At 32.8% G+C, this 230,686-nt stretch carries 244 protein-coding genes, 2 tRNA genes, 2 pseudogenes and 2 riboswitches (2 of these 250 only partly in view); of the genes and pseudogenes, 181 read left to right on the top strand and 67 right to left on the bottom strand.

The features are described from left to right. Positions 1 to 171 carry the 5' end (the start) of an organic hydroperoxide resistance protein gene (locus SBL15_RS01885; RefSeq protein ID WP_016931015.1) on the bottom strand. 252 nt of this gene lie to the left of the window's left edge, so the window shows 171 of its 423 coding nt (coding positions 1-171); its start codon is at positions 169 to 171; its stop codon lies off the left edge, out of view. 162 nt (positions 172 to 333) lie between these two features. Here SBL15_RS01885 and aroD point away from each other — a divergent pair, with 162 nt between their 5' ends. Beyond that, positions 334 to 1,059, top strand: a complete 726-nt coding sequence (gene aroD / locus SBL15_RS01880; RefSeq protein ID WP_107612612.1) for a type I 3-dehydroquinate dehydratase — start codon at positions 334 to 336, stop codon at positions 1,057 to 1,059. Positions 1,060 to 1,129: 70 nt separating this feature from the next. Beyond that, positions 1,130 to 1,669 (top strand): nitroreductase, encoded by a 540-nt coding sequence (locus SBL15_RS01875; protein WP_011276318.1) that lies wholly within the window; start codon positions 1,130 to 1,132, stop codon positions 1,667 to 1,669. A 171-nt stretch (positions 1,670 to 1,840) separates the two neighbouring features. Here SBL15_RS01875 and SBL15_RS01870 read toward each other — a convergent pair whose 3' ends face one another. Continuing rightward, entirely contained in the window at positions 1,841 to 2,164 is a 324-nt protein-coding gene (locus SBL15_RS01870; RefSeq protein WP_037537245.1) for a thioredoxin family protein, read from the bottom strand. A gap of 141 nt (positions 2,165 to 2,305) precedes the next feature. Between SBL15_RS01870 and SBL15_RS01865 the strand changes: the two genes are divergently transcribed. From SBL15_RS01865 to SBL15_RS01835, 7 genes are all read left to right on the top strand, one after another. Then, positions 2,306 to 2,659 (top strand): arsenate reductase family protein, encoded by a 354-nt coding sequence (locus SBL15_RS01865; RefSeq protein ID WP_037537244.1) that lies wholly within the window; start codon positions 2,306 to 2,308, stop codon positions 2,657 to 2,659. Positions 2,660 to 2,774: 115 nt separating this feature from the next. Beyond that, positions 2,775 to 3,155, top strand: coding sequence for a glycine cleavage system protein GcvH (gcvH, locus tag SBL15_RS01860; protein ID WP_037537243.1), 381 nt, complete (start codon positions 2,775 to 2,777; stop codon positions 3,153 to 3,155). Between the two features lie 190 nt (positions 3,156 to 3,345). Continuing rightward, on the top strand, positions 3,346 to 3,732 hold the full coding sequence (locus tag SBL15_RS01855) for a toprim domain-containing protein (RefSeq protein ID WP_037537242.1): 387 nt from the start codon (positions 3,346 to 3,348) through the stop codon (positions 3,730 to 3,732). Continuing rightward, entirely contained in the window at positions 3,725 to 4,021 is a 297-nt protein-coding gene (locus SBL15_RS01850; RefSeq protein WP_107612617.1) for a thioredoxin family protein, read from the top strand. Before SBL15_RS01855 ends, SBL15_RS01850 begins: the two co-directional genes overlap by 8 nt. 57 nt (positions 4,022 to 4,078) lie before the next feature. Next, positions 4,079 to 4,184, top strand: a riboswitch (SAM riboswitch). Positions 4,185 to 4,268: 84 nt separating this feature from the next. Beyond that, a complete protein-coding gene (locus SBL15_RS01845; RefSeq protein WP_107612619.1) occupies positions 4,269 to 5,294 on the top strand; it encodes a methionine ABC transporter ATP-binding protein in 1,026 nt (341 codons plus the stop codon). Next, entirely contained in the window at positions 5,287 to 5,982 is a 696-nt protein-coding gene (locus SBL15_RS01840) for a methionine ABC transporter permease (RefSeq protein ID WP_011276310.1), read from the top strand. The genes SBL15_RS01845 and SBL15_RS01840 overlap by 8 nt, the downstream gene beginning before the upstream one ends. A gap of 20 nt (positions 5,983 to 6,002) precedes the next feature. Then, positions 6,003 to 6,818 carry a MetQ/NlpA family ABC transporter substrate-binding protein gene (locus SBL15_RS01835; protein ID WP_317955012.1) on the top strand — a complete coding sequence of 272 codons (816 nt, stop codon included), beginning with the start codon at positions 6,003 to 6,005 and terminating at the stop codon, positions 6,816 to 6,818. A gap of 47 nt (positions 6,819 to 6,865) precedes the next feature. On the opposite strand, the gene SBL15_RS01830 is transcribed toward SBL15_RS01835, so the two are convergent. After that, the gene (locus tag SBL15_RS01830) at positions 6,866 to 7,030 is read right to left on the bottom strand and encodes a hypothetical protein (RefSeq protein WP_016931019.1); all 165 of its coding nucleotides are present in this window, start codon (positions 7,028 to 7,030) and stop codon (positions 6,866 to 6,868) included. A 169-nt stretch (positions 7,031 to 7,199) separates the two neighbouring features. Between SBL15_RS01830 and SBL15_RS01825 the strand changes: the two genes are divergently transcribed. The 5 genes from SBL15_RS01825 to SBL15_RS01805 all read left to right on the top strand — a co-directional run bounded on the left by SBL15_RS01825 (position 7,200) and on the right by SBL15_RS01805 (position 12,983). Then, positions 7,200 to 7,394 (top strand): CsbD family protein, encoded by a 195-nt coding sequence (locus SBL15_RS01825; RefSeq protein ID WP_037537239.1) that lies wholly within the window; start codon positions 7,200 to 7,202, stop codon positions 7,392 to 7,394. Between the two features lie 181 nt (positions 7,395 to 7,575). After that, the gene (gene cas9, locus SBL15_RS01820; protein ID WP_317955010.1) at positions 7,576 to 10,743 is read left to right on the top strand and encodes a type II CRISPR RNA-guided endonuclease Cas9; all 3,168 of its coding nucleotides are present in this window, start codon (positions 7,576 to 7,578) and stop codon (positions 10,741 to 10,743) included. Positions 10,744 to 10,746: 3 nt separating this feature from the next. Beyond that, on the top strand, positions 10,747 to 11,649 hold the full coding sequence (gene cas1 / locus SBL15_RS01815) for a type II CRISPR-associated endonuclease Cas1 (protein ID WP_317955008.1): 903 nt from the start codon (positions 10,747 to 10,749) through the stop codon (positions 11,647 to 11,649). Beyond that, the gene (cas2, locus tag SBL15_RS01810) at positions 11,639 to 11,863 is read left to right on the top strand and encodes a CRISPR-associated endonuclease Cas2 (protein WP_313770312.1); all 225 of its coding nucleotides are present in this window, start codon (positions 11,639 to 11,641) and stop codon (positions 11,861 to 11,863) included. Before cas1 ends, cas2 begins: the two co-directional genes overlap by 11 nt. A gap of 94 nt (positions 11,864 to 11,957) precedes the next feature. Next, on the top strand, positions 11,958 to 12,983 hold the full coding sequence (locus tag SBL15_RS01805) for a hypothetical protein (protein WP_317955006.1): 1,026 nt from the start codon (positions 11,958 to 11,960) through the stop codon (positions 12,981 to 12,983). Between the two features lie 203 nt (positions 12,984 to 13,186). On the opposite strand, the gene SBL15_RS01800 is transcribed toward SBL15_RS01805, so the two are convergent. After that, entirely contained in the window at positions 13,187 to 14,038 is an 852-nt protein-coding gene (locus tag SBL15_RS01800) for a DUF368 domain-containing protein (RefSeq protein ID WP_107611980.1), read from the bottom strand. A gap of 359 nt (positions 14,039 to 14,397) precedes the next feature. Here SBL15_RS01800 and sufC point away from each other — a divergent pair, with 359 nt between their 5' ends. The 12 genes from sufC to SBL15_RS01740 all read left to right on the top strand — a co-directional run bounded on the left by sufC (position 14,398) and on the right by SBL15_RS01740 (position 26,925). Continuing rightward, positions 14,398 to 15,159: a Fe-S cluster assembly ATPase SufC gene (gene sufC, locus SBL15_RS01795; protein ID WP_011276304.1), complete on the top strand. Its 762-nt coding sequence runs from the start codon at positions 14,398 to 14,400 to the stop codon at positions 15,157 to 15,159. A gap of 176 nt (positions 15,160 to 15,335) precedes the next feature. Next, entirely contained in the window at positions 15,336 to 16,643 is a 1,308-nt protein-coding gene (gene sufD / locus SBL15_RS01790; protein WP_037537236.1) for a Fe-S cluster assembly protein SufD, read from the top strand. Between the two features lie 40 nt (positions 16,644 to 16,683). After that, positions 16,684 to 17,934 (top strand): cysteine desulfurase, encoded by a 1,251-nt coding sequence (locus tag SBL15_RS01785; RefSeq protein WP_182477440.1) that lies wholly within the window; start codon positions 16,684 to 16,686, stop codon positions 17,932 to 17,934. Beyond that, positions 17,924 to 18,385: a Fe-S cluster assembly sulfur transfer protein SufU gene (sufU, locus tag SBL15_RS01780; protein ID WP_037537234.1), complete on the top strand. Its 462-nt coding sequence runs from the start codon at positions 17,924 to 17,926 to the stop codon at positions 18,383 to 18,385. Before SBL15_RS01785 ends, sufU begins: the two co-directional genes overlap by 11 nt. 179 nt (positions 18,386 to 18,564) lie before the next feature. Beyond that, positions 18,565 to 19,962 carry a Fe-S cluster assembly protein SufB gene (gene sufB / locus SBL15_RS01775; RefSeq protein ID WP_037537233.1) on the top strand — a complete coding sequence of 466 codons (1,398 nt, stop codon included), beginning with the start codon at positions 18,565 to 18,567 and terminating at the stop codon, positions 19,960 to 19,962. Positions 19,963 to 20,165: 203 nt separating this feature from the next. Beyond that, positions 20,166 to 20,846, top strand: coding sequence for a hypothetical protein (locus tag SBL15_RS01770; RefSeq protein WP_107611978.1), 681 nt, complete (start codon positions 20,166 to 20,168; stop codon positions 20,844 to 20,846). Positions 20,847 to 21,138: 292 nt separating this feature from the next. Further along, positions 21,139 to 22,212 (top strand): NAD(P)H-dependent flavin oxidoreductase, encoded by a 1,074-nt coding sequence (locus SBL15_RS01765; RefSeq protein WP_107611977.1) that lies wholly within the window; start codon positions 21,139 to 21,141, stop codon positions 22,210 to 22,212. A gap of 124 nt (positions 22,213 to 22,336) precedes the next feature. Beyond that, positions 22,337 to 23,185: a DUF72 domain-containing protein gene (locus SBL15_RS01760; protein WP_053017942.1), complete on the top strand. Its 849-nt coding sequence runs from the start codon at positions 22,337 to 22,339 to the stop codon at positions 23,183 to 23,185. Positions 23,186 to 23,198: 13 nt separating this feature from the next. Next, a complete protein-coding gene (locus SBL15_RS01755) occupies positions 23,199 to 24,026 on the top strand; it encodes a sulfite exporter TauE/SafE family protein (protein ID WP_053017943.1) in 828 nt (275 codons plus the stop codon). A 21-nt stretch (positions 24,027 to 24,047) separates the two neighbouring features. After that, positions 24,048 to 25,370: a bifunctional metallophosphatase/5'-nucleotidase gene (locus SBL15_RS01750; protein WP_107611976.1), complete on the top strand. Its 1,323-nt coding sequence runs from the start codon at positions 24,048 to 24,050 to the stop codon at positions 25,368 to 25,370. A 133-nt stretch (positions 25,371 to 25,503) separates the two neighbouring features. After that, positions 25,504 to 26,424, top strand: coding sequence for a lipoyl synthase (gene lipA / locus SBL15_RS01745; protein WP_029376689.1), 921 nt, complete (start codon positions 25,504 to 25,506; stop codon positions 26,422 to 26,424). 108 nt (positions 26,425 to 26,532) lie between these two features. Then, the gene (locus SBL15_RS01740) at positions 26,533 to 26,925 is read left to right on the top strand and encodes a YutD family protein (RefSeq protein ID WP_011276293.1); all 393 of its coding nucleotides are present in this window, start codon (positions 26,533 to 26,535) and stop codon (positions 26,923 to 26,925) included. Between the two features lie 72 nt (positions 26,926 to 26,997). Here SBL15_RS01740 and SBL15_RS01735 read toward each other — a convergent pair whose 3' ends face one another. Then, positions 26,998 to 27,264 (bottom strand): DUF3055 domain-containing protein, encoded by a 267-nt coding sequence (locus SBL15_RS01735; RefSeq protein WP_317955004.1) that lies wholly within the window; start codon positions 27,262 to 27,264, stop codon positions 26,998 to 27,000. 102 nt (positions 27,265 to 27,366) lie between these two features. Between SBL15_RS01735 and SBL15_RS01730 the strand changes: the two genes are divergently transcribed. The 8 genes from SBL15_RS01730 to dltD all read left to right on the top strand — a co-directional run bounded on the left by SBL15_RS01730 (position 27,367) and on the right by dltD (position 34,257). Further along, positions 27,367 to 27,801 carry a DUF86 domain-containing protein gene (locus tag SBL15_RS01730; protein ID WP_317955002.1) on the top strand — a complete coding sequence of 145 codons (435 nt, stop codon included), beginning with the start codon at positions 27,367 to 27,369 and terminating at the stop codon, positions 27,799 to 27,801. Beyond that, positions 27,801 to 28,592 (top strand): TIGR01457 family HAD-type hydrolase, encoded by a 792-nt coding sequence (locus SBL15_RS01725; protein ID WP_107611973.1) that lies wholly within the window; start codon positions 27,801 to 27,803, stop codon positions 28,590 to 28,592. The genes SBL15_RS01730 and SBL15_RS01725 overlap by 1 nt, the downstream gene beginning before the upstream one ends. Before the next feature lie 18 nt (positions 28,593 to 28,610). After that, positions 28,611 to 29,576, top strand: coding sequence for a 2-hydroxyacid dehydrogenase (locus SBL15_RS01720; RefSeq protein ID WP_107611972.1), 966 nt, complete (start codon positions 28,611 to 28,613; stop codon positions 29,574 to 29,576). 439 nt (positions 29,577 to 30,015) lie between these two features. Then, complete coding sequence (locus SBL15_RS01715) at positions 30,016 to 30,144, top strand: teichoic acid D-Ala incorporation-associated protein DltX (RefSeq protein ID WP_160380485.1); 129 nt, start codon at positions 30,016 to 30,018, stop codon at positions 30,142 to 30,144. Between the two features lie 14 nt (positions 30,145 to 30,158). Then, positions 30,159 to 31,616, top strand: a complete 1,458-nt coding sequence (dltA, locus tag SBL15_RS01710; protein WP_107611971.1) for a D-alanine--poly(phosphoribitol) ligase subunit DltA — start codon at positions 30,159 to 30,161, stop codon at positions 31,614 to 31,616. Then, positions 31,613 to 32,827, top strand: coding sequence for a D-alanyl-lipoteichoic acid biosynthesis protein DltB (gene dltB / locus SBL15_RS01705; protein ID WP_317955000.1), 1,215 nt, complete (start codon positions 31,613 to 31,615; stop codon positions 32,825 to 32,827). The genes dltA and dltB overlap by 4 nt, the downstream gene beginning before the upstream one ends. Positions 32,828 to 32,842: 15 nt before the next feature. Next, complete coding sequence (gene dltC, locus SBL15_RS01700) at positions 32,843 to 33,079, top strand: D-alanine--poly(phosphoribitol) ligase subunit 2 (protein ID WP_011276285.1); 237 nt, start codon at positions 32,843 to 32,845, stop codon at positions 33,077 to 33,079. After that, positions 33,076 to 34,257 (top strand): D-alanyl-lipoteichoic acid biosynthesis protein DltD, encoded by a 1,182-nt coding sequence (gene dltD, locus SBL15_RS01695; protein ID WP_317954998.1) that lies wholly within the window; start codon positions 33,076 to 33,078, stop codon positions 34,255 to 34,257. Before dltC ends, dltD begins: the two co-directional genes overlap by 4 nt. A gap of 90 nt (positions 34,258 to 34,347) precedes the next feature. Here the strand turns inward: dltD and SBL15_RS01690 are convergent, their stop codons facing one another. Next, positions 34,348 to 34,590, bottom strand: coding sequence for a NifU family protein (locus SBL15_RS01690; protein WP_002433501.1), 243 nt, complete (start codon positions 34,588 to 34,590; stop codon positions 34,348 to 34,350). Positions 34,591 to 34,693: 103 nt separating this feature from the next. Here SBL15_RS01690 and SBL15_RS01685 point away from each other — a divergent pair, with 103 nt between their 5' ends. Further along, positions 34,694 to 35,014 (top strand): YuzD family protein, encoded by a 321-nt coding sequence (locus tag SBL15_RS01685; protein ID WP_107611968.1) that lies wholly within the window; start codon positions 34,694 to 34,696, stop codon positions 35,012 to 35,014. Positions 35,015 to 35,274: 260 nt separating this feature from the next. Here the strand turns inward: SBL15_RS01685 and SBL15_RS01680 are convergent, their stop codons facing one another. Beyond that, complete coding sequence (locus SBL15_RS01680; RefSeq protein WP_107611967.1) at positions 35,275 to 36,339, bottom strand: NAD(P)/FAD-dependent oxidoreductase; 1,065 nt, start codon at positions 36,337 to 36,339, stop codon at positions 35,275 to 35,277. 354 nt (positions 36,340 to 36,693) lie between these two features. On the opposite strand from SBL15_RS01680, the gene SBL15_RS01675 reads away from it, so the two are divergent. From SBL15_RS01675 to SBL15_RS01650, 6 genes are all read left to right on the top strand, one after another. Beyond that, positions 36,694 to 36,939, top strand: a complete 246-nt coding sequence (locus SBL15_RS01675; RefSeq protein WP_037538976.1) for a YuzB family protein — start codon at positions 36,694 to 36,696, stop codon at positions 36,937 to 36,939. Between the two features lie 12 nt (positions 36,940 to 36,951). After that, on the top strand, positions 36,952 to 37,311 hold the full coding sequence (locus SBL15_RS01670) for a HesB/IscA family protein (RefSeq protein ID WP_037538972.1): 360 nt from the start codon (positions 36,952 to 36,954) through the stop codon (positions 37,309 to 37,311). A 365-nt stretch (positions 37,312 to 37,676) separates the two neighbouring features. Continuing rightward, entirely contained in the window at positions 37,677 to 38,885 is a 1,209-nt protein-coding gene (locus tag SBL15_RS01665; protein ID WP_107611966.1) for an NAD(P)/FAD-dependent oxidoreductase, read from the top strand. A gap of 210 nt (positions 38,886 to 39,095) precedes the next feature. Then, the gene (locus SBL15_RS01660) at positions 39,096 to 40,565 is read left to right on the top strand and encodes a M17 family metallopeptidase (RefSeq protein ID WP_107613499.1); all 1,470 of its coding nucleotides are present in this window, start codon (positions 39,096 to 39,098) and stop codon (positions 40,563 to 40,565) included. A 189-nt stretch (positions 40,566 to 40,754) separates the two neighbouring features. Next, positions 40,755 to 42,074 carry a Na+/H+ antiporter family protein gene (locus tag SBL15_RS01655; protein WP_016931157.1) on the top strand — a complete coding sequence of 440 codons (1,320 nt, stop codon included), beginning with the start codon at positions 40,755 to 40,757 and terminating at the stop codon, positions 42,072 to 42,074. A gap of 22 nt (positions 42,075 to 42,096) precedes the next feature. Then, positions 42,097 to 42,474: a PaaI family thioesterase gene (locus SBL15_RS01650; protein WP_037538741.1), complete on the top strand. Its 378-nt coding sequence runs from the start codon at positions 42,097 to 42,099 to the stop codon at positions 42,472 to 42,474. Between the two features lie 203 nt (positions 42,475 to 42,677). Here SBL15_RS01650 and SBL15_RS01645 read toward each other — a convergent pair whose 3' ends face one another. From SBL15_RS01645 to kapB, 9 genes are all read right to left on the bottom strand, one after another. After that, positions 42,678 to 43,844, bottom strand: coding sequence for an NAD(P)-binding domain-containing protein (locus SBL15_RS01645; protein ID WP_107611964.1), 1,167 nt, complete (start codon positions 43,842 to 43,844; stop codon positions 42,678 to 42,680). Between the two features lie 186 nt (positions 43,845 to 44,030). Continuing rightward, the gene (locus SBL15_RS01640; protein WP_011276272.1) at positions 44,031 to 44,387 is read right to left on the bottom strand and encodes a Na+/H+ antiporter subunit G1; all 357 of its coding nucleotides are present in this window, start codon (positions 44,385 to 44,387) and stop codon (positions 44,031 to 44,033) included. Further along, on the bottom strand, positions 44,365 to 44,655 hold the full coding sequence (locus tag SBL15_RS01635) for a Na(+)/H(+) antiporter subunit F1 (RefSeq protein WP_317954993.1): 291 nt from the start codon (positions 44,653 to 44,655) through the stop codon (positions 44,365 to 44,367). The genes SBL15_RS01640 and SBL15_RS01635 overlap by 23 nt, the downstream gene beginning before the upstream one ends. Further along, positions 44,655 to 45,134, bottom strand: a complete 480-nt coding sequence (locus tag SBL15_RS01630; RefSeq protein ID WP_037548993.1) for a Na+/H+ antiporter subunit E — start codon at positions 45,132 to 45,134, stop codon at positions 44,655 to 44,657. The genes SBL15_RS01635 and SBL15_RS01630 overlap by 1 nt, the downstream gene beginning before the upstream one ends. Then, positions 45,134 to 46,633: a Na+/H+ antiporter subunit D gene (locus tag SBL15_RS01625; RefSeq protein ID WP_107611963.1), complete on the bottom strand. Its 1,500-nt coding sequence runs from the start codon at positions 46,631 to 46,633 to the stop codon at positions 45,134 to 45,136. Before SBL15_RS01625 ends, SBL15_RS01630 begins: the two co-directional genes overlap by 1 nt. Next, complete coding sequence (gene mnhC1 / locus SBL15_RS01620; RefSeq protein ID WP_011276268.1) at positions 46,626 to 46,967, bottom strand: Na+/H+ antiporter Mnh1 subunit C; 342 nt, start codon at positions 46,965 to 46,967, stop codon at positions 46,626 to 46,628. Before mnhC1 ends, SBL15_RS01625 begins: the two co-directional genes overlap by 8 nt. Beyond that, positions 46,967 to 47,395 carry a Na(+)/H(+) antiporter subunit B gene (locus tag SBL15_RS01615; protein ID WP_016931159.1) on the bottom strand — a complete coding sequence of 143 codons (429 nt, stop codon included), beginning with the start codon at positions 47,393 to 47,395 and terminating at the stop codon, positions 46,967 to 46,969. Before SBL15_RS01615 ends, mnhC1 begins: the two co-directional genes overlap by 1 nt. After that, positions 47,376 to 49,787, bottom strand: a complete 2,412-nt coding sequence (locus SBL15_RS01610) for a Na+/H+ antiporter subunit A (protein WP_107613997.1) — start codon at positions 49,785 to 49,787, stop codon at positions 47,376 to 47,378. Before SBL15_RS01610 ends, SBL15_RS01615 begins: the two co-directional genes overlap by 20 nt. Positions 49,788 to 49,920: 133 nt before the next feature. Continuing rightward, positions 49,921 to 50,301: a sporulation phosphorelay system protein KapB gene (kapB, locus tag SBL15_RS01605; protein ID WP_107611961.1), complete on the bottom strand. Its 381-nt coding sequence runs from the start codon at positions 50,299 to 50,301 to the stop codon at positions 49,921 to 49,923. 68 nt (positions 50,302 to 50,369) lie between these two features. On the opposite strand from kapB, the gene SBL15_RS01600 reads away from it, so the two are divergent. The 6 genes and pseudogenes from SBL15_RS01600 to SBL15_RS01575 all read left to right on the top strand — a co-directional run. Then, a complete protein-coding gene (locus SBL15_RS01600) occupies positions 50,370 to 50,966 on the top strand; it encodes a peptidylprolyl isomerase (protein ID WP_107611960.1) in 597 nt (198 codons plus the stop codon). 248 nt (positions 50,967 to 51,214) lie between these two features. Then, positions 51,215 to 51,595: a S1 domain-containing post-transcriptional regulator Ygs gene (gene ygs, locus SBL15_RS01595; RefSeq protein ID WP_317954991.1), complete on the top strand. Its 381-nt coding sequence runs from the start codon at positions 51,215 to 51,217 to the stop codon at positions 51,593 to 51,595. 175 nt (positions 51,596 to 51,770) lie between these two features. Further along, positions 51,771 to 52,898, top strand: coding sequence for an NADH-dependent flavin oxidoreductase (locus tag SBL15_RS01590; protein WP_037538717.1), 1,128 nt, complete (start codon positions 51,771 to 51,773; stop codon positions 52,896 to 52,898). A 408-nt stretch (positions 52,899 to 53,306) separates the two neighbouring features. Further along, positions 53,307 to 54,497 carry an ornithine--oxo-acid transaminase gene (locus tag SBL15_RS01585; protein WP_016931162.1) on the top strand — a complete coding sequence of 397 codons (1,191 nt, stop codon included), beginning with the start codon at positions 53,307 to 53,309 and terminating at the stop codon, positions 54,495 to 54,497. 107 nt (positions 54,498 to 54,604) lie between these two features. Beyond that, positions 54,605 to 55,849, top strand: coding sequence for a Glu/Leu/Phe/Val dehydrogenase (locus tag SBL15_RS01580; protein ID WP_317954989.1), 1,245 nt, complete (start codon positions 54,605 to 54,607; stop codon positions 55,847 to 55,849). Between the two features lie 150 nt (positions 55,850 to 55,999). Beyond that, positions 56,000 to 56,131 (top strand): annotated as a pseudogene (locus SBL15_RS01575) (ISL3 family transposase); the annotation flags it as partial. A 182-nt stretch (positions 56,132 to 56,313) separates the two neighbouring features. Here the strand turns inward: SBL15_RS01575 and SBL15_RS01570 are convergent. The 3 genes from SBL15_RS01570 to SBL15_RS01560 form a co-directional block, all read right to left on the bottom strand. Continuing rightward, positions 56,314 to 57,276 (bottom strand): glycerophosphodiester phosphodiesterase, encoded by a 963-nt coding sequence (locus SBL15_RS01570; RefSeq protein WP_317964143.1) that lies wholly within the window; start codon positions 57,274 to 57,276, stop codon positions 56,314 to 56,316. 187 nt (positions 57,277 to 57,463) lie between these two features. After that, positions 57,464 to 58,846, bottom strand: coding sequence for an argininosuccinate lyase (argH, locus tag SBL15_RS01565; protein ID WP_011276257.1), 1,383 nt, complete (start codon positions 58,844 to 58,846; stop codon positions 57,464 to 57,466). Continuing rightward, on the bottom strand, positions 58,839 to 60,041 hold the full coding sequence (locus tag SBL15_RS01560; protein ID WP_075140689.1) for an argininosuccinate synthase: 1,203 nt from the start codon (positions 60,039 to 60,041) through the stop codon (positions 58,839 to 58,841). Before SBL15_RS01560 ends, argH begins: the two co-directional genes overlap by 8 nt. Before the next feature lie 333 nt (positions 60,042 to 60,374). Here SBL15_RS01560 and SBL15_RS01555 point away from each other — a divergent pair, with 333 nt between their 5' ends. The 8 genes from SBL15_RS01555 (at position 60,375) to SBL15_RS01520 (ending at position 72,800) form a co-directional block, all read left to right on the top strand. Beyond that, positions 60,375 to 61,706 (top strand): glucose-6-phosphate isomerase, encoded by a 1,332-nt coding sequence (locus SBL15_RS01555; RefSeq protein WP_107612362.1) that lies wholly within the window; start codon positions 60,375 to 60,377, stop codon positions 61,704 to 61,706. Positions 61,707 to 61,935: 229 nt separating this feature from the next. Further along, a complete protein-coding gene (locus SBL15_RS01550; RefSeq protein ID WP_037557736.1) occupies positions 61,936 to 62,508 on the top strand; it encodes a TVP38/TMEM64 family protein in 573 nt (190 codons plus the stop codon). 4 nt (positions 62,509 to 62,512) lie between these two features. Beyond that, positions 62,513 to 63,037 carry a signal peptidase I gene (gene lepB / locus SBL15_RS01545; protein ID WP_037538701.1) on the top strand — a complete coding sequence of 175 codons (525 nt, stop codon included), beginning with the start codon at positions 62,513 to 62,515 and terminating at the stop codon, positions 63,035 to 63,037. A gap of 14 nt (positions 63,038 to 63,051) precedes the next feature. Continuing rightward, on the top strand, positions 63,052 to 63,624 hold the full coding sequence (gene lepB, locus SBL15_RS01540; RefSeq protein WP_011276252.1) for a signal peptidase I: 573 nt from the start codon (positions 63,052 to 63,054) through the stop codon (positions 63,622 to 63,624). Between the two features lie 162 nt (positions 63,625 to 63,786). Continuing rightward, positions 63,787 to 67,275, top strand: a complete 3,489-nt coding sequence (gene addB / locus SBL15_RS01535) for a helicase-exonuclease AddAB subunit AddB (protein WP_317954984.1) — start codon at positions 63,787 to 63,789, stop codon at positions 67,273 to 67,275. After that, a complete protein-coding gene (gene addA, locus SBL15_RS01530; protein ID WP_317954982.1) occupies positions 67,268 to 70,945 on the top strand; it encodes a helicase-exonuclease AddAB subunit AddA in 3,678 nt (1,225 codons plus the stop codon). Before addB ends, addA begins: the two co-directional genes overlap by 8 nt. Positions 70,946 to 71,070: 125 nt before the next feature. Continuing rightward, positions 71,071 to 71,976 carry a fumarylacetoacetate hydrolase family protein gene (locus tag SBL15_RS01525; protein ID WP_107612353.1) on the top strand — a complete coding sequence of 302 codons (906 nt, stop codon included), beginning with the start codon at positions 71,071 to 71,073 and terminating at the stop codon, positions 71,974 to 71,976. Positions 71,977 to 72,398: 422 nt separating this feature from the next. Then, a complete protein-coding gene (locus tag SBL15_RS01520) occupies positions 72,399 to 72,800 on the top strand; it encodes a YisL family protein (RefSeq protein ID WP_037538693.1) in 402 nt (133 codons plus the stop codon). A 74-nt stretch (positions 72,801 to 72,874) separates the two neighbouring features. On the opposite strand, the gene SBL15_RS01515 is transcribed toward SBL15_RS01520, so the two are convergent. Together SBL15_RS01515 and SBL15_RS01510 are read right to left on the bottom strand one after the other, a co-directional pair. After that, complete coding sequence (locus SBL15_RS01515; RefSeq protein ID WP_107612351.1) at positions 72,875 to 74,197, bottom strand: CoA-disulfide reductase; 1,323 nt, start codon at positions 74,195 to 74,197, stop codon at positions 72,875 to 72,877. Between the two features lie 79 nt (positions 74,198 to 74,276). Further along, a complete protein-coding gene (locus tag SBL15_RS01510; RefSeq protein ID WP_107612349.1) occupies positions 74,277 to 75,101 on the bottom strand; it encodes a Cof-type HAD-IIB family hydrolase in 825 nt (274 codons plus the stop codon). 200 nt (positions 75,102 to 75,301) lie between these two features. Between SBL15_RS01510 and SBL15_RS01505 the strand changes: the two genes are divergently transcribed. From SBL15_RS01505 to clpB, 3 genes are all read left to right on the top strand, one after another. Further along, a complete protein-coding gene (locus SBL15_RS01505) occupies positions 75,302 to 75,610 on the top strand; it encodes a metal-sulfur cluster assembly factor (RefSeq protein WP_317954978.1) in 309 nt (102 codons plus the stop codon). A 446-nt stretch (positions 75,611 to 76,056) separates the two neighbouring features. Further along, a complete protein-coding gene (locus tag SBL15_RS01500) occupies positions 76,057 to 77,883 on the top strand; it encodes an acyltransferase family protein (protein WP_037538687.1) in 1,827 nt (608 codons plus the stop codon). Between the two features lie 334 nt (positions 77,884 to 78,217). Then, on the top strand, positions 78,218 to 80,827 hold the full coding sequence (clpB, locus tag SBL15_RS01495; RefSeq protein ID WP_037538684.1) for an ATP-dependent chaperone ClpB: 2,610 nt from the start codon (positions 78,218 to 78,220) through the stop codon (positions 80,825 to 80,827). Between the two features lie 299 nt (positions 80,828 to 81,126). Here the strand turns inward: clpB and SBL15_RS01490 are convergent, their stop codons facing one another. Continuing rightward, entirely contained in the window at positions 81,127 to 81,321 is a 195-nt protein-coding gene (locus SBL15_RS01490) for a YjzD family protein (protein WP_011276241.1), read from the bottom strand. Positions 81,322 to 81,527: 206 nt separating this feature from the next. Here SBL15_RS01490 and SBL15_RS01485 point away from each other — a divergent pair, with 206 nt between their 5' ends. Both SBL15_RS01485 and fabF read left to right on the top strand, forming a co-directional pair. After that, positions 81,528 to 82,469 (top strand): beta-ketoacyl-ACP synthase III, encoded by a 942-nt coding sequence (locus SBL15_RS01485; RefSeq protein WP_037538680.1) that lies wholly within the window; start codon positions 81,528 to 81,530, stop codon positions 82,467 to 82,469. A gap of 13 nt (positions 82,470 to 82,482) precedes the next feature. After that, positions 82,483 to 83,727, top strand: coding sequence for a beta-ketoacyl-ACP synthase II (gene fabF / locus SBL15_RS01480; RefSeq protein ID WP_107612345.1), 1,245 nt, complete (start codon positions 82,483 to 82,485; stop codon positions 83,725 to 83,727). A 74-nt stretch (positions 83,728 to 83,801) separates the two neighbouring features. On the opposite strand, the gene SBL15_RS01475 is transcribed toward fabF, so the two are convergent. Then, positions 83,802 to 84,179, bottom strand: a complete 378-nt coding sequence (locus SBL15_RS01475; protein ID WP_107612343.1) for a DUF3899 domain-containing protein — start codon at positions 84,177 to 84,179, stop codon at positions 83,802 to 83,804. A 251-nt stretch (positions 84,180 to 84,430) separates the two neighbouring features. On the opposite strand from SBL15_RS01475, the gene opp3b reads away from it, so the two are divergent. Genes opp3b through SBL15_RS01450 form a run of 5 tightly spaced genes read left to right on the top strand, consistent with a single transcriptional unit; the run spans position 84,431 to position 90,141 of the window. Beyond that, a complete protein-coding gene (gene opp3b / locus SBL15_RS01470) occupies positions 84,431 to 85,357 on the top strand; it encodes an oligopeptide ABC transporter permease (protein ID WP_037549066.1) in 927 nt (308 codons plus the stop codon). Next, positions 85,357 to 86,424 (top strand): oligopeptide ABC transporter permease, encoded by a 1,068-nt coding sequence (opp3C, locus tag SBL15_RS01465; protein WP_107613601.1) that lies wholly within the window; start codon positions 85,357 to 85,359, stop codon positions 86,422 to 86,424. Before opp3b ends, opp3C begins: the two co-directional genes overlap by 1 nt. 17 nt (positions 86,425 to 86,441) lie before the next feature. Next, entirely contained in the window at positions 86,442 to 87,521 is a 1,080-nt protein-coding gene (locus SBL15_RS01460; RefSeq protein WP_107614150.1) for an ABC transporter ATP-binding protein, read from the top strand. Beyond that, positions 87,514 to 88,455, top strand: a complete 942-nt coding sequence (locus SBL15_RS01455) for an ABC transporter ATP-binding protein (protein ID WP_107611396.1) — start codon at positions 87,514 to 87,516, stop codon at positions 88,453 to 88,455. The genes SBL15_RS01460 and SBL15_RS01455 overlap by 8 nt, the downstream gene beginning before the upstream one ends. A gap of 27 nt (positions 88,456 to 88,482) precedes the next feature. Next, a complete protein-coding gene (locus SBL15_RS01450) occupies positions 88,483 to 90,141 on the top strand; it encodes a peptide ABC transporter substrate-binding protein (RefSeq protein ID WP_317954975.1) in 1,659 nt (552 codons plus the stop codon). A gap of 50 nt (positions 90,142 to 90,191) precedes the next feature. Here SBL15_RS01450 and trpS read toward each other — a convergent pair whose 3' ends face one another. After that, positions 90,192 to 91,181 (bottom strand): tryptophan--tRNA ligase, encoded by a 990-nt coding sequence (gene trpS / locus SBL15_RS01445; protein WP_011276231.1) that lies wholly within the window; start codon positions 91,179 to 91,181, stop codon positions 90,192 to 90,194. A 288-nt stretch (positions 91,182 to 91,469) separates the two neighbouring features. Between trpS and spxA the strand changes: the two genes are divergently transcribed. From spxA to pepF, 4 genes are all read left to right on the top strand, one after another. Beyond that, the gene (gene spxA / locus SBL15_RS01440) at positions 91,470 to 91,865 is read left to right on the top strand and encodes a transcriptional regulator SpxA (protein WP_011276230.1); all 396 of its coding nucleotides are present in this window, start codon (positions 91,470 to 91,472) and stop codon (positions 91,863 to 91,865) included. A gap of 198 nt (positions 91,866 to 92,063) precedes the next feature. Continuing rightward, complete coding sequence (gene mecA / locus SBL15_RS01435) at positions 92,064 to 92,786, top strand: adaptor protein MecA (RefSeq protein WP_037535464.1); 723 nt, start codon at positions 92,064 to 92,066, stop codon at positions 92,784 to 92,786. Between the two features lie 101 nt (positions 92,787 to 92,887). Continuing rightward, positions 92,888 to 93,847 (top strand): competence protein CoiA, encoded by a 960-nt coding sequence (locus SBL15_RS01430; protein WP_317954972.1) that lies wholly within the window; start codon positions 92,888 to 92,890, stop codon positions 93,845 to 93,847. Positions 93,848 to 93,911: 64 nt separating this feature from the next. Beyond that, entirely contained in the window at positions 93,912 to 95,720 is a 1,809-nt protein-coding gene (gene pepF, locus SBL15_RS01425) for an oligoendopeptidase F (RefSeq protein ID WP_317954970.1), read from the top strand. A 408-nt stretch (positions 95,721 to 96,128) separates the two neighbouring features. On the opposite strand, the gene yjbH is transcribed toward pepF, so the two are convergent. The 3 genes from yjbH to SBL15_RS01410 all read right to left on the bottom strand — a co-directional run bounded on the left by yjbH (position 96,129) and on the right by SBL15_RS01410 (position 97,984). After that, positions 96,129 to 96,926 carry a protease adaptor protein YjbH gene (yjbH, locus tag SBL15_RS01420; RefSeq protein WP_037535471.1) on the bottom strand — a complete coding sequence of 266 codons (798 nt, stop codon included), beginning with the start codon at positions 96,924 to 96,926 and terminating at the stop codon, positions 96,129 to 96,131. A 23-nt stretch (positions 96,927 to 96,949) separates the two neighbouring features. Beyond that, entirely contained in the window at positions 96,950 to 97,315 is a 366-nt protein-coding gene (locus tag SBL15_RS01415) for a truncated hemoglobin YjbI (protein WP_107611391.1), read from the bottom strand. 87 nt (positions 97,316 to 97,402) lie between these two features. Next, on the bottom strand, positions 97,403 to 97,984 hold the full coding sequence (locus SBL15_RS01410; protein WP_107611390.1) for a CYTH domain-containing protein: 582 nt from the start codon (positions 97,982 to 97,984) through the stop codon (positions 97,403 to 97,405). Between the two features lie 244 nt (positions 97,985 to 98,228). Between SBL15_RS01410 and SBL15_RS01405 the strand changes: the two genes are divergently transcribed. From SBL15_RS01405 to fabI, 7 genes are all read left to right on the top strand, one after another. Further along, on the top strand, positions 98,229 to 98,576 hold the full coding sequence (locus SBL15_RS01405; RefSeq protein ID WP_011276223.1) for a hypothetical protein: 348 nt from the start codon (positions 98,229 to 98,231) through the stop codon (positions 98,574 to 98,576). Positions 98,577 to 98,592: 16 nt separating this feature from the next. Further along, entirely contained in the window at positions 98,593 to 99,222 is a 630-nt protein-coding gene (locus SBL15_RS01400) for a GTP pyrophosphokinase family protein (protein ID WP_011276222.1), read from the top strand. 12 nt (positions 99,223 to 99,234) lie between these two features. Continuing rightward, the gene (locus SBL15_RS01395) at positions 99,235 to 100,044 is read left to right on the top strand and encodes an NAD kinase (RefSeq protein WP_011276221.1); all 810 of its coding nucleotides are present in this window, start codon (positions 99,235 to 99,237) and stop codon (positions 100,042 to 100,044) included. After that, positions 100,041 to 100,904: an RluA family pseudouridine synthase gene (locus tag SBL15_RS01390; protein ID WP_107611389.1), complete on the top strand. Its 864-nt coding sequence runs from the start codon at positions 100,041 to 100,043 to the stop codon at positions 100,902 to 100,904. The genes SBL15_RS01395 and SBL15_RS01390 overlap by 4 nt, the downstream gene beginning before the upstream one ends. A 21-nt stretch (positions 100,905 to 100,925) precedes the next feature. After that, positions 100,926 to 102,311, top strand: a complete 1,386-nt coding sequence (gene mgtE / locus SBL15_RS01385) for a magnesium transporter (protein WP_107611388.1) — start codon at positions 100,926 to 100,928, stop codon at positions 102,309 to 102,311. Positions 102,312 to 102,320: 9 nt separating this feature from the next. Further along, positions 102,321 to 104,165, top strand: a complete 1,845-nt coding sequence (locus SBL15_RS01380) for a monovalent cation:proton antiporter family protein (protein ID WP_107611387.1) — start codon at positions 102,321 to 102,323, stop codon at positions 104,163 to 104,165. A 368-nt stretch (positions 104,166 to 104,533) separates the two neighbouring features. Continuing rightward, complete coding sequence (fabI, locus tag SBL15_RS01375; protein WP_037535483.1) at positions 104,534 to 105,304, top strand: enoyl-ACP reductase FabI; 771 nt, start codon at positions 104,534 to 104,536, stop codon at positions 105,302 to 105,304. Between the two features lie 122 nt (positions 105,305 to 105,426). On the opposite strand, the gene cozEa is transcribed toward fabI, so the two are convergent. Next, entirely contained in the window at positions 105,427 to 106,512 is a 1,086-nt protein-coding gene (gene cozEa / locus SBL15_RS01370; protein ID WP_011276216.1) for a lipoteichoic acid biosynthesis protein CozEa, read from the bottom strand. A gap of 287 nt (positions 106,513 to 106,799) precedes the next feature. On the opposite strand from cozEa, the gene SBL15_RS01365 reads away from it, so the two are divergent. Both SBL15_RS01365 and SBL15_RS01360 read left to right on the top strand, forming a co-directional pair. Further along, entirely contained in the window at positions 106,800 to 107,564 is a 765-nt protein-coding gene (locus SBL15_RS01365; RefSeq protein WP_107611385.1) for an esterase family protein, read from the top strand. Between the two features lie 179 nt (positions 107,565 to 107,743). Continuing rightward, positions 107,744 to 108,253 carry a YjcG family protein gene (locus SBL15_RS01360; protein WP_011276214.1) on the top strand — a complete coding sequence of 170 codons (510 nt, stop codon included), beginning with the start codon at positions 107,744 to 107,746 and terminating at the stop codon, positions 108,251 to 108,253. Between the two features lie 88 nt (positions 108,254 to 108,341). Here the strand turns inward: SBL15_RS01360 and ltaA are convergent, their stop codons facing one another. Beyond that, positions 108,342 to 109,538, bottom strand: coding sequence for a lipoteichoic acid biosynthesis MFS flippase LtaA (gene ltaA / locus SBL15_RS01355; protein ID WP_182703534.1), 1,197 nt, complete (start codon positions 109,536 to 109,538; stop codon positions 108,342 to 108,344). Continuing rightward, positions 109,516 to 110,691 (bottom strand): diglucosyl diacylglycerol synthase, encoded by a 1,176-nt coding sequence (locus tag SBL15_RS01350; protein WP_011276212.1) that lies wholly within the window; start codon positions 110,689 to 110,691, stop codon positions 109,516 to 109,518. Before SBL15_RS01350 ends, ltaA begins: the two co-directional genes overlap by 23 nt. Before the next feature lie 415 nt (positions 110,692 to 111,106). Here SBL15_RS01350 and SBL15_RS01345 point away from each other — a divergent pair, with 415 nt between their 5' ends. The 7 genes from SBL15_RS01345 (at position 111,107) to SBL15_RS01315 (ending at position 120,682) form a co-directional block, all read left to right on the top strand. Next, positions 111,107 to 112,591 (top strand): UDP-N-acetylmuramoyl-L-alanyl-D-glutamate--L-lysine ligase, encoded by a 1,485-nt coding sequence (locus SBL15_RS01345; RefSeq protein ID WP_107611383.1) that lies wholly within the window; start codon positions 111,107 to 111,109, stop codon positions 112,589 to 112,591. Continuing rightward, positions 112,581 to 112,832, top strand: a complete 252-nt coding sequence (locus SBL15_RS01340) for a YueH family protein (protein ID WP_037535492.1) — start codon at positions 112,581 to 112,583, stop codon at positions 112,830 to 112,832. Before SBL15_RS01345 ends, SBL15_RS01340 begins: the two co-directional genes overlap by 11 nt. A gap of 3 nt (positions 112,833 to 112,835) precedes the next feature. Beyond that, on the top strand, positions 112,836 to 114,398 hold the full coding sequence (locus tag SBL15_RS01335) for a peptide chain release factor 3 (RefSeq protein ID WP_317954968.1): 1,563 nt from the start codon (positions 112,836 to 112,838) through the stop codon (positions 114,396 to 114,398). A 298-nt stretch (positions 114,399 to 114,696) separates the two neighbouring features. Beyond that, a complete protein-coding gene (locus tag SBL15_RS01330) occupies positions 114,697 to 115,494 on the top strand; it encodes a TerC family protein (RefSeq protein WP_053017791.1) in 798 nt (265 codons plus the stop codon). A 248-nt stretch (positions 115,495 to 115,742) separates the two neighbouring features. After that, the gene (locus tag SBL15_RS01325) at positions 115,743 to 117,680 is read left to right on the top strand and encodes a S1C family serine protease (protein ID WP_107626266.1); all 1,938 of its coding nucleotides are present in this window, start codon (positions 115,743 to 115,745) and stop codon (positions 117,678 to 117,680) included. 18 nt (positions 117,681 to 117,698) lie between these two features. Beyond that, positions 117,699 to 119,057, top strand: a complete 1,359-nt coding sequence (locus SBL15_RS01320) for a TrkH family potassium uptake protein (RefSeq protein ID WP_317954966.1) — start codon at positions 117,699 to 117,701, stop codon at positions 119,055 to 119,057. 113 nt (positions 119,058 to 119,170) lie between these two features. Beyond that, positions 119,171 to 120,682 carry a bifunctional UDP-sugar hydrolase/5'-nucleotidase gene (locus tag SBL15_RS01315; RefSeq protein WP_317954965.1) on the top strand — a complete coding sequence of 504 codons (1,512 nt, stop codon included), beginning with the start codon at positions 119,171 to 119,173 and terminating at the stop codon, positions 120,680 to 120,682. An 83-nt stretch (positions 120,683 to 120,765) separates the two neighbouring features. Here SBL15_RS01315 and SBL15_RS01310 read toward each other — a convergent pair whose 3' ends face one another. Beyond that, on the bottom strand, positions 120,766 to 121,368 hold the full coding sequence (locus SBL15_RS01310; protein ID WP_037535503.1) for a type II CAAX prenyl endopeptidase Rce1 family protein: 603 nt from the start codon (positions 121,366 to 121,368) through the stop codon (positions 120,766 to 120,768). 16 nt (positions 121,369 to 121,384) lie between these two features. After that, a complete protein-coding gene (locus tag SBL15_RS01305) occupies positions 121,385 to 121,561 on the bottom strand; it encodes a YkvS family protein (protein WP_107611379.1) in 177 nt (58 codons plus the stop codon). A gap of 200 nt (positions 121,562 to 121,761) precedes the next feature. On the opposite strand from SBL15_RS01305, the gene SBL15_RS01300 reads away from it, so the two are divergent. Beyond that, positions 121,762 to 122,751, top strand: a complete 990-nt coding sequence (locus SBL15_RS01300; RefSeq protein WP_107611378.1) for a lipoate--protein ligase — start codon at positions 121,762 to 121,764, stop codon at positions 122,749 to 122,751. A 46-nt stretch (positions 122,752 to 122,797) separates the two neighbouring features. On the opposite strand, the gene SBL15_RS01295 is transcribed toward SBL15_RS01300, so the two are convergent. Together SBL15_RS01295 and SBL15_RS01290 are read right to left on the bottom strand one after the other, a co-directional pair. After that, positions 122,798 to 123,349: an Ltp family lipoprotein gene (locus SBL15_RS01295; RefSeq protein ID WP_053017801.1), complete on the bottom strand. Its 552-nt coding sequence runs from the start codon at positions 123,347 to 123,349 to the stop codon at positions 122,798 to 122,800. A gap of 335 nt (positions 123,350 to 123,684) precedes the next feature. Then, entirely contained in the window at positions 123,685 to 124,746 is a 1,062-nt protein-coding gene (locus SBL15_RS01290; RefSeq protein ID WP_107611377.1) for a site-specific integrase, read from the bottom strand. Positions 124,747 to 124,916: 170 nt separating this feature from the next. On the opposite strand from SBL15_RS01290, the gene SBL15_RS01285 reads away from it, so the two are divergent. Further along, the gene (locus SBL15_RS01285) at positions 124,917 to 125,114 is read left to right on the top strand and encodes a hypothetical protein (protein WP_107529284.1); all 198 of its coding nucleotides are present in this window, start codon (positions 124,917 to 124,919) and stop codon (positions 125,112 to 125,114) included. On the opposite strand, the gene SBL15_RS01280 is transcribed toward SBL15_RS01285, so the two are convergent. The 5 genes from SBL15_RS01280 to SBL15_RS01260 all read right to left on the bottom strand — a co-directional run bounded on the left by SBL15_RS01280 (position 125,111) and on the right by SBL15_RS01260 (position 127,060). After that, positions 125,111 to 125,518, bottom strand: coding sequence for a TIR domain-containing protein (locus tag SBL15_RS01280; RefSeq protein ID WP_107637131.1), 408 nt, complete (start codon positions 125,516 to 125,518; stop codon positions 125,111 to 125,113). The two genes, SBL15_RS01285 and SBL15_RS01280, sit on opposite strands and share 4 nt — an antisense overlap. Further along, entirely contained in the window at positions 125,512 to 125,949 is a 438-nt protein-coding gene (locus tag SBL15_RS01275) for a DUF4231 domain-containing protein (RefSeq protein ID WP_107637132.1), read from the bottom strand. The genes SBL15_RS01280 and SBL15_RS01275 overlap by 7 nt, the downstream gene beginning before the upstream one ends. A 3-nt stretch (positions 125,950 to 125,952) precedes the next feature. Beyond that, a complete protein-coding gene (locus SBL15_RS01270; RefSeq protein WP_103167016.1) occupies positions 125,953 to 126,135 on the bottom strand; it encodes a hypothetical protein in 183 nt (60 codons plus the stop codon). A 131-nt stretch (positions 126,136 to 126,266) separates the two neighbouring features. After that, positions 126,267 to 126,404 carry a hypothetical protein gene (locus SBL15_RS01265; RefSeq protein ID WP_182703528.1) on the bottom strand — a complete coding sequence of 46 codons (138 nt, stop codon included), beginning with the start codon at positions 126,402 to 126,404 and terminating at the stop codon, positions 126,267 to 126,269. A 17-nt stretch (positions 126,405 to 126,421) separates the two neighbouring features. Beyond that, positions 126,422 to 127,060: a S24 family peptidase gene (locus tag SBL15_RS01260; RefSeq protein ID WP_107611374.1), complete on the bottom strand. Its 639-nt coding sequence runs from the start codon at positions 127,058 to 127,060 to the stop codon at positions 126,422 to 126,424. A gap of 192 nt (positions 127,061 to 127,252) precedes the next feature. Between SBL15_RS01260 and SBL15_RS01255 the strand changes: the two genes are divergently transcribed. From SBL15_RS01255 to SBL15_RS01235, 5 genes are all read left to right on the top strand, one after another. Further along, complete coding sequence (locus SBL15_RS01255; RefSeq protein WP_053027815.1) at positions 127,253 to 127,513, top strand: helix-turn-helix transcriptional regulator; 261 nt, start codon at positions 127,253 to 127,255, stop codon at positions 127,511 to 127,513. Positions 127,514 to 127,530: 17 nt separating this feature from the next. Next, positions 127,531 to 128,475 carry a ParB N-terminal domain-containing protein gene (locus tag SBL15_RS01250; RefSeq protein WP_107611373.1) on the top strand — a complete coding sequence of 315 codons (945 nt, stop codon included), beginning with the start codon at positions 127,531 to 127,533 and terminating at the stop codon, positions 128,473 to 128,475. Then, the gene (locus SBL15_RS01245) at positions 128,475 to 129,242 is read left to right on the top strand and encodes a DUF6551 family protein (protein ID WP_107611372.1); all 768 of its coding nucleotides are present in this window, start codon (positions 128,475 to 128,477) and stop codon (positions 129,240 to 129,242) included. Before SBL15_RS01250 ends, SBL15_RS01245 begins: the two co-directional genes overlap by 1 nt. 419 nt (positions 129,243 to 129,661) lie before the next feature. Then, positions 129,662 to 129,850 (top strand): helix-turn-helix transcriptional regulator, encoded by a 189-nt coding sequence (locus tag SBL15_RS01240; protein WP_107611371.1) that lies wholly within the window; start codon positions 129,662 to 129,664, stop codon positions 129,848 to 129,850. Between the two features lie 15 nt (positions 129,851 to 129,865). Beyond that, the gene (locus SBL15_RS01235) at positions 129,866 to 130,021 is read left to right on the top strand and encodes a hypothetical protein (protein ID WP_182713014.1); all 156 of its coding nucleotides are present in this window, start codon (positions 129,866 to 129,868) and stop codon (positions 130,019 to 130,021) included. Between the two features lie 99 nt (positions 130,022 to 130,120). On the opposite strand, the gene SBL15_RS01230 is transcribed toward SBL15_RS01235, so the two are convergent. After that, on the bottom strand, positions 130,121 to 130,585 hold the full coding sequence (locus SBL15_RS01230) for a hypothetical protein (RefSeq protein ID WP_107611370.1): 465 nt from the start codon (positions 130,583 to 130,585) through the stop codon (positions 130,121 to 130,123). A 57-nt stretch (positions 130,586 to 130,642) separates the two neighbouring features. Between SBL15_RS01230 and SBL15_RS01225 the strand changes: the two genes are divergently transcribed. From SBL15_RS01225 to SBL15_RS00965, 53 genes and pseudogenes are all read left to right on the top strand, one after another. Beyond that, positions 130,643 to 130,954: a DUF771 domain-containing protein gene (locus SBL15_RS01225; RefSeq protein WP_107611369.1), complete on the top strand. Its 312-nt coding sequence runs from the start codon at positions 130,643 to 130,645 to the stop codon at positions 130,952 to 130,954. Continuing rightward, positions 130,951 to 131,142 (top strand): hypothetical protein, encoded by a 192-nt coding sequence (locus SBL15_RS01220; RefSeq protein WP_233667992.1) that lies wholly within the window; start codon positions 130,951 to 130,953, stop codon positions 131,140 to 131,142. Before SBL15_RS01225 ends, SBL15_RS01220 begins: the two co-directional genes overlap by 4 nt. Positions 131,143 to 131,196: 54 nt before the next feature. Beyond that, the gene (locus SBL15_RS01215) at positions 131,197 to 131,445 is read left to right on the top strand and encodes a hypothetical protein (protein ID WP_317954942.1); all 249 of its coding nucleotides are present in this window, start codon (positions 131,197 to 131,199) and stop codon (positions 131,443 to 131,445) included. Further along, entirely contained in the window at positions 131,420 to 131,677 is a 258-nt protein-coding gene (locus SBL15_RS01210; protein ID WP_317954940.1) for a DUF2483 family protein, read from the top strand. The genes SBL15_RS01215 and SBL15_RS01210 overlap by 26 nt, the downstream gene beginning before the upstream one ends. Further along, positions 131,670 to 132,308, top strand: a complete 639-nt coding sequence (locus SBL15_RS01205) for a DUF1071 domain-containing protein (protein WP_317954938.1) — start codon at positions 131,670 to 131,672, stop codon at positions 132,306 to 132,308. The genes SBL15_RS01210 and SBL15_RS01205 overlap by 8 nt, the downstream gene beginning before the upstream one ends. Continuing rightward, positions 132,305 to 132,727: a single-stranded DNA-binding protein gene (locus tag SBL15_RS01200; RefSeq protein ID WP_107611364.1), complete on the top strand. Its 423-nt coding sequence runs from the start codon at positions 132,305 to 132,307 to the stop codon at positions 132,725 to 132,727. The genes SBL15_RS01205 and SBL15_RS01200 overlap by 4 nt, the downstream gene beginning before the upstream one ends. A gap of 14 nt (positions 132,728 to 132,741) precedes the next feature. Beyond that, complete coding sequence (locus SBL15_RS01195) at positions 132,742 to 133,413, top strand: putative HNHc nuclease (RefSeq protein ID WP_119472141.1); 672 nt, start codon at positions 132,742 to 132,744, stop codon at positions 133,411 to 133,413. After that, positions 133,410 to 134,141 (top strand): DnaD domain protein, encoded by a 732-nt coding sequence (locus tag SBL15_RS01190; RefSeq protein ID WP_107642778.1) that lies wholly within the window; start codon positions 133,410 to 133,412, stop codon positions 134,139 to 134,141. The genes SBL15_RS01195 and SBL15_RS01190 overlap by 4 nt, the downstream gene beginning before the upstream one ends. Then, positions 134,138 to 134,503: a hypothetical protein gene (locus SBL15_RS01185; RefSeq protein ID WP_107642777.1), complete on the top strand. Its 366-nt coding sequence runs from the start codon at positions 134,138 to 134,140 to the stop codon at positions 134,501 to 134,503. The genes SBL15_RS01190 and SBL15_RS01185 overlap by 4 nt, the downstream gene beginning before the upstream one ends. Continuing rightward, the gene (locus tag SBL15_RS01180; protein WP_119472142.1) at positions 134,490 to 135,725 is read left to right on the top strand and encodes a DnaB helicase C-terminal domain-containing protein; all 1,236 of its coding nucleotides are present in this window, start codon (positions 134,490 to 134,492) and stop codon (positions 135,723 to 135,725) included. The genes SBL15_RS01185 and SBL15_RS01180 overlap by 14 nt, the downstream gene beginning before the upstream one ends. A gap of 32 nt (positions 135,726 to 135,757) precedes the next feature. Beyond that, positions 135,758 to 135,946 (top strand): hypothetical protein, encoded by a 189-nt coding sequence (locus SBL15_RS01175; RefSeq protein ID WP_411861511.1) that lies wholly within the window; start codon positions 135,758 to 135,760, stop codon positions 135,944 to 135,946. After that, the gene (locus SBL15_RS01170; RefSeq protein ID WP_107626203.1) at positions 135,921 to 136,163 is read left to right on the top strand and encodes a hypothetical protein; all 243 of its coding nucleotides are present in this window, start codon (positions 135,921 to 135,923) and stop codon (positions 136,161 to 136,163) included. Before SBL15_RS01175 ends, SBL15_RS01170 begins: the two co-directional genes overlap by 26 nt. Before the next feature lie 10 nt (positions 136,164 to 136,173). After that, a complete protein-coding gene (locus SBL15_RS01165) occupies positions 136,174 to 136,578 on the top strand; it encodes a RusA family crossover junction endodeoxyribonuclease (protein WP_107642775.1) in 405 nt (134 codons plus the stop codon). Further along, positions 136,579 to 136,758 (top strand): hypothetical protein, encoded by a 180-nt coding sequence (locus tag SBL15_RS01160; protein ID WP_053018049.1) that lies wholly within the window; start codon positions 136,579 to 136,581, stop codon positions 136,756 to 136,758. A gap of 4 nt (positions 136,759 to 136,762) precedes the next feature. Next, a complete protein-coding gene (locus SBL15_RS01155) occupies positions 136,763 to 136,951 on the top strand; it encodes a hypothetical protein (protein ID WP_107626201.1) in 189 nt (62 codons plus the stop codon). Further along, positions 136,908 to 137,159 (top strand): hypothetical protein, encoded by a 252-nt coding sequence (locus SBL15_RS01150; RefSeq protein WP_107626200.1) that lies wholly within the window; start codon positions 136,908 to 136,910, stop codon positions 137,157 to 137,159. The genes SBL15_RS01155 and SBL15_RS01150 overlap by 44 nt, the downstream gene beginning before the upstream one ends. 4 nt (positions 137,160 to 137,163) lie before the next feature. Beyond that, entirely contained in the window at positions 137,164 to 137,610 is a 447-nt protein-coding gene (locus SBL15_RS01145; RefSeq protein ID WP_411861515.1) for a DUF3310 domain-containing protein, read from the top strand. Positions 137,611 to 137,793: 183 nt separating this feature from the next. After that, on the top strand, positions 137,794 to 138,111 hold the full coding sequence (locus tag SBL15_RS01140; RefSeq protein WP_317955112.1) for a MazG-like family protein: 318 nt from the start codon (positions 137,794 to 137,796) through the stop codon (positions 138,109 to 138,111). Between the two features lie 36 nt (positions 138,112 to 138,147). Next, positions 138,148 to 138,300 (top strand): DUF1381 domain-containing protein, encoded by a 153-nt coding sequence (locus SBL15_RS01135; protein ID WP_107642773.1) that lies wholly within the window; start codon positions 138,148 to 138,150, stop codon positions 138,298 to 138,300. Beyond that, complete coding sequence (rinB, locus tag SBL15_RS01130; protein ID WP_317954926.1) at positions 138,293 to 138,460, top strand: transcriptional activator RinB; 168 nt, start codon at positions 138,293 to 138,295, stop codon at positions 138,458 to 138,460. Before SBL15_RS01135 ends, rinB begins: the two co-directional genes overlap by 8 nt. Before the next feature lie 74 nt (positions 138,461 to 138,534). Next, positions 138,535 to 138,954, top strand: coding sequence for a transcriptional regulator (locus SBL15_RS01125; protein WP_317954924.1), 420 nt, complete (start codon positions 138,535 to 138,537; stop codon positions 138,952 to 138,954). 247 nt (positions 138,955 to 139,201) lie between these two features. Further along, complete coding sequence (locus SBL15_RS01120; protein WP_107611352.1) at positions 139,202 to 139,543, top strand: phBC6A51 family helix-turn-helix protein; 342 nt, start codon at positions 139,202 to 139,204, stop codon at positions 139,541 to 139,543. Continuing rightward, positions 139,536 to 140,828 (top strand): PBSX family phage terminase large subunit, encoded by a 1,293-nt coding sequence (locus SBL15_RS01115; RefSeq protein WP_317954923.1) that lies wholly within the window; start codon positions 139,536 to 139,538, stop codon positions 140,826 to 140,828. Before SBL15_RS01120 ends, SBL15_RS01115 begins: the two co-directional genes overlap by 8 nt. Before the next feature lie 13 nt (positions 140,829 to 140,841). Next, the gene (locus SBL15_RS01110) at positions 140,842 to 142,338 is read left to right on the top strand and encodes a phage portal protein (RefSeq protein ID WP_317954922.1); all 1,497 of its coding nucleotides are present in this window, start codon (positions 140,842 to 140,844) and stop codon (positions 142,336 to 142,338) included. Positions 142,339 to 142,344: 6 nt separating this feature from the next. Next, positions 142,345 to 143,295, top strand: coding sequence for a minor capsid protein (locus SBL15_RS01105; protein WP_107634551.1), 951 nt, complete (start codon positions 142,345 to 142,347; stop codon positions 143,293 to 143,295). Further along, positions 143,292 to 143,441, top strand: coding sequence for a hypothetical protein (locus SBL15_RS01100; protein WP_182703526.1), 150 nt, complete (start codon positions 143,292 to 143,294; stop codon positions 143,439 to 143,441). The genes SBL15_RS01105 and SBL15_RS01100 overlap by 4 nt, the downstream gene beginning before the upstream one ends. A gap of 175 nt (positions 143,442 to 143,616) precedes the next feature. Further along, positions 143,617 to 144,228 carry a DUF4355 domain-containing protein gene (locus SBL15_RS01095; protein WP_107638559.1) on the top strand — a complete coding sequence of 204 codons (612 nt, stop codon included), beginning with the start codon at positions 143,617 to 143,619 and terminating at the stop codon, positions 144,226 to 144,228. Positions 144,229 to 144,244: 16 nt separating this feature from the next. Next, positions 144,245 to 145,186 carry a phage major capsid protein gene (locus SBL15_RS01090; RefSeq protein ID WP_107634549.1) on the top strand — a complete coding sequence of 314 codons (942 nt, stop codon included), beginning with the start codon at positions 144,245 to 144,247 and terminating at the stop codon, positions 145,184 to 145,186. 22 nt (positions 145,187 to 145,208) lie between these two features. Further along, entirely contained in the window at positions 145,209 to 145,478 is a 270-nt protein-coding gene (locus SBL15_RS01085; protein WP_107611346.1) for a hypothetical protein, read from the top strand. Between the two features lies 1 nt (position 145,479). Further along, positions 145,480 to 145,809: a phage head-tail connector protein gene (locus SBL15_RS01080; RefSeq protein WP_107611345.1), complete on the top strand. Its 330-nt coding sequence runs from the start codon at positions 145,480 to 145,482 to the stop codon at positions 145,807 to 145,809. Next, positions 145,806 to 146,108, top strand: a complete 303-nt coding sequence (locus SBL15_RS01075) for a hypothetical protein (protein WP_317954919.1) — start codon at positions 145,806 to 145,808, stop codon at positions 146,106 to 146,108. Before SBL15_RS01080 ends, SBL15_RS01075 begins: the two co-directional genes overlap by 4 nt. Next, positions 146,108 to 146,464, top strand: a complete 357-nt coding sequence (locus SBL15_RS01070; protein WP_107611344.1) for an HK97-gp10 family putative phage morphogenesis protein — start codon at positions 146,108 to 146,110, stop codon at positions 146,462 to 146,464. The genes SBL15_RS01075 and SBL15_RS01070 overlap by 1 nt, the downstream gene beginning before the upstream one ends. Positions 146,465 to 146,474: 10 nt before the next feature. Beyond that, entirely contained in the window at positions 146,475 to 146,864 is a 390-nt protein-coding gene (locus SBL15_RS01065; RefSeq protein WP_317954917.1) for a hypothetical protein, read from the top strand. A 45-nt stretch (positions 146,865 to 146,909) separates the two neighbouring features. Continuing rightward, complete coding sequence (locus SBL15_RS01060; protein WP_053019812.1) at positions 146,910 to 147,455, top strand: phage major tail protein, TP901-1 family; 546 nt, start codon at positions 146,910 to 146,912, stop codon at positions 147,453 to 147,455. Between the two features lie 66 nt (positions 147,456 to 147,521). Next, complete coding sequence (locus tag SBL15_RS01055; RefSeq protein ID WP_107634547.1) at positions 147,522 to 147,887, top strand: tail assembly chaperone; 366 nt, start codon at positions 147,522 to 147,524, stop codon at positions 147,885 to 147,887. Between the two features lie 41 nt (positions 147,888 to 147,928). After that, positions 147,929 to 148,285, top strand: a complete 357-nt coding sequence (locus SBL15_RS01050; RefSeq protein WP_107634546.1) for a hypothetical protein — start codon at positions 147,929 to 147,931, stop codon at positions 148,283 to 148,285. A 4-nt stretch (positions 148,286 to 148,289) separates the two neighbouring features. Continuing rightward, complete coding sequence (locus SBL15_RS01045; RefSeq protein WP_317954914.1) at positions 148,290 to 152,066, top strand: phage tail protein; 3,777 nt, start codon at positions 148,290 to 148,292, stop codon at positions 152,064 to 152,066. 12 nt (positions 152,067 to 152,078) lie between these two features. Further along, on the top strand, positions 152,079 to 153,035 hold the full coding sequence (locus SBL15_RS01040) for a phage tail domain-containing protein (RefSeq protein ID WP_317954912.1): 957 nt from the start codon (positions 152,079 to 152,081) through the stop codon (positions 153,033 to 153,035). 9 nt (positions 153,036 to 153,044) lie between these two features. Then, a complete protein-coding gene (locus tag SBL15_RS01035) occupies positions 153,045 to 154,295 on the top strand; it encodes a phage tail protein (protein WP_317954910.1) in 1,251 nt (416 codons plus the stop codon). 10 nt (positions 154,296 to 154,305) lie between these two features. Further along, entirely contained in the window at positions 154,306 to 156,180 is a 1,875-nt protein-coding gene (locus tag SBL15_RS01030) for a M14 family metallopeptidase (protein WP_225602090.1), read from the top strand. A 12-nt stretch (positions 156,181 to 156,192) separates the two neighbouring features. After that, positions 156,193 to 157,389 carry a BppU family phage baseplate upper protein gene (locus tag SBL15_RS01025; protein WP_317954908.1) on the top strand — a complete coding sequence of 399 codons (1,197 nt, stop codon included), beginning with the start codon at positions 156,193 to 156,195 and terminating at the stop codon, positions 157,387 to 157,389. 21 nt (positions 157,390 to 157,410) lie between these two features. Next, entirely contained in the window at positions 157,411 to 157,902 is a 492-nt protein-coding gene (locus SBL15_RS01020) for a phage holin family protein (protein WP_317954906.1), read from the top strand. A gap of 49 nt (positions 157,903 to 157,951) precedes the next feature. Then, positions 157,952 to 159,889: a glucosaminidase domain-containing protein gene (locus SBL15_RS01015; protein WP_317954904.1), complete on the top strand. Its 1,938-nt coding sequence runs from the start codon at positions 157,952 to 157,954 to the stop codon at positions 159,887 to 159,889. Positions 159,890 to 159,941: 52 nt separating this feature from the next. Then, positions 159,942 to 162,092, top strand: a complete 2,151-nt coding sequence (locus SBL15_RS01010; RefSeq protein WP_317954902.1) for a BppU family phage baseplate upper protein — start codon at positions 159,942 to 159,944, stop codon at positions 162,090 to 162,092. A 47-nt stretch (positions 162,093 to 162,139) separates the two neighbouring features. Continuing rightward, positions 162,140 to 162,760: a poly-gamma-glutamate hydrolase family protein gene (locus SBL15_RS01005; RefSeq protein ID WP_317954901.1), complete on the top strand. Its 621-nt coding sequence runs from the start codon at positions 162,140 to 162,142 to the stop codon at positions 162,758 to 162,760. A gap of 41 nt (positions 162,761 to 162,801) precedes the next feature. Beyond that, the gene (locus SBL15_RS01000; protein WP_317954900.1) at positions 162,802 to 163,452 is read left to right on the top strand and encodes a hypothetical protein; all 651 of its coding nucleotides are present in this window, start codon (positions 162,802 to 162,804) and stop codon (positions 163,450 to 163,452) included. Then, the gene (locus SBL15_RS00995; protein ID WP_317954899.1) at positions 163,452 to 163,796 is read left to right on the top strand and encodes a hypothetical protein; all 345 of its coding nucleotides are present in this window, start codon (positions 163,452 to 163,454) and stop codon (positions 163,794 to 163,796) included. Before SBL15_RS01000 ends, SBL15_RS00995 begins: the two co-directional genes overlap by 1 nt. Positions 163,797 to 164,007: 211 nt before the next feature. Further along, positions 164,008 to 164,307 carry a hypothetical protein gene (locus tag SBL15_RS00990; RefSeq protein ID WP_107611330.1) on the top strand — a complete coding sequence of 100 codons (300 nt, stop codon included), beginning with the start codon at positions 164,008 to 164,010 and terminating at the stop codon, positions 164,305 to 164,307. Further along, the gene (locus SBL15_RS00985; protein WP_317954898.1) at positions 164,307 to 166,028 is read left to right on the top strand and encodes a peptidoglycan recognition family protein; all 1,722 of its coding nucleotides are present in this window, start codon (positions 164,307 to 164,309) and stop codon (positions 166,026 to 166,028) included. Before SBL15_RS00990 ends, SBL15_RS00985 begins: the two co-directional genes overlap by 1 nt. A gap of 181 nt (positions 166,029 to 166,209) precedes the next feature. Beyond that, on the top strand, positions 166,210 to 166,344 hold the full coding sequence (locus tag SBL15_RS00980; protein WP_260678013.1) for a hypothetical protein: 135 nt from the start codon (positions 166,210 to 166,212) through the stop codon (positions 166,342 to 166,344). Positions 166,345 to 166,413: 69 nt separating this feature from the next. Further along, positions 166,414 to 166,560 carry a hypothetical protein gene (locus SBL15_RS00975; protein ID WP_182713021.1) on the top strand — a complete coding sequence of 49 codons (147 nt, stop codon included), beginning with the start codon at positions 166,414 to 166,416 and terminating at the stop codon, positions 166,558 to 166,560. Next, positions 166,532 to 166,717: a helix-turn-helix domain-containing protein gene (locus SBL15_RS00970; protein WP_182703524.1), complete on the top strand. Its 186-nt coding sequence runs from the start codon at positions 166,532 to 166,534 to the stop codon at positions 166,715 to 166,717. The genes SBL15_RS00975 and SBL15_RS00970 overlap by 29 nt, the downstream gene beginning before the upstream one ends. 463 nt (positions 166,718 to 167,180) lie before the next feature. Next, a pseudogene (locus tag SBL15_RS00965) lies at positions 167,181 to 167,314 on the top strand (hypothetical protein). Positions 167,315 to 167,799: 485 nt separating this feature from the next. On the opposite strand, the gene SBL15_RS00960 reads toward SBL15_RS00965, so the two are convergent. The 3 genes from SBL15_RS00960 to SBL15_RS00950 all read right to left on the bottom strand — a co-directional run bounded on the left by SBL15_RS00960 (position 167,800) and on the right by SBL15_RS00950 (position 168,703). Next, positions 167,800 to 167,888, bottom strand: a tRNA-Ser gene (locus SBL15_RS00960). 3 nt (positions 167,889 to 167,891) lie between these two features. Continuing rightward, positions 167,892 to 167,966, bottom strand: a tRNA-Asn gene (locus tag SBL15_RS00955). Between the two features lie 152 nt (positions 167,967 to 168,118). Next, positions 168,119 to 168,703, bottom strand: coding sequence for a competence protein ComK (locus tag SBL15_RS00950; RefSeq protein ID WP_011276196.1), 585 nt, complete (start codon positions 168,701 to 168,703; stop codon positions 168,119 to 168,121). A gap of 214 nt (positions 168,704 to 168,917) precedes the next feature. Here SBL15_RS00950 and SBL15_RS00945 point away from each other — a divergent pair, with 214 nt between their 5' ends. Then, positions 168,918 to 169,136 carry an IDEAL domain-containing protein gene (locus tag SBL15_RS00945; RefSeq protein ID WP_107611327.1) on the top strand — a complete coding sequence of 73 codons (219 nt, stop codon included), beginning with the start codon at positions 168,918 to 168,920 and terminating at the stop codon, positions 169,134 to 169,136. Between the two features lie 76 nt (positions 169,137 to 169,212). Here the strand turns inward: SBL15_RS00945 and SBL15_RS00940 are convergent, their stop codons facing one another. Next, positions 169,213 to 169,314: an SAR1012 family small protein gene (locus SBL15_RS00940; RefSeq protein WP_011276194.1), complete on the bottom strand. Its 102-nt coding sequence runs from the start codon at positions 169,312 to 169,314 to the stop codon at positions 169,213 to 169,215. Between the two features lie 79 nt (positions 169,315 to 169,393). After that, complete coding sequence (locus tag SBL15_RS00935; protein WP_107611326.1) at positions 169,394 to 169,624, bottom strand: NINE protein; 231 nt, start codon at positions 169,622 to 169,624, stop codon at positions 169,394 to 169,396. A 184-nt stretch (positions 169,625 to 169,808) separates the two neighbouring features. Between SBL15_RS00935 and SBL15_RS00930 the strand changes: the two genes are divergently transcribed. Then, complete coding sequence (locus tag SBL15_RS00930; RefSeq protein ID WP_107611325.1) at positions 169,809 to 170,363, top strand: GNAT family N-acetyltransferase; 555 nt, start codon at positions 169,809 to 169,811, stop codon at positions 170,361 to 170,363. 97 nt (positions 170,364 to 170,460) lie between these two features. Here SBL15_RS00930 and SBL15_RS00925 read toward each other — a convergent pair whose 3' ends face one another. Then, complete coding sequence (locus tag SBL15_RS00925) at positions 170,461 to 171,399, bottom strand: 1,4-dihydroxy-2-naphthoate polyprenyltransferase (RefSeq protein ID WP_016931372.1); 939 nt, start codon at positions 171,397 to 171,399, stop codon at positions 170,461 to 170,463. Positions 171,400 to 171,578: 179 nt separating this feature from the next. Here SBL15_RS00925 and SBL15_RS00920 point away from each other — a divergent pair, with 179 nt between their 5' ends. Genes SBL15_RS00920 through menB form a run of 4 tightly spaced genes read left to right on the top strand, consistent with a single transcriptional unit; the run spans position 171,579 to position 176,207 of the window. Next, on the top strand, positions 171,579 to 172,946 hold the full coding sequence (locus SBL15_RS00920; protein ID WP_107611324.1) for an isochorismate synthase: 1,368 nt from the start codon (positions 171,579 to 171,581) through the stop codon (positions 172,944 to 172,946). Then, the gene (menD, locus tag SBL15_RS00915; RefSeq protein ID WP_107611323.1) at positions 172,936 to 174,606 is read left to right on the top strand and encodes a 2-succinyl-5-enolpyruvyl-6-hydroxy-3-cyclohexene-1-carboxylic-acid synthase; all 1,671 of its coding nucleotides are present in this window, start codon (positions 172,936 to 172,938) and stop codon (positions 174,604 to 174,606) included. The genes SBL15_RS00920 and menD overlap by 11 nt, the downstream gene beginning before the upstream one ends. Next, entirely contained in the window at positions 174,593 to 175,396 is an 804-nt protein-coding gene (gene menH, locus SBL15_RS00910; protein WP_317954895.1) for a 2-succinyl-6-hydroxy-2,4-cyclohexadiene-1-carboxylate synthase, read from the top strand. Before menD ends, menH begins: the two co-directional genes overlap by 14 nt. Further along, positions 175,389 to 176,207 carry a 1,4-dihydroxy-2-naphthoyl-CoA synthase gene (gene menB / locus SBL15_RS00905; RefSeq protein ID WP_011276187.1) on the top strand — a complete coding sequence of 273 codons (819 nt, stop codon included), beginning with the start codon at positions 175,389 to 175,391 and terminating at the stop codon, positions 176,205 to 176,207. The genes menH and menB overlap by 8 nt, the downstream gene beginning before the upstream one ends. A gap of 102 nt (positions 176,208 to 176,309) precedes the next feature. Here the strand turns inward: menB and SBL15_RS00900 are convergent, their stop codons facing one another. Beyond that, the gene (locus tag SBL15_RS00900) at positions 176,310 to 177,473 is read right to left on the bottom strand and encodes an aminotransferase class I/II-fold pyridoxal phosphate-dependent enzyme (protein WP_317954893.1); all 1,164 of its coding nucleotides are present in this window, start codon (positions 177,471 to 177,473) and stop codon (positions 176,310 to 176,312) included. 129 nt (positions 177,474 to 177,602) lie between these two features. Then, positions 177,603 to 178,610 (bottom strand): acyltransferase family protein, encoded by a 1,008-nt coding sequence (locus SBL15_RS00895; RefSeq protein ID WP_317954891.1) that lies wholly within the window; start codon positions 178,608 to 178,610, stop codon positions 177,603 to 177,605. Positions 178,611 to 178,764: 154 nt separating this feature from the next. Between SBL15_RS00895 and SBL15_RS00890 the strand changes: the two genes are divergently transcribed. Together SBL15_RS00890 and SBL15_RS00885 are read left to right on the top strand one after the other, a co-directional pair. After that, a complete protein-coding gene (locus SBL15_RS00890; RefSeq protein WP_107637686.1) occupies positions 178,765 to 179,292 on the top strand; it encodes a TspO/MBR family protein in 528 nt (175 codons plus the stop codon). 180 nt (positions 179,293 to 179,472) lie between these two features. Then, on the top strand, positions 179,473 to 179,892 hold the full coding sequence (locus tag SBL15_RS00885; RefSeq protein ID WP_037535525.1) for a MarR family transcriptional regulator: 420 nt from the start codon (positions 179,473 to 179,475) through the stop codon (positions 179,890 to 179,892). A gap of 284 nt (positions 179,893 to 180,176) precedes the next feature. Here the strand turns inward: SBL15_RS00885 and SBL15_RS00880 are convergent, their stop codons facing one another. The 4 genes from SBL15_RS00880 to SBL15_RS00865 form a co-directional block, all read right to left on the bottom strand. Continuing rightward, complete coding sequence (locus tag SBL15_RS00880; protein WP_317954888.1) at positions 180,177 to 184,259, bottom strand: GW dipeptide domain-containing protein; 4,083 nt, start codon at positions 184,257 to 184,259, stop codon at positions 180,177 to 180,179. A 252-nt stretch (positions 184,260 to 184,511) separates the two neighbouring features. Then, on the bottom strand, positions 184,512 to 184,934 hold the full coding sequence (locus tag SBL15_RS00875; protein ID WP_037535528.1) for a GNAT family N-acetyltransferase: 423 nt from the start codon (positions 184,932 to 184,934) through the stop codon (positions 184,512 to 184,514). 141 nt (positions 184,935 to 185,075) lie between these two features. Continuing rightward, positions 185,076 to 185,546 (bottom strand): DUF2538 family protein, encoded by a 471-nt coding sequence (locus tag SBL15_RS00870; protein ID WP_011276180.1) that lies wholly within the window; start codon positions 185,544 to 185,546, stop codon positions 185,076 to 185,078. An 18-nt stretch (positions 185,547 to 185,564) separates the two neighbouring features. Further along, positions 185,565 to 186,812, bottom strand: coding sequence for an LCP family protein (locus SBL15_RS00865; protein WP_107634649.1), 1,248 nt, complete (start codon positions 186,810 to 186,812; stop codon positions 185,565 to 185,567). Positions 186,813 to 187,272: 460 nt separating this feature from the next. Here SBL15_RS00865 and SBL15_RS00860 point away from each other — a divergent pair, with 460 nt between their 5' ends. Further along, on the top strand, positions 187,273 to 188,448 hold the full coding sequence (locus SBL15_RS00860; protein ID WP_317954885.1) for a serine hydrolase domain-containing protein: 1,176 nt from the start codon (positions 187,273 to 187,275) through the stop codon (positions 188,446 to 188,448). Between the two features lie 62 nt (positions 188,449 to 188,510). Here the strand turns inward: SBL15_RS00860 and rihC are convergent, their stop codons facing one another. The 6 genes from rihC to SBL15_RS00830 all read right to left on the bottom strand — a co-directional run bounded on the left by rihC (position 188,511) and on the right by SBL15_RS00830 (position 194,159). Beyond that, positions 188,511 to 189,410, bottom strand: a complete 900-nt coding sequence (gene rihC, locus SBL15_RS00855; RefSeq protein WP_107637684.1) for a ribonucleoside hydrolase RihC — start codon at positions 189,408 to 189,410, stop codon at positions 188,511 to 188,513. Between the two features lie 142 nt (positions 189,411 to 189,552). Beyond that, positions 189,553 to 189,843: a cytochrome aa3 quinol oxidase subunit IV gene (gene qoxD, locus SBL15_RS00850; RefSeq protein ID WP_011276176.1), complete on the bottom strand. Its 291-nt coding sequence runs from the start codon at positions 189,841 to 189,843 to the stop codon at positions 189,553 to 189,555. Then, the gene (gene qoxC / locus SBL15_RS00845; RefSeq protein ID WP_037535537.1) at positions 189,840 to 190,445 is read right to left on the bottom strand and encodes a cytochrome aa3 quinol oxidase subunit III; all 606 of its coding nucleotides are present in this window, start codon (positions 190,443 to 190,445) and stop codon (positions 189,840 to 189,842) included. Before qoxC ends, qoxD begins: the two co-directional genes overlap by 4 nt. After that, the gene (gene qoxB, locus SBL15_RS00840) at positions 190,435 to 192,423 is read right to left on the bottom strand and encodes a cytochrome aa3 quinol oxidase subunit I (RefSeq protein WP_107611317.1); all 1,989 of its coding nucleotides are present in this window, start codon (positions 192,421 to 192,423) and stop codon (positions 190,435 to 190,437) included. Before qoxB ends, qoxC begins: the two co-directional genes overlap by 11 nt. After that, a complete protein-coding gene (gene qoxA / locus SBL15_RS00835; protein WP_037535542.1) occupies positions 192,423 to 193,547 on the bottom strand; it encodes a cytochrome aa3 quinol oxidase subunit II in 1,125 nt (374 codons plus the stop codon). Before qoxA ends, qoxB begins: the two co-directional genes overlap by 1 nt. 294 nt (positions 193,548 to 193,841) lie before the next feature. Further along, positions 193,842 to 194,159 (bottom strand): DUF5011 domain-containing protein, encoded by a 318-nt coding sequence (locus tag SBL15_RS00830; RefSeq protein WP_011276172.1) that lies wholly within the window; start codon positions 194,157 to 194,159, stop codon positions 193,842 to 193,844. A 262-nt stretch (positions 194,160 to 194,421) separates the two neighbouring features. Here SBL15_RS00830 and SBL15_RS00825 point away from each other — a divergent pair, with 262 nt between their 5' ends. Next, on the top strand, positions 194,422 to 195,567 hold the full coding sequence (locus SBL15_RS00825) for a globin domain-containing protein (protein WP_317954881.1): 1,146 nt from the start codon (positions 194,422 to 194,424) through the stop codon (positions 195,565 to 195,567). A gap of 151 nt (positions 195,568 to 195,718) precedes the next feature. Here SBL15_RS00825 and folD read toward each other — a convergent pair whose 3' ends face one another. After that, a complete protein-coding gene (folD, locus tag SBL15_RS00820) occupies positions 195,719 to 196,576 on the bottom strand; it encodes a bifunctional methylenetetrahydrofolate dehydrogenase/methenyltetrahydrofolate cyclohydrolase FolD (RefSeq protein WP_037535546.1) in 858 nt (285 codons plus the stop codon). A gap of 211 nt (positions 196,577 to 196,787) precedes the next feature. On the opposite strand from folD, the gene purE reads away from it, so the two are divergent. Genes purE through purD form a run of 11 tightly spaced genes read left to right on the top strand, consistent with a single transcriptional unit; the run spans position 196,788 to position 208,027 of the window. Continuing rightward, positions 196,788 to 197,270, top strand: a complete 483-nt coding sequence (purE, locus tag SBL15_RS00815; RefSeq protein ID WP_107611316.1) for a 5-(carboxyamino)imidazole ribonucleotide mutase — start codon at positions 196,788 to 196,790, stop codon at positions 197,268 to 197,270. Then, positions 197,257 to 198,381 carry a 5-(carboxyamino)imidazole ribonucleotide synthase gene (gene purK / locus SBL15_RS00810; RefSeq protein ID WP_107611315.1) on the top strand — a complete coding sequence of 375 codons (1,125 nt, stop codon included), beginning with the start codon at positions 197,257 to 197,259 and terminating at the stop codon, positions 198,379 to 198,381. Before purE ends, purK begins: the two co-directional genes overlap by 14 nt. Before the next feature lie 3 nt (positions 198,382 to 198,384). Further along, positions 198,385 to 199,089: a phosphoribosylaminoimidazolesuccinocarboxamide synthase gene (purC, locus tag SBL15_RS00805; RefSeq protein ID WP_107611314.1), complete on the top strand. Its 705-nt coding sequence runs from the start codon at positions 198,385 to 198,387 to the stop codon at positions 199,087 to 199,089. Further along, positions 199,089 to 199,349 (top strand): phosphoribosylformylglycinamidine synthase subunit PurS, encoded by a 261-nt coding sequence (purS, locus tag SBL15_RS00800; RefSeq protein ID WP_033079949.1) that lies wholly within the window; start codon positions 199,089 to 199,091, stop codon positions 199,347 to 199,349. Before purC ends, purS begins: the two co-directional genes overlap by 1 nt. 1 nt (position 199,350) lies before the next feature. Then, complete coding sequence (gene purQ / locus SBL15_RS00795; RefSeq protein ID WP_033079948.1) at positions 199,351 to 200,022, top strand: phosphoribosylformylglycinamidine synthase I; 672 nt, start codon at positions 199,351 to 199,353, stop codon at positions 200,020 to 200,022. Next, complete coding sequence (purL, locus tag SBL15_RS00790; RefSeq protein ID WP_317954879.1) at positions 200,015 to 202,204, top strand: phosphoribosylformylglycinamidine synthase subunit PurL; 2,190 nt, start codon at positions 200,015 to 200,017, stop codon at positions 202,202 to 202,204. The genes purQ and purL overlap by 8 nt, the downstream gene beginning before the upstream one ends. Next, positions 202,183 to 203,667 carry an amidophosphoribosyltransferase gene (gene purF, locus SBL15_RS00785; RefSeq protein ID WP_317954877.1) on the top strand — a complete coding sequence of 495 codons (1,485 nt, stop codon included), beginning with the start codon at positions 202,183 to 202,185 and terminating at the stop codon, positions 203,665 to 203,667. Before purL ends, purF begins: the two co-directional genes overlap by 22 nt. Then, a complete protein-coding gene (gene purM / locus SBL15_RS00780) occupies positions 203,660 to 204,691 on the top strand; it encodes a phosphoribosylformylglycinamidine cyclo-ligase (RefSeq protein WP_317954876.1) in 1,032 nt (343 codons plus the stop codon). Before purF ends, purM begins: the two co-directional genes overlap by 8 nt. Next, a complete protein-coding gene (gene purN, locus SBL15_RS00775) occupies positions 204,691 to 205,257 on the top strand; it encodes a phosphoribosylglycinamide formyltransferase (protein WP_037535564.1) in 567 nt (188 codons plus the stop codon). Before purM ends, purN begins: the two co-directional genes overlap by 1 nt. 15 nt (positions 205,258 to 205,272) lie before the next feature. Then, the gene (purH, locus tag SBL15_RS00770; RefSeq protein WP_107611309.1) at positions 205,273 to 206,751 is read left to right on the top strand and encodes a bifunctional phosphoribosylaminoimidazolecarboxamide formyltransferase/IMP cyclohydrolase; all 1,479 of its coding nucleotides are present in this window, start codon (positions 205,273 to 205,275) and stop codon (positions 206,749 to 206,751) included. 34 nt (positions 206,752 to 206,785) lie between these two features. Further along, entirely contained in the window at positions 206,786 to 208,027 is a 1,242-nt protein-coding gene (purD, locus tag SBL15_RS00765) for a phosphoribosylamine--glycine ligase (protein ID WP_107611308.1), read from the top strand. Between the two features lie 50 nt (positions 208,028 to 208,077). On the opposite strand, the gene SBL15_RS00760 is transcribed toward purD, so the two are convergent. The 4 genes from SBL15_RS00760 to graF form a co-directional block, all read right to left on the bottom strand. Next, the gene (locus SBL15_RS00760) at positions 208,078 to 208,887 is read right to left on the bottom strand and encodes an energy-coupling factor transporter transmembrane component T family protein (protein ID WP_107611307.1); all 810 of its coding nucleotides are present in this window, start codon (positions 208,885 to 208,887) and stop codon (positions 208,078 to 208,080) included. Next, positions 208,880 to 210,283 carry an ABC transporter ATP-binding protein gene (locus SBL15_RS00755; protein WP_107611306.1) on the bottom strand — a complete coding sequence of 468 codons (1,404 nt, stop codon included), beginning with the start codon at positions 210,281 to 210,283 and terminating at the stop codon, positions 208,880 to 208,882. The genes SBL15_RS00760 and SBL15_RS00755 overlap by 8 nt, the downstream gene beginning before the upstream one ends. A 12-nt stretch (positions 210,284 to 210,295) precedes the next feature. Further along, the gene (locus SBL15_RS00750) at positions 210,296 to 210,871 is read right to left on the bottom strand and encodes an ECF transporter S component (protein WP_317954874.1); all 576 of its coding nucleotides are present in this window, start codon (positions 210,869 to 210,871) and stop codon (positions 210,296 to 210,298) included. Between the two features lie 87 nt (positions 210,872 to 210,958). Further along, a riboswitch (TPP riboswitch) is annotated at positions 210,959 to 211,058 on the bottom strand. A 289-nt stretch (positions 211,059 to 211,347) separates the two neighbouring features. After that, positions 211,348 to 211,467, bottom strand: a complete 120-nt coding sequence (graF, locus tag SBL15_RS00745; protein ID WP_107609884.1) for a glycopeptide resistance-associated protein GraF — start codon at positions 211,465 to 211,467, stop codon at positions 211,348 to 211,350. 149 nt (positions 211,468 to 211,616) lie between these two features. Between graF and auxA the strand changes: the two genes are divergently transcribed. The 5 genes from auxA (at position 211,617) to ptsP (ending at position 217,193) form a co-directional block, all read left to right on the top strand. Beyond that, entirely contained in the window at positions 211,617 to 212,912 is a 1,296-nt protein-coding gene (auxA, locus tag SBL15_RS00740) for a lipoteichoic acid stability factor AuxA (protein WP_107611305.1), read from the top strand. 189 nt (positions 212,913 to 213,101) lie between these two features. Further along, complete coding sequence (locus tag SBL15_RS00735; RefSeq protein WP_317954873.1) at positions 213,102 to 214,274, top strand: class I SAM-dependent rRNA methyltransferase; 1,173 nt, start codon at positions 213,102 to 213,104, stop codon at positions 214,272 to 214,274. Positions 214,275 to 214,331: 57 nt separating this feature from the next. Further along, a complete protein-coding gene (locus SBL15_RS00730) occupies positions 214,332 to 214,874 on the top strand; it encodes a DUF697 domain-containing protein (RefSeq protein ID WP_107611303.1) in 543 nt (180 codons plus the stop codon). Positions 214,875 to 215,208: 334 nt separating this feature from the next. Continuing rightward, positions 215,209 to 215,475, top strand: a complete 267-nt coding sequence (locus SBL15_RS00725; RefSeq protein ID WP_011276148.1) for a phosphocarrier protein HPr — start codon at positions 215,209 to 215,211, stop codon at positions 215,473 to 215,475. A gap of 2 nt (positions 215,476 to 215,477) precedes the next feature. Continuing rightward, positions 215,478 to 217,193, top strand: a complete 1,716-nt coding sequence (gene ptsP / locus SBL15_RS00720) for a phosphoenolpyruvate--protein phosphotransferase (protein ID WP_107612281.1) — start codon at positions 215,478 to 215,480, stop codon at positions 217,191 to 217,193. Between the two features lie 110 nt (positions 217,194 to 217,303). Here ptsP and SBL15_RS00715 read toward each other — a convergent pair whose 3' ends face one another. Further along, positions 217,304 to 217,537, bottom strand: coding sequence for a glutaredoxin family protein (locus tag SBL15_RS00715; protein WP_011276145.1), 234 nt, complete (start codon positions 217,535 to 217,537; stop codon positions 217,304 to 217,306). A gap of 203 nt (positions 217,538 to 217,740) precedes the next feature. On the opposite strand from SBL15_RS00715, the gene SBL15_RS00710 reads away from it, so the two are divergent. The 4 genes from SBL15_RS00710 (at position 217,741) to SBL15_RS00695 (ending at position 221,439) form a co-directional block, all read left to right on the top strand. Next, positions 217,741 to 219,093: a cytochrome ubiquinol oxidase subunit I gene (locus tag SBL15_RS00710; protein ID WP_016930740.1), complete on the top strand. Its 1,353-nt coding sequence runs from the start codon at positions 217,741 to 217,743 to the stop codon at positions 219,091 to 219,093. Next, positions 219,093 to 220,109 carry a cytochrome d ubiquinol oxidase subunit II gene (locus SBL15_RS00705; protein ID WP_107612282.1) on the top strand — a complete coding sequence of 339 codons (1,017 nt, stop codon included), beginning with the start codon at positions 219,093 to 219,095 and terminating at the stop codon, positions 220,107 to 220,109. Before SBL15_RS00710 ends, SBL15_RS00705 begins: the two co-directional genes overlap by 1 nt. 126 nt (positions 220,110 to 220,235) lie before the next feature. Next, complete coding sequence (locus SBL15_RS00700) at positions 220,236 to 220,895, top strand: potassium channel family protein (RefSeq protein WP_011276142.1); 660 nt, start codon at positions 220,236 to 220,238, stop codon at positions 220,893 to 220,895. Between the two features lie 157 nt (positions 220,896 to 221,052). Next, positions 221,053 to 221,439: a YbaN family protein gene (locus SBL15_RS00695; protein WP_053017963.1), complete on the top strand. Its 387-nt coding sequence runs from the start codon at positions 221,053 to 221,055 to the stop codon at positions 221,437 to 221,439. 78 nt (positions 221,440 to 221,517) lie between these two features. Here SBL15_RS00695 and rnjA read toward each other — a convergent pair whose 3' ends face one another. From rnjA to def, 3 genes are all read right to left on the bottom strand, one after another. Beyond that, positions 221,518 to 223,197, bottom strand: coding sequence for a ribonuclease J1 (gene rnjA, locus SBL15_RS00690; RefSeq protein ID WP_037535591.1), 1,680 nt, complete (start codon positions 223,195 to 223,197; stop codon positions 221,518 to 221,520). Further along, positions 223,197 to 223,415 (bottom strand): DNA-dependent RNA polymerase subunit epsilon, encoded by a 219-nt coding sequence (locus SBL15_RS00685; RefSeq protein ID WP_002448185.1) that lies wholly within the window; start codon positions 223,413 to 223,415, stop codon positions 223,197 to 223,199. The genes rnjA and SBL15_RS00685 overlap by 1 nt, the downstream gene beginning before the upstream one ends. Before the next feature lie 486 nt (positions 223,416 to 223,901). After that, positions 223,902 to 224,453: a peptide deformylase gene (gene def / locus SBL15_RS00680; RefSeq protein WP_037535596.1), complete on the bottom strand. Its 552-nt coding sequence runs from the start codon at positions 224,451 to 224,453 to the stop codon at positions 223,902 to 223,904. Positions 224,454 to 224,583: 130 nt separating this feature from the next. Between def and SBL15_RS00675 the strand changes: the two genes are divergently transcribed. The 6 genes from SBL15_RS00675 to SBL15_RS00650 all read left to right on the top strand — a co-directional run. Continuing rightward, positions 224,584 to 225,207, top strand: a complete 624-nt coding sequence (locus SBL15_RS00675) for a YkyA family protein (RefSeq protein WP_037535598.1) — start codon at positions 224,584 to 224,586, stop codon at positions 225,205 to 225,207. Positions 225,208 to 225,379: 172 nt separating this feature from the next. Further along, the gene (gene pdhA, locus SBL15_RS00670) at positions 225,380 to 226,492 is read left to right on the top strand and encodes a pyruvate dehydrogenase (acetyl-transferring) E1 component subunit alpha (protein WP_011276135.1); all 1,113 of its coding nucleotides are present in this window, start codon (positions 225,380 to 225,382) and stop codon (positions 226,490 to 226,492) included. 3 nt (positions 226,493 to 226,495) lie between these two features. Further along, positions 226,496 to 227,473, top strand: a complete 978-nt coding sequence (locus SBL15_RS00665; RefSeq protein ID WP_011276134.1) for an alpha-ketoacid dehydrogenase subunit beta — start codon at positions 226,496 to 226,498, stop codon at positions 227,471 to 227,473. 202 nt (positions 227,474 to 227,675) lie between these two features. Beyond that, positions 227,676 to 228,977: a dihydrolipoamide acetyltransferase family protein gene (locus SBL15_RS00660; RefSeq protein ID WP_011276133.1), complete on the top strand. Its 1,302-nt coding sequence runs from the start codon at positions 227,676 to 227,678 to the stop codon at positions 228,975 to 228,977. A 3-nt stretch (positions 228,978 to 228,980) separates the two neighbouring features. Beyond that, positions 228,981 to 230,387: a dihydrolipoyl dehydrogenase gene (lpdA, locus tag SBL15_RS00655; protein ID WP_317954870.1), complete on the top strand. Its 1,407-nt coding sequence runs from the start codon at positions 228,981 to 228,983 to the stop codon at positions 230,385 to 230,387. Positions 230,388 to 230,575: 188 nt separating this feature from the next. Next, positions 230,576 to 230,686: the 5' end (the start) of a UPF0223 family protein gene (locus SBL15_RS00650; protein WP_107612285.1), read on the top strand. It continues 162 nt past the right edge of the window; 111 of the gene's 273 nt are visible here — the first part of the coding sequence; the start codon lies at positions 230,576 to 230,578; its stop codon lies off the right edge, out of view.

Raw genomic sequence — 230,686 nt, 5'->3', positions numbered from 1 at the left:
ACCATTGAAACATGAAGCGTAACCAGCAGCAAATAATTGCTCAGGGTTAGTTGCGTTTCCGTCTGCTTGTTGTGGTGGTAATACATCTACATTTATTGCATTATCGTCAGTGTTTACATGTCCTTTACGTCCACCAACGTTAGTAGCTTTTGTTTCATATTGAACTGCCATTATTATTACCTCCTAAATTCGTATACATTTATTATTTACCCATTTACATATTTTTAAATCATTGATTATTAATTTTATTGAAAAGTATGTTACTCGAGGTTGGAGAGTGACGGCCTTTAGTTTAAAATAAATACAAGTTAAATTGAGGAAGAAGGGATCATTATGACGAATGTTGAAGTGGCTGCCACAGTTGCTCCCAATCAATTACTGGATACATTAACATTAGATAGTATCAAAGAATATAGTAATGATATTGATATAATCGAATTACGGATTGACCAATGGGAAGATCGACATCTTGAGTTGCTTAAATCCAATTTAGAACAACTACAAGAATTAAATATAAACGCTAACATCTTGGTAACGTATCGCACGGTCTCACAAGGCGGTAAAGGTAAAATGATATATGAAGCATACATGACATTATTAAAAGAGATTATTAAAAATCATCATTGCCAAATGATTGATATTGAATGGGATAGTGATTTTGATGTTTTCGCGCATCGTGATTTAATTGACCTAGCACATCGATATAATAAACAAGTTGTTGTATCTTATCATAATTTTCAAGAAACACCTGATATAGATGTTTTAAAATTTACATATTATAAAATGAATCAATTAAACCCAGATTATGTCAAAATAGCTGTCATGCCACAAGACAAAGAAGACGTAGCTACTTTGCTTGAAGCGATAGCAACAAGTGCCGACACTCTTGATGCTAAGGTGATTGGTATTTCTATGTCTGGTGCTGGCTTAGTTAGTAGAACAGCTCAAGGTGTGTTTGGAGGCGCTGTATCCTATGGATGTTTAGGTGAGCCCCAAGCGCCTGGACAAATACATGTTAAAACTTTAAAACAACAACTATTATTTTATAGTAATCATTAAGATACATTTGAAATTAAGAGGCAAAGGTTTTATAATTGAGAAGAGTTATCAACAATAAGGAGCGATAATTGTGGAATTACAAGAGGCAATTGCTTCAAGAAGAAGTATAAAGAAATTTAAACATGATATGACAATAGATGATGATAAGCTTTATCAAGCGATCGAAAAAGCTGCAGATGCTCCAAACCATGGCATGCGAGAACCATGGAGAATTATCCATATAGCCAAAGATAGATTAGGTGAAATGAGCAGAGATGTAACGCATTTTGCATTTCCAAATCATCCTGAGAAACAAGAAGATCATTATAATAATGTGACTAATCTTGGTGGTATGTTAGTGTTAGTACTTAAAACTGACCCAAGACAACGACAAAATCGTGAAAACTTTTTTGCAATGGGTGCGTATGCTCAAAACTTAATGCTTCTATTACATGAACAAGGGATTGGTACATGTTGGAAGACACCACCTTACATTTTTGAACCAAAAGTTCGTAAGGTATTTGGCGTTCATGGAGATGAAGTCATTGCAGGTTTCCTTTACCTAACAGATTTAGAAGAAGTGCCACCAAAAGCACCGCGTAAAAACAAACATTTAATTTCAAAATACTAGAATTAATAAAGACGGCTGGACAAATAAATGTCTCAGCCGTCATTATTATTATAGGGGCACTAGCTAACAGAATTGAGAAAGCACTTATATCAAACTTTACTCAGTTCTAGCCATCTATGCCAGAATAGTATCATCAAATTAAATTTTCGAATTAGATAACTATACTATATCCTATTTGTTAAATGTTTCTGATAAGAATGATTCTACTTGTTCAGGTGATTTAGCATTAGCAGAGTGTAAATGTGCAAGTTTATTACCATTTTCAAATACTAATAAGCTAGGAATACCCATAACATCATTATCTGCAGCTACATCTTCGAGTTCATCACGATTAACAGTATACCAATCATAGTCGTTATATTTTTCGACGATTGGATCAATCCACATGTCCATAGCTTTACAATCAGGACACCAACCAGCTTCAAATTTTACAATAACTGGTTTATCGCTTTCAATTGTTGATTTAAACGCATCAGTTGTATTAATACTTTGCATAACAAACGCTCCTTTAGATAATTACTAAATGTATTATAACGAATAATTTCCTTTAATTGAAAAATTAAGCTTAAAATATTGAGCGTTTACATAGATTATCTGATATATTTAAAATAAGACAGAATAGGAGGTTACATCTGAATGATTAAATTTTATCAATATTCAAATTGCACAACTTGTAAAAAAGCCGCAAAATTTTTAGATACACATGGCGTAAGTTACGAACCAATTGATATTGTACAACACACACCAACTAAAAAAGAGTTTGAAGAAATTATCGATAAAACAGGTGTAGAGGTTAATAAATTATTTAATACCCATGGTGCTAAATATAGAGAACTAGGGTTAAAAGATAAATTAAAAGATTTATCAACTGATGAAAAATTAAATTTATTAGCTTCAGATGGCATGTTAGTTAAACGACCATTAGCTATTTCTGGAGATAATATCACATTAGGATTTAAAGAAGATCAATACAAAGAAATTTGGCTATAGTTTAAAATTACAAATTTTATTTATATAAATTATTGTAACTTTTTGTTTTAATAGTTGAATGAAAACTTACGGTATGGCATCATTAAATTGTAATTAATTTTAGGAGGGGATTCTCGTGGCAGTACCGAGCGAATTAAAATATTCTAAAGAACATGAATGGGTAAAAGTTGATGGCAACACAGTAACAATTGGTATTACTGAATACGCACAAGGTGAATTAGGTGATATCGTATTCGTTGAATTACCAGAAGTTGATGACGAAATCAACGAAGGGGATACTTTTGGTAGTGTAGAATCAGTTAAAACTGTTTCTGAATTATATGCGCCAGTATCTGGTAAAGTTGTTGAATCAAACGAAGAATTAGAAGATAGTCCTGAGTTTGTTAACGAATCACCATATGAGAAAGCATGGATGGTTAAAGTTGAACTTAGCGATGAAAGCCAATTAGATGATTTATTATCAGCTGATCAATACAAAGAAATGATTGGTGAATAATTAATTTAAACTCCTTGATTACGGTCATGGAGTTTTTATTTTGCCTATTTTTCTAAATAATAATCAACAAATTTTAAAATTTATACTTTGTTGATATAAAATGTTAAATAATCGTAAATAATGTTTAATCTATTAGCGTTCTGTGAAAAAGTAACTGATTGTTTATTATCGACTTAGAAGGTGGATTATCATGGCAATTTTAAATAAAGTTATTATTGTTGAAGGCAAATCTGATAAGAAGAGAGTACAACAAGTCATCGCTGAACCTATAAATATTATTTGTACGCATGGTACAATGAGTATTGATAAATTAGATGACATGATTGAAACATTATATGATAAGCAAGTCTTTGTTCTAGCAGACTCAGATGACGAAGGTGAAAAGATAAGAAAATGGTTTAAACGTCATCTTAGCGAATGTGAACATATCTATGTGGATAAAACATTTTGTGAGGTAGCTAGATGCCCAAAGAATTATCTTGCGCATGTATTGAGTAAACATGGCTTTACAGTTCGTAAAGAGAAACGTCTAATTCCTAATTTAACGACTGAAAGGTTAGTAATCATGCATGAGTAAATCTGTAGAAATAGAAGATATTTGTGAGAATTTTAATAAAGAAAAACATCTAATTTTTGGATACACACCGATGTGTGGTACTTGTAAAATGTCAGAGCGAATGCTAGATACCGCAAATGAAATACTACAATTACCCGTTAAAAAAATCGATTTGAATTACCATCCTAAATATAGTGAGCGTAACAAAATTATGTCAGTTCCTGTTCTAATAGTAATGAATAAAGATATAGAGATAGATAGAATCTACGCTTTTCAATCTGTTCCTTATTTGTTAGAAAAGTTAAAATAATTGTTGACGAAATTATAGTGCAATGGTAGGATATAAATTAATTAAATAGTGCGAAAACTCTTATCAAGAGAGGTGGAGGGATGTGCCCTATGAAGCCCGGCAACCGTCTAGTTATAGAAATGGTGCCAATTCACATAAAGTTGATTACTTTAGAAGATGAGAGAAAGATGAATCAATGCTTTCTCAACTTTTCTAAAGTGAGAAAGCATTTTTTAATTACATAATGATTTTTAAGGAGGCACTAAACGTGATTGAGTTAAATCAAGTTGTAAAACGTTATCACACTAAAGATAAAGATGTACTAGCAGTTGATCACGTTAACTTAAATATAGAAACGGGCTCTATTTTCGGAGTTATCGGATTCTCTGGTGCTGGTAAAAGTACGTTAATCAGAATGTTCAATAATTTAGAAGAACCTACTTCTGGCGATATTATTATAGATGGCGATAATATTAACAAACTTTCAAAAGCAGAATTAAGAAGAAAACGACAAAAAGTAAGTATGGTATTCCAACACTTCAATTTATTATGGTCACGAACAGTACTTCGAAATATCACGTTCCCTTTAGAAATTGCAGGGTATTCTAAAAGCAAAGCAAATGAAAGAGCGAGAGAATTAATTGACCTTGTTGGTTTAAATGGCAGAGAAAATGCTTATCCATCAGAATTATCAGGTGGGCAGAAACAACGTGTGGGAATTGCAAGAGCTTTGGCTAATGAACCTGACGTCCTCTTATGTGACGAAGCTACAAGCGCATTAGATCCACAAACAACAGATGAGATTTTAGACCTACTGCTAAAAATTAAAGAACGTGAAAACCTTACAATCGTGATTATCACTCATGAAATGCATGTTATCAGACGTGTTTGTGATGAAGTAGCCGTTATGGAAAGTGGACGTGTAATTGAGCAAGGTAAAGTAACGCAAGTGTTTGAAAATCCACGACATGAAGTTACAAGACGATTTGTGAAAGATGATTTGGATGATGATTTTGAAGAATCAATCAAACATCTAGAACCATTAGATTCAGATGCGTACATTGTTAGGCTCAACTTCAATGGTGATAATACGACTGAACCAGTTGTATCTTACATAAGTAAAACGCATAACATTGATATAAATATTCTTGAAGCAAACATAAAAAATACCCGTGGTGGTTCTGTTGGATTCTTGGTGGTTCATATTCCACATATTGCTGAAACAGAGTTTGAGACATTTAAAGAAGATTTACATCAGCAACATGTAAATGTGGAGGTGGTTAAGCATGGATAAATCTTATGGTGATATTTTTAAAGAGATGATTACAATGCCTAACGTCCAATGGCCTGAAGTATGGCAAGCCATTTATGAAACATTATATATGACTGTAGTTTCAACTATTTTTGCATTTATTTTTGGATTGATTTTAGGAGTACTATTATTCTTATCAGCTAAGAGTAATTCCAAAGGTGCTAGAGTCTTTTATAGCATCGTTTCATTTATTGTTAACTTATTCCGAGCGATTCCATTTATCATTTTAATCTTGTTATTAATTCCATTTACAAGTGTGATCCTTGGAACAATAAGTGGTCCAACTGGTGCCTTACCAGCTCTAGTTATTGGTGCAGCACCATTCTATGCAAGATTAGTAGAAATTGCCTTCAAAGAAATAGATAAAGGTGTTATCGAAGCGGCTTGGTCAATGGGAGCTAGTACTTGGACAGTTGTCCGAAAAGTATTACTACCTGAGGCAATGCCAGCACTAGTTTCAGGTATTACTGTAACAGCAATCGCATTAGTTGGTTCTACTGCAATTGCAGGTGTAATTGGTGCAGGTGGTTTAGGTAACTTAGCTTACTTAACAGGTTTCACTCGTAACCAAAACGATGTCATTTTAGTTTCAACTGTATTTATTTTAATTATCGTATTTATAATTCAATTTATTGGGGATTGGATTACAAATAAAATTGACAAACGCTAAAAGAAAAGAGGAATGATTCAATGAAAAAACTTTTAAGCTTATTTTTAGTATTAACATTAACAGTCGTTTTAGCAGCTTGTGGTAATGGTAGTGGGGATAAAGATAAGAAAATCGTTGTAGGCGCATCTCCAGCACCTCACGCTGAAATTCTTGAAAAGGCTAAACCTTTACTTAAAAAGAAAGGCTATGACTTAGAAATTAAAACAATTAATGATTACACTACGCCAAACAAATTATTAGATAAAGGTGAATTGGATGCTAACTATTTCCAACACGTACCTTATTTAAAAACTGAAAGTAAAGAAAAAGGATACAAAATTGAAGACGCAGGTAAAGTTCACTTAGAACCAATGGCTGTTTACTCTAAAAAATATAAAAGTTTAAAAGACCTTCCTAAAGGTGCAACAGTTTATGTATCAAATAACCCAGCTGAACAAGGACGTTTCTTAAAATTCTTTGTTGATGAAGGATTAATTAAAATTAAAAAAGGTGTAAAAATCGAAGATGCTAAATTCGAAGATATCACTGAAAACAAAAAAGACATCAAATTCAACAGTAAACAATCAGCAGAATATCTTCCAAAAATCTATCAAAATGAAGATGTAGATGCTGCAATCATCAACTCTAACTATACGATTGATCAAGGCTTAAGCCCTCAAAAAGATTCAATTGCTGTTGAAAAACCAAATAACAACCCTTATGCTAACTTAATCGCAGTTCAAAAAGGACATAAAGATGATGAAAAAATTAAAGCTTTAATTGAAGTGTTACAATCTAAAGAAATCCAAGACTTCATTAAAGACAAATATAAAGGTGCAGTTGTACCAGCGAAATAATAATGAAAGAAACTCCGTAACCATTTTGATTACGGAGTTTCTGTTATTTAGAAAGATTTTCTGTCCTTATACAATATACCGACGCCTTGTCCACCAGATCCCATTGTATAATCAAATTTAATAACTTCGATATACGGATTCTCCTCTAAAAAGCGATTTACTTTTTTAGTTAAACCACTTTCAGTCATAGCGGTAAAATTAATAAATTTCATCATATACCTCCTTTAATTTTATTGTTACAGTGTCATTATATAAGAATTATTAAATAGAATGAAAAATATTCTATAATATATAAAATTTATGAATAAGGTGTTTAATGAAAAGACTATAGGGGTATGTAATTATTAAGTAAAGATACAGACAATCAAGGAGGAATTTTAAATGGCTGAAGATAAATTTGAACAAGCAAAAGGTAACTTAAAAGAAACTGTTGGTAACGCAACTGACAATAAAGATTTAGAAAAAGAAGGTCAAAACGATAAAGCTTCTGGTAAAGCCAAAGAAGCAGTTGAAAACGTTAAAAACAAAGCCAACGACCTTATCGATAAAGTAAAAGGTAATAACGATAATAAATAATTTAATGATTATTTGAAGCATGAGTGCAAAGCACTTGTGCTTTTTTTTATGTGTAAAAATTAAAAGTATTGGCACAAGTTAATTATTTTTAAAAATTATTAAAAAAATTAGATAAAAAGTGTTACCACGTCTATCAAATTAAATTATAATCAAATTATAAAATAGGGGTGGGTGATTTAAAGTGAAAACAGATTATATTTTAGGATTAGATATAGGTATAACTTCAGTTGGATATGGCATTATCAATTACAATGACAAATCAATCATTGATGCCGGAGTGAGATTGTTCCCTGAAGCTAATGTAGAAAATAATGAAGGCCGTAGAAGTAAGAGAGGCGCTAGAAGATTAAAAAGAAGAAGAATTCATAGATTAGAGCGTGTTAAACAATTATTATTAGATTACAAGTTACTTGATTCTATTGATATCATTCCTCAATCTACAAACCCTTATGAGATAAGAGTGAGAGGGTTACGAGAAAAATTAACTAAAGATGAATTAGTAATTGCATTACTACATTTAGCTAAAAGACGTGGAATACATAATATAGATGTTATTGATCAAGAAGAGGATGCATCAAACGAACTTTCTACAAAAGAACAATTATCAAAAAATAATCTTTTACTAAGAGATAAATTTATATGTGAAGTTTTACTTGAGAGATACAATGAAGGTAAAGTTAGAGGAGAAAAGAATAGATTTAAAACTTCAGATATTGTTAATGAAATAAGACAAATTTTAGAAACGCAAAAAGAAGTACATCATTTGGATGATAGTTTTATTGATAAATATATTGAATTAGTAGAGACAAGAAGAGAATATTATGAAGGTCCAGGCAAAGGTAGTCCTTATGGATGGGGTGCTGATTTAAAAAAATGGTATGAACATTTAATGGGCCGTTGTACATACTTTCCTGAAGAATTAAGAAGCGTCAAGTATGCATACTCTGCTGATTTATTTAATGCACTCAATGATTTGAATAATTTAGTTATTCAAAGAGATGGACTAAACAAGTTAGAGTATCATGAAAAATACCACATCATTGAGAATGTTTTTAAACAAAAGAAAAAACCTACTTTAAAACAAATTTCTAATGAAATAGGTGTTAATCCAGAAGATATAAAAGGTTATAGAATCACTAAATCAGTGAAGGAAAATTTCACTGAATTTAAACTTTATCATGATTTGAAGAAAATTTTAAAAGATCAAAGTATTTTGGAAAATATCCAATTATTAGATCAAATTGCTGAAATAATAACTATCTATCAAGATAAAGAGAGCATTAAAAAAGAATTAGAGCAATTAACTGAACCTATTAACGAAATAGATAAAGAGAATATTTCTGACTTAGCCGGTTATAACGGTACACACCGACTTTCCTTGAAATGTATAAATTTAGTATTAGAAGAATTATGGTATACTTCTAGAAATCAAATGGAAATATTTGCATATTTAAATATTAAACCTCGCAAAATTGACTTGCAGAAAACTAATAAAATACCTAAAGATATGATTGATGAGTTTATACTATCACCAGTAGTTAAAAGAACGTTTGGACAAGCAATCAATGTTATTAATAAAGTAATAGAAAAATATGGTGTTCCAAAAGATATTATAATTGAGTTGGCTAGAGAGAATAATACTAAAGATAAACAAAAATTTATTAATGAATTGCAAAAGAAAAATGAAAAAACAAGACAGAGAATAAATGAGATTATCGGAAAGACAGGTAATCAAAATGCTAAGCGATTAGTTGAAAAGATTAGACTTCATGACGAACAAGAGGGTAAATGTCTGTATTCTCTAGAGAGTATACCATTGGAAGACTTATTAAATAATTCTAATCATTATGAAGTTGACCATATTATCCCTAGATCTGTATCATTTGATAATTCATATCAAAATAAAGTTCTCGTTAAGCAAACAGAAAATAGTAAAAAGGGTAACCGTACACCATACCAATACCTGAATTCAGGGGAATCAAAACTGTCTTATAATCAGTTTAAGCAACATGTTTTAAATCTTAGTAAATCAAAAGATAGAATTTCGAAGAAGAAAAAAGAATATTTACTCGAAGAACGAGATATAAATAAATTTGAGGTACAAAAAGAATTTATTAATCGAAACTTAGTTGATACGCGATATGCTACAAGAGAATTAACAAATTATTTAAAAGCATATTTTAGTGCTAATGACATGGATGTTAAAGTTAAAACAATTAATGGTAGTTTCACTAATCATTTAAGAAAAGTATGGGATTTTAATAAAGAACGTAATCATGGTTATAAACATCACGCGGAAGATGCGCTAATTATCGCTAACGCTGACTTCCTATTTAAAGAAAATAAAAAGTTGAAAGCAGCAAATAAAGTTTTAGAACAACCAGAACGAAAAGAAATAGAAACTAAAATTGAAGTGAATAGTGATGAAAATTACCAAGATTTATTTGTCATTCCGCAGCAAGTAAAAGAAATTAAAGAATTTAGAGATTTTAAATATTCACATAGAGTGGATAAGAAACCAAATAGACAATTGATTAATGATACGCTTTATTCAACAAGAGTAAAAGATGATGACTTATATATTATCTCTCCGATTAAGAATATTTATAGTAAAGATAATACAGATTTAAAAAAACATTTTAATAAGAATCCTGAAAAATTCTTAATGTATCAAAAAGATCCTAAAACGTTTGAAAAATTAGAAGTGATTATGAAGCAATATGCAAATGAGAAAAATCCATTGGCTAAATATCACGAAGAAACAGGAGAATATTTAACCAAGTACAGTAAGAAAAATAATGGACCAATTGTTAAATCGATTAAAATGTTTGGTAAAAAGGTTGGAAATCATTTAGATGTAACAAATCAATACAACAATTCGAGAAATAAACTTGTGAAATTATCATTTAAGTCGTATCGTTTTGATGTGTATCTGACTGATAAAGGCTATAAATTTGTTAGCATTACATACTTAGATGTACTTAAAAAAGATAACTATTATTATATACCTGAAGTCAAATACGATAAATTAAAGTTAAATAAAGGTATTGATGATAAAGCCAAATTTATCGGAAGCTTTTATTATAATGATTTAATTGAATTAGACGGTGAAGTATATACAGTTATAGGAGTTAATGAAGATAAGAGAAATGTTATAGAGCTCAATCTTCCTGAAATAAAGTATAAAGAGTATTGTGAGATTAATAATATTAAAGGTAGCGGAAGATTAAGAATAACAATAGGTAAAAAAGTGAATAGTATTAGAAAATTATCTACTGACGTTTTAGGAAATAGATATTATCAATCTTTCGCTAAAAAGCCTCAATTAGTATTTAAAAAAGGAATTTAAGCTATGAGTTGGAGAATTGTGTATATAACAGAAGTTAATCACATGTCACTTAATTTAAATAGCTTAAAAATTAAAAAGGGGGATCTAGAAACTAAAATTCCTTTAGCTGATATTTTTGCTTTAGTTATTGAAGATTTAACTGTTACGTTAACATCCAGGTTATTAATAGAACTTTCAGATTATAATATATTAGTCATCTTTTGCAATCAAAAGCATTTGCCAGAGTGTACTTTACAACCTATATCAGGTCATTTTAATCAATATACGCAGATGAAAGCACAACTAACATGGGATGTAGCTCGTAAAAGTGAATTATGGAGAGTTATTGTAAAGCAAAAAATTCAAAATCAAATTGAATGCATGAAGTACATGCATATTGATACTATGCGAATTAAAAAAATGACAGAGTTAAAGCATTCAGTATTGTTATATGATCGGAATAATATTGAGGGTCAAGCTGCGAAATACTATTTTAATAGTTTCTTTGAGGATTTTACGCGAGACAATGATGCACTTATTGAGAATGCGGTTTTAAATTATGGATACACAATTTTAAATTCTGCAATAGCTAGAACGATAGTTGCAAAGGGCTTAATACCGGCAATTGGCATCCACCATATTGGAGGGAGAAATCATTTTAACTTAGCATCAGACTTAATTGAACCATTTAGAGCGCTGGTTGATTTGTTCTCGTTAAAGCATCCGCCTGAAGACTACTTAACAAAAGCGTATCGATTAAAAATAATTAATCTATTGCATGCACGTATTGAAATTGATGGCAAAATGCAGACGGTTATTCGAGCTATTGATATAATGGTGCAATCTATTATTGAGTATTTTAAAGACGGTGACATTAAATCATTAAAGTTTCCTAGTTTGAGTAAATATACATTTTATGAGTTATAGATTTATGAGAGTCCTATTAATGTTTGATTTACCTGTAGAAACTAAGAAGCAAAGAAGAGTTTATAGTAAGTTCAGAAAGAGACTTATTGAAGATGGATTTTTAATGATGCAATACTCAATTTATATAAAGAGTGTCATAAATAAAGATGCGGCAAACCAAACTATAAAAAAGTTAATACATTCTTGCCACAAGAAGGGCATGTCAGGGCATTAATGATAACTGAAAAGCAATATCAGCATATGCAAATACTTTTAGGAGAAGAAAATCATAATATAGAACTATTAGGTGATAATAGAACTATTATTTTTTGATAAAAGAAAATATGGAACATATCATATGGCAAATAAAATCTGAAGCGGTACCTACAATCAACTTAAATATTGGTCAATACACTGCTATTTATAATGAATTTGAAACCATTGAAGAGGACATACTTGAGCTTATTGATCAATATTTTAAGAAAAGAAATTCAAATAAGAATGAAGTCTCTATTATAGAATGCTCTAATCATGAACTTATTTCTAATCTTGAGTACGAGAGTTTTATTATTGATAATAATAAGATAGAACTTGAGCATTCATTAGGATCCACTTCTATTTTGAATAAGAAACTTCATAGAGATTTTGCTAATCATATTGAAAGTTCAGGATATTTGAATTCTATTAATCAACTTCTAAATGATTTATTAGAGATGATTAATTATAATGAATTACCTTTAAAAATAAAGTCTTTAGATATTAAATATTTCATTAAGTTATTGAGCTTTGAATATGAATTGAAAAAGGATTATACAAAATTAGTTAATAGAATAGAGCAAGTGCTACCTTTAATAGTCGATGAATTAAACAGGCTATATAATAATCTTTTATTATTGATATACTTATATCCCGAAGCAAATTTAAGTCCTAAAGAACAAATAAAGTTAAAGAAATTATTGTTAACACTCGATACAAACATAATTGTATTAACAGGATCATTACATTTCCTATCTGAAGAGTGGAAATACAATAACTATATTAGAGATGGGAAACAAAAAAACACATCTGAATTTCTAGAAGAATTAGAGTGGAACGCGCCACTTGATTTTGATAAGAAGGATCTAGAAGAAAGTTTGAACCGATTCATTTTAACTTATCAAGATAAATTAGAATTATATCCCATAATATCAAACTATCAAATAGCACAAATTATGTTATTTAATGCCATAGATATATATGTTGGGATTTCATATATGCAACATTGTAATCATAAATTTAAATTAAAAATCAAAAGTGAATTGCTGCCTAAAAGCATCAATAAATATTTAAATTTAATAAAAATATTAGTTGACTAAGCATCCAAGATAGCAATATAATTAATTTATAGAACAAGTTTAGCTAACTTGTACTTATACCTAAAATTACAGAATCTACTAAAACAAGACTTTATGTCGTGTTTATCCCATTAATTTATTAATGGGATTTTTTCTTTTTAATTAGACAAATCGCCAACGATGATGACTATCGTTGGCGATTATTTTTGTTTAATGTCATTTAATTACACATTATCATCAGTAATTTGACCGATCCAATAACTCGCTGCAAATCCAATGATTAAAGTGATGATTGAAAGTGTCCACTCAATACCAGTTTGAGGAAGACCAGGGAATACAGCATATATGGAGCCAATAACGAATCCAGTTATTAATGCGAATGTGGTATAGAAATGATGATGTAGGAAATATTTAATAATACGACTTGATAATAAAAATCCTGCTAACACACCTAATCCTACAACAATTAATAATGGTAGGCCATCGAAATTCAATTTAACTAGATCAGCAATGGCTAACATAATTGTTCCATAAGCACCAAATACTAGTAGCATAAACGATCCGGAAATACCAGGTAATAACATTGCGCTTGAAGCACACGCACCAGCTAAGAAATATTTAATAATAAGACCGAATGATAGATCTAGTGATGTATCAGCACTTTGATTACCTGAATTCATTAATGTAATTACTATTAAAATGATAATGCCTACTACCATAATGCTATAATGTTTTGCTTTAAACGTTTTATTAAATTTCGCAGTTCTTAATAAATAAGGGATGATACCAATAATTAAACCGGTAAAGAAGAACATTGTAATTACTTGGTGATGTTCTAATAAATAATTGATTAGATTACTTAATATACCGATAGCTAAAGCCATACCTATTAAAATAGGAAGTAAAAACTTTAAACTAGGCCAAAATCGTTTTGAGAATAAGCCACTAATTGAAGAAATAAATCCATCATATATGCCTAATAGTAAGGCGATGGTTCCTCCACTTATTCCAGGAACTAAATCGGTTGTTCCCATACCGAACCCTTTTAATATATTTATCCATTTAAAATTTTGCATGAACGTCTCCTTTCAATTAGGTTAAATAGCATCATAACAGAATTTTGAATAATTATAAAATATTCAGTTTGTAAAATTATAATTTTTATAAAAATCGTGCTAAATTAATAACATTTGTGTCGGAATTATTTCTATTGAGAACAATAAGCCTTTGATTATCAGTTGCGAGAAAAAATTGAGTATCAGATAAAAATCATTTTAGATAGATAATCACTATAATTTAGAGTTTTAATAAGTTTATATTAAGGGCTATTTACGTTATAATGAAGTGTATTAAAGTACACAAAGTCTTTTTGACTACAAATTAAAATTATTATAAACTAGTTAAGAAAACTTTATATTTTACGGAGGGAATATAAATGTCATCAACATTAGAAATTAAAGACCTACATGTGTCTATTGAAGATAAAGAAATTTTAAAAGGTGTTAATTTAACTATTAATACAGGTGAAATACATGCAATTATGGGACCAAATGGTACTGGTAAATCAACATTATCATCAGCGATTATGGGACATCCATCATACGAAGTAACTCAAGGTGAAGTGTTACTAGATGGCGTTAATATTTTAGAATTAGAAGTTGATGAAAGAGCAAAAGCTGGTCTGTTCTTAGCAATGCAATATCCATCAGAAATTACTGGTGTGACAAATGCTGACTTCATGCGTTCAGCTATTAACGCGAAACGTGAAGAAGGACAGGAAATCAACTTAATGCAATTTATCAAAAAATTAGATAAAGAAATGGATTTCCTAGACATCGATAAAGATATGGCACAACGTTACTTAAATGAAGGTTTCTCTGGCGGTGAGAAAAAACGTAACGAAATCTTACAATTAATGATGTTAGAACCAAAATTTGCCATCCTAGATGAAATCGACTCAGGTTTAGACATTGACGCATTAAAAGTTGTATCTAAAGGTATCAACGAAATGCGTGGCGAAGAATTTGGTGCTTTAATGATTACACACTATCAACGTTTATTAAACTACATCACACCAGACAAAGTACATGTTATGTACGGTGGTAAAGTAGTTAAATCAGGAGGCCCTGAACTAGCTAAACGTCTTGAAGAAGAAGGTTATGAATGGGTTAAAGAAGAATTCGGTGCTAAAGAATAATCTAGCAATCGTTTATTTTAAATGATGAAACTAGAAACATGGTGTTAATGTGAAACATTGCATTAATATCAACGATTAAATAAGTGAGACTTAGACATCGTATAAACTTAATCATTTAAGTATACTAAATATCTACAGTCGTTAAATTTTTCATCAAGTAGGAGGAAAAGAGAGTTATGACAACTGAAACTTTAAACATTTCTGAAGAACAACTTGTTGATTATTCTAAAGCGCACAATGAACCTTCTTGGATGACTGAGTTACGTCAAAAAGCGTTGAAATTAACAGAAACTTTAGAAATGCCAAAACCAGATAAAACTAAATTAAGAAAATGGGACTTTGATTCATTTAAACAACATGAAGTTGAAGGTCAATCTTTCAATAATTTATCAGAGCTTCCAGAAGCTATTAAAAAAATTATAGACGTTGAAAACACTAAAAATTTAGTTGTTCAACATAATAATGCTTTAGCTTATACTCAAGTATCAGATCAAGCACAAAAAAATGGCGTGATAATTGAAGGATTATCAGAAGCTTTAATTAATCACGGGGAGTTAGTTCAAAAATATTTAATGACAGATGCAGTAAGTGTTGATGAACATCGTTTAACTGCATTGCATACAGCTTTAATTAATGGTGGCGTGTTTGTTTATGTGCCTAAAAATGTAGTTGTTGAAGATCCAATTCAATATGTTGTGTTACATGATGATGATAATGCTAGTTTCTATAACCACGTTATCATTGTTACTGAGGAAAGCGCTGAAGTAACGTATGTTGAGAACTATTTATCAACTGCAAGTGGTGAAGGTAACCAATTAAATATTGTTTCAGAAGTTATTGCCGGTGCTAATTCAAATATCACTTATGGCTCAGTTGACTATTTAGATAAAGGATTTACTGGTCATATCATTCGTCGTGGTACTACTGCTGCAGATGCATCAATCAATTGGGCATTAGGTCTAATGAATGAAGGTAGTCAAATCATAGATAATACAACTAATTTAATTGGTGACCGTTCAACAAGTGAACTTAAATCAGTTGTTGTCGGTACAGGTGACCAAAAAATCAACTTAACATCTAAAATTGTTCAATACGGTAAAGAAACTAATGGTTACATCTTAAAACACGGCGTTATGCGTGAAAATGCATCATCTGTATTTAATGGTATTGGATATATTAAACATGGTGGTACAAAATCTATCGCTAACCAAGAGTCACGTGTCTTAATGCTTTCTGAGAATGCAAGAGGCGATGCCAATCCAATCTTATTAATTGATGAAGATGATGTAGAAGCAGGACACGCAGCGTCTGTTGGCCGAGTTGACCCTGAGCAACTTTACTACTTAATGAGTCGTGGTATTTCTCAAAAAGAAGCTGAACGATTAGTAATTCATGGTTTCTTAGATCCTGTAGTACGTGAATTACCAATTGAAGACGTTAAACGTCAATTAAGAGAAGTAATTGAACTTAAAGTAAATAAATAAACATATAAATCTAAAAGAGATTTTTAATATTAGAAAGGTCGTGAAAAAAGTGGCCGAAACTTCATTAAATGTTGAGGAAATCATCAAAGATTTTCCAATATTAGATCAAAAAGTTAATGGAAAAAGATTAGCATACCTTGATTCTACAGCTACCAGTCAAACACCTGTTCAAGTGTTGAACGTATTGGATGATTATTATAAACGTTATAATTCAAATGTACACCGTGGTGTTCATACACTTGGTTCACTTGCTACTGACGGATACGAAGGTGCTCGTGAGACTGTAAGACGTTTCATTAACGCTAAATACTTTGAAGAAGTCATCTTTACTAGAGGAACAACTGCAGCAATCAATATTGTTGCGCGCAGTTACGGAGATGCCAATGTTGAAGAAGGCGACGAAATAGTTGTTACTGAAATGGAACACCATGCCAATATTGTTCCATGGCAACAATTAGCTAAACGTAAAAATGCCTTATTAAAATTCATTCCAATGACAGATGAGGGTGAATTAAGACTTGAGGATGTTAAGGCGACAATAAATGATAATACAAAAATTGTAGCAATAGCACATGTGTCTAATGTGTTAGGTACAATTAATGATGTCAAAGAAATCGCTAAAGTTGCCCATGAGCATGGTGCAATTATTAGTGTTGATGGTGCACAATCAGCACCTCACATGAAAATAGATGTTCAAGATTTAGACGCTGATTTCTTCAGTTTTAGTGGTCATAAAATGTTAGGACCTACTGGCATCGGTGTGTTATATGGTAAACGTGATTTATTAAAAGATATGGAACCAGTTGAATTTGGTGGAGATATGATTGACTTTGTAAGTAAATATGACGCTACATGGGCAGATTTACCTACTAAATTTGAAGCTGGTACACCTATTATCGCTCAAGCAATTGGCTTAGGTGAAGCCATTCGTTACATTGAGAAATTAGGCTTTGATGCTATTCATGAACATGAAAAAGCATTAACAGAATACGCTTATGAACAAATGTCATCTATTGAAGGACTTGAAATTTATGGCCCTCCAAAAGAACGTCGTGCTGGTGTTATCACATTTAATTTGGCTGATATCCATCCACATGATGTTGCTACAGCAGTAGATACAGAAGGTGTTGCTGTAAGAGCTGGACACCATTGTGCACAACCGTTAATGAAATGGTTGAATGTATCATCTACTGCACGTGCAAGCTTCTATGTTTACAATACTAAAGAAGATGTAGACCAACTTGTTGAAGCATTGAAACAAACGAAGGAGTTTTTCTCTTATGAATTTTAATAATTTAGATCAACTTTATCGATCTGTAATTATGGATCATTATAAGAATCCTAGAAATAAAGGCGTTTTGGACAATGGCTCAATGACTGTAGACATGAACAATCCAACTTGCGGTGACCGTATTAGATTAACGTTTGATATTGAAGATGGCATTATTAATGATGCTAAATTCGAAGGAGAAGGTTGTTCTATTTCTATGTCTAGTGCATCTATGATGACTGAAGCTGTAAAAGGTCATTCTCTAGGTGAAGCAATGCAAATGAGTCAAGAATTTACTAAGATGATGCTTGGTGAAGACTATGAAATCACTGAAGAAATGGGAGATATTGAAGCACTACAAGGTGTATCCCAATTCCCAGCACGCATCAAGTGTGCAACATTAGCCTGGAAAGCACTTGAAAAAGGAACAGTTGAAAAAGAAGGTAAAGCAGAAGGTACGACAGAAGAGTAAACTGTAGTCGTATGTGAAACTTTATAGTGATGATAGATAGCAATTTCTAAAGTCCAACCTTAACTTTTTACACTTTTGACTTTTTATGAAGGTTGCATATTGTTACAATGGCAATAGACAATAATGAATATTAAAAATCTCACGCACGTCGTTTTAAATATATTTAAGGAGTGATTGAAATGGCTAAAAAAGCACCTGATGTTGGAGATTATAAATATGGTTTCCACGATGAGGATGTTTCCATTTTCAGATCAGAACGTGGTTTAACAGAAAATATCGTTAGAGAAATTTCAAAAATGAAGGAAGAGCCTGAATGGATGCTCGACTTCAGATTAAAAGCTTTAAAATTATTTTACAAAATGCCAATGCCTCAATGGGGTGGCGATTTATCAGAATTAAACTTTGATGACATCACATACTACGTTAAACCTTCAGAGCATACTGAACGTTCATGGGACGAGGTGCCTGAAGAAATTAAACGTACATTTGATAAATTAGGTATTCCAGAAGCTGAACAAAAATATTTAGCAGGTGTTTCTGCTCAATATGAATCAGAAGTTGTATATCATAATATGGAAAAAGAATTAGAAGAAAAAGGTATCATCTTTAAGGATACAGATAGTGCTTTACGTGAAAACGAAGACCTATTTAAAGAATACTTTGCTTCTGTTATTCCAGCAGCTGATAACAAATTCGCAGCATTAAACTCAGCAGTATGGTCAGGTGGTTCATTCATCTATGTACCTAAGAATGTTAAATTAGATACACCATTACAAGCATACTTCCGTATTAACTCAGAGAACATGGGTCAATTCGAACGTACATTAATTATTGCTGATGAAGGTGCTTCAGTAAACTACGTTGAAGGTTGTACTGCACCTGTTTATACAACAAGTTCATTACACTCAGCAGTAGTTGAAATCATCGTTCATAAAGATGCACACGTACGTTATACTACAATTCAAAACTGGGCTAACAACGTTTATAACTTAGTTACTAAACGTACGTTTGTTCATGAGAATGGTAACATGGAATGGGTTGACGGTAACTTAGGTTCTAAGTTAACGATGAAATATCCAAACTGTGTTCTTTTAGGTGAAGGTGCGAAAGGTAGTACATTATCTATCGCCTTTGCTGGTAAAGGTCAAGTACAAGATGCTGGTGCTAAAATGATTCATAAAGCACCAAACACATCTTCAACAATCGTATCTAAATCTATTTCTAAAAATGGTGGTAAAGTTATTTATCGTGGTATCGTTCACTTCGGACGTAAAGCGAAAGGTGCACGTTCTAATATTGAATGTGATACTTTAATTTTAGATAACGAATCTACTTCAGATACTATTCCTTATAATGAAGTATTCAATGATAATATTTCATTAGAACATGAAGCGAAAGTTTCTAAAGTATCAGAAGAACAATTATTCTACTTAATGAGCCGTGGTATTTCAGAAGAAGAAGCGACAGAAATGATCGTTATGGGCTTCATTGAACCATTCACTAAAGAATTACCAATGGAATATGCAGTAGAAATGAACCGTTTAATTAAATTCGAAATGGAAGGCTCTATCGGTTAATTTAACCTATATTACCAACTTTTTCTTATTAACAATAACAAGTACCAAAGTGTTCCAACTAAGTGAATGCTTTGGTGCTTTTTTTATCTCTAAATAGTTAACACTTATTTATATTAATTGTTTATTTTCATTATGATATAATTTTATATAATATTTAAAAAGTAATCGATTTAACAAAATACATGTTGTGAGAGGACTCTACAATGTTTGACTTTTATGCGAATTGGTATTCGTTGATTATCATTGTTGAATATCTTGCTATATTTTTAGGTTCAATTGGCTTAATCTTTATAGCAATGGTCAGTTTAAGACAAATTCAAAAGAAAAAGAAGATTTGGTATTTAGGAATATTCTTAATTTATTCATCATTACTTGAATTGTTAATACATTTTACAGGGGAAGATATTCATACTTACAACTTGGTCTTTGTCGTAACACTTCTTCCTTTTTTATTGATGTGTTATTTATCGAGTCATTATTTGGTAAAACGGCCATTCAAAACAAAATTAGAATTTGTGAAAACTGGTCACGGTAAAACTAACAAAGTTACCAAGCAAGAAATGAAAGATATGAAAGACGAATTGCAATCGGCTAATATAATTGCATGGTCAGGTTCAATTGGAGCCGCTTTTCTAATAGTTGCTTGGTCAGCTAAAGTAAGATTTATACATAATAAGGAATGGATGATGGCGCAAGAATTGACCAAAACTACTGATAATTTGTTAGGGTTTGGAGGCTTTATGTTTTTAATCTCGGCCTTTTTAATTGTTATTTATTTCATTATTGACGCAGTGTTATGGAATAGAAGAGGTAAATTTCGTGGTCTAGTATTTCGACCAATGATTTTGTGCTTATGGCAATTTTTGTTTTTGATTTCGATTTAAAAATTAATAATTAGATAAGTATCAATTTTAGAAACTTCCTAATTTTAAATATCTTTTTGACATACATAAATATGTGATGTCTGCATAATTAAATAATTATCTATTTATCAAGTGCACTATTGTCAAATCATCATTTTATAAGTAAGGCTAACTTACATAAGTTCAGGCCTTGCTTTTATTTTTTCAAAAATTAGCAAAGTTTACTGAAAATGGGAGTAGGGAATACTTTGAATAATTATTTAAGTGAAATACGCATAGTAATTACCCCAAATTAAAGAAAAGGTGATTTTAAATGTGGTATAACAATCAACTAACGCAATCTTTAAATATTCAATATCCTATTATTCAAGCAGGTATGGCTGGTAGTACAACTGCGGAACTTGTTGCAACTGTAAGTAATAAAGGTGGTTTAGGCTGTATTGGAGCGGGCTACTTTACTACAGAGAAGTTAGCGCAAGAAATTCAAAAAGTGCAAGGACTAACATCACAACCATTTGGTGTGAATTTGTTTGTACCAAGTCATCAATCATACACTAATGAACAAGTCGAACATATGAATGCTTGGCTGAAGCCCTATCGTAAGGCATTAAATCTTGAAGAGCCAGTAGTCAATATTTCTGAAGAACAACAATTTAAAAATGCAATTCAAACTGTGATTAAATATAGAGTACCAGTATGTTGTTTCACCTTTGGTATCCCGTCAAAAGAAATCATAGAACAATTAAAAGGTGCTAAAATTACTTTAATTGGTACAGCTACCACTGTAGATGAGGCAATTGCAAATGAGCATGCAGGTATGGATATTGTAGTTGCTCAAGGCAGTGAAGCTGGTGGACATAGGGGGTCATTTTTAACAACCAACAATCAGTGTGAACCGCTCATAGGAACAATGAGTTTAATACCACAGATAGTTGATCATGTATCGATACCAGTTGTTGCTGCAGGTGGTGTTATGGATGGTCGTGGTATATTAGCGAGTCAGATACTAGGTGCACAAGGTGTACAAATGGGAACAGCTTTCTTAACTACTGAAGAAAGTGGCGCAAATCAATTAGTTAAACAAGCAGTGCTTCATAGTAAAGAGACTGATACAGTAGTCACTGACGTATTTAGTGGTAAATCAGCACGCGGTATCAACAATGAATTTGTAGAGACGATGAAACAATACGAAGGGAACATACCGCCATATCCTGTACAAAATCAATTAACTAACTCTATTAGAAAGACAGCCGCTTCTACAGGGCATCGTGAATGGACGCATATGTGGAGTGGTCAATCGCCACGTTTAGCTACGTCACAACATGTCAATCAATTGATGGATCGACTTGTTGAACAAGTAGAAACATTATTGACGGTTATTCAATGATTTTTAGAAAAATAGAGTGTGCATGAGAATGTAACATTTCCGAAAATAATAAGATAATGTAAAGATGATATAGAACAAGTGATATCATAAAATTGAATATGGTATCATATAGCTGGTGATAAAAATGATAAATATAGGTCTTACTGGATGGGGAGATCACGATTCTTTATATGAGGATTTAGAACGACAATCGGATAAGTTGCAAACATACGCTAGTCACTTTCCAATCGTTGAACTTGATGCATCTTACTACGCCATCCAACCTGAAAGAAATATCATGAAATGGATTAAAGAAACACCTGATCGTTTTGAATTTATAGTGAAGATTCATCAAGCACTTACACTACATGCAGATTATAAAGATTACGCAGAAACAAGAAGTGAATTATTCGAGCAATTCAAACAAATGCTACAACCACTTATAGATCATCACAAACTAGCTATGGTCTTAGTTCAATTTCCACCTTGGTTTGATTGTACGGCACAAAATATCAAGTATATCTTGTATGTTCGTCAACAATTGGCTGATATACCGATTTGCGTCGAGTTTCGACATCAATCATGGTTTAACGATCAATTTAAGGAACAAACGCTGTCATTTTTAACTGAGCATCACATTATCCATTCAGTAGTAGATGAGCCACAGGTGCGTGAAGGCTCAATACCACTAGTTAATCGTATTACTACTGAGACGGCTTTTGTACGCTATCATGGAAGAAATAGACAAGGCTGGACCAAAAAAGACATGACCGACCAAGAGTGGCGTGATGTGAGATACTTATATAACTACAACAAAGAAGAGCTTACCGATTTAGCTAATAAAGTTAGAATTATAGAACAAAAAGCTAAAAAGGTTTATGTCGTATTTAATAATAACTCGGGTGGGCATGCTGCTCAAAACGCTAAAACATATCAGGATATGTTAGATATTGAATACACAGGTTTAGCTCCGCAACAATTAAAATTATTCTAAGAGGCGAAATATAATGTTAGTGACAATTATTTTATTAGTGCTTATCGGCCTTTTCTCTGCTATTTTAGGGTCATTAGTAGGTATTGGTGGTGGAATCATTATTGTTCCAACACTGGTATACTTGGGCGTTACACACGATGTTTTACATGGTATTACACCACAAATAGCGATAGGAACATCATCGGTGATTCTAATCGTCACAGGCTTATCTTCATCATTAGGCTACTTAAAGACGAAGCAGGTAGATATTAAAAATGGCTCTATCTTCTTGTTTGGATTATTACCAGGTTCATTGTTAGGTTCATTTTTAAGTAGATATCTTACTTTAGAGTCTTTCAATTTATATTTCGGTATTTTTATGATTATTGTTTCAATTATTTTAATGGTAAGACATAAAATCAAACCGTTTAAGATTTTTGATAAAGAGAAATATCGTAAAACGTATGTTGATTCTGAAGGGAAGACATATCACTATAGCGTACCACCTTTATTTGCATTTGTTGCGACACTGTTCATTGGTATTTTAACAGGTCTATTCGGAATTGGTGGTGGCGCATTAATGACACCACTAATGTTAATTGTGTTCAGATTTCCACCACACGTTGCAGTTGGTACAAGCATGATGATGATTTTCTTTTCAAGTGTTATGAGTTCTATAGGTCACATTTTACAAGGACATGTTGCATGGTCATATTCTATAGTTCTTATTATTTCAAGTTATATTGGCGCCCAAATTGGCGTACGTGTTAACCACTCGATTAAATCTGAAACTGTTGTAACGCTATTACGTACGGTTATGTTGATAATGGGTGTATACTTAATTATTAAATCTTTTCTTTAAATAAATATAGGGGGAATTTAAGTGAAGTTAACCATTTTTCACACGAACGATATTCATAGTCATTTAAACGAATATGCACGTATTACATCTTATATGGCAGAACATAGACCTCAACTTCAACATCCCTCACTCTATTTAGATATAGGCGACCATGTGGATTTATCAGCACCAGTGACTCAAGCAACGATAGGTCGCAAGAATGTCGACTTGCTTAATGAGGCTCAGTGCGATATTGCGACGATAGGTAATAATGAAGGTATGACCATCTCTCATGAAGCATTAAATAATTTATATAATAATGCGACATTTAACGTCATTTGTACGAATGTTATTGATGAGGAAGGGAAGTTACCTCATAACATAGCCTCATCATGTATTAAAGAAATTGAAGGCGTACGTATTTTATTTGTGGCGGCAACAGCACCTTTCACACCATTTTACAGAGCACTTGATTGGATTGTAACGGATCCTTTAGAAGCGATTAAAGATGAAATCGCTAATCAACAGGGTAATTATGATGTACTTATTGTGATGAGTCATGTAGGCATCTTTTTTGATGAAAAATTATGCCAAGAGATTCCTGAAATTGATGTGATTCTTGGGAGTCATACACATCATCATTTTGATGAGGGTGAAATGAATAATGGCGTACTTATGGCAGCTGCCGGTAAATATGGTTATTATTTAGGTGAAGTTAATTTAACTATTGAAAATAAAAAGGTTGTTAGTAAAGAAGCGATTATTTATCCGGTTGAAACATTACCTATGGTTGAAACAGATTATGAGTCAGAAGGAAAGGCATTGATGAGTGAACCGGTGATTGATTATCCTATCAACTTAAGCAGTAAAACAGACGTCATTACTAAAACGACTTATTTATTAGCTGAAAGTGTATTTGAATTTACTAATACAGATTGTACTATCATAAATGCTGGTTTAATTGTAAAAGGAATTGAAGCGGATAGACTAACGGAATATGATATTCATAAAATGTTGCCACATCCAATTAATCTAGTGCGCGTACGTTTGACAGGTAGTGAATTGAAAAAAGTAATTGAAAAAAGTCAGAAGCAAGAATATATGCATGAACATGCTCAAGGATTAGGTTTTAGAGGAGATATATTTGGAGGCTATATTTTATATAATTGCGGTTTTATCCAGTCAGAAAATAGATTCTTTGTGAATGGTGAAGAGGTAGTTGATGATAAAATATACACTTTAGGAACAGTTGATATGTATACGTTTGGTAGATATTTCCCTATATTGAAAGGGAAGTCAATTGATTATATTATGCCTCAGTTCCTTAGAGATATCTTTAAAGATAAGTTATTGAGACTGCAATAGAATAACACAAATAGATTTATGTATATAATGGAATTAAATTCAAGGTTGAAATTTATGGTTTATTACGTTTTAATTTAATGTAAATTTCGTTATAATAGGAAAAGATAGATTATACAGGAGGGTATACGTGGTTATGGCTACTAAAAATGAAGAAATCTTACGTAAACCAGATTGGTTGAAAATTAAGCTTAACACGAACGAAAACTATATTGGCCTCAAGAAGATGATGCGTGAAAAGAACTTACACACTGTTTGCGAAGAAGCAAAGTGTCCAAATATACATGAATGTTGGGGAGCTAGACGAACTGCTACATTTATGATTTTAGGTGCAGTATGTACAAGAGCATGTCGTTTCTGTGCAGTTAAAACTGGCTTACCTAATGAATTAGACTTAAATGAACCAGAACGTGTTGCAGAATCAGTTGAGTTAATGAATTTAAAACACGTTGTTATCACTGCAGTTGCACGTGATGACTTAAGAGATGCAGGTTCTAACGTATATGCAGAAACTGTACGTAAAGTACGTGAACGTAATCCATTCACTACAATTGAAATCTTACCATCAGACATGGGTGGTGACTATGAAGCACTTGAAACATTAATGGCTTCTAAACCTGATATCTTAAACCATAATATCGAAACAGTACGTCGTTTAACTCCAAGAGTTCGTGCACGTGCAACATATGAAAGAACATTAGAGTTCTTACGTCGTTCTAAAGAACTGCAACCAGATATTCCTACTAAATCAAGCTTAATGGTTGGTTTAGGAGAAACGATTGAAGAGATTTATGAAACAATGGATGATCTTCGTGCAAATGATGTAGACATTTTAACAATTGGTCAATATTTACAACCATCACGTAAGCATTTAAAAGTTGAAAAATACTATACACCATTAGAATTTGGTAAATTAAGAAAAGTAGCTATGGACAAAGGTTTCAAACACTGTGAAGCTGGCCCAATGGTACGTAGTTCTTATCATGCCGACGAACAAGTAAATGAAGCGGCTAAAGAAAAACACCGTCTAGGTGAAGAAAAATTACAACAAAATTAATTTGAACAATTAAACGGTTTAGATTAAGTTTTTAGAGACTTAGGTTGCACATTTTAAATTGAATTGTGTAATCTAAGTTTTTATTATACGAGTTAAAGGTGACAAATTATGATTAAGATAGGTCAACAATATTTTGAAATCATTGAAGAATATAGATCATGCTTTGATGAAGAATTATTTGCATCGAGATATTCAGATATATTAGATAAGTATGATTTTATTGTAGGGGATTTTGGATATGATCAACTACGATTAAAAGGTTTTTATAAGGATACGAATAAAAAAGCTGAAATCTCGAAACGTTTTTCGAGTATTCAAGATTATATATTAGAATATTGCAATTTCGGTTGTCCTTATTTTGTATTACGTCATTTATCTAACAAAGAGGTACAACAATTAAATCATGATGAAGAGGATGTTATTTTGTCTGATTCTGAAGATAAATTACATGATGTTAAAATTAAACCTACCATTCAGGAAGTTAAGCACCAAGATGAGTAACTATAGAATTAATAAAATGAGCTGTGAAGAAATCTAAGAGAAGAGATTTTTTCACAGCTTTTAAAATAGTAATTATTGAATGACTTGATTAAGATATTCAATGATTTCATCACTTTCTTCTTGACTCTCACCTAAAATATGCGCGATATATCCTTCTTCTTCAATATCATCTGTCCCGATAATACCGAATTTGTTTGTTTGCATATTTAGCACAAGTGTCTTACCGTAATGACGATCTGTTTGAACGAGCATTAAATCATAACGGCTATGTTCACCTACAAAGCCTACAAACTTTACTTGGCTTTGTTCTTCATCATCATATAAGTACATATCTATCATAAGAGTAGAACTCCTTTTATCTTGTATTTTTAATTAAGTATAACGACAAATGAAGACCTATGCAAAACTGTGATATGATAGACATATTAAGAGGTGAAGGATATGTATTTTGTAGATAAAGATCAGCTTACTTTAAAATTAACTTACTTAAATCAATTAATTAAAGATTATGAATCGAATAAAGGAAATCATTATGCATTTGAACGTATCGCACAAATGTTAATTGAATCATCTGTGGATATAGGTAATATGATTATTGATGGTTTTATCTTGAGAGATCCAGGAAATTATAAAGATGTCATTGATATTCTTGAACTAGAAGGTGTTATTTCGAAATCTACTCAACAATATGTTAATGAAACAGTTGACGTTAGAAAACAGTTCGCACACCATTATACAGAACTTGATAATAGCAAGATTCAGCCATTATTTGACGAGACTTTGCCTTATTATGAACAGTTTATTCAAGAGGTAACTCAGTTCCTTGAGAAAGAGAATGTTCCAGTTACCGCTTTTGGAAAAGGAGACAACAAGTAATGAAGAATTATAAAGGTTATTTAATCGACTTAGATGGAACTATGTATCTAGGTACAGATGAAATCGATGGTGCAGCACAATTTATTGACTACTTAAACAATCATCAAATCCCGCATTTATATGTTACAAATAACTCTACAAAGACGCCTGAAGAGGTAACGCAAAAATTAAAAGAAATGAATATTGATGCGAAACCTGAGGAAGTTGTAACGTCTGCCTTAGCAACAGCAAATTATATTTCAGATGAGAAAAGTGATGCTACGGTATACATGCTTGGCGGCAGTGGCTTACGCACTGCTTTAACTGAAGCTGGATTAACTGTAAAAGATGATGAAAACGTTGATTATGTTGCGATTGGTTTAGATGAAAACGTTACTTACGAAAAATTAGCTGTGGCAACGCTTGCAGTACGTAAGGGTGCAAGATTTATTTCAACGAACCCTGATGTATCGATTCCTAAAGAACGTGGCTTCTTACCAGGTAATGGTGCGATTACAAGTGTTGTTAGTGTATCTACAGGTCAAGCACCACAATTTATTGGTAAACCGGAGCCGGTCATTATGGATATTGCTTTAGACATCTTGAAATTAGATAAATCAGACGTAGCAATGGTTGGCGATTTGTATGATACCGATATCATGTCTGGTATTAATGTCGGTGTTGACACAATTCATGTACAAACTGGTGTAACGACTTATGAAGAACTAAAAGAAAAAGACCAACAACCTACACATTCATTTAAAGACTTAAATGTAGCAATTTCAGAATTAGAAAGAAATGCCCAAAAATAAAAAGAGGGGTGGCATGACATGGTTAAAATTCTAGTCACACGTCAAATTCCAGATCGTTTCGTAGAGCAATTGGAACAGTTCGGCGACGTTAAGGTGTGGGAAAAAGCATTTGAACCTATGCCTAGAGAGCAATTTTTAAAAGAATTAGAAGATGTTGATGCATGTTTCATCACATTAAGTGAAAAGATTGATGCCACATGTCTCGAACATGCTAAACATGTAAAGGTAATAGCAAATATGGCGGTTGGTTTTGACAACATTGATGTTAAATTAGCTCAAGAAAAAGGTATAGTCGTTACTAATACACCTCGAGTACTTACGGAAACGACAGCCGAGTTAGGGTTTACGTTAATGTTAACTGTGGCACGACGTATTGTTGAAGCTGAAAAATATGTACAAGATGGTGAATGGAAAAGTTGGGGACCATACTTATTATCTGGTAAGGATGTTCATGGTTCAACTGTAGGTATTTATGGTATGGGTGATATTGGAAAGAGTTTTGCACGTCGACTTCAAGGATTTAATACAACTATCTTGTATCATAATCGTTCAAGACATGAAGATGCGGAAACAGAACTAAATGCAAGTTATGTATCCTTTGATACATTATTAGCAGACAGTGATTTTGTCGTTTGTACTGCGCCATTGACACCTGAAACTGAGAATAAGTTTAATAAAGATGCATTTTCAAAAATGAAAAACGATGCAATCTTCATTAATATCGGCCGCGGTGCTATTGTAGACGAGGATGCTCTAATTGATGCATTGGACAATCATGAAATTGGTGGATGTGGTTTAGACGTCTTACGTGAGGAACCTATTAAACTTGATCACCCTCTCTTGAAAATGGAGAATGCAGTCATACTACCGCATATAGGTAGTGCTTCTGTAGCAACTAGAGATCGAATGATTCAATTATGTGTTGATAACATTGCTGCGATATTAAAAGGAGCAAAACCGTTGACTCCGATTACTAATAAATAAATTTTAAGAACTTCTAACGTTCAGGTAAAGATTTAACCATGAACGATAGAGGTTCTTTTATTATAACTAACAGTTTTGTTATACCGTATGTAATTGTTAAGCTAACTATTTGGTACTAATATAATTATTGTCATTTGAATTCATCATTGCCACTAATGCAGTGTTGTTGATAGTAACATTAACGCATAAAATCTTATTAATTTTTTAAGTGTTAATTTAGCATCATTAGCACAATAGTTTGAAGTGAAAAATTTAATTTGCCTTAAAATCAAATTTTAATTATAATAAGATGAATGTATAATATATAAAAATTATATTTAATGAATTTTGTTTTGTTTTCGGGAATTCGGTTTTAACTCAGGAGTAGGACGAATACTTCACTCCGATATTTGAAATGATAGTGAGGTGCAATAGTGCATTGAAAGAGAATAATCATAAGATGATGCAATATTATGAGAAAGCTAAACCTTATTTATTAACACTTTTATATTTAGCGATATTTATTGCGCTGTACCTAATTTATGGTTCCGGCGATACACATAATAATTTCATTTACAATGAATTTTAATAAGGAGTCTAATTATGACAGATATCATAAATTTAATAAATGACTTCGGTCAAAGTAATCCTGAACGTGTAGCAGTTAGACATAAAGATGAAGAATTAACATATCAACAATTAATGGATGAATCTAGTAAATTAGCGCATCTATTACAAGATAATCATAAGCCGTTAATCGTTTATGGACATATGTCACCTTACATGTTAGTAGGAATGATAGGTGCTATCAAAGCAGGTTGTGGCTATGTACCTATTGACACTTCAGTACCAAGTGAACGTGTGAATATGATTATAAATAAAGTACAACCGGACATTATATTTAACACAACAGATACACAATTAAATCATTCCAATATACAAGAACTTACAATCCAAAGTATCCAAGATTCTGATAATCCAACACTATTTGACAGTCAAATGGGATTAACGGATGTTGTATATACTATTTTTACATCTGGTTCAACAGGTGAGCCTAAAGGTGTTCAGATCGAATATGCAAGTTTAATAGAATTTGCAGAATGGATGGTATCACTTAATGAATCAGAAGGTTCACAAGAGTGGTTAAATCAAGCACCATTCTCGTTCGATTTATCAGTCATGGCAATTTATCCTTGTTTAACATCAGGTGGCACACTTAATTTAGTAGATAAAGAAATGATCAATAAACCTAAATTACTCAATGAAATGTTAGTTAATACACCAATCAATGCATGGGTATCTACACCATCATTTATGGAAATGTGCCTGCTATTACCTAACCTTAACGAATCAAGTTACCCAAGCTTAAATCATTTCTTCTTCTGTGGAGAAATCTTACCTCATAGAACTGCGAAAGCACTTTTAGATAGATATCCAAGTGCAGTGGTTTATAACACGTATGGACCTACGGAAGCGACAGTAGCTGTTACAGGTATTAAATTAACACCTGAAATTATTGAAGCTTATAACCCGCTACCTGTTGGTGTTTCAAGACCTAACACATCATTGTTTACAACAGACGAAGATGAACTTGTTATTAAAGGTAATAGTGTTAGTCTTGGGTATTTAGATAACAAAGAAAAAACAGATGCGGTATTTAACTTTGAAGATGGACTTCGTATATATCATACGGGTGATAAAGCCATCGAGAAAGATGGGCAATGGTTCATACAAGGAAGAATTGATTTCCAAATTAAACTTAACGGTTACCGAATGGAATTGGAAGAAATTGAAACGCAACTTAGACAATCAGAATTTGTTAGAGAAACTGTTGTCGTTCCAGTATATAAAAATAATAAAGTAATACATTTAATCGGTGCTGTCGTTCCGACTGAAGAAGTTAAAGATGATTTAGAAATGACAAGACAAATTAAATCTGAACTAAAATCTCGCTTACCTGAATATATGATTCCGAGAAAATTTGTTTGGATGAAACAGTTACCATTAACGTCAAACGGAAAGCTTGATCGTAAACAAGTCGCAGAGGATATTAACGCATGATTCCATATGGCACGTTTACCTTCTTCTTAGTTGCATTTATAGTACTTTTACCAGTCATCATACTCGGTTTTTTAGGTAAGCGAAGCTATATTTATAACGGTTTAAGTACTGCAATTATGATTGTCGTCATCTTTTCATCAGATAAACATAATTTATTCGGTAATAAATATTTAAGTATTCAACTCATTAGTTTTGTAATTTATCTCATATGGCAAGTGTTATTAATCATGGGATATTATAAATCAAGACAGAAGATTAATACATTTAGCAAATTTGTCATTGTTATGATTTTATCCATTTTCCCATTAGCGATTGTTAAAGTATTACAAAGCTCATGGCTAGGTGGTCAACAAATCCATTTCCATGAACACAAGCTTATAGAATTTGTAGGTTTCCTAGGTATTTCTTATGTAACGTTTAAAAGTGTGCAATTAATTATGGAGATTCGAGATGGATCTATTAAAGAGATCAAAGTTGGGAAATTATTCCAATTCATTTCTTTCTTCCCAACGGTGTCTTCAGGGCCAATTGATCGCTATAAACGTTTTGTTAAAGACGATAAAAAGGTTCCTACAAGTGAACAATATAGGGAAATGGTTGCCAAAGCGATACACATGATTATGCTTGGATTTTTATACAAGTATATTATCGCTTATTTAATCAATGTTTATGCAATTCATCCATTATTAATGAATCTAGATGGATTTACTCATAAATGGCTATATATGTATGCTTATAGTTTCTATTTATTCTTTGATTTTGCAGGATATAGCTTGTTTGCTGTAGCAGTAAGTTATTTATACGGTATTAATACACCGCCTAACTTTAAGCAACCTTTCAAAGCTAAAAATATAAAAGACTTCTGGAATAGATGGCATATGTCATTATCATTCTGGTTTAGAGATTGTATTTATATGCGTACATTATTCTATATGTCACGTAAAAAAACATTTAAAAGTCAATTTGCGATGTCTAATTTCGCATTCTTCTTAAACTTCTTTATCATGGGTGTGTGGCATGGTTTAGAGTTATTCTATATCGTTTATGGTATTTACCATGGACTAATGTTTATTGGTTATGGATACTATGAACGTTGGAGAAAGAAACATCCACCACGTTGGCAAAATGGTTTTACTACAGCGTTGAGTATTATCATTACTTTCCATTTTGTAGCATTTGGATTTTTAATCTTTTCAGGAAAATTAATTTAAAAGGAGTCATAAATTATGGAATTTAAAGAACAAGTATTAGATTTATTAGCTGATGTGGCAGAAAATGATGTTGTAAAAGAGAACCCTGATGTTGAAATCTTCGAAGAGGGTATCATCGATTCATTCCAAACGGTAGGTTTATTACTTGAGATTCAAAACAGATTAGGCATTGAAGTATCTATCATGGATTTCGATCGTGATGAGTGGGCAACTCCAAACAAAATTGTTGAAGCATTAGAAGAATTACGATGAAATTAAAACCATTTTTACCAATTATTATTAGCGGCATTTTATTTCTAGCCTTCGTGTTAATGCCTGCTAGCTGGTTTACTGGATTAGTTACAAACAAGGCTGTCGCTAATAATAGAATATCTTTAACAGATCAAGTTCTTAAAGGTACGCTCATTCAAAATAAACTATTTAGTAGTGATAAATATTATCCAATATATGGGTCAAGTGAACTAAATAAATTAGATCCATTTAACCCTGCATTTGCTCTAAATCATAGAAAACATACTAAACCAATTTTTCTAATTGGTACGGGTGGTAATACAGATTTAATCAATGCAATTGAATTAGCTGGTCAATATGATCAACTAAAAGGGAAAAAGATGACATTTATTATTTCACCACAATGGTTTAGTACACATGGTGTTAATGATCGTGATTTTGCAGCACGTACAACACCAAATCAAATTAATCAGTTATTTCAACAAAAAGATATGCCTTCAGAATTAAAAGAGAGATACGCCAAACGCTTATTACAATTTAAAAGTGCGTCGAATAAAGAATTCTTGAAAGACGTCGTAAATAATCACGGTGAAGTAGATGGTAACTATGTTTCTCGTTTTAAAGAGAATCAGCTATTAAAAATTGAAGCGATTAAAACTTACTTCTCATTAGATAAGTCGCCATTATCAAATGTGAAACCTGTGACTGAGCCAAATGTATCATGGCAGGAAATGCAAGATAAAGCTGTGACATTAGGTGAGAAACGCTCATCATCAAATAATTATGGAATACGTAATGAATATTGGGAAAAACTTATGCATAAAAAGCCAATGAATCATCGTAAATATGAGTTTAAAATGAACTCTCCAGAATTTAATGATTTATCATTGTTAGTGGATACAATGCATAATGCAGGTGCAGACGTACAATATGTTATTTTACCGGTGAATGGTAAATGGTATGATCACTTAGGTATTGAACGCTCAACAAGAGAACCAGTCTATAAGAAAATACATCAAACTGTAGTAGCACATGGTGGTAAGGTGTATGATATGTCAGATAAAGATTATGAGAAATATGTTCTTAGTGATGTCGTTCACGTAGGTTGGAAAGGTTGGGCTCACATGAACCAACATATTGTTCAACATATGAATGATGACAAAAACCCGCATAACAAAGATTATAATAAACAACATTAACACCAATAATTAACAAAAGCACCAACGCGCAGAGTTTAAGAACTCTGCGCGTTGGTGCTTTATTGGATATATATCATATATGTTAGACGCTTAGAATACTTGTTCAACTTCAATAACGCCTGGAACTTCTTCGTGTAACGCACGTTCAATGCCGGCTTTTAATGTGATTGTTGAGCTAGGACAAGTACCACAAGCTCCGTGTAATTGTAATTTCACGATACCATCTTCTACATCTACTAATGTACAGTCTCCACCATCACGTAATAAAAATGGACGTAAACGTTCAATGACTTCAGCTACTTGATCAAACATTGTTGCATTCTCAGTAGGCATGAGATATGTCTCCTTTCAAGTAAATTACTTCATAAATTCATTATTAATTTATTATAATAGATAAAGAAAGAAAAATCTATAAAACAAAACGGGGGATTTGAGTATGACTAAAGTAAGCGTGATAGTATATGGCGCTGATGTCGTATGTGCAAGTTGCGTCAATGCACCAACATCTATTAATACATTTGAATGGATTAAGCCTTTATTAGAAAGAAAGTATCCAGACATTCAATTTGAATACACATACATTGATTTTCAAAATCAAACAGATAATCTAAGTGATCATGACCAACAGTATATTGAACAAATTGAGGAAGATGAGTTATTTTATCCTTTAATTACAATGAATGATGAGTATGTAGCAGATGGTTACATTCAAACAAAGCAAATTACAAACTTTGTAGATAAACATTTTGCAAAATAATTTAAAGTATAATTCTTGAGAAAAAGAGGTTGGGGTAGGGAGTGGGACAGAATTCTTTTAAAATTCGTCGTCCACTCCCAGCTTGCTTTGCTTGTAGAATTTCTTGATGAAATTCTCTTTGCTGGGGCCCCGCCCGCAAGGATGACTAGAACTGAGAAAAGCTTGATTTAAGCGCCTTCTCAGTTCAGTCAGCTACTGCGAATTTGCTAAATAGCATTATTATATTATTTATGTCCCAAACTGTACCCCATATTTTAATACTAACCATTATGGTATTTATATAACCATAAGACGCCCGATTTAAGTATATGAGCAAGACGTCCGGTAACTGTACGGTCCATAATATAGGCAAAGCCTTTTTTCTCGCCAAGAGAACCAAGGAAACCTTGTACTTTTAATTCAGGCATTTTATCTGGTAATGGTTCATTATTCCATTGTTTCTTAAGTACATCAGCGATTTGATCACCTTGAACTTCAGCTAATTGTGCACTTGGTGCATGAGGTAAATCAGCACAATCTCCGACTATAAATACATTAAGGTATGTTGGAACTTGATGATATTGGTTGATGATGACACGTCCACTTCGATTGATATCAATCGGTAAATGTCTTACAACTTCAACCGGTTGAATTCCAGCAGTCCAGACAACTAAATCAACATTTTCTGGTGTACCACTATTATAGATTTTTCCTGGTTCCACTTTATCAATTAAAGAATTAGGCACTACTTTAACATTGTTTTCACGGAACCATTTAGCGATATAATTGCTTAATTTTTCAGGGAAATTCCTTAAAATTCGCTCACCACGGTCATATAGTATGACTTCTAAATCTTCACGACTTTCACGAAGCTCACTTGCTAACTCGATGCCGCTTAAGCCAGCACCAACAATACCTACACTGGCGCCACTAGGTAATTCACTAATACTATGAAATGTTTCGCGCGCTTTGGAGAGTGTTTGAATACTATGCGTGTATTCCTCAGCACCAGGAACATTATGATATTTATCTTCACAACCTAAGCCAATAACTAATTCATCATAATCTACTTTTGTATTACCAACAGATACGATTTGAGCATCTAAATCAATATCATTAATTTCTCCATAAATTGTATTAACGCGTTTTGAATCAGGAAAATTCATACGAACATCACTATCAGACTTAGTACCCGCAGCTAAAGCATAAAATTCTGGTTTCAAGCCATGGAATGGCATACGATCAATTAACGTTAAAGTATAATTTTCTGGTAATGCATCAGGTAAGATACGCGACATGATACGCATATTACCATAGCCGCCACCAAGTAATACTAAATTTTTCATCTGTTATACCCCTTTATAAAAATTTGTTATTCCGAAATAATTTTGACTAATACCCTTTGAATTAAGCAAACTTTAGTAAATTGTTTGAAACTTTTATTTAAAAATTTCAAACAATCAAAGTAGTTTATCAACCACATTTATTGCCCCTAACAATAAAGTGTATGATATATGTATATGGTTATTATATCTTTTTTTTAAAATGACTACAATGAAATGTGTGGTAGGGAAACTAAGCTAAAGATATAGGTGTGTATTGTTGTTCTAAATAATATGAAAATGATGAGCGAGGACAATGCAGTCCAAGTTAAGATTTGTTATAATAATATAATTAAAAAATGAAGAAGAAGGTGAAGTATGTTTCCATTAGTCGAATTTTGCATTTCAAATATGGCAAAAGGTGGAGACTACGTTTACGATAAACTTGAGAATGATCCTGATGTGGATGTATTAGAATACGGATGTTTAAATAATTGTGGCGTATGTTCATGTGGGTTGTATGCATTGGTAGATGGTGATACTGTTGAAGGTGATACACCAGATGAGTTATTAAATAATATTTATAAACATATAGAAGAGAATGACTTTACTAACTTATTATAGGAGGAATGGTTTATGTCAACTGTAACATTAACTGAAGCAGCAGCTTATGAAGTAAAAGATATGTTGAAAAGTAATGACATGGAAGATGGATATTTAAAGATTAAAGTAAACGGTGGCGGCTGTACAGGTCTAACATATGGTATGTCAGCTGAAGAACAACCAGGAGAAAATGATGAAGTACTTGAATTTTATGGATTAAAAGTATTAGTAGACAAATATGATGTGCCTGTATTAAATGGTACGACAATTGATTTCAAACAATCTTTAATGGGTGGAGGATTCCAAATTGATAACCCTAATGCAATCGCTTCATGTGGTTGTGGTAGTTCATTTAGAACTGCTAAAGTAGCTGGAAATCCGGAAGAATGCTAATATAATTGCAAGTAATTTATCACTAAGGGTAATCCTTTAAGACAGTAATTTTCAGGATAATATGATTATTTTAATAATAGTCTTGTTGTTGCTTGAAAATGAACTATAAAAGCTATAAAATTGAAGATGGATTGAACTTTGTCTTTTTTGTGAACTAAAGTTCATAAAATCGAACTGAAAATGAAAGTGTTGACTAAGACTATAAATGGGGATGAACAATAGGTTAAGTGCAAAGTCTTTTAAATGAATCAGATAAACATATATTAAGGTAAAATATATTGTTACATCTGAACTTTGTTATGTTCTGAAATTTGTAGCCTTTTTCTACATTTAAGAAAATAATTATGAAAGCTTAGGTGAATGAAATGGCACAAGATCGTAAAAAAGTACTTGTTTTAGGTGCAGGTTATGCTGGTTTACAAACAGTAACTAAATTACAAAAAGAACTTTCTGCTGACGAAGCGTATATTACATTAATTAACAAAAATAAATATCACTACGAAGCAACTTGGTTACATGAAGCTTCAGCTGGTACATTAAACTATGAAGATTTAATTTACCCAATTGAAAGTGTAATTAAAGAAGATAAAGTTAAATTTATCAATGCAGAAGTAACTAAAATCGACCGTAACGCTAAAAAAGTAGAAACTAATCACGGTATCTATGATTACGACATTTTAGTAGTAGCATTAGGTTTCGAAAGTGAAACATTTGGTATTAATGGTATGAAAGACTATGCATTCCAAATTGAAAATATTGAAACTGCACGTAAATTATCTCGTCACATCGAAGATAAATTTGCAAACTATGCAGCTTCTAAAGAAAAAGATGATAAAGACTTAGCTATCTTAGTTGGTGGTGCAGGCTTTACAGGTATCGAATTCTTAGGTGAATTAACTGAAAGAATTCCTGAATTATGTAATAAATACGGTGTTGATCAAAACAAAGTTAGAGTAACTTGTGTTGAAGCTGCACCAAAAATGTTACCAATGTTCTCTGATGAATTAGTTAATTACGCAGTTAACTACTTAGAAGACCGTGGTGTTGAATTCAAAATTGCTACACCAATCGTTGCTTGTAACGAAAAAGGTTTCGTAGTTAAAATTAATGATCAAGAACAACAATTAGAAGCTGGCACAGCAATCTGGGCTGCTGGTGTTCGTGGTAGTAAATTAATGGAAGAATCATTCGAAGGTGTTAAACGTGGTCGTATCGTGACTAAACAAGATTTAACTATTGAAGGTCATGATGATATCTTTGTTATTGGTGACGTTTCAGCATTCATCCCAGCTGGTGAAGAACGTCCATTACCAACTACAGCACAAATTGCAATGCAACAAGGTGAACACGTTGCGAAAAGCATTAAAAACATCTTAAACGGTCAAGCAGCTACAGACTTTGAATATGTTGATCGTGGTACTGTATGTTCATTAGGTGCACATGATGGTGTTGGTATCGTATACGGTAGAGACATTACTGGTAAAAAAGCTGCATTCATGAAAAAAGTTATCGATACTCGTGCAGTATTCAAAATCGGTGGCGTAGGCTTAGCATTCAAAAAAGGTAAATTCTAAGTTTCTAATATAAATTATCTAATATGATTTTGAAAATAAATATTAATTTAAAGCTACAATGCAAATTCGCAGTAGCTGACTGAACTGAAAAAGCACATAAATCAAGCTTTTCTCATTTCTAGTCATCCTTATGGGGGTGGAACAACGAATTCATTGTGAATTCTGTTCCACTCCTTCTTTTATATGATATAAAAAGGAAGTGTAGAGGTTATGGTTAATTTCAATATAAGTAATACAGTTTTAAATTCAGAAGTACTTATTATAGGGTTGCCTGATCACATCAATCAACTTGGTTATATTAGTTACAATAATGAAGATATAACAAAACAAATTGATACATACCGTCATCATCATTTAATTAGTAGTCAATTAGGTAAAATATCTTCAACTTTGTTACCTTTAAAAGACTCATCAAAACGACTTATTACTATTGGATTAGGAAATTTAAAGACGCTTGATTATGGTGCGCTATTGAGAGCTTTCGGCAATTTATTTCAATTTTTAAAAGAAGAACGTGTAACTGAAGCAGATGTATTATTCGATTCATTGATTTCAAAGAAAATGGAGCAAACCAAAGTCGCAGAGGTTATGGGACTACAAAGTGAACAGGCAGTTTATAGTTTTGACAACTATAAATCTGATAAATCTGCACCCTATCAATTAGAGTTAAACATAAGTACGAATAAAGAAGACTTGCATCGATATTTTATCAATGGTGCTGTAATCGGACAATCGGTTAATGTTGCACGTGACTATAGCAATATGCCACCTAATATACTGACGCCTAATTATTTTGCTGAACAGGTTACGCAACACTTTGATCAAACATCAGTAAAAGTTGATATTAAAGATGGAAAACAATTATTAGATGAAGGATTCGGACTTATTCATGCTGTTGGTAAAGGGTCGGAAAATCCTCCTGTTGTAATAACTATGACATATAATGGTGGTGACATTGAAGACGCACCAATTGCATTAGTAGGAAAAGGGATTACATATGATTCAGGTGGCTATAGCATTAAATCGAAGATAGGTATGCAGACTATGAAATTTGATATGTGTGGCGCAGCTAATGTAGTTGGAATGATTGATGCGATATCACGCTTGCAACTTCCTATCAATATTGTAGGAGTTATTGCTTCTGCTGAAAATATGATCAGCAGTAATGCAATGAAACCTGATGATGTATTGACGGCATTGAGTGGTGAAACAGTTGAAATGTTAAATAGTGATGCGGAAGGGCGTCTAGTACTAGGAGATGCTGTATTCTATGCTAATCAATTTCAACCTAAGATTATTTTAGATTTCGCTACATTAACAGGAGCTGCAGTTGCAGCACTAGGTGAAGATAAAGCAGCTTTATTTAACTCTAATGCAGATAAAGAGATTGAGGAAATACGAGTTAGTGCTAAAGAAATGGATGAATATGCTTTTGAATTACCTATGACTCAAACTGAGCAACGATTAATACGTCAATCTGACGTTGCAGATTTGGTCAATCATACAAACGGTCATGGAAAAGCACTCTTTGCAGCCACATTTATTACTCATTTTAGTGGATCTACACCACATATCCATTTCGATATTGCTGGTCCTGCGACAACTAACAAGACGAGCTATAAAGGTCCAAAAGGCCCAACTGGCAGCATGATTACTACTGTATTAAATTGGTTAAGATAAATAGAAAAGTAGAAATTATTTGGTTAAGGAGTAGAAACATGTGCTGTTGCATGTTTTTACTCCTTATTTAATAAGCATAATCTTATTAACTTAGAATGTAATTCTACATTGACAACGTATCAGCTACTTGGTATGATAAGGAACATATTAAATACTTTAGTTCGGTAGAGAGATAAAGGATGTGTTGTTATGTTTAATGCAGTTGTAATAGCCGTATTATTAATGATTGTTTTATGCTTATGTAGACTAAATGTAGTTATTAGTCTGTTCATTAGTGCATTAGTAGGCGGTCTCATTTCTGGAATGAGTGTTGAAAAGGTAATCAGTGTATTTGGAAAAAATATTGTAGACGGTTCCGAGGTAGCGCTAAGCTATGCATTATTGGGTGGATTTGCAGCATTGATTTCATATAGTGGTATTACAGATTATCTTGTAACTAAGATAATCCGCGCAATTCACTCTGAAAATAGCAGACTATCAAGAATAAAAGTAAAAATCATTATTATCATAGCTTTACTTGCGATGAGTATAATGAGTCAGAACCTTATACCGGTTCACATTGCGTTCATTCCAATAGTTATACCACCACTATTAAGTCTGTTTAATGATTTGAAAATTGATAGAAGACTTATTGCTCTAGTCATCGGATTTGGTTTATGTTGGCCATATGTCTTATTACCATATGGCTTTGGACAAATTTTCCACCAAATTATTCAAAGCGGTTTCCAAAAAGCACATCATCCTATCGAATTTAATATGATTTGGAAAGCCATGTTGATTCCTTCACTTGGTTATATTGTTGGTTTAATCTTGGGTATGTTTTATTACCGTAAACCACGAGAATATAAAACAGAAACTTATGTGGAAGATGAGAATACAATTAATGAAATTAAACCTTATGTACTCGTAGTTACAATAGTCGCTATATTAGCTACATTCTTAGTTCAAACTTTTACAGATTCAATGATTTTTGGTGCATTAGCAGGTGTACTCGTATTCTTTGTTTCAGGTGTCTACAAATGGAGAGAATTGGATAGTCAATTTGTTGAAGGTATTAAAATCATGTCATTTATAGGTGTTGTTATTCTTTCAGCTAATGGTTTCGCAGGTGTCATGAATGCAACAGGAGATATCGAAAAATTAGTATCAAGTTTGACTGACATTTCAAGTGGTCACAAGTTATTAAGTATTGTCATCATGTACATTATTGGTTTAATTGTAACTTTAGGAATTGGTTCATCATTTGCAACGATTCCTATAATTGCGACATTATTTATTCCACTTGGTGCTTCACTCGGCTTAAGCACTATGGCTCTAATCGCTCTAGTAGGAACTGCGAGTGCTTTAGGTGATTCAGGATCTCCTGCAAGTGATTCTACACTAGGGCCAACAGCTGGGTTAGATGTGGATGGACAGCATGACCATATTCGCGATACATGTATCCCGAATTTCTTATTCTATAATATACCTTTAATGGTATTTGGTACGATTGCAGCTATGATATTATAGGTGTAATGAGGTGAACAATTAAATGACTAACTTATTGGAAACGTTCGAAATGCAGATTGAAGAAACATCAGAGGGTAAAGTAGTAATTTCAATGCCTGTTACTGATAAAGTTAAACAACCATTTGGTTATTTGCATGGTGGTGCAACAATTGCTTTAGGTGAAACAGCGTGTTCATTAGGCGCTGCTAATCTAATCGATACGAATTCGTTCATACCACTAGGTTTAGAAATGAATGCTAATCATATTCATTCGGTTAAAGAAGGTCGTGTTATTGCTACAGCAACGATTATTCATAAAGGAAGTACAACTCAAGTTTGGAATATAGAAATAAAAAGTGAACAAGGCCAATTGATAAGTGTTATGAGAGGAACAATTGGAATTAAACTTTTAAAGCAATAAAATACCAAACGCTGCTTTAGTTCGATTAAGCATCGTTTTAAATATCCTAATTGTAAAAGTATTTGTCTAAGAAAGAACGCAGGCGTGGGACGGTAAATTCATAAAGAATTCTGTCCTGCGCCTGCTTTTTTATAAGAAATATACAAGAGATCGCATTTAAAAATAGTTTATAGTTGTTACGTTGACAATTACTTCTAATGAAATTAAGCATGTTTTTGGATAGGTTGAGCCGATAAACGTTTATAGGCCTGCTTAATTCTTTGAGCGGCTTCTCTTCCACCCATGATATTTCTAGCAAAAGGACCCAGTTCTAAATCTGCTAAACCACCTGACACAAACAATTGAGGTAACCACTCTAATTCAGAACTAATAGAAGGTAATCCACAATGTGTTAAAGGTGCATCTTCATTTTTAATTAATGATTGAATCATAGGCTGTTTTAATAGTGTTGGTTCAAAACCGGTTGCTAATAAAATGAAATCATACGGGACAGCCGCTTGTTCTGTATGAATTTGATGTTGGTCAACTGATAAAATATTCTCTTTATGAATTATAAGTCGTCCAGATTGAATATGTTTCTTAAGTCGTAAATATAACTCTCTAGGCATTGAACCTTTATGTCTTTCGTGTTGAATGATAGACTGCCGTTCTAAAGAGGATTCAATATTTAAAAAGTGATTCATATTTTTAGGACCTAACCAACCTGGATCTGCATCGAAATGTTGGATATCAATGTCTTTATTCATCCATAAATGAATAACTTTATCATGAGATTGATTTATAAGTTTTAAAGTTAAATGTGCAGCAGAAATACCACTTCCTATAACGTGAGAACTATGTCCATACATAGTTGTATTAAATGATTTATCGAAGATGTGGCATACATCATCAGCATCTTGATAAATATTAGGAATGTAAGGTTTATGCGTACATCCATTTGCTAATATAACGCAATCCGTGTGTATGACTTGATTATCATTTAATTGTATTTGCCATTGCCCATCTTTCTTTGCTAATGCTTCTACATAGCCTTGAATATGATTTTCGTTTAAATCATAATGATGAACTTGTTCGTGAACATGATGCATAAACATATCTGTTTGTGGACGTTGGTATTGACCATATGTACCGTGCGCATATTGTTGAACTTTAGCGAATTGTTTTAAATGGAATGGGTTAGGGTGGATGTGATGTACAATTGGTGAACGCAAATAGGGCATGCTGATACGATGAGAAAAATCATTAAATTGTTCACATAGTGTGGCATAAGGGTCTATAATTGTTAATTTATCTCTAGATAGCCCTAATTCTCTTAGTTGAATCGCAATTGTTGTACCTTGTAAACCGCCACCGATAATTGTCCAATGCATAATAACACTTCTTTCTTTATAAAACGTAATAATTACGATTTATATTATCATAAATATGTAGACTAGACAATAAAAAAGGGCGGGGACAGAAATCATTTTGAATTCTGTCCCCGCCCGCAATTGTGGTTTGAGCTATATAAAGTTTGCTATAAGAACTTTTTCAATTTAGTCAGTTGCTTGTATTAGTTAAATCATTTTATCTTTAAATTCATTTTTTAGTTCATCGATTTTCGTATCTTTAGTATAAGGTGTTTTATTATTATATGCTGCTCTCATTATTAAATGACTTGAAAGTGGGCCAGTTATAAGAATAAAAAGAATACCAAAGATTAATTGCATATTAATATATCCATCTGTAGCGATAAAGTATAAGAATGTGCCAAACAATAGAAAAATAGCACCTAAAGTTGCTGATTTGCCTGCAGCATGGCCACGCGAATAAATATCTTTTAATCTTATAATACCAATAGCAGTAACGGCACTTATAATAGCTCCTAAAATGACAAAGATAACTGCTAAACTAATGATGATGTTCGTTATCACGTTCGATCACCTTACCTTTATCCATATATTTTGAGAAGACGGCTGTTCCTAAAAAGGCCAAAATACCAATTAATAAAATAGCAACGAGTAAATATTCTGAACCTATGAATATACTATATAACGCGATACACGCCATTAGTTGTAAACCGATTGCATCAAGCGCTAAAATTCTATCGGCTAATGTGGGACCTTTGATGATACATACAAACATCGCTAACATTGATATTGCAACAACAATTAAAGCAATAATCATGATGATTTTTACCATTAGTCTTCGCCCACCTCTCTAACTACTCTCTCTAATGAAGATTTTATACCTTCAACTTCTTCTTCTTTAGTACTGAAATCTATAGAGTGAATATATATTTTTCTTCTATCATCACTAATACCTAATACGACTGTTCCTGGCGTCAATGTTATTAAATTAGATAATAAAACGATTTGCCAATCAGTTTTTAAATCAGTGTGATATACGAAGAAACCTGGCTCATTCTTAAGTTTAGGTTGTAGAACAATTTTTAAAACGTCGATATTAGCTTTTAATAATTCTACAAAAAATACAACCGCTAATTTTAATATCTTATAAATTTTTATGAAATAAAATCTTCCTGGTAATATTCTACTAAATAAATATACAAATCCGAGTCCTAGTATGAAACCGAGTAAGAGGTTATTTAATGTATAGCTACCACTTAAGAAAATCCAAATAAAAGCTAAGATAAAGTTTAAAATAATTTGAATAGCCATTATGATCTACCTCCTAAGACACTCTCAATATAGATGCTAGGATCGTAAAACGATTGAGCCGCCTCAGAAATCAATGGATATAATAAATCAGCAGATAATCCAAATACGACTGTGATGACGACAGCAATTATTGAAATAGTAGTAGCGTGTTTAACGTTAACACTTTGAGTAGGCTCATAACCTCTAGGTTTCCCGAAAAAGCCTTTTAAGAAAATATGAATGACTGAATATAGCACAACTAAACTTGAAAGTAATACGATAATACCACTTACATAAAACCCTTTTTCAAAGGTTGCTTGTACAATGTAATATTTACCATAAAAACCACTTAGAGGTGGTATACCAGCGAGACTTAGCGCTGCGATGAAGAAAGTCCATCCTAGTACAGGGTAGTGTTTAATTAAACCGCCAAAGTCTTTAAGACTTGTAGATTTCGTAATTTGATACATCACACCTATAAGTAAAAATAGGGCAGTTTTGACTAACATGTCATGAATTGTGTAGTAAATCGCACCTATAATACCTGCTTCATTCATCATTGCTACGCCAACTAAGATAACTCCGACTGCAATCATGATATTATAAATAATTATCTTTTTAGTGTCATCGTATGCAATCGCACCGACCGAACCAAAAATGATCGTCAATAACGCTAAGAATAAAATTGTATAGTGCGAGAAACTCATTGTGTTGTGGAAGAACAAGCTTAAAGTTCTTAAAATCGCATATACGCCTACTTTTGTTAGTAGAGCACCAAAAAATGCAATGATTGCAAATGGTGGTGCATAATATGAACCTGGCAACCATACGTACATAGGGAAAGCACCAGCTTTAGTTGCGAACACGAAGATAAATAAAATAAAGACTATACTTAAGAGTCCGCTATGTGTGTTAGACAATGTAGATAATTTTTCACTAATATCTGCCATGTTTAACGTACCAACGATGGAATATAAAATCGCTACTGCAATTACAAAGAATGTTGAGGTAACTATATTAACTAATAAATATTTGACAGTTTCACGTAATTGAATTTGAGTGCCACCTAGTACAAGTAGTGCGTAAGATGACATTAGGAAGACTTCGAAAAATACAAATAAGTTAAATATATCTCCAGTTGTAAATGCACCTATAATTCCTACTAACATAAATGTGATAGAGAAGTGATAATAATAACGTTCTCTATCAATTCCTGCTGTGGTATTTGAAAATGCAGTAATTAAAATGGTGATAATGATACTAGTCACAATCAACATTGCACTAAAACTATCTAGTAAAAAGATAATGCCATAAGGTGCAGGCCAAGAACCCAATTCTACTTTAAGCGGACCATCGACATATACATTTCTTAAATTGATTATTGCCACTATTAGTGTCAGGACTAGACCAGTTAAAGTGACATATCGTTTCGCACGATAACGTTGTCCTAAAAAGACCAATATAATTGCTGTAAAGATAGGTACGACTAATGAAAGGACGACTAAGTTATTTTCAATCATCATCTAACACTCCTTTCATTCTTTCTACGTTGTCAGTACCTAATTCTTTGTATGTTCTAAATGCTAAGACTAAGAAAAAGGCAGTTGTCGCAAAAGCGATAACGATTGCCGTTAGTATTAATGCATGGGGGATGGGATCGACATATTGACTAATATTTTTTTCATAGATTGGCATTTCGCCATGTTTCAATCCACCCATGGTAATTAAAAATAAATTTGATGCATGTGTAATTAAAGTTGTCCCCATAACAATTCGTATCAAACTTTTAGATAAAACGAGATAGACACTAATTGAAGCGAGGATGCCACATACAAATATCATGATTATTTCCACTATTCGCTCTCTCCAATCGTTATAATAATTGTCATAATCGTTCCAACTACTGCGCAAAGAACTCCGAAATCAAAGAACATCGGTGTGTTCATATGAACAGGTTGAAGTAGGGGCAACGGTATATTAAATTCCGTGTGTGTGAAAAAGTTTTCACCATAGAACCAACTCGCTAATGGAGTACCAACACAGAATAATAAGCCTATTCCAATTAAAATTTTAAAATCCCACGGAAACACCTTTTCCATCGTTTTAATATCAAACGCAATTGCGATGATAGTTAGTGCACATGATAATAGTAAGCCACCTACGAAGCCACCACCAGGTGTATAATGTCCTGCAAAGAATAAAGTGACCCCAAATAAGGCGATTAGAAAGGCGATAATAACAGCAGCATATTGAAACATTAAATTATTGTTCTGTCTGTTCATCACTCTTCACCTCACTTGATTGATGTTTACGACGCAACTTAATCATTGTATAGACACCTAAACCGGCAATACCTAATACAGATGATTCAAATAAAGTATCCATACCACGGAAGTCAACAAGTATGACATTTACCATGTTCTTACCGTGAGCTAAATCATAAACATGTGCTTTATAGTATTCTCCAATAGATGTAAAATGTCTGTTTCCGTATGCAATTAAACCTAAGATAATGACAACAAGTCCGACACCAATTGAAATAAGTGCGTTCGTTAATTTAAATGACCGTGTTTCATTATAACGATTTAAATTAGGTAAATGATAGAAACATAATAAGAATAACGCTGTAGAAATCGATTCTACTACGAACTGTGTTAAGGCAAGGTCTGGTGCTTTGAAAAATACAAATAACACAGATACTGAATAACCGACCACACCTAGCATGATAACGCTAAACAAACGTGATTTAGCAATAACAACCATAAATGCCGCGATAATTAATAATATTAAAATCGCTATTTCATAAATATGAATATTATTTATATCTTTAAAATTAAAGTCAAAAGGAACACTTAGTAACGTCACAATCGTAACGACAATAAGCATACCAAATATAATGACTAAGCTATCTCTAACATAACCATTTACATAACTATTCGTCATATTCGCTGAATAATTAGGCAAGTATTTTCCAGTAGAATCGTACCAATGATTTAATGTTAGACGTGTTGGCTGAGCGTGTAAGAGTCTGATCCAATAACTAAATGTTAGTAATAAAAGAATACCTAATATCCAAATAATTAATGTTGAAATAAATGCAGGCGTAATACCATGGAATAAATGGAATTCCGCATTAACATTACTCATACCACTAATTGCAGTAGTCGCTGGTTCTACAATAGATTGCGTTAATAATCCTGGGAATAACCCAAAGACAACAACGAGTACTGCTAAAATGATTGGAGATAATAACATTAATATTGAAGCTTCATGTGCTTTTTTAGGTAAAGCATTCGGTTGATGTTTACCAAAGAAAATATACATAATAAATTTAATTGAATAAACAAACGTAAATATACTACCCACAATAGCTAAAATAGGAAAAACAATACCTAATGTATCTAAACTGAAAACATTAGCGTGAGAAATCTCAATCATGGCTTCAAGAAATTTTTCTTTAGAAAGGAAGCCGTTAAACGGTGGAATACCTGCCATACTTAATGCTGTAATAACAGTAATTGTAAATGAAATAGGCATAATCGTTAGTAAACCACCAAGTTTTTTAACATCTCTTGTGCCTGTAACATGATCTACAGCACCTGTAATCATGAATAACGCACCTTTAAATGTGGCGTGATTCACTAGATGAAATACTGCTGCAGTAAAACCAGCAATGTACAATTGGCTTTGACTTCCCTCGAAATGATAACTTACGGCACCAATACCTAACATCGACATAATCATGCCAAGTTGAGATACTGTTGAGAATGCAAGTATACCTTTCAAATCTTGTTGTTTTGTTGCATTTAAAGATGCCCAGAAAAGTGTGATTAGACCAACTAAAGTAATTGTCCAAATCCATCCTTGTGATATCGCAAAAAGCGGTGTAACACGTGCAACTAAATATAATCCTGCTTTTACCATTGTTGCCGAGTGTAGATATGCACTGACTGGGGTAGGTGCTTCCATAGCGTCAGGCAACCAAATATAAAATGGAACTTGTGCAGATTTAGTAAATGCACCCAGCATAATAAGTACCATTGCGAAGATAAAGAATGGACTATGTTGAATCTCAGATGCATTAGCAATTAGCTCGTGTAAGCTAAGTGAATCACCTGCTAGAGAAATTAAAATGAATCCCCCTAATAAACTTAATCCACCAAATACGGTAATGATTAATGACTTCTGTGCACCATAAATAGATGCCTTTTTTTCTCTCCAGAAAGAGATAAGTAAAAAACTTGAAAACGAAGTCAATTCCCAAAATAGATATAGAATTATTAAATTGTCTGAAAGGACAACGCCTAACATTGCACCCATAAATAGTAATAAATAACAATAAAAATTACCAAGCTGTTCAGATTTACTTAAGTAACCAATGGAATATAAAACCACTAACGATCCTATACCTGTTATAAGTAAACTGAATAAAATGCTTAAGCCGTCAAGATACAAATCAAAATTCATACCTATATGTGGCATCCAGTTTAATGTTTTTATTACTGTATTACCTGACTGAGTAGTCGAAATAAGAGATAAGAAATAGATAAATAAGACAACAGGAATAGGTAATACAAACCAACCTAAATGAATCTTTTTAAAGAATCGATATAGAATTGGAATAATGAGTGCAAATATTAACGGTAAAATGACCGCAATATGTAACAAACTCACTATGTTATCCTCCTTAAAAAATATTTATGAAATATATTATACATGAATCATATTGTTCTGAAAAACGACGAAAACGCATATGAGTAGTGATTTTTCAGAACTTGTTAAATAAGAAGAAACACGTTCAAATGACCTATAAAAATTTTTGTTTATATTGAATTGAATAGTCATTTTTTAAATTTTCAAGATTGTTTAAGGCTAGTTTTGCAAATTCAGTATTTTGCTGTTTTAAATCATTTTCCATTTTTGTAATAGCTTGTTGAAGTGACGATTCATAAGTCATTTCCTCAACATTAAACTCACGCAATTGTGAACGCGTTGCATAACGTTTCTCATAATGACTTAGAGCACGTCTTTCATGGAAAAAGACACCTTCAGTTTGTCCTGGATTATGTAAATCACCTTGTTTTGGATGTTTAATCACTTGCTCAACTTGAACTAGAACTTGGTCGTCATTCTCTTCTTTAATTGTAACGCCGTAAGCGCCAGTCTTATGTGAGAATCGGTATAACATGCTATATTACTTCCTTTCAAATGTGTTAAGATGTATCTATATCATCATAACATGAATGGAGAATTGAAATGACTAACTATCCACAACTAAACAAAGAAATACAAGACAATGAAATTAAAGTTGTTATGCATACAAATAAAGGCGATATGACATTTAAGTTGTTCCCAGATATCGCGCCGAAAACTGTTGAAAATTTTGTGACACACGCTAAAAATGGTTATTATGACGGTATTACTTTCCACCGTGTTATTAATGACTTCATGATTCAAGGAGGAGATCCTACAGCAACTGGTATGGGTGGTGAAAGTATTTATGGAGGTTCTTTTGAAGATGAATTCTCTTTAAAGGCTTTTAACTTATATGGTGCGCTTTCAATGGCAAATGCAGGACCAAACACAAATGGTTCTCAATTCTTTGTTGTACAAATGAAAGAAGTTCCAGAATCTATGGTTAACCAATTAGTAGATGGTGGCTGGCCTGAACCGATTGCCAAAGCATATGCGGATAATGGTGGCACGCCTTGGTTAGATCAAAAACACACTGTGTTCGGACAACTAATTGGAGGCGAAGCAACTTTAGAAGATATTGCAAATACTAAAGTAGGTGCACAAGATAAACCTGTACATGATGTAGTTATTGAATCTATTGATGTAGAAGATAAATAATAATTGATTATGAACAAATCTTTCGAATCGACGGTTGATGTCGATTCGTTTTTTTTATGGTTTAAACTTTCAATTCAATTGCAATTTTTAAAACGATAACCTTAAATGCGAACGTTAATTTAGTATTTGTCGAAAGGGTTATTATATTTTTGAAAAAATGTGGATTTTTATTGGTTTATAGTTAGTCCAAGTTTGTGATTTATGCTATTATAATTATGTTAAGTAAATCGAAGTAAGGGGTTATCAAGTTGAATAATCAATATAAAGAAGGTCAGCATATTAAAGTGCGTGTGACTGGAATTCAACCGTATGGCGCTTTTGTTGAGACCCCTGACCATACTGAAGGACTTATCCATATTTCTGAAATCATGGATGATTACGTCCACAACTTAAAAAAATTTCTATCAGAAGGACAAATCGTTAAAGCAAAAATTTTATCAATTGATGATGAAGGAAAACTAAATTTGTCTCTTAAAGATAATGATTACTTTAAGAATTATGAACGAAAAAAAGAAAAGCAGTCAGTATTAGATGAAATTAAAGAAACAGAAAAGTATGGGTTTCAAACACTTGAAGAACGCCTACCGGTCTGGATTAAACAGTCTAAACGTGCGATTCGTAATAATTGATTGACTGTTAACACGCTAAGCTAACGTTATATTTTAATATAACGTTAGCTTTTTTATGCGTTTGATTATAAAAAAGCGACACCAATATATGCATGTACAGTCAAGCAGAATATTGGAGGAGCTTTAATTTTGCGTGCTATAGTCTAGTCATAATTAAAAAGGAAAGGACTTACCTATGAATAAAAAATATGAAAAATTATTTGAAACCGTAACTTTGCCAAATGGGGTTGAATTAAAAAATCGTTTTGTATTGGCGCCATTAACGCATATTTCATCTAATGATGATGGTACAATTTCTGACGTGGAAATACCGTATATTGAAAAGCGCTCTAAAGATGTTGGTTTAGCTATCAATGCTGCAAGTAATGTTAACGATATTGGTAAAGCTTTTCCGGGACAACCTTCTGTTGCGCATGATTCAGATATAGAAGGACTCAAGCGTTTAGCACAAGCTATGAAGAAGAATGGTGCTAAAGCTTTAGTTCAAATTCATCATGGTGGCGCACAAGCATTAGCTAATTTAACACCGAATGGAGATGTTGTTGCACCAAGTCCTATCACTTTAAAAAGCTTCGGACAACAACATGAACATGATGCTAGAGAAATTACGCCTGAAGAAATTGAACAAACAATTAAAGATTTCGGTGAAGCAACGCGTCGAGTAATCGAAGCTGGGTTTGATGGCGTAGAGATTCATGGTGCTAATCACTATTTAATTCACCAATTTGTATCTCCATATTATAATAGAAGAAATGATGAATGGTCTGATCACATGAAGTTTCCAACTGCTGTTATAGATGAAGTATTAAAGGCCAAATCAGAATATGCGAGCGATGATTTCATAGTAGGGTATCGACTTTCTCCTGAAGAAGCTGAATCACCAGGTATTTCAATGGAAATTACCGAACAATTAATTAATACAATTACTGAAAAATCAATTGATTATGTTCATATATCTCTTGGAGATATTCACTCAACTACAAGAGAAGGTAAGTATGCAGGACAAGAGCGATTGAAATTAATTCACCAATGGGTGGATGGTCGTATCCCAGTTATTGGTGTAGGATCTGTATTTACAGCTGATGATGCATTAGACGCTATTGAATCAACAGGTGTTGAACTCGTAGCACTTGGTCGTGAAATATTATTAGATTATAATTTCATCAGCAAAATTCAAGAAGGAAAAGAAGATGAAATTTTATCAGAATTTGACCCTCATCGTGAAGATAAGCATGAATTAACACCTAATTTGTGGAAACAATTTAACCAAGGTTTTTATCCGTTACCTCGTAAAGATAAATAGTATTAATGAGTGAATAGATGTTAAACTTTGCGGTTAGTTTTAATCTAGTTAAAAAGAAGATGTTCAAAATATCTTTATAAATTTAATTTGATAAATGTAGATGAACTTAGAGTTTATAATAGATTATGGCAATCTTTCTTGTCATAATCTTTTTTATGTAAATACCAAAGGAATCTTAATTCATTTTATTTATCGGAAAATTTTTAATATTTTGCTTGTAAAAATATTGATAGGTATGTCATTATATCTGTAAGGGCTTTCATTTAGAAACGAAGGGCATATTTGATGTAACAATGAGTCATTTAATGCTCTTATTAATTTTGCAAATATACTTCTTTGTATATGACATCGAAAGCCGTAATCGTATGGCCATTAGTTTTAATATAAATTAAGCAAAGGGGAGATATTATGACTAAGTCAGAACAAATCATTGAATTAACAAACCATTATGGAGCTCAAAACTACGTACCACTACCAATCGTTGTTGCAGAAGCGGAAGGTATTTGGGTAACTGATCCAGAAGGTAATAAATATATGGATATGCTTTCAGCTTATTCAGCTGTTAACCAAGGACACCGTCATCCTAAAATTATTCAAGCACTTAAAGATCAAGCTGACAAAGTAACTTTGGTTTCTCGTGCTTTTCATAGTGATAATTTAGGTGAATGGTATGAAAAAGTTTGTAAATTATCAGGTAAAGATAAAGCACTACCAATGAATACTGGTGCGGAAGCAGTTGAAACTGCATTGAAAGCTGCACGTCGTTGGGCATATGATGTAAAAGGTCTTGAACCAGATAAAGCTGAAATTATCGCATTTAATGGTAACTTCCATGGTCGTACTATGGCGCCAGTATCTTTATCATCAGAAGCTGAGTACCAACGTGGTTATGGTCCATTATTAGATGGTTTCCGCAAAGTAGATTTCGGCGATGTTGATAAATTAAAAGAAGCTATTAATGAGAATACAGCTGCTATTTTAGTTGAACCGATTCAAGGTGAAGCAGGTATTAATATCCCACCTGAAGGTTATCTAAAAGCTATCAGAGAATTATGTGATGAACATAATATTTTATTTATTGCCGATGAAATTCAAGCTGGTTTAGGACGTTCTGGTAAATTATTTGCGACTGATTGGGATAATGTTAAACCTGATGTTTATATTTTAGGAAAAGCGCTTGGTGGCGGCGTACTACCTATTTCTGTAGTCTTAGCTGACAACGAAGTACTGGATGTATTTACACCTGGTTCACACGGTTCTACGTTTGGTGGTAATCCATTAGCTTGTGCCGTTTCAATCGCTGCGTTAGATGTCATATTAGATGAAGATTTACCTGGCCGTTCACATGAATTAGGGGAATACTTTAAATCTGAATTACAAAAAATTAATCACCCAGCTATTAAAGAAGTACGTGGTCGTGGTCTCTTTATTGGTGTTGAATTACATGAAAGTGCTAGACCTTTCTGTGAAGCATTAAAAGAAAAAGGACTATTATGTAAAGAAACTCATGATACGGTGATTCGATTTGCTCCACCTTTAGTTATTTCTAAAGAAGAATTAGATGATGCATTAGATAGAATCAGAAGCGTATTTAATTAAGTTCAAAAAGTTGTAACATTCATTTTGAAAACCCTTTAAAAAGCAAAGACATGTGTTACAATATGTATGAAAGCGAAATCATTTGTTAAAAAGAGGCGAAAGTGATCATGACTGAGAATAATAATTTAGTGATTTCTACACAAAGTATCATTAAAGAAGCTTTACACAAATTGGGATTTGACGATGGTATGTATGATTTAATCAAAGAACCATTAAGATTTTTACAAGTTCGTATCCCAGTACGCATGGATGACGGTACTGTTAAAACATTTACAGGTTATCGTGCTCAACATAACGATGCTGTTGGTCCAACTAAAGGTGGGGTCCGTTTCCATCCTGAAGTAGATGAAGAAGAAGTTAAAGCATTATCTATGTGGATGACTTTAAAATGCGGTATTGTTAATTTACCATACGGTGGTGGTAAAGGTGGTATCGTATGTGACCCACGTCAAATGAGTATTCATGAAGTTGAACGTTTATCTCGTGGATATGTACGTGCAATTTCTCAATTCGTTGGTCCTACAAAAGATATTCCAGCACCAGACGTATTTACTAACTCTCAAATTATGGCTTGGATGATGGATGAATATAGTGCTTTAGATAAATTTAACTCACCTGGTTTTATTACAGGTAAACCTATCGTATTAGGTGGTTCACAAGGACGCGATCGTTCAACTGCATTGGGCGTAGTGATTGCTATTGAACAAGCAGCTAAACGTCGTGGTAAGGAAATTAAAGGTTCTCGCGTAGTTATCCAAGGATTTGGTAATGCAGGTAGTTTCCTAGCTAAATTCTTATATGACATGGGTGCAAAAGTCGTAGGAATTTCTGATGCTTATGGTGCATTACATGATCCAGAAGGTTTAGATATCGATTATTTATTAGATCGTCGTGATAGTTTCGGTACAGTTACAAACTTATTCGATAACACAATTTCTAACAAAGAATTGTTCGAGTTAGATTGTGACATTCTAGTACCAGCTGCGATTTCTAACCAAATCACTGAAGATAATGCGAATGATATTAAAGCCGATATTGTTGTTGAAGCGGCTAACGGACCTACTACACCTGAAGCTACACGAATTTTAACTGAACGTGGTATCTTATTGGTACCAGACGTACTAGCAAGTGCTGGTGGTGTAACAGTTTCATACTTCGAATGGGTGCAAAATAACCAAGGTTATTATTGGTCTGAAGAGGAAGTTAACGATAAATTACGTGAAAAATTAGTAGATGCGTTTGATACAATCTACGAATTAGCACAAAATAGAAAAATTGACATGAGACTAGCAGCTTATATTTTAGGTATTAAACGTACTGCAGAAGCAGCTCGCTACCGTGGTTGGGCATAAGCCATAATATCAATATAATTAGGCTCTATAATAAATTGGACTGATGACAAATTTCATCAGTCCAATTTTTATATTTGAATACAAAAATGGCGCAATTACCTCTATAATTATTAGTTACCACACAAAATAAAAAAGAAAGGTAATGCGCCTATGTGTAAGTCTATATTAAATACATTAAGAATTAAAGATAAAAATCAAAATTTTTCAGATGAAGTGATTGAGAAAAAACATAAAGGACGAATGAGCTTGTTCTACTATGCCGAGCTCACTTATCAACCTACGCTATTTATGCAAAAAGAGATTAAACAACTTAAGGTTGATTAATCTCAACATTAGGACTCATCAATCCGATTTGACGAAGAGCTTATAATTAAAACGCTATCGTTTGTTTTGATACATAAACAAGCGATAGCGTTTATTTTGTTGTTCTCTAAATTATTAATTTATGAACCATAGTTATACTTTTATTTTTGAGCACTTATTGCTTTATATTGCTCAGCATAATTTGTAAACACACCATCAACACCGTATTGGTTCAAGCGCTGCATATCGGCAGTTTCATTCACGGTAAATGGATGTACAAGGAAACCTAAATCCTTTAAATGAGCTGTATTTTGTGCATTTAAATCACTATATTCAGGACCGACACCAATTGCATAAGAACGAATACGTTGTAAATCTGCTTCACTTTGTTGAGCTAATTCACCTTTGTCCAATAGGCATATTAATGGCACAGTTGAATTTAATTGATGCATTTTTAATAAGCTAGCTTCTGAAAATGATTGTACCAGGACATGTCCATTTTCTAGAGAATTTGAAGTAAGCATGTTATGTCGGTTTAGTGTGTCTAGCAGTTGTTGTTCCATGCCAGGATAAACATCAGGCTGCTTTGTTTCAATATAATAATTGGCATCTGTACCATAACGTGTCAAAATTTCATCTAATGTTGGAACTGTAGCACCTTTATAACTATCTTTGGCTAATTGAGGATTTTGTTCATTAAATGATGAACCCGCATCTAATTTCTTTAATTCAGCTAATGTATAATCCTCGACACGTCCTGAGCCGTTTGTTGTACGATCAACTGTTTCGTCATGCATTGCAACTAAATGACCATCTTTAGTGCGTTGTAAATCTATTTCAATATATGAGGCACCTAATTCATTATGACTTTTATCGTACGCTGCAAAAGTATGCTCTGGTGCATAGCCACTAGCACCACGATGTGCAATAGTAGTATGGCGCTCTCCTGTTAAATTTCTTGACCAATTAGTATGATTGTTTTGAGTTTTAGATGCATTAGTTAGGTTCGTAGTTGTAGTGTTTGATGATTCACCACCACTTGCTTCAACGGGCGTATGTATAATCGCTAGACTCAAACTGGCTACTGTTAAACATGAAATGATACCTTTATTACTTGCTTTCAACAAACTCATCCTTTCAAAGTTAAATGTATAATTAAAATCTATCAGTGATATTTTGTGTAAGAAAGTGAATTTGCAGAAGCTTTAAATAACTATTATATAATTAATGTTCACTCAATATATTTAACAAAAAGGTTGGGAATGGATAGAATTCATTCAGAATTCGTTGGCCCATACCCAACCTCTAAAATTAATCGTTATTTAATAATTTTTCAGCAACTTTAAGCTGATGACGTACTGCGTCTTGGCCTGTTGAACCATAACTTTTTCTTCGGCTAAGACAGTTTTCCGGTTTAAGATAATCATAAACATCTTGATCAATATTTGAATTTAATTCTTTGTAACGTTCAAGAGGTACATCTAATAAATAGATACCTTGTTGAATGCACTCAAAGACAATTTTACCAACAATTTCGTGCGCCTTTCTAAATGGTACATCTTTAGCTACTAAATAATCAGCTAATTCCGTTGCATTTGAAAAGTCTTGATGCACAGTTTCGTTTAAACGGTCTGTATTAACGGTCATTGTATCTAACATACCTTCAAAAATTCGTAGTGAACCTTTTATAGTACGTACTGAGTCAAATAAACCTTCTTTATCTTCTTGTAAGTCTTTATTATATGCAAGTGGTAACCCTTTTAATGTTACAAGCATGCTCATTAAATGTCCTGTAGCACGTCCTACTTTACCACGAATAAGTTCTGCCATATCTGGATTCTTCTTCTGAGGCATAATAGATGAACCTGTAGAGAAAGCATCAGATAGGGTAATGAATTTCGCTTCATCCGTAGACCAAAAGATAATTTCTTCAGCAAAACGTGATAAATGAATCATAGTTAATGAAATATTATGCAAAGTTTCAATAATGTAATCACGATCGCTCACCGCATCTAAACTATTCTCATAAACTGAACTAAATTCTAATAATTGTTGCGTTTCGTGTCTATCGATAGGGTGTGTTGTACCACTTAATGCAGCTGCACCCAATGGTGAAATATCAATACGTTTCATACTATCAACAAAACGTGAATAGTCTCTTTCTAGCATCCAGAAATATGTCATAACATGGTGTGCAAAAGAAATCGGTTGAGCACGTTGTAAGTGTGTATATCCTGGCATGATTGTATCCACATGTGATTGAGCTAGTTTAAGAATGGATGTTTGGAATGAACGAATAAGGTCTTGAATTTCAAGTACTTCTTTTTTTACGTATAAATGCAAGTCAGTAGCCACTTGGTCATTTCTACTACGGCCTGTATGCAACTTACCTCCAGCGTCACCGACACGTTGAATGAGTTCATGTTCAATGTTTAAATGAATATCTTCAAGCGATTTTTTAAACGCAAGTTTCCCATTATGAAAGTCTTGTTGAATCTCTTTTAAGCCATTAATGATTGCGTCTTTATCATCTTGTGAAATGATATTTTGATTAGCTAACATGGTAGCATGTGCAATACTACCTTGGACATCTTCATCCAACAATGTTTGGTCGAAATCTATGGAAGCATTAAATTCATCTACCCAATCTTCCGGCTGTTGTTGAAAACGACCACCCCATGCTTTACTACTCATTACTATAACCTCCATGAAGATATGCATTTACTTGAGTAGGTAAACCATAAATATCGATGAAACCTACGGCTGCTGATTGATTGAATGCATCTTCTTTAGTGTATGTTGCTAATTTTTCATCATATAGCGTGTATGGAGATTTTCTTCCATTAACAATGGCATTACCTTTAAATAATTTAATTCTAACATCACCTTCAACATATTGTTGCGTGCTATCAATGAATAATTTTAAGCTATCAGTTAATGGTGAGAACCATAAACCATTATAAGTTTGTTCAGCAAATTGTTTTTCAATCACTGGTTTAAAATGAGCTACATCTTTAGTTAACGTTAATGTTTCAAGTGCTTTATGTGCTTTTAATATTACTTCTGCACCTGGAGTTTCATATATTTCACGAGATTTAATACCAACTAGACGATTTTCTACATGGTCGATACGTCCAATTCCGTGTTTTCCAGCTAATTCATTCAAAGTTAATATTAATTGATCTAAGTCATAATCTTGATGATTTAATTGAACTGGAACACCGTTTTTAAATGAAAGGATAATTTCATCAGGTGTATCTGGTGTATCTTCTAACTCTGCAGTTAAATCATAAGCGTCTTTTGGAGGGGCAGCATACGGATCTTCTAAAATACCACACTCATTTGCTCTACCCCATAAGTTTTGATCAATTGAATAAGGAGAATCGTGATTGATGCCAACGGGGATATTGTGTTTAATGGCATAATCAATCTCTTCTTCACGACTCCAACCCCATTCTCTTACTGGCGCAAATGCTTTTAGGTTAGGGTTTAATGCTTTAATAGCAACTTCGAAACGAACTTGGTCATTACCTTTACCAGTACAACCATGCGCGATACCGACAGAATTAGTTTGTTCAGCAATCTCAACTAATTTCTTAGCGATAAGTGGACGAGATAAAGCTGATACGAGTGGATAACTATTTTCATACATTAAGTTACCTTTGATTGCATAACTTACAAAGTCATCACTAAATTCTTTAGTAGCATCAATAATATGACACTCAACTGCACCCATATCTAGTGCTTTAGAGTATACAACATCTAAATCTTTACCTTCACCAACATCTAAACATACAGCTACGACATCATAGCCTTTATCTATAAGCCATTTAACGGCTACACTTGTATCTAATCCACCTGAATATGCTAATACGATTTTCTCTTTCATTAAAATTCACCTCATAATTTTTCTGAAAATTGATATAAATTTATACTAACAGATATCAAATGAAAATAAAACCATTTTTTTACATAAATATACAAAAATTCGGAAATACTTTTATCATCAACATATCAATTGTATAAAAGGATATGTTACATATTGATATGGAAATATAAGTATTATTTTATTTAGAAATTATTCATTTTAAAATTATTAAAAAATGTCTTAAAATTGTTGAATTAATTTGAAAATATTCGAATAGTCAGTCATGTCAATTGAATAGAAGGCTTAAAGTTAGTAAAATTAAATCAACAAGGACATACAGGAGGCTTTTATAAAATGACTCATATTCAATTAGATTATGGAAAAGCATTGGAATTCTTTGGTCAACATGAAATTGATCAACAACAAGATATCGTTAAAACAATTCATAAAACGATTCACGAAGGTACTGGTGCAGGTAGTGATTTCTTAGGTTGGGTGAATCTTCCGGAAGACTATGATAAGAAAGAATTTTCAAGAATTGTGGAAGCATCAAAACGTATAAAATCTAATTCAGATGTATTAGTAGTAATTGGTATCGGAGGTTCATATTTAGGTGCACGTGCTGCTATTGAAATGTTAACTTCATCATTCCGCAATTCAAATGAATACCCTGAGATTGTATTCGTGGGTAATCATTTATCATCAACGTACACTAAAGAATTAGTAGACTACTTATCAGATAAAGATTTTTCAGTAAATGTTATTTCTAAATCTGGTACAACTATAGAACCAGCAGTAGCATTTAGATTATTTAAACAATTAGTTGAAGATAAATATGGTAAAGCAGAAGCTAAAAAACGTATCTTTGCTACTACAGATAAAGCAAAAGGTGCATTAAAACAATTAGCAGATAATGAAGGTTATGAAACATTTGTAGTACCAGATGATGTTGGTGGTCGTTATTCTGTATTAACTGCTGTGGGTCTATTACCGATTGCAACAGCTGGTATAAATATTGAATCAATTATGATTGGTGCAAATAAAGCGCGTAAAGAATTATCATCTGATAAATTAGATGAAAATATTGCTTATCAATATGCGACAATCCGTAATATTTTATATAGCAAAGGCTACACTACTGAAATGTTGATTAATTATGAACCGTCAATGCAATATTTCAATGAGTGGTGGAAACAATTATATGGTGAGTCTGAAGGTAAAGACTTTAAAGGTATATATCCATCTAGTGCAAACTATACAACTGATTTACATTCATTAGGTCAATATGTCCAAGAAGGACGTCGTTTCTTATTTGAAACAGTTGTAAAAGTAAACAACCCTAAACACGATATTACAATTGAAGAAGATAGTGATGATTTAGATGGATTAAATTACTTAGCAGGTAAAACAATTGATGAAGTTAATACTAAAGCATTTGAAGGTACACTATTAGCTCACACTGATGGTGGCGTTCCTAATGTTGTTGTGAATATTCCACGCTTAGACGAAGAAACATTTGGTTATGTTGTATACTTCTTTGAATTAGCGTGTGCAATGAGTGGATATCAATTAGGTGTTAATCCATTTAACCAACCTGGAGTAGAAGCATACAAACAAAACATGTTTGCATTATTAGGTAAACCTGGATTTGAAGATAAGAAGAAAGAATTAGAAGAGCGTTTATAATTCTCTAGTCATTCAATAACGTCAATTAAATATGTCTTACACAGTCGATATGGATCAAATTCCGTATCGACTTTTCTAATATATATCTTTATATTAAAGCTAAGGAATGAGTTCTAACTACTACCTGTGACTGATTTATTGTTATATAGGTAGATTTATAAATGAAACAGTGTACAATATTTCTATGAAATAATAACTGTTAATCCAATAGGAAGGATTTGATGTAACTATGTTTCATCAAATTGAACAATGGTTTGATTTATTACAAGGTTTTGGTTATCTGGCTGGATTTATTATTTTATTTTTTAGAGCCATTGTGCCAGTACTTCCTTTAACATTGTATGTTATTTTATGTGTTCATGCTTATGGCTTTATAGCAGGTACGATTATTAGTTGGTTAGGTGTTGTAGCAGGTACTTATACAGTGTTCTTTTTCTGTAGAAAATTTGTTAATGCTAACTTTATGAAGCGGATTAAATCAAGACGCTCAGTTGAACGCCTTATTCATTTTATAGATAGACAGGGCTTAGTACCAATATTTATATTAATGTGTTTTCCGTTTACACCCAATACACTAGTTAATTTTGTGGCAAGTTTCTCTCATATTAGAGGCAAATATTATTTTATAATTTTACTTATATCTAAGTTAATTTCTATAACATTTTTGGCGATTATGGGAAAAAGTGTAACCTCATTTTTCACACATCCTGTTAGAGCAATAATGGTATTAATAGTTACTATAGCGTTATGGTTTGTTGGTAAGAAAGTCGAGGGCTATTTCATGGGTTCGGACAAGGAGTGACAAGGTGCGTAGAGTGACAAGTTGGATTGTAGCATTCCTATTTGCTTGTCTGTTTGTCATGTTTATACAAATGTTCTTAGTTAAAAGTGCTGTAGTTCAAACTGATGATATGTCACCAACTTTGAATAAAGGTGACCGTGTCATTATTAATAAAATTAAAGTTACCTTTAACATGTTGAAAGATGGAGATATTATCATGTATCGACATAAAAATCAATTACACTTTGGTAGATTGGTCGGCAAGCCTGGTGAATCAATTGAAGTTAGAAACGGTAAATTGTATAGAGATGATAGACAAGTTAATAAATTTTATGCTAAAAATAGAGATATTAATAATTTTGCAATAAGAGATTTACATGATTCTGATGGTGATATTATTCCGCCAAATTCATATTTTATTTTAAATGATAATGGTGATAAACAAAGTGATTCAAGAACATATGGATTAATAGATAAGGACGATATTGTAGGAGATGTTAGTTTAAAGTATTATCCATTTAAAGAATTTACCTATCAGTTTAATAAGTAGATGAGGTGTTAAAATTGAAGAAAGAAATAGTTGAATGGATTGTTGCCATAGCGGTAGGTTTATTACTTGTATGGGTAATGGTCAACTTCGTAGCTAAATCATATACTATAAAAGGCGATTCAATGGATCCAACACTAAAAGATGGTGAACACGTCATGGTTAACATTCTAGGATATAAAGTTGGAGACATAAAAAAAGGTAATGTAATCGTATTTCATGCGAATCAACAAGACGATTATGTTAAACGTGTTATTGGTGTACCTGGCGATAACGTTATTTATAAAAATGATAAACTATATGTTAATGGTAAAAAGATAAATGAACCTTATCTTGATTACAATGAAAAACGTAAACAAGGTGAATATATTACGGGTTCATTTGAAACTAAAGATTTACTAAATGCAAATCCTAAATCAAATATCATACCAAAAGGTAAATACTTAGTTTTAGGTGATAACAGAGAAGTCAGTAAGGATAGTAGGGCGTTTGGTTTAATTGATAGAGATCAAATTGTTGGTAAAGTATCATTTAGATTTTGGCCGTTTAGTGAATTCAAATTTAACTTTAATCCAGATAATGAAAAATAAGAAAAATTAGTATTAATGAATTAATTTTTAACATAGCAAGACTGGTAATGGAATGTTCATAGAGGTTCCGCCAGTCTTTTTTTGTTCAATATTTCGACCTAACAAAACATTTTTAAGAACGTATGTTCTGTGTTAAAATAAGTTCAAAGGAGTGTGGGAATAATGGAGTTGAACGCATACATTGGCAGAGCAGGAACAGGCAAATCTCATCATATGATTGATAATATTAAGCAACAAATGAAAGAGGATCCTCTAGGTGATCCAATTGTTTTAATAGCACCAACACAGAGTACTTTTCAATTAGAACAAGAATTTGTTAATGATAAAGAATTGAATGGAAGTCTAAGAACTGAAGTGCTTCACTTTGAACGCTTAAGTTATAGAGTTTTTCAAGAGGTTGGGGGATTAACTGAAGAACGACTAACACAAGCGGCTACAGAAATGATGATTTATGATTTAGTTCAACAACATCAATCGGAATTAAAACTATATCAATCACAAGTAAATTATTATGGTTTTAGTGAGAAGTTAATTGAACAAATTCAAGATTTTAAAAAATATTCTGTTACGCCAGAACATTTACATACATTTTTGCAAGATAATGACTTGAAGACGAGAACTAGACATAAATTAGAAGATATATCGCTTATTTATCAGTATTTTGAGGAACGCATAAATGGCGAATTTATTACTTCAGAGGATAGTTTAAATCATTTTATTGATATTTTAAGTCAATCAGAATGGATTAAAAGAGCAGAGGTATACATAGATGGATTCCACAACTTCTCTACATTGGAGTATCAAATTATTAAAGCACTCGTTCAAAGCGCCAAAAAAGTTACTGTTCTTTTAACAACTGATGGTAATGAAGATCCATTTAGTTTATTCAGAAAACCTTCAGAGGTATTAACGCATCTAAAGGAAATTGCCAATGATTTAAACATAGAATTACAACAACAATTCTTTAAACAACAATATCGTTTTAACAATAAAGATTTAATACAACTGGAACAACAATTTGACGCATTGCAAATTAATCCTATCGCTTACGATGGCAATATTAATATTTTAGAATCCTCAAGTATACGTGAAGAAGTTAATGAAGTAGCTCGCCAAATTATTAAAGATACACGTGATAAGCAATATAGATATCAAGACATTGCTATCTTGTATCGTGATGAAGCTTATGCATATTTATTTGACTCTGTTCTTCCACAGTATGATATTCCATTTAATATCGACACTAAAAGATCAATGACACATCATCCAATCATGGAAATGGTACGCTCACTTTTGGAAGTTATTCAAACAAACTGGAATATTAGTCCTATGATGCGTTTAATTAAAACCAATATTCTAACTAATCACTTTAAGGATAGTGCATATTTAATTGATTTATTAGAGAACTTTGTCGTTGAACGTGGTGTTTATGGCAAACGTTGGCTTGATGAAAAACTGTTTAGTATTGATAACTTTACGAAAATGGGACGTAAAGAACATAAATTAACTACTGAAGAACGAGAAGATTTCGAGCAAGTAGTTCATTTAAAAAATGATATTATTGATAAAATATTAACTTTTGAAAAAGCAATGAACGAAGCAGAAAATGTGAGAGGTTTTGCGACAGCTTTCTATGAGACAATGGAGGCATTTGATTTACCTAAATATTTAATGACTCACCGTGACCAATTGGACGTCGATGGTCGTCATGAAGAAGCTGAAGAAATAGATCAAATTTGGAATGGACTTATTCAAATTTTAGATGATTTAGTCACTGTATTTGATAATGAAGAAATGACTCTTAAACGCTTTTTAGAGGTATTTGATATTGGTTTAGAACAATTAGAATTTGTAATGATTCCTCAAACCCTCGATCAAGTGAGTATAGGGACAATGGACTTAGCGAAAGTAGACAATAAAAAGCATATTTATATGGTTGGAATGAACGATGGTGCTATGCCGCAACCGGTTTCTTCTTCTAGTCTAATAACAGATGAAGAAAAGAAAGTGTTTGAACAACAAGCACAAGTTGAATTAAGTCCTACATCAGATATCTTACAAATGGATGAAGCGTTTGTTTGTTATATTGCAATGACACGAGGCAGTGAACAAGTTACATTTTCATATAGTTTAATGGGTGCACAAGGTGAGGATAAAGAAAAAAGTCCATTTATAGACCAAATACAAGGGTTGTTCAATGGGTTAGAAGTAACGAATATTCATTATCAACATAATGCACAACCTTTATCGTTAATGGAGCATCCACATCAAACTAAAGTCGTCTTATTCGAATCTTTAAAAGCTTGGCTAGAGGCAGAGATGGTCGCTGATGTATGGGTTGATGCTTATCAAGTCATGCGTGATAATGACAAATTGAATAACGGTTTAGAGTACCTATTAACTGCGTTGACATATGACAACGAAACAGTGAAATTAGATGAACCATTGGCTGCATCTTTATATGGTTCAACTATTAACGCAAGTGTATCTAGATTTGAAGGGTATAATGATTGTCCGTTTAAACATTATGCGAATCATGGTTTAAGGTTAAATGAGCGAACGAAATATAAGCTTGAAAATTTTGATTTAGGAAATATTTTCCATACAGTATTGAAGTATATTTCGGATAAGGTAGATGGAGACTTTAAAAATCTTGATAATAAGAAGATACATGCTTTAACTGTTGAGGCTTTAGAAAATGTTTTACCTCAAGTCCAATTTAATCTCATGGATTCAAATGCATACTATCGATATGTGTCAAAACGAATTGGTGTCATTGTCGAAAGTACTTTGAAAGCATTACGCTATCAAAATAAAAATACAAAGTTCAAACCACAACGTTTCGAAGCAGGGTTTAGAAAGACACCGAACAACAGTGAAGAACTTATTGCGCAACCATTAATTACAAAACAGGGCATTCCAGTTAATATACGAGGACAAATTGATCGTATAGATGCTTACACTAAAGATGATAAGAGCTACATTAATATTATTGATTATAAGTCATCTAATCCCAGTGCGAAATTAGATTTAAAAAAGGTTTATTATGGTAAACAAATGCAAATGATGACTTATATGGATATTGCTTTGCAAAATGCCCAACGTCTGGGATTATCTAATGAAATTAAACCAGGTGGCCTATTGTATTTCCATGTACATGATGAACGTCTCAGTTTTAAAGACTGGGGAGAATTGGAAGATGATGCTTTAACACAGGACAAACTTGAACAAGCATTTTTAAAAGAATATAAATTACGTGGCTTAGTTAATAGCGATATGGATGTAGTAGACGCATTGGATATTCGTTTAGAAGAAATTGGTAAATCCGACATTGTTCCAGTTAGCCTGAAGAAAGACGGAAGTATTGGAAGTAGGGGGAGCAGTGTTGCTGATGAAACAACAATTCATAAATTTATCAAACATAATAAAGACAACTTTATAAAGACTGCTACAAATATTATGGAAGGTCATACCGAAGTTGCACCACTTAAATTCGATGACCAATTACCATGCCAATTTTGTAATTTTCAATCAGTGTGCCATGTGGATACTATTATTGATAGTAAACATTATCGCCATGTAGATGAAACTATAGATCCTATCAAAGCAATACAAGATGTCGAGTTAGAAAGCGGTGATCATATTGAATAACATCCCCATCAAACCTAAAGATGCTCAATGGACAGATGCACAGTGGAAGAGTATATACGCTAATGGTCAAGATGTATTAGTAGCTGCAGCAGCAGGGTCTGGTAAAACTGCAGTATTAGTAGAAAGAATTATTCAAAAAATTATTAGAGATGAAATAGATGTTGATAAGTTACTCGTTGTTACTTTTACTAATTTAAGTGCGAGAGAAATGAAGCATCGTGTTGATCAGCGCATTCAACAAGCGTCAATAGAAGATCCTAGAAATGAACATTTAAAGAATCAACGCATTAAAATTCACCAAGCACAAATTTCGACATTACATAGCTTCTGTTTAAAGATTATTCAACAGCATTATGATGTCATTGATTTGGATCCTAATTTCCGCACAATTAGTGATGTTGAGAATGTGCTGTTACTTGAACAGTCTATTGATGAAGTTTTAGAAAAACATTATGATACACCGGATATTGAATTTCTTACTTTAGTAGAACAATTATCAAGTGATCGTAATGATGATAATTTTAGAGATTTGTTAAAACGTTTCTATAATTTCAGTATAGCCAATCCTTCACCGTTCCAGTGGTTGGATTCATTAGTTGAAATTTACACGGACGATAATAAACATAAATTATATTTAGACGAATTAGAAAGATTATCGAAAATTTATATCAAAGCTGCATATCATACTTTGTTAGAAGCGGAAAATAACTTTCTAAATTGTATAGAAGCGGAAAAGCATTTAGATGTTATCAAACTAGAAAAATATAAATGTGAAAAAATGATTGAGGGTAATGTAATAAATTTTGAAGAAATCATCAATTATACCTCTGAAAAATTGCCTACAATTACAAAAAAATTAAAAGATACGAATGAAGATGAAGGTATAAGTTCTCAGTTTTTAACAAACGCTAAAGATTTTTATGATGATTATAAAAAACTATTATCGGAAGTAAAAAATAAGTATCTAATGCGTTCTTATGAAGATTTAAAAGTAGATATGAAACGTTTGGCTCCTAGAATTCAATACCTTGTACAAATCGTTAAGGATATTATTAATGACTTTGCTGAAAAAAAACGTAGTCGAAATGTACTGGATTTTTCTGATTATGAACACTTCGCTTTACAAATATTAACTGACCAAGAGGGCAATGCTTCGCCTATCGCTAAAGAATATCGATCACAATTTGAAGAGATTTTAGTAGATGAATACCAAGATACGAACCAAGTACAAGAAGCAATCATATCTAAAATTAAACGTGGTGACGAATCTAATGGAAATTTATTCATGGTAGGTGACGTTAAACAATCTATCTATAAATTTAGACAGGCTGATCCAACGCTATTTATGGATAAATATCATCGTTTCACAAAAGATGGCGATCAATCAGGGTTACGTATCGATTTATCTAAGAATTTCCGTTCACGTAAAGAAGTACTCGCCACAACAAACTACTTATTTGACCATATGATGGATGAAGAAGTAGGTGAAATTGAGTACGATGCTGATGCGAGACTTTATTTTGGTGCTACTAAATATTCTGATAATTCTATGCCTCTTGAACTACATGCATTAATTCAGGATAAGAGTAGCGATAATGATTTAGAAAAGTCAGAACAAGAAGCTCGCTATATTGCTGAGCAAGTTAAATATATTATTGAGCATAAACAAGTTTATGATATGAAATCAGAATCTTATAGACAAGCTACTTTCAAAGATATCGTCATACTTGAAAGAGGGTTGAAAAATGCGCGCAATTTACAACAAGTATTTAAAGACTATAATATTCCCTTCCATGTAAATAGTAAGGAAGGTTACTTTGAACAAACTGAAGTACGTCTCGTCTTATCATTTTTAAGAACCGTTGATAATCCTTTACAAGATATATATTTAGTAGGATTAATGAGATCGGTTATATACCAATTTACGGAAGATGAATTAGCAAACATTCGAGTTCAAAGTATGAACGATGATTATTTCTATCAATCCATATTGCATTATATGAAAGATCAAGAAGCGAACCCTACGTTAGTTGAGAAATTAGAACATTTTATGGATGATATAAACATGTATCAAGAATATAGTCAATCTCATCCTGTGTATCAATTAATTGATAAGTTCTATAATGATCATTACGTGATTCAATATTTTAGTGGCCTTATTGGTGGTAAAGGTAGACGTGCAAATCTATATGGATTGTTTAATAAAGCAGTAGAATTTGAAAATTCAAGTTTTAGAGGGCTTTATCAATTTATAAGATTTATTGACGAACTAATAGAACGCAACAAAGACTTTGGTGAAGAGAATGTTATAGGACCTAATGATAATGTGGTACGTATGATGACAGTTCATAGTAGTAAAGGTCTAGAGTTCCCATATGTTATTTATTCGGGTCTTTCAAAGAATTTTAATAAAGGCGACTTACGTAAACCACTCATCTTAAATCAAAAATATGGTCTAGGTATTGATTATTTTGATTTAGACCAAAATGTAACCTATCCGTCACTATCGTCAGTTGTCATTAAATCAATTACTGAAAAAGAACTTATTTCTGAAGAAATGCGATTGATGTATGTAGCTTTAACGCGAGCGAAAGAGCAACTCATTCTTATTGGTACTATTGATAAGGAAGAAACATTAGAAAAACTTGAGCGATTGCCAATTTCAGGTAATCAAATTGCATTGCATAAGCGGTTATCAGCAGATCGACCTTTTGATTTAATATATAGTATTTTGGCTAAATACCAATCTACATCTTTATTACCAGAGTATCAGTTTGAGAAATCTATTGATAATCTAGATGAGAGTCTGCGTCCTACTGTAGATATTAAAATTGCACAATTTGAAGAACTTTCGATTGAGGACAGTGAATCAGAACAAGAAAGTCGCGATGTTTCAGATTTAGAAGTAGAAGGCTCGCATGATGAGACATTAAAGCAACAAATTAATGATCAATTATCATTTAAATATCCTTTTTTAAAAGATACGGAGAAACCATCTAAACAGTCTGTTTCAGAATTAAAGCGTCAATTAGAAATAGAAGAAAGTGGTACAAGTTACGAAAGGGTAAGACAATACCGTATAGGTGTATCAACTTATGAGAGACCTAAGTTTTTACGTGAAAATAAAAAACGTAAAGCAAATGAAATTGGTACTTTAATGCATACAGTCATGCAACATCTACCATTTAAAGAAACGCGTATGACTGAAACAGAATTGAATGACTATATTAATGAATTAATTGAAAAGCATATTATTGAAGAAGATGCAAAAAAAGATATTCAATTTGAAGCAGTTATGAATTTTATTAGAAGTGACTTGTATATGACTATTACACAAGCTGACAAAGTTTATAGAGAGTTACCATTTGTCGTAAATCAAGCGCGTGTAGACGAAATGCCTGAATTAGATGAAGATGTGTCAATAATTCAAGGTATGATTGATTTAATATTTTTAAAGGACGGTCAATATTACTTTGTAGATTATAAAACAGATGCATTTAATAAGCGTAGAGGTATGACAGATGAAGAGGTAGGTATACAACTTCGTGATAAGTACAAAATTCAAATGAAATATTATAAAAACACATTAGAAACAATTTTAAATTCTAAAGTATACGGTTACCTTTATTTCTTCCAATTTGGTCAAATGAGTATTGAAGAAGATGTTTAATAGGTTTTTAATCCAATAAATAAAATGTGTATTAAATTTCTAAAATTTCAGACATATATATTTGTGGTTTATCAAAGATTAAAGTTATAATATGTATTAAGATATAGATGAGGAGTTGATACTGAATGAAATTTTTATCATTCAATTATAAAGACGCTGAATCTTACGGCGTAAAAGTTAAGCGTGAAGACGCAGTTTGGGATCTTAAAAAGGTATTTGCGGAATTTGGAGAAGGTGACTTCCACCCTCAAACATTATTAGAGGGATTACAACAAAACCAAACATTAGATTTCCAAGAACAAGTGCGTAAAGCAGTTGTAGCGGCTGAAGATAGTGGTAAAGCAGATGAATTCAAAATCGCCTTTAATGACATTGAATTCTTACCACCAGTTACACCACCAAATAATGTTATTGCATTCGGTCGTAATTACCAAGATCACGCAAGTGAATTAAATCATGAAGTACAACGATTATACGTATTTACTAAAGCAGCATCATCATTAACTGGTGATGAATCAACAATTCCAAATCATAAAGATATCACTGATCAATTAGATTACGAAGGTGAATTAGGTATCGTAATCGGTAAATCTGGAGAAAAAATTCCGAAAGCATTAGCATTAGACTACATCTACGGATATACAATTATTAATGATATTACTGATCGTAAGGCGCAAAATGAACAAGATCAGGCATTTCTATCTAAAAGTTTGACAGGTGGTTGCCCAATGGGACCTTATATTGTAACTAAGGATGAGTTACCAACACCTGAAAATGTTAATATCGTAACTAAAGTTAATAATGATATTCGTCAAGATGGTAATACAAGTCAAATGATTAATAAAATTGATGATTTAATTGAAGAAATTTCTAAATATGTAGCATTACATCCAGGAGATATCATTGCTACTGGTACACCAGCTGGTGTAGGTGCAGGTTTACAACCACCTCAATTCTTACAACCTGGTGATGAAGTCAAAGTTACTATTGATAATATTGGTACATTAACTGCTTATATTGCTAAAGATTAATTAATAGTTCAAAACGCTATAAGGATTGTCTATCATAATTAGTTCATAATAAATGATTGAATTGAGACATTTTATATTATAATTATTTCTTAATTCTAATCAGTAAATGCAGGTGAGCCTGGGACATAAATCAATGTCCCAGGCTCTAATTGTATATTGCCAATAGTTGTCAGAAATAAAAACGCACTTTTTACAAGCGTTTTAATTCAGGGGCCCCAGCAAAGAGAATTTCACATGGAAATTCCACAAGCAAAGCAAGCTGGGGTTGGGGCCCCAGCAAAGAGAATTTCACATGGAAATTCTACAAAACCATTATTTTAGTTTCATATCCTTCTCTTATATCGTTTAACAATACGTTCAAGTGTTTATGTGATATGATAGGTAAGTAAAAAGGTAATAAATAGTATTGGGGGAATTCGGTCTTGTTACATATGCATATTGCAAGTTGGGCGTTGACAATTATTTTATATGTAATTGCATTTTTACATATTTCAAAATCACAAGGTCCTACACCTATGTTTAAACCTTTACAAATGGCATTAAGAGTCTTTATGTTACTCACTTTATTCTCAGGGTTCTGGTTGTTAATTCAAGAATTCATGGCTGCTAGCCATGGTGGTGGAGGCAACCATATGTTGTTAACATTGAAGATGCTTTGTGGTATAGCGGTAGTTGCACTAATGGAAGTATCTATCGCGAAACGCAAGAAACACGAAGCAAGTCATGGTTTATTCTGGGCAACAATTATTTTAATAATTATTACTATGGCGTTAGGTATTATCCTACCATGGGGTCCAATTAGTAGTCTTTTTGGAATTAGTTAAAAATTTAAATTATTGATGATATAGGGATAGCCCTTAAATGATTGAATTTGCAGTAATCATTTAAGGGCTATCTTTTATAAATCTCTAGCTTTGTAACCAATCATATTAACTAAATCTTTTGGATGACTGTATGGTGGTGCGTATGCCACTTCAAATTCAGTTAATTCATCAATGGTTAATTCGCTCATCATTGCCATTGATAATACGTCAATACGCTTATCAACACCTGTTTTACCTACTGCGGCAGCACGTAAAAGATGACGATTATTTGTGTCAAAGTAAACGCGTAAGTGGACATTAGTATTTCCAGGGTAATAACCTGCATGAGTGCCAGAATTTAATTCAACCATTTGATAATCAAAATGCGTTAATTCTTCGACTTTGATGCCGACGCTTGCTAATGTATAGTCGAAAAATTTAACGATATTGGTACCTAAAAAACCTTTGAAAATGATATTTTTATTACCAGCTAGTTGTTCTGCAATGACGCTTGCGCCACGATGTGCTCCCCAAGCTAATGGAACTTGTGCGGGTAGATTTACATGACGGTACGAAGAGGTAATCACATCACCCAAAGCATAAATATTTGGGATGTTTGTTTCAAACTTATCGTTAACTTTAACGAAGCCTTTATCATCTAATTCTACGTTAGATGACTCGATAAATTTCGAGTTTGGATGTGTGCCAACGCCTTCAATAATAATATCGAAGTCTTCTTGAATGCCTGATTTAAAAGTAACCAGATGATTTTTAACACTTACAATTTCCTCATTTAACCGATAAGGTATGTGTCTCGAATCTAACTCGTCAAAGATAACTTGATTCATATCTTGGTCCATCAACTTGTTAATTTTATCAGAGCGGTGAATTAGAGTAACATCTAATCCTCTAGCATATAAATTCTCCAAGACTTCTAATGAAATATAACCTGCTCCTACTACTAATGCTTTCTTAGCCTGATGTTGATCTATAAATCGATCGATGGCATCAGTATCCTCCATATTGCGTAAAGTGAATATGTAATCACTATCAAATCCTAAAGAATTAGCACCTGCACCAGGACTCAATATTAATTCGTCATAACTCGCTTTAAATTTTTCATTCGTTTGACGATTTACTACCGTCACTGTTTGATCTTTGTCATTAATAGCAATTACTTCATGATACGTTTTAACTGTAATATTTTTCTTTTCTTTAAACACGTCTGGCGTAATTGGTAAAACATCTTTACGTTCATTAACAATGTTACCTATAAAGTAGGGTAATCCACAATTTGCGAAACTCATGTCGCGGTCTTTTTCAAAAATAGTAATTTCACTGTCTTTATCTAAACGTCGTATTTGGCTAGCACAGGTCGCACCACCGGCGACAGCACCGACTACAATTATTTTACGCATCATACATTCCTCCAGAAAAATATATTAAAATAGTGAGACATTATAAAAGTATACATTTGTCTCACTTAAGAATTGTTGTTTAACCTTTATAAGGTATATTTAATTTAAAGAAATCATTTAAATAACGGCCGATACCATCATCATTATTTGAATAAGTAATATGGTTTGCAATATGTTTTAATTCATCTAGACCATTGTCCATTGCGATACCATATTTAGCATATTTAATCATTTCAATATCATTATCCTCGTCTCCGAAGGCTATAATATGTGAAGGTTCAATTCCTAAATAGTCTTTGACTTGATCAATCCCACGCGCTTTACTAATCCCGCGTTTAACGATTTCGATTACTGGGAAAGGCGCGCCCCAACGTCTGTGCTCAATATTCTCTGCATAGAAACGCGTCAACATTTGCTTGATTCTAGGTATGTAAATCTCTTCTGCTTCTACTAATAACGACGTTGGTGCTTCATATAATTCTTCTAATAAATTACCTGTTTCAATTTTAGGATTACCCATTGAAAAACCCTCAAATAATCTAGGGTCATGATTATTAATAAACACGTGATCGCGAACCTCAGCAATAATATTTGTAACTTTGGCTTTTTGAAGTGTTTCGATCATGTTTCTAGCGAGGTCCACATCTAGAACCTCGTGTGTCGTTTTAAAATCATCTGATTTAGGATGATGAACATAAGCCCCATTGAAGTTTACAATAGGTGTGTCCATGTTTAATTCATGATAATAAATTTGGCTTGCACGGTATGGTCTTCCGGTCGCAATCATAATGCGATGACCTTGCTTTTTTAATGTTGTAAGTACTTGCTTAGTATAATCGCTAATTTCTTTATTATCATTTAATAATGTCCCATCTAAGTCTAAACAAATTAAATAAGGTTTCATATATTTCTCCTTAAGCTACATATCTATAGAATAAAATACATTAACATTTCATATTAAATGTTTTTAAAATTGATACATAAATCAACTTTATAATGTTATTATAACGTCTTTAATCGCTTAGTTGTATCATAGCATTTTATTGGCGTTTTGTCGGATATTTGATATATTAGTGTAAAGATAAATAATGAGAGGTGATACTAATGGAAGAGGCATTAAAAGACAGTATCCTAGGTGCACTTGAAATGGTTATTGACCCTGAATTAGGTATTGATATCGTTAATTTAGGTTTAGTATATAAAGTGAATGTTGATGATGATGGTTTATGTACAGTTGAAATGACTTTAACATCAATGGGTTGCCCACTTGGGCCACAAATTATCGAACAAATTAAAACAGTATTAGCTGAGATTCCAGAAATACAAGACACAGAAGTTAATATTGTTTGGAATCCACCTTGGAACATAGATATGATGTCAAGATACGCTAAAATTGCATTAGGCGTTGGCTAATTAATCGCTTTTGAACAATAGTACACGATTAGGATGTACTATTGTTTTTTTATTTATAATAGAAACAATTTAAATGTTCATTTTCAATGCTTTTAGTGACAAAGTTAAGTTAATAAATGACATAATTGTAATATAAATTGAATTTGTTTAAGCGTTATACTACAATACATAAGAATTACAATATAAAATAATTTAAATTGTACTTGCATTTATGAAAAATAATAATAAATGCGTCAAATTTTATAAAATATTATTATAGTTCAAGCTCAGACATCTAAGTATAAAACTCGATTCAATCATATACATTAAAATATAAAAGAATATTAACTTAAATCATATTTTCTCATGTTGTTGATCATCGGCTTTCGTTTTATCCTGATTTTCAGTGCTTTAGTAATTAATGAATTTATTAAAATTTATTATTTAATAGGGAAAGAATGTGAACAATGAAACAAGATTTTGAAAAAGGGAAACAACGTAAGACTAAAATGCGTTACATGCCTGGTTTAGATGGACTAAGAGCAATTGCTGTCTTAGGTATTATCATATACCATTTAAACAGGAAATGGCTTACAGGTGGTTTCATAGGTGTAGATACCTTCTTCGTTATTTCTGGATATTTAATCACAAGTTTACTTTTAAAGGAATACGAGGAACGAGGTATTATTAGCCTTAAACAATTCTGGATTCGACGAGTTAAAAGGTTGCTTCCAGCAGTTGTTGCGCTATTAATCGTCGTTGGAATTGCTACATTAATATTTGAACCACAACAAATCGTTCGAGTTAAACATGATATTATCGCTGCATTATTCTATGTGTCGAATTGGTGGTATATTGCCAAAGATGTTAACTACTTCGAACAATTTTCATTTATGCCATTAAAACACTTGTGGTCACTTGCAATAGAAGAACAGTTCTATTTGTTCTTCCCATTTGTGTTAGTCATTTTACTCTTAACGATTAAAAAATATCGCAATGTTACTTTGATATTATGGATTATTTCTCTAGTGTCTTTATTAGCGATGGTCATTATTTCACAACCCAATGTTGGGTATTCAAGAGTTTATTTTGGGACAGATACTCGCTTGCAGACGTTATTATTGGGTGTGATATTAGCATTTGTATGGCCACCGTTTAAATTAAAAGTCAATCCACCAAAAGTATTGCAACGTTCTATTGATGGTATAGGCATCTTAGGTCTAATAATACTTATCTTCTTATTCTTTACAGTGAAAGATACTAGTGCATGGATTTATAATGGTGGATTTTATCTTATCTCAGGTATGACATTATTTATTATTGCTAGTGTCGTACACCCTTCTAGTATACTAGCAAAGGTCTTAGGTCATCGTATATTTGTTTATATAGGTAAACGCTCTTATAGTTTATATTTATGGCATTTTCCTGTCATAAGTTTTATACACATTCATTTTGTTGATGGGCAACTTCCTATTTATGTGTACTTTGTTGATATCATACTTACAGTTTTATTTGCTGAGTTATCATATCGTTATATTGAAACACCATTTAGACGAGAAGGTTTAAAGGCATTTTCATTCAATTATTTAAAACGACCTAAATTTATTAGAACAATAGTGTCAATTATTGCTATGATACCGATAGTATTGTTATTCTTAGGGGTCTTCGATCGTTTTGGAAAAGATGAAATTGAAAACAAAGCAAATTCATTCAACACGAGTGATCAAGATAAATATCTAGTAAGAATGATGCCTGGGGAAAATATAAAAATCGATGGCTCAAGTAGTAATAGTAAAAGTAAAAAACAAGTTTATACTAATATTAGTCCATTACTTATTGGAGACTCAGTGATGGTAGATATTGGGGAAGAATTTAAATCTCAAGTACCTAAAGCAACCATTGATGGTAAAGTTGGTCGTCATCTACAAGAAGCGTTGTCAATAGCAGGCAATTATTCAAATTATAATAAACCATCAGATAAAGTCGTTTTAGAACTAGGTACAAATGGTGATTTTACAGAGGAAGAATTAAATCAATTAATTAATAAGTTTGGTAAAGCACAAATTTACCTTGTTAATACACGTGTTCCTCGAGATTGGCAAGATAATGTTAATAAACAACTAGCTAATGCTGCTAAGAAGCATAAGAATGTAACTTTAGTGGATTGGTACCAACGTTCTGCAGGACATTCTGAATATTTTGCACCAGATGGTGTGCATCTTGAAAATAGTGGTGTAAAAGCTTTATCAGATGAAATAATCAAAGCTATAAAGAAAAATTCAAAAAACAAATAATTCATTCTAAACCAGTTTAGTGATTTTAAATCATTGAACTGGTTTATTTTATTTGATGTTTTAACGTATATTTGATGTTTTAACGTATATTTGATGTTTTAACGTATATTTGATGTTTATAACAGAAAAAGTGTGATAAAACAAGTAATGAAAGAGACTTACTAATTGCGTCAAACTAGCTTGACCAGGCAGTTTGAGAAATTTGTAAAAGTTGAGTGTATGTGTTGCGTAATCATGTAAGAGGGTCTATAATGTAATTAAGGTCAAAGAAAGTCAAAGTCAAAAAATGAGGTAATTGACCTTGCTCTTATCAAATATATAGGGGTGAACAAATTTGGATATTAATCAAATGACATATGCAATTCAAGGTGCATTACAAAAAGCCGTTGAATTGAGTAAAGAAAACGAATTACAAAATATTGAAATTGAAGCTATATTAAAAGGAACTTTAGAAGAAACTGATAGTTTATTTAAAAGCATATTAGAACGAGCAAATATAGATACAGATGAATTAAATCAAGCGTATACAAATAAATTGAAAAATTATCCTTCTGTACAAGGAGATAATATTCAATATGGACAGTATATAGGAGCTAAAGCAAATGAATTATTAAATAAAGCTGAATCATATATGAAAGAATATGAAGATGAATATATTTCAATGGAACACGTCCTTCGTGCTGCGATGGATATTGATGATACTACTAAACAATTTGTTGGAAATAAAGAAGAAGTTGTGAAAGAAATAATAACTAAAGTAAGAGGGGGAAATCATGTGACTTCACAAAATCCAGAAGTAAATTATGAAGCTTTAGAAAAATATGGTCGTGACTTAGTAGAAGAAGTACGTCAAGGTAAAATGGACCCTGTTATTGGCAGGGATGAAGAAATTCGTAACACAATTCGAATCTTAAGTCGTAAAACTAAAAACAATCCAGTATTAATCGGGGAACCTGGTGTAGGTAAAACTGCAATTGTTGAAGGTTTAGCGCAACGAATTGTACGAAAAGATGTGCCTGAATCATTACTCGATAAAACAATTTTTGAATTAGATTTAAGCGCATTGGTTGCTGGTGCAAAATTTAGAGGTGAATTTGAAGAGCGACTTAAAGCAGTACTTAAAGAAGTAAAAGAGTCAGATGGACGCATTATTTTATTCATTGATGAAATTCATATGCTAGTTGGTGCAGGTAAAACAGATGGTGCAATGGATGCTGGTAACATGTTGAAACCGATGTTAGCACGCGGCGAATTGCATTGTATTGGTGCAACTACTTTAAATGAATATAGAGAATATATTGAGAAAGATTCTGCATTAGAACGTCGTTTCCAAAAAGTAGGCGTAAGTGAACCAGATGTAGAAGATACAATTTCAATTTTACGTGGATTAAAAGAACGCTATGAAGTTTATCATGGAGTACGTATTCAAGACCGTGCTTTAGTTGCAGCAGCTGAATTATCAGATCGATATATTACTGATAGATTTTTACCTGACAAAGCAATCGATTTAGTTGACCAAGCATGTGCAACAATTCGAACAGAAATGGGTTCAAATCCAACTGAATTAGATCAAGTTAATCGTCGTGTTATGCAATTAGAAATTGAAGAAAGTGCTTTGAAAAATGAATCTGACAACGCAAGTAAACATCGTTTAGAAGAATTACAAGAAGAACTTTCAAATGAAAAAGAAAAACAAGCTTCCTTACAATCTCGTGTTGAACAAGAGAAAGAAAAAATTGCGAAAGTACAAGAAAAACGTGCTGAATTAGATCGCAGTCGTCAAGCTCTAGAAGATGCACAAACTGAGGGCAATCTAGAAAAAGCAGCAGAATTACAATATGGTACAATACCTCAATTAGAAAAAGAATTAAAAGAATTTGAAGAAGCTTATCAAGATGAACAAGGTGACAGCGAACGTATGATTCGTGAAGTTGTTTCTGATGAAGAAATTGGAGACATCGTAAGTCAATGGACTGGTATTCCAGTATCAAAATTAGTTGAAACTGAAAGAGAAAAATTATTGAACCTAAGTGATATCTTACACGAACGTGTTGTGGGTCAAGATAAAGCAGTAGACTTAGTATCTGATGCTGTAGTAAGAGCACGTGCAGGTATTAAAGATCCTAATAGACCGATTGGTAGTTTCTTATTCTTAGGACCAACTGGTGTAGGTAAAACTGAATTAGCAAAATCATTAGCTGCATCATTGTTTGATTCTGAGAAACACATGATTCGAATCGACATGAGTGAGTATATGGAGAAACATTCAGTTTCTAGATTGATTGGTGCTCCTCCAGGTTATGTAGGTCATGATGAAGGAGGACAATTAACAGAAGCGGTTAGACGTAATCCATATTCGGTCATTTTATTAGATGAAGTTGAAAAAGCACATAGTGATGTATTCAACGTTTTACTTCAAATATTAGATGAAGGTCGTTTAACTGATTCTAAAGGACGCAGTGTTGACTTTAAAAACACTATCATTATTATGACAAGTAACATCGGTTCACAAGTATTACTTGAGAATGTTAAAGATACTGGTGACATTACTGAAGACACTGAAAAAGCTGTAATGGATAGCTTACATGCATTCTTTAAACCAGAAATCTTAAACCGTATGGATGATATAGTATTATTTAAACCATTATCTATTAATGATATGAGTATGATTGTCGATAAAATCTTAACTCAATTAAATATACGTTTAATGGATCAACGTATTTCAATTGATGTGTCTGATGACGCGAAAAAATGGTTAGGAGAAGAAGCATACGAACCACAATTTGGTGCAAGACCATTGAAACGTTTTGTTCAACGTCAAATTGAAACACCATTAGCACGTATGATGATTAAAGAAAGCATGCCTGAAGGTACTGTGGTAAAAGTTGATATAAATGATGATCATGAATTAACATTTGATGTACAAAAGCCTGAAAATGAATAATGAATGTTTAGGTAAACCTAGGGAGTGTGATGAGCACTTTCTAGGTTTTTTTGTTTTTAAGTGCAGTTCAGTGTATTGTTGCATTCACTTGCTCTAGTTATAACTTAAACTAAAGATTAGTAAGAATAAGTAATTCCTCACTTTAAAGACTTTTTCAAAGACTTGAAGGTTGTAATGTATCGCTATAATATTAAGGGTTCATCTATATCTAGTTTAATATAGAAAAACACTTGAAATTTGAGTTTTAAATTCAAATTCCAAGCGTTTTTAACGTATTGTATTATTATGTAGTAATAAGACTATCTGTTACCTGAACGGGTAAAATCATCTGGTTTAATCATGGCAGCTAGAATAGCAATTACAATTGTAAAGATAACTGCTAGAACTATTGGCGTGATAAAGTTTAATGTTCCACCGCCATTTAAACTATTTAATACAAAGTTAACCATTTGTAATAAGATGACTGCCCAAATAAAAGTTACGAGGTATTTCATACCGATGACCTCCATTATTTATATACTTTCATTCTAAAGTAAAGTAATCTATTTGTATAGAGATAGCAGTTAACTGATAAAAAATTTGTAATCAAATTTATTTAATGAAATCTGTGTTTGTGAAAGGGTAACTACTTGAGTAGTGGTAAAAAAATGTGTTAAATTAATACCTGGTATTAAAAAATGAAGTAAGAAGGTGTACGTTCATGAACGTAGGTATAAAAGGATTTGGTGCATATGCGCCAGAGAAAGTCGTTGATAACGCTTATTTCGAAAGTTTTTTAGAAACTTCAGATGAATGGATTTCTAAAATGACTGGAATTAAAGAGAGACGCTGGGCTAGTGAAGATCAAGATACATCTGACTTAGCATTCGAAGCTAGTAAAAAAGCGATTGAAGATGCAGGAATCACACCTGCTGATATAGATATGATTATTGTTGCAACTGCTACTGGAGATATGCCATTTCCATCGGTTGCCAATATGTTGCAAGAAAAATTGGGAACACGTAAAGTACCAACAATGGATCAATTAGCTGCATGTTCTGGATTTATGTATTCTATGATTACAGCAAAACAATATGTTCAATCAGGTGATTATAAAAATATCCTAGTAGTTGGTGCAGACAAATTATCTAAGATTACTGATTTAACAGATCGTTCAACAGCAGTCCTTTTTGGTGATGGTGCTGGTGCAGTAGTTATTGGAGAAGTTTCAGAAGGACGAGGTATCATTAGTTATGAAATGGGATCTGATGGTAACGGTGGAAAATACTTATACTTAAACAAAGATACTGGTAAACTAGTAATGAACGGACGAGAAGTCTTCAAGTTTGCGGTAAGAATTATGGGTGAAGCATCAACACGAGTGGTTGATAAAGCTGGTCTACAATCAGATGATATTGATATGTTTATACCTCACCAAGCAAACATTAGAATTATGGAATCAGCTCGAGAAAGACTAGGTATAGAGAGAGAAAAGATGAGTGTATCTGTTAATCGCTTTGGTAACACATCTGCTGCCTCAATACCTTTAAGTATTTCACAAGAATTAGAAAATGGAAGAATTAAAGATGATGACACACTAGTATTAGTAGGTTTTGGTGGTGGCCTAACATGGGGCGCTATGGTTATCAAATGGGGTAAATAGGAGGATATAATGTATGACTGAGAATAAACGAGTTGTAATTACTGGTATGGGTGCATTATCACCTATTGGCAATGATGCCCAGACAAGTTGGGAAAATGCCTTGAAAGGTGTTAATGGAATCGATACTATTACTAGAATAGATACAGAAGATTATAATGTTCATTTAGCAGGTGAACTTAAAGATTTTAATATTGAAGACCATATTGAAAAGAAAGAAGCTCGACGCATGGATCGTTTCACACAATATGCGGTAGTTGCAGCACGTCAAGCAGTTGAAGATGCTAAATTGGACATCAATGATGAAACTGCTAATCGCATAGGTGTATGGATTGGTTCAGGAATTGGTGGTATGGAAACGTTTGAAACAGCACATACAACACTTCAAAATAAGGGTCCAAGAAGAGTAAGTCCATTCTTCGTACCTATGTTAATTCCTGATATGGCAACTGGCCAAGTATCAATTGATTTAGGTGCAAAAGGGCCAAATGGCTCTACAGTTACAGCATGTGCTACTGGTACAAACTCAATTGGTGAAGCATTTAAAATTATACAACGCGGCGATGCAGATGCGATGATAACAGGTGGTACAGAAGCACCAATTACACACATGGCACTTGCAGGATTCAGTGCTAGTCGTGCCTTATCTACAAATGATGATAAAGAAACAGCTTGCCGTCCATTCCAAGAAGGTCGAGATGGCTTTGTTATGGGTGAAGGTGCTGGTATTTTAGTGATTGAATCATTAGAATCGGCACAAGCGCGTGGTGCTCAAATCTATGCTGAAATAGTTGGTTATGGTTCAACTGGTGATGCATATCATATTACAGCTCCCGCTCCTGAAGGTGAAGGTGGTTCACGTGCAATGCAAGCAGCACTTGATGATGCAGGTATTGAAGCAAAAGATGTTCAATATCTTAATGCACATGGCACGAGTACACCTGTAGGTGATATGTATGAAATCAGAGCGATCAAGAATACCTTTGGAGATGCTGCTAATCAACTAAAAGTTAGCTCTACTAAATCAATGACTGGTCATTTATTAGGTGCTACTGGTGGTTTAGAGGCTATCTTCTCAGCATTATCTATTCGTGACTCTAAAGTCGCACCAACTATTCATGCGAATACACCAGATCCTGAATGTGATCTAGACATCGTTCCAAATGAAGCGCAAGATTTAGAAATTACTTATGCAATGAGTAACAGTCTAGGCTTTGGTGGTCATAATGCAGTATTAGTATTTAAGAAATTTGAAGATTAATTTTGGAAAAATGATATTAGATCAAGGACACTAATTGATAATGTCCTTGGTCTATTTTTTGTATATAGAATGATTTAAAGTAGAAATGAAATTATTATTGTCATCACAAAGTATGCAATATTACATATTAAAGCTGGAGCAATCCATGTAGATATAAAATAATGTTCCTTTTTAACTTGTTGAGGATTTAAAAATTCATCATCCGCCATTGTTCTCTTTTTTGAACGAGACGATAGTTGATATCTTATTCTTCTAAAACCATAGCTCGTTGCATCAAAAATGCCCTCTTGAACTAATAAAATGAAAAAAATGGCGATGAATATAATAAGAGATAAATAAAAAAGTGTATTAATATATGAAATAAGAGTATGATTTGTAAATATAATCCACAGTATCATAGATAAAATGGGAGTAATTATCAACCATATCATCCAGTTCTTTAAATTCTTCATAATAAAGCCCCCAGTTGACGATTTAATTTATTGTAACTTAAATTTTATAAATTATATATTCTTATTTATAGTTAGAATAAAAAAGACTGTCAAAGTAATCCTTAAAATGTTTTTATTTAAACGCTTACTTTTTTTAATTTTGTGAAAATTATATTGCAATTATATGAAAATTATATATATAATGTTACTAAATATTTCTGAAAATTTTGAAGGGAATGTTAATTTTGAAAATTCAATAAGGGGGTTATTTAATGACGCGATATATTTTTAAACGTTTGGGATATATGTTTTTATCGCTTTTCATTATTATTACAATTACATTTTTCTTAATGAAATTAATGCCCGGTTCACCATTTAACGATGCGAAACTAAGTGCTGAGCAAAAGGCGATCCTTAATGAAAAGTATGGTTTAAATGATCCGGTTGCCATTCAATATCTTCATTATTTAAAGAATGTCGTAACTGGAGACTTTGGGTATTCATTCCAATATCATAATCAACCGGTATGGGAGCTTATAAAACCGAGATTGATTCCTTCTATGGAAATGGGTATTACAGCTATGATTATCGGGGTTATTTTAGGGTTAATCCTTGGTGTAGCAGCAGCTACTAAACAAAATACCTGGGTAGATTATACAACAACTATAATTTCAGTAATCGCAGTATCAGTACCATCATTCGTATTAGCCGTACTTTTACAATATGTGTTTGCGGTACGTTTACGTTGGTTCCCAGTAGCTGGGTGGGAAGGATTTTCAACAGCAGTCTTACCTTCACTAGCATTGTCCGCGACAGTTTTAGCAACAGTAGCAAGGTATATACGAGCAGAAATGATAGAAGTATTAAGTTCAGATTACATATTATTAGCACGTGCAAAAGGTAACTCTTCTATAAGAGTGCTATTTGGACATGCATTACGTAATGCATTAATTCCAATTATTACTATTATTGTACCAATGTTAGCAAGTATATTAACTGGTACATTGACTATTGAAAATATTTTTGGAGTACCAGGTCTTGGGGACCAATTCGTTAGATCGATTACAACGAATGATTTCCCAGTTATCATGGCTACAACAATATTATTTAGTACATTATTTATTGTTTCAATCTTTATTGTAGATATTCTTTACGGAATTATTGATCCTAGAATTCGTGTGCAAGGAGGTAAAAAATAATGACAAATGATAAATTTGAAAAGCCGTTGGATGATCATTCAAACGCGGCGATGACACATACCTCTGAAGGCATTGCAGCTTCTGATTTTGTTATTAGAGATTTAGATTTAAATAAAGAACCTGAAATGCAACGAGAAAGTAAAAATTTCTGGCAAGATGCATGGGCACAGCTAAAACGAAATAAACTTGCTGTAATAGGGATGATTGGCCTTATACTTATAATAATTTTAGCTTTAGTTGGTCCACTAATAAGTAAACATGATTATGCTGAACAAAATGTCGATTATCGAAATCTTCCAGCAAAAATTCCCGTATTAGACAAGGTTCATTTTTTACCATTTGATGGTACAGGTTCTGACGGTAAAGATGCTTATGTAAAAGTGGGAGCTAAAGAAAATTATTGGTTTGGAACAGATCAACTAGGTAGAGATTTATGGACACGTACATGGAAAGGCACTCAAATTTCTCTAGTTATTGGTATTGTGGCTGCCTTATTAGATATTTTTATCGGAGTAGTATATGGCGCTATTTCAGGATTTTTTGGTGGGCGAGTAGATGATGTAATGCAACGTATTTTGGAAATCATTGCTTCAATTCCAAACCTTATTGTAGTAATTTTATTCGTACTTATTTTTGAACCTTCTATTTGGACGATTATACTAGCCATGTCAATCACAGGTTGGTTAGGAATGAGTAGGGTTGTTCGTGGTGAATTCTTAAAATTAAAAAACCAAGAATTTGTAATGGCATCAAGAACTTTAGGCGCATCAAAATTCAACTTGATTTTCAAACATATTCTCCCTAATACATTAGGGGCTATAGTAGTAACATCTATGTTTACTGTCCCAAGTGCGATTTTCTTTGAAGCATTCTTAAGTTTCATTGGTATAGGTGTCCCTGCACCACAAACCTCATTAGGATCTTTAGTTAATGATGGTCGTGCAATGTTATTAATTCATCCACACGAGTTATTCATTCCAGCAACAATTTTAAGTTTATTAATTTTATTTTTCTATCTATTTAGTGATGGTTTACGCGATGCATTTGACCCTAAAATGCGTAAATAATAAAGGAGGCACACGTTATGTCAGAAAGAGTATTAGAAGTCAACGACTTGCATGTTTCCTTTGATATTACTGCTGGGGAAGTGCAAGCGGTTAGAGGCGTAGATTTTTATTTGAACAAAGGTGAAACGTTAGCAATAGTGGGAGAGTCTGGTTCTGGAAAATCAGTAACCACTAAAGCGATTACAAAGCTATTCCAAGGAGATGCAGGCCGTATTAAAAAAGGTTCAATTGATTTTCTTGGTGAAGATTTAGCAAATAAATCTGAGAAAGAATTAATTAAATTACGTGGAAAAGATATTTCGATGATATTCCAAGATCCAATGACATCACTCAATCCGACGATGCAAATTGGGAAACAAGTAATGGAACCTTTAATTAAACATCGTAATTATAGTAAATCTGAAGCAAAAAAACGTGCTTTAGAAATTTTAAATTTAGTTGGATTGCCTAATGCTGAAAAACGTTTCAAAGCATACCCACATCAATTCTCTGGTGGTCAAAGACAAAGAATTGTTATCGCAACAGCTTTAGCTTGTGAACCTAAAGTATTGATTGCAGATGAACCAACAACAGCATTGGATGTAACAATGCAAGCTCAAATTTTAGATTTAATGAAAGATTTGCAGAAAAAGATTGATACATCAATCATATTTATTACACATGACTTAGGTGTAGTAGCTAATATTGCAGATAGAGTAGCAGTAATGTACGGTGGACAAATGATTGAAACAGGTAATGTTGAGGAAATATTTTATGACCCTAAGCATCCTTATACATGGGGATTATTATCATCAATGCCTGATTTAACTACTAGTAATGATACAGAACTAATTGCGATTCCAGGTACACCACCTGATTTATTACATCCTCCTAAAGGAGATGCATTCGCACGTAGGAGTCAGTATGCTTTAGATATTGACTTTAAACAAGAGCCACCTTGGTTCAAAGTGTCGCCGACTCATTTTGTTAAGTCATGGTTATTAGATGAACGTGCACCTAAAGTAGAACCGCCTGAGATGGTTAAACAAAAACAACGTCATATGCCAAATAATTATGACAAACCACGTCAAGTAGAAAGGGTGTCGTTCAATGAATAATAAAGAAACTTTATTACAAATAAAAAATTTAAAACAATACTTTAACGAAGGTAAGAGAAATGAAGTTAGAGCCATTGAAGACATTTCTTTCGATATATACAAAGGAGAGACATTAGGATTAGTTGGAGAGTCAGGATGTGGTAAATCAACTACTGGAAAAGCAATTATAAAGCTAAATGATATTACAAGTGGAGAAATTTTATATGAAGGACAGGATATTCAAAAAATTTCTAAGCGTAAAGATTTATTAAAGCTTAATAAAAAGATTCAAATGATTTTCCAAGATCCATATGCATCACTTAATCCTAGATTAAAGGTCATGGATATCGTTGCAGAAGGTATTGATATACATAAATTAGCAAGCAGTAAAAAAGACCGTAAACGACGTGTTTATGACTTACTTGAAACGGTAGGTTTAAGTAAAGAACATGCGAATAGATATCCACACGAATTTTCTGGTGGACAACGTCAACGTATCGGTATCGCGCGTGCGCTAGCAGTGGAACCGGAATTTATTATTGCGGATGAGCCTATTTCAGCTCTAGACGTATCAATACAAGCTCAGGTAGTTAATTTAATGTTAAAACTTCAGCGAGAAAGAGGAATTACCTTCTTATTTATTGCCCATGATTTATCAATGGTTAAATATATTTCTGACCGTATTGCGGTAATGCATTTTGGGAAAATTGTTGAATTAGGTTCAGCTGACGAAATTTATTATCACCCATTACATGATTATACGAAATCATTATTATCAGCGATTCCTCAACCTGACCCAGATAGTGAGAGAACACGTAAACGTGTAGCATACCAAGAAGATGAATCTAAAAATTCTGAGCGAAAACTTCAAGAAATAAGACCAGATCATTATGTTTTTGTAACTGATGAAGAAGCTGCTCAATTAAAACAAGAACATCAAACGCAAAGCGTTTAAATGCAGGGGAAGGAGGATGAATTTACTATGAAATCTTTAAAATATATAGCAACTTTATTAATGGTGATTTTAGTACTTTCAGCTTGTAGTAATAATAAAAGTTTATATTCAGATGATGGCCAAGTCTTTAGAAAAGTTATTACACAAGATATAAGTACTTTAGATACGGCATTAATTACAGATGCAGTATCAGGAGATATAGCTGGCCAAGCATTTGAAGGCCTATATTCAATTGATAAAGGCGATAAGGTTACTTTAGGTGTAGCTAAAGAAATGCCTAAAAAAAGTAACGGGGGCAAAACTTTAACAATTAATTTAAGAAAAAATGCTAAGTGGTCTAACGGTGACCCAGTAACTGCGGATGACTTTGTTTATGCATGGAGAAAAGTTGTGGACCCCAAAACAGCATCTGAATTTGCTTACATAATGAGTGATATTAAAAATGCAGATTTAGTTAATTCAGGAAAAAAACCAGTGAGTGAATTAGGAATTAAAGCACTAGATAAATATAAACTTCAAGTTGAATTAGAAAAACCTGTGCCTTATATAAATGAACTATTGGCTTTAAATACTTTTGATCCTCAAAATTCTAAAATTGCCAAAAAATATGGAGAAAAATATGGTACAAAAGCCGATAGAGCAGTTTATAATGGGCCTTTTAAAGTAATTAATTGGCAAGTGGAAGATAAAATTCAACTTGTAAAAAATGACAAGTATTGGGATAAAAAGAATGTTAAATTAGATAAAGTAAATTATAAAGTACTAAAAGATCAACAAGCTGGTGCATCATTATATGATACAGATTCGGTTGATGATACGATCGTAACATCTGAGCAGGTTAACAAATATAAAAATAGTAAAGCATTGAACCATCGTTTAACTGCTGCTACATTCTATATTAAAATGAATGAAAAAACTGTTCCGGAATTTAAAAATAAACACTTAAGATTAGCTATTGCGCAAGCTATTAATAAAAAAGGATATGTAAAATCTGTTTTAAATGACGGTTCTTTAGCCTCAGACAATTTCACTGGTATTGGAACTGCTAAAACACCAGACGGCAAAGATTTCGCAAGTACAGTTTCATCTCCATTAAAATATGATACCAAAGAAGCAAAACAAAATTGGGAAATTGCACAAAAAGAATTAGGTAAAAAAGAATTTACTTTTACTATGAATACTCAAGACACCCCAGCAGCGAAGATTGCTGCTGAATATATAAAATCGCAGATTGAAACAAATTTACCTGGTGTTACTCTAAAAATTAAACAAATGCCATTTAAACAAAAAATAACTCTAGAGTTAGCAAATAATTATGAAACGTCATATGCAGGGTGGAGTCCTGACTATCCAGACCCAACGGCTTTCTTGGAAATAATGACAAAAGGTAATGCTCAAAATAATACTGATTGGGGTAACGAAGAATACGATAATCTTATCAAAGAAGCTAATGGTTCTTTACTACGTGAACCTGATAAGAGAAATGAAGCTTTACAAAAAGCTGAAAGTATTTTACTTCACGACGCACCAGTTGCACCTATATATCAAAAAGGTGAAGCACATTTAACTAATCCACAAGTTAAAGGGTTACAGTATCACAAAGTAGGCCCAGATACTACACTTAAGCACGTGTATATCGATAAATCTATTGATCGTGAAACAGGTAAAAAAAAGAAAAGTGAATAATAGAAATAGCCATGGGAATCATTCCCATGGCTATTTCTATTACTAATGTATTATCTTTTACGTCCCAGTCCCATGGCACGTTCCATTTTTTTCAATGTTTTGAATGACGCTTTTTGAGCTTTATCGCGACCATGATCTAGGATGTCATCTAGTTTATCTGAATTGTAAAATTCATTATATTTTTCTTGGAAGTTAATTAAGAAATCTTTGACGATTTCTGATAAGTCTGTTTTGAACTTACCGTATCCTTCATTTTCGTACTTAGCTTCTAAATCTTTAATAGACTCATTTGTTAAGCTAGAGTATATTGTTAATAAATTTGAAATACCTGGTTTGTTATCACGATCAAATTTAATAATTCCATCTGAATCTGTTACAGCACTTTTAATTTTCTTTGCTGCCACATTAGGCTCGTCTAGTAATGAAATAAAGTTTTTCTGATTATCATCACTTTTACTCATTTTCTTCGTTGGGTCTTGTAAACTCATGACGCGACCACCTACTTTAGGCATACGAATTTCTGGTTTAACCAAAATGTCATTATAACGACTATTAAAACGTTCGACTAAGTTACGTGTTAATTCCATATGTTGCTTTTGGTCTTCACCAACTGGAACAATATTAGTATTGTATATCACAATATCTGCAGCCATTAATGGTGGGTAAGTTAGTAATCCTGCTGGAATACCATCAGTACGTTTTTGAGCTTTATCTTTATATTGAGTCATACGTTCAAGTTCTCCAACACTTGAAATTGTTGTGAGCATCCAACCTGCTTGCACGTGTGCTGGTACTTCAGATTGTATAAATAAGGTAGCTTTTTCTGGGTTTATGCCAGATGCTAAATAAATAGCCGCAAGTTGACGGATTTGTTTACGTAATTTGATTTTATCTTGTGGCACAGTAATTGCATGTTGGTCGACGATGCAAAAATAACAATCATAATCATTTTGTACATCAGCAAATTGTTTTAATGCCCCAATATAATTACCGATTGTGGGTATTCCACTAGGTTGAATTCCTGAAAATAATGTCTCCATATTAGATGCCTACTTTCTTAGTTTTAATTCATATTATTTAAATTATAACAGTATTTCTTTAAAATGTAAGTTATGTTAGTATGTAGTTATACGTTAATTCTAAGCCTTTAAATTTAGGTTTTTAGAAAATTTGAGATTTCTCAGAAAAATTAGGATTTTCTCATTTAATTTTAATGTTAGTTGGTTATACTAACATTGTAAGGTTAAGAGGACTAAATAAATTATCATTTCTTAATCAATAAATTCAAAAATAATGAATAATATTCATTCAATAGGAGAGTGAGATGTATGGTAACATTATTTACTTCACCAAGTTGCACATCTTGCCGTAAAGCGAAAGCATGGTTACAAGAACATGACATTCCATATACGGAGCGTAACATTTTTTCTGAACATTTAACAATTGATGAAATCAAACAAATTTTAAAAATGACTGAAGACGGTACTGACGAAATTATTTCTACTCGTTCTAAAACATACCAAAAATTAAATGTTGACATTGATTCTTTACCACTACAAGATCTTTATGCGATCATTCAAGATAATCCAGGACTATTACGTCGTCCAATTATTCTAGATGAAAAACGTTTACAGGTTGGCTATAACGAAGATGAAATCAGACGTTTCTTACCTAGAAAGGTTCGTACTTTCCAATTACAAGAAGCGCAACGTCTTGTTGATTAATTTTAAAATTTAATTGAAGATTATAATAATATGAAACAGCACTATTTTAGTGCTGTTTTTTGTAACTCAAAAAGGGAATATGTTAGTATATATAACGATTGTAAAATAGTTAAATTTAATCAAACAAATAAATTGTAATTTCCACCACGTTCTAATACAATATGGTTACTATTCATCGACTGTAAGGAGTGAGATGATATGAGAATAGAACGCGTTGATGACACAACAGTCAAATTATTTATAACTTATAGTGATATTGAAGCTAGAGGATTCAGTCGAGAAGATTTATGGACTAACCGTAAAAGAGGCGAAGAATTCTTCTGGTCAATGATGGATGAAATCAATGAAGAAGAAGACTTCGTAGTTGAAGGACCTCTTTGGATACAAGTACATGCCTTTGAAAAAGGTGTGGAAGTTACGATTTCTAAATCTAAAAATGAAGAAGCTATGAATATGTCTGATGAAGATGCAAATGAGCAATTTGAAGAACAAGTTAACGAATTACTTGCAAATACATTAGAAAATGAAGAGAGCATTGAAGATTTATTCGAACAAAGAGCACAACAACAAAAGCACTCTCATAAGTCTGAACAAAAACAAACGAAACAACGTCCGAACATAAGAACAGTTATCGTTAAATTTGATGATTTAGAGCAAGTTATTAGTTATGCATATCACCATAATTTATCAACTGATGAATTTGAAGATTTATTATATATGAATGACAATAAATATTACTATGCTATTCACTTTGATGAATCAGTCAGTCAAGAAACGATTAACGATAGTTATAGTCAGATGTTAGAGTTTGCATATCCAACAGATAAAACTGAAGTATACTTAAATGATTATGCTAAGATTATTATGAGTCATAATGTAACTGCTCAAGTGAGACGTTATTTCCCAGACACAGTTGAATAATGAAAGTTTTTACCGAGGCAATGAATATTGCTTCGGTTTTTTTGTGTTGAGAAGTAAAATCACCATTTCATACGTTTAATCTTATGAGGTGAGTGAAATTTATGTTAATCGCTATAAATCAACAAGGCGAGCAAGTATATGCACATCGTGCAAAGAAACAGGACAGCTATTATTGTCCGCATTGTAGCTCACAACTATTATTAAAGTGTGGCACAAAAAAAATCCCGCATTTCGCGCATAAGGTTGATAGCGTATGTTATTGTGCAAAACAAGAATCCGAACAACATTACTTTGTAAAGTGTTTTATTGCGAAAATGTTATCACAACTGCATTATCACGTTCAAATTGAACCTTATTGTCCAACTATTCAACAATACCCAGACATACTAGTGAATTCAAAATACGTAATTGAAATTCAATTTTCTAGAATAGATATTGAAGAGATCATAGAACGAACAAAGGGATTTAAACAGCTGAATATGGAAGTCATTTGGTTAATTCAAGATTGTCGATATCATAGGGGAAGGCTATATCTCAATTCATTTCAAGCACATTTTATACATCCAATAAACAGGTGTTTATATGCATGGAATCAAAAGAACAAGTGTGTTGTTTTATATAGTCAAATTCAGCATATTGGTGGCAAACAATTTATCGCAAAACAAACAGTAATTGAAATCAACGAATTAGTGAATCAGATTAGTATCATGTCTACGCCATATCAACACATTTTCAAGCTAACTAAATCTGAAATACATTATTACTTGAATCAATGTAGAAGGAAAAATTCCGTCCTTGAACCATCGTTAAGCGCAATGTACCATTTAAGATTAACAGATGAAGCTGTTTATCATAACTTCGGCTACATATTCCCTTATCAACTTTATATTGAGAATCATCCAGTTCAGTGGCAATTACAATTTAAATTATTTAATGAACAAGAGTGTGATGTACATCAGTGTTTAAAAGCCTTTCTTAAATTTAGGCAGATGTACCTTAACACTATTTCTATGGATTATGTTGTCTCAGAACTTATTAATCATTACATTAAATATAGTTAAAACGTGCAATTCATAGGGAATAATGAGAAAATTATAACATTAGTTATTATAGGAGGTTTACTATATGAGTCAACAATTAACAAGAGAAGAGCAAGAACGTAAATATCCAAATGATACGTGGGATTTAACAACGATTTTTAAAAATGATGAAGCTTTTGAAGAAGCATTAAAAGAGGTTGAAGGTTATCTAGGTAAAGAAGAGCAATTTAAAGGGCACTTAGCAGATAGCGCTGATACATTATATGATGCGCTTGCATTAGAAGATGAAATTGGTACTAAACTAGAGAAAGTATATGTGTATGCACATTTAAAACAAGACCAAGATACTTCAAACGATAAATATACAGGATTCGAGTCACGTGCACATCAACTTATAATTAAAATTAGTTCCGCATGGAGTTTCTTAGTACCAGAAATTCTTCAAATTGATGAAGATAAACTTCAATCATTTATCGAAACTAATGACAACTTAAAACGTTATGAATTTGATTTAAAACTTATCAATGAAAAACGACCACACATTTTAGATGCCGAGCAAGAGAAATTACTTACTGAGGCTCAAGATGCACTATCTACACCAAGTAATGTGTACGGTATGTTTAGTAATGCAGATTTAGAATTTGAAGATGCAGTAGATAAAAATGGTGAAAAACATCCATTAACACAAGGAACTTTTATCAAATATTTAGAATCTGATGATCGCGAGTTACGTCAATCAGCATATAATAATTTATATAAAGCTTACGGTGCTTATAATAATACTCTAGGTTCAACATTAGCAGGGGAAGTTAAGAAGAATGTCTTTAATGCTCGAACACATAACTATAAAACAGCTCGTGAGCGTGCGTTAAGTAATAATCATATACCAGAAGAAGTCTATGATAATTTAGTGAAAACTGTGCATAAATATTTACCATTACTGCACAGATACACAAAACTAAGAAAAGAATTATTAGCTGTTGATGAGCTGAAAATGTACGATTTATATACGCCAATGGTTAAGGACGTTAAATTTGAAATGCCTTATGAAAAAGCAAAAGAATGGATGTTAAAAGCGTTAGAACCTATGGGTGAAGAGTACCTTGATGTAGTAAAAGAAGGTTTGAATAATCGATGGGTCGACGTTTATGAAAATAAAGGTAAACGATCAGGTGCTTACTCATCTGGTGCACATTTAACTAATCCATTCATTTTATTAAATTGGTCAGATACTGTATCTGATTTATATACGCTTATCCACGAATTTGGTCATTCAGCACATAGTTATTTCAGTCGTAAACATCAACCATCTAATTCTAGTGATTATTCAATCTTTGTTGCTGAAGTTGCATCAACTTGTAATGAGGCATTACTAAGTGATTACATGGATAAACATTTAGACGATGAACGTCGTTTATTATTATTAAATCAAGAACTTGAAAGATTCAGAGCGACTTTATTCCGTCAGACTATGTTCGCAGAATTCGAACATAAAATTCATCAAATTGAAGAAGCAGGCGAACCATTAACTGCAACACGTATGAATGATGAATATGCTAAATTGAATAAACAATACTTTGGTGATGTTGTTGAAACAGATGACAATATTAGCAAAGAATGGTCAAGAATCCCTCATTTCTATATGAATTACTATGTATATCAATATGCTACTGGATATAGTGCAGCTCAAAGTTTAAGTCATCAAATTTTAACTGAGGGTAAACCTGCAGTTGAAAGATATATTAATGAATTCCTGAAAAAAGGAAGTTCTAATTATCCAATTGAGATTCTGAAAAATGCCGGTGTGGATATGACTTCACCAGAACCTATTGAGCAGGCTTGTGAGGTCTTTGAACAAAAATTAGATGCTTTTGAAAAACTTATGAAAGCTTAGAATGACTGTATCCGTTTACAATATGTTAAGTTTGTGACAATTTTAAAATAAGGGGTCTTTAATATTGAAACACCTATGTTAGCGTGTTATATTATGAACATGAAATTAATCACATAACAAACATACCCCTTTGTTTGAAGTGAAAAATTTCTCCCATCCCCTTTGTTTAGCGTCGTGTAATCAGACACGGCGTTTTTTTTATACTCTTTTTTAATAACTACCACTATCAATTAATTCCCCATTGTAGATAAATTTTTCATTGTACTTCGACGCCACTACTATACATTGCAATTGATTTATATAACAATAATAGAAACAGAGTCGTTCAACCTTAAATTGATGTGTACACAAAAATAAGCCACCCAATGCATGAATATAATCATCATTGAATGGCTATTGTTAGCTATCCTATATTCTAGGCATTTTTGATTGCCAAAAATCTCCTTCAGGATATTGAAGTTTTTCTACTTTTTGTTGTAACGCCAATTTCTTAAGTTCTTTTGTCATTAACTTTTCGGGCCACTCATATATGGTCAATAGTTCTTCCATAGTAACGAGTTGTTTCTTTTGAATATAATGCTCAATTTTGGGTGGAAGATTTTTTTCAATTGGCGTACCCATTAATTCATTAATAATATATGTGTAAATGTGATATGGATATAATCCTTCTACTTTCAGGCCTTCCTCATGAACATCTTCACTGAAGAATACGAGTGAAGGTGCTTGCTCAATTTCCATTTCTCGAGCAATGTGTAAATCTATTTTTAAACTTTCGGTTAATTTGCTTTTTTGTAAATCTTCTTTGAATTCATTGTAATCTAAACCTGCATTAATGATGCAGTCACAAATCATTTCTTCCGTAATAATATCCTTCTTAGGAATAATTTCATTTTGCATTAAATGGATGAAACGTTCCGCTCTTAAACGACCTTGTAATTCAGCCGCTTTATAAGCTAAGGCGATATTATCAAAATCAGATGTACTTTGCGCTTGGCACTTAGTAAGTACTTTCAATGAAGGGTTTAGAATATGTCTGATACGGATATATTGATTATATTCAATTCTTAATTTAGAAATAATCGCTGATAATTTAAAGCAATCTGTATTAAATGGATCAAAAAATGAATAAATTTCAATTTTATTTACAGGTGACAGATTAGCATCTTCACGACTTCTATTGTCTACAATTTTTAGTTCTTCAGCCATGTTTTACTCACCTTCAATTATATTTAGGAATTTACCATGTGGTTAGCGGTTAGACGTAAACGTTCATATAAATAGTCTCCAACATCAGCTGGAAACTGTGCTTCGGTTATTGCAGTATGCATATTTTCTAACCATGCATCTCTTTCATAAGTTGTAATTTTAAATTCCATATGTCTCTTTTTTAACATCGGATGTCCATGTTCTTCAGTATATAGGTTCGGTCCACCTAGAAATTGAGTGAGAAATTGCTTTTGTTTTCTACTCGTTTCGGCAAAATCCCCAGGGAACAAATGATTGATTCTGTCATCTTTCTCAACTAGAGCATAGAAATGATCAATCATATTATAAAGTGCTGTTTCACCTATAATATCGTATGGCGTTTTAGACATAATATCACCAATTTCCGTTAATATATTACTAATATAACATGAATTTTTACATTTAAAAGTAATTTGACTTTTTACAGCGACGTACTGCTACTTGTCAATTTGATTCTTATAGTCAAAGAAACGTTGAACTTTATTGTTAGGTACGGTGTGCTCAAGATTAAATTCTTCTAATAAACTATGAAATTTTTTCAAACCATTGTTATAGTCAGTAACTTCAAATTCTAACTCATAATCAACTTTGTCGAAATAATCACTTCGATCTAATACTAACAATTCATTTTTATAGTTTGTTTCTAAACGAGCTGTTCTCAATGCGCCTAATATAGTTAATTCGTTGTCATTAATACCGTATGATTCGACAATTTCTCGTATATCTTCTGGTAGTGAGTTATTAGATATTACATCACCTGTTTTAGGTATATGTTTAACCATATGATTATATTCCATTAAACCTACGTCGGCGGGCACTTTTAAGGTCATTTCATATGTGTCGTTTTTAACTCGGATTCGTAATGCGGATTTATGATCGCGCAATGTGAAGTTAGGAGTATCAATATAGTAGTTTATTTGAATAAAAGGTTCTTTATCTTCAAAAAAAGTATATTTAAATTTATCGTATACATCTTTACTTAGTAATTGTTTGAATTCTATTTCATTATTCGTCGCCATAATTGCACCTCTAAATCCATTTATTGTAATTCATTATGACTGAGTTATATAAATATTTAAAGTAATTGTATATGAATGAAAAGTTAAATCTGAGTACTTAAGTATAGTTTATAAAATGATTTGATTTGTCATGACATAATGAGCTTCATTCAATAGTGGATAGACGAGTAAGAAGTGCATTTCAAACGTGTGTTATACAGTTAAATTATGTTAAACTAATAAAGAATAATAAGGAGGAACAAGCATGCGTATTTATGTAAATGAAATTAAAATTAAAGATGATGGCATTTATTGCTACTCAGAAGATCCAACTGATGGATTAGTAGAAGTAGGGCAAATGCTTGTTGATAGTGATAATTACGGATTTGCCTACTTATTAGATGACGGACAATCATATGATTACTTGATTTTCGTTCAAGAAACATGGTCCATGTTGCATGAGAATAGAGGCAAGAAACTAATAGTAAACGATGACTTGGTTTTAGAACATTTTCAAGAGGAATTAGATTACATACTTGAGAATGTTGAAGGAAATAATAACTATGGTAAGGAGTTTGTTTCAGCTGTTGAAGAAACTTTTGACCTAAAGTGAAGCGGAGTGAAACAATATGAATCAATGGGATCAATTTTTAACACCATATAAACAAGCCGTTGATGAATTAAAGGTAAAATTAAAAGGTTTGCGTAAGCAATATGAAGTTGGAGAAGATGCTTCACCCATTGAATTCGTTACTGGTCGAGTAAAACCAATTACGAGTATTATTGATAAGGCGAATAAAAGGGGTATACCGTTTGATAGACTACGTGAAGAGATGTACGACATTGCTGGTCTTAGAATGATGTGTCAATTTGTGGACGATATCGATGTGGTTGTTAATATGCTTAGACAACGACAAGATTTCAAAGTGATTGAGGAACGTGACTACATCAATAACACAAAACAAAGTGGTTATCGTTCATATCATGTGATTATTGAATATCCAATTGAAACATTAAACGGTCAGAAAGCCATTTTAGCGGAAATACAAATACGAACATTAGCAATGAATTTCTGGGCTACAATTGAACATACATTAAGATATAAATATGACGGGGATTATCCAGCGGAAATTCAGCATCGTCTTGAGCGTGCAGCCGAAGCGGCATATCTTCTAGATGAAGAGATGTCTGAGATTAAAGATGAAATTCAAGAAGCACAGAAATATTATTCTCAAAAACGTGCAAAAAAACATGACTAATGAGGTGTGGGGATGCGTTATACTATCTTGTCTAAAGGTGATTCAAAATCCAATGCATTAAAGCATAAAATGATAAATCATATGAAAGATTTCCACATGGTAGAAGATGCCGTTAATCCAGAAATTGTTATTTCGGTAGGTGGAGATGGAACTTTATTACAAGCCTTTCATCAATACAGCCACATGCTTTCTCAAGTGGCATTTGTAGGTGTACATACAGGACATTTAGGTTTTTATGCTGATTGGTTACCTCATGAAGTTGAGAAATTAATTATTGAAATTAATAACTCTGAATTTCAAGTCATTGAATATCCATTATTAGAAATTATTGTCAGATACAATGATAATGGTTATGAAACACGTTATTTAGCTTTAAATGAAGCAACAATGAAAACGGAAAATGGTTCAACACTTGTAGTTGATGTGGGCATTCGTGGTAAGCAATTTGAACGTTTTAGAGGTGACGGTTTATGTATTTCAACCCCTTCAGGTTCAACTGCTTATAATAAGGCATTAGGTGGAGCACTAATACATCCCTCACTTGAAGCTATGCAGATTGCAGAAATAGCCTCTATCAATAATAGAGTATTTAGAACAGTGGGTTCACCACTTGTTTTGCCAAAGCATCATACATGTTTAATCACACCTGTTAATCACGATACCATTTTAACAACAATTGATCATGTTAGTTTAAAACATAAAAATGTCAATGGTATTCAGTTTAGAGTGGCTAATGAGAAAGTGCGTTTTGCTAGATTTAGACCTTTCCCATTTTGGAAAAGAGTACATGATTCATTCATTGAAAGTGAAGATGGACGATGAAATTTGAATATGTGATACAGCATAATGAAATGCTTAAGTCTTTTTTGCAGCGTCACCAATATTCTAAAAAGACAATTAGCGCCATTAAACATAATGGCGCTTTAATTATTAATAACAGTCATGTAACTGTCAGAAAAATGATGATGCCAGGTGATGAGTTAACTATTGCGTTACCAGATGAAACACCTAGTTCATATTTGATTCCATCACGTAATCCAATTGAAATATTGTATGAAGATGATTATTTAATTATTGTGTCAAAACCAAACTATTTAAATAGCACTCCGTCAAGAGAACATCCGCATGATAGTTTGATAGAACGTGTACTTTATTATTTAAATGTTGGTCAGTTAATCGATACATCGATCGTACCGCATATTGTTACACGTTTAGACCGTAACACTAGAGGCATTGTAATATTTGCTAAGCATGGGCATATCCATCATTTAATGACGACGAGTGCAATAGATAAAAGGTATATGTGTGTATGTTATGGTCAAATGCAATTGAGTGGTGTTATAGAAGAACCGATTGCTAGAGATAGCCAGAGTATTATTACTAGGAAAATTGATGCTTCAGGAAAATACGCAAAGACTTCATATGAAACAGTAATGACCAAACCTGAAGCGAGTTTATGTGAAATTAAATTACATACTGGAAGAACGCATCAAATACGCGTTCATTTTAATTATGTAGGACATCCTCTTGTTGGTGATGATTTATATGAAGGAAGTCATCCTGAAATTCATACGCAATCTTTACAATGTTATAAAGTGACATTCATACATCCAATTTATAATAGAGAAATTGAGATAGAGATAGATTATAAATGGCTACAAAACATTTTTGCAGAATTATAATAAGATTTGGAGGTGTTGACGTTGTCATTAGAAACAGAAAATAATGACTATAATACTGACGAAGTGTATAACCAAAATTTGTTAGATAATCTATTAAAACAAGACGATATAGATCGTTTTAGAGAAGAATTTCTAGCAATGCACGAGTATGAACAAAGTGAATATTTTGAAGACACTACAAATGAAAATAGACAAAAGATATTTGAATTTTTATCACCTCAAGAAGTAGGGGAATTCTTTGAACAATTAGAAATAGATGATGAAGCATATGAAGACCTTTTTGATACGATGAATGCACATTATGCTAGTAAAGTTTTAGAAGAGATGTCTTCTGATAATGCTGTAGATATATTAAATGAACTTTCGAAACCGAAAGTAGCTAGTTTGCTAACGTTAATGAACCGTGACGATGCTAATGAAATTAAGCATCTATTGCATTATGAAGAAGATACAGCCGGCGGTATCATGACGACGGAATATATCTCATTAGATGTCAATACTCCGGTTAAAGAAGCATTAATGTTAGTAAAAGAACAAGCACCAGATGCCGAAACGATTTATGTTATTTTTGCCATTAATACCGATGGACAATTAGTTGGAGTATTATCTTTAAGAGATTTAATTGTAGCTGAAAATGATGCATATATAGAGGATATCATGAGTGAGCGTGTGATTAGCGTTAATGTAGCAGATGACCAAGAAGATGTAGCTCAAAAAATGAGAGATTATGACTTTATTGCAATGCCAGTAATTGATTATCAACAACATTTACTTGGTATTATTACAATTGATGATATTCTAGATGTTATGGATGAAGAGGCTAGTGAAGACTACTCTCGTTTAGCTGGGGTATCTGATATTGACTCAACAAATGATTCTGTTGTGAAAACTGCTACTAAACGATTACCTTGGCTTATCATTCTTACATTTTTAGGAATGATTACCGCTACTATATTAGGTAGTTTTGAGGCAACATTATCACAAGTTGCATTATTAGCTGCATTTATACCTATTATTAGTGGTATGTCCGGAAATTCTGGTACACAATCACTTGCGGTGTCTGTACGTAATATCTCTACTGGGGAAATTGATGAACAAAGTAAATTTAAGGTTGCATTAAGAGAAGCGGGAAGTGGCTTGCTTTCAGGATTAGTTTGTGCCACTGTTTTATTTATTATCATCGTTGTTATATATAGACAACCATTTTTAGCACTAATAGTTGGAGGCAGTCTTACTATTGCAATGACGGTTGGTACGTTAGTTGGTTCTATGATTCCATTATTTATGAATAAACTGAATATTGATCCAGCCGTAGCCAGCGGACCATTTATTACAACAATTAATGATATTGTAAGTATGTTAATTTACTTTGGTTTAGCAACAACATTCATGTCATATTTAACATAGGGGGACAAAATGGAGTTCTTTTCACTAGTCATTGTAGTTCTAGCAGCATTTTTTACACCAATTATTATAAATAGACTGAACATCAATTTTTTACCAGTGGTTGTAGCCGAAATCATCATGGGTATTATTATTGGACAGTCTTTCTTAAATCTAGTACATAAAGATAGTATGCTTAATATATTATCAACGTTGGGCTTTATCTTTTTAATGTTTTTAAGTGGTTTAGAGATTGACTTTAGCACTTTTAAAAAAGATAAGAGAAATCGACAAGGTACGAACAAACATGAAAAAGATGTACCAAGCCATCTTAATTTAGCACTAACCGTATTCGCATTTATTATGATTATATCAGTAATATTAGCTTACGCGTTTAAATGGTTAGGACTCGTAGATGATGTGTTATTAATGATAATTATCATATCAACGATATCACTAGGTGTCGTAGTGCCTACTTTAAAAGAAATGAATATAATGCGTACAACTATCGGTCAATTTATATTATTAGTAGCCGTATTGGCTGACCTAGTAACGATGGTACTGTTAACTATTTACGGTGGTATCAATGGTAGTGGTAATGGTTCAGTTTGGCTTTCAGCAATTTTACTTGTATTTACTGCTATTTTCTATATATTAGGCGTTTTATTTAAGCGTATGAAATTTTTACATCGCTTAATTGGTGGTACTACACAAATAGGCATAAGAGCAATCTTTGCATTAATTATTCTTTTAGTTGCACTTGCAGAGGGTGTAGGCGCTGAATATATACTAGGCGCATTCTTAGCTGGTGTGGTTGTATCCTTGCTGAAACCAGATGAAGAATTAGTGCATACACTTGATTCATTTGGGTACGGGTTCTTTATTCCAATCTTCTTTATCATGGTTGGTGTTGATTTAAATATTCCGTCATTAATTAAAGAACCATCATTATTATTAATTATTCCGGTGCTTATTCTAGCTTTTATTATTTCAAAATTAATTCCAGTTTTCTTTATTAGACGTTGGTTTGATAATAAGACAACGATAGCATCAGCATTTTTACTTACTTCAACATTATCATTGGTTATAGCATCTGCTAAAATTGCAGAGCAATTAAATACAATATCATCTGAAATGTCAGGCATTTTGATTTTAAGTGCAATCATTACGTGTGTGTTTGTACCGATTATTTTCAAGAAAATGTTTCCAATTCCAGATGAGGCTAATCGTAAAATTGATATTGCATTAATTGGCAAGAATCAATTGACGATTCCAATTGTGCAGAACTTGTCACCACACTTATATAATGTGACATTATATTATCGCAAAGATTTAGGAGATAAGCGTAATTTATCTGACCATATAACTGTTGTAGAAATAGCGAATTATGAAGAACAACTCCTAGAAAGATTAGGGTTATTCAATCAAGACATCGTAGTTTGTTCTGCTAATGATGATAGTCTTAACCGTGATGTGGCAAAATTAGCCAAAGCACATGATGTTAAACGCGTAATTTGTCGACTTGAAAATAGTAACGAAGATGAAGAAATGAAAGGTGAAGGTATTGAAGTATTCAGTAATTTCATTAGTAATAAAATCTTCCTACAAGGCTTAATTGAAACACCAAATATGTTAAACATTTTAAGCAATGTTGAAACATCATTGTATGAAATTGAAATGTTAAATCATCAATATGAAAATATTCAACTACGTAATTTCCCATTTGGCGGAGATATTATCTTCGTTCGAATTATTCGTAATAATGAATCAATCGTGCCTCATGGTGATACACAACTTAGATATAAAGATAGACTTATCGTAACGGGTTCAAAAGAATACGTAGATGAATTAAAATCAGATCTAGAATTTTATTATTGATTTAGAAAAAATTAAAAACAGGCGTCAGGGGTGGGACAGAATTCTTTTTAAATTCATGGTCCCACCCCAATTTGCTTATCTTATAGAATTTCTTTATAAAAATCTTTTTTGCTAGGGCCCCGCTCGAAAGGATGTCTATAACTGAGAATACGCAATTTTTTGGCGCTCTCTCAGTTCATTTAGCTTCTGCGAATTTGAAAAATAGCATTATGATATTATTTATGTACCAGGCTTTCATATATGACCAGGTAATAATATTGCTTTATCATTATGAAGCAAAAATGGTAAAATAATAACGTTAGATTAGTCTACATTGTTTGTACAGTGAGATTAAGATATAAAAAACGATGATTAAGGAGTTATTTCGAATGATTAATCTTGAAAATAAAACCTTCGTAATTATGGGTATTGCTAATAAACGTAGTATCGGATTTGGCGTTGCAAAGGTATTAGATCAATTAGGGGCTAAACTTGTATTCACATATCGTAAAGACCGTAGCCGCAAAGAGTTAGAAAAATTATTAGAACAATTAAACCAAGAAGATCCAAAATTATATCAAATCGATGTTCAAAAAGATGAAGATGTAGTAAATGGTTTCGCTAAAATTGGAGAAGAAGTAGGCAATATTGATGGCGTATATCACTCTATCGCATTTGCAAATATTGAAGACTTACGTGGACGTTTCTCTGAAACATCACGTGAAGGTTTCTTACTTGCGCAAGATATCAGTTCATATTCATTAACAATTGTTGCGCACGAAGCGAAGAAAATAATGCCAAACGGTGGTAGTATTGTTGCAACAACATACCTTGGTGGTGAATTTGCCGTTCAAAACTATAATGTAATGGGTGTAGCTAAAGCAAGTTTAGAAGCTAATGTTAAATATTTAGCTTATGATTTAGGCCCGGACAACATTCGAGTAAATGCTATTTCTGCTGGACCAATTCGTACATTAAGTGCTAAAGGTGTTGGTGGTTTCAACACAATCCTTAAAGAGATTGAAGAACGTGCACCATTAAGACGAAACGTGGATCAAGAAGAAGTAGGTAAAACAGCTGCTTACTTATTGAGTGATTTCTCAAGTGGCGTAACTGGTGAGAATATCCATGTAGATAGTGGTTTCCACGCAATAAAATAATAAATTAATTCAATTACTTGGTGTGTATAGCACCAAGTTTTTTTATGTTTACAAAAAGAAGTGAACTTGAATTCATTGTAAATTCAAGTTCACTCCTGAAAGTTTTTTAAATTTATATCAATCTAGTCTTTAACGTCGCTATTAGCTTTATCAATGATGCGTTGACGATATTTAAAGACATTGCTTGCAATAGTCTTAAGTACTGCATAGAGTGGTACGGCAATTAAAATAAGTGTGAAACCACCTAAATCTCCTGCGGCTAAAATAACAACAATTATTGTAAGTGGGTGAATACTTAAAGATTTACCCATAACATTTGGTGTAATCACATTACCTTCAAGTTGTTGAGCGATTAATGTAACAACACAAACCCAAATAAATGTAGTAGGACTATCTATGATACCGAGCACAGCTGCAGGTGCAAATGATAACCATGGTCCTAAGAAAGGTATTAAGTTAGCTACACCAGCAAATAGTACTAATAAAGGTGTATATGGTAAACCAATTATGGTATAACCAATATATAAAATGACCCCTAAAATAACACTTACAGTCACTTGGCCTTGAATGTATGATTTTAATGTGAAGTTTAAATCTTTCATTAAGTCGACTACAAATACTTTACGTTCTCCCTTGAAAAATTTAGCAAGAGCAGGAATGAATTTTTCATGATCTTTTAACATGTATATTAAGAAGAACGGTACCATGATAAGTAAGAAGACAGTTGAAATAAATGACGTTAAGTATGTAAATGAATTAGCCAAAATTCCAGTCATACTATCACCAATTGATTTTACAGCAGAATTAATTCTATCTGTTACATCACTTGGAAGTTTATCCATTTGCGTAAGTGAGAAGTTAACAATATGCTCAGCTTCTTTTTGCAGTGATGGTGTTGCTTTGATTAAACTATTCACGTTAGAGATAATAATTGGTGCTATAAATGCGACTACGATAGCAATAATAGCAATTAAGCCAATAAAAATTGTAGTGATACTTGCCCAACGAGGGAAACCCCACTTTTCAAGAATACTTTGGAAAGGTAAGCAGATATAGAATAAAAATCCGCTAATCATAAATGGAAGAAATACAGAACCGATAATGGTTACAATAGGTGCAAAAACACTTTGTACTTCCATAAACAATTTAATTAGCACGAACAAGATAACTAGGGCAATTCCTGTTCGGAACCAAACTTTGTTAAGCATAAGCTTACGTCCTCCTATTTTCATTTGTTCATTATTTAATTAGTATATATCAATTAAGACGCGTTAAAAAGGGAAATTTTAACTTCTAAAGAGATACACTGAGATTAATGGAGTTCATATTTAATAATGTAATTAATAAATAAAGAGCCATATTTTGAAAAAAGTGTTATAACTATGTATAAATTACCAAATTTCGTAAGTATGAAACATTAGATTTTTATCAGAGATTTAAAAGTCATCATTATCTTGATACAATAAGTATATTCTATTTAGGGGGCGTCAATGTCATGTCGAATTTTAAAGCAGGCAAAATTAATAAACATATATTACATAGTAATATCTTAGAAAGAGATGTTACATTATCAGTATATTTGCCTGAAGATTACTCTGAATTATTTAAGTATCAAGTCATTATATGTTTTGACGGGTTAGATTTTTTAAAATTTGGAAGACTTCAACGTGAATATGAACGGTTGAGAAGAGAAGATGAAATTCAACGAGCCATTATAGTTGGATTTCATTATGAAGATGTTGATAAACGTAGAGAAGAATTTCATCCACAGGGTACTAGAAGTAATAAAACCGTACAAGCTGTTGGTAAAGAGTTGCTACCATTTATTGATAAGACGTTTCCAACTTATAAAGTAGGTAATGCCAGAATTTTAATTGGAGATAGTCTTGCTGGTAGTATAGCACTTTTAACCGCCTTGACTTACCCAACTATTTTTAGTCAAGTAGCAATGCTTAGCCCGCATTCAGATGAAACTGTAATAGATAAATTTAATAAGTGTATTCAATATAGTGAATTGTCTATTTGGCACGCTATTGGTTTAGAAGAAGAAGATTTTGCTTTGCCAACAACTGGAGAACGTGCAAACTTTTTAACACCAAATAGAGATTTAGCAACAGTCATTAAAGACAAAGAGCTCACATATCATTATTTAGAATTTGAGGGTGGACATAACTGGAAATCTTGGAAACCTCTATTATCAGACATACTTAAATATTATTTAAGCGATGAAGTAATTACACAAGAGTCAAATGAGGTTTAATTACTTGTATTTTTAATAGGATCATCAATGCCAAGATTTAATTGAGATCATTTAATGTACAATACTACGAAATAAAATATTTAGATATTGTAAACCTTTTCAAAAAATTCTGCTAACTAATAACGTAATATATAGAATTTTGCTATAATAGTAATATGTTAAACAAAGGAGGAATTTCAATGAATATAGGATTAGCATTAATTCCGTCAAAATCATTTCAAGATGAAGTGAATGGTTATCGTAAACGTTATGATACTGAGTATGCACGTATCATGCCTCATATTACGATCAAATCACACTTTGAAATCAATGATGATGAATTAGATTCAGTAAAAGAAGAAGTGAAAAAAAGATTAGAAGGTTTCGGACCTGTAGATGTTCATGCTACAAAAGCTTCAAGCTTTAAACCAACTAACAATGTAATTTATTTTAAAGTTGCTAAAACTGATGAATTAGAACAACTTTTCAATTTATTTAATACTGAAGATTTTCATGGTGAAGCTGAGCATCCATTCGTGCCACACTTTACGATTGCTCAAGGTTTAACAAGCCAAGAATTCGAGGATATATTTGGTCAAGTAGAATTAGTAGGGGTAGACCTTAAAGAAAAAATTGAAGAACTTTCATTATTACGCTATGACGAAGAAGAGGATAAATGGAAAGTGATTGATACTTTCAAGTTAGCGTAAAATTAAATAATATGTAAAATAAAAATCTAGCTAATGTACAGTGTATGATGTACATTAACTAGATTTTTAGTATTTTATCTACTTTTTATTAGAAACGATTTGCTTTGCCTCGATACTTTACAAAATAAACACCGTAGAATATCGCTAATACTAAAAAGATTGCTGCAGAAAAATAAAATGTATTATTTAAACCATTAGAAAACTGAGCGATTAAGCCTCCAAATAAAGGACCTATCATAGAACCAAATCCTTGAACACTATTAAATACGCCCCAAGTTTCTTCTTGTTCAGCGGGATCGATTTGTCCTGCCATAAATGTATTCCATGCAGGCAATAATATCCCATACATTAAACCTATAAATATCGCTACAATCCAAACGATAAGGATATTTGTTACTAAAGATAAACCGAAGATAAATGCTGTGAATAGTATAAAACCTGTAAAAATAACTGCATACATAAAGCCTTTACTATTTTTATCAATAATCTTAGATAAGAATAGCATTGAAAAGGCACAACCGGCACCACCTATAGCGATGGCAATGGTGTACTCAATAGTACTTACGCCTACTACCTTTGTAGCATATGTAGGTAGTATAGGTAGCAATGCTGAAATAGAAGCACCTTGTAATAAAATACCAGGGAATAACACTAAGTGACGTTTCATAACATTAACGATTTGTCCTAATTGTTCACTAACCGGTTTAGTATTATAATTTGTTAATTTAATATCAACAAAATAATACAATACCCATGCAATAACTACAACAAGTGACATCATAAATGCAAATCGAGTAGGATGTAATTTAACTAGAACATTCATAAATGCCCATCCTACGAGTAACCCTAATAACCAAGCAAAGTAAACATAGCCCATTTGTTTACCACGTTGTGCTTCTTCTACACTTGATAACATGATAACCCATATAGGACTAACAGCAATACCCAACATGATAGCACTAAAAATGATAACTATTGGATTAGTTGGGAACCAAATGACTAAGAATAAACTAATAAAAGCTAATAAAAAACCTAAGGTTAATACTAGCTTAGTACCAAATTTTTTCAAAAGAAATCCGATGACAAAATTCGTTGCCGCATCGGATATAAAGTGAATTGATAATGCCGCTGAAGTCACTGCAACAGCAATAGAGGTAACGGTTGGTAAATAATTAACGTAACTTAATACATACATTCCCCGTGCAAACTCCATTAAGAACAAAATAACGAGCATTATCTTGAAGTTCTTACTAATTCCTTTATTACTTAACGAAGAATCTGGCATATAAAGGAACCTTTCCATATATTTCTTGTTGTTGTGATGAACTGTCCAAGATATTTAATAAATCGGTACATAGTCTATAAGTTGAATGGTTAACCTTTTCTTCAGTCATTTTATTAGTCATAGCTTGTAAGCGATACTCGTGATTTGTTAAATCAGAAACAATATCTATAGCTTCTTCAGGTGTATTCGCGATTTTGCCATATGATTTATCTTGGAAATATAATGCATTTTCAAGCTCTTGACCTGGAGCCGGATTCAAGAAAATCATTGGTAAACTACGTGTTAAACCTTCGGAAATCGTAATGCCACCTGGTTTTGTAATCATAAGTTGACTTGATGCCATCCATTCATTCATATGTTTTGTATATCCTAGAATAAGGACATTGTCATATGATTTAAATTGCATTTCTAAAGTACGCTTTAACCCTTTGCTACGACCACAAACCATTACGATTTGTGATTGTGGACTTTTCTGAAGGATGTTATCAATCATATAGTCAAATCCTTTTGATACACCAAATGCCCCGGCAGACATCAGAATAGTTGGTTTATCAGGATTTAAATTATGTTTCTTCAACCAAGCCACTTTATCGATGTCAGATTCAAATTTATCGGAAATAGGTATTCCAGTCACTTTTATATCAGAAGCAGGGATACCAGCATTGACGAAATCACGTTTGGTATCGTCAGTAGCTACATAATATCTATGAGAGTTAGGCGTTATCCAGTTTTTTTGTAGACGGTAATCTGTCATAACAGTTGCGATTGGAATATTTATGTTAAACTGCTCTGTTAGCACTGACATTACTGGAGTAGGGAATGTCAATAAGATTAAGTCTGGTTTTTCTTTAAGTAGTAGATTGATTAATTTATTTAATCCATAATATTTATAAAAACATTTATCTAATTCATCAGGGCGACTATAATAAAAGTTTTTATACATATTTCTAAAATACTTAAAGCTATTGATATACCATTTTTTGCAAATAGAAGTTAAGATTGGGTGTGCTTCCATAAACAAATCATGCTCAATAACTGATAGATGAGACAAGTTCATTTCATTGAGTTGATTAACAACACTTTGTGTCACTTGTAAATGTCCATTTCCAAATGAGCCGGTAATAATCAATATCTTTTTATTTTGAGTAACCATTAATAGTCACCCTCCATTAATTTAAATTTAAAACACGCAATAACGCATTCTGATTTAACTATAGTAGCAATAAACATACTTACATAGTTATCATAATATATATACCCTTTATTGAAAGTATAAAATTCATTTATAGTGCATTATAGCATATTAAGGAAGTTAACATCATCTTTATATAACTATCCTAGCATTAATAGATTTAAAAGTATTGAATTAAAGTGATATATATAGGAAATTTTAAAATAATTAACTATTAATTAATAATTCCTTCAATTATATTAATGAAATCTTTAGTTTGAGGTGTAAAACATATCAAGTTCGTATTAAATCTAATCAATATTTTAATGATTATAAATTTATCAACAACTTCAAAACGTGTATAATAAATTTATTGTAAAAAAAGGAGCGATACATTTTGAATGCGAATGAGTTGTTCGAAAAAATACGAGTTAAACAAGTAATAGGCACTTTAGATATAAATGTTACTGATATCACTACAGATTCACGTACCGCTAGTGAAGGGAGTATATTCGTCGCATCAATAGGCTATACAGTTGATAGCCATAAATTTTGTCAAAATGTTGTTGATCAAGGTGCAAAAGTCATTGTGGTTAACCATCAACAAGACATTAACGGTGACGTGACGCAGGTTATCGTACCAGATACATTAAGAGTTGCTAGCCTGTTAGCACATACTTTATATGATTATCCTAGCCATCAATTAACTACAATAGGTGTGACAGGCACTAATGGCAAAACTTCAATTGCTACTATGATTCATCTTATTTATAGAGGTTTAGGTAAAGGAAGCGCATATTTAGGAACAAATGGTTTCCAAATAAATGAACATAAAACTAAAGGTGCCAATACAACACCAGAAACAGTGTCTTTAACTAAAAAGATTAAGCAAGCGGTTGATGAAAATGCGGAAGCTATGACTATGGAAGTATCTAGTCACGGTTTATCACTAGGGCGATTAAGAGGTGTAGAATTTGATGTTGCGATATTCTCAAATTTAACACAAGACCATTTAGATTTTCATGGCACAATGGAAGCCTATGGACATGCTAAATCATTGTTATTTAGTCAACTGGGAGAAGATTTATCGAAAGAGAAATATGCTGTTTTAAATAATGATGATGATTTCTCCAAATATTTAGCATCAGTTACACCATATGAAATATTTACATATGGAATAGACCATGACGCTCAATTTATGGCTAAAAATATTCAAGAATCTTTACAAGGTGTTCAATTTGATTTTGATACGCCTATAGGAACTTACAGTGTTAAAACACCATATGTAGGTAAATTTAATATTTCAAATATTATGGCTGCCATGATTGCAGTCTGGAGTAAAGGAACATCTATGGAAGATATCGTCAGAGTAGTTGAGAATTTAGAGCCAGTTGAAGGGCGTTTGGAAGTTCTAGATCCTTCGCTACCAATTGATTTAATTATTGACTATGCGCATACTGCTGACGGAATGAATAAACTTATAGATGCAGTAAAACCCTTCGTGAAACAAAAATTAATCTTTTTAATTGGAATGGCTGGAGAACGTGACTTAACTAAAACACCTGAAATGGGCGCAGTAGCTTGTAGAGCAGATTACGTAATATTTACGCCAGATAATCCTGCTAATGATGATCCTAAAATGTTGACTGCTGAACTAGCTAAAGGCGCAACACATGATAATTATGTTGAATTTGATGACAGAGCTGAAGGGATCAAACATGCCATTGATATAGCTGAACCGGGCGATACAGTAGTATTAGCTTCTAAAGGAAGAGAACCTTATCAAATCATGCCTGGACATATTAAAGTGCCACATAGAGATGATTTAATTGGACTTGAAGCGGCATACAAAAAATTTGGCGGTGGACCAAGTGAACATTAAACAATTATCTATAAATGACGAAATTGTTAATGTTTACTTATATATAATTGAAGATAAAAATCAAATCATGTTGGCTATTCCAGATATATTTTGGGCAATAGAACTTGATTTGAATATGGACAGTAATGATGTCAAAGAAGAATTGTTAATGCAATTATTTGCTTTTATCGAGGAAAATGAAGCAAACAAAATTGCTTTAAATTTAACAAACTGGATTGTGAATGATTTTAAAGGAGATTAATAGATGAGTTTAAAAGAAGAAGTTGAATCAAGAAAGACGTTTGCCATAATATCTCACCCGGATGCTGGTAAAACGACACTGACTGAGAAGTTGTTATATTTTAGTGGTGCAATTAGAGAAGCGGGTACAGTTAAAGGTAAAAAAACACGTAAATTTGCAACTAGTGACTGGATGAAAGTGGAGCAAGAACGTGGTATTTCAGTAACGAGTTCAGTGATGCAATTTGACTATGATGATTACAAAATTAATATATTAGATACACCAGGGCATGAAGATTTCTCAGAAGATACTTACCGTACTTTAATGGCAGTGGATAGTGCAGTGATGGTTATTGACTGTGCCAAAGGTATTGAACCTCAAACTTTAAAGCTATTTAAAGTTTGTAAAATGAGAGGAATTCCAATTTTTACATTCATTAATAAATTGGACCGCGTAGGTAAAGAGCCATTTGAATTATTAGATGAGATTGAAGAAACATTAAACATTGATACTTACCCTATGAACTGGCCAATTGGTATGGGTCAAAATTTCTTTGGTATTATCGATCGTGAGTCTAAATCTATAGAACCATTTAGAGATGAAGAAAATGTTTTACATTTAGATGATGATTTTGAACTACAAGAAGAGCATGCTATTCGTAATGACAGTGCATTTGCTCAAGCTATCGAAGAATTTATGCTTGTAGAAGAAGCGGGTGAAGAGTTTGATAATGATGCGCTATTAAATGGTGAATTAACACCCGTGTTCTTTGGTTCTGCATTAGCTAACTTCGGTGTTCAAAACTTCTTGAATGCATATGTTGATCATGCACCGATGCCTAATGCACGTCAGACTAATGAAAAAGTTGAAGTAAGCCCATTTGACGATGAATTTTCTGGATTTATTTTCAAAATTCAAGCTAATATGGACCCTAAACATCGTGATAGAATTGCGTTTATGCGTGTTGTTAGTGGTGCATTCGAACGTGGTATGGATGTAACATTACAACGTACGAACAAAAAACAAAAAATTACGCGTTCAACATCATTTATGGCTGACGATAAAGAAACTGTTAACCATGCAGTAGCTGGAGACATCATTGGTTTATATGATACAGGTAATTATCAAATTGGAGATACTTTAGTTGGTGGCAAGCAAAAATATAGTTTCCAAGATTTACCTCAATTCACACCGGAAATATTTATGAAAGTTTCAGCTAAAAACGTAATGAAACAAAAACATTTCCATAAAGGAATTGAACAGCTTGTTCAAGAAGGAGCAATCCAATATTATAAAACGCTTCACACTAATCAAATTATTTTAGGTGCCGTTGGTCAATTACAATTTGAAGTGTTTGAACATCGAATGAAAAATGAATATAACGTTGATGTTGTTATGGAACCTGTTGGTAGAAAAATTGCGCGTTGGATTGAAAACGAAGATGATATTCAAGATAAAATGAACACGTCTCGTTCAATATTAGTGAAAGATAGATATGATAATTTCGTCTTCTTATTCGAAAATGAATTTGCAACACGTTGGTTCGAAGAAAAATTCCCAGAAATTAAATTGTATAGTCTTTTATAAGATTATGATTGAAAATAATGGGTATTTAAAAATATCTCTTTAAATAGACAATTTGTTAAACGTTAATTGTTTATTTATATTAAGTATAGTGTATAATACACTTAACAAATGAATACCTATGACAATTTGTCAGAGGGGAGTAACTTGAAGACCATCAACTACATGATGGTTAGCGCTTTATCGTCATTACGAAGTATTATCTTCCGGTAAAGTGGGCATTTATTTGCTAAGTGAGACCTTTGCTATTATTTAGCATAGGTCTCTTTATTTGTATTAAAACAAAAAGGAGCTGTCCACTATGGATCCGAGTTTAATTTTACCCTACCTATGGGTAATTCTCGTTCTTGTATTTTTAGAAGGGCTATTAGCAGCTGATAATGCGGTTGTAATGGCTGTTATGGTAAAACATTTACCACCTGAACAACGTAAAAGAGCGTTATTTTATGGTTTGCTAGGTGCATTTGTATTCCGTTTTCTTGCCTTATTCTTAATTAGTGTTATCGCAAATTTCTGGTTTATCCAAGCACTTGGTGCCGCGTATTTAATTTTTATGTCAATAAGAAATCTTTGGCAATTCTTCCACAAAAAACATGAAGATCAACCTGAGGGTGACGACCATCATTTTGACGAGTCTGGCGTAGAGAAAAAAGTTGGACCTATGCAATTTTGGGGCACTGTTTTAAAAGTTGAATTTGCAGATATAGCTTTTGCAATTGACTCAATGTTAGCAGCGATGGCAATTGCTGTTACATTACCTAAAGTCGGCATTCATTTTGGTGGGATGGACTTAGGTCAATTCTCAGTAATGTTTATTGGCGGAATGATCGGTGTTATTCTAATGCGTTTTGCCGCTACATGGTTTGTTGACTTACTAAATAAATATCCTGGATTAGAAGGAGCTGCTTTCGCAATTGTAGGTTGGGTAGGTATTAAATTAGTTGTTATAGTACTTGCTCATGAAGATATAGGTATTTTACCTGAACATTTCCCTCATAGTACATTATGGCAAGCTATCTTCTGGACAGTTATGATTCTTTTAGTCGTAATCGGTTGGTTAACGTCAGTACGTAGCAACAAGAAGAAAGCCAATAAATAGTATTAAATAAGTGATTGAGCCTTTTAGATTTGATGTGTACCATCAAGTTTAAAAGGCTTTATTATTATAAATTGTGCATTTTAGTGATTTGATAAGAAAAATTCAATTTTGAACCTTCAATTCATTGCTAATTGGCGATATTGATATTAAACTTTAGTTAATGAATAAATTAATTAAAGCCACAACCACAAAACATAATTTAACGTTAGCATGATAGATTGTGAGTTAGTCGATAGGAGTGGACACCTTTGGATAATGATAAAAAACACGTAATACCACGTGAACAGTATCGTCGAAAACGACATGAGTATTTCCATAATGAAGAACGCGAAGAACGATTAGAACGTGAGAGAGAACAACGTGAGAGACTTGCCAAAAAAGAGCAAGAACAAGCAAAAGTTAATGAAGAACGTGTTAAAGATAACATGCGAAAAGCAAGAATTGAGAAATTAACACAAGAAGAAATTCACCAGCAACAACATCTAGCTAAATTACGATCTGATAATGAATCTGATCAAGAATTAAATGATACTAACACGCATCATTTAACACTACCTGAAGAGCAACAACTAAAAAATGAACATAAAGAAAATAATGATAAGTTAACTAAACCTACTGACGAAGTGGAAAAACAGGAGAAAGAAGACAATAATTCTACCTCTTCCAAACATGGTGAAATAGAACCAAAATATAGTAGAGTTGAAAAGAATAAAGGAAAACAAAAACAAGCTAATATTAATAAAAGTGAAGTTAATCATCTTGATAAAAGTGAACAAACTAAAAAACAAAAAGAGACTAAAGAATCATCGGAAGACGTTTTAGAAACGAATAAAAATCAAAAAATTGAACAAAAGGAACAAAAAGAACAAAAAGAACAAAAAGCAAGTTCTAATGAAACTTCTAACAAGGAATTAAATTCTCATACTAAAGATAAAAATAATAAAGTTGAAGATAATCAAGACTTAAAGAAAGCATCTAGTCAAAATTTAGCTCATTCTAATAAGTCAGAAGAAAATGAACACTCAGAAGATAAGCCTAAGAACAATGATACGATGGACAAAGTAAAAGACTTTTTAAAATTACATTGGCTTAAAATAGTCATAGTAGTTGCAATCATATTAATTGTTATACTAATTAGTGCAATTATCTCAACGATTAATCAAAATAGTAGTATTGAACAAAGTAGTAACAATGATACGAAATACACATCAACAATGAAGAATGCAGAAACAGCTGTTAAATCAGTGGTAACAATTGAGAATGACACACCTAAGAACATAACAACACAAACAATTGATAAAACAAATACAAACTCAAATAATGAAGTTGGTTCAGGTGTCGTCTACAAAGCTGTAGACGATACTTTTTTTATTTTAACTAATACACATATAGTTGGAAGTAATAAAAGAGTAAACATTACATATGATGATGATAAAACAGCTACTGCTACAGTCGTTGGGAGTGATATGTGGTCAGATATTGCAGTGCTTAAAACAACGATAAAAAATAAAAACGTGCAGCCAATTAAAATAGGTCATTCAAAACATTTAAAGCTAGGTGAATCCATCCTAGTTGTTGGTAATCCACTTGGAAATGATTTTAAAAATACAGTGACGAAAGGTATTATTTCCGGATTAAATAGGGCAGTACCTGTCGACTTCGATAAAGATAATAAGAATGATGAATTGGTTAATACATTTCAAATTGATGCTTCAGTTAACCCAGGTAATTCAGGAGGTGCTGTCGTCAATAGAGTTGGAGAATTAATAGGCTTAGTATCGTTAAAAATAAATATGCCTAATATTGAAGGCATGGGCTTTGCAATTCCAATAGATGCTGCACGTGAAATTGCTGAGGAATTAGAGAAAAAAGGTGAAATTCAATATCCTAATACTGGTATTGGAATTAAAAATGTTTCAGATTTACTGCCTTATGAAAGAAATTTATTAAAAGTACCCGAAGATGTTCAAAATGGAATCGTAGTAGAAAAGTTAAAAGAAAATGGTTTAGGTAAAAAATCAGGTTTAAAAATTGGTGATGTAGTTGTAGAATTAGATAGTAAATCAATTCAAAATAATTTACAGTATAGACAAATAATTTTTAATCATAGACAAGACTTAAAAACATTGTCGGCTAAAATTTATAGAGAAGGAAAATCTCAAGAGATAAAAATTAAATTGAAATAATGTTGAGGTGACAAATGAGTGTCTATTTTCAGTAAGTTACTTAAAAAATCTAGCCCTCAACAGGGGATAGTTTTATATTATTTGATAGCCATAGTTGTCGCTTTTTTATTATTAAACCTCCCATTTGTGCATAAACATGGTGTTGATGTTAGCCCAATCGATACGCTATTCGTTGCTGTATCAGGCATTAGTGTTACTGGACTATCTCCCGTTAACATAGTAGATACATATTCAACATTTGGCCAAATTATTATATTAATCATACTTAATATAGGCGGTATTGGCGTCATGGCGATTGGTACAGTACTATGGGTTGTGTTAGGGAAACATATAGGTATCCGCGAACGCCAATTAATTATGTTAGATAATAATAAAGATACAATGAGTGGAACCGTTAAGCTGATATTAGAAATCATCAAAACGATATTAACAATAGAATTTATAGGTGCGCTGTTATTAGCATTTTATTTCTATAGAGATAATCCAGATTTAAAAAATGCACTCATGCAAGGTTTATTTGTGTCTGTCTCTGCTACTACTAACGGTGGATTAGATATCACAGGGCAATCATTAATACCTTACGCTAAGGATTATTTTGTTCAAACGATTGTTATGTTTCTAATCGTATTAGGATCAATAGGATTTCCTGTATTACTTGAAATCAGAGCATATGTAAGGAATAGAGTCAGTCATTTTAGATTTTCACTATTTACCAAAATAACTACATGCACATATCTATTTTTATTTGTTTTTGGTGTTTTAGCCATATTAGCATTAGAACATCACCATGCTTTTAAAGGATTAAGTTGGCATCAATCCTTATTCTATTCATTATTTCAATCTGCAACAACACGTAGTGCTGGATTACAAACCATTGATGTAACAAACTTTAGTGATGCAACGAATGTAATAATGAGTATCCTCATGTTTATTGGTTCATCTCCAAGTTCAGTTGGTGGTGGTATACGTACAACTACATTTGCGATACTAATTCTCTTTGTAATTAACTTTAATAATAATGCTGAAAAAACAGCTATAAAAGTGTTCAATCGAGAAATACATGTAGTTGATATTCAACGTTCATTCGCCGTATTTACTATGGCATCAATTCTAACATTTGTAAGTATGATTGTTATTCTCGCTACTGAAAAAACAAATCTAACATTTTTACAAGTATTCTTTGAAGTCATGTCAGCCTTTGGAACATGTGGTCTATCTTTAGGTGTTACAGACGATATTAGTGGACTTACTAAAGTAATACTAATGATATTAATGTTTATAGGTCGTGTTGGTTTAATTTCATTTATTATTATGATAGCTGGACTTAAGGAACCGGATAAATACCATTATCCTAAAGAACGTGTTCAAATTGGTTAAATAGATTAGCATTCTCAGAAATTATTAATTCTGAGAATGCTTTTTTGATTAGAAATAAATAGCACCTACAGATTAATAAATGTTAAACTAGCTTTAAATAAGGGGTGTGTAAATTGGAGAAAAATGAACATATAAATATAGATATCTTGGCAACATCAGATATGCATAGTCATTTTATGAATGGAGATTTTGGATCAAATATATATCGTGCTGGTACCTATGTTAAAAATATTAGAGAAAACAATGATAAAGTCATTTTATTAGATAGTGGGGGAAATGTAGCTGGCTCATTGGCAGCGCATTATTATGCTATTGTCGCACCTTATAAACGTCATCCTATGATTAAATTAATGAATGCTATGCAGTATGATGCTAGTGGTATAAGTCCGGATGATTTTAAATTTGGATTATCATTTTTGACTAAAGCAGTATCACTATCAAGGTTTCAATGGTTATCTGCGAATATAGAATTTGCATTAACAAAGGAACCATATTTCTCAACACCTTATATAATTAAAGAATACGATAATGTTCGAATCGCAATTGTAGGTTTAACTGCAGATGGATTAATGAAAAACGAATTCGCTGAAATGGAGAAAGAGGTTAGTATTGAAAAAGCACTATTATCTGCTAAACGCTGGATTAGATATATACATGAAAGTGAACATCCTGACTTCTTAATTGTAATCTATCATGGAGGACTATATAAAATAAATCAAACGAATACAAGACATAGAAAAGGTTCTCATGAAGCGGAAAAAATAATGAAGGAAATAGGTGTGATCGATTTAATGATAACAGCGCACCAGCATCAAACGATTATAGGTAATGATTTTGAAACAGTATATGTTCAAGCAGGACAAGATGCTCAAGAGTTAGTACACGTCAAAATTAAATTTAAAAAACGTACGAACTCGTTCGAAAAAGAAAATATTGAATCTACAGTAATTAATTTAAGTGAGTATCCAGAAGATCAGGAATTACTTGAGACAACGTATTATGATCGTAAAGCCTTAGAACATTGGTCAAAGGATATTGTTTCAGAGAATAAAGTCGATTTACAGGTTAATGGCTTGGAAGACTTACTAAGTAGTCCACACCCATTCATACAATTATTACATGATAGTCTACATTTAGCCTATGAGAATAATATTACTTGTATTAACGTGCCTAAAAATGGCGAAAAGGGATTAAAAGGTATAGTGACTAATGAGGATGTCTATAATGCTTATCCACACCCTGATAAAGCAATAGATATAACACTTAGAGGCCATCAAATTAAAAAGATGCTTGAATATACTTATTCTTATATTCAATTTGAGCAAAATCAATTAAGTATGACTATTATTGATGAAACATTATGTACATTGTGGCAAGGATTTGATTATGAGGTAGATATGTCAGCGCCTCGTTTTGATAGAGTGAATATAAAAAATATTGAGTTAGATGAAAAGCATAGAGTTACAATGACAGATTATTGTTATAGAAATTATCGTCAATACTTGGAAGATGAATCAATACTTCATTCCACATATGATCGACCGATGAGTTCACTTATCGCTGAAAAGCTAAATCAACCTGATTATTATTTAAAGTTGGACTCTAATTTTTCAGTAGCGTATTAAAAATAGTACTCATATAAGTAAACGTATTTAAATTGTAAATTACTTCAAAAAAACTTTTCTTAGTTTTAACTAAGAAAAGTTTTTTATCCATGAAATATTAATAATAGTATAATTGCCACAATTTGTCCTAAAGAGGTAGTTACGATGCGACGTGTATATTGATAACTCAATGATAATACTAATTGAGCTACAAAAATAAATGCCACTATCCACCATTTATCTAAATAAATAAATAAAGAACTAGAACATAATGCAGTAATCAAGATGATTAACCAAGTAGGCAATTTATATTGAGTCAGTTCTTTTTGTAAAACAGTTCTCATGTATAACTCATGACAAGGAATTACAAAAATTAACGTCACTAACATTTGCCATTTGAAATAAACACCTGTTCTTGATAATTCTTTAATAAGTTCTGCATATGTTATTTGTGGTGAAAGTAATGAAAAAATTAATTGTATTATAACCAAGACGATACCTGTAGCGATACCAACTCCGATAGAAGTTAAAAGTCGTTTAGATTCTATGTCCCTTTGGTAAAATACATAACTAATACCTGCAATTAACATAATACCAGTGTATAGATACCAGTACTCTTGATGCTCTCCCCACATAACAAATAAAATCAAATGGAATACAATGAAACTTGCTATAAACCAAATTAAAGCTTTTGATATATTTTTCATTTTAATGTATACCTTCTTATTCAACGATAGTATATCGTTTATGATTAATAACTGTTTTTTCTGGTAAGTCTAATTCATTGAAGGTATCCATAATTGTTAAGTCTACAATAACTGAATTGTCATTAATTTTCTCAACACGGCCTCTTAAACCGTCATAAAATTCTACGATATTTCCTACTTCTGCAACAGTCATACGGAGTCCTCCTAAATTCATAACTAGGCTATATTGTACTAAAAATTTGCATAATAATAAACAAATATATGCTAAAAATGGCAAATAATATTTTAATTATGAAAATAATGTCAAAATTGAGTAAATAATTGGCAAAATAACTAAATATAAGGCATAACTAAACTAAGGGCATATACGAGAGAGTCAAAGGAGAGATATAGATGAAATTTGTAAGTAATAATAATATTACTGATCCTACAATTAACCTTGCCATGGAAGAGTACGTGTTAAAACATTTACCTTCGGATGACAGTTACTTTCTATTTTATGTAAATGGACCGTCTATCATTGTCGGAAAAAATCAAAATACTATAGAAGAGGTTAATAAACAATATGTAGATGAAAATAACATACATGTTATACGCCGTATTTCAGGTGGTGGCGCTGTATACCATGACCAAGGTAATCTAAATTTTAGTTTTATTACAGATGATGACGGTAATAGCTTCCATAATTTCAAAAAGTTTACAGAGCCAATCGTACAAGCACTTCAATCAATGGGTGTAGATGCTGAAATGACTGGTCGTAATGATATTCAAGTAGGGCAAGCTAAAATTTCAGGGAATGCCATGGTTAAAGTTAAAGATAGAATGTTTAGTCACGGCACATTAATGTTAAATAGTGACTTGGGAGAAGTACAAAATGCATTGAAAGTTAATCCTAAAAAAATTCAATCTAAAGGTGTTAAGTCAGTGCGTAAGCGTGTAGCAAATATCGATGAATTTTTAGAAGAATCGATTTCAATTGATGACTTTAAACAAATCATTCTAAAAACAATTTTTGGTGAACATGAAGTTGAAGAATATAAGTTAACAGACGAAGATTGGAAGAATATAGAAGCATTAAGTAATGAGAAATACCGTACCTGGGAATGGAACTACGGTCGAAATCCTAAGTATAATTTTGAACGAGATGAAAAATTTGAAAAAGGATTTGTACAAATTAAATTCGATGTTAAAAAAGGCAAAATTGAACATGCTAGAATCTTTGGAGACTTCTTTGGTGAAGGAGATGTAACAGAGTTGGAGAACGCACTTGTTGGCGTTTTGCATGATTACAATCACATTAAGGAAGCTATGGAAGAGTTTGATTTCTATCATTATTTCGGCGCTATTGAGAAAGAAGATATTTTAAAATTGATGTCTTATTAATATAACTAAGCGGCTATATAGGATTTAACCTATAGCCGCTATATTTTTATTTATTTAAATGATCTATAGCATATTGCGCTTCTTCTTGCGTGAACTTTTCACCGTAACTAGAAGTGAGTTGATCATAAATTGCATCATTAGACATATCTTGTTGATTTGCATAATCCTTAGCTTTTTCTAAAGCATTTTTCTTATAATCAACTTTAAGATTATCAATTGCATATTGAGCAGCATCTTCTGGGAATTTTTCTCCCGCATCAGATGTTAATTGATCATAAATACCTTGTTTAGACATATGCATAACATCAGAATATGTCTTAGCTTTATTAAGAGCCGATTTTTGTTCTCTAGTAGCATCAGAATCATTTGAACTTTGTTGCTCAGTATTATTAGAATTAAGACTATTATTAGAATTACTAAAAGAAGCAGTACAAGCTGATATTCCTATTATGATAAGGATTAATAAAACTAGGCAACCACCACAACCACCACATCCCCATAACCATCCTTTTTTCTTATTGGACTTATGCTGTTGGTAATCTTGAAATTGTTGCCATTGTCTTTGCTCTTCATTGCTCTCAAAATGTCGATCAGCCATTATTTAACATTCTCCTTCAAAATTTATATTTTATACAAATAAGTATATTATATAAATTAGACATATGGAACAAAATATTTTTAAATTTTAAATTTTTTAATATTTTAAATTAATGTAAGTTCTAACGTAAAATTAATGTTAAAGAGTAAATTAATAATTTAATAAATAGTTTATTTGAAAATGAAATAGGAGTAAATTAGCTTTTATGAGTGGAAAATAGAAATGTAAAAAAACCCTCCAATAAATGGAGGGTTTAAAATGACGGAAACGGAGGGATTGTCTGTTACCTTTAAATAAGGGGTTTCAAGCACTTCGTTGTCGACTTGTTGTCGGTTTTAGAAAAAAGAGAGTTTTGAATCTAACATTTCATCTTCTTGTGATTTCATCTCATCAAGCAAATGGCTATATACTCGCCATGTAATTTCTATGTTTGCATGGCCCAATCTCTTACTAACATATTGTATACTAAAACCATGACCTAATAACATTGAAGCGTGTGTGTGTCTTAGAGAATGAAGTCCATAATCGCTTTTCAATTCGTTTTTAGCCAATATATTTCTCATAGCAGTAGTTACTGCTTTGTTAGTAATGAGTGAAATACCAGTGTTAAATATATAACCGTCTTTATGAAGTGGTTTAGAACTTATCACATCTATAATATGTTTCATATCTTTAGAAGTAATCGCTACATGACGGTCGGCTGATTTAGTCTTAGTTCCTCTCAAGTGGATAGTGTTTTGACTTTTATTTATATCCACTCTTTTGAGTTTCTGAACTTCACTAAATCTAGCACCGGTTGCTATCAATATATAAATTGCTAGATAAGATAAATGTGATTTAGTAGATGCGGTTTGTTTTAATAATTGGTAGTCTTTTAATGATAAATACTTTTGCTTTTCACTCATTGCTGCTTTTTTCTCATAGATTGGTGCATTCCACGTAGGGTCTTTATAAATAAGTCTTTCATTTAATGCGTCTTTAAAAGCTTGAGAGAAACAATTATTAAGTTTTTTTACACTTTCTTTTGTTCTACCTTCTTTTCTACCACCTAAAAACATACCTTCAGCATATTCTTTGAGCATTTCTCTGTAACCTAATTGGCTAACTTCTTTAATAAGAATAGAACCGAATTTTTCTTCAAACACATTTAAAGCACTATAATATCTGTTTAGCGTCGATTGAGATACTCTATCTACTTTATTTACTTTAATCCATCTTTCAAAGTATTCTATAAAGGTTATATCGTTTGCTAATTGACCACCTTTACTTAGATCAATATATAACTCTCTTTCAGCTTGTATAGCGTCTTTTTTAGTTCTAAACCCTCTTTTTCTGTATCGTTTTCCTTCATATTGGAAATCGTAAGTCCAAGTGCCTTTAATCTTTTTAACAGACATAAAATCCATCCTTTCTATAATATTTCCGTATTGGTTGTGGTGTTTCACCTCTTTTAAAGGAACGTATGTTCTACTAAATGATTAAAAAATAATAAGGGTACGTGGGAGTACCCAGAAATATAAAAATAAATGTTTTCATGTTATAATCAAATCAAAAAGTAGGTGAAAATTTGTCTCCCAAAGTAAGAGTTAGAAAAAAACCAGTTGTTGTTAATGCAGAAAAAGCTAAAGAAGCTATGATCATCGATACTTTAGAAGGTCGTATGAAAGCTGAAAAAGGTGATTGGATTATAACAGGGGTTAATGGTGAAAAGTATCCAGTTAAACCTGAAATATTTGACCAAACATATGAAGTACTTCCCGACTAAACCTCGAGAAGTGCTTTTTTAATAGCTTCATATGTGAAAGAATATGCCCAATTAACATTCTTTCCATAAATCTCTATAGGTGACTTATAGCGTCTGTCAATTTTTATTGCAACAATTGATTTGTTTAATTCATAAGCAGTTTCTAATTCCCAATTTACCCATTCAGAATTGCAAGTGTTTTCTCCAATAATGCATATAATTTTATCGGAGTCTTTGATTTTCTCTTTGATTCTTCTTTTTATATAATAAGCATCTGTAGAATTAATACTTATTCCAATACTTGTATCCTCAAACTTTACATCGAAGAAGTTTTTATTTGGATTTTCAGACCATCCTACTAACAAATTTTTGTATCGTGTACCTTCGTCATCAGCTCTATAACTTACAAATAATTTTCCTAACATTTTTCTGCCTCCTTAATATCCTGTCTCATTGTTTGCCAATTAATATTCTCATTAGAGATAATAGATTCAACACGCGAAACTAAAAGTTTTATCGGTTCTTTTTCGTTGTCATAAGGTTCAACATTGTTTAAATATAGGTATTTTTCATGCTTTAATACCTCACATGTAGTTCTGTACTGAATATAATTTTCATGAAATTTTTTTATACTACTAATAGATTGAGAAATTACAATGAGCAAACCTAATACTGATGTAACAACAGTAAAACCTAGTGAATTAAACACTAGCGAAAAGGGCGTTATTGCTGGAATTAATGCACCTGCAAAAATTTGTATATACTTATTTAAATTGTAATACTTTTGACAAGACATGCTTTTGTTATCATACCAATTTATTTGATCTTCTAACCTATCACGAAGGTAATCTTCCATCCCTCAACCTCCTTTGCTTAAATAATCTTCGTCTTCATCTACTTTGCTCTCAATAATTTTAAGCACCTGTCTTACTTTATGAGATGTGATATCTTTAGGTAAAGAATAGGTGAAGTAATTATTTTTATTCGTTTTCACTTCGTAAACAATTTCACTTGATTTTATTTTGCAATTTAAAATTATCAATTCTAGTCTCCTTAAAATAGATAAATTCAATACACCTCATGCAACCTAAATACTCTCAACGGTTCAAACGTAATAACATAATTGCCGTAGTGTGGCAAAATAATTTATATCAAACCGCCACTAGGGTGCTGTTAATCTTTATAAACATCTTTATTTTCAGTTAACGGTATATCGCTCTTTACCATATGTTCCAATTGTTCCATAGTATATACTGGGACTTTCACTAATTCGTCCCAGTGTTTAGGTTCTTGTTCGAAATCACTTTTCATATCTTACCTCTCCTTTATTACTCAAAAATTTGATAGTTATAAATCACTTTACCTATCACTTCAATTTCATCTGTATTGTTAATATCATATGTATTCGTTTTAAACTCATCTGAATAACTGACAGGATCTAAATGTAATTTTGTTTCTGTTCGTCTCACTCGTTTTACAGTATATTCTCCGCCCAAACGCAAAACTAAGATATCGTTATTATTCAATCTATAATCTTGATTACATCTGTAATCGTGAATAATGATATACGAGCCATTAGATAACACTTTATTCATGCTATCGCCATTGACTTGTAAAGCAATACATTCTTTAGGGTTTCGACCATTAAAAGCAATATCAGGTACTTCTAATTCTTTAGCATCTACTTCCACAGTTTCGAAATTACCAGCTGATACTTGACCGTAGTAAGGTACTTTGAATTGAGTGTTTATATTAGGCATTTCTACTTCTTCGACTTCACCTAACAAATAACTTTTTGAAACATTAAATAAACTAGAAATCTTTTCAACCATCCCCATTCTCGGCTCGTTTTTACCGTTTTCCCACATTCGTATTGTTCCTTCTGAAACATCTAATTTTTTAGCCATTTCAACTTTTGATAATTTGTTTTTCAAACGCACTTCTTTTATCGAATTTTTAAAAGCCATTTCAAAAACCTTCCTTATATAGTTATTTTTTAACTACTTTTATTATACTATGAAAAATCGTAATTTCAATACATAAAATACGATAATTAAAAATAAAAATTCGATTTTTTTAAAGTAAATTATGAAAAACACTTGAATTCGTATTTTAGATACGATATACTTAAGTCAGTTCTTAAGCAAGGAGGGAACAAAATGAATGATACTAATCAAACGCTAACTTTAGAAGAATGGCGAAAAAGAAGACGACATACTCAAGAATCATTTGCTAAAGCTCTTGGCATATCATCTTCAACTTATAATATTTGGGAGAATAATCCTGATATGATTAGACCTAAAGAAGCGTTTAGAATTGCTAAAACGTTAGAAGTCTCAATTGATGAGATTATTTTTTTAAAAGATAAATCGTATTTTAAATACGTTTTAGTTGAAGAGAAAGAACCACAAACAACTTAATAAGGAGGTGAGAATAATTGAAAGAAATTGAAAATGTCGAAATAGACAAACTTAAATTCGATGAAGATATCAACCAACTCGTTCCAGAAATGACTGAAAAAGAATTTGATGATTTAGTTACGAACATCGAAACGCAAGGGCAACATACACCGATACACATTAATTGGGATAACACGGTGTTGGACGGTCGTCATAGAGTTAAGGCTTTGGAAAAGTTAAATATTAATACAGTTAAAGCTATTAGAGAAAATCTTGAAAAAGACGAAGCTTTTAAATTTGTAAGAGATACAGCAGTTGAACGTAGGAATTTAACGACTAACCAAAGATTGAACATAGTGTTAAATGCCAAAGATTTGATCAGCGATATTCAAGAAAGAGCTAGAGAACAAAGAAAAAAAGCAGCAATTGAAACTAATAAAAAGAAAAAACAACAAGATATCAAGCGCTTTGGTTCAGCTGAACCAAAGCGTGAAGAAAGTAACACTCCAGTAGTAATAGAACAACCTAAAACTAATCAATATAGCACCCCAGTACATGAAAATAAAGAACTAGCAGAGTTAGCTGGTGTTAGTAAATCAACAGTAGTTAGAGCGAAAAAAGTTAAACGTGAAGACCCTGAAACTTATGAAAAAGTCATCAAAGAAAATAGCGGTTGGAATAAAGCTTATAACGAACTGCCATCAGTTAAAAACAAAGAGTATCAAAAAAACCTCAAAAATAAACGAATAGAGGTGGAAAGTGAAGTGCCTAATGAAGAATTAGAATTATTAGCTCAATCTCAAACTTTAACAAAAAGATTTCAAGACTTAGCGCTATGCACTAAGAATTCAAACGATATTGAAAAAGTAATAAACAAAGCTTTAAAAACAAACTTTGAAGATATTAAAGAAGCTTATTTCAAAATCGAAAGATTATATTCGTTAATTGGATTAAAAATTGAAACAAATGGAGGAACAAAATAATGAAAAAATTAAATGATTTCCCAAGTAGATCAGAAAAGGTAGTAATTAATCAATTAGGAGTAGACGAAACATATCAACGACCAGTATCAAAAGCTAAAGTAAATAAAATTGTTAAAAATTTCAATCCTATCGGCATGGGACCAATTCTAGTATCTGAAAGAGAAGATGGAAGCCTTTGGATATTTGATGGTCAACACAGAGTAGAAGCATTAAAAATTCTAGGCGAATTAGTTTGGGAAGTAACAATTTATTCTGGAATGACATTAAAAGATGAAGCCACTGCATTTAGATTATTACAAGAAGGTTCTAAAGCAAATGCTGCTGAACGTTATGTAAGTGAATTAGCTGCTGGCGTAGAAGAAACTTTAACGATTGAAAATGCGCTTAATCAAATTGGTTTTACAGTAGATAGAAATACAAATAATTACACAATTCAAGCAGCAGACACTGTTAAAGAAATATATCGCAACGGAGGACCAAAATTGCTTAAAGATACAATTTGCTTAATTCGTGACGCATTAGGTACTCAAAGAAAAAATTATACTCGAGTGATAATGATCGGAGTATCACAGTTCATCAAAGAATATCCAGAACAAGATAGAAACTGGATTGTTAAAAAGTTAAGTCAAGAAGGTTTGATTTCTTTCAAAAACAAAATTGAAGATTATAGTCGAGCTACTGGTAGTACAAAAAAAGTTGCGACTGTAAAAACGCTGGTACGAATTTACAATCACAACAAAAGTAAAAAATTGCAGTTAGCAGAATAATTAACAATTTAATTCTACCACACGAGGTGGTTAAAAGCCACCTCTCACAATCGAACAAACAACTTAAAAAAGCACATACTTTGTCGTGGAAAGCATGTGCTACGGAAATTTTGTTTGATTCTAGTCGCCACGACTAACAGCTCAAGTTTTGCTGGTATCGTCCCCAGCCCTGTAATGAGCTTAGGTGTTCAATCAAAGTCTAGCGTCCCGTAAGTTACTACCTTACAGTGCGCATGCCTTTTTAACGCCTCAGTTGGCGATGGAGCACAACAAACGATGCCCTAAATTTAGATTTACTTATCTATAGAACCACAGGGTGATTTAAAACCTCGCATAAGCAAGGCCATCACCTCCCAGTTTATGTGGGGTTGAGATAAGTATATAACGAAATTCCGATATAGACAATAAGGAGTGTCATCATGCTGAATTTGAAAGATTTAAGAGAGAAAAAGGGATTAAGTCGTTATCAACTGGCTAAGTTAACGGGATTGCAGAATTCTACAATCCGATCAGCTGAATTAGAAAATAACAATCCCGGATTTCTAACAGTGAAAAAAATCTGTGATGCATTAAAAGTTGATATTAAAGAAGTGCAAGAAAAGCTTTAAAGGAGGTGAAACGAAATGAACAAACTTAAAGCAATCAAAATAGCACTCCTAATCGTCATCTTGGCGGAGGAGATTAGAAGTGCTAGGAAACGTACTATAAGAATTAATGTCGGAATAGACGAAAAACAATTAGCCAAAATTGTAAATAATGGAAAATACAAAAAATACTAAATTAACTTTTTTTCTAATAGGAGGTTCGAACCATGCTATTTACAAATATTTGTATGCTGCTAACAGTAATTTTCATGATATTAGCATTAATCATTAACATTAAAAATTAAATTTACGTTTCTTACTAAAGTAATAAATACGTTTATCAGTAACAATTTCAACAACTTTCGGTTGTTCTTTTAGATGATACGAAAATTCTATCTTCGCATTAGGAATAAAAATTTCATTTTCAGTAAAAGGACTACAACTATACGGAGATGCAAAAGGATTAGGATATTTCTTCCAATCATCTTCTGGAACTTGTACATGAATGTTTTCTAATTTCTTATTACTGCTATCAAGTAAATTAATTTCTTTAACAGTGATTGTTTTTGGAGAAACATTCGCGAGAACGAAACCAAATTTTATCGGTTCATTTTCGTTATCTAGTTGATCAGTATAGAATTCGCTTATTTCGATACTAGGACGATTACTCATATAAGCGTAGACGAAACTAGCAATAGCTACTAACAAAGCAATTACAGCAATGATATTAGAAAACAAAGTTGATTGGATAAATTCCATTAGACATACCACCTTATATATTAATAACTCAATTATACATGAAAGGAGTGTTAATAAATGGAACAAACTATAACAGTCACATTACCCGACACTCATGTTCTTATACCTAAAGTTGAATTTGAAAGATTGGTAAGTAATTCATTACCTGCATTTTGGACTATGGAAGATCTAATCAAAGAGTCGAAGTTGAGCAAGTATTTAGTATTTAAAAGAATATTAGAAGTTCCTAGATTTAATAAATATCTCAAAGATAATGACATTTGGTTTGAAGGTCAAGGTGGTAGTTCATCTCATTACTTCGACGCTGAATTAATGTGGAAGTTCTTAAAAGATTATAAGAAAGAGATTTACAAGGAGGTGAAGAAATGACTAACGAAGATAAAAGTGTATTGATCAGCGGCATGATGTTCAACGTAGTATTTTTTTTAGCGATGATGATGAACGTGTTCATCACTAATGCAGTAGCGTTTGCAATAGTTGCGTCAACAGTAACGTATCTATTCTTTGACAAACTATATTACGCACAAAAAAAGACTGAAAGTCGCTGCAACGACTAACAGTCAAACACTTAACAAAAATTTCATCTTAATCATATAACGGGAGGCACATATATGCAAGAGGTAACTATATCTTTAAAAGAACATAACAACCTACTTAAAGACAGTAGAGATTTAATGTTAGTTAGTTTAGAAAACAAACATCTAAAAAGACAACTAGACACTGCTAACGAGCATATCAAAGATTTAAACGACAATATCAATTTATATATTAGCCTATATCAAAGAGCAGATGCTAGAGCGGATAGAGCAGGTAAACGATTGGAGGAGTACGTGAATGCAAGAGCCAATATTAAATTGTGAAGTAGAGTATCGCATTAAAGATAATCACTTTGGACGCTGGATCACTAATAAACCTACTGCTCAAGAATATGCTAATTACAATGCTTTAAGAAGTAATGCTCGTAAATTTAACGGTTTAGATGAAATCGATATAGATTGGGATAAACATTTGATTGAAGTATCAACAATCGAAACAAAAGAAACACGTAAAGTATACAATTTTGAAGATTTGGAGGAGGTAAACGATGGCTGAACAACCTAACTTCTCAGACAAGTTCAGAGAATTAAATAGTAGAGATGTTAGCGCTCACGTTGAAAAAAAACAAAACTTAAATTATTTATCGTGGGCGTATGTACAACAAGAATTAACTAAAGAAGATCCAAATTATACAGAGAGAGTAATTGAATTCCCATATCCAGATAGTAATAACGAAAACTTTTTCGTACCTTACCTTAAAACGAATGAGGGGTACATGGTATGCGTCGAATTAACAGTGTTCGGTGTAACTAAACGTGAATGGTTACCAGTTTTAGATTACAGAAACAAACCAGTAACCGTAGGAAGTGCTACTGCAATATTTGATATTAACAAAGCAACTAAGCGATGCATGGTTAAATGTGCAGCTAAGTTTGGACTTGGCAACTATTTATATCTAGGTGAAGAAACGCCAAGTGGAAGTGATGACGACATAACAGTTTTAGAGGAACGTATAAATGAATTTGTGAATTTAGCAAATGAAAAAGGAGGAGATTCATCAGTAGAAAAAACAAAAAGATGGTTAAAAATTTCTGACATAAATAATTTGAGCAAAAAGCAAATAGCGGAAGCACATAACAAATTAGACAACATAACTAAAGAATTAGATAAGGAGAATGACCAATGATAAACAGAGTAATTTTAGTAGGTAGATTAACGAAAGATCCAAATTTTAATGAAGGTAATGTAGCGAATGCAAGATTTACATTAGCAGTAAATAGACCGTTTAAAAATAAAAATGGCGAACAAGAGGCTGATTTTATAAACGTAGTAGCTTTCAGACGACAAGCGGAAAACGTAAATAATTATCTGTCAAAAGGACAACTTGCTGGAGTAGACGGCCGTATTCAGACACGTAGCTATGAAAAAGACGGCCAACCTGTATATGTAACAGAAGTCGTGGCTGACAGCGTTCAATTCTTAGAACCAAAGAATAACAATCAACAAAACAACCAACCTCAACAACAAAGAGGACAAGCACCAGCAGGCAATAACCCGTTCGCTAACAACAATGTTGACGACAATATAGATGATTTACCTTTCTGATTGGACTGATTTAATTGGCTAAAATCAAAAATTACATTACTCAAGATGACGGTACAACTACCGTTGTCATTGAGGGTGTAGAACTAGACAACAAAACTTCACTCTTGCTTGATAACGGGTTTGAAGTAGAAGTCGATGTGCAAGTCGTAGACCCTTTCAGAATTACCGACAAACAACGCAGGAAGATATTTGCACTTGTAAAGGACATAGAGGCTCATACAGGGCAACCAATGCAATACATGAGGGAAATGTTCCAAAATTACGTATCGTTTCTCTATGGCTACGATAAACGCATTTCGTTGAGTAACTGCTCCCGTACACAAGCAAATCAAATTATAGAGGTAACTCTCGACTGGATATTTCATAACAATATTCCACTTGCATATAAAACAAGCAACTTACTCAAAAATGATAAAGCATTTCTATATTGGTCAACGGTCAATCGCAACTGTGTAATTTGTGGTAAACCACATTCTGATTTGGCACATAGATACGCAGTAGGTAAAGGGCGCAATCGCAACAAGATAAATCATGTAGGCAATCAAGTATTAGCACTATGTCGTTCTCATCATTCGGAACAGCACCAAATAGGAATGAATACATTTAATCAAAAATATCACTTAACAGATAGCTGGGTTGATGTGGACGATCGACTAAATAAGATGTTGAAAGGAGTGATTTCATGAGTGACAGATTAATAGATATAACTGGTGGTTACGGAACTGTCTATAAAGAAGTATTGAAAGATAAAAACCTAAGCATTGAAGCTAAAGCAATCTATAGTTATCTATCTTCTTATGCCGGTGGAAAAGACACTGCTTTTCCTAGTATCGGACTAATATGTCATGAATTGAATATAAGTGAAAAGCGTTTCTATAAGCACCGTAAAGAACTTTTAGATAAAAACATTATCAGTAAGACGCGAGAAAGAACAAACAACGGTTTTAGTAAAACAATTTACACAATTAACCACCATTTCGTACACGGTCAATTCGTACGCGTACGAAACGTACACGGACAAAATGTACACGGACAAAACGTAGGTACTAAGAATAACAATAATAAGAATAACAATAATAAGAATAACAATAATAAGAGTGACACGTCACAAATTTTCCAGTTGGTTAGTAAAGAATTAGAGATGATACAAAGTCCTTTGAAAGCACAACAATTAGAAGAGGTTGTTAATGAGTTTAAAGATAACAAGCTAGAAGTAATTACAGTAGCTATTAATTACTGCAAAGAAAAGGATAAAGGGATTAACTATCTTATTAAAGTATTGGAAAACTGGAATAAGGAAGATATCAATACTAAAGAAAAGGCACTAACTAAATTGTCTCCTAAGAAAAAGAAACGCAATGAAACAGAAAATATATTTGCTTCCATGAAAGAGAAATTAGGTGCTAACCAATGAGTATGACAAAACAACAAGCATTAGAAATCATAGAAAAAGTTAGTCAAATATACAACATGGATTTTAACGAATCTAAATTAGAAACGTGGATAGATGTATTAAGTGAAAATGGAGATTATGAACCTACTGTTAAAGAAGTTAAAAACTATATTACTAGTGGTAACTCATATCCGCCTAATTTACCAAGAATAATGAGGAAATACCCTAAAAAACTTAAATACGAAAAGCCGACTGACAAAGATAAAGAACATCGCTGGAGAATGGAAAATGATCCGGAGTATGTAGAAAAACGTAAAAAGTTGCTTAAAGAGTTCAAGAAAAGTTTACGTGAGTTTGAGGTGCAGGATAATGAGCGAACGTAGAAGTATCGAAAGCACCATTATTTCAAGTTTATTAAAGAAACCTGAACTGATTGAAAACTTACGTGTTAGACCTCATATGTTTTACTACGATGATTTCAGAGTGTTTATGGAATATGTATTTGAAGTAGGTAAGGTGGATCACCAAGATATATATCTTGAAACGACTAAAAACAAAGCGTTTTTAAACTTCGACACTATTCAAAAACTTTATAACACTGACTTTATCGGTTACGGCATATTTGAGCGTTATCAACAGAATTTACTAGAGGCTTATCAATTATCACAAGCAAATGATGTTATCAACGAATTCAATCAATCGCCATCTATGAGGTCGTTTGAAGAAATGTTAAACGGATTAAATGAAGTGTCAATGATAAGCGCAGATGACGAAACGAATACTAAACAAATCGTAGATGAGTTTATCACAGAACTTTATAGCGATGAACCAAAGCAAGTAATCAAAACAGGGTTTCCACTTATGGATTACAAAATAGGTGGTCTGGAGCCTACACAACTAGTAGTTATCGCAGCACGACCATCTGTTGGGAAAACAGGTTTTGCAATTCAGATGATGCTTAATATCGCTAAACAGGGTTATAAAACATCGCTATTTAGTTTAGAGACAACAGGCGTAGCGATATTAGAACGAATGTTATCGACTGTGACAGGAATTGAACTGTCACGTATTAAGAAAAAAACAGATCTAAGCTACGATGACTTAACTAAATTAACAAGTGCTGCAAGCGAAATATTAAAACTTGAAATAGATGTTAATTCACAAAGCAACGTAAGCACTCAGGAAGTCCGTAAACAAGCCATGAAGAACAAAGATAAGCAACAGGTGATATTCATCGACTATCTTCAATTAATGGAAACAGATAGCAAATTAGACCGTAGAAATGGCATTGAAAAAATCAGCCGTGATTTAAAAATAATAGCAAACGAAACTGGTGCAATTATCGTATTACTTTCTCAACTTAGTCGTGGTGTAGAAAGTCGAAATGACAAACGACCTATGTTGTCTGACATGAAAGAAGCAGGTGGAATTGAGGCTGACGCAAGTTTAGCAATGCTTCTTTATCGAGATGATTATTATAACCAAGACGAAGAAGATGAACTCGGTAAGTCGATTGTTGAATGTAATATCGCAAAGAATAAAGACGGAGAAACAGGTGTCATAGAATTCGAATACTACAAACGTACACAAAGGTTTATGACATGACGGTTATCGAATATAAAAAGCTACTTGGAACAATGTACCGACAAGATTATAGCAATGATCAACTTATCGGAACGTTACTGATTGAAGTTGGTCGGGCTATCAATCGCTTGTTGGAAGAGAATAAGATATCGCCATTCGATGAATACGAAAAAGTGAAAGACATTATCGAAAAAGATACGAAGTGGAGGCAAAGCGATGGGACTTATAAAAAATCAACCTAACGCATATAGCCTATATGAAAGCGACGGTTGGGAAATGCTTAGGGTTCTGCCTAGAGATGACGGTACTTTCTATCTTGCTAATAAAGGCGGAATGAGTGATAAGCATTTTAAAACATCTGTAACTAAAGATGAGTTAGCAAAGATGAAACGTAAGCATAAATTATTTAGAAAAGAAGAATTACAACAGCAGACAACAATAGATGAATTCTTGTTCTAGGAGTGACAACGTGCGGATAGAAATTAACTTTAACGAAACGTATGAGGCACCTATTGGATCGCCTCGTCCACGTTTCAGAAATACAGGCAGATTTGTTCAAACATACATGCCAACCTCATATACGGCGCATAAGAAGTTTATACAGAACCAGTTACCTAAAAAGATGTTGAATACACAACTTAAGGTGTCGCTTTATTTTTATTTTAAACCGCCTAAGAGTTGGTCAAAAAATCAGAAACTGATAGCGATAGGTCAGTACAAACGTACTAAGCCTGATATAGATAACTTAATCAAAACTGTGTTAGATGCAGCGAATGATCATCTATGGAAAGACGATAACCAAATCGTTGAAATACACAGTTTTAAGCAATATGCAGAGGAACCGAAAATAGTTATGGAAGTGGAGGAATTATAAATGTCTAAATTAGCAGTTACATTCAAAATCGAAGGCACCGCTTACATTATTCCGGATAACGAAAAGCAGACGGAAGAGCAGGTGCTTGAGATGGCAGAGAAGTACCCAAACGAATTTGACAAACACTTAGATATTAAAAAAGTAGAAAACGTTAGCGTTATATCAGAAGGGTGGAAGTGACACCATGATAAAAGTGAATTTAGACGGTAAACGTTACAGATTATGTGATGTATATAAATATTTTGATGTATCTGATAGCACAGTGCGTAAAAGATATAAAGAAGGCTTACGTGGACCAGAACTAATACATGGCAAAGGAGTTTATGAATATGGTGCAGACATACGAAAGAAACGAAAAGCAATTAACGGCTAAGCAGTTGTATAAGATACAACAAGCTGAAATTAGACACGAAAGAGCTTTAAAACGTAAACGTAGAGAAGAACGCATTGCTAGGGCTAAACGTTCAGAGCGCGAGGTTGCTAAGCATAGAGTGAATAGTAAATATTTTAAAAATCTAGTACAGAATAATCTTGTGGTTAAAGTCAAAACAGATCAATACGGTAATGTGCAGAGGGGGTAGCGGAATGGAAAATGTAAGAATAATTGATTTGAAAGTAGATAATATTGTTCAGTTCCAAGCAGCATTTAAAGGTGTTACTGCTATGCAAACGGCCATAGTCAATCGTGTGTATGCAAAAGAAAAAGGTTTGAAAACAGTTTGGTATGCAGAGGTTGAGAATGCAGGCGGTTATAAATTTACACTTACAGATAATGATGATTTTGTGAGAATTAATGAACCGTTTACACGTAAGGTCGATTTTATAAATGAACCACCACATTACACATACGGCGATATTGAAATTATAGATTTTATCGAGCAGGTTACTAAAGATTACAAACCAGAACTCGCATTTAGTATCGGTAATGCAATCAAATATATCAGTCGTGCTAATCATAAGAATGGTAAAGAAGATTTAGAAAAAGCACGCTGGTATCTTAACAGAGTGTTTGAGAAGTGGGAGGACAAGTAAATGACAATCGAAACTAAACGTATTTATGAAATCACTAGAGATAAATTTCATGGGGTTTTTTCTAATCGTGAGTATGATATTTTGTGCGAATTTAGAGAAGAGCCTTATGCGGTTATTGAATACGATAACAAATTAATAAAAGTGGAATTATATCAAGTTGAATTTATCGAGGAGGACAAACAAATGACTAACACATTAGATCGATTAGTAGAACAAGTACAACAATGGAGTATTGATAAAGATTTACACAATGGTAATTCAGATAGACAAGCACTTAAATTCTACGAAGAAGCTGGGGAAGTTGCATCAGCATTATCTCGTGGCCAAATGGATGCATTAAAAGACGGTATAGGCGATACAGTCGTTACATTAATCATATTGGCCCAACAACATGATATGAGTTTACAGGAGTGTTTACAGTATGCATATGACGAGATTAAAGGAAGAAAAGGAAAAACTATCAATGGAATATTCATTAAGCAATCAGACCTCGAAGGATAAGGATATTCTAGAAACTGTAAAGGAGATTTTAAACAAATGACACAATACCTAATACGCCAATTCAAAGACAGTACAGGACGCATTCACACAGATGTTGAGAAACCACGTAGTAACGAAACTCTCTCTATTGTGGAGGCAGAGAGTAAGGAAGAGGCGTTAAGTAAATTTGAGGGGGATAACAATGATTAAACGCATACTAAAAATATGGTACATTATCACAGTGTACGAACTAAGCAAATATCTAACTAACGAACTTATCGTTAAGTTGCAGAGTGAAGATGACGTGGAAGTGCCTAGTGATTATGCTAGAGAGAGTGATCAGACAGATTTGAATGGAGTAAAACGATGACAGGTTGGATAGTATTAATACCGATTGCCTATCTCATTTGGATAATAGTTAAAAGCAAAATGGAGGAATGAATTGTGACATTAAGACGCTCTACACAGATTTATTTAGAAAGCGAATTAAGCAATTACAAGTATATTGATAAGGATATTGCGCGTGTACGTGAAGAAGTGCTTAATCCGTGGCACCCAACTGATACAAATATCGGTGGAGAACACGTACACAGTAATATAAGCGTTACGGAGATAAAAGCGACAAGAGTAGTAAATGATAGACGTTTATCACAATTGGCAAGAATGAAATCAGCAATTGAAGAAGTATATCATTCTAGTACACCGGAAGTTCAAAAGTTAATGGAACTATATTACTTCAAAAAACCTAGAACGTTAAATCTTACAGGTGTAGCACAAGAGATATGCGTTAGTAAGTCGACTGCGTATGATTTAAGAAAAGATTTATTAACTCGTTTAGCTGATGAGTTAGGGATTATTCATTAAGTTTGGAAAAGTTCTGGAAAAATAACGTCAACTTAGCCTATATAATGATATTGTGGCTACGGAAATAGTCATAACATACTCCTTTCTATTTAGTTACGTGGGAAAAGTCTTCCTAAGCTTTTCAAATATTGATGCCTATCTGAGAGAACACTCAGGTAGGTTTTTTGTATGCTGATATGACATTTAAAACGTGTGATATGAGTGTATAAACGCTTTAATTTTCTTTAAATTGGAGGTGATTTGGGGAATGAACTCAAAACAATTGAAAGCAATCGCATTAATGGTGGAGGGTAACTTAAATCAAAAGCAAATCGCTGAAGAGTTAAAGGTGTCTGTTCAATCTATAATAGCATGGAAAAAGAAACCAGAATTTCAAGAAGAGTTACTTAATGCTGAACGTAATCTACTAAAAGGACTGACTGGTAAAGCGATTAAGACGATGGAAGATTTATTAACTGCAAAAAGCGAGTTAGTTAGATACAACGCAGCAAGTGACATCTTAGACAGAACAGGACATAAACCTACTGACAAAGTTGAGGCAGAAGTAATTACTCCAACTTTCATAAACGATGTGCCAGCCGATGACTGATAGTAAAGTAAGTATCGCTAAAACAATCGGTGGCGGGTACAACGAGTTCTGGCACAACAAAAACTTTTATAGAGTAGTAAAAGGTAGTCGCGGTAGCAAGAAATCAAAGACAACTGCACTCAACTTTATATACAGATTAATGGAATATGAATGGGCTAACTTGCTTGTAGTTAGACGTTTTAGCAATACAAACAAACAATCAACATATACAGACTTGAAGTGGGCTACAAACCAGTTAGGTGTAACCCACTTATTTAAGTTTAACGATAGTTTACCAGAGATTACTTACAAACCGACTGGCCAAAAAATATTGTTCAGAGGACTTGATGATCCTTTGAAAATCACATCAATTACAGTTGATAAAGGAATATTGTGTTGGTGTTGGATAGAAGAAGCGTATCAAGTTGAAACTTACGATAAATTCGCAACACTTGTAGAAAGTATTCGTGGTAGCGTCGATAGTCCAGATTTCTTTAAACAGATTACAATTACATTCAACCCTTGGAGTGAGCGCCACTGGCTTAAATCTACATTCTTTGATGAAGATACTAAGCTAAACAATACTTTTTCCTATACAACGACCTATCGAGTGAATGAATGGCTTGATGATGTCGATATTGCACGTTATGAGGACTTATACAGAACAAATCCTAGACGTGCAAGAATTGTGTGTGATGGTGAATGGGGCGTAGCTGAAGGACTTGTATTTGACAATTTCGAAGTGAAAGAGTTCGACTGGTTGAAAGTATTCAAACGGACACAAGAAAAAGCGCATGGTAGTGACTTCGGATTTACTCACGATCCAACTACATTGATTAGTACCGTTGTAGACATCAAAAACAAAGAATTATGGATATACGACGAACACTATGAAAAAGGTATGCTCACTGATGAGATATATCAAATGTATGTAGATAAAGGGTATAAAGATGCGCTTATTGTTGCAGATAGTGCTGAGAAACGTTTAATTGCAGAGATTAAGCGTAAAGGTATTCCTAACATTAAACCGTCAATCAAAGGACAAGGCTCAATCATGCAGGGCGTTCAATTTATACAAGGCTTTAAGATATATGTTCATCCCACTTGTGTAAATACGATTGAAGAACTGAATACTTACACATTTGAACAAGATAAAGAAGGGAATTGGCTCAATAAACCAATTGACGCTAACAACCATTTGCTCGATGCACTTAGATATAGCCTAGAACGTTTCCACTTACCTCATAAACAAACGAAAGCAAACGTTAGGAAGAACATTAGCACAATCAAATCAATGGGGTTATAAGGAGGGATAACGCTTGTTAAAAGTAAATGAATTCGAAAGAGATGCAGAATACCGACAACATCGAGATAAGATATATAGACGTGACGCAGTAGAAACGTATCGTTACGACGGTACATTAAGCGAGATACTAGATGACTATGATTTCATCAGTGAATGTATTAGTCATCATTTAGAAGCACAAGTACCTAGATTACAAATGCTTGATGATTACTATCAAGGACTTAACTACAATATCATGCGTAATCGTAGACGTAGAGAAAGACACTTAGCAGATAATCGTGCAGCACATGATTTTGCATCATACATCGCAGACTTTATTAATGGTTATTGTTTCGGTCATGCGATACAAGTACAAACAGAAGATGAAAGTACGCAAGAGAAGATTAACGGACTACATAACTTAAATGACATTGATACACACAACCGTTCTATTGGACTTGACTTATCTATCTTTGGGCGTGCTTATGAATATATTATCCGCAATCAAGATGATGAAGTGAGATTGTACAAATCTGATCCACGTCATACATTTGTGATTTACGATAATACGATTGAACAAAACAGTTTAATTGCAGTGAGATACTGGCAAACGTCAACAAGAGAATATGATGACACAGATATTTACAATGTAGATATCATTACACCTAATGCAACTAATTTCTTTTATGCTAATAAGTCTACTAACCTATCACTGCAAGAACGCAGACCGTCAGAGCCACATTCATTCGGTAAGGTAACAATCACAGAGTTTAGTAATAATGAAAAGCGTCGTGGAGACTTTGAGAAAGTTATTCCACTTATTGACTTATATGACAATGCACAATCAGACACAGCTAACTACATGAGCGATTTGAACGACGCAATGTTATTGGTAATAGGTAATATGGAATTAGATAGCAATACAGCACAGTTACAAAAAGATGCGAATGTATTCCACTTAGTCCCACCTGAATACACAAATATGGATGAGAGAACGACTGAGGGTAATGTAGATGCTAGATATATCTATAAGGAATATGATGTGAGTGGCGTTGAGTCGTATAAAGATAGAATTAGTCGTAATATTCACATGTTTACTAACACACCAGATATGACCGATGAGAACTTCTCAGGCAATCAATCAGGTGAAGCTATGAAATATAAATTATTCGGATTAGAACAACGTACTGCAATTAAAGAAGGTTTATTCCGAAAAGGTTTACGTAGGCGTTACAAATTAATCGGTCAAATTATGAGTATCAATCGTGAGTTAAATAGTGATGCTATTCGTGACCTTACATTTACATTCACTCGTAACATTCCTAAGTCGATTAAAGATGAAATGGATATGTACTTACAAGCTGGTGGAGAACTAAGCAATCAAACTTTAATGTCGCTTGTATCATTTATAGATAACCCTCAACAAGAAATAGAACGTATCGAAAATGAAGAAGATGAACAACTTCAAAAATCAGATGAACGTATGTATAACAGACAGGGTATAGACAACCAAAACGATATTGAGGAGTGATAGTCTATGTCCTACTGGGAAGATAGAGCAAAGGAAATCATTGATGAAGAAAGTAAATCAGATTATGAAATTGCTCAAGAGATACAACGTATTGTCGATGAGATGAATGAAGATATTGAAAATGAGATCAATCGTTTTTATACAAGGTATGCGATTAATGAAGGTATTTCATTTATTGAGGCTAAGAAGAAAATTGATGCAGTAGATGTTCAAATGTTCCAACAGAAAGCGAAACAATATGTTGAGAATAAAGATTTTAGTGAGAAGGCTAATGCAGAATTAAGAGCCTACAACACTAAGATGTATGTAAGTCGTGAGAAGTTACTACAAGCGCAATTAGGACTTATTGTAACTTACGCATATGCTCAGATAGAACAATCTATGTATAACTACATGGAAAGTGCTTATTATCGTGCATTAGAGCAACAAGCAGGTATCTTAGGAGAAACGCTCCAAGTATCTATCAATGATGTTAAAACAATCGTATTCACGCCGTTTGAAGGGCATAAGTGGAGTACAAGACTTTGGTCAGATATGGACGTGGTAAGGCGACACGTACAAAAGACTACACGTCATGTATTACTACGTGGCAGACATCCTTATGAGTTTGTGAAAGATTTACGCAAAGATACTGGGGCAACAACTTACAACATGAAACGCTTGTTACTTACTGAAACTGCAAGAGTACAAACGTTAGCGTCTAAACGTCATATGTTAGAAGAACACGGTGCAGATGCTGAATATCAATTTGTAGCAAAAATGGATAGTAAGACTACGAAAACATGTAGAAGTTTGAATGATAAAACATTTAAAGTAAAAGACATGGTGCCAGGCGTAAATGCTCCACCTATGCACCCATTTTGTCGTAGTGCGGTCGTTCCGCACGTTGATGAAAATAGGCGTGATAAATTCTTCGAAGAACGTAAAGGTAAGTATTTTGGAGGTGTGGTTAAATGACAGATGCGCTTAATCGTATCGCCAATGCTTTAGAACACATTCATGTAGAACTGAAGCGTCTGAATGATACAAACCCTAGTAACCAAGCACAAGCGAAACCTAAGCAAGATACAAAGAAATCATTTGAACCTAAAAACTTTATTTAAACTATGACCTAAGTAAGTCATTAAACTGCTCATAAACTATAACTAATTATAAGGGTTAAGAAACTTGTTTCCCTATCAAAATAAATCTAGCGCACTAATCGGGCTTAATTGACTGATTGGGGCGCTTTTTTATGCGATAAATTCGAGTGCTTAACGTTTATGAGGAGGATAAAAAATGATTAAAGATGACTTATACAAATTAAATTTACAGTTTTTTGCAGAAAACGAAGGCGATTCTGAAAACACTAACGAAGATGATAATAAAGAGTCAGAAAACGATAACGATAGTAAGCAAGAAACTTATACAAAGAATGAAGTGGACTCGGCTATCAGTAAAGCAGTAGACAGCGCATTGAAGAAACGTGAGCGTAAGCACCAGCAAGAATTAGAACAAGCTCGTGAAGAAGCTAGAAAAAAGGCTGAAAGCTACGCAAAACTAACCGAAAAAGAAAAGCGTGACAAAGAAATTGAAGAACGTGAGCAAGCGTTAGCTGAAAAGGAAAAAGAGTTTAAACTACGTGAACTTAAATCTGATGTTGAGAGTGATCTTAAAGATAAAGGTTTACCTACTTCATTCGCAACGTCACTTATTCATTTAGAAGATAACGAAAAGATCAGCGAAGTTGTTCAAGCTATCAAATCGGATTTTGATGCAGCTGTAAAAGAACAAGTCAAAGAAGCTACTCGTCAATCTACACCAAGTAATCAAAGTAGTAGTTTTGGCAGACAACAAGCGAGTAGCAAGTCTATTCGAGAACTTGCTAATGAAAATAGAATCATAAAATAACGGAGGTAATTAATCTATGGCAGATGTTAAACCACAAGTATTTAATCCAGATCATGTAATGATGCATGAGCATAAGGAAGGGGAATTGTTAAACGACTTCAACCAACCTATCCTTTTAGACATCTTACAAAACTCAAAAATCATGCAATTAGGCAAATATGAAGATATGAACGGTAAATCTGAAAAAGAATTTACTTATTGGGCAGATAAACCAGGCGCTTACTGGGTCGGTGAAGGTCAAAAAATCAGAACTACTAAACCTAGCTTAGTAAGTGCTAAAATGCGTTCACACAAATTAGGTGTAATTGTCGTAGCATCTCGTGAGTTCTTAAATTATACTTACTCACAATTCTTCGAAGCAATGAAACCGCAAATCGCTGAGCAATTTTATAAGAAATTTGATGAAGCTGGCTTATTAAACGTTGACAACCCATTTGCTCAATCAGTAGAACAATCAGTAACAACTTCAGGTAATGTTGTGAATGGTCCTATTACTTTAGAAAATGTATTAGCGTTAGAAGATGAGTTATTAGAACATGATGTAGAAGCTAATGCTTTCTTATCTAAAACACAAAACCGCACAGCTTTACGTGGTGTACGTGACGAAAATACTAATGAAAGTTATTATGATCGTTCTTCTAATACATTGGACGGACTTCCAGTAGTTGACTTAAAATCTGATGAAATTAAAAAAGGTGATTTATACGCTGGGGACTTTAATAAGATGTTCTACGGTATTCCTTACAACATGTCTTACAAAATTTCAGAAGATGGTCAGTTGTCTACTGTGCAAAATGAAGATGGTAGTCCAGTAAACTTATTCGAACAAGAATTAATCGCTTTACGTGTGACTATGGACGTTGCATTCCACATCGCAGACGATAATGCATTTGCTAAATTAACTGAAGGTGCAACTACTAACCCTGAAATAAGTACACCAGAACCTGAAACTGTCTAATTAATCTAAGGAGGTCTGACACATGGCTTATTCATACGAAGTAGTGCGACCGTTTGTTGATGCAGAAGATAACAAACCATATGAAGTGGGCGATATTTACCCTACTGACATCACAGATGAACGTATTACTCAATTGCTACATGCTGATAACAAATATAATAAACAATATATTAAGTTAGTTATGGATAGTAAGAATACAAAAGCAGAATTAATTGAAATTGCAGATAAACATGGTATTGAAGTATCTGAAAAAGATACAAAAGCAGACATCTTAGACACATTGGAGGGATAGTATGGCTACATTAGAGAATGTTAAGCTATTACTTTCTATTAACGATAATGTTCAAGATGAACTTTTAAAAAGAATAATAGATAACACTGAAAAGCGTTTGATTAGCTTACTTCCTAGCGATATAGAAACTATCCCGGATAGATTGGAATATATCGTGGAAGAAGTAGCGGTCAAGCGCTTTAATCGTGTTGGCGCAGAAGGTATGACGCAGGAAAGTGTAGATGGGCGTTCTAATACGTTTCAAGCAAACGACTTTGATGAATATATGGATGTAATAGATCAATATACGCCACGAAACTCAGATAAACGTGGGGCAGGTATTTTCTATTGAGATATAACAAGAGAGTCGTGTTTGCTAAAGAAACGGAAGCAAAGTATAACCCTAAAACAAGCAGAACTGAAACATACGAAAAGCGCTACGATGCAATACCATGTAATATCAGTCCGCTAAGTCCACAAAAAACAGTGGTGCAATACGGAAACATCAACAAAGACATCAATATCATACGTTTAAACGGTCATTTTGAGCCTACTGCGACGCATGCTTATATTAACGATACTAAGTATCAGATAACCAAAAGAATTGATTATGAACACGATACAGTGTTCTATATCGAGGAGGTTAAGTGATGCGTTTCGGTGGTGGAGATTTAGATGACTTAATCAGAGATTTTGACCGAATGAACAATACTATTGATGACAATGTAGATGAAGTATTGCAAGATAATGCAAAAAAATTCAGAAAAGATACAGTTAAAACTGCTAAAGAAGTAATGAACAAAGGTTATTGGACTGGTAACTTAGCTAGAATGGTTGAACAAGCTAAAGAAGGGCATCTCAAGTATGGTATCACTTCAAAAGCAGGTTATAGTGGGTTCCTTGAATATGGAACCAGATACATGGAACCAGAATCATTTATGTTCCCAGTCTACCAAGAGTTCACTAAAAAAGTCAGAGCAGACCTCGAAAGATTAATTAACGGTTAGGAGGTATGCGATGCGTCAATCAGTGAATTTACAATTGTTCAATTATCTTTATACAAGGTTTGAAGAACTTGGCGTGCCTATCATTCGCACAAGCGAACTTAACCAAGAATTACCTTATCCATTCATCGCTATTCAAGATATTAAAGACGATATCAATCGTTTAACTTTTGACAGTTACGGTGGCAGTCCTACTGCAACTATCCATATCTGGTGTAAAGATGACGATAAAGGTAAGAATGATGAACTTTATATGCAGGTTCAGTCAATTGTGCTAGATGAGGTACAACTAGACGGATATACATTGACACTCCCACAAGTTAGTGTGAATGAAAGTACAGAACAAGAAACTAATCAAACGTTGTCACATACAACTATAAGTGTAGAGTACGCAAGCCATTAAATAGGCTTGCTTTTTTAATACAAAAATTTAGGAGGTATTCAACTTATGCCAACAAAACAGGGTACTGATGAATTAGTTTTAATTCGTAAATTAGGCGATAGAAAAGATGCTAACAAAGTAATGTTAGTGACTGAGTTAGAACGTGAAACTGAAAAAGATAGAGATACAGAAGCTACATTTGATGGCTCTGTTAACTCTGGTGGTACATTAGAGTCTACTGTAACAATCAATTGCTACATGGATCAAAAAGACACGTTATGCGATGAAATCGAAGACGCAACAGAAGATGATACGCCATATGAATTATGGGTAATCAATAAGCGTGTTCAAAATAGCGAAGGTAAGTACAAAGCTGAATATAGACAAGGTTACTGGAATAGTATCACTCGCACTAATGAAGCAGACGGTATTGCTGAATTTGAAACAGAGTTTGGTGTTTATCTTAAAAAACAACGTGGTTATGCTACATTACCGCAAGCAATCGAAGCAAACAAAGCTGCTTATGGCTTCCACGATACTGTTGCATCTGATCCAGCAGACGACGGTTTGGCTGAAAGTATTCCACAACCAACAGAAGTTGAAACTGTATAAACATGAGGGGAAATATCCCCTCTTTTTTATTTGCGCAAATAAAAAAATAAGTGAGGTATTTAAATTATGCACATTAAATTTAAAGATAAAGAATTAGAATTATCATTCGGATTAGGTTTTTTAAATAAGATTGATAAAGAATTAGGCTTAGAAGTAGAACAAATGACAATCGGACAAGGTTTGAATATGTTGGTACCTAACCTACAAAACGGAAATGTTGTTGCATTAGCTAAAGTAATCAAATCAGCAACTGCTCATCATAAAAAGAAACCACAAACTGATGAAGAATTAGAAGCAGTTTTAGAAGATATCGCAGAAAACGAAGGTATTGATACTTTTAGTGAACAAATCATCGAGGAATTGGGAAAGAGACCTTTAACCCAAAACCTAGTACCAGACGAGTACAAACAAGAGAAGAAGAAAAGCAAGTAGATGACGATGTATTAACATTTGATAGAGTAGTTGTCGTTTGCATGAGTAAGTTAAAGATATACGACTTAAACAAAATAGAAATGATGACACTTAGAGAATTTAACTATCGTATGTATGCACTTGAGTATGAACAACTTGATAAAGATATGGATATGTATAAACTTGCCTTTGCTATACGTGACGCTCAAGCCGAGCAAAAGAAACGTGGTGGCAAAAAAGGTGAAACAGAGTACAGGTTTAGAAGTGCTAACGACATTATGGACTACGAAGAAAACGTCAAACGTCTTAATAGAGGAGAGCCTCTCAAATTTGGTTCAGACTCTAAGCAAGAAGTTAACGCACCATCTGATTTGCTCAAAATGATTGCAAATCACAACAATTCTTTAAGAAAGGAGTGATAACGTGGCAGAAGCAAATTATAGTATTAAAGCGCAAATCGAGGCGAATACACGTAAGTTTAAAAGTGCTATTCAATCAGCTAAGAAAGTGGCTCAAAACTTCAAGAAAACACAAGAGTCAATCAAAGATACTAAATTAGATGGCGACTCATCTGGTGTAATGAAAGCAGTCAAAGCAGCAAGAGATGCAGTAAAAGGCTTTGATAATACTCATGCAGATGCAGAACTTGACGCAGATATTTCTGATGTTAGAGAAAAAGTCGCACAAGCTAAGTCGTTGGTTGAAAAGTTCGATACTTATCGTGGCGATGCAGAATTAGATGCCGATGTATCTAAAGCTACTGCAAATATTAAGAAAATACAGAATTATTTAGATATGTATGATAATTCAAATGCAGAAGCAGACGCTGATGTAAACATTAGAAAAGCTATTACGCATATTTCTGAATTGCAACATAACCTAGATAGTATCGACGGTAGCAAGTATTCAGCAACATTAGATGCAGATGCAACTAGAGCAAGAGAATCAATCAAATTAGCTAAGAAGCAACTTAATGACTTTGCTCATCAAAAGGCTAAAGCTAATCTTGAAGTTGATAGCGCTGGGGCTATTGCTCACATAAAAGCGTTCAAAGCTATGCTACGTTCTATTCCTAACCGACATCGTACTCGGCTTGATGTAGATGGAAATCCGGCAATGGCTTTCTTTAAACAACTGCACAAAGGTTTAGAAGATTATAGTAATTCATTAGATAGCTTAGCAAATGATATTAGATCATTTGGAACAGTATTTGAAAATATGATTAAAGGATCGTTACTTTCTAATATTTCGTTACTCGTTCCAGCAATCGCAAGTGTAGTTCCTGCATTAATGGCGGTATTAAACGCATTAGGCGTAGTTGCTGGTGGTGCGCTAGGTGTAGCTGGTGCATTTGGTGTAGCTGGTGCTGGTGCAGTAGCATTTGGTGCTATGGGTATCAGTGCTTTGAAAATGTTATCTGACGGCACACTAGAAGCAACTAGAGAAACTGAACGTTATCAAGCATCGTTAGAAAGTTTAAAAGGTGCATGGGCAGACCTTATTAAACAAAATCAAGCGCAGATATTTAACACATTAGCTAATGCGATTGACACTGCTAAAGTTGCTTTAGCTGGACTTACACCATTTATCAATGGCGTATCTAAAGGAATGGAACAAGCAAGTGCTAAAATGCTTAATTGGGCTAAAAACTCACAAGTAGCACAGAAGTTCTTCGAGATGATGGGTACAACTGGCGTAAGAATATTTAATAATATGTTAGATGCTGCCGGCTCATTTGGTAGTGGTTTAGTTAGTGTACTTACACAAATAGCACCATTAGCCGAGTGGGTATCGCAAGGCTTTAAAAAAATGGGACAAGCATTTAATGAGTGGGCGCAATCTGTTGAAGGTCAAAATGCAATTAAATCATTCATTGAATATACTAAACAGAATTTGCCATTGATAGGTCAGATATTCGGTTCAACATTTAGAGGTATATTCAACTTAATGAAAGCATTTGCTCCTAACACTCATTTAGTATTACAAGGCTTAGCAGATATGGCTAAGCAATTTGAACAATGGAGTGCAACGATTGCAGAGAGTGACGGATTTAAAAAGTTCATTGAATACGTTCAAGAGAACGGACCTAAACTTATCCAATTGCTAGGTAATATCATCAATATTCTTATTAATGTCGGTGTAGCTATGGCTCCATTAGCATCAGTAGTTTTAGATGTGGTGTTAGCTATAACTGAATTTATAGGAAAGCTAACAGAAGCTAATCCTATTATTGGTATGATTATAGGAATTGTAGCAACGTTAGCTGGAATATTAATGGCATTAGCGCCAGCGTTCATATTTGTAAATCAAGTGATAATTCCTCTTATTTCAACGTTTGGTGGTTTAAGTGGAATAGTTAATATCGTTATGGGCGTTATAGAAGGTTTAGGCGGTGTACTTGCAGCGTTATCTGGTCCGGTAGGTATAGTAATAGCAGCGGTTGTAGCAGTAATTGCTGTATTCGTTGCTTTGTGGAACTCATCTGAAGTAGTTAGAGATGCAGTTACAGACGCATGGAACGCTATTTCTAGTGCAGTTGGAGATGCTATTCATGCAGTTATCGGGTTCTTACAAGATTTATGGAATGAAGCACAATCAATATTAGCGCCATTGGTACCAATTTTTAAAAATACATGGGATATTATTGTTAAAGTAGTCGAAACAGCAGTTAAATTATTAACACCTATGGTATCTCAAGCATTTAACACAATGGTTAATGTTATTAAAGTAGCGTGGGAAGTTATTAAAGCGATAGTAAAAATAGCTATGGAAGTCATTCTTGGCACGATTACTGCGTTACTTCAAATCTTAGCTGGTGATTGGTCTGGTGCATGGGAAACTATATCAAAAGTCGGCGCAGATATTTGGCAAGCCATTGTAGATATGGCTAAAAATATTTGGCAAATTTTAGGAGATTATTTACAACAAACATGGCAAAATATTGTGAATGGCTTTTCTCAAATATTTGAACCATTAATTAGTCTGGCTAGTCAAATTTGGCAAGCAATCGTTAACGCAGTATTAACAGTTGTCGTTCAATTAGGTGTATTCCTAATGAATTTATGGACTTCTATTGTTACAACTGCACAAACAATCTGGACGACTTTGGTCACAGTGGCTTCCACAATTTGGCAAATGATTGTTACTACAATCGTTACAGTAGTTCAAACGCTAGGTGTGTTCTTATCAACTATATGGCAAACCATTGTTACAGTTGCTCAAACTTTCTGGACGTTGCTTGTTACAGTTGCACAAACAATTTGGACTACATTAGTTACTGTAATTACAACAGTGGTTCAAAGTATAGTAAGTTTCGTTCAAGCTGGTTGGAGTTTACTTTTATCAGTAACAAGCGCAATCATGTCTGCAATTTCTGCATTCATAAGCGCTATTTGGTCAGCTATTGTTAGTATTATCACTTCGATTGTATCAAGCATCATTTCGTTCGTATCAAGTGGTTGGTCGTCGCTAATGAGTATCACTTCATCAATCATGAGTGCCATTTCTAGCTTTATTTCAAGCATTTGGTCATCAATCGTTAGTTTTATTACTAACGCGGTATCAAGAGCAGTTAGTTTTGTATCAAGTGGCTTTTCTAACATGCTTAGCGCAGTTGGTTCTGCAATGTCCGGAATTGTAAGCGCAGTAATAAGTGGTATGTCAAATGTTGTTAGTTCTGTAAGAAATGGCGTATCTAATGCTGTAAATGCTGCTCGTAGCTTTATAAGTCATATGGTTTCTGTTGGTCGTGATTTAATCATGGGACTTATTAATGGTATTAAAGCAATGGCAGGACAAGTTGCATCTGCTGCAAAAAATGTAGTAATGGGTGCGGTTAATGCTGCTAAAAGCGCCTTACACATCGGTTCACCTTCAAAATTATTCAAACAATACGGTGTATGGACTATGGAAGGTTTAGGCATCGGAATTAATAAAGAAGGTAAAAATGTTATCAGTGGCATGGGTAGCATGGCTAATAGTATTACAGACGCGTTTAATAGTAATTTAGCCATTCCAGACATAACTGCCAACATGAAGAAAGTAAACGCTAATATGAACGCTCAAGTGCAACATACACACAATATCAAGACAAATCCATCACAACGTGTAGTACGTATAGAGATGGATGTTAATAATGAAGCACTTTCGGCAATTGTTAATGGTCAAACTGCAAATGAAGATGCAATGTTTTCATTCTAAGGAGGTCGTTCAATGGATATAGAAATTAAGAAAAAGGACGGACAGCGTTATACTTTGAACGACTTCGGTTTCAAAGTGGAAAGCGTGACTGTCGAAAGTATAGAAATAGAAAAAGACTACAAAACAAAAGAAAATACAAATGGGCGCATTAGACTAAGTACACAATATCGTAAGCGTAATATTAAAGTTGAATGTTACGTTATTTCGACCAAACTAAATGATAACCCTAGATTAAGAGATGAGTTTTATGCTTTAACTACAAGTAAAGATCCAATATTCATTAGAGAATTGAGAAGAACTGTACCACTTAATTATCGTTTTATTCAACCTACTAAAGATGATTATCAAGATATAGATGAATATAACAATTTAGTACTTAATCATGAGCCGTTTAATAATAATCACTACGTAAATGGTAGACAATATCAAGTGATTTGTAACGGCGTTATTGAGCCTAAAGAAGTAGGGCGTAAAATTCAATTTTCATTAGATTTTGAAACTGATGAATTACCTTTTGCTGAAAGTATCGGAACATCATTGGAATTAGAGAAACGACCTGACAGAGAATTATGGTCGAATGATATGTTAATTCCTTTTGATGAAGAAGATACCCGTCGTAAGTATTCATTTACTAACGTATATAACAATTCAGTGTACTATCACGGGAATGTACCTAATGATCAATTCAATTTATTTAAAAAAGTAACAGTTGTATTAGGGAAAAATGTTAAAGCAACGGAAATTTTCAAATTTACGTTAGGTAATAGTGATGTTATGACAATCGAAGGTGCTAATTTAAAAAAAGGCGACAAGATTGTCTATGACGGTGTACAAACATTTAGAAATGGTATTCCTATTAACGACTTAGCATCAAATGCACAACCAAAGTTTTATCCGGGTTGGAATAATTTTGAATTCAATCAGCAAGTTAAATCAGTAACATTTGACTTGAAATTTTATTACTTGTGAGGTGTAGACATGCCAATATTAGTTACTCCAATACGTGGGCGTAGTATTCCATTGTACGTGTCTACTACCGAAACATCTAAACTTGGTTCTGATATAGTCTTACAATTTGAAATTGTTGAAGATGAGTTTAATTATCAAATTGTCAGAGGTTTACAAAAAAGATGGACGATTTCAAGAGTACAAGGTTCGAACGATAAAAGAGAATACGTAGTATTTATTATTGACAGACAGACACATGGTAAGAAACAACTTGTGTCTGTCTCTTGTCGTTATAAGCCGTTAGATATCATTAAACATACTCGTGTTTATGAAACGATAGATGGTAGTTTTACCGCCGATAAGTTTCTTAAACAGATATTCGATAATACTGGACTGAAATATAAAATAAATGGCTCTCTTGGTTCATCTCAATTCGAAAATGCTGGCGAAGGTGAAAGTTTAGAAGATTTGATTAAGAAGTTTTGTAGTCACTTCGATGTAGAGTTCGATATTGAATTTGATAATAAAAAAGGAACATATACATTTGTATTTACACCTTTTTTGAATAAAAATGCTAGTTATCATATAGATGATGAAATCAACGCCAATAATATGAAAGTTGAAGAAGATAGTAGTGAACTTTATACCTATGCTGTTGGTTACGGCGATTACGATGATGAAGGCGGTAGTACCGCAGCAGGATTTGTTATGAAGTTTGAACATCCTAGTATCAAAGACTATGGTCGTTATGATGCACCACCGATTAAAGATGGTCGTATCAAAGATGAAGAAGTGATGCACCAAAAACTTCAATCATTAATCGAAAGTTCAGTTAAAACATCAATCAGTTTAGACTTTATCGCTTTGAACGAACATTATCCCAACGCTGTTCCTAAAGTAGCTGACATCGTTAAGATTAATCATTCTATTTTAGGTATTAATGAATTTGTTCGTATTGTTGATGTAAAAACAGTAAGGGATAAAGATAATATTATTGTTAAACAAGATGTGACTTTAGGAGATTTTAAACGTGTAGATAGATATAAAAAACGTGTAAGTGAAGCAGCGTCGGCAGTTGGGAAATTAGGAGGACAAAATAGCTTTGTCCACACATACAAAGTAACGACTGCAAAAACAAATGCAGCTATTAAAACTACACAACGCCAACAAGAAGATAGTGCTACTAAAGATATAAAAGCGACTAAAGAAGATGGCACAGTCGTTAATTTAAGTAGTGCTGATATTGTCATTGATGCTAATGGCAACTTGAAACTAAAGTAGGAGGTTTGAAATGAGAAAAACGATATATACCGACTTAGATGCAATATTTGGCGCTCGTTTTGTTAGAGAAAATGAGTTAAATTTTATTGCCACAAGAGATATGTTAACAAATATCGAAAAGTTATTAGATAAGCATAGTCGAAATGAAACAAAAGCACATACTGCCGAACAAATTAAGTACACACTTCCTACTGGTCCTAGTACCACAGTTGATAAAGAACTTCGTTATCAAAATGAACGTGTTAGAAATTTAGTACTAGGTAATTTAGGAAACGGACAACAAGAAGTGCGTGACAGTCGTGTTTCTATGGATGGTCAAAGCCACTCATTATTATCTGAACGTTTAAAACATGATTTTTCATACATTGAAGAAGAAACAGATAAGTTGATGAATGTTACTGATGATCCTGCATATTTATTTAATCCACCTTACATGAAAAGTGCTGAACGTGGTGTAAATGAAACACCATTAAGTAATGATCCAACTGAAAATTTAAAAGCATTCTATGATGTGTTTGTCGATAATAAATATTGTTTCAAAAAATACATCGGTAAAGACCAATCAAACAAATACAACGTATATAGTTATACATTTGAGCCGGAACATTACAGTAAAACAGTATTAGTCACTTGTTGTATTCATGGTAATGAGTATAGTGCGTTTTACGCTATGAGCCGTTTCATGAACTTAGTTGTAAACGAGTGGGAAAAATACCCACAACTCGCTTATTTACGTAAAAACGTGCGTATTGTCATGGTTCCTATCGTAAATCCATGGGGCTTTGCTAATCAAGAACGTGAAAATGTAAATAATGTCGATTTAAATCGTAACTTTGATTACTACTGGGAAAATGGTAGCGGTAAAAGTCCGAGTGGTAAAAACTATAAAGGCTCTAAAGTATTTAGTGAACGTGAAAGTAGAAACATGAAAACACTCGTTGAAAGTTTAGACGAAATTACAGCACATATGGACTGCCACAACATTGTATCTCAAGTTAGTGACTATTGCTTATTCTACCCTAGATTTGCAAATCAACCTAATAATGAAATGACACAACTTTTAATGGAATTATCGAATTATGGTGATTATGTTACTTGGGGTTCAAGTACATTAGCGTCATTCTCAAATTGGGTTGGTATCACGAAAGGTATTACATCATTCTTACCTGAAGTATATGAAGGTCGTGCTGGTAAACCTAGAGGCGCAGAAGAAATGTGGCGTAGCGTATATTACTTAGGAAATATTCTTTTAAGATTATCAAGTCTTTATAACGGCCAAAACGGAAAAACAGCAAACGAACCTATTGTTAAATCGTTTGTATATAGTAGTCGTTATAACAACTCTGGCGTTAAACCATTCTCACTTATCGCCAAAGATGGATATCAACGTATGTTGATGACACAACAACGTTTTAAAGTCACTGCAAATGGTTTCGTAGAATTAAATGGATCAATCACAGTTCAGTTATCTAAAGATACAGTATTCGGGGTTAATCCGGGAATTGCACAAAACTACAATCCATTTAGTGGTAATGGCAAAACAAGAAGACGTCAATTATTTAAAATTGAACATAAATTACCGGCTGGCATTCATACTATTCCGTTACATGCAGTGGCACCTGTTCAATTTTCTACAACAACACCCGACAATGTTAAACGGACAAATGAAGTTATGGCAGTGGTAGACGTAATGAGAAAAGAAGGATATGCAAAAGTATTGAATATGGTACTTAATGTTAAATTCACACCTAGTCATTCTCATAATGCTGTTCAAATGTTTACTTCAACAGGATATGGCAACCAAAAAGAGCAAACATTCAAACAAATCTATCCAAATAAACCAGCACCGTTTGATATTCGTAATAAGATTATTACTAAAAAATAAGGAGGTTTTTAAATGGACGGTTTGAAAAAAGAAGCGAAAATCACAGTTGTTGAGGAGCCACGTTTGAAACCTATTACTGATGAGAATATCGGTTTTTACAACATGGATATCAATACAGCAGTTTTAACGTTTCAAGTAAGAAAACAAGATTATCCATTAGAAATCAGTAAAGTAAATACTGATATTTATGCTTACTTTGTATCTGATAATGGATCGTCAACTGGACGTGTTCAAGTTGATTACGTTAATCCGATGCAAGGTATCATTCAACTTACTTTGGATAACAACTTCTTAAAAGCTGCAACAGATACTTATGTGACAGGTCAAATTTACATTAAAGCTGTTGGTCGCAAAGATACTGTTGTATTAAATGAATTCCGTTTCTATGTCAAAGATGCGTTGATTAATCAAATTGATGCCGATATCAAAATTAGTTATATTCGTGAAATTGACGATTTAATTGATAACTTCAAAAAGAAAATTGAAAATGTATCTCAAAACTTTAGCGATATCGAGACAGCACAAGCTGATTTTACTGCATTTGTAAATGCTCAAAAAAATACTTTCATTAAACAAGTTAATGATATGAAGAATGAGATGAATGCATTTGCCAACAATACGCAAAAAGACCTTATAGATCGACTGAACTCAATTGACGACAAAATGTTGCAAACGCTTAGCGAATTGGAAAATGGTACAGAAAATTTTGTTACTGAAGATGAATTAAATACGTTACTTGCAAATTATCCAACTAACGAACAACTGACTACACAATTAGATAGTAAAGCAAATGTAGGAGATGTTACCGGAAATCAATCAGCTGAATTGCCTGATTTTGACGTAATAATTAAAGAAAAAGTAGATGAAGCACTTGCTAATGCAACATTACAACGTTTCACATTTACTGATGACAACGGATATATTCCTAGAATTGATAACCCTGACCTCTATACTATGAGTGGTATTGACGCGTCAGGTTTTTATTATGCCTACAACCCAGTTAATTCACCTGATCCAAACAACCAAAGCGGTTATTTACTTGTTATGGCAAGAAGTAGTAGTTATAAGAAAGTGTTATTCTTCCCATTCAATCGTCATGTATTTTATTCACGCAATAAGATGGGCGATACAACAGGTTGGGGAAATTGGTATGATGCAACGAATAATATAAATGTAGGCGAAATGATTGCAGATATTGATGAAACCTAATAGAAAGAAGGTGCTAAATAATTGGAAAATGTTAAAGTCAAAATTATTCAGTCCGAAGAATTTAAAACCTTCTTTTATGCCGGAGATTTAAAAATGCTTTATGTATTGATTTTGTTAATGGTCTTAGACATATTAACTGGAACAGCTAAAGCTATTAAAGATAGAAGATTATGGTCGAGAAAAGGACTGTTTGGTTATGGAAGAAAGATACTTATTTTCGTTATAATCGTTGTTTCAAATATAATAGACCAGATATTAGGATTGAGTGGCGGTTTAATTATGATTACTATTTTATTTTACATTGCAAATGAAGCCTTATCAGTAGTTGAAAACTGTGCAGCAATGGGCGTACTAGTACCTAAACAATTAGCTGAAAGGTTAGCAGTTATAAAAAATGAAGGAAGTCAACCACCTTCAATTACCACTGAAATCAAAGAAGAAATGACAACAAAATATAATAAAGAACTCGAAGATAATGAAACATCAGAAATAAATATCAAGATGAGAAAATAGTCGGCGTTTACACGTCGGCTTTTTATTATACAAAAAGGAAGGTGGATAAATGGCAATTTTACCTTCATCTGGCAAACCTACAGCCAAACAGGTAGTAGCATGGGCTAAATGGTTAGCTGATAACAAATTAGGTGTCGATGTCGATAAACGTCTGGGATTCCAATGTTGGGACTTACCTAACTATATTTTTGACAGGTATTGGGGATTTAGAACATATGGAAACGCTGATGCAATGGCACGACGTGACCAATATCCAAATAGTACATGGAAGATATATGCGAATACACCTAGTTTTGTGCCGAAGCCGGGTGACGTTGTTTGTTGGACATATGGAGCATATGGTCATACAGCAATTGTTGTAGGTCCTAGTGATACTAATACATTTACGTCAATTGATCAGAACTGGTATGGGGCTAACCACTGGTACGGGAGTAAAGCTGCATATGTTAAACATAGTTACAGTGGTATGGGTGGTAATCTTTATTTCATCAGACCACCTTATAAAGAAGAACCTAAAACTGAAACGCCACCTAAAGATACAACACCTGTTCAAGATAAAGGCGATACTTCTTCAGACAAACCGGCATCAGAAACTAAAAAAGAACCACTTAAAGAGCAAAAAGTTATTACAGTAACGGCAGAAGATGATGAGAAAGTAGATTATCCTAGATTTATACCACATAGAATTGCTAATGGAGAAGTAAGAGGTCGCAAACCTAAAGGCTTAGCAGTCAAGAACGCTGGAACAATGTGTTCTGTACAACAGATGTATTATGACAGAAACAAATATATTTCTAATTCTGAATATCCACATTTCTACATTGACCGACATCATATTTGGCAACCACGATATACAGATGTCAAAGTACCTAGTGAACCAGACTATATCGTAATCGAAGTATGTGGAGATTACAGCGACACCAAAACAGATTTTTTACTTAACGAATTACATGCAATCATATTTGGTGTTGGGCAACTACAAGGGTATAACATTCCACTTAAACGATCATCTTTGAAAGTATCTGACGACTTATGGCGTACCGTTATGGAACACGGTAACTTTGATCCTTTAATTGACGGAAAACCTTCTTCAAAGGTACTTGATAAAGTCCAAGCGTCACTACTTGAGTTATACCAAAATAGAAATAAAGTACTTAAAGAAGTGAAAAGCGGTAAAACGACTAAAATTGATATCAAAGTTGATAAGAAAGAAAAGTCATCAAATTCTACTTCAACAAGTAGCACGAGTAAACCATCAACTTCTACGTCTACATCAACAACATCTAAAGTTTCTAGTAAACCTAAAGTTATTGTCGTTTATAGTAATTACACATTTAATCAAGCAGTTAATATTCAAATGACAAAATGGCCACAAATCAACAATGGTTCTGGTTGGTACAATGCTAGTCGTTCTGACACATTAAAAGCAATGAACAGCTTAGAAATTTGGAATAGTTCAAGTCAAAAATACCAAATGCTTAATTTAGGTAAATATCAAGGTATCTCAGTATCTAAATTGAATTCAATTCTTAAAGGCAAAGGAACACTATCAGGACAAGGACAAGCTGTATCTGATGGTTGTAAAAAATATAATGTAAATGAAATTTACTTAATTTCACATGCATTCTTAGAAAGTGGCTATGGCCGTTCTAATTTTGCTAGTGGTGTATATGGTGCTTATAACTACTTTGGTATTGGTGCTTATGACAATAATCCTAACTACGCTATGACTCTTGCTAAAAATGAAGGATGGACCACTCCAGCTAAAGCGATTATTGGCGGTGCTAAATTCGTTAGACAAGGTTATATCGATAAAGGGCAACAAACATTATACAGAATGCGCTGGAACCCACAAAGTCCCGGCAATCATCAATATGCTACTGATGTACGTTGGGCGCAACACCAAGCAAATACAATTAAAGGTTTATATGATGAAATCGGTCTAAAAGGTGAACACTTTATACGTGACCGATACAAACAAACATAGGACTACATGCTGTCAGCATGTGGTCCTAATTTTATGTAAAAGAGGTGTTTTAATGGAAACATTTAAGCAAGGTAAAGTAACTGCTCGTATAGATGAGCGAGGTATTGATTTAGGTAATATTAACGTTAATCTCTATACAATGGATAATTCTACAACAACATTAGATATTCATATTAAAAAACGTGATATATTTAGTGAAAATAAAGAGTTTATTCCGATTAATTTAAATCAAACGACATTCAAACCAGTATTACACTTAATCGCTGAAGATGGTTCTATTTTTACAAACGAAGAATTAGAAATAGTGAAAGCAGAAGAAGGTCATGTACGTTACAACGTATCTGATTATGTAACAAAGCATGTAGGACGTGTACAAGCAAAATTGTTCTTAATTGATAGTAGTAATTCTACTAATAACAGTTCACATGTGGCAGATTTCTATTTCAAAGTGAATGATAGTGGTCTCACAAAAACAATTGGTAAAGAAATTCATGTTGATATACTAGATGACATTGTTGAACGAATTATGTTAAAAGACATTGAACGTTTTAGAGGTCCAAAAGGTGACAAAGGCGATACTGGTCCACAAGGGCCAAAAGGTGATAAAGGTGATAAAGGTGCAGATGGAATAGATGGCGAAATGGGTCCACAAGGTGAGCAAGGTCCAATCGGTCCGGAAGGTCCAAAGGGTGACGTTGGTGAAAAGGGTGATACAGGGGAGCGTGGTCCACAAGGCGACATAGGTCCAAAAGGTGATATAGGAGATAGAGGTCAAAACCTAAAATATAATGATTTAACCGATCAAGAAAAAGAAGAACTTAAATCTGTTATTTCTTCTCAAGCTATTTCTGATTTTACACTAGGTAACAACTCAATAGGAACTAACAAAATAGATTTTATTAAAAGTGGTAAAAACATCTACAATAAAAATAACCCTACTCCTGGAAGAATAAGTACAAATAATAATTTAGTTTCAGATGATACTGTTATTACAAGTAGTTATACAAAAATAAAAAACAATACTACTTATGTTACTAACCAATCTATTTGGTACAATTTGTACGACAATGGACTACAATATATTGAATACAAATTCGTTCCTAAAGGTAGTACATTTACAACAACTGCTTCTACTGCATTTATAAGAATCGCAGTCAAAAAGGATGTTTCTGATACTTTACAAGTAGAAGAAGGTACTAACCAAACTACTTATGAACCATTTTATTATGTAGCTGAAAAGGTAAAAGACACAGAAATCTTAGAAGCTAGATATAGCACATCTAAAAGCAAAGGTTATAATAAGTTAAACGACCGTTTACAAGATATTGAAGAAAGTTTGTCTGATATAACAGTTTCTAATGGTGGAAATATAGCATCTGACGAAAACGCAGAAAAGGTATTTGTGGATGAAATGAACAAGAAAGTTAAACAACTTGGCGGAACCTCTAAGTTCCTTAATTCGTCTGGTTTAACAGCAACAGGGCAATTAGCGTATGCTTATGATTTTAACGTAATCACATTACATGCAAGTACAAAGAATGAAATTGCAAGTGTATGGGGACAAGATACGTATTCTTTAGACATTAAAGGAATAAACCCTAGAACAGTAGAAGTTAATTCAACAGTTACAAGTCCATCTTTGGAAAATTACTACTCTTTAATCGGCGGTAAAACAGGAACGTTAGGTTATATACACAATTTAACTGCAATAGTAGCAGATAATGACGATTTATATATTGGCACAATTATGAAAGGTTCTGAAGACAGATTTGCCGATTTAAAAATTGCGATAGATGAAACAATCAAAAAAGAAAATGGTAAATCATATAATATTGATTTAGTTGGAACAAGCGATACGATTTTTTCTGTGATTAAATACCCAAAATATAATCCAACGTTAACAACTAATAATAAACCTACCCCTATATTGTCTAAAAATGAAGATATCAGAACAACGCCAGCAAGTATGACTAAGGTGCTTACTTGTATTGTGCTAATAGAGAATATAAGCAATCTAAATCAGACTATTACATTCCAAGAAAGTGACTTTGTTGGTGGCTCAGGAGTAGAGTTGAAAGTTGGCGACGTTATCACATTAAGAGATGCGCTATATACAATGTTACTATCATCTTCTAATGACACTGCCAAAGCAGTAGCTAGAGTTGTAGGACATCATATTATAAATACAAGAAGATACATTTAAGTCGATGCATATGTATCGGTTTTTTTATTTTGGAGGTTCTATTTAATATGTCAGACTTATATAGTTCAATGATTGAATTACAAGGTAAAGAAAACAACTGGTCAATTGAGATGAATACAAATAAAAGTAATGTTCTTAGCTTTGCGCCACATGGTGGCGGTATTGAAGCTGGTTCATCCGAACTCGCATTACTCATTTCTCAAAAGTTAGATTGTAACTACTTCACGTTTAAAGGTAAGTTACCAAGTGACAATGTAAAATTGCATGTGACATCTACTCGTTACGACAACCCAGAACTACTTAACTTAATGAGAAATATTGATTACTCAATTTCTGTTCATGGTTATGCCGATAACGAGTATGCTCGTACATTGATTGGTGGTAGCAACGAAGAACTAAAAGCACTTATCAAACGTAATTTAATTAATCGTGGTTTTGATGTACAAGACGCACCAACTAATTTAGGTGGCGCTAAACCTAATAACATCACGAATAAGACTAAAACAGGTTTAGGTGTTCAACTTGAGTTATCAACCAAACAACGTAAATCATTCTTTAGTAATAATGATTTTAGTAAAAAGGTAAGAGAAGACAGATATCGTTGGCGTGCTGTGATGTATGAATATGCACAAGCGATTGAATATGCAGTAAAAGAATATTTAAACTAAGTCGGCACTTATGTGTCGGCTTTTTATATTGAGGTGATGAAATGTACACAAACGTACTTAATTTAGAAGAAAGTATAGATGGTAACAGAATTAAGCAAGGCGACCTATCCATCATGCGTTACATCTTAACTGACGCAAATAGTGACGATTTACAGTTAGATGGTAAACCAGCAAAGGTATATCTAACTGATAGTGAAGGCGTTAAATATATCTGTGACACAACAGTTAAAGAACAAGACAGCAAATACCTATGCGATATAGTTATCGACAAAATCATTCCTGCTGGTACTTATACATTAGAGATATGGGTGGATAACACTTACTGTTTCCCTAGTGATAGAAAAAGTAAAGTTAAGGTTGAACCAAGCGTATTAGGTAATGAATTAGAGAAAATCAATACTGAGAACATGTACGGAGAAGTAATCGAATATGCTAAAACTCACAATTTAATCAAAGATGGAGAAAATGGCGTAGACGGAAAAGATGGCGTTGATGGTGTGAACGGTCAAGATGGTAAATCTTTCACACCTAGCGATTTGACAGATGAAGATTATAAAAAGATATTAGACTACGCTATTTCTCACGAATACTTCAAGCAAGAGCCTATCGAGACTTCAAAGATAGAAATTGGAAAAGAAGAACCAACAGATAAAACAAAAATTTGGATAGATACAAATGGAGGTAATCAATAATGACAAATGCAATTCCTAAAATTTATAACGAACAAACTAACGAATGGGTAGAATTAATGGCTAAGCCTATTGCAAAAGAAGTAGTGGAAATTATGAAAGAAGATTTCATGAAGAATAAAGGGCAAATTAAATTATTAGAATTGCCTTACGGTACAGATGAATATGGAGGAACACTTTCTTATAGATTATTTTATAACTCTAAACTTTCTCAAAGTACAGTTGATTATTCTAGCTTTATTATTACTGATTATTTAAAAGATATGTTCAATCAATTAGACGATAAAAGAAAACTAACTTACTCAGAAATAATAGCTAATAATAATATTAAACCTTTTTTTAGATGAGATTATAACCTTAAATCTTTGTTACCAAGACGAATGGAGTACCAAATTTTTCTCAAGTAAAGATTTAGGGAACATTGACATTATAAACAATAATTGCACTGTATCTTACATTTTTAATGATAACCCTATCGAAACAAATCAATATAAACACACAGTATAACATTATAAGCTGACCTATTTAGGTCGGCTTTTTTGAATAAGGAGTGAAAAAATGGAAAGTATTATTGCATTTGCAACAGTGATTTCAGTTATAACTATCGCATTAACACAATTAGTTAAGCAAGCTGGCGTATCAAAAAATATTGTGCCTTTAATTGCTATCGGTATTGGTATCGTTTTAGGTGGTGTTACAGCTTTTATTCCAGAAATTGTTACCGAATTATCGATTGGTGGTCGTTTGCTTGCTGGTTTGATTAGCGGGCTAATGGCAACAGGCATTTGGGAAACTGTAAGAACACGTACAGGATCAACTAAAGATAAAAATAATAAAATTGGTGGAGGTCGTGCATAATGACAGAAAAATGGAATGGTGTTCCCGTTAAATATGATTTCTTGCCTATTGGAACACGTAGAAGTGGGCAACCCTTAACAAGTAAAAAACCTTTATTTGCAGTAGCGCACGACACAGGGAATCCAGAAACCACTGCACAAACAAATGTTAATTATTATAAAAACACATACATGATTGATTGGTCATTAGTAGCAAGCGCACATATCTTTGTCGATGACAAAGAGTGTATTGTTTGTATTCCAGTTACTGAGAAAGCATGGCATGTATTATATAATACACCAACTGACAACCAATGGTATAACGCTGATGCAAACGATGTAGCATTTGGTGTGGAAGGTAGTTATTTCCCTAGTAGTCAAGAACGTTCTCGTAAGTCATTAGATAATATGGCACGTGTATTAGCTTATTTATGTAATTATTGGGACATTGATTACAAAACAGAAGTGCCAGGTCATCAAGATATTCAAAATGACAAAATCGATCCCGGCAATTTATTAGAAGCATGTGGTTATTCACGCAATGTTAAAAACCTTGATAAGCAAATAGCAAAATACATTAATGGGGTACAAGAAAAAACAAGCGAGAAACCTAGTGAACAATTATCAGAGAAGACAAAAGAAAAAGCGACGCCATCACCACAAAGTGTTGTTAAGTATAAAGAAGCGATTGAATATATGCACAGTCTGAAAGGTCAGTTTGTAGACTTTGATAATATGTATGCTTATCAATGCGCAGATTTAAGTGTAGACTTCATATATCACGTTACCGGTGGAGTTAGATTTTATGGTAACGCCAAAGAATTGCATACTTTAAATGCTATGCCTAAAGGTTGGAAAGTAGTTAAAAACACAAGAAATTATGTTCCTCCTATTTGCGCTATTGCAGTGTATACTGAGTGTATTTATAGAGAATGGGGGCATACAGGCTTAGTTTGGGACAATTCGGGTGGTACAAATACATTCACAATCTTAGAGCAAAACTATGATGGAAATGCCAATACACCAGCTAAATTGCGTGAAGATGATTATACAGGCTTAACCCACTTCATTGTTCCAGACTTTGCCGATGATAGCGTAGATTTAACAGATATTAAAGAAGTTAAAACAGCGACACGTAAATCAAATGGATCATTGACTATAAATGCAACACCTCCTAAAAAACTCACATGGAGTAACCAACCATACTTCAAAGCCGTTGCAGATAATGCTGGCGTAAGTATTTGTAGACCAAATCATAACAATGTCATGGTGGTTACAAACGAAACATATAAACCGGGCGATGTATTTTATGTTTATGAAATTCGTGATGGTTGGGCTAGAGTATACAGTGCTAGCAATAACGGTTTTGTATGGTATGAACGTCTTATCGTTAAAGATGTTTACAAAACTTCAGGTGGGAGTAAATTAGCGAATAAACCGAATAAACAAATAGTTAACCAAAAAAACAAACTAGATAGTACTACTGGGTTAAAAGTTGGTAGCATTCCACCTAAAAGTATGAAGAAATCATCTAAGGCTAGATTTAGAGCAAGAGTTGACCATTATGGAGCCACTTTAGTTAAATTTAAAGGTAAGGAATGGTATACAACAAACGATGTTTATAGAGCAGGATATAGTCAATTTTATGTGTTTGAAGTTAAAGAGGGCTGGTGTCGTGTTTATTCAAAAAATAATAACGGGTGGATATGGTATGAGCGTTTAAGAGTTGCAGAAATATTTTAATGTGTTATAGTATGCATAGTACATTATCTGAGCCTCCAATTTAGGGTAGTCCTAGTGACTGCCCTATTTTTAATGCCTAATATTTTAAAAAATATTTTATTACTTTCTTATTGTGTAGTATAATTATATATGTAAGGTTGATATATACCTTACAGACCTACATGTAAGGAGGTGAGAGCCGTTGCATGAGGTTATAAAAATACTCCTAGGAGAACCAGTACAAGTCGCAATTGTACTAATTATCCCAGGAGTCCTAAAACAACTTAGATTATGGCACATTGACTATTTAAGTCAAAAGCCTAACAACAAAGATTAATATAACCGGAGGCGTTAAGCCTCCTCCTTACATGTTTATTATATATTTTATTAAAGGGGGTTTCAAGTAATGAATTATATTATGACATTAATAGCTATTACAGTTATTTTACTTCTCCCACAATTTATTAAATACGCAAGAATTAAACACATGAAATCATTAGGATACAGATATGAAGGTGAAAAACTTGTCAGAATACAAGAAAAAAATAATTGAATTGATCGAGAGTGATATAACAGGGTATCAAGTATCCAAAGATACAGGGTTAAGCCAAACGGTTATGTCGTCTTTAAGAACTGGCAAGCGCTATATAGACAACTTAAAGTTGGGAACAGCTGAAAAGCTATACGAGTACGCATGTAAAGTGTTATAGTGGTAATCTATAATCACTACATTAACCACCCACAAATGACACTGTGTGGTTTTTCTAGTAGATTTCTAATAATTTTCTAGCTTTATGACTGACATAGATGTCACTCGCAAATATGTTATAATACATTCATTTCCTGGCTAGCAAAAAACGCAATCCCTAACAAGGAAGTGGCACGCGTTACAGGTTCAAGTGTCTTAACCGTATCTTAATAGGTACGGTTATTTTTTATGCCTAAAAATAAAAGCGAAAACCGGGATAAATTCCCGGTTATTTTTGTACTTAAAATCACACGGAAGATATTGATTTAAATAAAAAAGCGCCATCTGAAAAAATAGGTGTGGGTTCAGATAACGCATAGAAAATTAAATAATTATAGAAAAGGTTATTTTCTTGTTCAACATAAATATAAGGATGAACTCCAAAAGTGAGTATATCAAATATTTACATAAATGAAACCGAAAAAATAAGAAATATAATAAAAACACTTCTAGGACATACAGTATCGGCAGTACTGATAGTTCCGGAAGTGTTAAAACAACTTAGGATAAGAAATGGCATCTCGGTTACCTAGACCGAAAACCAAATAACAAAGGATGATTTTTTCGGGCCTTAGGAGGAGCTCCTTGTTCTTAAAGTATATAACAAATTATGGAGGTTTTCAATTATGACAGGACAAATGTATATATCGATTATAAAAATAGTGCTATCTGAAAACTTTACAGAGAGATCAGATAGCGCCGAGAAGTAATGTCGTAGATAGGAGTTAAACATTCACCTATAGTTTTATCGATGAACTAGATATAACGATAACAGATAATATCTAGAAAAGAAATAGAAAAGCTTAATCATTTTCAATATACTGTTGAGATACTAAAAAAGGTAAAAAACGAAACGTCTCTAACCCTAGAGCGACAAGCGATTGAGGAGACAAACCGACAACAAAACCGACAACATTGAGCAATATTCAGTAAGTTGTCGACTTCGTTGTCGGCTTAGATTTAAAACTATTTTAAACTATATAAAGAAAACCCCGTAATAACGGGGTTTTTAATCTCTATTTGATACTATTTAAAGGTAACAAACGGAAACGGAGGGATTCGAACCCTCGCGCCGCTCTCGCGACCTACACCCTTAGCAGGGGCGCCTCTTCAGCCAACTTGAGTACGTTTCCATATGGCTCCGCAGGTAGGATTCGAACCTACGACCGATCGGTTAACAGCCGATAGCTCTACCACTGAGCTACTGCGGAATAATATGTATTTATATAATGTATCTCTATGAGCACAAATATTATTATATCAATAAACTTAAAATTTGCAAGGGATTATATTTAAAAAATATACGGAACATTTACACTATATTAATATAAAAGTCCCGTATGATTTAAAATTAAACGTAAAACTATTTATCTTGTAATAGTGAATAATGTGAAAGTGCTTCGAAAATATTTAAAGTCGTTTTCTCATAATCAATTGGCATTTCTGGATTGTTTGACTTCATACGAGATTGTTTATCGACCATGTAATAATAAAAAATGCAGTTAGAGTATTGGTGCCAAATACTGTGGTAGGAAACATTAAGTGTTAATGTTTGATGATTTGCAAAAATAATTTTACATTTTCGATTTTTAAGAGGTTTAATTTCATGTACATAATGCATATTAATCCACATGTTTTCTTCTAAACGGTCTGAATGCGTAGGGAAAAAATAAGTGGGGAAGAGAGGAGTCAATAAAATAGGTGGTTTACTAGTAATGCCGGCAATTCGTTGAGTTTCGGATTTCTTACTAATATAGCTATTACCATAAAATTTACATGAGCGTTCGACGATTTTTTGAGTTTTGAATGGGCTTGAAACTATTGTGGAATCATATTTCCATATTTCTGATCCTTTTGTTTGCTCATAATCATCAATGACGGGTTTGATTATCATATCTCCTTTTCGAATAATATATACAGTATTTTGGCTTTGAGAAATATTTGTCATCTCTTAACCTCCTTAAATTTATATCATTATTAAGCGCTAAAAACTCAACGATTAATAATATAAATTTATTATATAAAATTTTTATATGTTGTCAAGATAATCATTACATATAAAATTACACTTATTTTTTTGTGAAAAGTCAGAATATTCGATTGATTTAAAAAATAAAAGCTTGTATACTATCCTTATACAAAAAAGAAAGGCAGTGATTACAATGAATCACAACACGAATGTCAAAAATACGACACTAGAAGATTTTGTAACGACAGTTAATGATTTAGGCGTTGAGCTAGTCATTGAAGAGGCACTTCGTCTAGGACGAAAGAAACAGTTAATGAAATTGATTGATGAAGCGTTGATTAATAAGAACGAAGAAGATTTTATTAACTATACTACTGAATATAAAAATCTGGAGGCATTTCTCAATGAGTAAATTTGGATCCTGTAACTCATTATAAAAGGTCTATTCACTACTTAAATCAAAGTTAGCGAATAGACCTTTTTACATTTTATTTTTGACCACCGTTTGATTTTCCCTCAATTTTATTTCGAATCCATTTTACTAAATATCCTGTTATAACAATTCTAAGTACGCGTTTGATAATATTCATACTAGCTTACTCCTTTTTTTAGGTTTATTTGAGTTTACCCGTTCTACACATTATTAAAGATAATTTCTAAAATTACTGATTAAATTTTTGGATGGCGGTTATTTGGTATAAATATATAGCCATTTTGATCAGCTTTAGTTGTAAAGACTATGATAATACCATGGATAATTGAAATAATGGTTGGAATAGTAGTCCAAAAGAACACTAAATGAAGCACGCCTTGCCACACTTTGTCTGCGTAAAATTTATGAATGCCGACACCACCCAAAAATAAAGAACATAATACATATAATGTTTTATTAACTCTCATAACTATGTTGCCTCCTTAATCTCATATTTTAAGCATTTCAAAAATTAAATCAAATATTACTGAGGTGATTGGAAAAATGATTATAATTACAATCAAAATGTTTCAATTTACTGCAATTAATTTATTATTATTTGTAAATTTTATATAATATAGTTAACAAACTAATGGAGAGGAGAATGGTAAATTGATCAGAAAAGCACGTCCGAGCGACAGTAAGGAAATAGCGGAATTATGTTATATCATTTGGCATGATATGGAACTAGATATTGTACAAGAAATCACTAAAGAACGTGTTATTCATGCAATTGAAGAGAGTATAGTCAATATTAAATATAGAACGAATTATAATAACATTTGGGTATATGAGCAAGACAATCATGTTGCAGGATGCATCATAGCATATAAGGGTGATAAAGAATTAGAGTTAGAAGCTACATGGAATAAATTGCCGTTGGAAGAAGACATAAAAGCACTAGGTACGCCATTACCTTTGAAAGAATCTAAAGATGATGAATGGTACATTGAGGCTGTTGCAACATTCTCGGAATATAGAGGACAGGGTATTGCAACTAAATTATTTAATTATTTAATATCTACATACTCAGATAGAAAGTGGAGCTTAAGTTGTGACTACGATAATCCAAGAGCTAAGAAATTATACGAACGTTTAGGTTTTAAATGGACTGAGGATATAGAGTTGTATGGCCATCAATATTTACATATGGTTTATTCTTCATAGGTAAAAAATAAAACGGAGGAGACAGAAACTATAATTAGTTTCATTGACTCACTCCGAATCACCTTACTATGAAATATTTAAAATTTATCTGAGGATATTAAATGCCACCTAATAGGGCACTAATATAAATACCTAAAGCGTATAATACACCAAAAATTGTGTTGGTTTTTCCAGTTGCAGCCATAGCAGGCATCATACTTGCAGGTGTATCATTCTTTTTGAAACGACGAATGGCTTTAACTGGCATAGGGAATGATAACAAGACAAGTAGATAAAATAGTGAACCACCATCTACAAATAATGCAGTATAGACAACGAAAACGTATGCAATGATATACATAACTGCCATAAATGTAATTGATGCGCGTTTACCTAATAAAATAGGTAGAGTTTTACGTCCACTCGCTTGGTCTTTGACTCTGTCGCGTATATTATTAGCCATGTTAATTAGACCAATTGTAATTACTATTGGAATACTAATCCAAACCACAAAGCTATTGATATTGCCAGTTTGTATGAAGAACGCTAATAAAATAATAATCATGCCCATGAATAAACCAGAAAACAGTTCACCAAAAGGTGTCCAAGAAATTGGCATTGGGCCACCTGTATATAAATAGCCAATTGCCATACAGACGATTCCTACTGGAATGATCCAAAATGAACTATTCGCTGCTAAAAAGATACCAAGCAATGCAGCAACGATATAAAAAGCAATTGCTAGATTCATGACAAGTTTTGGACTCATACCATTTCTTACGATAGCACCACCGATACCAACGGAAGTGTGATCATCTAAACCTTTTTTAAAGTCATAGTATTCATTAAACATGTTTGTTGCAGCTTGGATAAGTAAACAAGCGATTAACATTGCAATAAATAACATGAATTTGATGTTATCTTGACTACCTAATAAAAAAAGTTTTGCAGTTGCAGTACCAACTAAAACTGGTACAACAGCAGCAGTTAAAGTATGAGGTCGCATCAAATGCCAATATTTTCTAACAGTAGAATATTGTTGATATTGATTTGCCATAATTTGATCTACCTCTTATTGTATATTGTTTTAACATATGTATTTTAAAGGAATAGTAAATAAAGGTCAATCAACGTGAAATATTTCTCTAGAAGATTAAGCAATTATGCCACCATAAATAGTTAAAAATGATACAATATTGTAATGAGAAAAAATAGATAATGAAAGAAGTGAAATGAATGGCTGCGAATATAAAGGAAGATGACATTATTGAGTCAATATATGAAAGTAACAAAAGCTGGGTATCTGTTGAAGTAAAAATTGATAGAGAACTTGCACCTGATGAATTATTCAATTTAACTGAATCTCAGGCAGGAGATCGCTTTTATTTTCGCTTAAATGATAATGCGTCTTCATTTTTCGGCTATCATGCTGTTCAAAGATTCAAAAATAACTTTGATAATAAGCAATCGATCTTTCGTGAGTGGGAAAAATTTAAAAAAGATATTGAATTGGTACACCCGGATATAGAAAAGCATCATTTGAAAGTCATTGGAGGATTTCAATTTTCTAGCCATAAATCTGATGATGAATGGCGTGAATTTGGCATTAATCATTTTGTAATACCTCAAGTTTTAATATCAAATATCGGAGAAACTACTTATCTGACATATACAGTTGAAAGAGCCCAATTTGATATTGAACAGTTTAAAGAAGTAGTGAATTACTTTGAAGAAACTCAAATTGCTAAAGCTGAACATGATGAAACATTGGGGAATATCTTACGAATGGAAGATATCTATGTTGATGAGTGGAAAGAACTCGTTAGGGATGCGATTGCTCAGCTTGATGAAAATAAAAAAATCGTTCTTGCAAGACGTCGTATGATTAAATTTGATAAACCAATTAATATACCTTATGTGCTTAATCGAGCATTACAAAGCGAAAGAAACAGCTATTTATTCATTTTAGAATCCAATCAATCTGTATTCTTTTCACAAACGCCAGAACAACTTTTAAAAGTAGAAGACGGTGTTCTATCTACAAAAGCTGTAGCTGGTACGATTAAGCGATCTAACGACATAGACGAAGATGAAAAAAATATACAAGCATTTTTAAAAGATAAAAAGAATTTAGGTGAACATGATTTTGTAGTTAAAAGTATTCTAGATGACATAACGCCTTATGTTGATAATATTGAATATAATCATTCACCTAATATTTTAAAAAACGACCATCTATATCATTTATATACTCAAATTCAAGGTCAGTTAAAAAACAAATCCTTTATAGGACTAATTGATGAAATGCATCCTACACCAGCTTTAGGTGGCTACCCTAAAAATGAAGCACTCAAATTTATTGAAAAAAATGAATTTGGAACACGAGGCTTATACGGCGCACCAGTTGGTTATATCGACATGAATGATGATTGTGAATTTATTGTAGCAATACGCTCAATGTTAATAAAACAAAATCAAACCACGTTATTTGCAGGGTGTGGTATCGTAAAAGATTCTGACCCTGATAGTGAGTTAGCTGAAACTGCAGTTAAATTTTCACCGATGATGAATGCTTTAGGAGTAGTGGATAAGAATGAATCATAATGACGCACTAACAAAACAAGTATATACATTTGCTTCGGAGTTATATGCCTATGGCGTACGTGAAGTTGTAATTAGTCCCGGCTCAAGATCAACGCCATTGGCCATTGCTTTTGAAGCACATCCTAATATTAAGACATGGATACATCCTGATGAACGTAGTGCAGCGTTTTTTGCTTTAGGCTTAATAAAAGGTAGCGAACGCCCTGTAGCTATTTTATGTACCTCTGGTACTGCGGCGGCAAATTATACACCAGCAATTGCAGAGAGCCAAATCAGTCGTATACCTTTAATTGTATTAACAAGTGATCGTCCACATGAATTAAGAAGTGTGGGGGCACCACAAGCAATTAATCAAGTTAATATGTTCGCAAATTATGTTAATTTTCAATTTGATATGCCTGTAGCAGATGGTACTGATTACATGCTAGACGCAATTTATTATCAAATGCAAATTGCAAGTCAGTATCTATATGGTCCACATAGAGGTCCTATTCATTTTAATTTACCATTTAGAGAGCCATTAACACCTAACTTAGAAAGACAAGAGTGGCTAACATCTTATTCTAAAAAGCTGCCACATTATCAAAAAAATATTAATGTTCAAGACATCAGACATATATTAAAAGAGAAAAAAGGGTTAATAATAGTTGGTGATATGCAACATCAAGCTATCGATCAAATACTTACTTATGCGACCGTGCATGACATACCTATACTTGCAGATCCATTAAGTCAATTACGTAAGTATAATCATCCAAATGTGATTACGACATATGATTTATACTATCGTGCAGGTCTCGACTTAGATGTTGATTTTGTAATAAGAGTTGGTAAACCTGTTATCTCAAAAAAATTAAATCAATGGCTTAAGCGCACAAATGCATATCAAATTTTAGTGCAGAATAATGACAAGATAGATGTATTTCCAACGCCACCGAGTATTTCATATGAAATATCTGCAAATGATTTCTTTAGAAATCTTATCGAGGAAGCAGCTGTCGATCGAAAAGACTGGATAAACATGTGGCGAACACTTGAATCACAGGCTAGAAATACAATCGATAAACATATGACAAATGCAACAGATGAAGCGGCATTTGTAAAAATATTAATTGATAAATTAACTAAAGACGATGCTATTTTTGTAAGTAACAGTATGCCAGTTCGTGATGTCGATAATCTACTTTATAATAGTGAAGTTGAAGTATATGCGAATCGTGGTGCAAATGGTATCGATGGAGTTGTATCAACTGCTATTGGAATGGCTGTACACAAGAAAATCACGCTGATAATCGGCGATTTAGCATTCTATCATGACATGAATGGTCTTTTAATGGTTAAAATTAATAATATTAATTTAAATATTGTTTTACTTAATAATGATGGTGGCGGTATATTCTCATATCTTCCACAAAAAGCATCTGCTGAAGCATATTTTGAACGTTTGTTTGGAACACCGACTGGATTAAATTTTGAATATACAGCATTACTTTATGATTTTACATTCAAACGATTTAATACTGTGGCAGATTTTACTCAAGAAAAGCTATCACATATGAATTCACATATTTACGAAATGGTAACCAATCGTGATGACAATATGTCACAACATCAAATTCTATATAAGAAATTGAGTGGTATTCTAAATGTTACACTATAACTTCTATCAATCACAAAACAATTCAAATCAGTTATTAGTACTTTTACATGGCTTTATTAGTGATAGTCGTACGTTTAATGATGATGTTCAATATTTTTTAAAAGAGGCTAATGTTCTTACAATCGATTTACCAGGGCATGGACAAGATCAATCACCAATTGATGTAACTTGGGACTTTCCATACATTACGACACAATTAGATGAGTTATTAGATATATACAAATCTTATGATATTACTTTACTCGGATATTCAATGGGTGGCAGAGTGGCCTTGTATTATGCGTTATACGGTAAATGCTCTTTATCAAAATTGATAATTGAAAGTAGTTCCCCAGGAATTAAAGATGAAAATAATCGACATGAGCGTCAACAAATAGATGCAGCAAGAGCGAAAGTATTAAATATTGCTGGGTTAGAGGTATTCGTTAATGATTGGGAAAAATTACCACTATTTTATACGCAATATGAATTAGATAAAGATAAAAAGTCGGCTATAAGAGAAATGCGATTATCCCAAAATCCACATAAATTAGCAAAAGCATTGCGTGATTATGGTACTGGCCAAATGCCTAATTTATGGGAACAAATTGGTAATATTCAAATACCTTGCTTTATTTTAACTGGTGAATTAGACCAAAAATTTGTTAAAACTGGACAAGCTATGAATAGGGATATGAAATACAGTCAAATCCATTCTTTTTCAAATGTAGGTCATACAATTCATGTGGAAGATAAGGCGGAATTTGATACAATAGTATTAGGTTTTTTAAAGGAGGAGCAAAATGACTAGACAGTGGGAAACACTTAGAGAATATGATGAAATAAAATATGAATTCTACGAAGGAATTGCTAAAGTAACGATTAATCGACCTGAGGTAAGAAATGCATTTACACCTAAAACAGTAGCTGAGATGATTGATGCATTTAGTCGTGCACGTGATGATCAAAACATTTCTGTAATCATCTTAACAGGTGAAGGTGACAAAGCATTTTGTTCTGGCGGTGACCAAAAGAAACGTGGACACGGTGGCTATGTAGGCGAAGACCAAATCCCACGTTTAAATGTATTAGATTTACAACGTTTAATCCGTGTCATTCCTAAACCAGTTATCGCAATGGTTAGAGGTTATGCCATCGGTGGTGGTAACGTATTAAACGTAGTATGCGACCTAACAATCGCTGCTGATAATGCTATTTTCGGACAAACAGGTCCTAAAGTAGGTTCATTTGATGCTGGTTATGGTTCTGGTTACTTAGCAAGAATCGTTGGTCATAAAAAAGCACGTGAAATTTGGTACTTATGTCGCCAATATAATGCACAAGAAGCTTTAGACATGGGCTTAGTTAATACAGTGGTTCCATTAGATCAAATCGAAGATGAAACAGTTCAATGGTGTAAAGAAATTATGAAACACTCTCCAACAGCTTTACGTTTCTTAAAAGCTGCTATGAATGCGGATACTGATGGCTTGGCTGGATTACAACAAATGGCTGGAGATGCTACATTACTTTACTACACTACTGATGAAGCTAAAGAGGGTCGTGACGCGTTTAAAGAAAAACGTGATCCAGACTTTGATCAATTTCCTAAATTCCCATAAATCAGTAACGGTAAAATAAAAAAGTATAATTTTAGGACACTTATATAGTGATAAACTGATTGACAGTTAACCACTATTTTAAGTGTCCTTTTTTAATTAAGGTTATATATTGTAGTTTGCTTTTAAGAATCTTTCTAATCGACGCATACCCTCTTTTAAGACATCCATGTCATATGCATAAGAGATACGAATGTAACCTTTACCTATATCGGTGAATGATGATCCGGGAACCATTGCTACGTGTGCTTCTTCAAGCACTTTGACGCAGAAATCGAAATCATCAGCAGTATAGTTACGAATACTTGGGAATATATAAAAAGCACCTTCTGGTTGAGCATCCAATTCGAAGCCCAATTCTTTTAATTTATTTACTAAATAGTTACGACGCTCTATATAAGCTCGGTTCATATATTGAGGCGCATCTAATCCTTCATTAAGTGCAGCAATACATGCGATTTGTGATGGTACATTTGCACATATACAATTATATGCATGCATAAATGTTAACTTTTCAATTAGATACTCAGGGCCTAGTAAGAAGCCTATACGAATACCGGTAGCGGAGTGAGACTTACTTAACCCACCAATAAGTAATAATTGATCACGAATTTCCTCAAATTCTGCAAATGAGACATGCTTACCTTTGAAAGTATTTTCTGCATAAATTTCATCGCTAATAATAAAAATTTCTTTTTCTTTCAAATAATTTACAATGCCTTTTACTTCATCACGTTCTAATATCACACCAGTTGGATTCGTAGGATAATTCAGCAAAATTGCTTTTGTTTTATCAGTATAATGTTGCGCAATTAATTCTGGAGTGATTTTAAATTCTGTATTTGTAGTATCTATATAAATAGGCTTACCACCTAATGTATCAACTAAAGGAATGTAGCCTGCATAAATAGGTCCTGGAATTAATATCTCATCTCCAGGTTCGATAATACTTCGCAATGACGTATCAAGTGCTTCACTCGCGCCATTCGTAATAATGATTTCCTCTTCACTATAATAAAAACCGTACTTATTTTTGAAATAATTACTTATTGCCTGTCGAGTTTCCGGCAATCCCTTATTGTGTGAGTAACTAGTTTTATCTTCTTTAATCGCATTGATGTATGCCTCTTTTACCACATCTGGCATAGGAAAGTCGGGTTGACCAATCGTTAAATTTACACAATCATCAATGTGCTTCATACGATTAGAGAACTGGCGTATACTTGGTGCTCTTAAAAATTTGGAATTCGTATTTAAAGATAATTTCATTTTTTACACCTCAAAAAAACCAAATTATAGTAACATTAAATGTTACTACAAAATTTTTAGAATAATCTTATAATAACATATTTTTTAGTCACCATAATTTGGTAAGTCCTTTTGTATTTAATTTTTTTATTATCCTCTAAAAGAAGAAGGTTTCTTCAAATTAATTAAAGGATTCGTCCATTTACAAACAAAGTTCGTCGATAGTAAATATACAATTAACACTGAAATGAGAATTAAATAACCGTAAGTGAATACTGATATATGATCTTTAAAAGGATATATTTCCAATCCTCTAACTATACCTATAACTAAACCATGTAATAAATAGACGTACATTGTGCGATTTCCTATATAAGTATAAACACGTTCATGATTACTCATTAAATTGAGGAATGAGAACATAGCTACAAAGATAACGAAGTATAGCAATAGTCTTTTCAATGGGCTGTACACATCTTCATTATTATTTTCAAGTGAAGTATAGGGACTACTACCTAAAAGCCAATCTGAATTGATTGGGTGTATATAGTAGACGATGAAAAATATAATAAGTACAATGATTGAAATTAGCCTTAATTTTTTATTTCTCAATAATTGAGTATGAGCTCGCGTTGTTAAATAACCAACATAAAAAATCGGGAAAAATATGATTGTTCTTGAAATACTCATATAACCATCGATATCATCAGAAAAACCTGCAAGTATTGAAATAATCAAAGCGACAGGTAATACATAATATGCTTTATAGCGACGTACTATGACAAGGATGACATGGAAACAAAATAATGTAAGTAAGAACCACAAAGCAAATACAGGATTAAAAGGGTCCATTTGAATTGCATCACTTTTACCAGTTACAAAATAATAGATAGAAAAGAATGCATAAAATATAGCGTATGGCGCAATCAACTTTTTAGCTACATTCTCTAAGTAATGTGGTTTATCTAAATGTTTCGCAAAGTATCCAGAGATAAATAAAAACGATGGCATATGGAAACTATAAATTAACAAATATAATGCAGATAAGTATTTACTTTCAGAAGTATAAGGTTCAATCATATGACCGAATACGACTAAAAAGATAAGGATGGCGCGCGCGTTATCGAAAAAGTAATCTCTTTTTGTATCCATCGACATACGATTGTCTCCTTTTTTAATTAATAACTGTATTTAATTTAGTATATATTAACATTGAAATGCAACAATTTAGGATGAAATGTTGGGTAATAACTATTATTTGTATGTAAATTCTATTTGATTTTAGAAAAATAGATTTAAATATGAATAGTATTTGCATAATAGGGAAGAGAAAGTTATCACATTAAAGGAGTGGATTAATATTAACATATTAAAAGACATCATTAAGCTGATACATCCAATGGTAGGTGGGAGTATCATCGGTCGAATCATAGCAAAGGAATCACAACAGGACTACAAAAATTTTAGGAAACCACCATTTTCTCCACCTACAAAAGCATTTCCAATCGTATGGCCAATATTATATTTATTAATGGGCGTTTCATATTTAATCACTACTAAAAATAAAACAAAGACAACTCGAATTAAAGTGACACATTATACGCAGTTAACTTTAAACTATTTGTGGTCGATCCTTTATTTTAAAAAGAAAGTAAGAGGTATTGCATTAATTGAAAGTATCATGTTGTTTATCTCAGTATTTGCTAACGCAGTATCAATGTTTAAAATACATCGAGTGGCTGGGTTATTACAGATTCCATATGTACTTTGGTCTGCATTTGCAAGTTATTTAAATGCAGGTAATTATTACCTTAATAAGGACAATCCTAACTATAAATAGCAATGGAATATATCAATGATTCATAGTTTAAATATATATTTAGCGAGATGCTTTAAAACTTAATGAAATTAAAATTGAATTATTTAGAATTGTATTGTGACAAAATATTGAAAGTACATGACATATAAAAAAATCATAGTATAATAGTATTATCAATTACAAAAGTGGAGTAGAACAACAATGTATAATCAACTAGAAAAACTTATTACACTAACTAATAATGACCTTAATTTGGTTAATAGACGTTTTGGACAGCGTACAGATATTACAAATGATCAATTAGAACTATTGAGAATTTTATATAGTTATGATCGATTGTCGCAATATGATTTAACGATGAAGATTAGTAGAGAGCAATCCATTGTATCTAGATGGATTAAGAAATTAGTGCAAAAAGGATATATAACTAGTCAACAATCTCATGAAGATTTACGTTGCAAAGACTTATGCCTAACAGAAGAAGCTCGTAATTTGATTCAACAAATCAATACGGCAAGATGTGAGTTAATAGAAGCACGTTGTCAGTGTCTAAGTAAGGAAGAAATACAAAGTTTAAATCAACTATTAGATAAGCTAAATAGTCGTCACATATATATTTAAATAAATGAGTCCTATTGTCTTAATGAATTTAGCCAAATAATCATTATAGCGATAGGGCTTTTTTAGTACAGTTAAATGGGCATAAAGAATATAACTTTTAATTGAATGTTTAAAATTGTACGAACTTGCAACATATATAATTAAAATAATTATAAAAAGACAATTTCTATAGTGTATCAATAGAAATTGTCTTTTTAATTTATCCAAGAACTTATTGTCCTAGAATCTTGGTTATTCAAATGAGAATTTTATGTCTCATTCATTTTATTAGTGAATAGAGTTATTTATTTACTATAGCTTGAGATATCAAAATATTTACCAACAGCTTTAATTTCATTATAAAGTTGTTTTAAATATTGAGCGTTAGCATTAGCCCAATTAATATCAGTTGCATATTGGTGTGTAGCAGGGTGGTCTGGATTCCAACGCATTTTATATAGCGTGTTTTGGCCTGCTTTAATATAGTCTTTACCTATAAATTTAGCACCACCAATAATCGCTTTAGACACTGTATTCCAACCAGCTTGCTTAGCATAATTAATACCATTGTATAGTGGATTAGCATCAAAAGCGGCTATACCAAATACATTATGATATTTTGTAGCACTATTAGTAGTAACATAGTTATTTACGATGTTTGCACCTTTAGCTAATTGAGATTGACCATTACCAGTTTCAATTAATGCATGTGCAATTAAGTAAATTTCATTGATACCTGAAGTAGCAGCAGCTTGACTGAATGCTTGACCTTGATTTTCAAGAACACCTTTACCTTTAAGTAATTGATTTAAACTTGCTACAGAAAGGTTTTGCGGGCGATCTAAGCGTAAGAATTGATATTTAAGCGTATCATCTTTAGCTAATTTTTCTGTGTTCATAGCATTTTTAATTTCACTATAAGTTGCGTTTGACCAACCATAACCGTTTCTTTGAACTTGTGGTGGAGCCCCGTACGCATTTTGTTGAAGTGATACAGCTTGATTTAATGTTCTATATGATTTTGAATATTTAACTAATTCTTTTTTCAAATCAGTATCTTTAATCCATACATATTTGCCATTACTTAATTTACCATAATACCAAGTTTTACCATTAACGACTTTACGATTTGTTACTTGGAAGATTTGTTCATTAAAAGCTTTTAATGAAGTTGCTTTAGCTGAACTAGGGTCATCATAGTAATAACCATTAGTAGTGTTGATAATAAATTCATATTGATATTTTTCACCATTATCTGATGAAGTATTTGATGAAGTTAAGTCATTCTTAGCGATCCAACCAGTTTTACCGTTAACTGTACCGTATAGATAAGTTGTGTTTCCAATAACAACTGATTTAGATACTTTAAATGATTTATTAGCTAAATCTTTATTATCTAAACGTTGTTGGTTTGTACCCCACGCAATTGAGTATAGACCATTATTTTTGTCGTTAATTTTATAAGTACCTGATGTTTTTTGTTCAGAACTAGAGTTTTGAACTTTCAAGTCTTTAACATTGAACCAACCTAAAGGTGTATTTGTCGTAGTATTTTGAAGTAACACATAAGTATTACCATCAATTGTTTTTTCTTTAGAAACGTTGAAAGTACGATTAGCATACTTAGTTGCATTTTTACCTGTTTTATCATAAACAGTTGCACGTGCACCGCTGTTGTTCGCATTAACTTGAGCTACTTTCGACACAGTTTGAGTTGATGCAGTAGATGGCTTAGTAGCTTTAGTGTTTACAGCAAATTTAGCATTTACTTTAGGTGTTTGTTTAACATCAGTTGATTTAACCCAACCCCAAATATTGTTGATTACACCGTGTAGGTATGTTTCGTTACCAACTTTAAGGTTATCAATTGATTTTAACTGTTTACCACTTGAAGGTACTGTAGCTTTAACTTGTTTAGCTGTTCCCCAAGGTGTGTCGTAAATATTTGCATTTCCATTAATATCGTAATAAGTAGCATTAGTTTTGTTAGGTGTTGTAGTTTTAACAGAAATTTCTGAAGCAGGTACCCAACCACATGAAGTATTACCATTATAATCAGAAATTAAGTAATAATCTTTATTGTTCAACGTAGCTTTCTTAGTTATGTTGTACGTTTTTCCACCAATAGTTGCGTTAGCTTTCACATTTTTATCATAAACAGTTGTATACGTTCCTTTATTTTTAGTAGAAACTTGACCTAGTGTATTCTTAAGATTCGATACTTTTAAAGTATTATCTACAGTAGGTGTTTTACTTCCAGAAGATGGTTTAGTTATATTAGATAGAAATGCTTGGCTAACCCATCCATTTTTACCATTTAAAGACCCATATAAATAAGTGGCTTTGCCAACTTGTTGAGACTTTGTTGCTTTAAATGGTGCTGTATTAGATTTTGAAACAGTTCCAGCCACTTGATTATAGTTACCCCATGGCACTGTATATAGCGTAGCACCTGATTTTATATTATATGATTGGTTTACTTTTACAGGAGATTTTACTGTATTATAAACGGTTTCTCCTTGCTTAACCCAACCGTAAACTTTACCACTATTGTAGTCAGATACTAGATAATACTTATCTTTACCAAGTGTGGCAGATTTAGTTACAGATAAAGTGTTATGAACTTGGTTAGTAGCTTTACCTTTATCATCATAAACTGTTGTGTAAACACCACTATTATCAGTTTTAATTTGAGCTAAGCCACTATTTGACTTAACAGTTAATTTAGGTGCTGTAGTAGTGGAACCACTATTACTTGAACCACCTTTATTGGTATTAGATGAGCTGCTACTTGAAGTAGTACCCCAAGGTGCTACTTGGCCTGTTTTAATTAAATATTTTTCATTAATTAAATCGTATAATTCATTATAAGTATAATTATGGCTTTGTAGGTAAGCGTGTGGGTCAGAATGGTCTGTACCACCTAGGAATCGACTAATTGCATAGTGAGTCCAAACTGTACCTTGACCATCATTTTCAGCACTATTAGGTGTTAATCCATAATATTGTAATTGTGTTGCAGCATAATCTGCATAGTTATTCATTGATTTAGCGAATGAAGCATAGTCATGTGTATGAACAATTTCAACATTTATAAAACGATCATTAGCATATGGACCCGCACCCCATGATAGGTAGTCAGTAGGGGCAGTTTCTATAATACGGTTACCATCTACAAATGCATGAACGAAAGCTGAGTTGTAATTGTTTTTCATGTAATTAATTTCGCCATCAATAGTTGAGTTATCATTAGCTGTATCATGAACTACAATACCCTCTGGTTTACCTACACCATTACGATATCCATATTTAGGGAAATAAGATGAATAATTTTCTTCGATTTTAGGTGCTTGTAAGTTATTCGAACGAATATAGTTGTTGATTGATGAACTTACTTGTGGTTTATATTTCGGTAAAGATGATGTAGTTGCTTTAGCTGCATAACGTTGAACTGTTTTTACTGAAGTAGCTGGACCACCTTTGCCACCAACTGATCTAAATCCAGAATAACCTGATTGTGTACTGTTAGATGTAGATGTTTGAGTTGTTTTTGATGCTGTTGCATTCTTCGTATTAGCTTCTTGTGATGTTTTAGCTTGATCTACGTTTACTTGGGTTGCATTATTATCATTATTACTATAAGTACTTACTTTCTTATCACTGCTTTGCTCAGACTCTATTTGCTTGTTAGACTGAGCCACTTGATTAGTTTGTGATGGAGTAACAGATGATGAATTCAATTGATTCTTATTTGATGAAGTTAAACTATTCTCTTGTTGTGAGTTAGAGCTACTTTCATCAATTTGATTATTAACATTTTGTGTAGTGTTTTGATTACTATTAGCAGACGTATCATCATTTGACTGAACTTGAGGTGATGATAAAGTGTTTTTAGAAGCTTGCAATGTTTGCTTATTAGCATCAATATTACTTTGTGTGTTATTGATATTAGTTTTTTGATCAGATTTATTTGAAGTTGAAACTTCTTGCTCTTTATCTTGAACCTTAGCTTGTTCACTATTTGAATTAGTAGCGTTTGTGTTAGCAGTACTTTGATTTTGCGTACTTTGTTGATCTTGTGAAGTCTGTTTTGTTGTAGTTAAATTATCTAATTTAGCATCATACGTTTTGCTTACTGTAGCAACAGATGCTTTAACATCAGAAGGATTTTGATACGTTTGTACCCCTGATACATTTTGAGCTGAATTAGTTACTTCTTTTTTAACTTGCTCAGCATTTTCTATATTTTGTTGATCATCAATAACATTATTTGTATTATTCGAATTTTGATTCGCTTCAGCTGCATGTGCATGTTGTGAAGTAAATGCAGCACCAAATAATGTGATCGCAATCATCGAAGGAAATTTTAAATTAAACTTTTTGGTCATATTGTTACTCCTCGTTATTATTAATATTACAAATTCATTATAGTATTTTAATTAAGGCTATGATTTGATTTAACTTATTTGTAAACTAACTTTAATACTTTCTTACATATAGTAAACAAATTATGATTTTACTAAGGACTACATTACTAAGCACAGGTAATTTAAAATACATTAGTTTAAGCTACTATTAATAAAATGGGATAGTCTATTTAATTAATTACAAGTACTCTATGAATTTAGAATATAAATAGTTTAAATATTCTTATACATTTTTATATGATCGATATTTTCCTCAATAAAAACTGGGCCCGTTTGAATATAACCTAGTTTCTCATAAAAGCCTTGAGCTTGGACTTGAGCATTTAAAACTAATTGATTGTATCCTTTATCTTTTGCAAAACGTTCAATAGCGTGCATCATTGTTTTGCCATACCCATCTTTTCTGTAAGGTTTTAAAATAGCAACTCTTTCTACTTTTGCTGCGTTGTTATAAGGTCTAAATCTCGCACATGCAAAAGGTACATGATTTTTGTCGTAGCCAATAATATGTGTAGATTCTTCCTCAAATGAATCTAATTCATTTTCCAAGGGAACACCTTGTTCTTTCACAAATACTTCTCTTCTAATATAAAAACATTCTGATAACATATCTTTGTTTTTAACTATTTCAAACATCTTAATTCCCCCATATATATGTAATTATTAAAAGTTGCAAAAATTAAATTTATAAAAGTATAAAGTTATTCTATATGATTTAAAGATATAAAAAAACTCCTTTTTACAACAAATTCGTAAAAAGGAGTGGAAATTGTTTTATTATAAGGCTTCTTGGCGAACAATCGCACTGTACTGCCAAAATATTCTCATTTGAGCAATATTCCAATTATTCATTCCCATTGTAAAGCCTGAAGGTTTAAATAATGTTACATCAGTAACTTCTAATGCTGCCGCAATAAGATATTGAAGAGGAACGCTAATACTTTGCATTGTCTCAGTAATACCATTTTCATCATAAACCCATGAGAACGGTAAATCCGATTCAAAAACATCTACTTTATTGAAGATTTCTGGTAAAGCAAGAATGTAGCACGCACCATTTACAATTGGATTAACAGAATTTTCACCATAGTAGACTAATAATGCTTCATAATTTTCACGATGTTCATGATTAACGTAAAAGAATTCACTTCTAAATAATGCCATGTCTTTGCTATGAATAATTTGTTGCTCTAAAACATTAAACATACCATTAATGTTAGCAGCTTTTTCATATGTTTTACGTGACATAGTTTGTGCTCCTCTCAATTAGTAAATTTGATTTTGATTGTTATTGAATGAATCAGTATTATTCGTTTGATTGTAGTTTTCACTTTGAGTATTGTCTTGACTACCTTGGTTAAAATCTTCGTTTGAGTTTGAACTATTTTCATCAGATGACTGTACATCATTATTGTTGTCTGAATTTGTTGAATCATCATTGTTATCATCAGAAGAAGATGAATCTTTTTGATTATTTTTCAATAAAGACTGATCAAGAGGTGTAAGTGGTACAAGTGTACCGTAATGTTTAATAACGCGTTGATCTAAGAATTCATCCTTATCTGTTATTTTAGATAGTCCTAAATCAGAACGCAATATATTTGAATATTTCATAATACTACTTACGCTCGGATTATAATAGTAAATATTTTGTAAGTAATCATCTTTACCCTTGAGTTGAGACTTTTTAAATTCAATGTCATCAGATAAGTACATAGATGCTAGAGATTTGATTTCAGAAGAAGTTAAATTATGTTTCGCATTTTTCCCAACTATTTGTACTAAATCATCTAATTTATCATATGAATCAAGGCTCTTAGCTTTTTGGAATAATAATTTAATTAAATCCATTTGTCTTTCGCCACGTTTTAAATCAGAATCGTGATGTCGTGTTCTTGCAACGGCTAGCGCTTCATCACCATTAAGTTTTTGATAGCCTTTTTTAATTTTAATTCTACCGCTATCGTCTGTATTAGGCTCATTTAAGTCGTAAGGGACGTCATAATAAATACCGCCAAGTTCATCAACTGCCTCAACGAAAGCATCCATATTTACTCGTACATAGTAATCAACAGGAACGTTTAATGTCGCCTCGACAGAATCCATAGCAGCTACAGGTCCTCCGTAAGCATGTGCGTGAGTTATCTTATCGTAATAACCAACTTTTGGTATATAACTAATCGTATCACGTGGGATACTAAGTAATCGTATTTGACGCTTTTCAGGACTGAAGGTAGAAAGAATCATAGAATCCGTTCTTGAATGTTCTGTAGTTTGGCCATTTTTACGACGACCTTCATTATCATCAATTCCTAAAAATAAGATTGAAACTGCATCTTTAGAAGGGTTTACTTTTCGTTCACGTATGTTTGATTGACGCTTCGAATCAGATTTATCATATGAGGCTTGCATTGCACTTTCAGAAGTTTTATACAAATTGATGATAAAAATTACAGGAACAACGATTAGTACTAGTGTAAGTAGCATCATAAAATATTTTAAAAATCGGTTCATAGCATTTGCTCCTATACATATTATCTTTTATAAGAGATTTTATGATTTGAAAAATAAAAATCGTTACATTTTTATTTAACATGAAGTATAAAATCAAAAATAAATTTATATTTTTTATTTTTTGCTTGTATTCAAAGTTGTAAGGATGGTGCAATTATATATAATGTATACTCTCATAGCCTTAAATTGTATTACTTTTTGGAGAGAATTACAACTTTAAGTTTAATACAAAATTTACATTATTAAAATAGAATTTACAAAAGATGATTAAGCAATATTAGATAGTACTTTATCATACTAAAGTACGATGTAATAAAAAATTATAAGTATATGATTAAAGAGAGATGAATTCAGTGGTGTTGTGTTATATAATATAAAATATTAAACGAATAAAAAAATGATTTAGATAGAATAGGTTTTAATTTAGATATACTTCTATATTAGACGTAAGAGGGACCCCATGAAAAATAACAAATTAAAAATTATAGCTTTTATTTTAGTATTAATTGTTTTAATACTTCTCATTACATTATTCGTCATTAAAGTTACTAACTATAGTATTAAGGATAGTGAATATAACAATGTTAATGATAACAAGGCTTATATAGAACATCGTGATAAAAACCACAAAACAGTCGATAAGCTCAAAACGGTTCAAGCAAAAGATGATAATATTGAACAAATTAATGCGTATTTAAAAAATGTTCATTTCAATGGATCAATTACAGTTTTAAAAGATGGAAAATTAATGCTTGATAAAGGTTATGGTTATCAAAATATTAGCAGTAAGAAAAAAAGCAATGCAAATACGATGTATTTAATTGGATCAGCTCAAAAATTCACTACTGGTTTAATACTCAAGCACTTAGAATTATCAAACAAAATTAATATTAATGACCCTGTTACTAAGTATTTGCCTTGGTTTAAGACAAATAAAACAATTACATTGAAAGATTTAATGTTACATAGAAGTGGTTTATATAAATTTAGTGCTAATCCTAATACAAAGAGTTTAGATGGGGCAGTTCATGATATTCAAAGAAGAGGGATTAATAGTAAATATTATCATAAACATTTATATAACGATGCTAACTATCTAGTTCTTGCGCAAGTTATAGAAGCAGTAACACATCATTCTTATGTGGAAAATTATTATAAATTATTAGCAGAACCCTATCATTTAGAGCATAGTGCTTTCTTTAATGAAAAGCCTTATAAAAAGAATATGGCTACTGGATATAAAGTAAAAAATAATAAACTAAAAACGATGAATCCGAATTTATTAGATCAATATTATGGTGCAGGAAATTTATTTATGTCTACACATGATATGGCTAGATTAGTTAATGATTTACAGCAAAATAATATTTTCAATCAAGCAGTTACAACATCCTTACTTCAAGAAATTGGGAGCACTAAATATCCAGAATCTTATAGATATGGATTCTATTCGACTCCTCAAGTCAATCGAATTAATGGTGTGTTTTTCGGTCAAATATTCACGGTATATTTTAATGAAGATTATATTATTGTACTGGCTACGAATAAAGTTGATTATTCTAAAGTGTCAAATGAGTCAATTATTTCTCATATTTATTATCAATTACTTGGTCAAAATATTTATGAAACCAAATAAAGAGAGCTATAACGAAATGTAATAAAGATGCATTTTGTTATAGCTTTTTTAATTAAAATGAATTATTTAATTGTGTCTTTAAATATTGAGCAGTAGTTCTTATTTAGACTTGAAGTAACAATTTTACAATTTCGATAGGGGGAGTCGTAATCAACAACTGTAGCTCCCTTGGTCAATGTGCCATGTAATTCAATTCGTACACTAGCTAGTATCGTTTCATAGCTTTCAGGATCAAGTAAATATAATACTGTGAAGACATCATATAATTTTAACCCTTTAGCGAAATCTTTCTCTCTATAATGTTGAAAGATTTGATAGAGCATTGAACTTGTTCTACTCATATGTTCAAATGACGCTAAATAGTCATGAGTTAACAGCGATTGTCGCGCTAAATCAAGTCCAATCATAGTAAGGGGAAGGTCACTCTCAAAAACAATATGCGCTGCTTCAGGATCACTATAGATATTAAACTCTGCAAGTGGCGTTACATTACCTCGTCCTGAACTTCCTCCCATTAAGACAATTTCTCTAATATGATCTTTAACTTCAGGAAACGTACTTATTAATAGAGCAATATTCGTAAGCGGACCTAACGCTATAAGCGTAATAGGGGTGTTTGAATGTAAAAGTATTTCCTTCATTGCAGTTATTGAGTTAGTAGAAGCCAATTGGTCATTTGATATAGATGGGAAGTCGTATCCATCCATACCACTTTCTCCATGAACTTGGCTTGCATCTATTGCTTTATTAATTAACGGTTTTGCAGAACCTCTGTGAACAGGTACGTCACTATTGAAGAAAGCTTTCAATTTCAGAGCATTAGCAGTCGTTTTTTCTATATTGACATTTCCATTAACTGTGGAAATCATTTTTACATCGAAGAATGGATGTAATAGAGCAACACTCAATGCAGCAGCGTCATCAATTCCTGGATCAGTATCTATGATTATGGGTAAAGTCATTATTCAAATGCATCTCCTTCACAATAAATGATTTAAATTAAAGATAACTTAAATCAGGTATGATATGAAAGCATAAAGAAAGAACCTGTTTGAAACTCTGACGAGTTTCATAACAGGTTCTTTGTATGAGATAAATATTAAATTATAAGTGGTGAGAATGTCCACCTTGCATAACCCAATACGTACCAATAACAGTCACTAATGTGATGATAATCGCAAAGATAACTTTGAACGATTGTACTTGACCATCTTTACCTTCAGTTAAGTGCATGAACATTAATAATTGAACTGCAGCTTGAATAAAAGCAAAGCCAAAGATGATTGTTGTTTTAGCATGGAATGTCATGTTTGTGTATAGAGTTACGAAAACTGCTAATAACGTCAAGACGATTGAGGCAATAAAGCCAACTGTATGTTTTACGATTGTATTCATCCGCTATACACCATCCCTATCATATATACGGCAGTGAAGATGAAGATCCAAACAACATCTAAGAAGTGCCAGTATAAACTTACAATGAATAATTTAGGAGCATTAAATTTATTAAGACCACGTGTAGCCACTTGAATTAATAAACAAATGATCCAACCAATACCTAATGATACGTGAGCACCGTGTGTACCTAATAGGATGAAGAAACTAGACCAATAAGATCCAATTTGTGGTGTTACGCCTTCAGAAACATAGTGAGCAAATTCGTAAATTTCGAATCCAACGAACACTAGACCTAAAAGGACAGTAAGAATCATCCAGAACATCATTAAGTTTTGTTTTTCTTTACGCATGTAATAAATTGATATACCACATGTGTAAGAACTAATTAATAAGGCAAACGTCATAATTAATACAAGCGGTAACTCGAATAATTCTGTTGTCATTTTGCCAGCATAATCGCCACCATGTTGCAACGTTAATAGCGTTGCGAACAAGGTACCGAATAATGAGAATTCGGCTGTAAGGAAAATCCAGAAGCCAAGTTTATTTAATTGACCTTCGTGCGTACGTGAATCAACAGTATTTGTATCATGACTCATGACCTACAGCCTCCCTTTCTTTAATACGAGCTTCTCTTAAACGAGCTTCATTTTCAGCAACTTCAGAAGCAGGGATATGATAACCATGATCTTGTACGAAACTTTGGTAAACTAATGAACCAAGAATACCTACTAAGCAGATTGCGGCAGGAATTACAGTTTCGAAGATTAAGAAGAAACCACCTAATAACATGAATATACCCATAATTACACCTGTGTGTGTATTGTTTGGCATATGAATGTCTTTATAGTTATGGTTATCTAAATAATGACGACCATGTTCTTTCATATCAACAAATGTATCATAGTCATTCCAATCTGGAGTGATAGCAAAGTTGTATTTAGGTGGAATTGCAGAAGCAGTAGACCACTCTAAAGTACGTCCAAGACCATCCCAGTTATCTCCAGTAGCTTCACGTGGAGCTTTGATATGACTGTATACAATGCTTACTACTAAGAATAGGAAACCAACAGCCATTAATAATGCACCAATAGTAGAGATTACGTTTAATAACCACCAACCATCAGAAGGCATATAAGTGTATAAACGACGAGGCATTCCGTCTAATCCAAGAATGAATTGTGGTAAGAAACATACGTTAAATCCAATCATGAATAACCAGAAGCACCATGCGTTTAATTTTTCGTTTAATTTGTAACCCATCATCTTAGGATACCAGAAGATTAAACCAGCTAGGCAGGCAAATACAACACCAGTAACCAATGTATAGTGGAAGTGAGCTACTAAGAAATAAGTATTATGGTATTGATAGTCAGCTGATGCCATCGCTAACATTACACCTGTAACCCCACCTAATAAGAAGTTAGGGATGAAGGCTAATGAGAATAGCATAGGTGACTCGAACGTAATACGTCCTTTATATAATGTTAATAACCAGTTAAATAATTTAACTCCGGTTGGTACACCGATTAACATTGTTGAAATTGAGAAGAATGAGTTGATTAAAGCACCATTACCCATTGTGAAGAAATGGTGAACCCAAACTAAGAAACTTAAGAATGCGATACCAGCAGTTGCCCACACCATACTTTGGTGTCCGAATAAACGTTTACGAGCAAATGTTGGAATAATTTCTGAATAAATACCAAATGCAGGCAAGATAACGATATAAACCTCAGGGTGCCCCCATACCCAGAAGAAGTTTGCCCATAACATTGGCATACCGCCATCGGCAACTGTAAAGAATGCAGTTCCAAATACACGGTCAGTAGTCATTAATGCAAGTACAACTGTGAATACTGGGAATGCAAGAATTACGATTAAAGACGTAATAAATGTTGTTACAGTAAACATAGGCATTTGCATGAATTTCATTGTTGGTGTTTTACATCTAAGTATTGTTACGAAGAAGTTAATACCAGTCATTAAACTACCAATACCTGAAATCTGAATTGCGACTAGGTAATAGTTAACACCTGGGCCTGGACTAAATTCACCAGCTAATGGTGCATAGTTAGTCCAACCAGCTGCTGGTGAACCACCAATAATGAATGAAAGGTTGAATAAAATCATACCAACGAAGAATAACCAGAAACTAATGTTATTCATAACTGGGAACGCCACATCACGAGCCCCAATTTGTAGTGGAACGACTACGTTCCATAAACCAAATATGAATGGCATAGCCATAAAGATAATCATGATAACGCCGTGCGTACTGAAGATTTCGTTATAGTGATTTGATTCCAAGAAAGTATTATCTGGAATTGTTAATTGAGTACGTAATAGTAATGCATCAATACCACCACGAACGAACATAAGTACGGCACAAATTAAGTACATTAAACCGATTTTTTTATGGTCTACGGATGTGAACCATTCTTTGTAAAGATATTTCCATAACTTGAAGTAAGTAATTACTGCGATTAAACCAATAACTAGGAATGGCGCACCAATTTGTGCCATTGTAATCATCCAGTTACCTTTAACGAGCAATTGATCCCATGGAAAATTCATTAATGTCCACCTCCATGATCATTGTCTGCTTTGCTACCAAATTTAGACGCATTTTCGTCTTTTGCACTTTTACTGATTTTTTCCATTTCCTTAGAGTTATGATCTTCTTCTTTCTTGAATTCATTATCATAAGGATCATTGTTACCAAGAATCATAGGTTTCATACCATGACGCTTATAGTTAGCGTTAGTGATTTGAACCTTACGAGCTGGTTTTTGTGGTTTATCAGTAACATCTTTGTACAAGTCTTTCTCAGCTACAAAGTTAGGATCTTTTTGAACATAATTGTAACGTTTGTAAGCGTAGAAGATGTACTCTGGATCAGCTGCAGGGTCAACGAATGCCATATGCGTACCACTGAATGTCAATTCTTTATTAGGTGTACTTGGTAAGAGTTGTTTATCAAACTCATCTTGGCTAAGTGTTTTCTTGCTCTTAGCATCTTTAACCCAAGAATCGAATTCACTTTGGTTTACAGAGTGAACTTTAAACGTTTGGCGAGAGAAACCTTCACCATTAAAGTTTGAGTTACGTCCTCTGAAAGTACCTGTTTCATCGGCTTGTAAAGTCCAATCCATTGTCATGCCAGTCATGGCATATTTTTGACCACCTAGTTGAGGAATCCAGAAACTTGTCATCGTATCCATAGCTTGTAATTTGAATACTACAGGACGATTTTTAGGAATAGTTAAAGTATTAACCGTTTCAACTTTTTGTTCTGGATAAGCGAAGAACCATTTGTACCCAGCACTTACTGCGTATACAACCATAGGATCTTCCTTACTTTCTGGTGGTTTCTCATAATCGTATAAAGTTTTAACTGTTGGAATAGATAAAGCAATTACGATAATGATAGGTACCACAAACCAAATTGTTTCAATTAAAGAATTGTGGTGCATCTTACCAGTTTCGCTGTTTTTATTGTAGCTATACTTGAAAATAAAAATAGCGAACATGGTAAGTACAACAGCAACAATAACAAGCATGAAGATGATTGAATAGATAATCAAGAACTTCTGACTACTTGCTACTGGCCCTTTTGCATTAAATACTTCAACATTCGAACAACCACTAAGTAAAATTAGCGTGCCGAACATTAGAAGCAAAGACTTAAATTTTGACACTTTTTTGACCTCCTAATACTACAAATGTAGGGCTTATCATTAATTTTAGTTTATTACGCAATATTTACAAGTACTTATCCGAAAAAAATTATAATTATATATAGGAAACAACTAGAAACAATAGGAATGACGGGGAATGTAAGATTTGTTAAAATTATGTGTCTATTCTGTGAAAAATGACAAATTTAAGTGAAATACGCATATAGTTGAGAAACGTTATCATTTTCAGTGTTTTCAAGGGTTTTTGACACAAAAAAGATGAGATTATTCATCTCATCTCAAAAATTTATCATATTATTTAACTTCTATGTATCGAGTTGAAGTTTCTTCTGCACCATCTGAATCAATGACATTATATTTCACTTTATATTTGCCTACTTTAGAAGTATCAACATGACCATCTACAGTGATCTTATGTGTTAAATCACCATCTTCTTTATCATAAGCACTAATTCCATTTAGTAGATTATAATTTTGGCCTTTTTCGATTACGATATCATTCACACCTCTAAGCTCAGGGGAGTGATTAGTTGTTGCTTCTGCACTTAAGTTGGGGGTAACTAGAGTTGCGGAGACGCCTAGCGCTGAAAGTGACTGGATTAGTTTATTCATTAAGTTAACCTCCGTTAAAAAATAAAGTCATTGAGTAATTTAATTAAACTATACAATATATTCTGAAAATAAACATCATACTATAGTCCTAATATATCGTATTATTTTAAGAATTTAAATAATAAGAAGAAAAATATATATTAAGATTATGTAAAATGAACAATTTGTGAATTTAATTACAATTGATTTAAAAATTTTGCAAATTGGAATAGAATGAATATGGAAAAGGTTTGAAATATTTAACTAAATGGGAGTGACTTTCATGTTAAATGAAAAAGAAAAAGGCATTATCAAAGAAACGGTACCTGTATTACAAGAGAAAGGCACTGAAATAACATCATATTTTTACAATAGAATGTTCAATCAACATCCAGAATTAAAAAATATGTTTAACCAAACGAACCAACAAAAAGGATTTCAATCAACTGCATTAGCGCAAAGTGTTTTAGCAGCAGCTGTTAATATTGATAATTTAGGCAACATCATGCCTGTAGTTAAAGAAATCGCTTATAAACATTGTGCATTAGAAGTTCCACCAGCAGGTTATGACATTGTTGGAGAAAATTTAATAGAAGCAATTAAGGCAGTAGTAGGACTAGAAGATGATCATCCAATCATCCAAACATGGAAGAAAGCTTATCAAGAAATCGCAGATGTGTTTATTCAAGTTGAAAAAGATATCTATGCTAGTATGCTTTGGGAAGGTTTCCAACCTTTTGAAATCGAAAAAATCGAACAATTATCTTCAGATATCAAAGCTTTCACAGTTAAATCTACTGACTATGACTTAAGTCAATTTACACCGGGTGAATACATCACTGTGGATGTTAGTAGTGAAAAAATGCCATATCGTGCAAAACGACATTATTCAATTGTATCTGGAGAAAAAGAGCGTTTAACATTTGCTGTTAAACGTGATGTGACAACTGACCATGAAGGTGAAGTTTCAACTATATTGCATGATGAATTAAAAGAAGGAGACAAAATTAATTTATCAGCACCTGTAGGTCCATTTGCGGTTGCAAATCCTGAAAACTCTCAATTATTTATTGGTGCGGGTATCGGTGTTACACCATTAGTTTCAATGTTTAATGGAGTGGTTGTTAAAGATAGCAATGCTCAATTTATTCAAGTAACTGGAGATGTCAACGATACACCATTCACTTCATATTTAGAAAATATTAGTCAAAAATCAGACAAAGCAAAATATGAACTTTATGATCGCGAAAAAAATGGCTATTTAACTAAAGAATACTTAGAAAAATATATAAGTGAAAATACAGAGATTTATGTTTGTGGTGGTGCTAAATTCATACAATCAGTTATTGAAGTATTAAAAGCATTAGATGTTGATCAAAGTCATATTCATTATGAAACATTTGTACCAAAATTAAGTGTTGCAGTTTAATATTGAATTAAATATTTATTAATAGGATTTTATATAAATTATAAATGAATAAAGCACAAGGATGATATTTAATAAACATCACCCCTGTGCTTTTATTTCGAATTGTTTAATTGAAGTTTAAACGAATTACTCATAAGTAAGAATAATTATATTATTCAATGCCACGACGCATTTTTTCAGCTAATAATGTATTATTAAGCACCATAGTAATTGTTAATGGGCCAACACCACCTGGAACTGGCGTAATTGCACCGGCAACTTCTTTAACTTCTTCAAATTCAACGTCACCTTTTAATTTACCATTCTCATCTGGAGTGTTACCAACGTCAACAATAACAGCGCCTTCTTTTACATCATCTTTAGTTACTAAACCTGGTTGACCAACTGCGCTGACAATAACATCAGCATCTTTCAAATGGCTATGCATGTCTTTAGTACGTGAATGTAGAATAGTTACTGTAGCATTAGCTTGTAATAATAATTTTGATACTGGTTGACCAACAATATGGCTACGACCAATAACAACTGCATTTTTACCTTCTAAATCAATATCAGCATGTTTAAGGATTTCCATAATGCCTAGTGGCGTACATGGAACAAAAGTTTGCTCATCAATATATAACTTACCGATATTTGAAGGGTGGAAGCCATCAACGTCTTTTTCAGGATTAATTGCTTCTAAGATTTTTTGTTCACTTACTTGTTTAGGAAGAGGTACTTGAACTAATATTCCACTTACTGAATCATCATTGTTTAAACGGTCTAATTCTTTTAATACATCTTCTTCAGAAGTATCCTCATCTAAATGAACAATTTCAGAAATCATGCCGATTTTTTCAGCAGCTTTCTTTTTAGAGTTTACATAGCTTTGACTAGCACCATCATTACCTACTAAGATTACGGATAATTTTGGTGTGTAACCTTTTTCTTTTAAAGCTTCAACTTGATTTTGTAAACCTTGTCTGTAGTCCTTAGAAATTTGTTTCCCATCTAAAATTTTTGCAACCACAAAAAATTCCTCCTTGTTTGTTTAAATCATACTTATACCTTAACTTTAAATCTTCAGTTACGTCAATTGATAGCCAAAAGACGTAAATTAAAATTAAAAATTAAGTTAAAGTTCGATTTTTGATTGAAAAAGCATCTCATGATTGTTATGCTATATCTGTAATATACAACTAATCGTAACTAAATTTCAAACTTTTGAAAGGGTGTACAACGTGAAAGTAGCGGTTATTATGGGTAGTTCTTCAGATTGGAAGGTTATGCAAGAAAGTTGTGCGATGTTAGATGAATTCGAAATACCGTACGATAAGAAAGTCGTTTCGGCACATCGTACGCCTAAATTAATGTATGAATTTGCAAGTCAAGCTAGAACACATGGATACGATGTCATTATTGCTGGTGCAGGTGGTGCTGCGCATCTACCAGGAATGGTTGCATCAATGACAACAATACCTGTTATAGGTGTACCGATTGAGTCAAAAAGTTTAAAAGGATTGGATTCTTTATTATCGATTGTTCAAATGCCAGGAGGTATACCGGTGGCTACAACTGCAATAGGTAATGCAGGTGCAAAAAATGCTGGGGTATTAGCTGCGAGAATTTTAAGTATTAGTAATGAATCAGTTCGTAAATATTTAGATGAATATGAGCAAAGTCTAGTAGATAAAGTTGGTGAAATGCAAAATGATCTTCAATAAATTAAAATTCGGTGACACGATTGGTATTATCGGAGGCGGTCAATTAGGTAAAATGATGGCTCAATCTGCTCAAAAAATGGGTTTTAAAGTCATTTGTTTAGATCCTAACCCTGATAGTCCGTGTAAGTCAGTAGCTCACGAATTTATAACTGCTGCTTATGATGATGAAGAAGCTTTACATGAACTCGGTGAGAAATCTGATGTAATCACTTATGAGTTTGAAAATATTTCAGCTGAACAACTTATTCGTCTAACTCAAAAATTCAATATTCCTCAAGGTTATCAAGCTATTCAATTATTACAAGATCGTTTAACTGAAAAACTAACATTACAACAAGCAGGATCTAAAATTGTTCCTTTTTTACCTATTAAAGAGGAAAAAGACCTAAATGTTGTGATTAATCAATTAGGATATCCATTTATAGTTAAAACGCGTTTTGGTGGATACGATGGTAAAGGACAAGTCTTAGTTAAAAATGAAGAATCAATTCAAGAAGCCAAAGATCTCATTTCACAACAAGAGTGTGTAGCAGAACAATTTCTTGATATTGCACTCGAAGTTTCTTTAACTGTTACGATTGGTAACCAAAAACAAATTACGTATTTCCCTCTTCAAGAAAATGAACATCGAAATCAAATATTATTTAAAACCATTGTGCCTGCGAGAAGTGATAAGGAACAGGAAGCTAGAGATGAAGTAAATAAAATTATTAATGAGGTACATTTTGTAGGTACGTTTACAGTCGAATTCTTCATCGATAAATCAAATCATTTATATGTAAATGAAATTGCACCACGTCCACACAATTCCGGACATTATTCAATTGAAGCCTGTGATTATTCACAATTCGATACACATATTCTAGCAGTTACTGGACAAAATCTTCCAAAAGAAATTGAGATTTTAAAACCTGCAGTAATGATGAATTTGTTGGGGCGCGATTTAGATTTATTAGAAGATAAGTTCGCTAATCATCCAGAATGGCATGTTCATATTTATGGGAAACCTGAACGTAAACCTAATCGTAAAATGGGGCATATGACAATTTTAACGAATAATGTAGATGAAACTGAGAAAGATATGCTCAAACAGTTTGAAGGGAGAGAATAGTTAATGGCGCTATTGTATGAAGGAAAAGCGAAAAGAATTTTCTCAACAGATAATGAAGGTCAATTGCGAGTTGAGTATAAAGATGAAGTTACGGCTGGTAATGGTGCAAAAAAAGACAAAATGGAAGGTAAAGGACGATTAAATAATCAAATTACCTCTATTATATTTGAATATTTATCTCAGCATGGAATTGCGAGTCATTTTATTAAGCAGCTTTCTGAAACGGAACAATTAGTTGAAGAAGTTAAAATCATTCCACTAGAAGTTGTAGTACGTAACATAGCAACAGGTTCTATAACAAAACGCTTAGGTTTTAACAAAGGTTATGAATTCGAAGCACCGTTAGTTGAATTTTTCTATAAAAATGACGACTTAAATGACCCGTTAATTACGGATGATCACGTTAAACTTTTAAAAATAGCGAGTGATAGTGAAATTGAAACATTAAAAACTATGGCTAAAGATATTAATAAAGTATTAGTTCAATTGATGGATGAGATGGATTTAAGATTAGTTGATTTTAAAGTTGAATTTGGTAAAACCTCTGACGGTAAAATTTTATTAGCTGATGAAATTTCTCCAGATACATGTCGTATTTGGGATAAATATTCTGATTCTAACTTTGATAAAGACGTCTATCGCAATGATACAGGTTCACTTATTGACACATATACAACATTTTTAAATAAATTGGAGGAACTAAAATAATGAAAACGATTGAACTTCACATTACATTACAACCACAGGTGTTAGATACTCAAGGACAAGCACTAAATCGAGCTGTTCACGACTTAGGTTATAAACAAGTTAATGATATTCGTGTAGGTAAAGTTTTATACATGACGGTTGATGAAGCAACTGATGAAGCGGTCGATAACATTGTGACGACATTAAGCGAAAAGTTATTCGCAAATACTGTAATTGAAGAATATAGTTATAAAATCGTTGACGAAAAGGAGAATGCATAAGATGAAATTTGCTGTTCTCGTATTCCCAGGATCTAATTGTGATAGAGATATGTATAACGCAGCGATTAAGTCAGGTGCGCAAGCAGATTATGTTGATTATCGTGAGACATCATTGGAAGGTTACGATGGTGTATTAATTCCTGGTGGTTTTTCATTTGGAGACTATTTACGTTCAGGTGCAATGGCGAGTGTAGCACCAATAATTAACGAAGTAAAGCGCTTGGCTAATGATGGCAAACCCGTTCTAGGTGTATGTAACGGATTCCAAATTCTCACTGAGATTGGTTTATTACCTGGTGCATTACTCCATAATGATTCTCATTTATTTATTAGCAGAAATGAAAATCTAAAAATTGCCAATAATCAAACTCCTTTTACAAATTTGTATGGTGAAAATGAAATTGTAGTTTATCCAGTAGCGCATGGCGAAGGTCATTATTATTGCACAGATGACATATATAACGAATTAGTTGAAAATAATCAAATTATCTTAACATATGAAGATAATCCAAACGGCTCTCATGAAAATATTGCAGGTATTGTAAATAAAGCAGGAAATGTTTGCGGAATGATGCCACACCCTGAACGTGCGCTTGAAAAAATTCTTGGAACTGACAGTGGCGTGAAATTATTTGAAGCAATGGTTAATAGTTGGAGGGAACAAAATGTCTAAGTTTATCGAACCTAGTATCGAAGAAATTAAGCTTGAAAAATTATATCAAGATATGGGCTTAAGTGACGCAGAATATAACAAAGTTTGTGAAATATTAAGAAGAGAACCTAATTTTACAGAGGTAGGCATCTTCTCGGTTATGTGGAGTGAGCACTGTTCTTATAAGCACTCTAAACCATTCTTAAAACAATTTCCAACTACTGGTGAGCATGTCTTAATGGGACCAGGTGAAGGCGCAGGTGTTGTGGATATTGGTGATAATCAAGCAGTAGTATTTAAAGTTGAATCACATAACCATCCGTCAGCTATCGAACCTTATCAAGGTGCTGCAACTGGTGTAGGTGGCATCATTAGAGATATCGTATCAATTGGAGCTAGACCAATCAATCTGTTAAACAGTTTACGTTTCGGTGAATTGTCAGTTAAACAGAACCAACGTTTACTTAAAGGTGTAGTACGTGGTATTGGCGGTTATGGAAATTGTATCGGTATACCTACAACAGCTGGAGAAATTGAATTTGATGATCGTTACGATGGAAATCCATTGGTTAATGCCATGTGTGTAGGTGTTATTGATCATGACATGATTCAAAAAGGGACTGCTAAAGGTGAAGGTAACTCAGTCATTTATGTAGGGTTGAAAACAGGTCGTGATGGTATTCATGGTGCAACTTTTGCATCTGAAGAGTTAACTGAAGAAAGTGAAAGTAAACGACCATCTGTTCAAATTGGTGACCCTTTTGTAGGTAAAAAATTAATGGAAGCCACATTAGAAGCGATTACTTTCGACGAATTAGTTGGTATTCAAGATATGGGTGCCGCTGGTTTAACATCTTCATCATCAGAAATGGCAGCTAAAGGTGGCAGTGGTCTTGAATTACATTTAGATCAAGTGCCAACACGAGAACCAGGTATTTCACCTTATGAAATGATGCTTTCCGAAACACAAGAAAGAATGTTATTAGTAGTTGAAAAAGGTACTGAACAAAAATTCTTAGATTTATTTGAAAAACATGAACTTGATAGTGCAGTAATTGGTGAAGTAACAAATACTGACCGCTTCGTACTTAAATATGAAGATGAAGTATTCGCGGATATACCGGTTCAATCACTTGCAGATGAAGCGCCGGTCTATGTTTTAGAAGGTGAAGAGAAAGAGTATAACACATCTAAAAATGACTATAGCTCTATAAATGTCGAAGAAACATTCAAGAAACTTCTAATACATCCAACGATTGCCTCAAAACATTATTTATATGAACAATATGATCAACAAGTTGGTGCCAATACTATCATTAAACCAGGTTTACAATCTTCAGTTGTTCGTGTTGAAGGTACGAATAAAGCTGTAGCCTCTACAATTGATGGTGAAGCGCGTTATGTGTTTAATCAGCCTTATGAAGGTGGAAAAATGGTCGTAGCTGAAGCCTATCGCAATTTAATAGCAGTAGGTGCAACACCACTTGCTATGACGGATTGCTTAAATTATGGCTCTCCTGAAAAGAAAGAAATCTATCAGCAGTTAATTGATTCTACGAAAGGTATGTCAGAAGCGTGTGAAGTATTAAAAACACCGGTAGTTTCAGGTAACGTATCACTCTATAACGAAACACGTGGCACATCCATTTTCCCAACGCCTGTCGTAGGAATGGTAGGTTTAATAGAGGATATTGATTATCTGAAAGATTTCCATCCTGAAGCTGGTCATAAATTATATTTAGTTGGTGAAACAAGAGATGACTTTGGTGGTAGTCAAGTTGAAAAATTATTATATGGTAAAGTCAATCATGAATTTGAAGCGATTGATTTAAGCGATGAAGTTAATAAAGGAGAAGCAGTCAAGAATGCGATTAGAAGTGGCGTAGCTTCTCACGTACAAACAGTTGGTAAAGGCGGTTTATTGATCACTTTAGCGCGTATCAGTGCTCATTATGGTTTAGGATTAGAAGCTTCAATTGACCTTTCAGATGCACAATTGTTTAGTGAAACGCAAGGTCGATATATTATTGTGGTTAAAGAAGGACAGACGTTAAATATTGAGGGAGCAGTAGAAATTGGTCAATTAACAGATGTTGATGAATTTAAAGTTTCTAATGCTCAAAGTTCGATTGTTGATAAAGTCTCAGAGATTAAAGAAAGTTGGGAAGGAGCAATTGCACAATGTTTAACTACAGTGGATTAAACGAAGAATGTGGTGTGTTCGGCATTTGGAATCATTCAGAAGCCGTTCAATTAACATATATGGGACTTCACAGTTTACAACATCGTGGTCAAGAAGGTGCAGGTATTGTTGTATCAGATGGAGAAGTTTTAAAAGGTGAACGTGGTCTTGGATTGTTAACAGAAGCAATTAAAGGTGATCAAATGGATCAACTCAAAGATGGACACAACGCCATTGGCCATGTTCGCTATGCCACATCAGGTAATAAAGGGATTGAAAATATACAACCATTTTTATATCACTTTTACGATATGAGCGTTGCGATTTGCCACAATGGTAATTTAATTAATGCCCAGACGTTACGTCAATATTTGGAAAAACATGGTGCAATCTTCCATTCTTCATCTGACACTGAAGTGATTATGCATTTAATACGCAGAAGTAAAGCACCAACTTTTGAAGAAGCTTTAAAAGAGAGCTTGCGACAAATTAAAGGCGGATTCACATTTGCAATACTTACTAAAGATGCATTATATGGAGCAGTAGATCCTAATGCCATCCGTCCACTGGTAGTAGGTAAAATGCAAGATGACACGTACATCTTAGCTAGTGAAACATGTGCCATTGATGTATTAGGTGCTGAATACGTGCAAGTTATCCATGCCGGAGAATATGTTGTTATTAATAATGAAGGTATTGAAGTGAAATCATATACGAGTCATACAAATACAGCAATTTCAGCTATGGAATATATTTATTTCGCTCGTCCTGATTCTACTATTGCTGGCAAAAATGTTCATGCTGTTCGTAAAGCATCTGGAAAAAAATTAGCACAAGAAAGCCCTGCAAATGCAGATATGGTTATTGGTGTACCCAACTCATCATTATCAGCTGCAAGTGGGTATGCTGAAGAAAGCCACCTACCTTATGAAATGGGGTTGGTGAAGAACCAATATGTAGCTCGCACATTTATCCAACCGACTCAAGAGTTAAGAGAACAAGGTGTCCGCGTTAAATTGTCGGCAGTCAAGGATATCGTAGAAGGTAAACGAATTGTTTTAGTTGATGATTCAATTGTGCGTGGAACAACGAGTAAACGTATTGTCAGAATGTTAAAGGACTCCGGAGCTAAAGAGGTTCATGTAAGAATCGCTTCTCCAGAATTTATGTTCCCAAGCTTTTACGGAATAGATGTTTCAACGACTGCTGAACTCATTTCAGCAAGTAAGTCACCTAAAGAAATTTGTGATTATATTGGTGCAGACTCATTATCTTATTTAAGCGTAGACGGTCTAATTGAATCGATTGGATTAGATTATGACGCACCTTATAGTGGTTTATGTGTAGAGAGCTTTACAGGTGATTATCCAGCAGGACTATTTGATTACGAAGATAAATATTATAAGAACTTAAGTCAACGTCAACAGGATTATATTAATAATCATAAACACTACTTTGATAGAGAGGGTAATATTCATGTCTAAAGCTTATGAACAATCAGGTGTTGATATTCATGCAGGTTATGAAGCGGTTGAGAGAATGTCTAGTCATGTTAAACGAACAATGCGTAAAGAGGTACTAGGTGGTTTAGGTGGATTTGGTGCTACCTTTGATTTATCTCAATTAAATATGAAGGCGCCTGTACTAGTTTCTGGTACAGATGGTGTTGGTACTAAATTGAAATTGGCAATTGATAATGATAAACACGACACAATCGGAATTGATGCAGTAGCGATGTGTGTAAATGACATTTTGACTACTGGTGCTGAGCCATTATATTTCTTAGATTATATTGCAACGAATAAAGTTGTTCCGGAAGTAATCGAACAGATTGTTAAAGGTGTAAGTGATGGATGCGAAGAGACTAACACTGCACTTATTGGTGGAGAAACAGCTGAAATGGGTGAAATGTATCATGAAGGAGAATATGACCTTGCCGGATTTGCTGTTGGAGCAGTCGAGAAAGACGACTATATTGATGGATCAGCAATAAAAGAAGGTCAAGCCATCATTGGTTTAGCCTCTAACGGAATACATTCAAATGGTTATAGCTTAGTACGTAAATTAATTAGAGAATCTGGTATAGATTTAAATGACGATTTTGATGGTCGTACGTACTTAGAAACATTTTTAGCCTCAACGCAATTATATGTTAAACCAATTCTTGCTTTGAAAAAAGCTATTCAAATTAAAGGAATGAATCATATCACTGGTGGTGGTTTCTATGAAAACATTCCACGTGGATTACCTGATGGATTAGCAGCAAAAATTGATACAAAAGCTTTTCCTACACCAAAAGTATTTGATTGGTTACAACAACAAGCTAATATTGGAACGAATGAAATGTACAATGTCTTTAATATGGGTATTGGTTTCACAGCCATAGTAGATAAAAAAGACGTTGCACAAACACTTGATATCTTAAAACAACAAGGTATTTCTTCTTACGAAATAGGTGAAATTATTGCCAATGCAGAGTCACCCATTTTACTTGAGGGGGTAGAATAGTGACTAAAGTAGCTATATTTGCATCTGGATCAGGTAGTAATTTTGAGAATATTGTGCTAAAAGCAGATAAAGGGGAGCTTAACAATATAGAAATTACTTCTTTATATACTGATCATCACGATGCATATTGTGTTGAACGAGCCAAACAATTAAAAGTAGCAGTTAATATAAATGAGCCTAAGAATTTCACTACTAAAGCAGATTACGAACAACATTTAATAGAACTATTAAAGCGTGAAGAAGTTGAGTGGATAATACTTGCTGGCTATATGAGATTAATTGGACCTGATTTATTAGACGCTTACGAAGGTAAAATTTTAAACATACATCCATCACTATTACCGAAATATAAGGGGAAAGATGCTATTGGACAAGCGTTTAATAGTGGCGATAAGATAACTGGTTCAACTGTACATTATGTTGATAGTGGTATGGATACGGGAGAAATTATTGAACAACGACAATGTGATATAAAACAGGACGATACTAAAGAGAATTTGGAAGAACGTGTAAAGCGTTTGGAGTATGAACTTTATCCAAGTGTTATAGCTAAAGTTATTAAATAAGGAGTTAATCTAATCATGAAAAAAGCAATTTTAAGTGTCTCAAACAAAAGTGGAATAGTGGAGTTTGCTAAATCTTTAATCAAATTAGATTATGAATTATATTCAACTGGAGGAACTAAAGGTGCTTTAGAAGATGCTTCTGTACCGGTGAAATCTGTTTCAGAATTAACACAATTTCCTGAAATTATGGACGGACGTGTTAAAACATTACACCCGGCAGTACATGGTGGCATTTTAGCAGATCGTGATAAACCTGAACATTTAGAACAGTTATCAGAACAACATATTGATTTAATCGATATGGTAGTAGTTAACTTATATCCATTCCAAAAAACAGTCGCAAAACCGGGTGTAACAGAAGCAGAAGCAATTGAAAACATCGATATTGGCGGACCTACAATGTTACGTGCTGCAGCTAAAAACTTTAAACATGTGACTACAATTGTACATCCAGCTGATTATAATGAAGTCATTGAGCGCATAAAGGAAGACCGACTCGATGAGGATTTCCGTAAAGAATTAATGATTAAAGTTTTTGCACATACGAACGAATATGATCATGCCATTGTAAGTTTCTTCAAAGGTGATAGTGAACAATTAAGATATGGTGAGAATCCACAACAATCAGCGCGTTTTGTACGTACTTCAAATAGCAAACACACAATTGCAGGTGCTAAACAATTACATGGTAAAGCTTTAAGTTTTAACAATATTAAAGATGCTGATTCTGCACTTTCACTTGTTAAGAAATTTAAAGAGCCTGCTGCCGTTGCAATTAAACATATGAACCCTTGTGGTGTTGGTATTGGCGACAATATTGAAACTGCATTTAAACATGCTTATGAAGCAGATAACCAATCTATCTTTGGTGGCATTATCGCATTAAATAGAACAGTAACTGCTGATTTAGCCGAAACATTACATGCTATATTTTTAGAAGTAGTGATTGCTCCAAGATTTACTGATGAAGCTTTAGACATTTTAACTAAAAAGAAAAACATACGTCTATTAGAAATAGATATGACTATTGATAATCGTGAAGAAGAATTTGTTTCAGTTTCAGGTGGTTACTTAGTTCAAGATAAAGATAATTTTGAGGTAGCTAAAGAAGATATGAAAGTAGTAACTGAAAAAGTGCCAACTGATGATCAATGGGATGCAATGCTACTAGGTTGGAAAGTGATTCCATCTGTTAAAAGTAATGCTGTTATATTGAGTAATACCAAACAAACTGTAGGCATTGGTGCAGGTCAAATGAATCGTGTTGGTTCAGCCAAAATTGCTTTAGAGCGTGCTATAGAAATGAATGACAATGTTGCTTTAGTATCAGACGGCTTTTTCCCAATGGATGATACGGTTGAATTAGCTGCAAAACATGGTGTCAAAGCCATCATACAACCGGGTGGATCAATTAAAGATCAAGACTCAATAGATATGGCGAATAAATATGGTATTGCCATGGTGACTACAGGCATGCGTCACTTTAAGCATTAATTAATCATTCAAAATAACGGAAGGGGTAATATTAATGAATGTTTTAGTTATCGGAGCAGGTGGTCGAGAGCATGCTTTAGCAAATAAATTGCATCAATCACCGTTAATTGATCAATTACACGTAATTCCAGGTAATGATGCTATGGGTAATGTTGCAAGTGTGCATACTGAGATTGCAGAGTCTGATCATGAGTCAATCTTAAACTTTGTTAAAGAAAATAAGGTTGAATGGGTGGTTGTTGGTCCTGAACAACCATTAATTGATGGTTTATCTGATAAATTACGTCAATCAGGAGTTAAAGTGTTTGGTCCTAATAAGGATGCAGCTCAAATTGAAGGATCTAAGCTGTTCGCTAAAAAAATTATGCAAAAATATAATATTCCAACAGCAAAATATAAAGAAACTAATAACAAAACAGATGCGCTGGCGTATGTAAATCATTGTGATTTACCAATTGTAGTTAAAAAAGATGGTTTAGCTGCTGGTAAAGGTGTAATCATTGCTGAAACACGTGAAGACGCAATTAATGCAGTTGAAACACTTTATCCTGAAGAACATGGTGAAGTGGTCTTTGAGCAATTTTTAGAGGGTGAAGAATTTTCATTAATGACTTTTATTAACGGGGATTATGCAGTTCCATTTGATTGTATTGCGCAAGACCATAAACGTGCTTTTGATAATGATGAAGGACCAAACACTGGAGGAATGGGTGCATATTGCCCGGTGCCACATATTACTGAAGATGTCTTAGAACGCACGAATAAAGATATTGCACAGCCTATTGCAAAAGCGATGAAAGCTGAAGGTTATGATTACTTTGGATTACTTTATATTGGTGCTATTTTAACGTCAGAAGGCCCGAAAGTAATTGAATTTAATGCGCGCTTTGGTGATCCTGAAGCTCAAGTTTTATTAAGTCGTTTGGAAAGTGATTTAATGGCTCAAATTGTTGCTTTAGATCGTAAAGAACCTATTCTATTTCAATGGCAAGAAGATTTTGTTGTAGGAGTTATGTTAGCTTCTAAAGGATATCCAGGCGCTTATGAAAAAGGAGCTAAAGTAACAGGCTTTGAATTAAATGATACTTATTTTGTGAGTGGATTGCGTAAAGAAGATGATGCATTTGTTACTTCAGGAGGCAGAGTTATATTAGCTGTTGGAAAAGGAGAAACAATTGAAGAAGCGCAAAAAGCAGCCTATAATAATGTAGAAAAAATTAAGAATGATAATCTATTTTATCGTAATGATATTGGGAATAAAGCATTGAATAAATAAAAGTAAAAAAATAGGGCGTATCCTGATGAACAGTGATACACCCTATTTTTTTATGAGGTATAACCTGATACACGAGCATCAGTAATCCCAGTGATAGGGAAGTATTGTGAAAGATAAAATGCGATGATTAATATGGCCACAACACAAATTACAAATAAAATATCTTTATAAGAAAACGGTGCTTTATAATAATATGTTCTTGGGCCATCTTTGAAGCCTTTAGATTCCATAGCAACAGACAGTTGATGCGCACGACGGATATTTTGACTTAATATTGGTATCAATAAATGTTTTAATCGTTTTAGGCCTCTATAATTTGAAGCATCAATTATTTGATAACGCATTTTCAATGACCGTCTTAATTGAATTAATGAAGTGAAAATGAGAGGCACCATTCTAATTGCAGCCATAAATGCATATGCAATTTTTGGTTTTACTTTTAAATGTTGCATCAAACTGTAAAAAATCATTACAATTTCGGATGTCAATGCTAATAAAATACCAAACATAGAGACTGTTATAGTTCTTAGTGATAAATGTAAACCACGTACGATGCTTTCAGTACTAATTTGAATGATCCCCCATTTAAATAACATATGCGTACCATCACCATAAAGAATCATAAATAATGATGATAATAAGGCAAATAAGACAGAGGCTAAAATAAATGCACCGGTGATTTTAAATTGAGTCCCATTAAATGCCATTAAAAAAATAAACATAATTATTGTTATATAAATCATATAATCAAAATTGTGAACGAAAATAATGAAAATAAATAATGATACACCAAGTAAAAGTTTTGTAATGATATTAACGTCATCTACAAAGGAATAATGTTTCTTCCAACGTTCAAACATTTGATTCACCTTCCTTCTCGATGAGTTGGTTGTCTTCAACTATTAAACGACGTGTTGGATAACGATGTATGATTTCAGGATCGTGAGTAACCATAATAATGGTTTGTCCATTAGAAACTCTCTCTTGGAATAGTTCAATTAATTGAAATGTATTATGGCTATCAAGTCCAAATGTAGGTTCATCAAGTAAAATGATTTCTGCTCGTGAACTAAGTGCAGTTGCCACACTAAGTCGTCGTTTTTGTCCCATAGATAATTCAAAAGGATGTTGATTTTTAACAGCTTCTAAATGTAATAACTTTAATAGTTTCATCGTTTCTTTTTCAGCGATTGATGGTTCTTGATGATTATAATGAATATATATTTCTTCATAAACTGAATTTGTTATAAATTGTAATTCTGGGTTTTGATAAACTAAATACATATGTTGAGCTGCGTCTTTAATTTTCTTTAACGTAGTATTTTTATATGACATAACGCCTTCATACTTTATTAGTTGCATCATGGATTCTAATAATGTTGTTTTACCTGTACCATTTTTTCCTGTAATAGTAATCCATTCTCCTGAACGAACAGTTAATTCGGGTACTTGGAATAAATGTTTTTTTCCTCGAATAATATTACCATTTTTGTAGGCAAATAGCGTTTCATCTGTACTAGGTGAAAATTCAGTTGATTTTGGGGCATGGTCCCAAGCTTGTGGGTGCCATACACCAAATTCTGTGAGTAAACTTTCGCAATTTTTCAACACATAATCTGGTGTTCCATCTGCTATGATTTGTCCTTCATAATTCATTAAAATAACTCTATCCACGTGTTCCCAGATGTGTTCAACTTTATGTTCTACTATAAGTACAGTTTGATCAGACCATAGTTGAATAAGTCTTTGCCATAAATCAGCTGTAGCATCTACATCTAACATGGCAGTTGGTTCATCTAAGAATAATGTATTAGCTTCTTGTAAAATAGTTTCTACAATAGCGAGTTTTTGTTTCATGCCACCACTTAAATGATTGACAAAAGTATTATCAGTAACATTTAAATCAACAGAAGCAAGAGCTTCTTCAATGAGTGGATCCATTTGACTACGTGGTACTTGTTTGTTTTCAAGAACGAATGCAAGTTCCTCATACACTTTAGGCATACAAAATTGAGTATCTGGATCTTGAAAAATGACGCCCGAGTGTGAGTCAATTTCAAGTTCATCATACTTCATCGGTAATTCAATTAGATTTGGAACGATACCACTTAATACATTAAGCAATGTGCTCTTACCAGATCCAGAAGGACCTAGTAAAAGCACTTTTTCTTTATCTTTAATTTCAATATTTAAATTATCGAAGATTTTACGTTCGCCGTTAGGATATTTTAGACGTAAATTTTTCGCTTTTAACACTTTAATTTCCCCTTATAGGTTGTCGTAGTCTTTTTGAGATGCAGGGCGGAATAATTTCGTTACACCTGTTTGATCTAATGCTTTAACAATCAGATAAGATAATAAACCTGCGATTACAATACCACTAATAGAACGGAAGATAATGAATAAAAGAAGGTTCCATCCTGCTACTTCAGCTAAATAGCCATAATAATAATCAACTGGGAATGATATTAAAACAGTTGCTAATCCTGCTAATACAGCAACCATTAATGATCTAGATTTATATTTGAAAATAGCAAAAATAATTTCACAAGCTAAACCTTGAAGAATAGCATATACAATTGTAGGAATATCAAATTTACCCATAACGATTGTTTCACCAGCGCCTGCAGCAAATTCTGCAATTAGTGCAATACCAGGCTTAGGAATTATTAAATACGCAACGATAGCTGCCATAAACCAAACGCCATAAGTTAATTGCTCAATGTGAACACCGGCAACTTGGGCCACATTATATGCAAACCACCATAAGTTATAAATAATAGCAAATACTACTGCTATCAGAACAGTTACTAATATTTCTGAAAGCTTTAAACCTTTTGACATGTTATTTCCTCCTAAAAAAACGCACAACCATCCGTAGAAAGTTGTGCGTGAATTTAAATAAAATGCTATATGTATTTACCACAATTATTTATATTAGCAACACTTTCCTACGCTAGTTTTAACTAGTTCAGGTTCAAAGGGTTCGAGGGTAAACCTCATCTCAGTATACACACCCCTAGTGCGTTTTATATTTAATTTATTTTAAATGTATGACTTTTAAGATTTAATGTCAAGATGATTTTGCTAAGTTACAAATAAAAAGGGGGAGTAGATTTGGTTTTACTCTGAATCCGCTATTCCCTAATACACTTAACTGTTGAAATCTCTAAAATATTTAAACCTTGTATTAAAAACAAAAAACTGAGAAAAGCTCGAAAAGAGCGTTCTCTCAGTTTTAGTTAACAACTACTTTTTAGCAGTGTAGCGGTTAAATATTATATTGTTCTCAACTTCAGTGAATTGAGATTTCTTAATAATTAATCTAAAGTGTCTTGAACATCTTTTTTAGTTTGCTCAATATCATCTGATTTTTCTTCGTTTTGTTCTTTTAATTTTTCTTCAACTTCTTTTGCTTTTTTAGCATCTTCGTTTGTCATAATTAACACTCCTTGATAGATTAATAATTACATTTTAAGTTTACCCATATAAAAGTAGGATAAACTTATATAGGTCTCGAGATGTATTTTATTGTTTAATAAAGACAAGATGAACATCTTACTATATAATGAATTTTGAGGTGAACAGTATGTCTTTTCTTAAGAAACACACCGAGATAATTTTTAGTTATATTATCGGTATCGTTTCACTCTTCACGGGTCTCATAATATTAATAAACTTACCTTTAATCAATCAATTAAAAGATAAAGAAAAAGTTGAATTGAAAATTCATAATTTATGGGATTTTCTTAATGCATTCTTCAGTGAAATAATTAGAGTGATGAGTAGGTTCATAGGCAACTTTCCTATTATTAGTGCAGTCATAATTATTCTGTTTGGTATTCTTGTAATGCTTATTGGATACGCATTATTTAGAACTACGAAATATGATTACGACATCTCAATTTTCTTTTTAATTATTGGGATTTTATACTTCCTCATTTCAATTACTTTAATGACTCAGGTGTACGGTTTTTGGGCAATTATCTTTATTATTCCTTTTATAATTCACACAGGCTACATTGTATATAAAGATGAACTTAATGTTGCTAATAGAAAAAGCCATTATCTATGGATTATCTTTTCATACGGAATAAGTTATTTAATTACTCAAATTTCTCTGTACGGTAAAATTGATGCCAATGAAATTGCACCAATAGATATCTTAAGTGTAAATACATTTTTCTTAGTTATGTGGTTATTAGCGCAAGCTTCAATTTGGAATTTCCTATTCTTAAGAAGAGCTTTACCACTAACTAAAGAAGAATTGGGTGAAGAAGAACCAGAATTATCAAGAACAAGTAAGGGAAATGTTTCGAATCAGTCTAAAGTTCATTTTAAACAACTTCAAGATAAAACATCAGAATATGCACGTAAGACGAGAAGAAGTGTCGATTTAGAAAAAATCAGATCAAAACGTGATAAATTTAAAAATAAATTCAAAAATGTATTTAACATTGAAGAAGATGATATACCAAATTGGATGAGACGTCCTAAGTGGATTAAACCAGCATATGTAGAAATATTCTGTGGCTTCATTCTATTCTTATTTACATTTATCGAATTTAATAACAGAAACGCATTGTTTGTTTCCGGTGAATGGGAACTATCTCAAACGCAATATGTTGTTGAATGGGTAACATTGTTATTGTTAATGTTTGTAATCATTACATACATTGCAACTACATTTACACATTTCTTAAGAGGTAAATATTATTATTTACAATTATTTATGATTAGTATTCTATTCTTTAAATTGTTAACTGAATTCGTAAACATTATGATTCATGGATTATTATTATCAATTTTTATTACTCCAACACTAATCTTAATGTTGATGGCGGTTATTATCGCATTTACGTTACAATTGAGAGAAAGACCTTAATTATTTCAAATTTTACTTAGGTGGAAGCGTGAAATCTATGGTGACAAAATAGACTTCGCGATCCACCTTTTTTGTTTATGTTATTTTGTGTAATGACAAATTCATATTTGTTAAAATGATAACGAATAATATTTAGAAATTTTTATAAACTTAAAACTACAAAAGCATTCAAATTAGGAGCGTTTACAAATGAAAATAGCAACTTTAAATAGAGGTAAGGAATCAAAGTATTTAAATCAATATCCACTTGTGGATGAAGATGATATTTATAAGAATGATCATTTAAAAGAAGGCGATTTATTTTATCTTATGAACGGTCAAGAACAGTACATTGCGACTGCATATGTAGGACGTCAACATAAAGGTTTAGGCTGGGTATTGAGTTATGATCAAAACGAAGTCATTAATACTTCTTTTTTCGAGAAACAATTTCAAATTGCATTACAAGAGCGTGATTATTACTATCACATTGAAGGTACTAATGCGTTTAGACTATTTAACGCTGAAGGCGATGGTGTTGGAGGTTTAACAATCGATAATTACGATGGTCACTTATTGATTCAATGGTATTCAAAGGGGATTTATAAGTTTCGCTATAATGTCATTGAAGCCATTCAACAAGTATTTCCATTTAAGTCAATTTATGAAAAAATGCGTTTTAAAGACTCTGAATACACCGGTGGACATGTACTCGGTGAAACACCTGATTTTCCAATAGTTATTGAGGAGAATTTTACATTTTACAATATAGACTTAAATGATGGTTTGATGACAGGTATATTCTTAGATCAAAAAGAAGTACACAAGAAATTACGTGATCATTTTGCAAAAGAGAAAGATATACTAAATTTATTTAGTTATACAGGTGCATTTTCAGTAGTAGCTGCTCAAAATGCTAAATCAACGACAAGTGTGGATTTAGCCAACCGTTCACGTAGTTTAACTGAAGAAAACTTTGGTTTAAATGGTATTGACCCTAAAAGTCAATATATATATGTCATGGATACATTTGATTTTTACAATTATGCTGCACGACATGGCAAAGTATACGACACAATAGTTATTGACCCACCAAGTTTTGCAAGAAATAAGAAGAAAACATTCTCAGTACAAAAGAATTATGATGATTTAATTAATGGTGCATTAAATATACTTGCTCCAAATGGCTCGTTATTATTATGTACAAATTCAAGTGCTTTCTCATTAAAAGCATTTAAGAATGTTATTAAAACAACACTTAACGAAGCGGGTGTAACTTACGATATTGAGGAAGTAATGGGCTTACCTAAGGACTTTAAAACACATCCGCACTATAAACCCTCAAAATATTTAAAAGCTGTATTCATTAATATCAAGCATTAAATAATAAAAAGTGGGTATAAATGTTTAATGAATGAATTATGAAAGGTGTGTCTATTAATGGGCATTATGAATAGATTTTCAAGTGGAGTTACAAATAAAGTTGGCAATAAAGTTTTAAACATTGAAGAAATTAAAGAAAAAAGTATTTTACCAACAACGAAAGAAGAAATAGCTGAGCGCAGAGCTAAAGCAGAAACAATTGTGAAGAAGAAGTCACTTTTATCTTCAGGTATGAGTGTAGTACCAATTCCAGGATTAGATTTCGGTGTAGATATTAAATTAATGAGAGATATTATTGAAGATATTAATAAAATTTATGGTTTAGATCACAAACAAGTTAATACACTTGGCGATGATGTGAAAGAACGAATTCTTGCAGCAGCTGCTATACAAGGTAGTTCATTTATTGGTAGAAAAGTGTCTAGTGCAGTACTTAAAGTGATTATTAGAGATATGGCAAAACGTGCTGCAGCAAAACAAACTAAATGGTTCCCAGTTGTGGGACAAGCTGTCTCAGCATCAATAAGCTATTATTTCATGAATAAACTTGGACGTGAACATATCGAAAAATGTGAAAAAGTGCTTCATGATATTATTTAAATTGAAAATGTTGTAGTATAATTGAAGTGAGCTTAGTGATAAAGCTAAAATAATTATCATACAAATTTGTCTTAAAATATCATTTAAACCGAAGTTGTTATAGGGATTTTAATTAGTGTTTTGTGCATATTGTAAGTAAGTAAAAAATATTGAAGATTAGAATCTAATTTATACAATTTGAAACACTTGTTTATTTCTATAAAAACCGATTATAATAGTTTTTCAATCCTATTAGAATTGAATTTAGTATTATATTTTGGTAGTGTTATGGTATAAAATTATGTTAGATTATGACAAATTTGAATATTCTAACTTTGCGAAGGAGAAATAGATTATGGAACAAAAATCTTATGTAATTATCGATGAAACTGGTATTCATGCACGTCCTGCAACTATGTTAGTTCAAACTGCATCAAAATTTGATTCAGATATTCAATTAGAATATAACGGTAAGAAAGTTAACTTAAAATCAATCATGGGTGTAATGAGTTTAGGTGTAGGTAAAGATGCTGAAATCACTATCTATGCTGATGGAAGCGATGAAGCAGACGCAATTCAAGCTATCAGTGATGTCTTATCTAAAGAAGGTTTAACTGAATAATTATGTCAAAATTAATTAATGGTATTGCGGCATCAGACGGTGTCGCAATTGCTAAAGCTTATTTATTAGTAGAACCTGATTTATCATTCACTAATGAAAAAGTCACTGATACTGATGCTGAAATCCAAAAATTCAGAAATGCGTTAGAAGCTTCTAAAATTGAATTAACTAAAATCAGAAATAATGCTGAAAAACAATTAGGTCCTGATAAAGCCGCAATCTTTGATGCGCATTTATTAGTACTTGATGATCCAGAGTTGATTCAACCAATCGAAGACAAAATTGCGAACGAAAAAGTGAGTGCCCCAGAAGCGCTTGATGAAGTAACTTCACAATTTATTACAATCTTCGAATCTATGGATAATGAATACATGAGAGAGCGTGCAGCAGATATTAGAGACGTATCTAAACGTGTGCTAGCACATCTTTTAGGTGTTGAATTACCAAACCCAAGTATGATTGATGAAAGTGTTGTTATCGTTGGTAACGACTTAACGCCTTCAGATACTGCACAATTAAATAAAGAATTTGTTCAAGGTTTCGTAACAAATATTGGTGGTCGTACGAGCCATTCAGCAATTATGAGTCGATCATTAGAAATTGCTGCAGTTGTTGGTACAAAATCAGTTACTAAAGAAGTTAAACAAGGCGATATGGTTATCGTTGACGGAATCACAGGTGACGTTATTGTTGACCCTACAGAAGATGAGTTAATTGCTTATCAAAACAAACGTGAACGTTTCTTTGAAGATAAAAAAGAATTACAAAAATTACGTGATGCTGAAACGGTAACAATCGACGGTGAATATGCTGAATTAGCTGCTAATATCGGTACACCTGATGATTTATACGGTGTAATGGAAAATGGTGCTGAAGGAATCGGTTTATATAGAACTGAATTCTTATATATGGGTAGAGATCAAATGCCAACTGAAGATGAGCAATTTGAAGCCTATAAAAAAGTGCTAGAAACAATGAAAGACAAACGAGTTGTAGTTCGTACATTAGATATTGGTGGCGATAAAGAGTTACCTTATTTAAATCTACCTAAAGAGATGAACCCATTCTTAGGTTACAGAGCAATTCGTCTATGCTTAGATCAACAAGATATTTTTAGAACACAATTACGTGCATTATTACGCGCGTCAGCATACGGTAAATTAAACATTATGTTCCCAATGGTAGCTACAATCAATGAATTCCGTGATGCTAAAGCCATTCTTTTAGAAGAAAAAGAAAACCTTAAAAATGATGGTCATGACGTTTCTGATGAAATTGAGTTAGGTATCATGGTTGAGATTCCATCTACAGCTGCTTTAGCTGATATCTTTGCTAAAGAAGTGGATTTCTTCAGTATTGGTACTAATGATTTAATTCAATATACTATGGCAGCTGACCGTATGTCAGAACGCGTTTCATACTTATACCAACCTTATAACCCAGCAATTTTACGCTTGGTTAAACAAGTCATTGAAGCTTCTCATAAAGAAGGTAAATGGACTGGTATGTGTGGTGAAATGGCTGGAGATGAAACAGCTATTCCATTACTATTAGGTTTAGGATTAGATGAATTCTCAATGAGTGCGACATCTATCTTAAAAGCTAGAAGACAAATTAATGGTTTAAGTAAAAATGAAATGTCTGAATTAGCTAATCGTGCAATTAATTGTGCTACTCAAGAAGAAGTAAAAGATTTAGTTAATAACATTTCTAAATAATGATGTATTCGAAACACCTTAACTTTAGTTGAGGTGTTTTTGTATTACAAAATAAAAAACCTAACAACTAAATAGTTCCTTTTTAGTGTTAGGTTATTAGTGTGATGACTTTATGATTTAATGTGACACTTAGTGTTGATTTTATCCAAGTCAACTTGATACATTGGTTCACCATCTAAGAGTATAAAAGGTGTGGCAAATGCATCGTAATCAATCATCTCTGAACGATACTCATTATTCGAGATATTTTTTTCAATGTAATCCACCTTGTGTTCTGTAAGATAATTTTTTACAAATGTACAAGGCGGGCAATCATTTTGAGTATAAATAACTAATTCCGTCAATTTAGTTCACTCCCAATTTGGTTATTATCATGAAAATTACTATATAAAATTTTTGATTCAATTGCAAACTGTGAAAATTATGTGAATTACATATTAAAAATCTTTCTTAAATTTAAGCAAAAGGATTTAGTTAGAAATTAGAACATAATATAATTTAAATTAATTGCTTTTTAAAAATTAGATATAGAAAAGGTGATAAAATTATGGATTCCGTTGAAATTAGTCGTTTCCTAACAGGTATGACTCTAGCAGTACATATCATCTTTGCGACTGTCGGTGTTGGTATGCCTTTAATGTTCGCAATCGCAGAATTTTTAGGAATTAAAAACAAGGATCCTAAATATATAGCACTAGCTAAGCGTTGGTCGAAAGGTTATACCATTACTGTGGCTGTTGGTGTTGTAACTGGTACGATTATCGGTTTACAATTATCATTAATTTGGCCAACATTTATGAAAATGGGTGGGCACGTGATTGCTTTACCTTTATTTATGGAGACTTTTGCATTTTTCTTTGAAGCTATTTTCCTTAGTATTTATTTATACACATGGGATCGCTTTAAAAATAAATGGACACACTTCATTATTAGTATACCAGTCATCATTGGTGGTTCATTCTCCGCGTTCTTTATTACTTCTGTAAACTCATTTATGAATACACCTGCAGGTTTTGAAATGAAAGATGGCAAAATGGTTAATGTACAACCACTTGAGGCAATGTTCAATTCATCATTCCTAGTTAGGGCGTTTCATGTAGTAGCTACAGCAGGTATGACAATGGCGTTTATTCTTGCATCTATTGCGGCTTTTAAATTATTGAAAAATAAATACAACAAAGATGCAGAATATCATAAAAAGGCCTTAAAGATGACTATGATTGTTGGTTTCATATCAACATTATTGTCAATGTTAGCTGGAGACTTATCTGCTAAATTCTTACATCAAGTTCAACCAGAAAAACTTGCAGCTTACGAATGGCATTTTGATACACAATCTAAGGCTGATTTAGTATTTTTCGGAGTTTTAAATGAAAAGACTCAAGAAGTTGAAGGTGCAATCAAGATTCCAGGTATGCTTAGTTTCTTGGCGGATAACAATGTAAATACTAAAGTAGAGGGTCTTAATGACTTCCCTAAAAATGAATTACCTCCATTAATCGTTCATTATTTCTTTGACTTAATGGTAACGATGGGTGTGTTATGTTTTGTTATTTCAGGAGCCTTTATTTTAACTTTAATGATTAAAAAACTGCGTAAATACGTTACGCATAAAGGTATGCTATATGCAGTTCTTCTAACAGGGCCAGCTGCTATGTTAGCAATCGAATTTGGATGGTTTTTAACTGAGGTAGGTCGTCAGCCATGGATTGTTAGAGGTTATATGCGAGTAAGTGAAGCTGCTACTCAGGCAGGAGGAATAACACTTGTAACAATTCTATTCGGACTACTTTATCTAGTATTACTTTTTACATCTGCATATGTTTTAATTCGCATGTTCAAAGACAAACCTGCTCAAGATGATGTAGATAAAGTCATTGAAAAAGGAGGTCATGCTTAATGGATTACACAACTATAGGTATTACCGTACTTTGGACTTTCTTATTCTTATATATCATTGTTGCTTCAATTGACTTTGGTGCAGGTTTCTTTACCTTACACACAAAATTAACTGGGGAAGAGAAAAAGATAAATCACTTAGTAGAGCGTTACTTAAATCCTGTTTGGGAAGTTACTAATGTTTTCTTTGTTTTCTTCTTTGTCGGATTCGTAGGATTTTTCCCTGATTCAGCGTTATACTTTGGTACTGTGCTATTAGTTCCTGGTTCAATTGCGTTGATTTTAATTTCTATTAGAGGAAGCTTTTACGCGTTTGAACATTATGGTCAGGATACTAAATTACCATGGATTATCATGTATGGACTTACAGGTTTGTTAATACCAGCATCATTGGCAACGGTATTAACTATATCAGAAGGTGGCTATATTACTGAACGTGGCTCACATTTTGATTTAGATTGGTTTCAATTATTACTAAGTCCATTTGCATGGTCAGTCGTCTTTCTAGCAATCATAAGTGTATTATATATTTCTTCTGGATTTTTAACATATTATGCTTCGAAAGCTAAAGACGAAGTAGCTTATAAATATATGCGACAATGGTTTATTTTCTGGGGACCTCCAATGATTATTATTTCTCTATTTGTTTTCTTATCTCTAAGAATTCAAAATGCAGATCATTTTAATAATGCAGTTCAAAATTATTGGTGGATGTATGCATTAAGCTTTATTTGTTTTGTAGTAGCCGGAATTTTAAACTTCATCAAGAAATATCATGGTCTAGCATTTATCATGGTTATATTACAAATGGCATTCGCTTTTTATGGATACGGAATAAGCAAATTACCTTACTTGTTATATCCCTACATCAAAGTAAGTGATTCAGGTGTTAATGCTTCAATGGGCTTAGCACTAGTGATTGTATTTATTTTAGGTTTACTTTTATTAGTTCCATCGTTAATATTATTATTAAGATTATTTGTATTCGATAAAGAATATGTTGAAGGTAAAAAATAATTAAAATAATAAAAGGGGGCTGAAATGATTAACATCTATGTACATTAACTTGGTTAGTAGTAATCTACATGATGTCGATTGTTTCAGCTTTTTCCTTATTTTTTTATAGATAGGGGTAGCCATTAAATGGAGAAAGAATATGTTGTTATTGGGTTAGGCCGATTTGGTGGAAGTATTGTAAGAGAATTAAATGCATTAGATATGGATGTTATGGCAATTGATAGGGATGAGGCACGTGTCAATGAATATAGTGATATTGCAACGCATGCTGTAGTAGCTGATACTACAGATGAAGCAGTGATGAAAAGTTTAGGTATACGTAACTTTGATCATGTTATAGTAGCGATTGGTGAAAATATTCAATCTAGTACATTAACTACGCTAATTCTCAAAGAGTTAGGTGTTAAGAAAGTTACAGCTAAAGCTCAAAATGATTATCATGCTAAAATTTTAAATAAAATTGGTGCGGATACAGTTGTCCATCCTGAAAGAGATATGGGACGACGAATCGCTCATAATGTCGCAAGTGCTAGTGTTTTAGATTACCTTGAATTGGCAGATGAGCATTCACTAGTTGAATTAAAAGCAAGCGAAAAAATGACAGGCCAATCGATTATTGATTTGGATATTCGTGCGCAATTTGGAATTAATATAATAGCAATTAAACGAGGCAAGGAAATTGTTGTATCGCCAGACCCGTCTATGAATATAGAATTTGGAGATATATTGATTATGATCGGACACGATAATGATTTAAATCGTTTTGAAAAGAAAATTGTAAGATAAATGTTGCATCACAACTATTAAATGACTACTAAATAAAAAGCTATTGATTTCATATTTAGTAACATTGATATTTGTGATGTTTTTATAAACAGTTAGAAGAATTTAAAAATCAGCAACATATTTTAAGAATAAGATGATGGAGTGATGATTCTACTAAATGAGATATGTATTAATAGTATTAGGAATAGTATTTACTGTAATCGCGTTCATAGGGGCAGTATTACCATTACTACCTACGACACCTTTTCTAATTTTAGCAGCGATTTGTTTTACTAATAGTTCCCGGAAATTCAAAATATGGCTTGAAAGCACTCAAATTTATAAAAATTATGTTGAAAATTTAAAAAAATACAAAGGGTATACTATGAAAGAAAAAATAAGAATACTTATAAGTTTATATATAGTAGTTGGTTTTTCTATTTTTATGATTTCAAACTTATATATTCGAATTGGATTAGTGATAATGGTCGTGATTCAAACAATTGTATTATTTACATTTGTTAAAACGTTGCCAGCAAATTTTAATCAAGAGAAAGATTCATAGATGAAATTTCATAAAAAATCCGTAAATGAATATTATAATTCATTTACGGATTTCTCTATGTGAAGTGCATCATTATATTTAATCTTCGTTTACTTTCATAATTACAGGTAAAATCATTGGGCGACGAGCAGTTTTATCGTATAGATAAGGTTGTAATGTCTCAATGATTGAAGATTTAATTTGATGCCATTGAATATTTGGATTAGCATTTAATTTAGAAATTACGTCGGTTTTAATTTTGCGTTGAGCGTCATAAATTAATTGACCTGATTCACGCATGTACACAAAACCACGAGAAATGATATCTGGACCTGAAAGTAATTTATTAGTGTTGAAATCAATACTAACCACTACAATGACTAATCCTTCTTCAGATAATAATTTACGATCACGAATTACAACGTTACCTATATCACCAATTCCACTACCATCTACTAACACATTACCAGAAGGTATGCGACCGGCTTTACGAGCAGAGTCATGTGTTAATGCGAGTACATCACCGATATCAAAGATAAAGACGTTCTCTTCTTTAACACCACAGTCGACACCCGTTTGTCCATGCGCTTTAAGCATACGATATTCACCGTGTATTGGTAAGAAAAATTTCGGTTGAATCAAGCGAAGCATAAGTTGTTGATCGCCTTGAGAACCGTGACCTGATGTATGGATATTTGAAATTTTACTATGGATAACATCAGCACCAGCTTTATATAATGCATTAATCGTGCGATTGATACTCTTAGTGTTACCTGGAATAGGTGATGAACTAAATACAACAGTATCATCAGGTATAATTTTAATTTGCTTATGAGTTCCATTTGCAATTCGTGATAAAGCCGCCATCGGTTCACCTTGAGATCCTGTACATAAAATTAGTAATTCATGTTTTGGAATGTTGTTAATCTTATTTGGTTCAACAAAAGTTTCTGGCGGTGCTTTAATATAGCCTAATTCCATACCGATTTTAATATTATTTTCCATGGAACGACCAAATGTTACTATTTTACGATTGTATTTAATAGCAGCCTCAACCGCTTGTTGTACACGGTAAATGTTAGAAGCAAATGTAGCAAATATGATACGTCCTTTACAGTTACGGAAAATTTTATCTACATTTTGACCTACTTCACGTTCACTTAATGTGAAATCAGGTACTAATGCATTTGTTGAGTCAGATAATAGACATAATACGCCTTCTTTACCCAATTCTGCCATTTTAGCAATATTCGCAGGTTCGCCTACAGGAGTGAAATCAAATTTAAAGTCACCTGTATGAACAATCTTACCTTCAGGTGTATCAATTATTACACCATAAGCTTCAGGAATACTATGTGTAGTTAAGTAAAATGATATTTCAAAGTGTTTAGACTTAATAACACTATCTTCTGTAATCTCATTTAATGAAGCATTACGTAATAAGTTGTGTTCGTCTAACTTGTTGCGAATTAATCCTAATGCTAATGGACCGCCATAGATAGGTACATTAATTTGCTTTAATAGGTAGGGCACACCACCTATATGGTCTTCATGTCCATGTGTAATGAATAGACCGACAATTTTGTCTTGATTTTGTTCGAGGTAAGTGTAATCAGGAATTACATAATCAATCCCTAATAAATTATCATCAGGGAATTTTATTCCGGCATCAATGATAACAATTTCATTTTTATATTCGATAGCATAAGTGTTTTTACCGACTTCACCTAAGCCACCTAAAGCATATACACCTACTTCGTTAGCATGTAATTGCTTCATTATTGAGCATTCTCCACGTTAAAATGATCAGAATGTTCTTTTTCATATTCTAAATGTGCGCCCTCTAATTTAGTAATGAATTCGATATTGTAATTGCGGTCTTTTAAATAACGTCTTACTTGTTCTTCTGTTTCACCTTCAACATAAATCGTATTTGTGTTTTCACGAACGATTACTTCGTCTTTATTATGTTGGAAAAATACTTTAAATACTGCCATATTGGATAGTTCCTCCTAAATTTAAACATCTAAATTGATTATATTAATCTGAACCCTAATATATTAACTTGATACATCAAATCTTGTTGATTACGACAATAGGAATTGCTTCATAAATCATAAATAAGAAGATAAATTTATCTGTATAAATAATGATTTTAAAGTCACTTGATGATTGTCGACCTAGTGATATACATTCATAGAAATATCTTGTAAATTTGACTCTCAAGCTTTCACTAAGGTAATTGTTAATGTCGTTCATTATTTGAAAATTAGCGTTAAACTAAGATTTCAGTTACTACTCATTTTACCTTATGTATATAAATAAATAAAGCAGTTTATATCTCTTCATTACTTCATCAACGTTATATATTTTTTAAAAATTATTAAAAGTAATAAATTCAATTTAACAACCATAATACAAATAAAAAACTCAAACTAGTTCCATCATTGAAAATAGTTTGAGAAAAATAAAATTGTTAAAAGTTATACTTCAACAGAATCAGGTAGTGGAGTTAATGGATTATCTTGATCAATATAGTCATAGAACATAACACCATTTAAATGATCAATCTCATGTTGGAATATAATTGCTGGGTAACCTTTTAATCTCAATTTAACTTCGTTACCATCAATGTCTAACGCTTTAATTGTTACTCTGAAATGTCTATGAACTAAACCAGGGATATTTTCATCCACACTTAAGCAACCTTCTCCAGTAGGTAAATAAGCACGTTGAACACTGTGACTCATAATTTTAGGATTAACTAGCATATAGTCATATGCTTTTCCATTTCCATCATCAGGTAAATAGACAGCAATCATTCGTTTTGAAACATTAATCTGTGGGGCGGCTAGACCTACACCAGAACGTAAACCATATTTTTTTGCAATGTCATCATCTTGACTATTAATTAAAAATTGACGCATTTCTTTTAATGTACTTTTATCTTCATCAGAAAGAGGTAAACTTACGTCTTCAGCTTTAGCACGTAACGTAGGATGACCATCTCTTATAATATCTTTCATTGTTAACATGTCATACACCTTCCTTACAATAAAATATAACAGAAAAATGAATAATAAGTACATTATCTTATTTCATTTGATTTATAAAGTATAATTCTATATTATTACAGTCGAATGACTACTAGGAGGTTTACACTCAATGAAATTACGTAAAACAGTTGCGGTAGTAGCAGCATCAACTATTTTATTAGCAGGCTGTACAACAGATAAAAAAGAAGTTAAAGCGTATAATGAAAATATTCAAAAAGCTTTTGATAAAGAGCAATCAATCAATAGCATTAGCAAAAAATTAAACTCACTTGAGGAAAAGAAGCAAGGTTTATATAAAAAAGCTAATAGTGATAACGAGGATACTCGTAAGAAAGCTGCTGATGATATTCTTGAAAATATCAAACAGAGACAAGAAACATTCGATAAAGAAGTATCAACTTTAAATGATTCTGAAAAACAGTTTAAAAAAGGCGAGTCACATATTGATGAAATTAAAAGTGATGATAAGAAAAAAGAAGTTAAACAATTAGACGATGCTGTAAAAAATAAATATAAAGTTCATGATGAATATGCAAGTGCGTATAAAAATGTCTTGGAAAAAGAAAAAGACTTGTTCGAACTTATTAAACAAGATGGTGTAACTCAATCGCAAGTTGATGAAAAAAATGATGCATTGAATAAAGCTCAGAAGAATTTCCAAAATAAATTTAAAGATTATTCAAAAGCTATGAACACAGTTAATAAAGAAAAACAAGATGTTGATAATCTGTAGCAATATAAGCATTAGTACAGATTAGTTGATTGGAATGATACAGTTGTAAAAAACTGTATCTTTTTTAGTAATACAGAACTTTACTAAAATATTTAACAGTATAAATAAATTGTGGTACACTATGAGAGGATAAAATGAATTTCTATTATATGGGAAAGGTATGGTGAATTGAATGGCTCCTAAGTTACAAGCCCAATTCGATGCAGTAAAAGTATTAAATGATACTCAGTCGAAATTTGAAATGGTTCAAATTTTGGATGTAGATGGTAATGTCGTAAATGAAGACTTAGTACCTGATTTAACTGATGAACAACTAGTAGAATTAATGGAAAGAATGGTATGGACACGCATTCTTGACCAACGTTCTATTTCATTAAACAGACAAGGACGTTTAGGTTTCTATGCGCCTACAGCTGGACAAGAAGCTTCTCAATTAGCTTCACAATATGCTTTAGAAAAAGAGGACTTCATCTTACCTGGTTACCGTGATGTGCCACAAATCATTTGGCATGGTTTACCATTAACTGAAGCTTTCTTATTCTCAAGAGGACACTTCAAAGGAAATCAATTCCCTGAAGGTGTTAATGCATTCAGTCCACAAATCATTATCGGTGCTCAATACATTCAAACTGCTGGTGTAGCATTCGGTATTAAAAAACGTGGAAAAAAAGCAGTTGCTATCACATACACTGGTGACGGCGGTTCTTCACAAGGTGACTTCTATGAAGGTATCAACTTTGCTTCTGCTTATAAAGCGCCAGCAATTTTTGTTATCCAAAACAATAACTATGCTATTTCTACACCACGTAGTAAACAAACAGCAGCAACTTCATTAGCTCAAAAAGCTATTGCAGTAGGTATCCCAGGCATCCAAGTTGATGGTATGGATGCATTAGCTGTATATCAAGCTACTAAAGAAGCTCGTGATCGTGCTATTAATGGTGAAGGTCCAACATTAATTGAAACTATGACTTACCGTTATGGTCCACATACAATGGCTGGAGATGACCCAACTCGTTATAGAACTTCAGATGAAGATGCAGATTGGGAGAAAAAAGACCCATTAGTTCGTTTCAGAAAATTCCTTGAAAACAAAGGATTATGGAACGAAGAAAAAGAAAATGAAGTTATTGAACGTGCTAAAGACGACATCAAGAAAGCTATCAAAGAGGCTGATAATACTCCAAAACAAACAGTTATTGACTTAATGGATATCATGTACGAAGATATGCCTCAAAACTTAGCTGAACAATATGAAATTTACAAAGAGAAGGAGTCGAAATAAGCCATGGCACAAATGACAATGGTTCAAGCGATTAATAATGCGCTTAAAACTGAATTGCAAAATGACGAAAACGTATTAGTTTTCGGTGAAGACGTTGGTGTTAACGGCGGTGTATTCCGTGTAACTGAAGGTTTACAAAAAGAATTCGGTGAAGACCGTGTATTCGATACACCATTAGCTGAATCAGGTATCGGTGGTTTAGCTCTTGGTTTAACTGTTGAAGGTTTCCGTCCTGTAATGGAAATCCAATTCCTTGGTTTCGTATTTGAAGTATTTGACGAAGTTGCAGGTCAAATTGCTCGTACACGTTTCCGTTCAGGTGGTTCAAAAGTAGCACCTGTTACAATCCGTGCACCATTCGGTGGTGGTGTTCATACTCCTGAACTTCACGCTGATAACTTAGAAGGTATTTTAGCTCAATCACCTGGTATTAAAGTAGTTATTCCTTCAGGTCCATATGATGCTAAAGGTTTATTACTTTCATCAATCAGATCTAATGACCCGGTTGTATATTTAGAACATATGAAATTATATCGTTCATTCCGTGAAGAAGTTCCTGAAGAAGAATATACAATTGACATCGGTAAAGCTAATGTAAAAAAAGAAGGTAACGACATCACATTAATCGCTTACGGTGCAATGGTTCAAGAATCTGAAAAAGCTGCTGAAGAATTAGAAAAAGAAGGTTACTCAGTTGAAGTTATTGACTTACGTACTGTACAACCTATCGATATCGATACTTTAGTTGCATCAGTTGAAAAAACTGGCCGTGCTGTAGTAGTTCAAGAAGCTCAACGTCAAGCTGGTGTTGGTGCTACTGTAGCTGCTGAATTAGCTGAACGTGCTATTCTTTCATTAGAAGCACCAATCGCTCGTGTGGCTGCTGCTGATACAGTATATCCATTTACACAAGCTGAAAATGTTTGGTTACCAAACAAAAACGATATCATTGAAAAAGCTAAAGCAACTTTAGAATTCTAATATTTTAGCTTATCAATTAGCTAGCAAGCAGACTTATAGGAAGTAAGTAAAATGTTTACTTTTTACTCTATGTGTGAATAAGTAAGTGTAAACTAGAGATTTAGGGCAAAATAGTTTGAGTTTAGGCTTTCAAATTATTCTGTCCTTGCTCTATGTTATAAATTTATTAAATGATGAATAAGAAATCTAGGAGGACAAGAACGTGGCATTTGAATTTAGATTACCCGACATTGGTGAAGGTATCCACGAAGGTGAAATTGTAAAATGGTTTGTTAAAGCCGGAGATACAATTGAAGAAGATGATGTATTAGCAGAGGTTCAAAATGACAAATCTGTAGTTGAAATCCCATCTCCTGTTAGCGGTACTGTTGAAGAAGTTGTAGTTGACGAAGGTACTGTAGCAGTTGTAGGTGATGTTATTGTCAAAATCGATGCACCTGATGCAGAAGATATGCAATTTAAAGGTGGTCACGATGACGATGCTTCATCTGAAGAAGCACCAGCTCAAGAAGAAGCTAAAACTGAAGAAGCACCAGCAGCATCAGCTTCACAAGATGAAGAAGTAGATGAAAATAGACAAATCAAAGCTATGCCATCTGTTCGTAAATATGCACGTGAAAAAGGCGTTAACATCAAAGCAGTAGCTGGTTCAGGTAAAAATGGTCGTATTACTAAAGAAGATATCGATAACCACTTAAATGGTGGCGGTGCTCAAGCAGCAACAGCATCAAATGAAAGTGCAGCTGCTTCAACATCAGAAGATACTTCTGCAGTTCAAACTCAATCAGTACCTGAAGGAGACTTCCCTGAAACTACTGAAAAAATCCCAGCAATGCGTAGAGCAATTGCGAAAGCAATGGTTAACTCAAAACACACTGCTCCTCACGTAACATTAATGGATGAAATTGATGTTCAAGATTTATGGGATCACCGTAAAAAATTCAAAGAAGTTGCAGCTGAACAAGGTACTAAATTAACTTTCTTACCTTATGTTGTTAAAGCATTAGTTTCTGCACTTAAAAAATACCCAGCACTTAACACTTCATTCAATGAAGAAGCTGGCGAAATTGTACACAAACATTACTGGAATATTGGTATTGCTGCTGATACTGACAGAGGCTTATTAGTTCCTGTAGTTAAAAATGCAGACCGTAAATCAATCTTCCAAATTTCAGATGAAATCAACGAATTAGCAGTTAAAGCTCGTGATGGTAAATTAACATCTGATGAAATGAAAGGTGCAACATGCACAATCAGTAATATCGGTTCAGCTGGTGGACAATGGTTCACTCCAGTTATCAACCACCCAGAAGTAGCTATCTTAGGTATTGGCCGTATTGCTCAAAAACCTATCGTTAAAGATGGTGAAATCGTAGCAGCTCCAGTATTAGCTTTATCATTAAGCTTTGACCACAGACAAATTGATGGTGCAACTGGACAAAACGCTATGAATCACATCAAACGCTTATTAAATAATCCAGAATTATTATTAATGGAGGGGTAAAACATGGTAGTTGGAGATTTCCCAATTGAAACAGATACTATTGTAATTGGAGCAGGTCCTGGTGGATATGTTGCAGCAATTCGCGCAGCACAATTAGGACAAAAAGTTACTATCGTTGAGAAAGGTAACTTAGGTGGTGTATGCTTAAACGTTGGTTGTATTCCTTCAAAAGCATTATTACACGCTTCACACCGCTTTGTAGAAGCTCAACACTCTGAAAACTTAGGTGTTATCGCTGAAAGCGTATCACTTAAATTCGACAAAGTTCAAGAATTCAAAAAATCAGTTGTAAACAAATTAACTGGTGGTGTTGAAGGCTTATTAAAAGGTAATAAAGTTGAGATTGTAAAAGGTGAAGCTTATTTCGTTGATAATAACAGCTTACGCGTTATGGATGAAAAAAGTGCACAAACTTACAATTTCAAACACGCTATTATCGCAACAGGTTCTAGACCAATTGAAATTCCTAACTTTGAATTTGGCAAACGTGTTATCGATTCAACAGGTGCATTAAACCTACAAGAAGTTCCAGGTAAATTAGTCGTTGTAGGTGGCGGTTACATTGGTTCAGAACTTGGTACTGCATTTGCTAACTTTGGTTCAGACGTTACAATTTTAGAAGGCGCTAAAGAAATTCTTGGCGGATTCGAAAAACAAATGGTTCAACCAGTTAAAAAAGGCATGAAAGAAAAAGGCGTTGAAATCATTACTGAAGCAATGGCTAAAAATGCTGAAGAAACTGAAAATGGCGTTAAAGTTACTTATGAAGCTAAAGGTGAAGAAAAAACTATCGAAGCTGATTATGTATTAGTAACTGTTGGTCGTCGTCCAAACACAGACGAATTAGGTTTAGAAGAGTTAGGACTTAAATTCGCAGATCGTGGATTATTAGAAGTAGATAAACAAAGCCGTACTTCTATAGACAATATATATGCAATTGGTGATATCGTTCCTGGTTTACCACTTGCTCATAAAGCAAGTTATGAAGCTAAAGTAGCTGCTGAAGCTATCTCTGGTCAAGCATCAGAAGTAGACTACATCGGTATGCCAGCTGTATGTTTCACTGAACCAGAATTAGCTCAAGTAGGTTACACAGAAGCACAAGCTAAAGAAGAAGGTTTAGACTACAAAGCTTTTAAATTCCCTTATGCTGGTAACGGCCGTGCTTTATCATTAGATGATACAACTGGTTTCGTTAAACTTATCACACTTAAAGAAGACGATACTGTTATCGGTGCACAAATTGCCGGTAATGGCGCTTCAGATATCATTTCTGAATTAGGTTTAGCTATTGAAGCTGGTATGAATGCTGAAGATATCGCATTAACAGTACATGCTCACCCAACATTAGGTGAAATGTCTATGGAAGCTGCTGAAAAAGCAATTGGAATGCCAATCCACACAATGTAATTTTTAGTCAAACTGACTAACTATATAGATCGAATAACTTTAATTAGATTTGATTGAGGTTATTTGACATCCAAGAGGGGTGCAACTCAAGTTCATGTTTGAACTTAGTTTCACCCCTTTTTTATAATTATTTAACCAAAAAAGGGTAATAGATTACTAATAGCTAATACAATGAATGGAGGAATAAAATGGAATACCAATATCCACTAGACTTAGATTGGTCTAATGAAGAAATAGTTGATGTGATTGCTTTCTTTAATAAAATTGAAAATTACTATGAAAACTCGGTTAACGGTCAA

Origin of the sequence: Staphylococcus sp. NWU MKU2 (genome assembly GCF_033283605.1) — a bacterium.
GTDB lineage: Bacteria > Bacillota > Bacilli > Staphylococcales > Staphylococcaceae > Staphylococcus > Staphylococcus haemolyticus.
This window is presented reverse-complemented; position numbering and strand designations above follow the sequence as displayed.

Bases quoted from the DNA above. Each gene is read 5' to 3' on its own strand.
- aroD (WP_107612612.1), top strand. From the start codon at position 334: ATGACGAATGTTGAAGTGGCTGCCACAGTTGCTCCCAATCAATTACTG.
- SBL15_RS01870 (WP_037537245.1), bottom strand. From the start codon at position 2,164: ATGCAAAGTATTAATACAACTGATGCGTTTAAATCAACAATTGAAAGC.
- SBL15_RS01865 (WP_037537244.1), top strand. From the start codon at position 2,306: ATGATTAAATTTTATCAATATTCAAATTGCACAACTTGTAAAAAAGCC.
- SBL15_RS01855 (WP_037537242.1), top strand. From the start codon at position 3,346: ATGGCAATTTTAAATAAAGTTATTATTGTTGAAGGCAAATCTGATAAG.
- SBL15_RS01850 (WP_107612617.1), top strand. From the start codon at position 3,725: ATGAGTAAATCTGTAGAAATAGAAGATATTTGTGAGAATTTTAATAAA.
- SBL15_RS01840 (WP_011276310.1), top strand. From the start codon at position 5,287: ATGGATAAATCTTATGGTGATATTTTTAAAGAGATGATTACAATGCCT.
- SBL15_RS01835 (WP_317955012.1), top strand. From the start codon at position 6,003: ATGAAAAAACTTTTAAGCTTATTTTTAGTATTAACATTAACAGTCGTT.
- SBL15_RS01830 (WP_016931019.1), bottom strand. From the start codon at position 7,030: ATGAAATTTATTAATTTTACCGCTATGACTGAAAGTGGTTTAACTAAA.
- SBL15_RS01825 (WP_037537239.1), top strand. From the start codon at position 7,200: ATGGCTGAAGATAAATTTGAACAAGCAAAAGGTAACTTAAAAGAAACT.
- cas1 (WP_317955008.1), top strand. From the start codon at position 10,747: ATGAGTTGGAGAATTGTGTATATAACAGAAGTTAATCACATGTCACTT.
- cas2 (WP_313770312.1), top strand. From the start codon at position 11,639: ATGAGTTATAGATTTATGAGAGTCCTATTAATGTTTGATTTACCTGTA.
- SBL15_RS01800 (WP_107611980.1), bottom strand. From the start codon at position 14,038: ATGCAAAATTTTAAATGGATAAATATATTAAAAGGGTTCGGTATGGGA.
- sufC (WP_011276304.1), top strand. From the start codon at position 14,398: ATGTCATCAACATTAGAAATTAAAGACCTACATGTGTCTATTGAAGAT.
- sufD (WP_037537236.1), top strand. From the start codon at position 15,336: ATGACAACTGAAACTTTAAACATTTCTGAAGAACAACTTGTTGATTAT.
- sufU (WP_037537234.1), top strand. From the start codon at position 17,924: ATGAATTTTAATAATTTAGATCAACTTTATCGATCTGTAATTATGGAT.
- sufB (WP_037537233.1), top strand. From the start codon at position 18,565: ATGGCTAAAAAAGCACCTGATGTTGGAGATTATAAATATGGTTTCCAC.
- SBL15_RS01770 (WP_107611978.1), top strand. From the start codon at position 20,166: ATGTTTGACTTTTATGCGAATTGGTATTCGTTGATTATCATTGTTGAA.
- SBL15_RS01765 (WP_107611977.1), top strand. From the start codon at position 21,139: ATGTGGTATAACAATCAACTAACGCAATCTTTAAATATTCAATATCCT.
- SBL15_RS01760 (WP_053017942.1), top strand. From the start codon at position 22,337: ATGATAAATATAGGTCTTACTGGATGGGGAGATCACGATTCTTTATAT.
- SBL15_RS01755 (WP_053017943.1), top strand. From the start codon at position 23,199: ATGTTAGTGACAATTATTTTATTAGTGCTTATCGGCCTTTTCTCTGCT.
- lipA (WP_029376689.1), top strand. From the start codon at position 25,504: ATGGCTACTAAAAATGAAGAAATCTTACGTAAACCAGATTGGTTGAAA.
- SBL15_RS01740 (WP_011276293.1), top strand. From the start codon at position 26,533: ATGATTAAGATAGGTCAACAATATTTTGAAATCATTGAAGAATATAGA.
- SBL15_RS01735 (WP_317955004.1), bottom strand. From the start codon at position 27,264: ATGATAGATATGTACTTATATGATGATGAAGAACAAAGCCAAGTAAAG.
- SBL15_RS01730 (WP_317955002.1), top strand. From the start codon at position 27,367: ATGTATTTTGTAGATAAAGATCAGCTTACTTTAAAATTAACTTACTTA.
- SBL15_RS01725 (WP_107611973.1), top strand. From the start codon at position 27,801: ATGAAGAATTATAAAGGTTATTTAATCGACTTAGATGGAACTATGTAT.
- SBL15_RS01720 (WP_107611972.1), top strand. From the start codon at position 28,611: ATGGTTAAAATTCTAGTCACACGTCAAATTCCAGATCGTTTCGTAGAG.
- SBL15_RS01715 (WP_160380485.1), top strand. From the start codon at position 30,016: ATGATGCAATATTATGAGAAAGCTAAACCTTATTTATTAACACTTTTA.
- dltA (WP_107611971.1), top strand. From the start codon at position 30,159: ATGACAGATATCATAAATTTAATAAATGACTTCGGTCAAAGTAATCCT.
- dltB (WP_317955000.1), top strand. From the start codon at position 31,613: ATGATTCCATATGGCACGTTTACCTTCTTCTTAGTTGCATTTATAGTA.
- dltC (WP_011276285.1), top strand. From the start codon at position 32,843: ATGGAATTTAAAGAACAAGTATTAGATTTATTAGCTGATGTGGCAGAA.
- dltD (WP_317954998.1), top strand. From the start codon at position 33,076: ATGAAATTAAAACCATTTTTACCAATTATTATTAGCGGCATTTTATTT.
- SBL15_RS01690 (WP_002433501.1), bottom strand. From the start codon at position 34,590: ATGCCTACTGAGAATGCAACAATGTTTGATCAAGTAGCTGAAGTCATT.
- SBL15_RS01685 (WP_107611968.1), top strand. From the start codon at position 34,694: ATGACTAAAGTAAGCGTGATAGTATATGGCGCTGATGTCGTATGTGCA.
- SBL15_RS01680 (WP_107611967.1), bottom strand. From the start codon at position 36,339: ATGAAAAATTTAGTATTACTTGGTGGCGGCTATGGTAATATGCGTATC.
- SBL15_RS01675 (WP_037538976.1), top strand. From the start codon at position 36,694: ATGTTTCCATTAGTCGAATTTTGCATTTCAAATATGGCAAAAGGTGGA.
- SBL15_RS01670 (WP_037538972.1), top strand. From the start codon at position 36,952: ATGTCAACTGTAACATTAACTGAAGCAGCAGCTTATGAAGTAAAAGAT.
- SBL15_RS01665 (WP_107611966.1), top strand. From the start codon at position 37,677: ATGGCACAAGATCGTAAAAAAGTACTTGTTTTAGGTGCAGGTTATGCT.
- SBL15_RS01660 (WP_107613499.1), top strand. From the start codon at position 39,096: ATGGTTAATTTCAATATAAGTAATACAGTTTTAAATTCAGAAGTACTT.
- SBL15_RS01655 (WP_016931157.1), top strand. From the start codon at position 40,755: ATGTTTAATGCAGTTGTAATAGCCGTATTATTAATGATTGTTTTATGC.
- SBL15_RS01650 (WP_037538741.1), top strand. From the start codon at position 42,097: ATGACTAACTTATTGGAAACGTTCGAAATGCAGATTGAAGAAACATCA.
- SBL15_RS01645 (WP_107611964.1), bottom strand. From the start codon at position 43,844: ATGCATTGGACAATTATCGGTGGCGGTTTACAAGGTACAACAATTGCG.
- SBL15_RS01635 (WP_317954993.1), bottom strand. From the start codon at position 44,655: ATGGTAAAAATCATCATGATTATTGCTTTAATTGTTGTTGCAATATCA.
- SBL15_RS01630 (WP_037548993.1), bottom strand. From the start codon at position 45,134: ATGGCTATTCAAATTATTTTAAACTTTATCTTAGCTTTTATTTGGATT.
- SBL15_RS01625 (WP_107611963.1), bottom strand. From the start codon at position 46,633: ATGATTGAAAATAACTTAGTCGTCCTTTCATTAGTCGTACCTATCTTT.
- SBL15_RS01615 (WP_016931159.1), bottom strand. From the start codon at position 47,395: ATGAACAGACAGAACAATAATTTAATGTTTCAATATGCTGCTGTTATT.
- kapB (WP_107611961.1), bottom strand. From the start codon at position 50,301: ATGTTATACCGATTCTCACATAAGACTGGCGCTTACGGCGTTACAATT.
- SBL15_RS01600 (WP_107611960.1), top strand. From the start codon at position 50,370: ATGACTAACTATCCACAACTAAACAAAGAAATACAAGACAATGAAATT.
- SBL15_RS01590 (WP_037538717.1), top strand. From the start codon at position 51,771: ATGAATAAAAAATATGAAAAATTATTTGAAACCGTAACTTTGCCAAAT.
- SBL15_RS01585 (WP_016931162.1), top strand. From the start codon at position 53,307: ATGACTAAGTCAGAACAAATCATTGAATTAACAAACCATTATGGAGCT.
- SBL15_RS01580 (WP_317954989.1), top strand. From the start codon at position 54,605: ATGACTGAGAATAATAATTTAGTGATTTCTACACAAAGTATCATTAAA.
- argH (WP_011276257.1), bottom strand. From the start codon at position 58,846: ATGAGTAGTAAAGCATGGGGTGGTCGTTTTCAACAACAGCCGGAAGAT.
- SBL15_RS01560 (WP_075140689.1), bottom strand. From the start codon at position 60,041: ATGAAAGAGAAAATCGTATTAGCATATTCAGGTGGATTAGATACAAGT.
- SBL15_RS01555 (WP_107612362.1), top strand. From the start codon at position 60,375: ATGACTCATATTCAATTAGATTATGGAAAAGCATTGGAATTCTTTGGT.
- SBL15_RS01550 (WP_037557736.1), top strand. From the start codon at position 61,936: ATGTTTCATCAAATTGAACAATGGTTTGATTTATTACAAGGTTTTGGT.
- addB (WP_317954984.1), top strand. From the start codon at position 63,787: ATGGAGTTGAACGCATACATTGGCAGAGCAGGAACAGGCAAATCTCAT.
- SBL15_RS01525 (WP_107612353.1), top strand. From the start codon at position 71,071: ATGAAATTTTTATCATTCAATTATAAAGACGCTGAATCTTACGGCGTA.
- SBL15_RS01515 (WP_107612351.1), bottom strand. From the start codon at position 74,197: ATGCGTAAAATAATTGTAGTCGGTGCTGTCGCCGGTGGTGCGACCTGT.
- SBL15_RS01510 (WP_107612349.1), bottom strand. From the start codon at position 75,101: ATGAAACCTTATTTAATTTGTTTAGACTTAGATGGGACATTATTAAAT.
- SBL15_RS01505 (WP_317954978.1), top strand. From the start codon at position 75,302: ATGGAAGAGGCATTAAAAGACAGTATCCTAGGTGCACTTGAAATGGTT.
- SBL15_RS01500 (WP_037538687.1), top strand. From the start codon at position 76,057: ATGAAACAAGATTTTGAAAAAGGGAAACAACGTAAGACTAAAATGCGT.
- SBL15_RS01490 (WP_011276241.1), bottom strand. From the start codon at position 81,321: ATGAAATACCTCGTAACTTTTATTTGGGCAGTCATCTTATTACAAATG.
- SBL15_RS01485 (WP_037538680.1), top strand. From the start codon at position 81,528: ATGAACGTAGGTATAAAAGGATTTGGTGCATATGCGCCAGAGAAAGTC.
- fabF (WP_107612345.1), top strand. From the start codon at position 82,483: ATGACTGAGAATAAACGAGTTGTAATTACTGGTATGGGTGCATTATCA.
- SBL15_RS01475 (WP_107612343.1), bottom strand. From the start codon at position 84,179: ATGAAGAATTTAAAGAACTGGATGATATGGTTGATAATTACTCCCATT.
- opp3b (WP_037549066.1), top strand. From the start codon at position 84,431: ATGACGCGATATATTTTTAAACGTTTGGGATATATGTTTTTATCGCTT.
- opp3C (WP_107613601.1), top strand. From the start codon at position 85,357: ATGACAAATGATAAATTTGAAAAGCCGTTGGATGATCATTCAAACGCG.
- SBL15_RS01460 (WP_107614150.1), top strand. From the start codon at position 86,442: ATGTCAGAAAGAGTATTAGAAGTCAACGACTTGCATGTTTCCTTTGAT.
- SBL15_RS01455 (WP_107611396.1), top strand. From the start codon at position 87,514: ATGAATAATAAAGAAACTTTATTACAAATAAAAAATTTAAAACAATAC.
- SBL15_RS01450 (WP_317954975.1), top strand. From the start codon at position 88,483: ATGAAATCTTTAAAATATATAGCAACTTTATTAATGGTGATTTTAGTA.
- trpS (WP_011276231.1), bottom strand. From the start codon at position 91,181: ATGGAGACATTATTTTCAGGAATTCAACCTAGTGGAATACCCACAATC.
- spxA (WP_011276230.1), top strand. From the start codon at position 91,470: ATGGTAACATTATTTACTTCACCAAGTTGCACATCTTGCCGTAAAGCG.
- mecA (WP_037535464.1), top strand. From the start codon at position 92,064: ATGAGAATAGAACGCGTTGATGACACAACAGTCAAATTATTTATAACT.
- SBL15_RS01430 (WP_317954972.1), top strand. From the start codon at position 92,888: ATGTTAATCGCTATAAATCAACAAGGCGAGCAAGTATATGCACATCGT.
- pepF (WP_317954970.1), top strand. From the start codon at position 93,912: ATGAGTCAACAATTAACAAGAGAAGAGCAAGAACGTAAATATCCAAAT.
- yjbH (WP_037535471.1), bottom strand. From the start codon at position 96,926: ATGGCTGAAGAACTAAAAATTGTAGACAATAGAAGTCGTGAAGATGCT.
- SBL15_RS01415 (WP_107611391.1), bottom strand. From the start codon at position 97,315: ATGTCTAAAACGCCATACGATATTATAGGTGAAACAGCACTTTATAAT.
- SBL15_RS01410 (WP_107611390.1), bottom strand. From the start codon at position 97,984: ATGGCGACGAATAATGAAATAGAATTCAAACAATTACTAAGTAAAGAT.
- SBL15_RS01405 (WP_011276223.1), top strand. From the start codon at position 98,229: ATGCGTATTTATGTAAATGAAATTAAAATTAAAGATGATGGCATTTAT.
- SBL15_RS01400 (WP_011276222.1), top strand. From the start codon at position 98,593: ATGAATCAATGGGATCAATTTTTAACACCATATAAACAAGCCGTTGAT.
- SBL15_RS01395 (WP_011276221.1), top strand. From the start codon at position 99,235: ATGCGTTATACTATCTTGTCTAAAGGTGATTCAAAATCCAATGCATTA.
- SBL15_RS01390 (WP_107611389.1), top strand. From the start codon at position 100,041: ATGAAATTTGAATATGTGATACAGCATAATGAAATGCTTAAGTCTTTT.
- SBL15_RS01380 (WP_107611387.1), top strand. From the start codon at position 102,321: ATGGAGTTCTTTTCACTAGTCATTGTAGTTCTAGCAGCATTTTTTACA.
- fabI (WP_037535483.1), top strand. From the start codon at position 104,534: ATGATTAATCTTGAAAATAAAACCTTCGTAATTATGGGTATTGCTAAT.
- cozEa (WP_011276216.1), bottom strand. From the start codon at position 106,512: ATGCTTAACAAAGTTTGGTTCCGAACAGGAATTGCCCTAGTTATCTTG.
- SBL15_RS01365 (WP_107611385.1), top strand. From the start codon at position 106,800: ATGTCGAATTTTAAAGCAGGCAAAATTAATAAACATATATTACATAGT.
- SBL15_RS01360 (WP_011276214.1), top strand. From the start codon at position 107,744: ATGAATATAGGATTAGCATTAATTCCGTCAAAATCATTTCAAGATGAA.
- ltaA (WP_182703534.1), bottom strand. From the start codon at position 109,538: ATGCCAGATTCTTCGTTAAGTAATAAAGGAATTAGTAAGAACTTCAAG.
- SBL15_RS01350 (WP_011276212.1), bottom strand. From the start codon at position 110,691: ATGGTTACTCAAAATAAAAAGATATTGATTATTACCGGCTCATTTGGA.
- SBL15_RS01335 (WP_317954968.1), top strand. From the start codon at position 112,836: ATGAGTTTAAAAGAAGAAGTTGAATCAAGAAAGACGTTTGCCATAATA.
- SBL15_RS01330 (WP_053017791.1), top strand. From the start codon at position 114,697: ATGGATCCGAGTTTAATTTTACCCTACCTATGGGTAATTCTCGTTCTT.
- SBL15_RS01310 (WP_037535503.1), bottom strand. From the start codon at position 121,368: ATGAAAAATATATCAAAAGCTTTAATTTGGTTTATAGCAAGTTTCATT.
- SBL15_RS01305 (WP_107611379.1), bottom strand. From the start codon at position 121,561: ATGACTGTTGCAGAAGTAGGAAATATCGTAGAATTTTATGACGGTTTA.
- SBL15_RS01300 (WP_107611378.1), top strand. From the start codon at position 121,762: ATGAAATTTGTAAGTAATAATAATATTACTGATCCTACAATTAACCTT.
- SBL15_RS01295 (WP_053017801.1), bottom strand. From the start codon at position 123,349: ATGGCTGATCGACATTTTGAGAGCAATGAAGAGCAAAGACAATGGCAA.
- SBL15_RS01290 (WP_107611377.1), bottom strand. From the start codon at position 124,746: ATGTCTGTTAAAAAGATTAAAGGCACTTGGACTTACGATTTCCAATAT.
- SBL15_RS01280 (WP_107637131.1), bottom strand. From the start codon at position 125,518: ATGTTAGGAAAATTATTTGTAAGTTATAGAGCTGATGACGAAGGTACA.
- SBL15_RS01275 (WP_107637132.1), bottom strand. From the start codon at position 125,949: ATGGAAGATTACCTTCGTGATAGGTTAGAAGATCAAATAAATTGGTAT.
- SBL15_RS01265 (WP_182703528.1), bottom strand. From the start codon at position 126,404: ATGAAAAGTGATTTCGAACAAGAACCTAAACACTGGGACGAATTAGTG.
- SBL15_RS01260 (WP_107611374.1), bottom strand. From the start codon at position 127,060: ATGGCTTTTAAAAATTCGATAAAAGAAGTGCGTTTGAAAAACAAATTA.
- SBL15_RS01255 (WP_053027815.1), top strand. From the start codon at position 127,253: ATGAATGATACTAATCAAACGCTAACTTTAGAAGAATGGCGAAAAAGA.
- SBL15_RS01245 (WP_107611372.1), top strand. From the start codon at position 128,475: ATGAAAAAATTAAATGATTTCCCAAGTAGATCAGAAAAGGTAGTAATT.
- SBL15_RS01240 (WP_107611371.1), top strand. From the start codon at position 129,662: ATGCTGAATTTGAAAGATTTAAGAGAGAAAAAGGGATTAAGTCGTTAT.
- SBL15_RS01235 (WP_182713014.1), top strand. From the start codon at position 129,866: ATGAACAAACTTAAAGCAATCAAAATAGCACTCCTAATCGTCATCTTG.
- SBL15_RS01230 (WP_107611370.1), bottom strand. From the start codon at position 130,585: ATGGAATTTATCCAATCAACTTTGTTTTCTAATATCATTGCTGTAATT.
- SBL15_RS01225 (WP_107611369.1), top strand. From the start codon at position 130,643: ATGGAACAAACTATAACAGTCACATTACCCGACACTCATGTTCTTATA.
- SBL15_RS01220 (WP_233667992.1), top strand. From the start codon at position 130,951: ATGACTAACGAAGATAAAAGTGTATTGATCAGCGGCATGATGTTCAAC.
- SBL15_RS01215 (WP_317954942.1), top strand. From the start codon at position 131,197: ATGCAAGAGGTAACTATATCTTTAAAAGAACATAACAACCTACTTAAA.
- SBL15_RS01210 (WP_317954940.1), top strand. From the start codon at position 131,420: ATGCAAGAGCCAATATTAAATTGTGAAGTAGAGTATCGCATTAAAGAT.
- SBL15_RS01205 (WP_317954938.1), top strand. From the start codon at position 131,670: ATGGCTGAACAACCTAACTTCTCAGACAAGTTCAGAGAATTAAATAGT.
- SBL15_RS01200 (WP_107611364.1), top strand. From the start codon at position 132,305: ATGATAAACAGAGTAATTTTAGTAGGTAGATTAACGAAAGATCCAAAT.
- SBL15_RS01190 (WP_107642778.1), top strand. From the start codon at position 133,410: ATGAGTGACAGATTAATAGATATAACTGGTGGTTACGGAACTGTCTAT.
- SBL15_RS01185 (WP_107642777.1), top strand. From the start codon at position 134,138: ATGAGTATGACAAAACAACAAGCATTAGAAATCATAGAAAAAGTTAGT.
- SBL15_RS01180 (WP_119472142.1), top strand. From the start codon at position 134,490: ATGAGCGAACGTAGAAGTATCGAAAGCACCATTATTTCAAGTTTATTA.
- SBL15_RS01175 (WP_411861511.1), top strand. From the start codon at position 135,758: ATGTACCGACAAGATTATAGCAATGATCAACTTATCGGAACGTTACTG.
- SBL15_RS01170 (WP_107626203.1), top strand. From the start codon at position 135,921: ATGGGACTTATAAAAAATCAACCTAACGCATATAGCCTATATGAAAGC.
- SBL15_RS01160 (WP_053018049.1), top strand. From the start codon at position 136,579: ATGTCTAAATTAGCAGTTACATTCAAAATCGAAGGCACCGCTTACATT.
- SBL15_RS01155 (WP_107626201.1), top strand. From the start codon at position 136,763: ATGATAAAAGTGAATTTAGACGGTAAACGTTACAGATTATGTGATGTA.
- SBL15_RS01150 (WP_107626200.1), top strand. From the start codon at position 136,908: ATGGTGCAGACATACGAAAGAAACGAAAAGCAATTAACGGCTAAGCAG.
- SBL15_RS01145 (WP_411861515.1), top strand. From the start codon at position 137,164: ATGGAAAATGTAAGAATAATTGATTTGAAAGTAGATAATATTGTTCAG.
- SBL15_RS01140 (WP_317955112.1), top strand. From the start codon at position 137,794: ATGACTAACACATTAGATCGATTAGTAGAACAAGTACAACAATGGAGT.
- SBL15_RS01135 (WP_107642773.1), top strand. From the start codon at position 138,148: ATGACACAATACCTAATACGCCAATTCAAAGACAGTACAGGACGCATT.
- rinB (WP_317954926.1), top strand. From the start codon at position 138,293: ATGATTAAACGCATACTAAAAATATGGTACATTATCACAGTGTACGAA.
- SBL15_RS01120 (WP_107611352.1), top strand. From the start codon at position 139,202: ATGAACTCAAAACAATTGAAAGCAATCGCATTAATGGTGGAGGGTAAC.
- SBL15_RS01115 (WP_317954923.1), top strand. From the start codon at position 139,536: ATGACTGATAGTAAAGTAAGTATCGCTAAAACAATCGGTGGCGGGTAC.
- SBL15_RS01105 (WP_107634551.1), top strand. From the start codon at position 142,345: ATGTCCTACTGGGAAGATAGAGCAAAGGAAATCATTGATGAAGAAAGT.
- SBL15_RS01100 (WP_182703526.1), top strand. From the start codon at position 143,292: ATGACAGATGCGCTTAATCGTATCGCCAATGCTTTAGAACACATTCAT.
- SBL15_RS01095 (WP_107638559.1), top strand. From the start codon at position 143,617: ATGATTAAAGATGACTTATACAAATTAAATTTACAGTTTTTTGCAGAA.
- SBL15_RS01090 (WP_107634549.1), top strand. From the start codon at position 144,245: ATGGCAGATGTTAAACCACAAGTATTTAATCCAGATCATGTAATGATG.
- SBL15_RS01085 (WP_107611346.1), top strand. From the start codon at position 145,209: ATGGCTTATTCATACGAAGTAGTGCGACCGTTTGTTGATGCAGAAGAT.
- SBL15_RS01080 (WP_107611345.1), top strand. From the start codon at position 145,480: ATGGCTACATTAGAGAATGTTAAGCTATTACTTTCTATTAACGATAAT.
- SBL15_RS01070 (WP_107611344.1), top strand. From the start codon at position 146,108: ATGCGTTTCGGTGGTGGAGATTTAGATGACTTAATCAGAGATTTTGAC.
- SBL15_RS01065 (WP_317954917.1), top strand. From the start codon at position 146,475: ATGCGTCAATCAGTGAATTTACAATTGTTCAATTATCTTTATACAAGG.
- SBL15_RS01060 (WP_053019812.1), top strand. From the start codon at position 146,910: ATGCCAACAAAACAGGGTACTGATGAATTAGTTTTAATTCGTAAATTA.
- SBL15_RS01055 (WP_107634547.1), top strand. From the start codon at position 147,522: ATGCACATTAAATTTAAAGATAAAGAATTAGAATTATCATTCGGATTA.
- SBL15_RS01050 (WP_107634546.1), top strand. From the start codon at position 147,929: ATGAGTAAGTTAAAGATATACGACTTAAACAAAATAGAAATGATGACA.
- SBL15_RS01040 (WP_317954912.1), top strand. From the start codon at position 152,079: ATGGATATAGAAATTAAGAAAAAGGACGGACAGCGTTATACTTTGAAC.
- SBL15_RS01035 (WP_317954910.1), top strand. From the start codon at position 153,045: ATGCCAATATTAGTTACTCCAATACGTGGGCGTAGTATTCCATTGTAC.
- SBL15_RS01030 (WP_225602090.1), top strand. From the start codon at position 154,306: ATGAGAAAAACGATATATACCGACTTAGATGCAATATTTGGCGCTCGT.
- SBL15_RS01025 (WP_317954908.1), top strand. From the start codon at position 156,193: ATGGACGGTTTGAAAAAAGAAGCGAAAATCACAGTTGTTGAGGAGCCA.
- SBL15_RS01015 (WP_317954904.1), top strand. From the start codon at position 157,952: ATGGCAATTTTACCTTCATCTGGCAAACCTACAGCCAAACAGGTAGTA.
- SBL15_RS01010 (WP_317954902.1), top strand. From the start codon at position 159,942: ATGGAAACATTTAAGCAAGGTAAAGTAACTGCTCGTATAGATGAGCGA.
- SBL15_RS01005 (WP_317954901.1), top strand. From the start codon at position 162,140: ATGTCAGACTTATATAGTTCAATGATTGAATTACAAGGTAAAGAAAAC.
- SBL15_RS01000 (WP_317954900.1), top strand. From the start codon at position 162,802: ATGTACACAAACGTACTTAATTTAGAAGAAAGTATAGATGGTAACAGA.
- SBL15_RS00995 (WP_317954899.1), top strand. From the start codon at position 163,452: ATGACAAATGCAATTCCTAAAATTTATAACGAACAAACTAACGAATGG.
- SBL15_RS00990 (WP_107611330.1), top strand. From the start codon at position 164,008: ATGGAAAGTATTATTGCATTTGCAACAGTGATTTCAGTTATAACTATC.
- SBL15_RS00985 (WP_317954898.1), top strand. From the start codon at position 164,307: ATGACAGAAAAATGGAATGGTGTTCCCGTTAAATATGATTTCTTGCCT.
- SBL15_RS00975 (WP_182713021.1), top strand. From the start codon at position 166,414: ATGAATTATATTATGACATTAATAGCTATTACAGTTATTTTACTTCTC.
- SBL15_RS00950 (WP_011276196.1), bottom strand. From the start codon at position 168,703: ATGACAAATATTTCTCAAAGCCAAAATACTGTATATATTATTCGAAAA.
- SBL15_RS00945 (WP_107611327.1), top strand. From the start codon at position 168,918: ATGAATCACAACACGAATGTCAAAAATACGACACTAGAAGATTTTGTA.
- SBL15_RS00940 (WP_011276194.1), bottom strand. From the start codon at position 169,314: ATGAATATTATCAAACGCGTACTTAGAATTGTTATAACAGGATATTTA.
- SBL15_RS00935 (WP_107611326.1), bottom strand. From the start codon at position 169,624: ATGAGAGTTAATAAAACATTATATGTATTATGTTCTTTATTTTTGGGT.
- SBL15_RS00925 (WP_016931372.1), bottom strand. From the start codon at position 171,399: ATGGCAAATCAATATCAACAATATTCTACTGTTAGAAAATATTGGCAT.
- SBL15_RS00920 (WP_107611324.1), top strand. From the start codon at position 171,579: ATGGCTGCGAATATAAAGGAAGATGACATTATTGAGTCAATATATGAA.
- menD (WP_107611323.1), top strand. From the start codon at position 172,936: ATGAATCATAATGACGCACTAACAAAACAAGTATATACATTTGCTTCG.
- menH (WP_317954895.1), top strand. From the start codon at position 174,593: ATGTTACACTATAACTTCTATCAATCACAAAACAATTCAAATCAGTTA.
- menB (WP_011276187.1), top strand. From the start codon at position 175,389: ATGACTAGACAGTGGGAAACACTTAGAGAATATGATGAAATAAAATAT.
- SBL15_RS00900 (WP_317954893.1), bottom strand. From the start codon at position 177,473: ATGAAATTATCTTTAAATACGAATTCCAAATTTTTAAGAGCACCAAGT.
- SBL15_RS00895 (WP_317954891.1), bottom strand. From the start codon at position 178,610: ATGTCGATGGATACAAAAAGAGATTACTTTTTCGATAACGCGCGCGCC.
- SBL15_RS00885 (WP_037535525.1), top strand. From the start codon at position 179,473: ATGTATAATCAACTAGAAAAACTTATTACACTAACTAATAATGACCTT.
- SBL15_RS00880 (WP_317954888.1), bottom strand. From the start codon at position 184,259: ATGACCAAAAAGTTTAATTTAAAATTTCCTTCGATGATTGCGATCACA.
- SBL15_RS00875 (WP_037535528.1), bottom strand. From the start codon at position 184,934: ATGTTTGAAATAGTTAAAAACAAAGATATGTTATCAGAATGTTTTTAT.
- SBL15_RS00870 (WP_011276180.1), bottom strand. From the start codon at position 185,546: ATGTCACGTAAAACATATGAAAAAGCTGCTAACATTAATGGTATGTTT.
- SBL15_RS00865 (WP_107634649.1), bottom strand. From the start codon at position 186,812: ATGAACCGATTTTTAAAATATTTTATGATGCTACTTACACTAGTACTA.
- SBL15_RS00860 (WP_317954885.1), top strand. From the start codon at position 187,273: ATGAAAAATAACAAATTAAAAATTATAGCTTTTATTTTAGTATTAATT.
- rihC (WP_107637684.1), bottom strand. From the start codon at position 189,410: ATGACTTTACCCATAATCATAGATACTGATCCAGGAATTGATGACGCT.
- qoxD (WP_011276176.1), bottom strand. From the start codon at position 189,843: ATGAATACAATCGTAAAACATACAGTTGGCTTTATTGCCTCAATCGTC.
- qoxC (WP_037535537.1), bottom strand. From the start codon at position 190,445: ATGAGTCATGATACAAATACTGTTGATTCACGTACGCACGAAGGTCAA.
- qoxB (WP_107611317.1), bottom strand. From the start codon at position 192,423: ATGAATTTTCCATGGGATCAATTGCTCGTTAAAGGTAACTGGATGATT.
- SBL15_RS00830 (WP_011276172.1), bottom strand. From the start codon at position 194,159: ATGAATAAACTAATCCAGTCACTTTCAGCGCTAGGCGTCTCCGCAACT.
- SBL15_RS00825 (WP_317954881.1), top strand. From the start codon at position 194,422: ATGTTAAATGAAAAAGAAAAAGGCATTATCAAAGAAACGGTACCTGTA.
- purK (WP_107611315.1), top strand. From the start codon at position 197,257: ATGATCTTCAATAAATTAAAATTCGGTGACACGATTGGTATTATCGGA.
- purC (WP_107611314.1), top strand. From the start codon at position 198,385: ATGGCGCTATTGTATGAAGGAAAAGCGAAAAGAATTTTCTCAACAGAT.
- purS (WP_033079949.1), top strand. From the start codon at position 199,089: ATGAAAACGATTGAACTTCACATTACATTACAACCACAGGTGTTAGAT.
- purQ (WP_033079948.1), top strand. From the start codon at position 199,351: ATGAAATTTGCTGTTCTCGTATTCCCAGGATCTAATTGTGATAGAGAT.
- purL (WP_317954879.1), top strand. From the start codon at position 200,015: ATGTCTAAGTTTATCGAACCTAGTATCGAAGAAATTAAGCTTGAAAAA.
- purF (WP_317954877.1), top strand. From the start codon at position 202,183: ATGTTTAACTACAGTGGATTAAACGAAGAATGTGGTGTGTTCGGCATT.
- purM (WP_317954876.1), top strand. From the start codon at position 203,660: ATGTCTAAAGCTTATGAACAATCAGGTGTTGATATTCATGCAGGTTAT.
- purH (WP_107611309.1), top strand. From the start codon at position 205,273: ATGAAAAAAGCAATTTTAAGTGTCTCAAACAAAAGTGGAATAGTGGAG.
- purD (WP_107611308.1), top strand. From the start codon at position 206,786: ATGAATGTTTTAGTTATCGGAGCAGGTGGTCGAGAGCATGCTTTAGCA.
- SBL15_RS00760 (WP_107611307.1), bottom strand. From the start codon at position 208,887: ATGTTTGAACGTTGGAAGAAACATTATTCCTTTGTAGATGACGTTAAT.
- SBL15_RS00750 (WP_317954874.1), bottom strand. From the start codon at position 210,871: ATGTCAAAAGGTTTAAAGCTTTCAGAAATATTAGTAACTGTTCTGATA.
- graF (WP_107609884.1), bottom strand. From the start codon at position 211,467: ATGACAAACGAAGATGCTAAAAAAGCAAAAGAAGTTGAAGAAAAATTA.
- auxA (WP_107611305.1), top strand. From the start codon at position 211,617: ATGTCTTTTCTTAAGAAACACACCGAGATAATTTTTAGTTATATTATC.
- SBL15_RS00735 (WP_317954873.1), top strand. From the start codon at position 213,102: ATGAAAATAGCAACTTTAAATAGAGGTAAGGAATCAAAGTATTTAAAT.
- SBL15_RS00730 (WP_107611303.1), top strand. From the start codon at position 214,332: ATGGGCATTATGAATAGATTTTCAAGTGGAGTTACAAATAAAGTTGGC.
- SBL15_RS00725 (WP_011276148.1), top strand. From the start codon at position 215,209: ATGGAACAAAAATCTTATGTAATTATCGATGAAACTGGTATTCATGCA.
- ptsP (WP_107612281.1), top strand. From the start codon at position 215,478: ATGTCAAAATTAATTAATGGTATTGCGGCATCAGACGGTGTCGCAATT.
- SBL15_RS00710 (WP_016930740.1), top strand. From the start codon at position 217,741: ATGGATTCCGTTGAAATTAGTCGTTTCCTAACAGGTATGACTCTAGCA.
- SBL15_RS00705 (WP_107612282.1), top strand. From the start codon at position 219,093: ATGGATTACACAACTATAGGTATTACCGTACTTTGGACTTTCTTATTC.
- SBL15_RS00700 (WP_011276142.1), top strand. From the start codon at position 220,236: ATGGAGAAAGAATATGTTGTTATTGGGTTAGGCCGATTTGGTGGAAGT.
- SBL15_RS00695 (WP_053017963.1), top strand. From the start codon at position 221,053: ATGAGATATGTATTAATAGTATTAGGAATAGTATTTACTGTAATCGCG.
- rnjA (WP_037535591.1), bottom strand. From the start codon at position 223,197: ATGAAGCAATTACATGCTAACGAAGTAGGTGTATATGCTTTAGGTGGC.
- SBL15_RS00685 (WP_002448185.1), bottom strand. From the start codon at position 223,415: ATGGCAGTATTTAAAGTATTTTTCCAACATAATAAAGACGAAGTAATC.
- def (WP_037535596.1), bottom strand. From the start codon at position 224,453: ATGTTAACAATGAAAGATATTATAAGAGATGGTCATCCTACGTTACGT.
- SBL15_RS00675 (WP_037535598.1), top strand. From the start codon at position 224,584: ATGAAATTACGTAAAACAGTTGCGGTAGTAGCAGCATCAACTATTTTA.
- pdhA (WP_011276135.1), top strand. From the start codon at position 225,380: ATGGCTCCTAAGTTACAAGCCCAATTCGATGCAGTAAAAGTATTAAAT.
- SBL15_RS00665 (WP_011276134.1), top strand. From the start codon at position 226,496: ATGGCACAAATGACAATGGTTCAAGCGATTAATAATGCGCTTAAAACT.
- lpdA (WP_317954870.1), top strand. From the start codon at position 228,981: ATGGTAGTTGGAGATTTCCCAATTGAAACAGATACTATTGTAATTGGA.